The organism is Pontibacter sp. YIM B11418 (assembly GCF_059278805.1).
This window is the reverse complement of record NZ_JCAEMH010000004.1, coordinates 346,030-537,680: the sequence shown is the minus strand read 5'-3', so window position 1 is coordinate 537,680 and position 191,651 is coordinate 346,030. Positions and strand designations below refer to the sequence as shown.

Annotated in this window: 164 protein-coding genes, 1 other RNA gene and 1 pseudogene (1 of these 166 running past the window's edge); 81 read left to right on the top strand and 85 right to left on the bottom strand. The window is 50.9% G+C overall.

Going from position 1 to position 191,651, the window contains the following annotated elements; genetic code table 11:
* Positions 1-110: 110 nt before the first annotated feature.
* The 4 genes from AC4QZR_RS12805 to AC4QZR_RS12790 all read right to left on the bottom strand — a co-directional run bounded on the left by AC4QZR_RS12805 (position 111) and on the right by AC4QZR_RS12790 (position 2,852).
* On the bottom strand, positions 111-506 hold the full coding sequence (locus AC4QZR_RS12805) for a hypothetical protein (RefSeq protein WP_494481254.1): 396 nt from the start codon (positions 504-506) through the stop codon (positions 111-113).
* Positions 507-929: a hypothetical protein gene (locus AC4QZR_RS12800; protein ID WP_494481253.1), complete on the bottom strand. Its 423-nt coding sequence runs from the start codon at positions 927-929 to the stop codon at positions 507-509.
* A 142-nt stretch (positions 930-1,071) separates the two neighbouring features.
* Positions 1,072-1,842 (bottom strand): arylamine N-acetyltransferase family protein, encoded by a 771-nt coding sequence (locus AC4QZR_RS12795; protein WP_494481252.1) that lies wholly within the window; start codon positions 1,840-1,842, stop codon positions 1,072-1,074.
* Between the two features lie 110 nt (positions 1,843-1,952).
* The gene (locus AC4QZR_RS12790) at positions 1,953-2,852 is read right to left on the bottom strand and encodes a S66 peptidase family protein (protein ID WP_494481251.1); all 900 of its coding nucleotides are present in this window, start codon (positions 2,850-2,852) and stop codon (positions 1,953-1,955) included.
* A gap of 166 nt (positions 2,853-3,018) precedes the next feature.
* On the opposite strand from AC4QZR_RS12790, the gene AC4QZR_RS12785 reads away from it, so the two are divergent.
* On the top strand, positions 3,019-4,551 hold the full coding sequence (locus AC4QZR_RS12785) for an AbgT family transporter (RefSeq protein ID WP_494481250.1): 1,533 nt from the start codon (positions 3,019-3,021) through the stop codon (positions 4,549-4,551).
* Between the two features lie 87 nt (positions 4,552-4,638).
* On the opposite strand, the gene AC4QZR_RS12780 is transcribed toward AC4QZR_RS12785, so the two are convergent.
* From AC4QZR_RS12780 to AC4QZR_RS12770, 3 genes are all read right to left on the bottom strand, one after another.
* Positions 4,639-5,241: a porin family protein gene (locus tag AC4QZR_RS12780; RefSeq protein ID WP_494481249.1), complete on the bottom strand. Its 603-nt coding sequence runs from the start codon at positions 5,239-5,241 to the stop codon at positions 4,639-4,641.
* A 165-nt stretch (positions 5,242-5,406) separates the two neighbouring features.
* Positions 5,407-6,198 (bottom strand): hypothetical protein, encoded by a 792-nt coding sequence (locus AC4QZR_RS12775; protein WP_494481248.1) that lies wholly within the window; start codon positions 6,196-6,198, stop codon positions 5,407-5,409.
* On the bottom strand, positions 6,185-6,616 hold the full coding sequence (locus AC4QZR_RS12770) for a RidA family protein (RefSeq protein ID WP_494481247.1): 432 nt from the start codon (positions 6,614-6,616) through the stop codon (positions 6,185-6,187). Before AC4QZR_RS12770 ends, AC4QZR_RS12775 begins: the two co-directional genes overlap by 14 nt.
* 239 nt (positions 6,617-6,855) lie before the next feature.
* On the opposite strand from AC4QZR_RS12770, the gene AC4QZR_RS12765 reads away from it, so the two are divergent.
* Both AC4QZR_RS12765 and AC4QZR_RS12760 read left to right on the top strand, forming a co-directional pair.
* Positions 6,856-7,836 (top strand): radical SAM protein, encoded by a 981-nt coding sequence (locus AC4QZR_RS12765; protein WP_494481246.1) that lies wholly within the window; start codon positions 6,856-6,858, stop codon positions 7,834-7,836.
* Between the two features lie 149 nt (positions 7,837-7,985).
* On the top strand, positions 7,986-8,507 hold the full coding sequence (locus AC4QZR_RS12760; protein ID WP_494481245.1) for a gamma carbonic anhydrase family protein: 522 nt from the start codon (positions 7,986-7,988) through the stop codon (positions 8,505-8,507).
* 58 nt (positions 8,508-8,565) lie between these two features.
* Here AC4QZR_RS12760 and AC4QZR_RS12755 read toward each other — a convergent pair whose 3' ends face one another.
* A complete protein-coding gene (locus tag AC4QZR_RS12755) occupies positions 8,566-9,903 on the bottom strand; it encodes a hemolysin family protein (RefSeq protein WP_494481244.1) in 1,338 nt (445 codons plus the stop codon).
* A 182-nt stretch (positions 9,904-10,085) separates the two neighbouring features.
* On the bottom strand, positions 10,086-10,397 hold the full coding sequence (locus AC4QZR_RS12750; protein WP_494481243.1) for a hypothetical protein: 312 nt from the start codon (positions 10,395-10,397) through the stop codon (positions 10,086-10,088).
* Positions 10,398-10,800: 403 nt separating this feature from the next.
* Here AC4QZR_RS12750 and AC4QZR_RS12745 point away from each other — a divergent pair, with 403 nt between their 5' ends.
* Positions 10,801-13,017 (top strand): protein-disulfide reductase DsbD family protein, encoded by a 2,217-nt coding sequence (locus tag AC4QZR_RS12745; RefSeq protein WP_494481242.1) that lies wholly within the window; start codon positions 10,801-10,803, stop codon positions 13,015-13,017.
* Positions 13,018-13,123: 106 nt separating this feature from the next.
* Here the strand turns inward: AC4QZR_RS12745 and AC4QZR_RS12740 are convergent, their stop codons facing one another.
* From AC4QZR_RS12740 to AC4QZR_RS12730, 3 genes are all read right to left on the bottom strand, one after another.
* Positions 13,124-13,732, bottom strand: a complete 609-nt coding sequence (locus AC4QZR_RS12740) for a superoxide dismutase (RefSeq protein ID WP_253402072.1) — start codon at positions 13,730-13,732, stop codon at positions 13,124-13,126.
* 88 nt (positions 13,733-13,820) lie between these two features.
* Positions 13,821-14,270: a nucleoside deaminase gene (locus AC4QZR_RS12735; RefSeq protein WP_262890299.1), complete on the bottom strand. Its 450-nt coding sequence runs from the start codon at positions 14,268-14,270 to the stop codon at positions 13,821-13,823.
* Positions 14,271-14,363: 93 nt separating this feature from the next.
* Positions 14,364-14,918: a hypothetical protein gene (locus AC4QZR_RS12730; RefSeq protein WP_253402074.1), complete on the bottom strand. Its 555-nt coding sequence runs from the start codon at positions 14,916-14,918 to the stop codon at positions 14,364-14,366.
* Between the two features lie 209 nt (positions 14,919-15,127).
* Here AC4QZR_RS12730 and AC4QZR_RS12725 point away from each other — a divergent pair, with 209 nt between their 5' ends.
* Both AC4QZR_RS12725 and AC4QZR_RS12720 read left to right on the top strand, forming a co-directional pair.
* A complete protein-coding gene (locus AC4QZR_RS12725) occupies positions 15,128-15,559 on the top strand; it encodes a hypothetical protein (protein WP_494481241.1) in 432 nt (143 codons plus the stop codon).
* Between the two features lie 579 nt (positions 15,560-16,138).
* Complete coding sequence (locus tag AC4QZR_RS12720; RefSeq protein ID WP_494481240.1) at positions 16,139-16,534, top strand: GtrA family protein; 396 nt, start codon at positions 16,139-16,141, stop codon at positions 16,532-16,534.
* Here AC4QZR_RS12720 and AC4QZR_RS12715 read toward each other — a convergent pair.
* Positions 16,531-18,153, bottom strand: a complete 1,623-nt coding sequence (locus tag AC4QZR_RS12715; RefSeq protein ID WP_494481239.1) for a glycosyltransferase family 39 protein — start codon at positions 18,151-18,153, stop codon at positions 16,531-16,533. The genes AC4QZR_RS12720 and AC4QZR_RS12715 overlap by 4 nt on opposite strands.
* 86 nt (positions 18,154-18,239) lie before the next feature.
* On the opposite strand from AC4QZR_RS12715, the gene AC4QZR_RS12710 reads away from it, so the two are divergent.
* Both AC4QZR_RS12710 and aspS read left to right on the top strand, forming a co-directional pair.
* Positions 18,240-19,145, top strand: a complete 906-nt coding sequence (locus AC4QZR_RS12710; RefSeq protein WP_494481238.1) for a glycerophosphodiester phosphodiesterase — start codon at positions 18,240-18,242, stop codon at positions 19,143-19,145.
* A gap of 255 nt (positions 19,146-19,400) precedes the next feature.
* On the top strand, positions 19,401-21,158 hold the full coding sequence (gene aspS / locus AC4QZR_RS12705; protein WP_494481237.1) for an aspartate--tRNA ligase: 1,758 nt from the start codon (positions 19,401-19,403) through the stop codon (positions 21,156-21,158).
* 754 nt (positions 21,159-21,912) lie between these two features.
* On the opposite strand, the gene AC4QZR_RS12700 is transcribed toward aspS, so the two are convergent.
* The 5 genes from AC4QZR_RS12700 to AC4QZR_RS12680 all read right to left on the bottom strand — a co-directional run bounded on the left by AC4QZR_RS12700 (position 21,913) and on the right by AC4QZR_RS12680 (position 27,596).
* Positions 21,913-23,304: an NADH-quinone oxidoreductase subunit N gene (locus AC4QZR_RS12700; protein ID WP_494481236.1), complete on the bottom strand. Its 1,392-nt coding sequence runs from the start codon at positions 23,302-23,304 to the stop codon at positions 21,913-21,915.
* Positions 23,305-23,332: 28 nt separating this feature from the next.
* Entirely contained in the window at positions 23,333-24,793 is a 1,461-nt protein-coding gene (locus AC4QZR_RS12695) for a complex I subunit 4 family protein (protein WP_494481235.1), read from the bottom strand.
* Between the two features lie 12 nt (positions 24,794-24,805).
* Positions 24,806-26,767, bottom strand: coding sequence for an NADH-quinone oxidoreductase subunit L (gene nuoL / locus AC4QZR_RS12690; protein WP_494481234.1), 1,962 nt, complete (start codon positions 26,765-26,767; stop codon positions 24,806-24,808).
* Positions 26,768-26,813: 46 nt separating this feature from the next.
* Complete coding sequence (gene nuoK, locus AC4QZR_RS12685; protein ID WP_188502252.1) at positions 26,814-27,143, bottom strand: NADH-quinone oxidoreductase subunit NuoK; 330 nt, start codon at positions 27,141-27,143, stop codon at positions 26,814-26,816.
* Positions 27,144-27,395: 252 nt separating this feature from the next.
* Positions 27,396-27,596: a hypothetical protein gene (locus tag AC4QZR_RS12680; protein WP_494481233.1), complete on the bottom strand. Its 201-nt coding sequence runs from the start codon at positions 27,594-27,596 to the stop codon at positions 27,396-27,398.
* Here AC4QZR_RS12680 and AC4QZR_RS12675 point away from each other — a divergent pair.
* Positions 27,583-28,521 carry a DUF6929 family protein gene (locus AC4QZR_RS12675; RefSeq protein ID WP_494481232.1) on the top strand — a complete coding sequence of 313 codons (939 nt, stop codon included), beginning with the start codon at positions 27,583-27,585 and terminating at the stop codon, positions 28,519-28,521. The genes AC4QZR_RS12680 and AC4QZR_RS12675 overlap by 14 nt on opposite strands.
* 57 nt (positions 28,522-28,578) lie before the next feature.
* On the opposite strand, the gene AC4QZR_RS12670 is transcribed toward AC4QZR_RS12675, so the two are convergent.
* The 13 genes from AC4QZR_RS12670 to AC4QZR_RS12610 all read right to left on the bottom strand — a co-directional run bounded on the left by AC4QZR_RS12670 (position 28,579) and on the right by AC4QZR_RS12610 (position 39,986).
* Positions 28,579-29,097 (bottom strand): NADH-quinone oxidoreductase subunit J family protein, encoded by a 519-nt coding sequence (locus AC4QZR_RS12670; RefSeq protein WP_253402101.1) that lies wholly within the window; start codon positions 29,095-29,097, stop codon positions 28,579-28,581.
* Between the two features lie 4 nt (positions 29,098-29,101).
* On the bottom strand, positions 29,102-29,611 hold the full coding sequence (locus AC4QZR_RS12665) for a NuoI/complex I 23 kDa subunit family protein (protein ID WP_494481231.1): 510 nt from the start codon (positions 29,609-29,611) through the stop codon (positions 29,102-29,104).
* 73 nt (positions 29,612-29,684) lie between these two features.
* Positions 29,685-30,746, bottom strand: coding sequence for an NADH-quinone oxidoreductase subunit NuoH (gene nuoH / locus AC4QZR_RS12660; protein WP_494481230.1), 1,062 nt, complete (start codon positions 30,744-30,746; stop codon positions 29,685-29,687).
* A gap of 3 nt (positions 30,747-30,749) precedes the next feature.
* On the bottom strand, positions 30,750-31,730 hold the full coding sequence (locus tag AC4QZR_RS12655) for an NADH-quinone oxidoreductase subunit G (RefSeq protein ID WP_253402107.1): 981 nt from the start codon (positions 31,728-31,730) through the stop codon (positions 30,750-30,752).
* A gap of 59 nt (positions 31,731-31,789) precedes the next feature.
* Positions 31,790-33,136, bottom strand: coding sequence for an NADH-quinone oxidoreductase subunit NuoF (nuoF, locus tag AC4QZR_RS12650; protein ID WP_494481229.1), 1,347 nt, complete (start codon positions 33,134-33,136; stop codon positions 31,790-31,792).
* 149 nt (positions 33,137-33,285) lie between these two features.
* The gene (nuoE, locus tag AC4QZR_RS12645; RefSeq protein WP_188502245.1) at positions 33,286-33,819 is read right to left on the bottom strand and encodes an NADH-quinone oxidoreductase subunit NuoE; all 534 of its coding nucleotides are present in this window, start codon (positions 33,817-33,819) and stop codon (positions 33,286-33,288) included.
* Between the two features lie 55 nt (positions 33,820-33,874).
* Entirely contained in the window at positions 33,875-35,125 is a 1,251-nt protein-coding gene (nuoD, locus tag AC4QZR_RS12640; RefSeq protein ID WP_188502244.1) for an NADH dehydrogenase (quinone) subunit D, read from the bottom strand.
* Positions 35,126-35,140: 15 nt separating this feature from the next.
* Complete coding sequence (locus AC4QZR_RS12635) at positions 35,141-35,647, bottom strand: NADH-quinone oxidoreductase subunit C (protein WP_188502243.1); 507 nt, start codon at positions 35,645-35,647, stop codon at positions 35,141-35,143.
* A gap of 5 nt (positions 35,648-35,652) precedes the next feature.
* On the bottom strand, positions 35,653-36,207 hold the full coding sequence (locus AC4QZR_RS12630; RefSeq protein ID WP_188502242.1) for an NADH-quinone oxidoreductase subunit B: 555 nt from the start codon (positions 36,205-36,207) through the stop codon (positions 35,653-35,655).
* A gap of 80 nt (positions 36,208-36,287) precedes the next feature.
* Positions 36,288-36,662, bottom strand: coding sequence for an NADH-quinone oxidoreductase subunit A (locus AC4QZR_RS12625; protein ID WP_116545118.1), 375 nt, complete (start codon positions 36,660-36,662; stop codon positions 36,288-36,290).
* Between the two features lie 344 nt (positions 36,663-37,006).
* A complete protein-coding gene (gene pruA, locus AC4QZR_RS12620; protein WP_494481228.1) occupies positions 37,007-38,641 on the bottom strand; it encodes an L-glutamate gamma-semialdehyde dehydrogenase in 1,635 nt (544 codons plus the stop codon).
* A gap of 116 nt (positions 38,642-38,757) precedes the next feature.
* Positions 38,758-39,462, bottom strand: coding sequence for a YjjG family noncanonical pyrimidine nucleotidase (locus AC4QZR_RS12615; RefSeq protein WP_253402120.1), 705 nt, complete (start codon positions 39,460-39,462; stop codon positions 38,758-38,760).
* 137 nt (positions 39,463-39,599) lie between these two features.
* Complete coding sequence (locus AC4QZR_RS12610; RefSeq protein ID WP_253402123.1) at positions 39,600-39,986, bottom strand: ArsR/SmtB family transcription factor; 387 nt, start codon at positions 39,984-39,986, stop codon at positions 39,600-39,602.
* A gap of 73 nt (positions 39,987-40,059) precedes the next feature.
* On the opposite strand from AC4QZR_RS12610, the gene AC4QZR_RS12605 reads away from it, so the two are divergent.
* The 4 genes from AC4QZR_RS12605 to AC4QZR_RS12590 all read left to right on the top strand — a co-directional run bounded on the left by AC4QZR_RS12605 (position 40,060) and on the right by AC4QZR_RS12590 (position 43,167).
* Positions 40,060-40,734 (top strand): carboxypeptidase-like regulatory domain-containing protein, encoded by a 675-nt coding sequence (locus AC4QZR_RS12605; protein ID WP_494481227.1) that lies wholly within the window; start codon positions 40,060-40,062, stop codon positions 40,732-40,734.
* Positions 40,735-40,940: 206 nt separating this feature from the next.
* Positions 40,941-42,287 carry an NAD(P)/FAD-dependent oxidoreductase gene (locus AC4QZR_RS12600; protein WP_494481226.1) on the top strand — a complete coding sequence of 449 codons (1,347 nt, stop codon included), beginning with the start codon at positions 40,941-40,943 and terminating at the stop codon, positions 42,285-42,287.
* Positions 42,274-42,411 carry a hypothetical protein gene (locus tag AC4QZR_RS12595; protein WP_494481225.1) on the top strand — a complete coding sequence of 46 codons (138 nt, stop codon included), beginning with the start codon at positions 42,274-42,276 and terminating at the stop codon, positions 42,409-42,411. Before AC4QZR_RS12600 ends, AC4QZR_RS12595 begins: the two co-directional genes overlap by 14 nt.
* A 12-nt stretch (positions 42,412-42,423) precedes the next feature.
* Positions 42,424-43,167: a YoaK family protein gene (locus tag AC4QZR_RS12590; RefSeq protein WP_494481224.1), complete on the top strand. Its 744-nt coding sequence runs from the start codon at positions 42,424-42,426 to the stop codon at positions 43,165-43,167.
* On the opposite strand, the gene AC4QZR_RS12585 is transcribed toward AC4QZR_RS12590, so the two are convergent.
* Positions 43,168-44,028 carry an alpha/beta hydrolase gene (locus AC4QZR_RS12585; RefSeq protein WP_494481223.1) on the bottom strand — a complete coding sequence of 287 codons (861 nt, stop codon included), beginning with the start codon at positions 44,026-44,028 and terminating at the stop codon, positions 43,168-43,170. It lies immediately after the preceding gene.
* Positions 44,029-44,201: 173 nt separating this feature from the next.
* Here AC4QZR_RS12585 and AC4QZR_RS12580 point away from each other — a divergent pair, with 173 nt between their 5' ends.
* The gene (locus tag AC4QZR_RS12580) at positions 44,202-44,759 is read left to right on the top strand and encodes a hypothetical protein (RefSeq protein ID WP_494481222.1); all 558 of its coding nucleotides are present in this window, start codon (positions 44,202-44,204) and stop codon (positions 44,757-44,759) included.
* A gap of 29 nt (positions 44,760-44,788) precedes the next feature.
* On the opposite strand, the gene AC4QZR_RS12575 is transcribed toward AC4QZR_RS12580, so the two are convergent.
* From AC4QZR_RS12575 to AC4QZR_RS12545, 7 genes are all read right to left on the bottom strand, one after another.
* Positions 44,789-45,226 (bottom strand): nucleoside deaminase, encoded by a 438-nt coding sequence (locus AC4QZR_RS12575; protein ID WP_494481221.1) that lies wholly within the window; start codon positions 45,224-45,226, stop codon positions 44,789-44,791.
* A 133-nt stretch (positions 45,227-45,359) separates the two neighbouring features.
* Positions 45,360-47,978, bottom strand: a complete 2,619-nt coding sequence (clpB, locus tag AC4QZR_RS12570) for an ATP-dependent chaperone ClpB (protein WP_494481220.1) — start codon at positions 47,976-47,978, stop codon at positions 45,360-45,362.
* A gap of 225 nt (positions 47,979-48,203) precedes the next feature.
* Positions 48,204-48,758 carry a hypothetical protein gene (locus AC4QZR_RS12565; RefSeq protein WP_494481219.1) on the bottom strand — a complete coding sequence of 185 codons (555 nt, stop codon included), beginning with the start codon at positions 48,756-48,758 and terminating at the stop codon, positions 48,204-48,206.
* A 12-nt stretch (positions 48,759-48,770) separates the two neighbouring features.
* Positions 48,771-50,126: a hypothetical protein gene (locus AC4QZR_RS12560; protein WP_494481218.1), complete on the bottom strand. Its 1,356-nt coding sequence runs from the start codon at positions 50,124-50,126 to the stop codon at positions 48,771-48,773.
* Between the two features lie 23 nt (positions 50,127-50,149).
* Complete coding sequence (locus tag AC4QZR_RS12555) at positions 50,150-50,749, bottom strand: YceI family protein (protein WP_494481217.1); 600 nt, start codon at positions 50,747-50,749, stop codon at positions 50,150-50,152.
* Between the two features lie 415 nt (positions 50,750-51,164).
* The gene (gene nfi / locus AC4QZR_RS12550; protein ID WP_494481216.1) at positions 51,165-51,851 is read right to left on the bottom strand and encodes a deoxyribonuclease V; all 687 of its coding nucleotides are present in this window, start codon (positions 51,849-51,851) and stop codon (positions 51,165-51,167) included.
* Positions 51,852-52,070: 219 nt separating this feature from the next.
* Positions 52,071-52,760, bottom strand: coding sequence for a hypothetical protein (locus AC4QZR_RS12545; protein ID WP_494481215.1), 690 nt, complete (start codon positions 52,758-52,760; stop codon positions 52,071-52,073).
* 146 nt (positions 52,761-52,906) lie between these two features.
* On the opposite strand from AC4QZR_RS12545, the gene AC4QZR_RS12540 reads away from it, so the two are divergent.
* Complete coding sequence (locus AC4QZR_RS12540; protein ID WP_494481214.1) at positions 52,907-53,593, top strand: dienelactone hydrolase family protein; 687 nt, start codon at positions 52,907-52,909, stop codon at positions 53,591-53,593.
* 112 nt (positions 53,594-53,705) lie between these two features.
* Positions 53,706-54,335 carry a phosphoribosyltransferase gene (locus AC4QZR_RS12535; protein ID WP_494481213.1) on the top strand — a complete coding sequence of 210 codons (630 nt, stop codon included), beginning with the start codon at positions 53,706-53,708 and terminating at the stop codon, positions 54,333-54,335.
* A 16-nt stretch (positions 54,336-54,351) separates the two neighbouring features.
* Here AC4QZR_RS12535 and AC4QZR_RS12530 read toward each other — a convergent pair whose 3' ends face one another.
* Both AC4QZR_RS12530 and AC4QZR_RS12525 read right to left on the bottom strand, forming a co-directional pair.
* The gene (locus AC4QZR_RS12530; protein ID WP_494481212.1) at positions 54,352-55,713 is read right to left on the bottom strand and encodes a GDSL-type esterase/lipase family protein; all 1,362 of its coding nucleotides are present in this window, start codon (positions 55,711-55,713) and stop codon (positions 54,352-54,354) included.
* 87 nt (positions 55,714-55,800) lie between these two features.
* Positions 55,801-56,679, bottom strand: coding sequence for an SGNH/GDSL hydrolase family protein (locus AC4QZR_RS12525; RefSeq protein WP_494481211.1), 879 nt, complete (start codon positions 56,677-56,679; stop codon positions 55,801-55,803).
* 281 nt (positions 56,680-56,960) lie between these two features.
* Here AC4QZR_RS12525 and AC4QZR_RS12520 point away from each other — a divergent pair, with 281 nt between their 5' ends.
* Positions 56,961-59,162 carry an NADP-dependent isocitrate dehydrogenase gene (locus AC4QZR_RS12520; RefSeq protein ID WP_494481210.1) on the top strand — a complete coding sequence of 734 codons (2,202 nt, stop codon included), beginning with the start codon at positions 56,961-56,963 and terminating at the stop codon, positions 59,160-59,162.
* Positions 59,163-59,434: 272 nt separating this feature from the next.
* On the opposite strand, the gene AC4QZR_RS12515 is transcribed toward AC4QZR_RS12520, so the two are convergent.
* Positions 59,435-60,397, bottom strand: a complete 963-nt coding sequence (locus AC4QZR_RS12515) for an ATP-binding protein (protein WP_494481209.1) — start codon at positions 60,395-60,397, stop codon at positions 59,435-59,437.
* An 871-nt stretch (positions 60,398-61,268) separates the two neighbouring features.
* Here AC4QZR_RS12515 and AC4QZR_RS12510 point away from each other — a divergent pair.
* Positions 61,269-64,193, top strand: coding sequence for a DEAD/DEAH box helicase (locus tag AC4QZR_RS12510; RefSeq protein WP_494481208.1), 2,925 nt, complete (start codon positions 61,269-61,271; stop codon positions 64,191-64,193).
* A gap of 109 nt (positions 64,194-64,302) precedes the next feature.
* A complete protein-coding gene (locus tag AC4QZR_RS12505) occupies positions 64,303-65,229 on the top strand; it encodes an NmrA family NAD(P)-binding protein (RefSeq protein ID WP_494481207.1) in 927 nt (308 codons plus the stop codon).
* Positions 65,230-65,289: 60 nt separating this feature from the next.
* Here the strand turns inward: AC4QZR_RS12505 and AC4QZR_RS12500 are convergent, their stop codons facing one another.
* The 4 genes from AC4QZR_RS12500 to AC4QZR_RS12485 all read right to left on the bottom strand — a co-directional run bounded on the left by AC4QZR_RS12500 (position 65,290) and on the right by AC4QZR_RS12485 (position 72,742).
* Positions 65,290-65,499, bottom strand: a complete 210-nt coding sequence (locus tag AC4QZR_RS12500) for a hypothetical protein (RefSeq protein WP_494481206.1) — start codon at positions 65,497-65,499, stop codon at positions 65,290-65,292.
* 256 nt (positions 65,500-65,755) lie between these two features.
* Positions 65,756-67,186: an SLC13 family permease gene (locus tag AC4QZR_RS12495; protein ID WP_494481205.1), complete on the bottom strand. Its 1,431-nt coding sequence runs from the start codon at positions 67,184-67,186 to the stop codon at positions 65,756-65,758.
* 594 nt (positions 67,187-67,780) lie between these two features.
* Positions 67,781-70,738, bottom strand: coding sequence for a M16 family metallopeptidase (locus tag AC4QZR_RS12490; RefSeq protein WP_494481204.1), 2,958 nt, complete (start codon positions 70,736-70,738; stop codon positions 67,781-67,783).
* Between the two features lie 132 nt (positions 70,739-70,870).
* Positions 70,871-72,742 (bottom strand): DNA polymerase III subunit gamma/tau, encoded by a 1,872-nt coding sequence (locus tag AC4QZR_RS12485; RefSeq protein WP_494481203.1) that lies wholly within the window; start codon positions 72,740-72,742, stop codon positions 70,871-70,873.
* A 387-nt stretch (positions 72,743-73,129) separates the two neighbouring features.
* Between AC4QZR_RS12485 and AC4QZR_RS12480 the strand changes: the two genes are divergently transcribed.
* Positions 73,130-76,225 (top strand): T9SS-dependent M36 family metallopeptidase, encoded by a 3,096-nt coding sequence (locus AC4QZR_RS12480; protein ID WP_494481202.1) that lies wholly within the window; start codon positions 73,130-73,132, stop codon positions 76,223-76,225.
* Between the two features lie 100 nt (positions 76,226-76,325).
* On the opposite strand, the gene cfa is transcribed toward AC4QZR_RS12480, so the two are convergent.
* Entirely contained in the window at positions 76,326-77,447 is a 1,122-nt protein-coding gene (gene cfa, locus AC4QZR_RS12475) for a cyclopropane fatty acyl phospholipid synthase (RefSeq protein ID WP_494481201.1), read from the bottom strand.
* A 302-nt stretch (positions 77,448-77,749) separates the two neighbouring features.
* Here cfa and ssrA point away from each other — a divergent pair.
* Positions 77,750-78,119, top strand: a transfer-messenger RNA (tmRNA) gene (gene ssrA, locus AC4QZR_RS12470).
* Positions 78,120-78,303: 184 nt separating this feature from the next.
* On the opposite strand, the gene nhaA is transcribed toward ssrA, so the two are convergent.
* Positions 78,304-79,536 carry a Na+/H+ antiporter NhaA gene (gene nhaA, locus AC4QZR_RS12465; protein ID WP_494481200.1) on the bottom strand — a complete coding sequence of 411 codons (1,233 nt, stop codon included), beginning with the start codon at positions 79,534-79,536 and terminating at the stop codon, positions 78,304-78,306.
* A gap of 411 nt (positions 79,537-79,947) precedes the next feature.
* On the opposite strand from nhaA, the gene AC4QZR_RS12460 reads away from it, so the two are divergent.
* Entirely contained in the window at positions 79,948-80,337 is a 390-nt protein-coding gene (locus AC4QZR_RS12460; protein ID WP_494481266.1) for a hypothetical protein, read from the top strand.
* Between the two features lie 53 nt (positions 80,338-80,390).
* Here AC4QZR_RS12460 and AC4QZR_RS12455 read toward each other — a convergent pair whose 3' ends face one another.
* Both AC4QZR_RS12455 and AC4QZR_RS12450 read right to left on the bottom strand, forming a co-directional pair.
* Positions 80,391-80,573 (bottom strand): hypothetical protein, encoded by a 183-nt coding sequence (locus AC4QZR_RS12455; protein WP_253402186.1) that lies wholly within the window; start codon positions 80,571-80,573, stop codon positions 80,391-80,393.
* A gap of 25 nt (positions 80,574-80,598) precedes the next feature.
* Positions 80,599-80,964, bottom strand: a complete 366-nt coding sequence (locus tag AC4QZR_RS12450; RefSeq protein WP_494481199.1) for a hypothetical protein — start codon at positions 80,962-80,964, stop codon at positions 80,599-80,601.
* A gap of 326 nt (positions 80,965-81,290) precedes the next feature.
* Here AC4QZR_RS12450 and AC4QZR_RS12445 point away from each other — a divergent pair, with 326 nt between their 5' ends.
* On the top strand, positions 81,291-81,719 hold the full coding sequence (locus AC4QZR_RS12445) for a hypothetical protein (RefSeq protein WP_494481198.1): 429 nt from the start codon (positions 81,291-81,293) through the stop codon (positions 81,717-81,719).
* A 9-nt stretch (positions 81,720-81,728) separates the two neighbouring features.
* Entirely contained in the window at positions 81,729-82,091 is a 363-nt protein-coding gene (locus AC4QZR_RS12440; protein ID WP_494481197.1) for a hypothetical protein, read from the top strand.
* A 22-nt stretch (positions 82,092-82,113) separates the two neighbouring features.
* Here AC4QZR_RS12440 and AC4QZR_RS12435 read toward each other — a convergent pair whose 3' ends face one another.
* The gene (locus AC4QZR_RS12435) at positions 82,114-82,812 is read right to left on the bottom strand and encodes a trimeric intracellular cation channel family protein (RefSeq protein ID WP_494481196.1); all 699 of its coding nucleotides are present in this window, start codon (positions 82,810-82,812) and stop codon (positions 82,114-82,116) included.
* A gap of 704 nt (positions 82,813-83,516) precedes the next feature.
* On the opposite strand from AC4QZR_RS12435, the gene rnk reads away from it, so the two are divergent.
* The 6 genes from rnk to AC4QZR_RS12405 all read left to right on the top strand — a co-directional run bounded on the left by rnk (position 83,517) and on the right by AC4QZR_RS12405 (position 88,465).
* Positions 83,517-83,921: a nucleoside diphosphate kinase regulator gene (gene rnk, locus AC4QZR_RS12430; RefSeq protein WP_253402196.1), complete on the top strand. Its 405-nt coding sequence runs from the start codon at positions 83,517-83,519 to the stop codon at positions 83,919-83,921.
* A gap of 40 nt (positions 83,922-83,961) precedes the next feature.
* Positions 83,962-84,984, top strand: coding sequence for a rod shape-determining protein (locus tag AC4QZR_RS12425; protein ID WP_253402198.1), 1,023 nt, complete (start codon positions 83,962-83,964; stop codon positions 84,982-84,984).
* 340 nt (positions 84,985-85,324) lie between these two features.
* Complete coding sequence (locus AC4QZR_RS12420) at positions 85,325-85,861, top strand: TetR/AcrR family transcriptional regulator (RefSeq protein ID WP_494481195.1); 537 nt, start codon at positions 85,325-85,327, stop codon at positions 85,859-85,861.
* A 343-nt stretch (positions 85,862-86,204) separates the two neighbouring features.
* Positions 86,205-86,741, top strand: a complete 537-nt coding sequence (locus tag AC4QZR_RS12415) for a YceI family protein (protein ID WP_494481194.1) — start codon at positions 86,205-86,207, stop codon at positions 86,739-86,741.
* Positions 86,742-86,872: 131 nt separating this feature from the next.
* Positions 86,873-87,808 (top strand): ring-cleaving dioxygenase, encoded by a 936-nt coding sequence (locus tag AC4QZR_RS12410; protein WP_494481193.1) that lies wholly within the window; start codon positions 86,873-86,875, stop codon positions 87,806-87,808.
* A gap of 33 nt (positions 87,809-87,841) precedes the next feature.
* The gene (locus tag AC4QZR_RS12405; RefSeq protein WP_494481192.1) at positions 87,842-88,465 is read left to right on the top strand and encodes an alpha/beta hydrolase; all 624 of its coding nucleotides are present in this window, start codon (positions 87,842-87,844) and stop codon (positions 88,463-88,465) included.
* Positions 88,466-89,210: 745 nt separating this feature from the next.
* On the opposite strand, the gene AC4QZR_RS12400 is transcribed toward AC4QZR_RS12405, so the two are convergent.
* Positions 89,211-90,794, bottom strand: a complete 1,584-nt coding sequence (locus AC4QZR_RS12400; RefSeq protein WP_494481191.1) for a hypothetical protein — start codon at positions 90,792-90,794, stop codon at positions 89,211-89,213.
* A gap of 654 nt (positions 90,795-91,448) precedes the next feature.
* Between AC4QZR_RS12400 and AC4QZR_RS12395 the strand changes: the two genes are divergently transcribed.
* From AC4QZR_RS12395 to AC4QZR_RS12340, 12 genes are all read left to right on the top strand, one after another.
* Complete coding sequence (locus AC4QZR_RS12395) at positions 91,449-92,717, top strand: exo-beta-N-acetylmuramidase NamZ family protein (protein ID WP_494481190.1); 1,269 nt, start codon at positions 91,449-91,451, stop codon at positions 92,715-92,717.
* Between the two features lie 594 nt (positions 92,718-93,311).
* A complete protein-coding gene (locus tag AC4QZR_RS12390; RefSeq protein WP_494481189.1) occupies positions 93,312-96,419 on the top strand; it encodes a SusC/RagA family TonB-linked outer membrane protein in 3,108 nt (1,035 codons plus the stop codon).
* A gap of 11 nt (positions 96,420-96,430) precedes the next feature.
* Entirely contained in the window at positions 96,431-98,020 is a 1,590-nt protein-coding gene (locus AC4QZR_RS12385; RefSeq protein WP_494481188.1) for a SusD/RagB family nutrient-binding outer membrane lipoprotein, read from the top strand.
* 12 nt (positions 98,021-98,032) lie between these two features.
* Positions 98,033-98,839: a DUF4397 domain-containing protein gene (locus AC4QZR_RS12380; protein ID WP_494481187.1), complete on the top strand. Its 807-nt coding sequence runs from the start codon at positions 98,033-98,035 to the stop codon at positions 98,837-98,839.
* Positions 98,840-99,041: 202 nt separating this feature from the next.
* The gene (locus AC4QZR_RS12375) at positions 99,042-100,583 is read left to right on the top strand and encodes a glycoside hydrolase family 10-like protein (protein ID WP_494481186.1); all 1,542 of its coding nucleotides are present in this window, start codon (positions 99,042-99,044) and stop codon (positions 100,581-100,583) included.
* Positions 100,584-100,635: 52 nt separating this feature from the next.
* Positions 100,636-102,489 carry a glycoside hydrolase family 9 protein gene (locus AC4QZR_RS12370; RefSeq protein WP_494481185.1) on the top strand — a complete coding sequence of 618 codons (1,854 nt, stop codon included), beginning with the start codon at positions 100,636-100,638 and terminating at the stop codon, positions 102,487-102,489.
* On the top strand, positions 102,489-103,202 hold the full coding sequence (locus AC4QZR_RS12365; RefSeq protein ID WP_494481265.1) for a polysaccharide deacetylase family protein: 714 nt from the start codon (positions 102,489-102,491) through the stop codon (positions 103,200-103,202). Before AC4QZR_RS12370 ends, AC4QZR_RS12365 begins: the two co-directional genes overlap by 1 nt.
* A gap of 44 nt (positions 103,203-103,246) precedes the next feature.
* On the top strand, positions 103,247-103,864 hold the full coding sequence (locus tag AC4QZR_RS12360) for a peptidoglycan recognition protein family protein (RefSeq protein ID WP_494481184.1): 618 nt from the start codon (positions 103,247-103,249) through the stop codon (positions 103,862-103,864).
* A gap of 297 nt (positions 103,865-104,161) precedes the next feature.
* Entirely contained in the window at positions 104,162-106,024 is a 1,863-nt protein-coding gene (locus AC4QZR_RS12355; protein ID WP_494481183.1) for an outer membrane protein assembly factor BamB family protein, read from the top strand.
* Between the two features lie 54 nt (positions 106,025-106,078).
* On the top strand, positions 106,079-106,891 hold the full coding sequence (murQ, locus tag AC4QZR_RS12350) for an N-acetylmuramic acid 6-phosphate etherase (RefSeq protein ID WP_494481182.1): 813 nt from the start codon (positions 106,079-106,081) through the stop codon (positions 106,889-106,891).
* Between the two features lie 718 nt (positions 106,892-107,609).
* Positions 107,610-109,136: a sodium:solute symporter gene (locus tag AC4QZR_RS12345; RefSeq protein WP_494481181.1), complete on the top strand. Its 1,527-nt coding sequence runs from the start codon at positions 107,610-107,612 to the stop codon at positions 109,134-109,136.
* A 13-nt stretch (positions 109,137-109,149) separates the two neighbouring features.
* Positions 109,150-111,975 carry an FAD-binding and (Fe-S)-binding domain-containing protein gene (locus AC4QZR_RS12340; protein WP_494481180.1) on the top strand — a complete coding sequence of 942 codons (2,826 nt, stop codon included), beginning with the start codon at positions 109,150-109,152 and terminating at the stop codon, positions 111,973-111,975.
* Between the two features lie 69 nt (positions 111,976-112,044).
* Here the strand turns inward: AC4QZR_RS12340 and AC4QZR_RS12335 are convergent, their stop codons facing one another.
* The 3 genes from AC4QZR_RS12335 to AC4QZR_RS12325 all read right to left on the bottom strand — a co-directional run bounded on the left by AC4QZR_RS12335 (position 112,045) and on the right by AC4QZR_RS12325 (position 117,764).
* Positions 112,045-112,788 (bottom strand): DeoR/GlpR family DNA-binding transcription regulator, encoded by a 744-nt coding sequence (locus AC4QZR_RS12335; protein WP_253402299.1) that lies wholly within the window; start codon positions 112,786-112,788, stop codon positions 112,045-112,047.
* A gap of 647 nt (positions 112,789-113,435) precedes the next feature.
* Entirely contained in the window at positions 113,436-114,611 is a 1,176-nt protein-coding gene (locus AC4QZR_RS12330; protein WP_494481179.1) for an acyltransferase family protein, read from the bottom strand.
* A gap of 105 nt (positions 114,612-114,716) precedes the next feature.
* Complete coding sequence (locus AC4QZR_RS12325) at positions 114,717-117,764, bottom strand: serine hydrolase domain-containing protein (RefSeq protein ID WP_494481178.1); 3,048 nt, start codon at positions 117,762-117,764, stop codon at positions 114,717-114,719.
* 770 nt (positions 117,765-118,534) lie between these two features.
* Here AC4QZR_RS12325 and AC4QZR_RS12320 point away from each other — a divergent pair.
* The 12 genes from AC4QZR_RS12320 to AC4QZR_RS12265 all read left to right on the top strand — a co-directional run bounded on the left by AC4QZR_RS12320 (position 118,535) and on the right by AC4QZR_RS12265 (position 134,172).
* Positions 118,535-119,449, top strand: coding sequence for an N-acetylmuramoyl-L-alanine amidase (locus AC4QZR_RS12320; protein ID WP_494481177.1), 915 nt, complete (start codon positions 118,535-118,537; stop codon positions 119,447-119,449).
* Positions 119,450-119,495: 46 nt separating this feature from the next.
* Positions 119,496-120,092 carry an EVE domain-containing protein gene (locus tag AC4QZR_RS12315; protein ID WP_494481176.1) on the top strand — a complete coding sequence of 199 codons (597 nt, stop codon included), beginning with the start codon at positions 119,496-119,498 and terminating at the stop codon, positions 120,090-120,092.
* Positions 120,067-120,288 carry an HNH endonuclease gene (locus AC4QZR_RS12310; protein ID WP_494481175.1) on the top strand — a complete coding sequence of 74 codons (222 nt, stop codon included), beginning with the start codon at positions 120,067-120,069 and terminating at the stop codon, positions 120,286-120,288. The genes AC4QZR_RS12315 and AC4QZR_RS12310 overlap by 26 nt, the downstream gene beginning before the upstream one ends.
* A gap of 77 nt (positions 120,289-120,365) precedes the next feature.
* The gene (locus AC4QZR_RS12305) at positions 120,366-121,715 is read left to right on the top strand and encodes a D-alanyl-D-alanine carboxypeptidase/D-alanyl-D-alanine-endopeptidase (protein WP_494481174.1); all 1,350 of its coding nucleotides are present in this window, start codon (positions 120,366-120,368) and stop codon (positions 121,713-121,715) included.
* Positions 121,716-121,828: 113 nt separating this feature from the next.
* Positions 121,829-122,845 carry a dipeptide epimerase gene (locus AC4QZR_RS12300; RefSeq protein ID WP_494481264.1) on the top strand — a complete coding sequence of 339 codons (1,017 nt, stop codon included), beginning with the start codon at positions 121,829-121,831 and terminating at the stop codon, positions 122,843-122,845.
* Entirely contained in the window at positions 122,845-123,906 is a 1,062-nt protein-coding gene (locus AC4QZR_RS12295) for an aminotransferase class I/II-fold pyridoxal phosphate-dependent enzyme (protein WP_494481173.1), read from the top strand. The genes AC4QZR_RS12300 and AC4QZR_RS12295 overlap by 1 nt, the downstream gene beginning before the upstream one ends.
* 119 nt (positions 123,907-124,025) lie before the next feature.
* Positions 124,026-125,291, top strand: coding sequence for a DUF819 family protein (locus tag AC4QZR_RS12290; RefSeq protein WP_253402315.1), 1,266 nt, complete (start codon positions 124,026-124,028; stop codon positions 125,289-125,291).
* An 83-nt stretch (positions 125,292-125,374) separates the two neighbouring features.
* Complete coding sequence (locus tag AC4QZR_RS12285) at positions 125,375-126,583, top strand: C40 family peptidase (RefSeq protein ID WP_494481172.1); 1,209 nt, start codon at positions 125,375-125,377, stop codon at positions 126,581-126,583.
* 367 nt (positions 126,584-126,950) lie between these two features.
* Positions 126,951-128,204 carry an ROK family protein gene (locus AC4QZR_RS12280; protein WP_494481171.1) on the top strand — a complete coding sequence of 418 codons (1,254 nt, stop codon included), beginning with the start codon at positions 126,951-126,953 and terminating at the stop codon, positions 128,202-128,204.
* Positions 128,192-130,165 (top strand): glucosamine-6-phosphate deaminase, encoded by a 1,974-nt coding sequence (locus AC4QZR_RS12275; protein ID WP_494481263.1) that lies wholly within the window; start codon positions 128,192-128,194, stop codon positions 130,163-130,165. Before AC4QZR_RS12280 ends, AC4QZR_RS12275 begins: the two co-directional genes overlap by 13 nt.
* Positions 130,166-130,415: 250 nt before the next feature.
* A complete protein-coding gene (locus tag AC4QZR_RS12270; RefSeq protein WP_494481170.1) occupies positions 130,416-132,755 on the top strand; it encodes a beta-N-acetylhexosaminidase in 2,340 nt (779 codons plus the stop codon).
* A gap of 121 nt (positions 132,756-132,876) precedes the next feature.
* Positions 132,877-134,172 (top strand): sugar MFS transporter, encoded by a 1,296-nt coding sequence (locus AC4QZR_RS12265; protein ID WP_494481169.1) that lies wholly within the window; start codon positions 132,877-132,879, stop codon positions 134,170-134,172.
* A 140-nt stretch (positions 134,173-134,312) separates the two neighbouring features.
* On the opposite strand, the gene AC4QZR_RS12260 is transcribed toward AC4QZR_RS12265, so the two are convergent.
* Positions 134,313-134,465, bottom strand: a complete 153-nt coding sequence (locus AC4QZR_RS12260; protein ID WP_494481168.1) for a hypothetical protein — start codon at positions 134,463-134,465, stop codon at positions 134,313-134,315.
* 245 nt (positions 134,466-134,710) lie between these two features.
* Between AC4QZR_RS12260 and AC4QZR_RS12255 the strand changes: the two genes are divergently transcribed.
* The 3 genes from AC4QZR_RS12255 to AC4QZR_RS12245 all read left to right on the top strand — a co-directional run bounded on the left by AC4QZR_RS12255 (position 134,711) and on the right by AC4QZR_RS12245 (position 136,461).
* Positions 134,711-135,115 (top strand): hypothetical protein, encoded by a 405-nt coding sequence (locus tag AC4QZR_RS12255; protein ID WP_253402327.1) that lies wholly within the window; start codon positions 134,711-134,713, stop codon positions 135,113-135,115.
* Between the two features lie 562 nt (positions 135,116-135,677).
* Positions 135,678-135,905, top strand: a complete 228-nt coding sequence (locus tag AC4QZR_RS12250; RefSeq protein WP_494481167.1) for a hypothetical protein — start codon at positions 135,678-135,680, stop codon at positions 135,903-135,905.
* 58 nt (positions 135,906-135,963) lie between these two features.
* Positions 135,964-136,461: a DUF4112 domain-containing protein gene (locus tag AC4QZR_RS12245; protein WP_494481166.1), complete on the top strand. Its 498-nt coding sequence runs from the start codon at positions 135,964-135,966 to the stop codon at positions 136,459-136,461.
* 6 nt (positions 136,462-136,467) lie between these two features.
* Here AC4QZR_RS12245 and uvsE read toward each other — a convergent pair whose 3' ends face one another.
* The 4 genes from uvsE to AC4QZR_RS12225 form a co-directional block, all read right to left on the bottom strand.
* Positions 136,468-137,361 carry a UV DNA damage repair endonuclease UvsE gene (gene uvsE / locus AC4QZR_RS12240; protein ID WP_494481165.1) on the bottom strand — a complete coding sequence of 298 codons (894 nt, stop codon included), beginning with the start codon at positions 137,359-137,361 and terminating at the stop codon, positions 136,468-136,470.
* Between the two features lie 81 nt (positions 137,362-137,442).
* Complete coding sequence (locus tag AC4QZR_RS12235) at positions 137,443-138,090, bottom strand: carboxypeptidase-like regulatory domain-containing protein (RefSeq protein WP_494481164.1); 648 nt, start codon at positions 138,088-138,090, stop codon at positions 137,443-137,445.
* 205 nt (positions 138,091-138,295) lie between these two features.
* Positions 138,296-138,850: a hypothetical protein gene (locus tag AC4QZR_RS12230; RefSeq protein ID WP_494481163.1), complete on the bottom strand. Its 555-nt coding sequence runs from the start codon at positions 138,848-138,850 to the stop codon at positions 138,296-138,298.
* Positions 138,851-139,371: 521 nt separating this feature from the next.
* On the bottom strand, positions 139,372-140,607 hold the full coding sequence (locus tag AC4QZR_RS12225; RefSeq protein ID WP_494481162.1) for a metallophosphoesterase: 1,236 nt from the start codon (positions 140,605-140,607) through the stop codon (positions 139,372-139,374).
* Between the two features lie 190 nt (positions 140,608-140,797).
* Between AC4QZR_RS12225 and radC the strand changes: the two genes are divergently transcribed.
* Positions 140,798-141,496, top strand: coding sequence for a RadC family protein (gene radC, locus AC4QZR_RS12220; protein ID WP_494481161.1), 699 nt, complete (start codon positions 140,798-140,800; stop codon positions 141,494-141,496).
* A 105-nt stretch (positions 141,497-141,601) separates the two neighbouring features.
* Here the strand turns inward: radC and AC4QZR_RS12215 are convergent, their stop codons facing one another.
* The 7 genes from AC4QZR_RS12215 to AC4QZR_RS12185 all read right to left on the bottom strand — a co-directional run bounded on the left by AC4QZR_RS12215 (position 141,602) and on the right by AC4QZR_RS12185 (position 147,900).
* Positions 141,602-141,802, bottom strand: a complete 201-nt coding sequence (locus tag AC4QZR_RS12215) for a YwbE family protein (RefSeq protein WP_253402341.1) — start codon at positions 141,800-141,802, stop codon at positions 141,602-141,604.
* Positions 141,803-141,807: 5 nt separating this feature from the next.
* The gene (locus AC4QZR_RS12210) at positions 141,808-142,326 is read right to left on the bottom strand and encodes a hypothetical protein (RefSeq protein WP_494481160.1); all 519 of its coding nucleotides are present in this window, start codon (positions 142,324-142,326) and stop codon (positions 141,808-141,810) included.
* A gap of 46 nt (positions 142,327-142,372) precedes the next feature.
* Positions 142,373-142,819 (bottom strand): hypothetical protein, encoded by a 447-nt coding sequence (locus AC4QZR_RS12205; RefSeq protein ID WP_494481159.1) that lies wholly within the window; start codon positions 142,817-142,819, stop codon positions 142,373-142,375.
* 81 nt (positions 142,820-142,900) lie between these two features.
* On the bottom strand, positions 142,901-143,074 hold the full coding sequence (locus tag AC4QZR_RS12200) for a hypothetical protein (RefSeq protein WP_494481158.1): 174 nt from the start codon (positions 143,072-143,074) through the stop codon (positions 142,901-142,903).
* A 129-nt stretch (positions 143,075-143,203) separates the two neighbouring features.
* Positions 143,204-144,874, bottom strand: coding sequence for a hypothetical protein (locus tag AC4QZR_RS12195; RefSeq protein ID WP_494481157.1), 1,671 nt, complete (start codon positions 144,872-144,874; stop codon positions 143,204-143,206).
* A gap of 55 nt (positions 144,875-144,929) precedes the next feature.
* Positions 144,930-146,792, bottom strand: coding sequence for a pyruvate kinase (locus tag AC4QZR_RS12190; protein WP_494481156.1), 1,863 nt, complete (start codon positions 146,790-146,792; stop codon positions 144,930-144,932).
* A gap of 166 nt (positions 146,793-146,958) precedes the next feature.
* Entirely contained in the window at positions 146,959-147,900 is a 942-nt protein-coding gene (locus tag AC4QZR_RS12185; protein ID WP_494481155.1) for a polysaccharide deacetylase family protein, read from the bottom strand.
* Between the two features lie 133 nt (positions 147,901-148,033).
* Between AC4QZR_RS12185 and AC4QZR_RS12180 the strand changes: the two genes are divergently transcribed.
* From AC4QZR_RS12180 to rny, 6 genes are all read left to right on the top strand, one after another.
* Positions 148,034-149,656, top strand: coding sequence for a glycerol-3-phosphate dehydrogenase/oxidase (locus tag AC4QZR_RS12180; RefSeq protein WP_494481154.1), 1,623 nt, complete (start codon positions 148,034-148,036; stop codon positions 149,654-149,656).
* A gap of 39 nt (positions 149,657-149,695) precedes the next feature.
* On the top strand, positions 149,696-150,328 hold the full coding sequence (locus AC4QZR_RS12175; protein ID WP_494481153.1) for a DUF1684 domain-containing protein: 633 nt from the start codon (positions 149,696-149,698) through the stop codon (positions 150,326-150,328).
* Positions 150,329-150,701: 373 nt separating this feature from the next.
* The gene (gene pheT, locus AC4QZR_RS12170) at positions 150,702-153,119 is read left to right on the top strand and encodes a phenylalanine--tRNA ligase subunit beta (protein ID WP_494481152.1); all 2,418 of its coding nucleotides are present in this window, start codon (positions 150,702-150,704) and stop codon (positions 153,117-153,119) included.
* Between the two features lie 2 nt (positions 153,120-153,121).
* Positions 153,122-153,418: a tol-pal system YbgF family protein gene (locus AC4QZR_RS12165; protein ID WP_253402357.1), complete on the top strand. Its 297-nt coding sequence runs from the start codon at positions 153,122-153,124 to the stop codon at positions 153,416-153,418.
* 90 nt (positions 153,419-153,508) lie between these two features.
* Positions 153,509-153,793, top strand: a complete 285-nt coding sequence (locus tag AC4QZR_RS12160; RefSeq protein ID WP_494481151.1) for a cell division protein ZapA — start codon at positions 153,509-153,511, stop codon at positions 153,791-153,793.
* 117 nt (positions 153,794-153,910) lie between these two features.
* A complete protein-coding gene (rny, locus tag AC4QZR_RS12155) occupies positions 153,911-155,476 on the top strand; it encodes a ribonuclease Y (protein ID WP_116544876.1) in 1,566 nt (521 codons plus the stop codon).
* Positions 155,477-155,567: 91 nt separating this feature from the next.
* Here rny and AC4QZR_RS12150 read toward each other — a convergent pair whose 3' ends face one another.
* On the bottom strand, positions 155,568-156,041 hold the full coding sequence (locus tag AC4QZR_RS12150) for a Dps family protein (RefSeq protein ID WP_253402359.1): 474 nt from the start codon (positions 156,039-156,041) through the stop codon (positions 155,568-155,570).
* A gap of 185 nt (positions 156,042-156,226) precedes the next feature.
* Here AC4QZR_RS12150 and AC4QZR_RS12145 point away from each other — a divergent pair, with 185 nt between their 5' ends.
* Complete coding sequence (locus AC4QZR_RS12145) at positions 156,227-157,177, top strand: hydrogen peroxide-inducible genes activator (protein ID WP_494481150.1); 951 nt, start codon at positions 156,227-156,229, stop codon at positions 157,175-157,177.
* A 678-nt stretch (positions 157,178-157,855) separates the two neighbouring features.
* Here the strand turns inward: AC4QZR_RS12145 and sucD are convergent.
* Complete coding sequence (gene sucD / locus AC4QZR_RS12140; protein ID WP_253402363.1) at positions 157,856-158,749, bottom strand: succinate--CoA ligase subunit alpha; 894 nt, start codon at positions 158,747-158,749, stop codon at positions 157,856-157,858.
* Between the two features lie 224 nt (positions 158,750-158,973).
* Between sucD and AC4QZR_RS12135 the strand changes: the two are divergent.
* A pseudogene (locus tag AC4QZR_RS12135) lies at positions 158,974-159,957 on the top strand (PLP-dependent cysteine synthase family protein); the annotation flags it as partial.
* 169 nt (positions 159,958-160,126) lie between these two features.
* The gene (locus AC4QZR_RS12130) at positions 160,127-160,564 is read left to right on the top strand and encodes a response regulator (protein WP_253402365.1); all 438 of its coding nucleotides are present in this window, start codon (positions 160,127-160,129) and stop codon (positions 160,562-160,564) included.
* A 188-nt stretch (positions 160,565-160,752) separates the two neighbouring features.
* Here the strand turns inward: AC4QZR_RS12130 and AC4QZR_RS12125 are convergent, their stop codons facing one another.
* Complete coding sequence (locus tag AC4QZR_RS12125) at positions 160,753-161,598, bottom strand: sulfite exporter TauE/SafE family protein (RefSeq protein WP_494481149.1); 846 nt, start codon at positions 161,596-161,598, stop codon at positions 160,753-160,755.
* Positions 161,599-161,648: 50 nt separating this feature from the next.
* On the bottom strand, positions 161,649-163,283 hold the full coding sequence (gene ade, locus AC4QZR_RS12120) for an adenine deaminase (protein WP_494481148.1): 1,635 nt from the start codon (positions 163,281-163,283) through the stop codon (positions 161,649-161,651).
* A gap of 259 nt (positions 163,284-163,542) precedes the next feature.
* Here ade and cmk point away from each other — a divergent pair, with 259 nt between their 5' ends.
* The 7 genes from cmk to AC4QZR_RS12085 all read left to right on the top strand — a co-directional run bounded on the left by cmk (position 163,543) and on the right by AC4QZR_RS12085 (position 169,791).
* Positions 163,543-164,244, top strand: coding sequence for a (d)CMP kinase (gene cmk / locus AC4QZR_RS12115; protein WP_494481147.1), 702 nt, complete (start codon positions 163,543-163,545; stop codon positions 164,242-164,244).
* 12 nt (positions 164,245-164,256) lie between these two features.
* A complete protein-coding gene (locus tag AC4QZR_RS12110) occupies positions 164,257-165,141 on the top strand; it encodes a 4-hydroxy-3-methylbut-2-enyl diphosphate reductase (RefSeq protein WP_494481146.1) in 885 nt (294 codons plus the stop codon).
* Positions 165,142-165,230: 89 nt separating this feature from the next.
* On the top strand, positions 165,231-165,773 hold the full coding sequence (locus AC4QZR_RS12105; protein WP_253402374.1) for a DUF502 domain-containing protein: 543 nt from the start codon (positions 165,231-165,233) through the stop codon (positions 165,771-165,773).
* A gap of 131 nt (positions 165,774-165,904) precedes the next feature.
* Positions 165,905-166,726 carry an alpha/beta fold hydrolase gene (locus AC4QZR_RS12100; RefSeq protein ID WP_494481145.1) on the top strand — a complete coding sequence of 274 codons (822 nt, stop codon included), beginning with the start codon at positions 165,905-165,907 and terminating at the stop codon, positions 166,724-166,726.
* A gap of 728 nt (positions 166,727-167,454) precedes the next feature.
* Complete coding sequence (locus AC4QZR_RS12095; protein WP_303411126.1) at positions 167,455-167,940, top strand: ATP-dependent zinc protease family protein; 486 nt, start codon at positions 167,455-167,457, stop codon at positions 167,938-167,940.
* Positions 167,941-167,945: 5 nt separating this feature from the next.
* Complete coding sequence (gene rimK / locus AC4QZR_RS12090) at positions 167,946-168,848, top strand: 30S ribosomal protein S6--L-glutamate ligase (RefSeq protein WP_253402382.1); 903 nt, start codon at positions 167,946-167,948, stop codon at positions 168,846-168,848.
* A gap of 1 nt (position 168,849) precedes the next feature.
* Positions 168,850-169,791: a succinylglutamate desuccinylase/aspartoacylase family protein gene (locus AC4QZR_RS12085; RefSeq protein WP_494481144.1), complete on the top strand. Its 942-nt coding sequence runs from the start codon at positions 168,850-168,852 to the stop codon at positions 169,789-169,791.
* 71 nt (positions 169,792-169,862) lie between these two features.
* On the opposite strand, the gene AC4QZR_RS12080 is transcribed toward AC4QZR_RS12085, so the two are convergent.
* From AC4QZR_RS12080 to AC4QZR_RS12055, 6 genes are all read right to left on the bottom strand, one after another.
* The gene (locus tag AC4QZR_RS12080) at positions 169,863-170,363 is read right to left on the bottom strand and encodes a hypothetical protein (RefSeq protein WP_253402386.1); all 501 of its coding nucleotides are present in this window, start codon (positions 170,361-170,363) and stop codon (positions 169,863-169,865) included.
* Between the two features lie 114 nt (positions 170,364-170,477).
* Complete coding sequence (locus AC4QZR_RS12075; protein WP_494481143.1) at positions 170,478-171,257, bottom strand: SAM-dependent methyltransferase; 780 nt, start codon at positions 171,255-171,257, stop codon at positions 170,478-170,480.
* A 49-nt stretch (positions 171,258-171,306) separates the two neighbouring features.
* Positions 171,307-171,972 (bottom strand): oxidoreductase, encoded by a 666-nt coding sequence (locus AC4QZR_RS12070; protein WP_494481142.1) that lies wholly within the window; start codon positions 171,970-171,972, stop codon positions 171,307-171,309.
* 143 nt (positions 171,973-172,115) lie between these two features.
* Positions 172,116-172,967 (bottom strand): CvfB family protein, encoded by an 852-nt coding sequence (locus AC4QZR_RS12065; RefSeq protein WP_253402392.1) that lies wholly within the window; start codon positions 172,965-172,967, stop codon positions 172,116-172,118.
* Positions 172,968-173,334: 367 nt separating this feature from the next.
* Positions 173,335-173,949, bottom strand: coding sequence for a Dps family protein (locus tag AC4QZR_RS12060; RefSeq protein ID WP_494481141.1), 615 nt, complete (start codon positions 173,947-173,949; stop codon positions 173,335-173,337).
* Positions 173,950-174,012: 63 nt separating this feature from the next.
* Complete coding sequence (locus AC4QZR_RS12055; RefSeq protein WP_494481140.1) at positions 174,013-175,902, bottom strand: BamA/TamA family outer membrane protein; 1,890 nt, start codon at positions 175,900-175,902, stop codon at positions 174,013-174,015.
* A 239-nt stretch (positions 175,903-176,141) separates the two neighbouring features.
* Between AC4QZR_RS12055 and AC4QZR_RS12050 the strand changes: the two genes are divergently transcribed.
* The 6 genes from AC4QZR_RS12050 to sigZ all read left to right on the top strand — a co-directional run bounded on the left by AC4QZR_RS12050 (position 176,142) and on the right by sigZ (position 180,428).
* A complete protein-coding gene (locus tag AC4QZR_RS12050; protein WP_494481139.1) occupies positions 176,142-177,407 on the top strand; it encodes a putative DNA modification/repair radical SAM protein in 1,266 nt (421 codons plus the stop codon).
* 98 nt (positions 177,408-177,505) lie between these two features.
* Positions 177,506-177,649: a hypothetical protein gene (locus tag AC4QZR_RS12045; RefSeq protein ID WP_220625212.1), complete on the top strand. Its 144-nt coding sequence runs from the start codon at positions 177,506-177,508 to the stop codon at positions 177,647-177,649.
* A gap of 17 nt (positions 177,650-177,666) precedes the next feature.
* Positions 177,667-178,446: a TIGR03915 family putative DNA repair protein gene (locus AC4QZR_RS12040; RefSeq protein WP_494481262.1), complete on the top strand. Its 780-nt coding sequence runs from the start codon at positions 177,667-177,669 to the stop codon at positions 178,444-178,446.
* A gap of 217 nt (positions 178,447-178,663) precedes the next feature.
* A complete protein-coding gene (locus AC4QZR_RS12035; protein WP_253402402.1) occupies positions 178,664-179,032 on the top strand; it encodes a hypothetical protein in 369 nt (122 codons plus the stop codon).
* 178 nt (positions 179,033-179,210) lie between these two features.
* Positions 179,211-179,633: an ArsI/CadI family heavy metal resistance metalloenzyme gene (locus tag AC4QZR_RS12030; protein WP_494481138.1), complete on the top strand. Its 423-nt coding sequence runs from the start codon at positions 179,211-179,213 to the stop codon at positions 179,631-179,633.
* Positions 179,634-179,801: 168 nt separating this feature from the next.
* The gene (gene sigZ, locus AC4QZR_RS12025; RefSeq protein ID WP_494481137.1) at positions 179,802-180,428 is read left to right on the top strand and encodes an RNA polymerase sigma factor SigZ; all 627 of its coding nucleotides are present in this window, start codon (positions 179,802-179,804) and stop codon (positions 180,426-180,428) included.
* A gap of 2 nt (positions 180,429-180,430) precedes the next feature.
* Here the strand turns inward: sigZ and AC4QZR_RS12020 are convergent, their stop codons facing one another.
* The 3 genes from AC4QZR_RS12020 to AC4QZR_RS12010 form a co-directional block, all read right to left on the bottom strand.
* Positions 180,431-182,521, bottom strand: a complete 2,091-nt coding sequence (locus tag AC4QZR_RS12020) for a ComEA family DNA-binding protein (protein ID WP_494481136.1) — start codon at positions 182,519-182,521, stop codon at positions 180,431-180,433.
* Between the two features lie 6 nt (positions 182,522-182,527).
* Entirely contained in the window at positions 182,528-183,322 is a 795-nt protein-coding gene (locus tag AC4QZR_RS12015) for a PorV/PorQ family protein (protein WP_494481135.1), read from the bottom strand.
* 501 nt (positions 183,323-183,823) lie between these two features.
* On the bottom strand, positions 183,824-186,154 hold the full coding sequence (locus AC4QZR_RS12010; protein WP_494481134.1) for a S46 family peptidase: 2,331 nt from the start codon (positions 186,152-186,154) through the stop codon (positions 183,824-183,826).
* Positions 186,155-186,251: 97 nt separating this feature from the next.
* On the opposite strand from AC4QZR_RS12010, the gene yidD reads away from it, so the two are divergent.
* Positions 186,252-186,473, top strand: coding sequence for a membrane protein insertion efficiency factor YidD (yidD, locus tag AC4QZR_RS12005; RefSeq protein ID WP_188502115.1), 222 nt, complete (start codon positions 186,252-186,254; stop codon positions 186,471-186,473).
* A 3-nt stretch (positions 186,474-186,476) separates the two neighbouring features.
* Here the strand turns inward: yidD and AC4QZR_RS12000 are convergent, their stop codons facing one another.
* The 5 genes from AC4QZR_RS12000 to AC4QZR_RS11980 all read right to left on the bottom strand — a co-directional run.
* Positions 186,477-188,495: a TonB-dependent receptor gene (locus tag AC4QZR_RS12000; RefSeq protein WP_494481133.1), complete on the bottom strand. Its 2,019-nt coding sequence runs from the start codon at positions 188,493-188,495 to the stop codon at positions 186,477-186,479.
* A 73-nt stretch (positions 188,496-188,568) separates the two neighbouring features.
* A complete protein-coding gene (locus AC4QZR_RS11995; protein WP_494481132.1) occupies positions 188,569-189,375 on the bottom strand; it encodes a FixH family protein in 807 nt (268 codons plus the stop codon).
* Between the two features lie 204 nt (positions 189,376-189,579).
* On the bottom strand, positions 189,580-189,951 hold the full coding sequence (locus AC4QZR_RS11990; RefSeq protein ID WP_494481131.1) for a hypothetical protein: 372 nt from the start codon (positions 189,949-189,951) through the stop codon (positions 189,580-189,582).
* Between the two features lie 129 nt (positions 189,952-190,080).
* Positions 190,081-190,662, bottom strand: coding sequence for a flavodoxin family protein (locus tag AC4QZR_RS11985; RefSeq protein WP_494481130.1), 582 nt, complete (start codon positions 190,660-190,662; stop codon positions 190,081-190,083).
* A 60-nt stretch (positions 190,663-190,722) separates the two neighbouring features.
* Positions 190,723-191,651, bottom strand: the 3' portion of a protein-coding gene (locus AC4QZR_RS11980) for a S41 family peptidase (RefSeq protein ID WP_494481129.1). The gene runs 895 nt beyond the window's last position; 929 of the gene's 1,824 nt are visible here — the last part of the coding sequence; its start codon lies beyond the right edge, outside the window; it ends in the stop codon at positions 190,723-190,725.

The following is a 191,651-nucleotide window of genomic DNA, read 5'->3' as shown; positions in this document are numbered from 1 at the left end:
CGGAGCAGGTAGTATTTATCAAGATGGTTTTGGGGAGCAAAAAGAGAAGTGGAATCAGAAAAGCTATAGAGATCAGAAGTTACTGAGGAGTTGTGCAACAGCTACCCTTGTTAGCAGCTTTTATTTTTTCTAAGTGTTTCTTCCAAAGAATTGATTAAATCATGTGCAGTTGTAGATTCTTCACTTGTCAACTTCATGATATTTTGATTTACTGCACTTCTAAAGTTATTAAGAAATTCGAACCACCCGTCTGTTGTCCCACTAACTAATTTTTTAGACTCTTCGAATTCTTTAGCTATTACCTGTTCATTTCTTTCCCGCAGTGAATTAACCAAGCTGTCAAATGATGACCAGTAGTCAAAACTTTCATTCTTCTTTTGTGTCAGAAACATGAGGATTTTAACTGCAAAATATAGAAATGCAATAGGTGCAACTATCCATAAGAGTAGAAGCAACATCAAATCAGCGAAACTTGCAGGGCCACTTAAGAAGATGAACAGATTCATTTATTTCTTATTGATTATATCGGCTAATGCCACTAAATTCTCTCTTAATTGCCACGCTCTTTCTTCATAGGTATGCACATCAGTATCTAGCAAGTTGCTTCTTTCTAAAATTGTTTCATCGATAAGCTCGGTGAGTAATGCATAAATATTATGTGTTAAATAGTTTCTCTGTTTGCGAGTTATATCTAGTGCAATAGCTAAATTCTTATCAAACAAATTATACTTATTTCCTAAATCAACTAGCTTCCCTAAGGTAGATCCAACTACTTTTTCTTTGACTCCATTGCGATACAGATAGCGCATTAGTTCTGCTTCTAGCCTTCCTGCAGCCAAAGCAACTTTACCTAGTTCTGCACTAAAGTCATCGCTTTTGAACAACAAATCATAAAACTCAATACCTTCAGAAGGTTCTCCTTTGTACATTGGCTTCTTACTTATTACACATAACTACTGTGTAAACGTCATAGTGACGTTTATCCACCTAATATAGCATGTTAGGCGGAATAATCTTGCACTGACATCCCCAACTTCCAGCCTCGCTTTTCCACAGCATACCAGAGTTAAGCTAGCTATTGCGGCCAGCTGGTTTTACCCCAAAGTATTTCCACAGGTATAGCTCGTACTCAGTAGCGTCTTTCAATACAGTTTCCCTAGTAAGGTCAACTTCTTTTATCTTGAGTTTGTTCTCTGTAAGGGTGATCCGGCCTTGTTCGGTGGGAAGCGTGATCATACTGCGCTGCCTGAAGTGAGAACCGGGATCGGTCTGGTGAAAGTGGCACATGCCGGCAAATTCATCAAACGCCCTCGCTGCTTTCCGGAAGATGTATTCGGGCCGGATCTCACCGTTTTCGATTCGGCTTACCTGATAATAGCTCTCATCATATTTGTCGAAGACGTAATTGCCGCGCGCATCTGCCTGTACCTTGTTCAACTCCATCTTCAGTGGCTCAAAACTAAATTCGCCGAACCCGACATCGGTCAGATACTCCTCATTTTGTATCGCCACCAGCAAGGCCAGATGATCATACTCCGGCGAGTAAGTGCCTTCGCTGCTGGAATAGACTTTTGCAGAAATCCGTCTCACATCAAAACCAATCGCAGTGAGTAATTCAAAGTATAAACCGTTCAGCTCATAGCAGAACCCGCCCCGCTTCTGAAGCACCACCTTGTCAAAGATCCTTTCAACATCCAGTTCGATCGTAACCCCGTGGTGAATGTCAAGATTTTCGAAAGGAACAGATAACAAGTGGCGCTTCTGCAGTTGCCGCAGCACTTCAAGGGTCGGCTGCAGTTTCCCGGTGTATCCGATGCGCTCCAGGTATGCTGTGTAGTTCATGTGTTTTGATGGTATGCTCTTTTCTTACAACAGGTATAAGCTTTTTTGCTCAGTAAGATATACGAAGTCCCATACCTTGGTGCCTACCCATCCGCTTTTGTAAGTCTTGATCAACTAATTTGTGCATATGTCAGCTGTGTGCCCTGATCGGTTACTTCCAGCCTCGCTTTTCTACCGCAAACCAGCGCCAGGTTATCCGGTTCGTGGCCGGTCGGGAAGCCGTAGCAAACGGGGTAGTTGTACTTGCCGCTGTGCTCGGCGATTATTTCGTAGGCATCCTTGCCGAAAGGTATAGAATTGTCTTTCATGTCGCTGAAATGGCCCACGATCAGGCCTGCTAAATCCTTCAGCTTGCCGGCGCGGTCGAGGTGCACCATCATGCGGTCGATGCTGTAGAGGTACTCATCTACGTCTTCCAGGAACAGGATCTTGCCTTTGGTGCTGAAGTCGGAGCTAGTGCCGGAGACGTTGTGCAACAGGGCCAGGTTGCCGCCGATCAATTGGCCTTCGGCTATACCTGTGCGGTTAAAGTCGTGCGGAGCTGCGCTGTAGCTGAGCTCCTCGCCGAAGAGCACGCGGCGCAGACTGTCCAGCGCTTCTTCCGTGCCTTTCGGGAAAAGCAAAGGCATGATACCGTGCACGCTTTCTATACCTACACTGTGGATGTGGCAAAGGAGTGAGGTGATGTCACTGAAGCCCACTACCCATTTCGGATGCTTTTGAAAATGGCTGAAATCCACCTGGTCGAGGATGCGGGTGGTGCCGTAGCCGCCGCGTGCGCAGATGATGGCTTTGATGTCGGGGCGGTCGAGGGCCTGCTGCAGGTCCTGCAGGCGCAGCGCATCGTCGCCGGCAAACACACCATATTGCGCCCCTACTGTCGGGCCGACCTCTACTTCCAGTCCCCAGCCCTGCAGTATGTCAATGGCGGCGGCAATATCTTCTTGACTGATAAGTCGGGCGGTGGCGATGATGGCGATTTTGTCGCCGGGCTGCAAGGGTGTGATCATGGGGAAAGCTTTTTTGATGATAAACGAAGGTATGGCTTTTTGCTAAAATTTGCGAGGCTGCAAAATTTTGAGCAATTTCGGAAGCCCGTTTTAGCTGACTTCGGCTGCACGTCCGGCACCTATACCTAGATAAGCGGTGTGCGGGCGGGAAACTAAAAAACTTTTTATGACCCAACTTAAGACAAAAAAGTCAGGGATTGACAAATTCCTGTCGGTGGTGGAACGCATTGGTAATGCCCTGCCACACCCCGCCACGCTATTTGCCGGCTTCGCCCTTCTCGTGATCATCCTATCGTGGGTGGCCAGCCTCTTCGACATGGCCGTGGTGCATCCGGGCACCGGGCAGACCATAACACCGGTTAACCTGCTGTCTACCGAAGGACTGCACATGATCCTGACGCGCATGGTCACTAACTTCACTGACTTCGCCCCACTGGGCACGGTGCTGGTTTCTTTGCTAGGTATAGGTATAGCCGAAGGCACCGGCCTGATCGGTGCGGTGCTGCGCCTGGTGGTGCTGTCCTCGCCGAAGCGCCTGCTTACCTTCGTGATCGTGTTTGCGGGTGTTTTGTCCAACACGGCTTCTGAAGTGGGCTACGTACTGCTGGTGCCGCTGGCGGCGGTAATCTTTTTGGCGGCCGGCCGTCATCCGCTGGCTGGTCTGGCGGCGGCTTTTGCTGGTGTGTCGGGTGGTTACAGCGCCAACCTGCTGCTGGGAACGATTGATCCGCTGCTGGCCGGTTTGTCAACAGAGGCTGCACGCATCATCGATCCGAACTATACCGTAAACCCGGCGGCCAACTACTATTTCATGTTCGTATCTACTTTCATTGTGGCAGGTCTTGGTACCTGGGTGACGGAGAAAATCGTGATTCCGAGGCTGGGAGAGTATACCGGCGACGAAAAGCCGCAGAGCATCGATCGCCTGAACAGTCAGGAGAAGCGCGGCCTGCTTTACGCTACCATTGCTATTCTCCTGTCCACTGCCTTTGTGTTGGGCGGCCTGCTGCCGGAAGACGGCTACCTGCGCAACCCGGAAACCGGTGAAATCCTTAACTCGCCGTTCATGTCAGGCATCGTAGCCTTTATCTTCCTGCTTTCCGCTATTGGCGGTATCGCGTACGGTATCGGCGCCAAATCCATCAAAAACGACAGCGACGTGATGCGGGGCATGTCCAAATCCATGGAGACGCTGGGCTCGTACATCGTGCTGGTGTTTTTTGCGGCGCAGTTCGTGGCCTATTTCAACTGGACGAACCTGGGCCTGATCCTGGCCATCAACGGGGCGGACGTGCTGAAGACCCTGGGCCTGAGCGGTATCCCATTGATGATCATGTTCATATTGGTGTCAGCCTCCATCAACATGATCATGGGCTCTGCCTCAGCCAAGTGGGCGATCATGGCACCGGTGTTCATCCCGATGTTCATGCTGCTGGGCTATACGCCGGAGTTCACGCAAACCGCCTACCGCATTGGCGACAGCGTGACCAACATTATCTCACCGATGATGTCGTACTTCGCCCTGATCGTGGCCTTTATCCAGCGCTACGACAAAAAAGCAGGTATAGGCACCGTTATCTCGACCATGTTGCCATATTCCATCGCGTTCCTGATCGGCTGGACTATCCTGTTCATCATCTGGATACTGCTGGACCTGCCAATTGGCCCGGGAGCAGATTTATATATGCCACAACCATAACAGGTATACTATCCACATAAAAAGAGCCGCTGCAGTTTTATACCTGCAGCGGCTCTTTTTTTATAAGCTCAAGGGTACAAACTATACCTAAAACAACTTCAGGCCCACACTCACTAAGATCTGCTTATTGGCCAGATCGTAGTTGCTCTGATTGGCGGGGTCATCGTAGTCGCGGCTGATGTGCTCGTAGCGCACGTCCAGAGTCAGGCGCTGGATGTCGAGGCCTACACCTGCCTGGTAGCCCCAGTCAGAGTTCTCCATAAAGCTCTTGATGTTCTGCCCATCCTGGCGCGCGCTCAGCAGCGTGGAGGCCACGGGGCCTGCCTGTACACGCACCACGTTGCCGAGGCTTATACCTGCCATAATGGGCACATCGAGGCGGTTAAACTTGATGTCGGCTACACGGCTAGCGAGCGTGGCATTGGGGTTGGATTCCAGGCGGCCGCCTGTCTGCGTAAAGATCGCTTCGGGCTGAACAAACAGACCCAAAATATTGATGCGGGCAAATGCGCCGGCATGATAACTGGTCACAGATTCCTTTTTGGCATACTCAGCCGGGTTGCTGGTCACATCGCGTACGCTCACGCTCGAAGAGCCTACACCTGCTTTAAGTCCACCCGTCAGGAACTGCGCCTGCGCTGCCGTACTGAGAGCAAACAGCGCGAATATAGTTAGCACTAAGTTTTTCATAGCTATATGATTAAATTCTACATGGTTAACCTTGGCCAAAGCGGCACAGGTATAACGAATAGTCAATAGCCTTTTAGTACGTAACCTTGTAAATATAGGGTATACTGGATTGGATTATGGTATTATTCTAATGATTTACTGTTTAAGGAGCTGCGTGTTATTTTACTAGCCAGGCACCTCTACTAGCTGTATGTTTTTCCCGAACTTCTCCCGAATCGTTTTCTCAGCTGCGAAACGGTGGTTGGCTCCAAGCACGAAAACCAGTTTCTTTCCGGGGTTATGCTCAATCAGTGAGATGATGTTGCTGCCAATGTGCGCATCACGGCTTCGGTTAAAATTTGCATAAGCAGCATAAGGTGTTCCCTGCAGCAGGATATCCAGTTGCTTATAGTATAGTTCGGCTACCAGGTCGTAATGACCCGAATTGTTGAACCCAGCCGGGGTGCTCGTGCTCGCAAGTTCTACCATCTTCTGTGGGAAAACAGCAAGCATCTTCATCCTGGAACGCAGCGTAGTATCGGCGTTCAGGTTACGTTCCAGCTGCTTGATCTCGGTTAGTTGTTTGTTTCCTCCTTTAAAAGCATCAGTAGGAAGAAGCTTTTCCTCCGCTTCTTCACCATACCAATCCACGCCGTATACCTTGTCCCTTGGGAAAAGCACTGTGATCTGGCGCATCTCCAGTGGGTATAGCTGCTTCAGGTAAGTAGTGTCCTGGTCAATATCTTCTGGACGAATCTCTACGCCTATTACATCGGGATTATACCTCCTGATAAGCTCATACACATGATCGTAGGTATAGCTGGGGTTGCTCTTGTGGAGGCCGTGCAGCGTGGCCAGCAGCATGACCTGGGTGGGAACAACCTTATTCCCGGATGCGTTTTGTGCTGGCTGAACAGCGCTGGTGCAACCGACCAAAAGCAAGAAGAGCAGGGCAAGCAGGCCATTATACTTCATCATAAGGTATAGCGTTGGGGTTAATCAGGTTTTCATCTGCTTCGATTATCGCAGTGGCCTCTATTTCCACCAGTTGCTCCGGTCTGATGAGGGCACTTACCTGCACCATGGTCGAAGCGGGTTTTATGTCCCTGAAAAACTCTCCGTGAGCACGACCCACAGCTTCCCATTGGCTGATATTGGTTACATAGATGCGGGTTCGTACCACCTGCTGCATGGTGGCGCCAGCTTCCCGCAGGGCCTTCTCTATCTTCTGGAGTATAAACCAGGTCTGCTCGTAAGCATCGCCTATACCTACCACCTGGTCGCCATCCATGGCCGTGGTGCCTGCCACTTCTACCACATTGCCCACACGCACCGCACGGCTATACCCAATCGTGTTTTCCCACATCGCGCCAGAGGAAATGTTTTGTCTTTTCATAGTTTAGGAGTTTTTAGAGTTTAGGAGTTTGAGTGTTCAGCAGGTATACCTGCCCGAATCGTGTAGTAAATTCCCCTGCTCCTCAGAGGGGCAGGGGAATCGCGCACCCAGCGATTCAACAATCAACTATTCAACCACTAAATATACCAAATACAAAATCAGGTATTTACAATCCTGCTCTACTTCTATACCTGATACTCGGGCAGAATCCTTAATTTTGGGTAAACAACTGCTTCCGGATGCGTCTGAGATCGAAACCTGTGCTTTGCAACTATTACGTTACCTACCGCTGTAACGCAAAGTGCTCGTTCTGTGATATCTGGGAGAAGCCCTCACCTTACATTACGCTGGAGGACGTGGCCCAAAACCTGCGAGACCTGAAAAAGCTGGGCGTGCAGGTAATTGACTTTACAGGCGGAGAGCCCCTCCTGCACCGGCAAATCGACCAGATGCTGAGCATGGCCCACGAGATGGGTTTCATCACCACGCTCACCACCAACGGAATGCTCTACCCCAAACTGGCAGAACGACTAAAAGGCAAGGTAGACATGCTGCACTTTTCGCTGGACTCGGCGCACAAAGAGGAGCACGATACCGGCCGGGGCGTGGCTTGCTACGATTTTGTGATGGAGTCGATACAGGTGGCCAAAAAGTTGGGCGAACGGCCGGATATTCTCTTCACAGTCTTCCGCCACAATCTGGACCAACTGGAGGAAGTATACCGCACCATCACACAGCCCAACAAGCTGATGCTGATCATCAACCCGGCCTTCGAGTACAACGAAGTTGCGGTAGGGGAGCTGCTCACAGAAAAGGAACTAAACTACTTGACGGCTTTCGGAAAGCGCAAAGGCGTATACCTGAACGAGGGCTTCGTTCAGCTGCGCCGCGATGGGGGCAACAAGGTGGCAAATCCGGTTTGCAAAGCAGCCAGCACCACGCTGGTCATCTCCCCGGAAAACGAACTGGTGCTGCCCTGCTACCATTTGGGTACGAAAAGCTTCCCGATACAGGGCAGACTGCGCGAGCTATACCTGAGTCAGGAGGTGGAGGAACTAAAGCAATTGGAGGGGCGGTTGCCGGCCTGCGAAGGCTGCACCATCAACTGTTACATGCAACCCAGCTTCGCCGTAGAAATGAACAAATACTTCTGGAAAGCCCTTCCCAGCACGCTGAAATATAACCTCAGCAAAGGGACGTGGAAGAGGTTATTGAATTGATAAATTGCTGAATTGTTAAATTGTTGATGGTTGTTCGTGCACGATTCAGACAGGAATTGCCGGCGCACGATTCGGACAGGTCGCGACTTGTCCCTACAAACCGATCTTAACTCGAGACTCACAAACTCTCTAACTCTCAAACTCAAAATATGCCAGTTATACTACCTGTAAAAGGAATAAGCCCGCAACTGGGTGCCGATTGTTTTGTGGCCGAAAACGCTACGATTGTGGGCGATGTGGTGATGGGCCGCGAATGCTCTGTATGGTTCAATGCCGTGATCCGGGGCGATGTGAACGCCATCCGGATCGGTGATAAGACTAACATACAGGACGGCGCCGTAATTCACTGCACTTACCAGAAAGCCGCTACCACCATCGGCAGCAACGTATCTGTCGGGCACAATGCTATTGTGCACGGCTGTACGGTAGAGGACAATGTACTGATCGGGATGGGGGCTATTGTGATGGACAACGCGCTGGTGCAAAAGAACTGCATCGTGGCGGCGGGTGCCATCGTGCTCGAAAATACGGTGTGCGAGTCAGGCTACATCTACGCCGGTATACCTGCCAGAAAAGTAAAGCAACTGAGCCAGGAGCAAATTGACGGGCTGGACAAGGTAGCCAACAACTATGTGATGTATAGCGGCTGGTTTATTAATCCGGAGGTATAGCTATACCTACACCTGAAAAACAAAGAAGGCTATACCGGACAGGTATAGCCTTCTTTGTTTAATGATCCGTCTCTTCTGTTTGCGGCTCTATCTGGGAGTGAAAGTCTTCTTTTACCGTAAAGAGCACCCATTCTACGCGGCGATCCGATTTATCCAGCACCCGTATCTTGTACTCGTTAAAATTGGCTGCCTCGTTCAGGTCATCCGGTATATGGCCGTAGATCATGGTCACGAAACCGCCTATCGTTTCATAGTCTTCGCCTTCGGGTATCGGGAAGGGCAGGTAGTCATTCACATCCGAAACCGGAGCACCGCCATTGACACGGTATTCAAAGTCGCCCAGGCGCTCCACAATCGGTACCTCCTCATCGTATTCATCCTGAATTTCGCCTACCAGCTCTTCGATAATGTCCTCTATGGTGACGATGCCTGACACACCGCCGAACTCGTCCGTAACAATGGCCATGTGCATGTGGCGCCGCTGGAACTGCTGGAGTAGGCGTGGGATCTTTTTGGTCTCCGGTACAAAATAGGCCGGGCGCATCAGCTTCTCAATAATGATCGGTTCATTCAACCGCATCATGCTCAGGATGTCTTTCACATAAAGCACGCCGACTATATTGTCGATAGCGCCGTCGTATACCGGAAGCCTTGAGTAACCTTCCTCGAATATGATCTCCATCAGTTCCGGTTCCGGTATGTTCACATCGATGGCCACCATGCGCGTACGGGGCACCATGATCTGCTTGACCATGCGCTCGTTGAACTCAAACACGTTTTCGAGGAGCTCATGCTGGGAGTCGACCAACAGGCCACCTTCGGCGCTTTGCTCAAAAAGCAGGCGCAGTTCTTCAGGCGAGTGTACCTCGGAGCCATGCACGGGGCGTATACCCATGGAGCGCAACACCAGGTTGGCAAACCCGTTGAGGATCCATATAAAAGGCCGGAAGAGGTAGTAGAAAAAGCGCAGCGGCAGCGTTATAGCCAGCGTAGTAGCCTCGGAGCGCTGAATAGCGAGCGATTTAGGGGCCAGTTCACCAAACACAATGTGCAGCACCGTAATAATGGCAAAGGAGATCGGCAGCGCTATTCTGTGGGCCAGTTCTACGCTTCCCTCGTAGCCAAAGAAATTCATCACGTTAATCACGATCTGGGACACCACACTTTCGCCTATCCAACCCAGTCCGAGTGAGGCCAGCGTAATGCCGAGCTGCGTGGCCGAGAGGTAGGCATCGAGGTGGGTGAGCATGTGCTGGGCCAGCCTGGCCATCGAGTTGCCCGCCTGCGCCCGCAGCTCAATTTGTGAGGAGCGCACCTTCACGATTGCAAACTCAGCCGCCACAAAGAAGCCGTTAAGCAAAACAAGAAATATAGTGAGTAAGATGTTTAGGACCATAGTGTGTTACGGGGCGGTTTGCTTCCGGCTGCGTAAAATTAAGCTAAAGTACGTGTTTTTGCTATATATGTATGTGCTATTAGCGAGAATCCGAATCTGAGTCCCGGCGTAGGGTGGTAAAAAGGCCCAAACAAGAAAAGGTGCCACAGGGCACCTTTTCTTGTTGATACGTCTCCAGTTGGTTAGTGTTGAACCTGCATGGCGGGTGCCTGGGCGGTGTTAAACAACTCGCGGGCATTTTCCGGAGAAAGCAAAGGCATGAAAATAGCCCTAGCCTCTTTTTCGGAAATTATTCTATAATCATGCTCTGAAGAAGTATCGAGGAAGGGATTGCAGAAGGAGTAAATGAATTCATCTGAGAAAGTGCGGTAGACAATATGAAAGTTGTGCCTCCCATCGCGCGCCAGCTTGATCACCTTAAAGGTAGAACCTAGCTCTCTGCCGCAAGCCGTTTTGATGGAGGTGGATTCACGTGGCTGAAAGTTTGTATTCATAGTTTCGGATGTTAGGGTTGTTGATAAACTGGTATAGAATAGACGTTCAGATGATGTGTAAGATTCCTTAGAAGTGCCCACTATACCTCTGATATCCGTGAACGGTAAGAAACAAAGGGTGAACTGTAGCTTGTTGATTATCAGTAGTTTGTTAGGCTTGCATACAAATTCGGAAGATAGGGATATAGCGTGACTGCCAATCTGTTGGCCTGTGCGGAAACATCCTGCCGATGCTTTCTGTTATTCATGGCACTGGGAGCGGCATTGGCAGGCAATAGCGGGTCATCTGTCTTTGAGGAGGTAACGATACCGCCGGACAGATGGGGCTTTCGTCCAAAATTTGTACTTTTGTAGTGGCGCCTGCGGGCGCCTGTGATCTTAAGAATTAACTAGGTATACCCTTATGAGAAATAATTTGAGGCTAGCGCTTCGCCTGCCCTGGCTGCTGGCTGTCCTGCTGACCTTTGCAGCGCAAATGGTGCAGGCGCAGGTGCTGAAGCCTGCTTCCTGGAGCTACGATGTTTCCAAAAAGGAAGTCAAAGTAGGTGAGGAAGTTGAGCTCATTTTCAATGTGAAAATAGACAAGGACTGGTACCTCTACTCCTCTGATTTTGACCCAGACCTGGGACCGATGGTGACGGAGTTTAAGTTCGAAAAGCACCCTTCCTACCAACTGATGGGCAAGATCAAGCCTGTAAATCCTAAAAAGAAATACGACGAGCTGTGGGAGGGAGAATATACCTACTTTGTAGGCACCGCTCAGTTCCGACAAAAAGTAAAAGTACTGCAGCCTGATCTGGTTGTCAAGGGCTCATACGAATACCAGGTATGCACCGACATAGATGGCAAGTGTATCCCGTTTGATGATGAATTTGCCTTTACCAATGCGCAAATCAAAGTAACAGCCGCCAGCGGTGCTGCAACACCAGCGACCACGCCTAGCCAAACGCCTGCCCAAAAAATAGAACGAGCCCCTGAGCAGGCTACCACCCAAGCCGCCGCTCCCGATGGCCTTGACACAGCTGTGCCGCCTGCCTTATCGCAGGACTCGGTGTTGGCTACCGAAGATGCGCTGGAAGAAGAGGAGTCTACAGCTGAAACTGTAACACCTGCTCTGATCGATTTTTCCAACGAAGATGCATCGTCTGATGGAAACATCTGGACCTTTATGCTGATCGCTTTTGGGTCGGGGTTAGTGGCTTTGCTCACGCCCTGCGTATTTCCGATGGTGCCCATGACGGTGAGCTTTTTTACGGGCAGCAGCCAGAGCCGGGCGCAGGCCATCGGCAAGGCGCTGCTATACGGTATCTCCATCATCGCCATTTATACTGTAGCGGGTACGGTGGTAGCCAAGCTGTTTGGTGCCGATGGGGCTAACTTCCTGAGCACGCACTGGTTACCCAATGTGCTCTTTTTTGCTGTTTTCGTGATTTTCGGTATGTCCTTCCTGGGTTTGTTTGAGATTACGCTGCCAAGCTCGTGGCTGAACAAAGCAGATGCACAGGCAGATAAAGGAGGTATACTGGGCGTGTTTTTCATGGCCTTTACCTTGGTGCTGGTGTCGTTTTCGTGCACGGGTCCTATTGTGGGCAGTATCCTGGTTGCCTCTGCAGGCGGCGAAACGCTTCGTCCGGTTATGGGTATGTTTGGCTTCTCGCTGGCTTTTGCCTTGCCGTTTACCTTATTTGCCATTTTCCCGTCGTGGCTGAGCAGCCTGCCGAAGTCTGGTGGCTGGCTCAACTCCGTGAAAGTGGTGCTGGGCTTCCTGGAACTGGCTCTAGCGCTTAAGTTCCTGAGTATCGCCGATCAGGTATACCATTGGGGTATCCTCGATCGTGAGGTATACCTGGCCCTCTGGATCGTGATCTTTACGTTGATGGGTTTCTACCTGCTGGGCAAGCTCAAGTTTGCGCACGACTCGGATCTGCCTTACATCAGTGTGCCGCGTATCTTCATGGCCATTGCAACCTTTGGCTTTGTGGTATACCTTATTCCGGGTATGTTCGGAGCGCCACTCAAAGCCCTATCAGGTTACCTGCCGCCGCAGTCCACCCACGACTTTGATATTAACGCGTTGGTGCGCCAGAGCGGAGGAGGAAGCACGGCACAGTTTACTTCGAACCAACTATGCGAACCTCCTAAGTATGCCGACTTCCTGCACCTGCCGCACGGTCTGCAGGGTTACTTTGACCTGGAGCAAGCCAAGCGCTGCGCCGCTGAACAGGGCAAGCCGATCTTCATCGACTTTACAGGTCATGGCTGCGTGAATTGTCGTGAAATGGAGGCCAATGTTTGGTCGCACCCGGAAGTATTGCGCCGCCTGCAGGAAGATTACGTGATAGCGGCCCTGTATGTGGATGATAAGAGCGAACTGCCGGAAAGTGAATGGTATGTGAGCGAGTACGACGGCAAAGAGAAAAAGACCCTCGGCAAGAAATACGCGGATTACCAAATCACAAAGTTCAATGTAAATGCCCAGCCTTACTATGTGCTGATGGATGAGAACGAGAACGTGCTGGTAAAACCGATTGCCTACGACCTGAGTGTGGAGAACTTTGTGAAGTTCCTGGATGCTGGCGTAGCAGCGTATAAGAACAATCAGCAGGTTGCGAAGAAATAACAAGCTATACCTGTTAAGTAGATAAACAAGAGAGCCCCACCTTTTCAGGCGGGGCTCTCTTGTTTTAAAGGAAATCTGACAACTTGTGCCTGTTTCCCTCTGTTAATTACTTCGCCTCGTTGTAGCGACGAGTTACTTCTTCCCAGTTCACCACGTTCCAGAAAGCGTTCACGTAGTCCGGACGACGGTTCTGGTAGTTGAGGTAATATGCGTGCTCCCATACGTCAATGCCAAGGATCGGCGTGCCGCCGCAACCTTCTGCAAATGGCATGAGTGTGTTGTCCTGGTTTGGTGTAGAGCAGATTTCCAGCGTGTTGCCTTTTACGCACAGCCAGGCCCAGCCAGAGCCAAAGCGGGTCGCCGCCGCAGCGTTGAACTTCTCTTTCATCTGGTCAAAAGAACCAAAAGTGGAGTTGATCGCGTCTGCTAGTTCACCGGAAGGCTGACCGCCACCGTTCGGCGACAGGATAGTCCAGAACAGGTTGTGGTTGTAGTAGCCACCGCCGTTGTTGCGAACCGCTTTGTTGTCCTCCTTTACATTTTGCATGATCTCCTCGATGCTCATGTTCTCCATCTCAGTACCCGCGATTGCCTTGTTCAGGTTGTCGGTATAAGCCTGGTGGTGTTTTGTATGGTGGATTTCCATAGTGCGCGCGTCAATATGTGGTTCCAGCGCGTCGTAGGCGTAAGGTAGTTTCGGTAATTCGAAAGCCATAGTTTTATGTGGTTTTATATGTGAATAATAGCATGCGTACAGATTTATGGGTGTACGTATGCGTTTGAAATGCGAGTTTCAAAGATAGCTATTTTCTTTTGGCTGCAAAGAAAGAGGCCATCAGCTCGGCACACTCCTGCGCCATTACGCCGCTTACCATTTCGGTCTTAGGGTGCAGCAGGTTGCCTACTCTTCTATACCCACGCTTGGGCTCAGATGTTCCGTACACCACCCGTTTAAGCTGCGCCCAGTAGCTGGCACCCGCACACATCACGCAGGGCTCCACTGTTACAAACAGCGTGCAGTCGTTCAGGTACTTGTTGCCCAGGTACTCGGCCGCCGCCGTGAGCGCCAGCATTTCGGCATGAGCCGTTACGTCGTTCAGCTTCTCGGTCTGGTTATAGGCTTTGGCAATGATGCGGTTGTTGCTCACCACCACAGCCCCGATCGGGATTTCTCCCTCCTCAAAGGCGTACGTTGCCTGCCGGTAGGCCTCTTGCATATAGTGGTCGTCGCTGTGTATCGATAGTAAGTCCACAGGTATAGGTATTAGTGTTCGCTTTTCACAAGATACAAAAAAAAAGCCCCTCCGGCAAGGGAGAGGCCTTTATGATCAGGTATAGAGCGTAGTCTATTTTATTTTTAATTTCAGGGAGCCCATCACCTCACGGGCTGTGTCCTGCCAGTCGTTCTTCATCATGAAGGGCATGTGTAGCGAGAATACCATTAGCTGATTGCCCTGTACCGTGTAGAGCATGATGCTGTATTTTTGCACAGGGGCCAGATGGCTGCCGCTGCGCTCGTCGGCCATCACGGACACAAACTCAAACAATATGTAGTCGCGGCCATTGATGTTGGCTACCTCGTCTCTTATAAAATCCACTTTCGTGAAGCGCTCCAGCAGGTTGGCTTTGTACACTTCGCGAAGCATCTTCAGATCGCGTGCGCGAAACTGGGAGCGCTTCTGGGTCATACTGAAGTCAACCTGACCATTCGGGCTTGAGTACACAGCAACCGGTCGGTTGGCAGCCGGGTATTTACTGGCAATGCCCTCATCATGGAGCGGGGTGAAATCGCGGGGCAACATGATGCTGACCTCCTTGGTGATCTGGGTCTTTTTTAGTTTAGTGTCGGCAAGAGTGGCGCCGGCAATAAGAATGATAGCTAAGAAGGCTAAGTAGCGCATGTTCATAGGGTTGTTGGAGCAAAGGTATCAAATAATAAGGACTGTGGGGAGTGGAGCAATTATTTTGCCAAAGTCGAAACAGTGCCTGACCGATGTATACCTTGCGGGTTTATATCTTCTGTAGGTGGATGACGTTAGAAAAGTAACAGCTGGACACAACCGTATAATTCCAGCTGCCTGAAATTAAGTATCATCTCAACGTAAAAGCTATGTTAGGAAACATCATCAACAGTGTAAAAGGGCAGCTGACCGGCGAGCTGCAAGACAAATTCAAGCTAGACCCGCAGCAGGCCAATCAGTCGGTAGACCTGGCCCAGAACCATGTGGAGGAGGGACTGAAAAAAGAAGCCTCGGGTGGAGATGCCGGGGGCATTATGAATATGCTCAAAGGGCAGAAGTCGCCGCAGGACAGCCCGGCCATGAACGGTATGATTCAGAAGTACCTGGGTGACCTGACCTCTAAAGTAGGCATACCGGAGTCGGTGGCACAGCAGGTAGCTCCCTTCGTGGTGTCGTTTCTGATGAATAAAATCGGCAGCAACGTCAACAGCCAATCCGATATCATGGGTATGTTGGGCGGTGGCCTGACAGATAAGTTGCCAAAAGGGATGGGAGACAAACTAGGCGGGCTCTTTAAATAATTAACCCATAGCCTGTAAATAAGAGAAGCCATACCTAGCAGGTATGGCTTCTCTTTGGTTGTGTTGTTGTGCTTTTTGGTTGCATTTGGCAACTTACTTACATCTCACCTTAAACAAGTATGCCTATAATTGCCGGAGCGGGGAGCTCCTAGCAATGCTTTTAAATTGATATTCAGAGTTATAGCGCGTGGCTTTGCATGGTTAACATCCTAACCAAACCTTACGCTAAAAAGTTTACTGTAGCTTAAAGAAATGCGGTAACGACTTTAGCAGGCCAACGGATAGGTAACTTTGCACTGCCTTCGTGATTGTAGCGCAAAGATAACATAAAATTTCATTGGAGGCCTGATCAGTTACCAGGAGGGCGGTTTCCCCGACCGAGGTGATGTAGAGATTCACCCATGCCCTACGAAATAAGGAATTGTAACTGATATATCAAAATATACTATACAAATAGCCGCTTTTACTCGACCAACCCAGCAGTCTTCTCAACAGAATAGATTTGTCACTATCTACTAAAGTGCTTAATTTTGTATGCTATTTTGCAAGTTAAATCAGTTGTAGATTCCAACTGCCGGCATGTCCGAAGGTATAAGCGCGCTCTTTCTTAAATTCCTGAAGTTTGGTCTGGTAGGCTTTACAGGGCTCATCATTGATTTTGGTGTTACTTTTCTAGCCAAGGAAAGGCTGCGCTGGAACAAATATGTAGCCAACAGCCTGGGCTTTGTACTGGCCAGCATCAACAACTACATCCTCAACCGCCTCTGGACCTTCCACAGTCACGACCCTGAAATAGGCTGGCAATTTTCCAAGTTCCTGCTAGTGGCCGTGGCCGGTGTGATCATTAACAACCTGATCATATACCTGCTCACCGAAAAAGTGAAACTCAACTTCTACGTTTCCAAATTCATCGCCATCGTACTGGTCTTCATCTGGAACTTCCTGCTCAACTACCTCTATACCTTCACCCGCTAGTTCTGGCCCTGTATGCGGTAGATGCGCACATGCTCGTCTTTGTGCACGCGCGGGTTGAGGAAGTGCAGCACCCGGTCATAGAGCGAAGGCGTAATGGTTGTTTCCAACTCTAGCCTAGGGTAATGGCTGTGGATGCGCTGCATACGCTCTTCCATGTCTTTCTGGCCCACCACCACCACATAGTCCGGCTGGTAAGGGTATAGGCTGAGCTCCGTTTGCAGACTGTCCAGCGACTTTTCTCCGTTCAGGCTGTAGGTCATCGCAAAATCCTTTGGAAGCGGCTTACCGGCTTTATATTCGTCCCAGTCGCGCTTTTCGTTAAAGTGGTACTCGTGAAACTCTGCAGCCAGCCGGTTGAGGTAATATAGCGGCGGCTGTTTCATGGATGAGTTGCCAAACTCGAGCAATACGGCGTCCATGTCCTGCTTCTCCGATAGGTATACGAGCGGCGCAATACGGCTTTTTTTGGTATAAGTGAATGACATCGCCACGGCCACCACGATGTTGATAATCCAGAAGAAGGCCCAGCTGGCGGCTAGTAGCTTCTTGCGACCCTGCCAGAATTTGGCGGTACGCACGAAGTCCTGCCAGCCGATGACGCCCAAAATCATGATGAGCGGGAAGAGTGGTAGAATGAAGCGCTCCTGCTTGTTCGGGAAAAGGGAGTGCACCACAAAGAATAGCAGTCCGCCCCAGAAGAGCATTGGCGCCAACCTTGCCGTGCGGCTGTAGCCCAGCAGCAAGTATACGCTGATGGGTGGCACCATGAAGCCAAGGATGGTCAGTAGGAAACGGTATACCGGTCCGGTGCTATAGTTGTAGGCATTGTCGGCGTTGTAGAAGAAGTAAGTAATGACCGAGTGGAAAGGGTAATCGAAGAAGATCAGGTCGATTGTGCCCTGAACGAGCGTTGCCATCAGCAGGAAACCCAGCACCAGCCAGGCGAGTTCTTTCCACTGGCGGCGGTATAGCAATACAAAGCCGGCGCCCACGGCAAAAAGGACCGTGTGGTAACGCAGCACAAATGCCAGCGCAAACAATGCCCCCGCCCATAGGTAGTGCAGGTTCTTTTTCCGGTCGTCCTGCTTCAACATGAAATAGAAAGCGGCCAGGTATGGCGGAATGCACACCATCTCGACCAGATTGCGCACACTCATAAAAGGCATAAACCACATCAGCGCCAGCATCAGCCCCACAATACGGGCGTTCGCCTGGTTTGAAAGGCGCTCCGTGATCTTGTAGCTATAATACACGATCAGCAGGGAGTACAGCCCGTGCAGCACACGCACAATGGTCATCTTGGTATCCGGATTGGTGATGCCCACACTCTCCATCAGGTAAAACAGACCATAGTGTATACCTGCATAAAACATGCTGTGGCGCGGCGGCAAAGGCTCGTGCAACCACGAAGGCAAGCCATAGAGCCAGTGCTGCGCAATCGTAATCACGTCGAAGTGGTCGTCGTGAAAAGCAAAGCCCTTCGAAAAGAAAGCAGCCACCATGCGGATGACGAAGGCGATCAGCATGATGAGCGACAGCGGTACCATCAGCCGGTTATGGACGCCGACCTGATCAGCCGTCGTGAGCTTTTCGGGGGCAGTTTGAGGAGAGAAAGACATAAGGCAGTTTTCTAGAATATGGATTGGCCTATGATTTTTTAAAAAAATCCGTTCCAAAGTTACAGGATATACACTTAAGTTTGTGTATGAATTTGACTGAGCCGAAACAGAAAGCATCATTTCTGACCCGTAGGAGTACCTCCTTGTTGATTCTGGTGTTAGGTATAGCAGCGCTCTCGTTGGGACTATACAATATTCTGCAGCCCGAGTCAGGCATTTATTCCCGCAACATTCTAGTGATGGGCCATGCCGGTTCCGGCTTTTTCTCTCCTCTCAACCCTTACAATCCGCTGCCCGCCAACAGCATGGCGTCAATTACCCAAGCCATGGAAGAAGATGGAGCCGACGGGGTAGAGGTGGATGTGCATGTGAGCCAGGACGGCGTGCCGATTCTCTACCATGACAACACGCTGGAAACGATGAGCGAAGGGACAGGCGTCATCGCAGAATTGCCTGCCGGGAAAGTAGTGGGGCTCAGGTATAGGGGCGGCCCGCTCTACGACTTATTCCACAGCGAGAAGATCATCACGATGGAGGCTATGCTGCAGCGTTTCCAGACCTATCCGGTACTGCCCTACCTGCACATCGACATCCGGAACCACGACCCGAACCGGAATAACTTCTACGCTCAATCGGTCTTGGAACTGCTTCGTAAATATGAATACCCTATTGAGAAACTGGCCTTTATTTTTAATGATCCGGGTATACTTCATGCGGTGCGCGAACTGGAACCGGAGGCTATGCTGATGCTAGATGCCGGCGAGGACTTCGACCTGGCGGCACAGCAGGCGCTGGACAACAAACTGCACGGCGTGACCGCTAATGGCAAGCACGTGAGCCGGGAGCAACTGCTGCGCGCAAGGGCGCAGGGTTTGCAGGTGGTGCTGTTTGGAGGTAAATCGAAAGGAAGCATCGCCAACATGCTGGAGCTGGAGCCCGACGCCATACAGGTCAATAACGTGAAGCGCATGCGTTCGCTATTGGGCAGCTAATAGGCCTAAATTTAGCCTACCAACATCATCAGCAGTGCGAGCAGTATTACTGCCAGGGCGATGTTTCGGAAGGTGAACAAATTGCGGTTCATGATGAGGATTCTTGTTACAAGCGATTTCAGCTACAGGTATAATAACGTAATCAGGTAAAATTGAGATTAGCCTTGCAAGATTATACCTCCTCTGGCCTTGTTTTCGAGGCATGGCAGTGAAACAATTATTACTTTTGCACTATATCATAACAAAACGAAATCTATGCTCCGGACACATACTTGCGGCGAACTAAGAATAGACAATGTAGGCGAAGAGGTTATACTGACAGGCTGGGTACAGCGTCTGCGCGACAAGGGCGGTATGCTCTGGATTGACTTGCGCGACCGCTATGGCATCACGCAGCTCACCTTCGAAGACGGTGTAACGTCGGCTCACCTTTTTGAGGCGGCCCGTGGGCTCGGCCGTGAGTACGTGATCAGGGTGGTAGGCAAAGTGATTGAGCGCTACTCCAAGAACGACAAGATCCCGACCGGCGACATCGAGATTCATGCGACTAAAATAGAGGTACTCAATGCTGCCAAGTTGCCTCCGTTCATGATCGAGGACGAGACGGACGGTGGCGACGACCTACGCATGAAGTACCGCTACCTCGACCTACGCCGTACGCCTGTGCGCCGCAACCTGGAGCTGCGCCACCAGATGATGCGCTCCGTGCGAGCTTATCTCGACGAGCATTATTTCATTGAAGTAGAAACACCGGTGCTGATCAAGTCGACGCCGGAAGGTGCTCGCGACTTTGTGGTGCCAAGCCGTATGAACCCAGGTGAGTTCTACGCCCTGCCTCAGTCGCCACAAACCTTCAAGCAATTGTTGATGGTTTCTGGTTTCGATAAATACTACCAGATCGTGAAGTGCTTCCGCGATGAAGACTTGCGTGCCGACCGTCAGCCGGAGTTCACCCAGATCGACTGCGAACTTTCTTTCGTGACGCAGGAAGATATCCTGAACACGTTCGAAGGCCTGATTCGTCACCTGTTTCTGAAAGTGAAAGGTGTGAACATCGACAAACTGCCACGCATGACGTATGCCGACGCGATGAAGTTCTATGGCTCCGACAAGCCGGATACGCGCTTCGAGATGCGATTTGTGGAGCTGAACCCGCTGGTAAAGAACAAAGGCTTCAAAGTATTTGATGATGCCGAGCTGGTAGTAGGTATAAACGCCAAAGGTGCCGCTAGCTATACCCGTAAGCAACTCGACGAACTGACTGATTTCGTAAAGCGTCCGCAGATCGGAGCAACCGGTTTGGTATATGCCCGCGTGCAGGAAGACGGCACTGTAAAGTCATCGGTTGACAAGTTCTATACCTCAGAAGACCTGCAGGAATGGGCAACAGCCTTCAATGCCGAGCCTGGTGACCTGCTACTGGTGTTGGCCGGCGGTAAAGATAAAACCCGCAAGGCTCTGAACGAGCTTCGTCTGGAGATGGGCGAGCGCCTTGGTTTGCGTGATAAGAACGTATTCTCGCCGTTGTGGGTAGTTGATTTCCCGTTATTGGAGTGGGACGAAGACAGCAACCGCTACCATGCCATGCACCACCCGTTCACGTCGCCGAAGCCAGAGGATCTCGAACTGATCGATGACCGTCCGGGTGACATTCGCGCCAATGCTTACGACATGGTAATAAATGGGGTAGAAGTTGGTGGTGGTTCCATCCGTATCCACGACCGTCGTCTGCAGGAGCAGATGTTCCGATTGTTGGGCTTCTCTAACGACGAGGCTAAGGCACAGTTCGGCTTCCTGATGGATGCTTTCGAATACGGAGCGCCGCCACATGGTGGCATCGCCTTCGGCTTCGACCGCCTCTGCTCGCTCTTCGGCGGTTCTGACTCCATTCGTGACTACATCGCCTTCCCGAAAAATAATTCAGGCCGCGATGTAATGATCGACGCACCATCTCCGATTGCCGATGCGCAGCTGGATGAACTGCATATTAAAATGAAGCACCTACCGTCGTAAGGTATAGGTATACAGAATTAAGGAAAGGCTGCCCGTAAGGGCAGCCTTTTTTTGTCTGAATCTTTATATAGGGCCCCTACCCCCACGGATTGACAGGATTCTGGTGCATGATTCTCTTCCCCCTAACCGATTCTTTATCGAAGGCTCCTACCTACAAGGGTCATTTTTCTGCTTCTGCTTTCCGTTCTGTCATCCTGAAAGGATCTTGGTAGAGAATAGGAAAGGCTGTCACTATAACACACCCCTGCCCCTCTCAAGAGGGGAATTTTGCAGCTACTTCTTTATTTGCAGCTACTTCTTTAAAGGTATAAGTGTTGTAGTTGGAGCAACAGCTTTGCCAAACCGGGTCAAACCACCCCTAACCCTCCTTATCCAAGGAGGGGAGTCTGTAACTGCCAACTCGCAGGTATAAGCTTTGTAGCACACACCACTGGCAGGTATAGTAAGACTAACTTGCCCCGGAAACAACGAAGCAAATCACACTTGCCAAGTGCACCTTTGGCGCTCCACTGTTCGAGCGTTCAGCGAGTTTGGGGAGTCTTGAATTTTTTGCTTACTGGGGGTAGGGGCCCTCGATTTTTGTGTCAAGACAAAAAGTGAGTGCCCGCCGCACAGGCGAAGCTATAACACAATTCAGATTGCTATACCTATAAGCGCTGCTACGCCGGTTAGGTATGGAAATCAGTATAGGTAAAAATAAAAAAGCGACTGCCCTTCTACAGAGCAGCCGCTTCCTATATTCCTAAGCTATACCTTACAACACACCACTTAACAAAGCAGGCGCTATACCTAGCAGAATCGTCAGGGCAGAGATGATAATCAGCATAACATTGATAAAGCTGGTGCTCTGGATTGGTGTATGCTCTTCCGCAACAGGGTGCAGGTACATGGCAATCACTACACGGAAATAGTAGTAGATACCCACAGCAGCCAGAATCACGGCTACTACAATCAGCCACATCATATCAGGATTTTCGATCAGGGCAGAGAACACAAAGAACTTACCGAAGAAGCCCGCTGTGAGTGGTATACCTCCCAGCGACATCATGGCCACTGTTACCGCAAAGGCCATCAATGGATTGGTTTTGCCCAAACCGTTGAAAGCTTCATAATTCTCGCTACCACGCTGTTTCGCTACGAGGTGCAGCACACCAAAAGCGGCGATAGAAGCAGTGGAGTAGGCGAACGAGTAGAATAGGATAGCAGAAGTAGAGAAATTGTTAAAGGCAAGCAGCGTCATCAGCAGGTAACCTGCGTGCGAGATACTGGAGTAAGCCAGCATACGCTTCATGCTTTGCTGCACCACCGCGCCTACGTTACCAATCAGGAGCGAGAGTACGATGATGGCCACCAGCGTTGGCATCCAGGCCGGATAAGAAGCGGCAAAAGCAGCGTCCATCAGCTTGTAGAAAGCCGCAACACCAGCAGTTTTCACGACGGTTGACATGTAAGCTGTCCACACCGTTGGCGTACCTTCGTACACGTCAGGTGTCCAGAAGTGGAAAGGGGCAGCGGAGATTTTAAAAGAGATACCGATGATGATAATTAGCACGCCCAGCATGAACATTACGTTATTCATACCTTCCGTACCCATGGCTTCAGCTGAACCAGCAATTTCTGAAATGTTGAAGGTACCCGTCGCGCCGTATACCATCACAATACCGAACAGCATAACGCCTGTAAAGAAAGAACCCATCAGGAAGTACTTCAGGGCAGCTTCCGCAGAGCGCATACTTCTCTTGTCACTACCGGCCAGCACGTACATCGCAATCGAGAGAATCTCTATACCTATGAACAGCATCAGCATGTTGTTGTAGCTCACCATCATGATGGCGCCTACCAGCGAGAACAGAATCAGGGCGTAAAGCTCACCTATGTTTTCGTCGTTGCGGGTAATGTAGTGCTGCGTGAATGGGAGGATCAGGAGCGTTGAAAGTACCATGATACCTGTGAAAGCCACCGCGTAATTGTCGATGGTAATCATGTTATCAAAGTAGCTCTTGGTATCGTTCCAGTCGAGTAGGTTGATGCCGAACACGATCGCCAAAAACAGCAGCGACAGCGGCAACAGGATTCTTTTAGATTTCAGGAAACCTACGAAAAGGTTGATAATCCCAAATCCAGATAGAAGTATAATCGAAATCATGTCGTTTATTATCGTTTCTTTTTGCGGACTATCTATTGATAATGCTCAGCAGCTGTCCAACCGCAGGCTCTGAAATGCTCAGGAAAGTGTTCGGGAACAAACCAATCCAGAAGACCATGATCACCAAAGGAATCAAAACAGCTTTCTCATGGAAGGTCAGGTCAGCGAAGCCCTCGGTAGCCTCTGACTTTGTGCCGAACATTACGCCTTGGAACATACGCAGCATGTATACCGCTGCCAGAATAATGGTCAGGCCAGCCACAGCGCCGAAGTAATAGTTGTACTGGAACACGCTTGACAGCAACAGGAACTCACCAATGAAGCCGTTAGTTAGCGGAAGCGCCACAGAACCCATCAACAGAATCAGGAACATGATCGAAAGTGCTGGCGTGGTCTGGGTGATACCGCCCAGGCTGGCAATCTCTCGTGTGTTCGTTCTGCGGAAGATGATGTCGATGATGAAGAACAGGCCCACTACGTTGATACCATGGCTCAGCATTTGAATCATACCGCCTTGCAAGCCTTGCTCGTTCAGGGTAAAGATACCCGCCGAAATCAGGCCCACGTGCGCGATTGATGAGTAAGCGATCAGGCGCTTGAGATCGTGCTGACGAATAGCAATGATAGAACCGTAAATGATGCCGATGATAGACAGCACCAGCACCGTGTCAGCCCACTCGCTTACACCAAGCGGCACAACAGGCAGTAACCAGCGGAGCACACCATAGATACCCATTTTCAGCATGATACCAGCCAGCAACATCGTTGCCTGTGTAGGTGACTCGGTATAGGTATCCGGCTGCCAGGTATGGAACGGGAAAACCGGCATTTTGATGGCGAAAGCGAGGAACAGGAACCAGAAAATCCAGCTCTGCGTCGCGCTGTCCAGCGTTAGTTGGTAGAACGCGTTCACATTAGAAGAGTGCGCCGCCAGCTCTGTGCCAGCCGTCTGGAAGTACAGGTATACGAAAGCGGCCAGCATGAAGAGCGAACCGAAAATCGTATACACAAAGAACTTGAACGTAACCGGAATCCTGCGTGCGCCGCCCCAAATGGCTGCGATAAAGTAAATCGGGATAAGTGCCACTTCCCAGAAGAAGTAGAACAGGAAAGCGTCCATGGCCACAAACACACCAGTCAGGCCCGTCTGCATAAACAGCACCAGCGCATAGAACACGTGCGGGTTCTTGTAGTCGTGCTTGAAAGATGAAAGGACGATCAATGGCACCAGGAAGGCAGTCAGGAGCACCATCAGGAGGCTGATGCCGTCCATGCCAATGCTGAAGCCTATACCTGCGCGCTCTACCCACGGTATATCGAGGGCGAACTGTGTGGTGGCATCCGGAACAAAGTTTACAGTTGCAAACAGGGCAATGGCAAACTCAACTAGCGTTGCTATAAAAGCCACTTTCTTGGCACCTTCGCCTTTTATAAGCAGCACCAGCAGTGCAGCTAGGGCAGGCCAGAAAAGTAATAGAGCTGTAATCATCTTCTTAGAACCTTAACCGATAAAGAAGTTTAAAAATAGAATCAGAACGATGCTGGCCACCATCACAAACACATAGAAGCCAGTGACGCCACTCTGTGTCAGGCGCAACACGCGGCCGCTTACCATCACCAGTTTGCCGAAGCCATTTACAATTCCGTCTACCACTACCACGTCCACGAAGCGGTGCAGGGCAGTAGACAGCGCCATGACAGGGCGCACAAACACAGTGTCGTAAATTTCGTCGATGTAGTATTTGTTGTAGATCAGGTTGTGGATAGGAGACAGGCGCGTTCCTTCCGGAGCCGGCACTGTTTCTTTCTTCACATACATAATGTAGGCAATGATAATCGCGATAACTGCCACTGCTACCGAAACTGCCATCAGGATGTATTCTGTAGCATGATCAATGTGCGGCGCTTCCATGGCGGCTCCGTTGGCACGGCGGGCCAGGTCATAAATAGGTGCCAGGAAATTACCCAGCGTATGCGTGTCGCTGAAAACGGCTGGCAGACCAATGAAACCACCTATAGTGGAAAGAATGGCTAGTACAATCAGCGGAATGGTCATGGAAGATGGCGACTCGTGCAGGTGCGAACGCTGCGCTTCTGTGCCACGGAATTTGCCGAAGAACGTCAGGAACAGAAGGCGGAACATGTAGAAAGCCGTCATAAACGAAGCTAACAGGCCCCCAACCCACATGAGCTTGTTGTGCTCAAACACATGCGCCAGTAACTCGTCTTTCGAGAAGAAACCAGCAAATGGCGGTATACCTGAAATAGCGAGTGTACCGATCAGGAACGTAATGAACGTAACCGGCAACCATTTGCGCAGGCCACCCATGTTACGGATATCCTGTTCGTTGCTCACGGCATGAATCACTGAACCAGCACCCAAAAACAGCAATGCTTTGAAGAAAGCATGTGTGAGTACGTGGAAGATAGAAGAAGAGAAGGCCATCACACCCAGCGCCAGGAACATAAAGCCCAACTGCGAAACGGTAGAGTAAGCCAATACTTTCTTGATGTCATTCTGTGCCAAGCCAATGGTAGCGGCCACCAGGGCAGTTATCAGACCAATGATGGCGATAAACTCCATGGTAGTCGGGGCCAGCACATAAAGCACATTCGAACGAATCACCATGTAGATACCTGCCGTCACCATGGTAGCGGCGTGGATCAGGGCAGAAACCGGTGTAGGACCCGCCATCGCATCCGGAAGCCACGTAAAGAGCGGCAACTGTGCACTTTTACCCATCGCGCCTACAAATAGCAGCATGGTAATGGCAATCATCACACCACTGTCGGTCAGGCCCGACATCTGCGAGGCAGACAGGAACACCTCCGGGAAGCTCACGCTGCCGAAAGTGATGAAGATCAGGAAGATAGCCAACAGGAAGCCCAGGTCACCGATACGGTTCATGATAAAGGCTTTCTTGGCGGCGTTGTTATAGTTGTGGTTCTTGTTCCAGAAGCCGATCAGCAGGTATGAGCAGAGGCCCACGCCTTCCCAGCCCACGAACATCATCACGTAGTTAGAGCCCATCACCAGCACCAGCATCGAGAACATGAACAGGTTAAGGTAGGCGAAGAACTTGCCGTAACCTTCGTCGTGGCTCATGTAACCGGCCGAGTACACATGGATCAGGAAACCTATACCTGTCACCATCAGCAACATCAGCAGGGTGAGCTGGTCAATCATGAACGAGAAACCGATCTCGAGGCTACCTACCGTGAACCAGTTGTAGAGGTCGACGATGTAAGGGCGGCTGCCATTGGAAGTGAAGTCGATGAACAAGTATACCGAGATCAGGAACGAGGCCAGCACCGTGCCGGAGCCCAGCAGACCTACAAGGGCCTTGGGCAATTTGCGGTTGCCAAGTCCGTTAATCAGAAAGCCGATGAACGGCAGGAGCGGAACAAGCAAACACAGCAGCGCCATTTCCTGGTTGTTGAAGGGCATTACTACTTCTTGCATTTAGCGTATGATTTAGTTAAGCTATTCAGATTAATTAGGTGCGCGGCTACCACTTCAGGTAGTTCATCAGTTGCACATCAGTCGAGCGGATATTGCGGTAAATCATCACGATGATGGCCAGACCAACCGTTACTTCTGCCGCTGCCACTGCCATGATGAAGAACACAAAGATTTGTCCGTTCGGGTCAGAGCGGTAAGACGACAGCGCGACCATCAGGAGGTTCACAGCGTTGAGCATCAGCTCTACACACATGAAAATGACAATAGCGTTTCGTCTAGTAAGAACCCCGATCACACCAATGGCGAACAGGGCCGTGCTGAAGTAGAGGTAAAATTCTAGCGGGATGGTTCTGATTACATCAGGCATTTGGTTCATCGTCTGAGTGGCTGAACGTATTACTGGTAAATTACAATTCTGGAATCAAGTCGCAAAGTTATCCCCATTTTTGTAAAATCCATAACATATTTCTAATCTTCTTAGGTGGATTTCGTCAAATGTAGTCTTCCCAAAAGATTTATATTTTTAAAGCTGTCTGGTGCCCGGTGTTATGGCTTGTTCTATACCTTGCGCGGGCTTTTGCGTAGGTATAAATTCACTGGCTAAATTGGTTTTTGTAAACTTGTATGGCTATCGATGGATGCTCTTCATGCGTTCGTTCTCAATAAAGCCACCGCTGCTATACCTTATTTTGTGTTCAATTTCTATGAATCGATATTTTGGTTTCTTATACTTCGCCCTGCTGTCTTTGCCGTTGCTCTCCTGCCAGCAGCCTTCCGCTCTCTTAAGCAGCGAGTCCGCTCTACCTGAACGCACTATGAAAGCTAACATTACACAAACTTTGCACTATGACAACGTGCCTTCTGCCTCGGGCCTCGAGATGTTGGGCGACCACTACTACGTTGTCGGAGATGATTCACCTTACCTGTACCGCCTGGATAAAGACTTTCGGTTGGAATCGCAGGAGGCTATTTTTGACACGACGGGTTTTGGCAGTGGCCGGATTGCCAAAGATGAAAAAGTAGACCTGGAAGGTCTGACGCTCCTGCAGCACCAGGGCAAGCCATACCTGTTGATGATGGGTTCCGGCTCAGCGCCCGCCCGCCGCAAAGCCTACCTCTACAACATCTGCGGCGATGACATCTGCCGGGAAGGAGCGGGGGTACACAGCGCCAGAACAATCGATCTTGACAAACTCTATCAACAACTCGAGCAGGAAGCGGATACCTTGGGCGGAAGTTTGCTCAACATTGAAGGTGTAGCGGCAGGTCATGGCAAGCTATACCTGTTGCAGCGCGCCATCGGCACAGGCCAGAACGTCCTGATTTCTTACCGTCTGTCGGAGTTTATACCTTTTCTGTTGGGAGAAAACGGAACGCAACTGCCGCAATCTGAGATCAGTTACTTCCGCCTTCCGGGCCTAAAAAATATGCAGGCCGGCTTTTCAGGCGCCTATGTCTATGACGACAAGTTGTTTTTCACCGCTTCCCTGGAAGACACCAACAATGCCTACGCGGACGGCGAAGTGCTCGGCAGTTACATCGGTTATATCCCTTTCACGTGGGTCGGCAAGCAAGACACGCTACAGATTCCCACAACGCCTATTCTGCAAGCTGATGGCACTCCCTATACAGGCAAAGCGGAATCCATGGTGGTGCAGAAGCGGGAAGGAAAGGGCAGGTATCGGCTGGTGGTAGTATCAGATGATGATAGGGGCGGGTCGGAGTTGTTGGAGGTGATGTTGAGTGTGGAGTAACAAAAAAGCCAGCACTTCTCAGCACTGGCTTTCTCTATCTCTTAAGCTATACCTCAATTAGAAGTTCTGTTCTCCCGTTTCCCGCTTACCAATCATCACGGCACCTACCATGGATACTAAAAACAGCACGGCTACTAACTGGAATGGCAGCATGTATTTCGTGAAGAGCACTTTGCCCAGGTTTTCCACCATACCTACCTGCGAATTGTACGTCGCAGGATCCGGGTGACCGAGCGTCACATCTTTCAGAGCGGCTACTACAACTGTAAACAGCAAACCGCCCGCCACTGTACCTGCTATTTTGGCCAGCACATTTCGCTTAATGGTTCCTTCCACATTTTTACCTGTGTTGATGAACATCAGAACGAACAGGAAGAGTACCATGATGGCACCTGCATAAACGATAATGTTCACTGCTGCCAGAAACTGGGCATTCAGCAGGATGTAGTGTGCTGAAATGGTGAAGAATGTTAGAATCAGGAAAATAACGCTGTACACGGGGTTTTTTGAAATCACAACCATGATGGCGCAAAGCAGCGTCAGCGAAGCAAAGAAGAAAAACAGACTTTCTGTCATCAGATTATTTGGTTTCAGTGGTTTTTAACGGTTCTACCAGACGGTCTTTGCCGTAAATAAATTCTTCGCGCTCGTAACGGGCTGGCGCAAGTTTGTCGTCCTGCAGGAAGATCGCCGCTTTCGGGCAAGCCTCTTCGCAGAGTCCGCAGAAAATACAGCGCAACATGTTTACCTCGTAGGTCACGGCGTACTTTTCCTCGCGGTACAGGTGCTCTTCGCCTTTCTTGCGCTCCCCAGCCGTCATCGTAATGGCTTCGGCAGGGCAGGCCACGGCGCACAGGCCACAGGCCGTGCAACGCTCAGCACCGTTTTCGTCGCGCTTCAGCACGTGCAAACCGCGCCATACGTCGCTACGCTGACGTGTTTCCTCCGGGTAGTTTATCGTTGCTTTCTTCTTGAAGAAGTGCTTTATCGTAATGCCCAAACCTTGCGCGATTGCAGGCAGGTACATGCGCTCAGAGAGGGTCATCTCCTTCTGCGCTACGTTCTTACTTCTATTTGATAATGGTTCCATTGTATCTCGATTATGATTGCTGACTATGCCGTCTGTCTATAACAGCGCGTGGCCCAGCAGCATTCAAATGTCGTTATCCGTTTGTAAAATATTCGTAGATTAGAATGCCACCGCCCGTAAGCAGGATATTCAGAATTGCCAGCGGGATCAGGATGTTCCAGCCCAGCTTCATCAACTGGTCGTAGCGGAAACGCGGCAATGTCCAGCGTACCCACATGAAGAAGAAGATGAAAGCAAAGATCTTGGCAAACATCACCGCAACACCTATGATCGTCACTACGTTGTTGCCCAGCACAGGATCATCAAACGTATTGCGCAGGTTCTCCATGAACGGGAAATTATACGCACCGAAGTACAGCGTGGACATCACAGCTGATACCACAAAAATGTTGATATATTCCGCAAACAGGTACATACCTAGTTTCATCGAGCTGTACTCCGTGTGGTAACCGCCAATTAGTTCAGCTTCCGATTCTGGTAAGTCGAATGGTGTTCTGTTCGTCTCAGCAAAGGCGCAGATCAGGAAAATCAGGAAGCCTAACGGCTGGTACCAGATGTTCCAGTTAAAGCCGGTTTGCTGTTCTGCAATTACTTTCAGCGACAGAGAGCCGCTCAGCATCAGCACCGCAATCAGCGACAGTCCCATGGCCAGTTCGTACGAGATGTTCTGCGACGCGGCACGGATAGCACCCAGCAGCGAGAACTTGTTGTTCGAAGCCCAACCACCAATCATCAGACCGTACACACCCAGCGACACCACACCAAAAATGTAGAGTATACCGATGTTCACGTCAATGGCAATCAGGTCAAACGATGTCTCGCCTAAAATTAGCGTGTCACCGAACGGAATAACCGCACTTGACATAGCTGCCACCAGCATCGCTATACCTGGCCCAAGGATAAAGAGCATTTTGTTCGCTTTGGCAGGTATAAATTCTTCTTTGAAGAACAGTTTACCCGCATCGGCCAGCGGCTGCAGCAAACCCATCGGACCTGCTCTGTTCGGGCCCACACGGTCCTGAATAAAAGCGGCGATTTTACGCTCAAAGTAAGTCGAGTAGGTCGCAATCAGTAACGAAATACCGAAAATGGCCAGAATGTAGATGCCTTTGTATATCAGAAGTACAGAATCCATGCTTTATTCCGTTGGCATTTTTTTAACAGTAGATTTAGGAAGGTTCGGCACAATCGGCACATTCACTACTGGCAGTTCGTAGTGATTAGCCGAAATAACAGAACCCCTGTCGATGTTGCGCGGGCCTTCGATGGTCCAGTCGCTCACCTCTTTTTTGTCGAAACGGCAGGTGTTGCAGATGAACTCCTCCACCTCGGCGTATTCGTCCTTGCGGGCCGTTACGCGCAGCACCTGATCGCCACGTGACCACAGGGTAACTTTACCACTGCAGGTAGGGCAGTCGCGGTGTGCGTTCAACGGTTTTGTGAACCACACACGGTTTTTAAAGCGCCATGTCTTATCTGTCAGAGCTCCCACCGGGCACACATCAATTACGTTACCGGAGAAATCGTTGTCGATCACATTCTCGATGTAAGTACCGATCTCAGCTGCGTCGCCACGGCCTAGTACGCCATGCACGCGCTTGTCTGTGATCTGGTCGGCAGTATACACACAGCGGTAGCAAAGGATGCAGCGCGTCATGTGCAGCTGAATGTAAGGACCCAGGTCTACTTTATCGAAAGTACGACGCGGTTCTTCGTAGCGGGTAGCGCTCACACCGTGCTCGTACGACAGGTTCTGCAGGTCACACTCACCAGCCTGGTCACAAATAGGGCAATCCAGTGGGTGGTTGATCAGCAGCATCTCCACGATGCCTTTGCGGGCGTTGAGTACGTCTTCGTTAGTCGTGTTTTCCACCACCATACCATCCTGAACCGGCGTGATGCACGAAGCAACCAGTTTCGGCATAGGACGTGGGTCGCGGGCAGAACCCTGTGTTACCTTTACCAGGCACACGCGGCACTTACCGCCACTGCCTTTCAGCGGGGTATAAAAACACATGGCAGGAGGCACTACATCACCACCGATCTTACGGGCGGCCTGCAGGATGGTGGTTCCATCTTCAACCTCTACCTCGATGCCGTCAAATGTTATTTTAGCCATCTTAATTTTATTCAAAGCTCGCCAACCAACGTATAGCGGGCAGTTAATTTAACTTTAAATTATACAGTAGCTGCTGCTAACTGTCCTCTGTACACCGCCCCCGGAGCTATTGCCTCTTGCGGGTGCTTGATGTGCCACTCGAACTCCTCACGGAAGTGACGAATCGCGCTGGCTACTGGCCAGGCTGCCGCATCACCCAGTGGGCAAATGGTGTTACCTTCAATCTGCTTGGCTACGCTTACCAACAGGTCGATGTCCTGCTGATGGCCGTGGCCATGCTCGATGCGGTGCAGCACGCGCTCCATCCAGCCTGTACCTTCGCGGCAAGGGCTGCACTGTCCGCATGACTCGTGGTGATAAAAACGGGCGTAGTTCCACGTGTTACGCACGATGCACTGGTCCTCGTCGAACACGATAAAGGCACCTGAACCCAGCATAGAGCCGCTCACAAAACCACCGTCAGACAGCGATTCGTAGGTCATCAGGCGGTCTTCGCCTGCAGCTGTTTTCATAATCAGGTTTGCTGGCAGAATCGGAACAGAAGAACCGCCCGGCACTACCGCCTTCAGTTGCTTGCCTTTCCAGATGCCGCCGCAGTATTCGTCAGAGTAGATAAACTCCTCCACCGGAACACCTAGCTCGATTTCGTATACGCCCGGACGGTTGATGTTACCGCTGGCAGAGATCAGTTTGGTACCTGTGCTACGGCCTATACCTATTTTGGCGTACTCTGCGCCCGTGTTGTTCACAATCCATGGCACAGACGCGATGGTTTCCACGTTGTTTACTACCGTCGGCGACTGGAACAGACCTTTCACCGCTGGGAATGGCGGCTTGTTGCGCGGGTTGCCACGCTTGCCTTCCAAGGATTCTAACAGGGCTGTTTCCTCACCGCAGATATACGCACCACCACCCGGCGCCACATGCAGGTCCAGGTCGTAGCCTGAGCCCAGGATGTTCTTGCCAAGCAAACCGGCTGCGTATGCCTCAGCGATCGCTTTCTCCAGGATGCGCAGGATGAACAACAACTCACCACGTATATAAATGTAGGATGTGTTCGCACCCAGCGCATAGCTGGATGTGATCATACCTTCGATCAGGGCGTGCGGGTTTTTCTCCATGAACACACGGTCCTTGAAAGTACCCGGCTCCGATTCGTCGGCGTTGCATACCAGGTAGCGCGGAATACCTTCCGGTTTGGCCAGGAAGCTCCACTTCATACCGGCCGGGAAGCCAGCGCCACCACGACCACGCAGGCCCGATGTCTTCACTTCTTCCACTACCTCGTCCGGAGTCATCGTCTTCAGGGCTTTCTCTACCGAGCGGTAGCCGCCATGCTTGCGATACACCTCCAGGGTTTCGATACCAGGTACGTTAATATGTTCGGTTAATATCTTGATTCCCATTGTTACAGGATGTCTAAGTTGGCAGCTACCGTTGCTGGTATTAGCCTTTGTTTTTATTTTGACAAAGGAATTTTTGACAAAGGACAAAGGACTCTTTCAGGTATAGAAGTCTTTTGTCTGGTAGTCTTTTGTCACAAAGTCCTGCTAAGCTATTTCTTCCACTCAGGCGTTTCCACCTCTTTGTTGCGCATCATCTCCAGGAACTGGTCCACCGCTTCTTCGCTGTCGATGTTCTCGTAGTAGGTTTCGCGCACCTGCAGCATCGGGCCTGTTCCGCACGAAGCCAGGCATTCCACCGGCTTCAGGGTAAACATGCCGTCAGCCGTTGTCTCACCTTCTTCAATGTTGAGCTTCTGTTTCAGCGTCTCGATCATCTGGTCGGCACCGCGCAGGCAGCAAGGGCCCGTGCGGCATACTTCCAACACGTGCTTGCCAACCGGCTTCAGGTTGAACATGGTATAGAAGGTGGCCACCTCGTATACCTCGATTGGCTGTATGTTCAGGATTTCGGCAATCGCGTCCATCGCTTCAGGGCTCACCCAGCCGTTGTTTTCAGCCTGCGCTACGTGCAGGGCTGGCAACAGGGCAGACTTCTGGCGTCCTTCCGGGTAATGACTGATGTAGCGCTGAATCTCAGCAAGGCCTTTATCAGAAAACTTAAATGCGTTTATAGTCTCTGCCATCTTTGTAAATGTCACCGGCCAGTAGCCGGTGTTAGATGATTTATAAAATACTGTATTATGCGTCGAGTTCGCCGGCAATCACGTTCAGGCTACTCAGCGTCAGGATGGCGTCGGCCAGCTGACCGCCCACAATCATTTCGGTATATGCCTGGTAGTAAATGAAGCAAGGCCTTCTGAAGTGCAGACGGTATGGCGTTCTGCCACCGTCGCTTACCAGGTAGAAACCAAGCTCGCCGTTGCCGCCTTCCACGCTGTGGTATACCTCGCCTTTAGGAGCGTCAATCTCACCCATCACGATTTTGAAGTGATAGATCAGCGCTTCCATGCTGGTGTATACCTCCTGCTTTGGAGGCAGGTAGTAGTGTGGTGCGTCGGCGTGGTAAGAACCTTCCGGCAGGTTTTTGTAAGCCTGCTCAATGATCTTCAAGCTCTGCCATACCTCCTCGTTGCGCACCAGGTAGCGGTCATACGTGTCGCCTTTCTCGCCAACCGGAATTTCGAACTCGAAATCGTCGTAAGAAGAGTAAGGGTTCATTACGCGCACGTCGTAGTCAACGCCGGTGGCACGCAGGTTAGGTCCTGTGAAACCGTAGCTCAAGGCACGCTCTGCTGTGATAGCACCTACGCCTACCGTACGGTCGATGAAGATACGGTTACGGGTCAGCATTTTCTCGAACTCGGCCCATACCTTCGGGAAGCGCTTCAGGAACTCACCGATCAGATGCAAGGCTTTAGGGGAAAGGTCACGCTCCATGCCGCCGATACGACCCATGTTAGTCGTCAGACGGGCACCGCAAACCTCTTCGTAAATGTCGTAAATGTGCTCACGCTCCTGCATCACGTACAGGAAGCCGGTGAAGGCGCCGGAGTCCACACCCAGGATCGAGTTACAGATCAGGTGGTCGGAAATACGGGCCAGCTCCATCATGATCACGCGGATGTACTGCGCGCGCTTTGGGATCTCGATACCCAGAAGCTTCTCCACCGTCATGTGGTACCCCATGTTGTTGATAGGGGACGAACAGTAGTTCATGCGGTCGGTGAGTGGCGTAATCTGGTAGAACGGCCTGCGCTCGGCGATCTTTTCGAAAGCACGGTGAATGTACCCGATGGTCGGCACGGCGTCCATGATCACTTCCCCGTCCATCTGTAGGATGTTCTGGAAGATACCGTGAGTGGCCGGGTGCGTCGGACCCAGGTTCAGGGTCGTCAGGTTCTCGTTCTTCTTGTCCTGCAGCTTCAGGTCGCGGTTGTCGCGGAATTCCTGTAACTGATCAGTATCAGCTGTTTTATTATCAGTAGCCATAGTGGTTTATCTGGCTTAGCGTCCGAAATAAGTATCGATTTTGTCTTCCCTTGTCTGGTCTTCCAGCGGATACTGCTTGAGCATCGGGTGGTACTCCATCTCCTCGATGTTGAGGATGCGGATCAGGTTCGGGTGACCGGTAAAGATGAAACCGTAGAAGTCATAGGCCTCACGCTCCATCCAGTTGGCAGCCGCGTAGATGTTGGTCAGCGTCGGCAATACCGGGTCTTCTGCAGGCACAAACACCTTGATGCGCAGCCGGTAATTGTGACGCAGGCTATGCAACTGGTACATCATGCACAACTCCTTGCCCTTGTGGTCCGGAAAGTGAATGCCTGCCATGGTCGTCAGGAACTGAATCTGCAGGTCCTTGTCGTCATACAGGAATTGGATCAGAGCAATGATGTTCTCACGCGTAGTGGTGATGGTCATGATCCCATCCGGGTTATAGGCATCGAAGATGTTCTCTTCACCGAACTGGGCTATCAGTTTACCGAGTACGTTTTCGTTCGTAAGCTCCATGCTGCTTATTTAATGTTGTAAGAAGCCAAAAGCGCCTGGTACTCAGGAGAGTTGCGGCGGCGTAGTGATTCGTTTTTCGCCAAATCCTGCACACGCATCAGGCCGTCCAGAATCTGCTCCGGTCTTGGCGGGCAGCCCGGCACGTACACGTCCACTGGCACCACGCGGTCTATACCTTGCAGCACAGAGTACGAGTCAAAAATACCGCCAGAGGTAGCGCAGGCGCCAACGGCCACAACCCATTTCGGCTCGGCCATCTGCTCGTATACCTGCTTCACTACCGGCCCCATTTTCTTGGCGATGGTACCCATTACCAGGAGAATATCTGCCTGACGTGGGGAGAAGCTTGGGCGCTCCGAGCCAAAGCGGGAGATATCGTAGGTAGCGCCCATGGTGGCCATGAACTCGATACCGCAGCAGGAAGTGGCAAAAGGCAATGGCCAAAGCGAGTTCGCACGGGCCAGACCAATCACTTTCTCAAAGGAAGTAGCAAAGAAACCAGCACCGCTATGGCCTTCTGGTGCCTCTGCCATGTTTATATCTTTATTTAATTCGCTCATGTCTTCTAAATTCTAGGTTTTAATCTGCGTTTACCCTTGCAAAAACACCGTTTACCCTATTTAAGTTTAATGGTGCCCAACTACTTGAGAATCCCTTTTTTGATTTCGTAGAAGAAGCCAGTCAGGATTACGCCCAGGAACAACATCATTGGCAGGAAGCCCTCCAGACCGAATTCGCGGAAGTTCACTGCCCAAGGGTACATGAAGATAATTTCAATATCGAACAGCACGAACAGGATGGCCGTGAGGAAGTACTTGTAGGAGATCGGTGTGCGTGCATCGCCCACTGACTCCACACCACTTTCCCAGGGATTGTCCTTTACCTCACTTTTTCTCTTCGGGCCCAGTAAATGGGTCACCACCAGCGCGAAAATAACGAAGCCGAGCGCTGCCGCAAATTGTATCAAAATAGGGAGGTAATCCGACGGTAGATACTGAGTATCAGTAGTTTCCATATTGCTGTTATGCTTGCTTGAAATTTGGGAGCAAAATTAGGTATAAATAGCCAACAATCAAAAGACTATATCCAATGTAAATAGCGTTTAAAATTGTTCTAAAGGATTATCAGCCGGTATGAATGCAATTCCTGTGTTTTGTGCCATTTGTAAAGCTTATGACGCTCAAAATTGAATCGTTCGGTGAGAGGGCCTCAGGTATAGCAGGGTGTGTGTTTAAACATAGGTGGAGATATTTTAAGGTAGGAGCGGGCGCGTTCGCGTCATGTAAATGGAAAGCCTAAATACAAAAGCACCACGCCCTTTCGAGCGTGGTGCTTCCTGTTTCAGGTATATGCTATACCTTATTTATTCTCACCCAGGAACGGGTAGCGGTAGTCAGTTGGCGTTACGAACGTCTCTTTGATTGAGCGGGCAGACACCCAACGCAGCAGGTTCAGCATCGAGCCGGCTTTGTCGTTTGTACCGGAAGCGCGGGCGCCACCGAATGGCTGCTGTCCTACCACGGCGCCGGTTGGCTTGTCGTTGATGTAGAAGTTACCAGCCGCATTCACCAGCTTTTTCGTAGCAAACTCAGCTGCATAACGGTCGCGGCTGAAGATAGCGCCTGTCAGAGCGTATGGCGAAGTAGAGTTAACCAGTTCCAGTGTCTCTTCGAAATTGTTCTCGTCGTACACGTAGATCGAGATAACCGGACCGAAGATCTCTTCGCACATAGTGATGTACTGCGGGTTGTGCGACAACAACACCGTTGGCTCAATAAAATAGCCTTTTGACTTGTCGTAGTTACCACCAGCGATGATCTCTACCTCGTTGCTTTCCTTTGCGTTGTCGATGTACCTGGCAATTTTGTCGAATGACTTCTCATCGATCACCGCGTTGATGAAGTTAGAGAAATCTTCCGGCGGACCCATTTTAAAGGTCTTCAGGTCTTCCACTACGTAGTTCTTCACGTCTTCCCACAGGTTGCTTGGGATGTAGGCGCGCGAAGCAGCGGAGCATTTCTGGCCCTGGTATTCGAAAGCACCACGAACGATACCAGTCGCTACCTGCTTGGCGTCGGCAGAGCTGTGCGCCACGATAAAGTCCTTGCCGCCTGTTTCACCTACAATGCGCGGGTATGTTTTGTATTTATGGATGTTGTTTCCGATTGTTTTCCAAATGTTCTGGAAAACGCCGGTGCTGCCTGTGAAGTGGATACCCGCAAAATCAGCGTGGTTGAAAATTACATCGCCAGCCGTCGGGCCGTCTACATACACCAGGTTGATCACACCATCCGGAAGGCCAGCTTCGCGGAGCAGCTCCATGATCATCTGGGCGGCGTATACCTGCGTGTTGGCAGGCTTCCATACTACTACGTTGCCCATCATGGCTACAGAAGCTGGCAGGTTGCCGGCGATGGCTGTGAAGTTGAATGGCGTTAGGGCAAACACAAAGCCCTCCAGCGGACGGTGCTCCATGCGGTTCCATACGCCCGGAGAAGACTCCGGCTGCATGTGATAGATCTCCGTTGCATACTGTGCATTGAAGCGAAGGAAGTCGATCAGTTCGCAGGCAGAGTCAATTTCAGCCTGGTAGACGCTCTTCGACTGGCCCAGCATAGTGGCCGCGTTCATGCGCGCTCTCCAAGGGCCGGCCAATAATTCAGCAGCCTTCAGGAAAATGCTCAGACGGTGCTCCCAGCCCATGGCAGCCCACTCTTCGCGTGCGGCAAGCGCCGCGTTGATCGCCTGTTCCACGTGGGACGCATCGCCTTCACTGAAATGACCCAGAATGTGCTGGTGGTCGTGCGGCTGAAGCATCGGCTTCTTTTTATCCGTGTATACCTTGTCGCCACCGATGTACATGGGCACATCGATCTCTTTTGACTTAAGTTCTTTATAAGTGCGCTGCAGTTCCTCACGCTCCGGCGAGCCCGGTGCGTACGATTTTACAGGTTCGTTGACTGGTGTTGGTACTCTAAAAAATCCTGTTGCCATCTTTTTGATATTTTACAGATTCAGAATAAGACATTCGACAGACTACGCGGGGCAGTCTTCTATACAAAGGTAAGGCGAATTATTTTATTTTCCGGCCTGCAACAGGTATAGCTTTGCTATAACATAGCCTGCAGTTCGCTCAGGCAGTGGATGTGGTAGGTAGGTTTAGGAGAGAGCTTGCTTTTGGTCTTCTCCGGGTTAAAGAAAACCTGATCCATACCTGCAAGCCGGGCCCCGTCGATGTCGCACTCCAGGTTGTCGCCGATCATCAAACAGTCTTCAGAGCGCACCTGAATACGGTCCAGGGCATGTTCAAAAATGCGTTTGTCGGGCTTCTTATACCCGCAGCACTCTGAAGTTACGATCTCCCCGAAGTAATCTGTCAGCCTGGAGCCATTCATTTTAATGTACTGCACATCCTTGAACCCGTTGGTGATGATGTGGAGGCCGTACTTCGGTTTCAGGTAGTCGAGTACTTCGAAGGTATGAGGGAACACCGCCGTCTTCTGCGGGCACAGATCGGTATAGGCTTCGGATATACCTGCCGGCACCTGGTGCGGCTCCAGCCCGAGTCCAGTCAGCGTCTTTATAAAGCGGGCTTCACGCAGTTCCTTCTGGTCGATTTTGCCTTTGTTGTAGAGGTCCCAGAGGAGGTGGTTCACGAACTTGTACTTCTTGTAAAAGGAGTCGCGGTCAAAGAGCTTTTCATATTCAGCCAGGCCAAACTCGTGGTATAAGGTATAGAGCGTCTCCTCGGAGTTTTTCTCAAAGTCCCACAGGGTGTGGTCGAGGTCAAAGAATATGTGTTTGTAAGGTTTCATAATCGGGTGTCAGGTTTATAGAAACGACTTGGCGGGCGGTATGTTTAAAAAAATATGTGCAGCAGCGACAGGTTAATTATACTAAAAGTTCTATACCGCTGTTTAAACCAATGAACTAAAACCCTGTCTTATAAGCGTTAACTCTCCGTCCAGCGGCGGGTCTGCATGCGGTTAACGGCCAGTTCGCGGTTAGAGTACAGGATGCGGTAGGTTTCCTGATCTTTTTGCAGGAGGGCGTCGCGGTTCAGGTATGTGAAGATCTGTTGAACGAAATCGGATGCTTCTTCCTTTAATGAGTAGTACACCCACTGGTCGAGCTTGCGGGGCGTTACCAGCCCGGCGTTGCGGAGGTAGGCCAGGTGACGCGACGTTTTAGTCTGGGTGAAGTCCAGTACATGCTCCAGGTCTGAGGTGCACATCTCCTTGTTGCGCAGGATCAGGTGCAGCATGCGTAGCCGCGAGTCGTCTGCCAGCGCCTTTAAAACCTGCTCGCCGAAGGTAAGACTGAAGTGTTTGAGCCTCATAATTGAAAGCGTATCGGAACAAAATTAGCCAAAAGCTGCTATAATAAAATTATATGAAGTATTATTGTACTACATGATGCCCGATTTACAAAAACTACTACTTACAAATAAAGGCGCCATCGGCTTTCTGTTGCCTTTGACCCTTTTTGCTTTCCTGATAATGGGAGCGCCCAACGAGGCGGCAGCCCAGGGCCACAAACGGGTGGTGCAACTGACCGGATTCGTTACCATCGGCGACAGCCTCTATGGCGTGGCAGGCGTGAACGTGTTTGTGCCTAAGACCAGCCGCGGCACGCAGACCAACTCTTATGGCTTCTTCTCGGTACCCGTGCTCACCGGCGACAGCGTGGTGTTCAGTGCCATCGGTTACAAAAAGCAGTACCTGAAAATACCGCAGAACTACCAGAGCCAGAGCTACTCCATCATCATGCAGATGCAGGAAGACCCTACGCAGCTGCCTGAGGTAACCGTGTTTCCGTGGCCTACGGAGCGCGATTTCAAGGAGGCCGTGCTGGCTGTGAAGCTGCCCGACGACGGGATGGCCATTGCGATGCGCAACCTCGACCCTAAACGGCTGGAGGAGCTCTTCAGCACAACGCCGATGGACGGCGGCGCCAATTTCCGGGCCTGGAATATGCAGCAGGTGCAGCGACAGGAACAACGGAATATGTTCCCGACCGTCAGTCCGTTCGCGATCATCAAACTGCTCGACATGCTCCGAAACGGAGAGTTCAATAGCAAGAAGTAATCAATCAAAATTTACAGGAGCCCGTCCCAGGTATAGCTATACCTGGGACGGGCTTTTTTTAGGCTGGCAGTTTGGTTAAATTGCATCAGAAACAACCAACATCAGCAGGTTGCGTTACTCCTCCATATAGAAAAAAACGTATACTGAACTGACCTGCGGGTGCATGTTACATGTATTGACTTCTAACAGTTAAATCAGATCTCTTTATGCTTGATATAGATAAATTATCACTCAATATACCTGACACCACCAAGCCCCGCGTCGTGATCATCGGCGGTGGATTTGGGGGCATAAACGTGGCCCAGCGGCTGAAAGGCAAAGATTTTCAGGTGGTCATGCTCGATCGCCAGAACTACCACGGTTTCTGGCCGCTCCTTTACCAGGTAGCCACGGCCGGTCTGGAACCAGATTCTATTGCCGAGCCGCTCCGCAAGATGTTCGGCAGCGACAAGTTTGATGATTTCCACTTCAGACTGGTGAAAGTAAATAGTGTCAACCCCATCGCCAAGACGGTCCATACGCTGGTGGGCGACCTGTCCTACGACTACCTGGTAATAGCCACCGGTACCAAAACAAACTACTTCGGCAACGAGGAGGTGAAGAAAAACGCTTTCCCGTTGAAACAGGTGCCGCACGCCCTGAATCTGCGCAGTCACCTGTTCCAGTGCTTTGAGCAGGCCAGCATGACCGCTGACCCCGAACTGCAGCAGAGCCTGCTCAATTTCGTGATTGTGGGAGGCGGACCAACAGGTGTGGAGACCGCTGGCGCCCTGGCCGAAATGCGTAAGCACATCCTGCCTACCGACTACCCGGGCGTGGACTTCAGCAGAATGAACATCTTCCTGGTAGAAGGTATGGACCGGGTGCTGCCGCCCATGTCACCGGAGTCGAGTAAGAAGACGCTGAAATACCTGCAGGACATGGGCATCATTGTAAAGCTGAATGCGCTGGTAGAAGGCTACGATGGCTATGTGGCCACCATAAAAGGTGGGGAGAAGATACAAACGCAGACACTGGTATGGGCCGCTGGTGTGCAGGGCGCCCTGATTGACGGATTGCCGGCAGAGGCTGTGGAGCGTGGGCGTATACACGTGAATCGCTACAATCAGGTGCTGGGCTTCGATAATATTTTCGCGATCGGAGACATCGCCTTTATGAAAACCGATAAGTGGCCGAAAGGGCACCCTGGCGTAGCACAACCGGCTATACAGCAGGGCAAACTGCTGTCCAAGAACCTGAAACGCCTGATCAAAGGTGAGGAGATGGAGGAGTTTGAATACGTTGACAAGGGCTCGCTGGCGATCATCGGCCGTAACCAGGCGGTAGCTGACCTGCCCGGTAACATCCACCTCGGAGGCTTCTTTGCCTGGATGACCTGGCTGTTTGTGCACGTGATGGCACTGGTGGGCTTCCGGAACAAGTTGGTGGTGCTGAGCAACTGGGTATACCGGTTCTTTACCTATGAAAACGGCACCCGTCTGATTATCAGGCCTTTCGTTCGGAAAGGAGACAAGGTGAGGCGCGACTTCGTCAATAAATATGATATGGAGTAACAGTCCCTGGGCCAACATCGTGTCTTTTAAAGTAGGCAAAATAACGGGTCGTGTAGTGCCGGACGGGCATGAAGTGGCAGTGGCGAAGCCCGTTTGCCTACAGGTGATACCGGAGTTTAAGTAAATTCCTATACCTATGTTACGGCACATTGGACGGCGGCGCAATTTCAGGCATAATATCAAGTTGGCAGCACTGCTTTGCCTCATAGCAGGCTTTGTGAACATAGCCGGTCTGCTCGCCTTTGCCGTGCTGACCACAAATGTGACAGGGCATGCAGCTTATTTTGCCGAAAGCCTGGCGGCGGGCGATTTCCGGTTGGTCCGCATCATCGGCCTCTGGATGTTCCTCTTCTTGTTGGGCGCTTTCACTACGAGCATTATTATCGGCCGGATCGGGCGCAACCAGGTGTTTGCCTACACCGTCCCGATCCTGATAGAGATCATTATACTCATCTTGAATGCAGTCTATGGCAGCCACTACGACGGGAGCACCGCGATGCAGGAAGTGTTTGCCGGTAGCCTGCTCTTTGCCATGGGACTGCAAAACAGCCTGGTTTCCATGGTCTCCGGCTCGGTCGTGCGCACCACCCACCTGACAGGGATATTCACCGACCTGGGGATTGACCTGGCCGCCGCTACCCACGCAACACCAGAGCAGAAGCAGGGGCTTCAGCAACGGATCACGCTCCGCCTGGTCATCATCTTTTTCTTCCTGGCAGGAGCTGTGGCGGGTGGTTACCTATACCCCATGCTGAAGCACCGCATCTTCTTTGTGCCGGCCGGTCTCCTGTTCGTCGCCATGTTTTACGACATCTCCCGGGTACGCCTGAACCGGGTGATCCGGCAAATCCGGTACCTGAGATGGCAGCATAGGTTATAACTAGTTCAGGGCTTGCTGCTCAGCTGTTGCTTTCACTTTCTGGAAAAACAGCAGATGGTACTCCAGCGCGTTGCCCCAGTAAGCCCAGGTATGCGCGCCGGGACGCTCTATGTACTCGTGTGGTACTTTTTCATACACCAGACGGCGGTGCAATTCGCGGTTGTCCTCTACAAGCATATCCGCCACACCGCAGTCGATGATCAGGTGCACGCCGCTTTGCTTGAGTTGGGGCACCATGTGCACGATAGAGTTCTGGCGGAATCGTTCCAAATTCTCCTCCTTCGGCCCCAAAACGGCCTCTATGCTTTTGAGCAGCCTCTCCGATTCGCTTCGTGACACGTTTAGGGCGCCGCTCATACTGCCGGCCGCCAGGTATAGCTCCGGGTGGCGTGCAGACAGGTATAGCGCCCCATGTCCGCCCATGCTCAGGCCGGAGATAAAACGGCCTTTTCGGTCAGGTATAGCCTTATACCTGCGTTCAATCTCTTGTCGCAATTCCTGCGTGATGAACGTTTCGTACTGGCTTGATTTGTCAACAGGGCTGTCGTAGTACCAACTGCTGAAGCCGCCGTCGGGTGTGACGATGATCAGCTGATATTTGTCGGCCATGGTCTGGAGGAGGTCTTTTTGAGGCGGCACCTTGAGCCAGTTACTGAAGTTGCCGCTGTAGCCGTGCAACAGGTATAACACCGGGTAAGGTCCGTTCTTTTTCTTTTGGTAACCATCAGGCGTCACCACGCCGGCCTTTAGCGTTTTCTGCATCGAAGGACTCTGGATCACCAGCGTATCGACTTTAGCCTGAGCTGTGAACAGGTATAGGCAGAGGCACAGGGTGAAGGTATAGCGTAAGCGTTTCATCATGTTGATTGGGAAACTTGAGGTTGCAAAATAGGCATTCGGGAAGTAACTTGAATTAGAAAGCACTTGGTTTAGTTGATGCACATTAAGTAATAAACAGATGAATCAAACTGAGTAAATATTGAACTTTTGTTTTTACAAATATGTCCTCGATAAAATTTTAATTTTTTTAATCTATGATTAATTTTTACAGAGTATTAACTTTTGCAATAGCGTTTTTAAATGTAAACATTGTTTATTCTCAATCCATCGAAGAAACGAAAGAATATATAAGGGATAAAGTTAGAAGTAATCCAACAAGTAGCCATAAGATGGAGGTTGGGTTTGGCAGTGATTTTACGCCGTATCATTTTACCTTATTTACTGGAAAGACTGAAGATATAGGAGTAAGAGAAAGATTTTTTCTAAATGAACAGATTATTGTACATGAAGGAAGGCAAATCCTAGCGCTAGTTATGGCACTAGATGTTAAGTACATAAATTCTGTAAATGTTAAATCCATTCCTTTGAAAAAAAGTCAGGGAGTATTTAATAAGTTAGTTTTAAATATGAAAGATGGGTATTCGGGGATCGGGAGTAGCCTTCTCCTTAATGGTGAATATGATCATGAAAACGTTAAGCTTGTGGAGATTCCATTAGATCTTAGTATTGACGAACTTAACTCTCTTAAAAAAGCTTTTATACATTTGTCTAAATTGTACGGTGGAAGCCCTATAAATGAAAATATGTTTTAAGTGTAATTTAAATTCGCTTCTATTTCTATTTACTCCAGCTCCATAATATCCTCATTCCAGAGCTCCGGCTTCTTTTTTATAAAGTCCTCCATCATCTCGATGCACTCGGGCAGGTTCAGGTCCACCACCTCCACGCCGTGCGACTCCATAAACTCGCGGGCGCCATCAAAGGTCTTCGATTCGCCCACAATCACTTTCGGAATCTTGAACTGCACGATGGTGCCGGCGCACATGTAGCAGGGCATCAGGGTGGAGTAGATCACGGTGTTGCGATAGGAACCGATGCGGCCGGCATTGTTGAGGCAATCCATCTCGCCGTGCAGGATGGGGTTGTTTTCCTGCACCCGCTTGTTGTGCCCCGTCGCCACTACTTTTCCATCTTTCACGAGCACCGAGCCGATCGGTATACCGCCTTCGTTGCGGCCTTTTTTTGCCTCGTCAATTGCCAGTTGCATGAATTCATCCATGGGTATAAGAGTTATATAAGGTGTGAAGTAGGGTACGGCTGCGCTATACCTGCGGTTCTCAAAAACAAAAAGGCCTTCCCAAACGGGAAGGCCTTTTTGTTCAACTAAACTTTACTCTTTATACACAATCAACTTACTTTTCGGTCGGTAATTCGATGTCTACATTGTTGAAACGAATCTGTCCGTCGCTTAGTACAGCCTCCACCACAGAATCTTTGTTGATGTGACCGGCCAATATTTCCTTGGACAGCTCGTTGAGCACCTGGCGCTGCAGCACACGCTTCAACGGGCGGGCACCAAACTGCGGATCGTAGCCCTGCTCGCCCAGGTAGTCCAGCACCTCGTCGGTGGCAATCAGGCGTATACCTGCTTCGTCCAGACGATCCTGGATGTGTCCGAACTGGATCGTCACGATCTTGCGGATGTCGCCGCGGCTCAGCGGACGGAACATCACCAGCTCGTCGATGCGGTTCAGGAACTCCGGCCTCACTGACTTTTTCAGCAGTTCGAATACCTCGTCTTTGGTGCGCTCGATCACCTCGTCGTGGTTGAATTCGTCCATCGTCTCGAAGTTGCTCTGGATGATGTGCGAGCCGATGTTGGAGGTCATGATGATGATCGTGTTCTTGAAGTTCACCACCCGGCCCTTGCTGTCGGTCAGGCGGCCATCGTCCAATACCTGCAGCAGGATGTTGAACACGTCCGGATGCGCTTTTTCGATCTCGTCGAGCAGCACGACCGAATAGGGCTTGCGGCGCACGGCCTCGGTCAGCTGACCGCCTTCGTCGTAACCTACGTAGCCTGGAGGCGCCCCGATCATGCGGCTCACGGCATGGCGCTCCTGGTACTCACTCATATCGATGCGCACCATGGCGTTCTCGTCGTTGAACAGGTAATCAGCCAGGGCCTTGGCCAGCTCGGTTTTACCTACACCGGTTGTACCCAGGAAAATGAACGAACCTATCGGACGTTTCGGGTCCTGCATACCGGCACGGCTTCTGCGTACCGCATCAGAGATGGCTTCAATCGCCTCTTCCTGACCTGCCACACGCTTACCCAGTTCTTGCTCTAAATTCAGCAGTTTCTCCCGGTCGCTTTGTAGCATCTTGCTCACCGGTATACCGGTCCATTTGGCAACGATCTCTGCAATGTCCTCCGAGTTCACTTCCTCTTTGAGCATCGGGTTTTCGCCCTGCATCTGGTGTACCTGCTCCTGCAGTTCCTTCAGCTTCGCCTCGGCTTCCTGGATTTTGCCATAGCGCAGCTCTGCCACACGGCCGTAGTCGCCGCTGCGTTCGGCCTGCTCGGCTTCGAGCTTATAATTCTCGATGTTTTCTTTCTCTTTCTGAATGCCCTCGATGATCTGCTTTTCGTTCTGCCACTTGGCTTTCATGTCATCGCGCTTGCCGCTCAGGTCAGCAATTTCCCTTGAGAGCACTGTTTCTTTATCCTTGTCATTCTCACGGCGAATCGCTTCTCGCTCGATCTCCAGCTGCATGATGCGGCGCTGAATCTCGTCCAGCTCCACCGGCAGCGAGTCGATCTCGATGCGCAGCTTGGCCGCCGCCTCGTCCATCAGGTCGATAGCCTTGTCGGGCAGGAAGCGGTCGGTGATGTAACGGTTTGAAAGCTCTACGGCCGCGATGATCGCATCGTCTTTGATTCGCACTCCGTGGTGTACTTCGTATTTGTCTTTAATACCACGCAGGATCGAGATGGCGTCCTGCACGCTTGGCTCGTCCACCATCACGGCCTGGAAGCGTCGCTCCAACGCCTTGTCCTTCTCAATGTACTTCTGGTATTCCTTCAGTGTGGTCGCACCGATGGCATGCAGCTCACCACGCGCCAGGGCTGGCTTGAGCAGGTTGGCGGCGTCCATGGCACTCTCACCTCCTGCACCGGCCCCGATCAAGGTATGGATCTCGTCGATGAAGAGCACGATCTCGCCCTCGGCATCTACTACTTCTTTGATCACGGCCTTCAGACGCTCCTCAAACTCGCCCTTATACTTGGCGCCTGCTACCAGCAGACCCATGTCGAGGCTCATCAGCGTTTTGTTCTTCAGGTTTTCCGGCACGTCGCCGGCCACAATTCTTTGCGCCAAACCTTCCACGATGGCAGTCTTACCCACACCAGGCTCACCCAGCAGCACCGGGTTGTTTTTGGTGCGGCGGCTCAGGATCTGCAGCACGCGGCGAATCTCTTCGTCGCGGCCGATCACCGGGTCGATCTTGCCGTTGCGGGCCATTTCGTTGAGGTCGCGGGCGTAGCGCTTGAGCGAGTTGTACTTCGCCTCGGCATTCTGGTCGGTTACCTTGGTGCCGCCGCGCAATTCTTTTATCGCTTTTTTGAGGTCTTTTTCATTGAAACCAACATCCTTCATAATGCTAGCCACCTTGTCACGACCCGCCAGTATACCTAGCAGCATGTGTTCGATGGCTACATACTCGTCGCCGAATTCTTTCAGGTATGAGGTAGCCTTTTGCAGAGCTGCTGCAGCTTCGTTTGCCAGGTATGGACTGCCACCACTCACTTTGGGGTAAGCTGCGACTGTCTCGTCCAGCTTGCTGTGCAGGATGTTGCCGTTGATGTTGAGTTTCTTGAGTAGAAAACTGGTGACGTTCTCGTCCGTCTCCAGTATCGCTTTTAAAATATGCCCGGTCTCGATAGCCTGTTGCTGGAAGCCGCCTGCTATCTCAGTGGCCTTTTGAATGGCCTCCTGGGCTTTGATGGTATAGTTATTAAAATTCATATCTTTTACTCGTCTTTTCCTTAGTTTTAATTCTACGAACTAGCTAGCAAAGGGTACACCAATGGTATTATGGTGTGATTTTACTGAAATAATGACAGGTCGTTTTCTGCTGAAATCTCAATTTTAGGACAGAATGACATAGGGAAACACTTTTCGAGTATGCTAAAACAGCAACAGGCAGCCGAAAGGGCTGCCTGTTGCTCGAAAAATCGGATGTTACCTGTTTCACTCTGCTAACTGTAGTTCCACCATTACCTGTAGCTCGTCTTCTACTTTTAACAGGCCGCCCATTTTTTTGGGGGTGGTCAGGCCTATTTCCGAGAAATTAAGGCAAATGTTGCTTTTCAGGTTTTTTGCGCCTTTGCCGGCACAGTTATAAAAGGTCACGTTCTGAAGCGGAATGGTTTTTCCTGCTACGATCAGGTTCAGGTTTCCTTTGTAATTTTTGCCATCCTTTTTCAGGCAAACGACCTCAATTTCTGTATAAGGATGCTGGCTGGCATTCAGCGTTTTCTCAAAATCCTTGTTGAGGAGGATATTGCCACAGTTGAAGTCTTTTACAGGTATAGCCAGTTTGAGTCTGTCTCGCTGGGGAATCTGCCTGTTTAGCTCTAGTGTATCTTTCTGGCTGCTGGTGTAGGCGCAGTTTATATTGCCCAGTGAAGTGCCTGCTGCTACGGACACTCTATTGCCCGTGATCACGACAAACTCTTTTTTCTCAGGCAGCACTACGGCGCTCAACATGGAAACAGCAACCAGAAAGATACTTAGAGGTAACATGGTATTTGGGTATTAGAAAGATATAGCGCCTTCGATCATGAAGCCATTGAACTCACCACCGTGGCGGATGTCCGTTGGAGCGAAGCCTTTGTACTGTTGCTTCACATATTCTGCTTTGGCAAGGATGTTCTTAGTCACAAACCAGCCGCCGCCTACCTGTACTCTGTTCAGGTTCACGCTGTTGTTCTGTACATTCGGGGTGGCAGCAGATGGTGCCAGGCGTCCTTCCACTACATTGTAGCGGCCCGCTACGTACAGGTTCTCGTTGCTTCCGAAGCGGTATACCAGGTCAGTGCCTAGCTGTCTCCAGGTGCGGTCTGCTGGTTCATCGTTTGCGCCCAGTCTACCTTTGCCTTTTGCCTGCTCAAAGTTGCCGAAGAACTCCAGTCCGCGGAACTTCACGAAGGGGTTGACAACGAAGGCTGTGATGCTGTTAGTTAGGCCCGGGTTAATATGACCTGAAGTAAAGTGTGTAGCAGGTGTTACTGCTGTGCCACTTGCAACTTTAGCAGGGTCCATCACCAGGAAGTAACGTGAACCGGCGCGGTCACCACCATAGAGCGTGTTTCGCACAGAGCCTGCAGTTGTATACACAGAGCCTGTTAATCTTACTCTAAGGTCGTCTTTCAGCTGGCTGTCGTAACCTAACTTACCGATGAAAGAAGGTTTGCGCTGGTCCGGGTTCTGGATACCACCTTGTACTTCGCCACCTGTAACGGATCCCACTGCCAGGAAGCCTTTGTATTGGTAGATCACTTCTGCACCGATCTCTGTGGTGAAGGCATCCATGATGTAGTTGCCAACAAAGGGGTTCTGCAGGGCATGGGCGTTATCCGTTCTGCGGAAGTGCGCGTCGCCGTAGTTGATCTCCATGTGACCTACTTTCAGGGTAATGTTCTCCATCAGTTTATTCACCAGCGGGCTGTTCAGGAACTCCGCTTTATCCACCTGTATGAAACCGCCTTTTACCCAAGCCTCAGAGTGGTGTCTTGATGACAGGTAGGTGATCAGGTTCAGTCGGATACCGTCGGCAAGCACTACGTCCAGGTTCAGGTTGGCAGAGGCCAGGTTAAAACCGTTCTCGATTGGCATCAGTTGGTTGAGGTTTACCTCGTTGTTGCCCTGCTGCTGCATCAGCGCTGTGGCCGAGTTCTTGTGCTTCAGCCCCTGGAACTGCTGGGCAAAGCCGCCACCGAGTCTTACTTTAATGCCATCAAAGCCGATGGTGTCCTGCTTTGGCGTTTCGAAGGTGTTCAGGCCTCTTTTATCGTAAGGGCGGGCGTACGGCAGGTCCGATAAGGTAATCTGCGCAAAAGAGCTCAGGCTTAAACCAAGCAACAGGCCCAGGGAAAGAGTAATTTTTTTCATGATGTTCGGTATTTAAGAGTTCGTTAGTTTTTTGAATAAGAAGTAACAGGCTGGAAATTTGCCTTGAAGCTCAGCTTAAGCTCGTTGCCGGTCTTTACTGTGCCTAAAAGTGCTGTGGGTGGTTTGATGCCGAAGTCCGTGAATTTGATGTTCGCTTCGCCTGTCAGCTGTACCAGGCCGGGTTTTGTGCTGGTCGCCACGTTAAAAGTTACTGGCTTCGTGGTGCCTGCAATGGTCAGGTTACCGGTAGCCTGGGCGCGGTTGTTGTCCAGGGTGCGGAAGGAGGTCAGGGTAAACACGATGTCGGTGTGCTTGCTTGCCTTGAGCGACTCGTAGGCGATCTCATCCATTTTGGCTGTGCCGCTTTTGATGGACTGCGTCTTCATGGTCACGGAAGCAGCCTTCACATTTTTAAGAGTAGTGCCTTCCAGTATCATTTCAGCTGTACCCTGGGCCTGCGCCGATGTCATTTCCCAGTCGTGGATGGTAGAGGTACCCTTTACCTTGAGTTCGGGCTTGCCGGCCAGTTTGTACTGATCTTGGGCGAGCAGTGTATTGCCTAGGCTTAATCCTAAAAGGATGCTAAACAAACTTAGCAATTTTATGGGGTTCAAGATTTTCATGATACAGGCGGTTAAGTAGTTGCTATTTGTGTTATTTCTATGATGCAAAACTATAGTAGCCTGGCTCCGGAAAGTATGACATCGGACACTTCAATAGATGACTTTGGATAGCTTTTAAAATGACGAATGATGGTAATAGGAGGTAAAAGCTGATTTGTAGCCCGATTTGTTACATTTTCGTCACTATGGCGGTAGCCAGCATAGGTCTGCTGCTACATTTTGTGCATAAAATGAGGGCTAAGAATTGAGAAAAAGAATGGCCTGGCTGCGGGAGCAGCCAGGCCATTCTTTTTGAACGCTGGAGTTTGCGTTGCTTTTGTTGTTATAAATGACTGAGTATCTGTAGGCTACCCGGTAAGGTATAGCCTGAAATTCGCTGGATCAGGAAAGTGCAAAAGGGAACAGGTATATTCAATTACTTTACTTCACTCTTAAATACCGCCGCATAATGATCCGCAAGCCTGGTCGGCTCAGGTAGTTTATGCTTCACGGCGCAGGCCATGGCTATTTCGGTTGCAGAAGCTAAATCCATCAGGTGGCCAGCAGAGACAAAGACAGGTTTCACGTTATCTTTGGTGCGCAGTACGTTCCCAACCAGTTCTCCTTTGTGCTCTAATGGTGCTATGGAACCTTTCAAAACATCAGGTTCCTTATATCTGCCCACCAGCACTTTTTTAGCGACGCCCATGGTCGGTTTGTTTAATTGCAAACCCAGGTGGGTGGCTATACCCAGGCGACGGGGGTGGGAAATGCCGTGGCCGTCTACCATGATCAGGTCGGGCTTTTGCTGGAGTTTCTCGTAGGCCTTGAGCAGGTTGGGAGCCTCACGGAAAGAAAGGAAGCCCGGAACATAAGGCAACTCCACTTCACCATAATGCCATACCTTCTCCAGCACCTCCAGCTCTGGGTATGAGAGCAGCACAAATACCGAAAGTATATGGTCCTCCCCCACAAAAGAAGAATCACAGCCTGCAATCAGCTTCAGGTCGAAGACAGGCTTTTGGAGGATGACCCGCTGCTGCATTTCGCGTTGCTGTTCGGTCAGGCGGGCAAGCAAGGCGGAATCGGGAGCAGGCTGATCGAAGCGTCGGTAGTAAGGCATTTTTGAATGAGTGATTGAGTAAGTATTTTCTCGTTTGCTTGAGAATACGTCAGGTATAGCAGCACGTTCAAATCTTGATGGATCTTTTACTGCTTCGCTCCAAGTCGCATCATGACCAAGCTCAATAATTTCACAATTGCTCACTTCGCCATTCATCCATTCACTCAATCACCAAAACACTAACTCACTCAATCACCAACTCACTCAATCGAAAATAACCTAAGCGCTGCAGGGGTAGATCAGTTTGGCGAACAGCAGGCGCCACTGGCCGTCAACAAGGCCGAAGTGGAACTCAAAAGAAGTGGCCGTGTGCAGTACTGATCTTTGCAGAAGGGGCAAGGTGGCCTTGATCTGTTTTATCTCTGCCTCTGTAAGGCTGGCGTAATCCCAGTAACCACTTTTCTGGAACCTGGCAGGATCAGACACAAAGCACCCGTCCTTGCTATAGCCCGATTGGTCTTTGTCGTAATCTAGATCAGCGCAGTCGAAGGTTGGCCAGGCTTCTTCACGCAGGTCACAGGCTTTTACTTCGTCGCGGATGGTGAAGAAAGACCTGTCTTGATACTCCCGCTTGAAATCCCGGATGTCCGTAATGCGCGTCATCCTGGGCATGGCACCGGGCTGTTCTATGATCCAAAGCCCGTGGTCCGGGTGGATGAATAAATTGAGTGTGGACGTATCAGAAGCCTGCAGGGCCGTCATGAAAAGGGCGAAAGCCTGCCCGAAAGAAACGGAGTCCTGGTTTGGAGCGCTATCCCGGCGTATGTGCTCTTCCTGCACCTCTTCCAGGCGCTCGTGCTCTTCGGCACGCTGCTCCGCCATGCTCTGCTCGGTGTCTCCTGATCCGCAGGAGGCTATACCTGACAGTAGTGGCAGGCAGGCCAGTAAAGTGAAAATAGTACTACGCATTGGTCTCAATCTCAGGTATAGCTTCTATACGGCGTTTTGGCTGATGGGGCTTCCACCTGATGAGCTATGGCATGTATTGCTTTTAACTATTGCCATACCAGGACGTAGATTAATTTATAGACGCTTCACTAACGAAAACAAACTTGATGGTAAATTTCATATACAAAGACAGCCTACAGCTAAAGGCTGGAAATGCGCAGCTGACCGCAGATCTGGCTGTGCCGGAGAATGCAAAGGGCCTGGTGATTTTTTCACACGGCAGTGGTAGTAGTCGCCTCAGCTCGCGCAACCGATTTGTGGCGGAGCACCTGCAGCGCTCCCGTTTTGCTACGATGCTTTTCGACCTGCTCACTGAAGAGGAGGACCAGCGCCAGGAAAACCGGTTTGATATAGCGCTGCTCACCACGCGCCTGATCGATGCCGTGACATGGGTACAGCAGAGCGAATACACGAAAGACCTGCATATCGGGCTGTTTGGAGCGAGTACCGGAGCTGCCTCGGCGCTCAGTGCCGCTGCTGCACTTGGCGGTGATATTATCGGTGCGGTGGTAAGCAGGGGTGGTCGCCCAGACCTGGCCGGTGAAGTGCTGCCTGATGTGCAAAGCCCGACGCTGCTAATCGTAGGTGGTCTAGATGAAGAGGTGCTCGATCTGAACAAGTGGGCACAGGACAGGTTGCAATGCTTAAAAGATCTGGAGATCGTACCCGACGCCACGCATCTGTTCGAAGAAGCAGGAGCGCTTGAAATGGCAGCTCAGCTGGCAACTGACTGGTTTCGAAAATACCTGGAGCCCGGTAAACAGCACCCGTTGAGAGAGTTAGAGAGGGAGTGAGTTGGTGAATGAGTGATTTATTTTGTGTGTCAACACTCAACAATTTAACCATTCAACAATTTTACATTCACTCATTCACCAACTCACTCATTCACTCAATAATAAGAGACCCATGGAAATGATACCCAACAGACAAGTCGCTGCAGAGCTGCTGGCTGATCGGCTGGAGCACTACAAAGGGCAGAAGGGGGTAGTGCTGGCTATACCTCGCGGAGGAGTGCCGGTGGCAGCGCCCATTGCCCGCCGATTGGGCATGCCATTGGATGTGATCGTTTCCAAGAAAATCGGGCACCCCGCTAACCCGGAGTTTGCGATTGGAGCGGTGAGTTTGGAAGATGTGGAGGTCGATAAGCGGACCGACGTACCAGCGGAGTATATTCAAGCGGAGGTAGAGCGAATAAAAACAAGTCTGCGCCAAAAGTACAGGCTCTTTATGGGCAACCGTCAGCCTGTTGACCTGCACGATCGCATCGTGATCATCGTGGACGATGGTATCGCCACTGGCAAGACACTGCTCTCTACTGTAAACATGGCCAGGCACAAGCAACCCCGCAAGATCGTTATAGCAGTGCCTGTCGCCCCACGAGCCGCTATCAAGCAGTTTGAGGCGATTGTAGATGAAGTGGTATGCCTGCTGGTGCCTCCCATGTTTCAGGCGGTTGGGCAGTTTTACCAGGAGTTTGAACAGGTGAGTGATGAAGAAGTGATTCGCCTGCTCAGGCAACAGCATGATGAGCAGTAGCAGGTATAGGCCACCCTTAGCGGTCGATCATGAGGTGGCGGATGAACGCCCTACCTGGCAGTGAGGCTCGTACCATATACATGCTGCCGTCACTTAGCTCGGATGTGTTGAGTAGCTGTATGAAATTGCCGCGGTTATCAGCTTCCGCTTCATATTCCTTTACCAGTTTTCCCTCCAGGGTATAGATTGAGATGTTGAACTTCTCCATAGGCTGCAAGGCCAGCATTTGCACCGTAACCGGGTGGCTGCTTTTGGTGTGGGTCGGGTATACCCGCATTTCTTCGGTTGCTGCCTGCATCAGGCTCACGGCCACTACTGATGAGTAGCTCTCTGTACCATCAAAGTCCACCTGGCGGAGGCGGTAGTAGTTGACGCCATTGCCAGCTTCTTTATCCTGATAGGTATAGCTTTGGGGAAGGGAAGTAGTACCGGCCCCTTCTACGCGACCAACGGAATCAAACGCGGAGGCAGACTGCCCTCGCTGCACTTCAAAGAAAGCGTTGTCCAGTTCCGAGGCCGTTTCCCAGTCCAGTTGCACACCGCTCTGTGTGGCTATACCTTTAAAGCTGTGCAGCTCGACTGGCAATGGTATGATAATCTCGTTCATAATGGCATCAAACCATACCTGGGCCATTTTAGCTTCTCCAAGCTTATTGGGGTGCAGTCCATCGTAAGAGTCGCCTCGGCCTGGTACCGAATTAGGATTTTGGGCGGGATTGAATCCAGTGTTCTGGTCTACTAATACTACCTGGGAATCCGGATAGCGGCTATCGCTGTTTAAGGATGTCACAAGGGCTGGTAATTGTTCATTGAAGAGCGGAATCTCCTTACTAACCTCATTAAGGTCTGGATTATCTGGATTGGCGGGAATAAGCCGAGCCATAAGGATCAGGACTGCCGGGTTCTTTTCCCGCAGGACCTCAACTATTTGTCTCAGATCGGTCAGGGTGCTTTCAATGGATTGCTTCTGGAACAGGTCGTTTGTGCCCAAATGCAGCAGTACAAAGTCCGGCTTATGCGCTTCAGCCCATTTAGCAATGTTGTTTCCCTCTCTGCCATTCAGTATTTCATCAGCCCGCCATCCCCAATGGCCTTCGTTTCTGTTGCTGAAGGTTTGCCCCTCATAATCCTGAAAAGGAGGGTTGCCGCCTTCATTCTCTGTCTGAGAACCTACAAACTCAAAGTTTACGCCCGCATCAATCAGCTTCATCCACAGAGGATACCTGTAGCTGGCAAGCTCCTTATTCCCTTGCGTAATCGAATTGCCCAGTGGCATAATTCTGACCGGCTGAGATTGCGGATAGGACTTGAAACTAAAGAGTAAGAACGGGATAAGGAAGTAAGCCTGTTTTCGGAAAAGTGAGAGGACGGAACGCATAGAGCTGTAAGCTAAGTGGTTGGTACTGAGTAGCTCATAAAACGTGCGCAACGCTGTTGAGTTGCGCTTAGTTTAGGGCAACAAATGCTATTGTCCTGTCTCTCTGCGGTGGCGTTGTGCTGCTAAATTGTACAATGCCTCTTCATTTGCCTTTATGGCATCATACCAGCGCTTGGCAATGAATTTTTCGCCTTCCGTATTCGGGTGCAGCGCGTCGTAGGTAAGGGTAGACGGATTGTAGCCGGAGTTTATGTCCACTACGATAATTGGAGATTTTTGAGTTGAAAGGCGTGTTGCCAGCGCAGGCAGCAGGGATACAAAGTGCTTGGTAGAATCCACGTTGGCGTACTGTGCAGGTATAGGGGTGATCTTGGCCAGCAGGATTGCGACATTCTCATTGTCGGCACGCAGCTGCCCGATGATTTGTTCTATTCTGTTGATAGTGCCATCTGTCGGTTTGCTGTGGATCATGTCGTTGGTGCCTAGGTGCATCAACACCACATCCGGGGTATAGCCCTTCAGCCAATCACTCAATTTGCCCTTGTCGCGCTTGTATTGGGTTGGTTTTTCGTAACCGTTCAGGAGGTCATTGGTGGCCCAGCCCCAGTGCCCTTCGTGTTTATTCGCGAAAGTCTGCCCTTTATACGTTTCTCCCATCTTAGGTGAGGCCACATCGGCGCCTTGCTCCGTATTGGGAGCATCCCGGTACCAGTTCGTGTCCATGGAGCCCACAAACTCAAACTTCACCCCGGCATCTACCAGCATCTTCCAGAGCTCATACCGGTAACTGGGGTTAACCTCTCCTCCCTGTGTGATGGAGTTACCCAAAGGCATGATTCTGAGCGATATACTTTCCTGCTGCGGCTCTATTTCTTCCTTGGTCTCGTCGTCTGTACAGGCTGTAGAAAATAGGATAAATGAAAGGAGTAACAGATATCTAAAGTCGATCTTAAGTTTCGAAAACATAATGTGTATTACAGATAATTAGTAAGAGAAGCACAGTGGCTAAAAACGAGAAGTATGAAATTCGGTTGCATTTCGCCTCTGCACGCAACCTGATTATTGTCCAATTTCACAAAAATGCACCTGTATTGAACAGTACAAACGAAACACCCGGGGAAGGTTTAGCCTTATCAAAAAGACTCTTATATTTGCTTCTTAAACTAGCGTGGGGGAAAATAGTGTTACCGGCTGAGAAAAAGCGGTAAGCTCTTTCCTCGAATCTAACTATTTAAATACTGACCTACATGACGACAAAATCATCAAAAATCATTTATACCATTACAGATGAAGCGCCTGCCCTGGCAACACGCTCTTTCCTACCGATTGTGCAGGCCTTCACAAAGGCTGCCGACATCGAAGTAGAAACCAGAGACATTTCGCTGGCTGGCCGTATCATCGCGGCTTTCCCGGAGAATCTTTCTGAAGAGCAGAAGCAGTCTGACGACCTCGCATACCTGGGCGACCTGGCCAAAACGCCGGAAGCCAACATCATCAAGTTGCCAAACATCAGCGCGTCTATACCGCAGCTGACAGAAGCGATCAAAGAATTGCAGTCGCAGGGTTACATCATACCTGACTATTCGGCTGAACCTGCACGCTATGCAAAAATCTTAGGTAGCGCCGTAAACCCGGTGTTGCGCGAAGGTAACTCCGATCGCCGTGTGGCCGACGCCGTGAAGCAATACGCCAAAAAGCACCCGCACTCCATGGGCAAATGGTCGTCTGACTCTAAAACGCACGTAGCCCACATGAACGGTGGCGACTTCTACGGCAGCGAGCAGTCGGTAGTAGTTGACAAAGCAACGGATGTACGCATCGAGTTTGTAGGCGCTAACGGCGAGACTAAAGTACTGAAAGACAAAGTTGCCCTGAAGGCCGGTGAAGTAATGGACTCGTCTGTAATGAGCCGCAATGCACTGCGTTCGTTCCTGGAGAAAGAAGTGGCAGAAGCCAAAGAGCAAGGCATCCTACTGTCGCTGCACCTGAAGGCCACCATGATGAAGGTATCTGACCCTATTATGTTCGGCCACGCAGTAACGGTATTCTTTAAAGATACTTTCGCAAAGCACGCAGCTACGTTCAAAGAACTAGGCGTTGACCCGAACAACGGACTGGGCGATGTATACGCGAAGATCCAAAACCTGCCAGAAGCAAAGCGTGCTGAAATTGAAGCTGATTTGAAAGCTGAGATGGCAAACCGTCCGGAACTGGCGATGGTGAACTCCGACAAAGGCATCACCAACCTGCACGTGCCAAGCGACGTGATCATTGACGCGTCTATGCCGGCAGCGATCCGCTCGTCTGGCCAGATGTGGGGAGCTGATGGTAAACTGCACGACACAAAAGCCATTATACCTGATCGCTCTTACGCGCAGATCTACCAGGAAGTAATCCAGTTCTGCAAAGAGAACGGCGCGTTCGACCCGACGACCATGGGTACGGTGCCAAACATTGGTTTGATGGCGCAGAAAGCGGAAGAGTATGGCTCACATGACAAGACGTTCGAAATCGCTGAGGCAGGTGTCGTACGTGTAGTTGATGCAAGCGGTAATACGCTGATGGAGCAAAAAGTAGAAGAAGGTGATATCTTCAGAGCCTGCCAGACAAAAGACCTGCCTATCCAGGACTGGGTGAAGCTGGCTGTTACAAGAGCCCGCATCACGAACACACCTGCTATTTTCTGGCTGGACCCGCAGCGCGCGCACGACGCCAACCTGATTCAAAAAGTAGAGAAATACCTGCAGGACCACGACACAAATGGTCTTGAGATCAAGATCATGTCGCCGGTAGAAGCGATGCGCTATACCTGTGAGCGTGCCAAAGCGGGCAAAGATACCATTTCGGTAACGGGCAACGTACTGCGTGACTACCTGACCGACCTGTTTCCGATCATTGAACTGGGCACAAGCGCGAAAATGCTTTCTATTGTTCCGTTGCTGGATGGCGGTGGCCTGTTCGAGACTGGTGCCGGTGGATCTGCACCGAAGCATGTAGAGCAGTTCGTGGAAGAAAATTACCTGCGTTGGGATTCACTTGGTGAGTTCTTAGCATTGGCCGTATCGCTGGAAGACCTGGCTTACAAGACCAAAAACGAGAAGGCAGAAGTGCTGGCAGAGGCCCTGAACAAAGCGAACGCTGAGTTCCTGGAGAAAGATAAGTCACCGGCCCGTAAAGTTGGCGGCATCGACAACCGTGGTAGCCACTTCTACCTGGCTATGTACTGGGCTCAGGCACTTGCTGAGCAGACCAAGAACGAGGAACTGAAAAACCGCTTCACGAAGCTGGCACAGGAACTGACGGACAACGAGCAGAAGGTCGTGGACGAGCAGATCGCCGCACAAGGCAAGCCAGTTGACATCGGTGGTTACTACCACCCGAACGAAGAAAAAACCAGCAAGGCCATGCGTCCGAGTGAGACGTTGAATAAGGCTTTGGGGAATTTCTAGTCTAAGGTATAGAGTATAAAAATGAAAGGCTGCCTGAGAAATCGGGTGGCCTTTTTTGTTTTATGTAGATTTATTCCCAGGTATACCTAGTCCGGTCTTGCAGGTACGACCTATACCTCATCCTTGACTATCCTTGACAATCTAGTCCATACTTCCTTCTCCATTATGCGCCTCATCTGGCTCCCAGGTATACCTAATCCGGTCTTGCAGGTACGACCTATACCTCATCCTTGACAGTCTTAGATAAAGTATCAGTTGCCTAGATACACTATTTAACCAATCTTTTTTAATAGCGCCTCACCTCTACTAGTTGTAACATACTTCTGGTTTTTACTACTTGGTTTATCAGGAATAGTAAGTTCTAAGAAATTTGATTGAATAAGTGGCTGAATGTGCTTTCTATAACTGGCAGCACCAGCATCAGTGCCTAACTCAGTGAGTATATTGAGCCTGCTATGCGGTATCCTACATAGTAGAAGAATCTTTTTAGTAAAAGAGGCATCTTGAATATCGGGTAAAGGAAGAAAGTTTGCGTGAATAGGAAGTGTAACAAGGAAGTAATTCCTTGATTCGTCTGTATCGAACAATGGGTTTGGCGAGCCGTTAAAATTCATGGTTCTCCTGATTTTAGGAATTCCAGTACCTCTCCCTTCTGTTAGCCTTAGTTCTTTAAGAAAGTCACCTATTCTCCTGTTTCTGTAACTTCTTGCTACAATTCTATCCTTCTTGAGATCTTCATTATTAACGGGAGGTACAGGACCAGGAAAAGAAAGAATCTCAATTCTATCTAACCTAATGTTTACTTCGACGGGATCATCTAACTCATAGCTACGATGAAACACAGCATTAGCTAAAGCCTCTTCAATAGCAGCAAAAGGGTAATTAAAGAATCTTTGGGACTCGGCCTGATTAGGGATCTTTCTGACTCTTTCTGCAATTATATTATTCTGAATGAATTGTAGAGCGTTCTTAAGTTGAATATGAACAGGACCTTCAAAAATACGCTCTTCAAGCTCATCACCGATAGAATCAAAGTATCTAACTACATCAATTCTTGCTCCTTTGAAAATTTTAATTGGGTGATCGTTAAACAAGAGTAAGCCTACATTAACAGGCTTAAGATATTCTGGTGATCCTTTTACAATTTGTAACTGCTGGCATAGCTCTGCAAAAGGAATATTGTTTGCTCTTTGGTAAAGGTCGCTTCCTACTTCTTTAAGAAACGAAAGTATCAAAGGAAACTTTAAGTCATCGATAGAAGCCTGATGATTTATTCTGTCATCAAAAGGGATGCGGTTTGCAAGTTCGTAGAGCTGCCTTTCTTCACTAGATGTTGCTTTAACTGAGTTGGATCCCCTTCTAATGTAGAAATTATATACAGGGTTTGGAACAATGTTCTTTGGGCATTTATAAGGACGGTTGTCACCGCCAGTTGCCCATAAAATAAGAATGTGCTTCCCTTGAAAAAATTCTACCGAAGAAACGGGGAAGTATGCAGGAATAATTCTGTTGCATATCTCAAGTAGCTTCCTCTGACAAGCGTCAACTTGTTCTGGAAGGAGACCTTTTGGTGGTAATACAGGTATCCCATTCTTTTCCGCAATCTACAATGACGTAGCCTCCACCTAAGTTGTGGAAGTCATTAGCAAACGCGCATAACGAATGCATTATCTCTTCTGGATTCCAAGATTCTTTGAATTCAATTCGCTCACTTTCCACAGTAGTGGCATTTATCAAATCATTTAGATTTATAGGAAGGCCTGGCATAAACACTTTTATACTCTTGTTAAAGAATCAAATAAAGGTAAAATATATTAACCATTTAATTATGAGAAACAAAAGATTGATTAATGAAAAAAATTAAATATGTGTAGAGTTCTCTTATGCCGCAATGGTAATAAATGACGAAGCTTGTAGCTAACAGATATTTACCAGTTTACACTTCACTATTACTAGCGAACCCCAATTCAAAGGACCGCTATTTTTCATGCCGAAATAATCCCGAGATCAGTCACCTAGAATTCCTTATCTGATTTCTCATTTGCTTAACTTTGAAGCTAAGGTATAGCCAGCTTTGTAGGTATATCGGCGGCCTGAGAAGCAACAATGGAAGAGCAATACCCACCCTTCGAACCTTTTGACAGCACCGACGATCCGGAGGCGAACTTTGCTGCATACCTTGCTTCTCAACCACAAATCTCCAAAGCCGCATCCGATACCAGAACGATTGTCGTGATTGGTCGGCACCGCTACTACAATTTGTTTAGTGCCCAACTGGTATCCTGCAGCCTGAGCAGCACTGGCGAACTAAAAGCACCTTTTACGTTACTAAATCCGCTCGAACAGGTATGGCGGACTGAGCAGCCAGACGAGCTGAAGTTCTACAGCGCCGTTGCCCGCTTCCAGAGTTTCTACGAAAGGTCAGCTACAGATGCAGCTAGCTTTAAAGCGCTCGTGCGCAACCCTCTGCACTACGACTTCTACCTCCACGACAGCGAAGTGTCCGAGAAAATAGCGCCGCGCTCCATTACTCCTGTGCAGGTGACTCAGCCCCAGGTAGATTTTAAAGTGCGCATCGGCCTGAACAGCGACGTGTTTAACATCACCAGCGATTTGTTTATAAACGGCACATACTATCCCCTTAGCCGCATCCATGTTCGGTATGAGCATTTCCTGGTGGCCGACGATGCGTGGTACCTGTGTGCCAACCCGCACCTACCATCCGTAGTAGCTTATTTTAAAAAGCATGACCAGGAGCTGCATTTGCCGCATGATGCCTTTCTGCAATTTCAGCAGCAGGTGCTATCCAGGATAGACACGCATGTGCCTGTGGAGTATACCTACCTGAAGCCCGCCACCAAATCGCAATTGAGGAGTAGGGGCTTTAACCAGGAACTGGAGAAGGTGCTATACCTGATCGAGTCGGAGAATTATGTGCTGCTGCACCCTTTCATGCGCTACGGCGAAATCGAGATCCCCCTGCTGTCGAATAAGCTGATCTATGACCAGGACAACATGGGGAGACCGTTTTTTGTGGCGCGCAACACGGAGGCGGAAGCAGCTTTTACAAAGTTGCTGATACAGCAGCACCTGCACTTCTGGGAGCAGCTCGACAACATGCTCGACTATTTTTACCTGCACAAAGATAGGTTCCTGGACGAAGCGTGGTTTCTCGATGCCTTCGACAACCTGGCTGCACATGGGGTGACCATTCTCGGTTTCAACGACCTGCAAGGCAACAAGCTCAACCAGCACAAAGCCACGGTAGCCATTCAGGTAGACAGCGGCCTGAATTGGTTTAATGTGACTATGCAGGTAAAATTCGGCCGCAAGAAGGCTTCGCTGAAGCAGCTGAAGAAAGCAGTTGTGAACAAGAGCAAATACGTGCTGCTCGACGATGGCACCATGGGCATTATACCTGAGGAGTGGCTCCAGAAGCTAAAAGTCTATTTCGACACAGGTATAGTAGAGGAGGAATTGCTGCAGATTCCCAAAACAAACTTTGCCTTGCTCACGGAGCTGTTCGAAGACTATATGCTGGATGAGCAGGTGCACAAAGAGCTGTGGTGGTACCAGACACAGCTGAGCAACGTGGAAAACATCGCTCCCATACCTGCACCAGCCGGACTACAAACCACTTTGCGGCCCTACCAGTTGCAAGGCCTGAGTTGGCTCAATTTTCTGGACGACCTGCAATTTGGCGGCTGCCTCGCTGATGACATGGGCTTGGGCAAAACGGTGCAGGTCATCGCGTTCATGCTGTTGCTGCGCGAGAAACGGGAGCGACAGACATATCTGCTCGTCGTGCCGACGTCGCTCATACCTAACTGGCAATCCGAGCTACAAAGGTTCGCCCCATCGCTCCAAGTACACATACATCACGGCCCGAACAGAGCAAGGAGCACAGACACTTTCCAGCAATACGATGTGATCATCACCACCTATAATACGCTGCTCTCCGACATTGTCTTTCTGAAGAAATATAGGTTTGGCTATACCTTCCTGGATGAGTCGCAGAACATCAAAAACCCGAACTCGCAGCGTTACAAAGCGGCCTGTTTGCTGCAGTCTTATAACAAGGTAGTGCTGACAGGTACGCCATTCGAGAACAACACTTTCGATATTTACGCGCAGCTTTCCTTTGTCAACCCCGGGCTACTAGGCACCAGAACTTACTTCCGGAATACCTATGCCATGCCCATCGACAAGTTTAAGGACAGGAGAAGTGCGCAGGCCCTGCAGGAGAAGATTGGTCCGTTTGTGCTGAGAAGAACAAAAGCCGAAGTAGCCAAAGAATTGCCCGACAAAACAGAGATGATTCTGTACTGCGAAATGGGAGAGGAGCAGCGCAAGGTATACGACACCGCCGAGCAGGAATTCAGGGACTACATTAACGCCAGCGGAGAAGAGGAGCTAACTAAGCACCCGATGCATGTGTTGCGGGGCATCACCAAACTGCGCCAGATCTGCAACTCTCCGTTACTTACCGGCGATGCGAAGCTTTTCTCCGATACTTCTGCCAAGATTCAGGTGCTCATGCAGCAGATCCAGAACATAACGCATCACCACAAAGCGCTGGTTTTCTCTCAGTTTGTAGGTATGCTGGACCTGATTAAAGCGGAATTGGTAAAGGAAAACATCAAGTACTCATACCTCACGGGCAGCACCCGCAACAGGGGTGAGGTCGTGAACCAGTTTCAGTCGGACGAGGAAATACGTGTGTTCCTGGTTAGCCTGAAAGCAGGGGGAACAGGGCTCAATCTAACCGCAGCCGACTATGTGTTCATCGTGGACCCTTGGTGGAACCCTGCCGTGGAGAACCAGGCCATCGACCGTAGCTACAGAATAGGGCAGGAGAAGAAAGTGATTGCCGTGCGGCTAATTTGTCCCAATACGGTGGAGGAGAAGATTCAAATCCTGCAGCAGAGCAAATCCAAACTAGCCACCGATCTGGTAACGGCTGACAACAGTTTCTTTAAGTCACTCACCAAAGACGATTGGCTTAATTTGAGTAGCAATAGCGGTAGTTAGAGAGCCTTTTTAAGGTATACTATACCCAAGGCAGCTTTATACTTACTGTATAAGACCGCAACTTTTCCAACAAAAGCCTGTTACAAACTACAAAGGCAAGCAGGCAGCTATGGAAAGTACTAATTCTCCGGATTCAAAATCATCGACAATTGTAGTAGCGGGAGCCACAGGAGACTTAGGCGGGCGTATTGCCAGGTCGCTCCTGGAGAAAGGAGCCAATGTAAGAGTACTCGTCCGGCGTGATAGTTATGCCGCTAAAGTGAATGCTCTACGAAGCTCAGGCGCAATTATCTTTGAAGTGGATTACCACAATAACGCTGACCTGACAAAGGCCTGTGAGGGTGCAACGTGTGTGGTTTCAGCTTTGTCGGGATTGCATTACGTGATGGTAGGTATACAAAGCCTGTTGTTAAAGGCAGCCGTAGCAGCCGGAGTGCCTCGTTTTATACCTTCAGACTTTGCCATTGATTTTACAAAACTGCCCTATGGCAACAACCGAAACCTCGACCTTCGGAAAGAATTTAGAGAGCGATTAGACAAGACGCCAATTGCTGCCACTTCCATACATAACGGTATGTTTGCAGATCTGCTTACCGGGCAGGCGCCTATTGTCCTCTTCCCGCTCAAGCGCGTAATGTACTATGGAAATGCCGACCAGTTGCTGGACTTCACCACCATTCAAAACACAGCTGATTTTACCGCAGCCGTTGCACTTGACCCTACCACACCACGCGATTTGCGGATTGCCGGCGATGTGCTCAGCGCACGTGGCTTGAAAGATGTTGCTACTGAAGCTACCGGAGATGAGTTTAGCCTGTTCCGTGTTGGCGGACTTGGCTTATTCAATGCCATCATTAAAGTCACTAAAGCACTCACACCGGGTAGTCAGGAAGTTTTCCCGGCCTGGCAGGGTATGCAGTACATGCGCGACATGTTCAGCGGATTGCCCAAACTAGAACCCCTGGATAAAGACCGCTATCCGGAGGTCAAATGGACCAGCGTAGCCGAAGTGCTGGCAATGCGAAAGGCTGACTGAAGATGATGGTAGTAGATAGCTTACCAGCTATCATAGGTATAGCTGTGGTATGATCGTGGCTTATTTTACTGCTTCCTCCTTTTTTACTTTTTGCTTCTTAACAGAGGTGTACACTATTCCCAACATACCACCAGCCAGCGCCGCGTAGCCATACCCAACTAAAAAACCGTAAGCGTCACTCGCTGCGCCCAGCCAGAGCGAGGCGGCGATAGCCATGATGCCTGATATAATGAGTACGATCGCTTTGGTGTAGTTCATCTTGTTTTCCATATACCGAGTCATTAAGTAAGCACCCGTTTTCACGTGCATCAGACACAGGTATACCTGGGGTTAAGTGCCTGATGCCTATGCTAATATAGCGATTGCAGCGGCTCGGGTTACACCTATTATACCAACCAGGCAATAGACCGGACTAACCATTGGTTTTTCTGGAAAACTAATATCTCCACGCTATACCTGATGTACAAAAAAACGGGACGCGCAACAAAAAGCCAGGAAGAAGGAAACATCCGGGAGCAACCTATACCTACCAAAAACCAAAGTACGTGAGCAGCCAGAAGTAGAGGTATGTGATAAAGAGGCTGCATATACCTATCACGACACCGTTGATGATAAAATCTTTCGAGGTAAGCTCACCAGTAGAGTAGGCAATGGCGTTGGGAGGGGTGCTGATGGGCAGCGCCATGCTGCTGCCAGCCATTACAGCCAGTCCGAGCGCCATTAACTTCATGTTGACGCCATCCAGTTGCTGGGCCATCGACATCGCCATAGGTATAAACAGGATAGCCGTGGTGGTGTTGGACATGAATGTGCCGACAACCAGCGTAACGGTGAAGATGATCAGTACAATCCATTCGCTTTCCAATGGCAGCGAATTAGCAATTACTTTATCAAGGCCCGTGAGGTTCATGCCCTGGCCCAGTGCCAGTCCGCCCGCGATTACAAACAGGATATTCCACTCCAGCCGGTTAAACTCCTTTACGGAAAGCAGTCCCGTGGCCGTGAACATAATGGCCGGGAACAAAGCCACCACCGCCGACGGGATGCCATGCAGACTGTCGGTAAGCCACAGGAGCACCGTAATAGTGAACACGACGATGACAAAGATGCCTTCTCCGCCAAACGGCTTTGTTTCAACAGGCGTCAGCATCAGTGGCTCTTCGGGCTTATACCTGTACCAGAGCAGCTGAAAAAGGATGAAAAGCAGGATCAGCACGAGCGGGAACATGATCACCATCCAGGTCAGGAAGTCGATTTGCACCCCCTCTTTTGCCAGCAGCCCGACTGCAATAGCGTTGGGAGGAGAGCCGATGGGCGTCATCAGGCCACCAATGCTGGCCGAGAAAGGTATAGCCAGCGTGAGGCCCTTGCGGAACGAGTTGCCCGCCGGCACAAAAGCCAGCAAAGAAGCGGTAAGCGTAATCATCATGGCCGTGGTAGCGGTGTTGCTGATCCACATGCCGAAGATAGTGGTGCACACGATGACGCCGAGCAAAGCGCTTTTGGCAGACAGCCCGAAGATCCGCAACATGGCACTCGACAGGTATACATCCACGTTCACCTTCACCCCGACTTTAGCCAGTATAAAACCACCCAGGAACAGATAAATAATGGGGTCAGCCAGGGGAGCCAGAAAGCTTTGGTAAGGTATAGCCGCTATACCTGGCGTTTGCAGTATGTTCCAGTCGCCCGGGTTGCCCAGCAGAATGATCTGGGTGCCTATGATAAGCAGAGAGGTCGCAAAAAGCGGGATGATTTCGGTGGCCCAAAGAAAAGCAGCCGTAAACAGGATACCCGTCATGTAGGCAACCGGCAGTGGGTAGTCCGTTGTTTCTGAAGTGACCCACCCCGCCAGCACACCAATCAACACAATCCCGAAAAACATCAGCAAGCGTTTGGTTCTGGGGAGTTGCAACTCGTTGGTGATGCGGGACAGTTGCTTTATTCTTCTGTTCATGGTTGTAGCAGGGCAGTTGGATAAAGATATCCAATATCTCCGAAAGATGCAGTCAAATGCGGGAGGGTTTGTATTGGAATACTTTTTTGGATTCTGCTTTGAGCGTAAGCGGTTTTTCGGGCTCTTGATTTCAAATATCTTTCTGGTAGGTATAGCTGCTATACCTGCAAAGCAACTGGCACAGTCATTTGGATACCCATGCTCTTTCGGACATCCATGTCCGAAAGCAATCTGTTGGGGATGTCCACATCCCCGTGTGCCGAGGGGACAAGGAGGTCCCAAACAAAAATACATTCGGACACAGATTCCCGAAAGAGCAGTTGAGTTCTTATACCTGAGCAGCCAATCTGCAAAGTTTGAAATGCAGTACGATTAACACGCACCCATAAGTGCAACCTTCATGTGTCATTTCGACCTCAGGGAGAAATCTGGGATTTTGTGCGCAATGGACTAATCCAGATCTCTCATTGCTTTCGAGATGACAGTTAGAGTATTGGATTTAAGTTGACTGTACAGATCATCGGGGACATAAAAATAAAAAGCGGCAGCCCAATCAGGCTGCCGCTTTTTATTTTCAAGGTATAACTTTAAGGCTTAGTACCCGAACACCTGCTCCAGTGTCAGTTGCTTTACCTTTCCGTATTTTTCCAACTCTTTAAAGTTCAGACGGTCCTTCGAGCCGATAACCAGAATTGCCTGTGGTTGGCCGCTCACAAACTGTTTCTGGAAAGCTTGCAGTTGGTCGAAGGTCAGGCTGTTGGCGCTTTCATACACGTCTTTGCGGATGTCGTAGTCCAGGCCGAGGCGCTTGGCACGCTCGTAGTCGAACAGGATAGATGACTTGGTGATGCGCTCCGAAGAAATACTGTTTCGCAGCGATGCCTTCGCCAGGTCAAAGTTCTGCTCAGCCAATGGCATGTTGGTCAACAGTTCCTGCATACCTGCCATCGCTTCCGGCAACTTGTCTGACTGCGTACCGATGTAAGACTGGATGTAGTTCGAGCGGTCCTTTTTAGAAGCTGTGCTGTAGCTGGAGTACGCTGAGTAGGCCAGGGCCTTCGACTCGCGCAGTTCCTGGAACACAATCGAGCTCATACCTGAACCGAAGTACTGGTTGTACAGACGGATCGTCGGTACCATTTCTTTCTTAAAAGCGTCGGCTTTCGTCAGGAAAATCAGCTCAGCCTGCACCATGTTGTAGTCTACCCAGTATACGGTTGGCTGCTTGATGTCCAGCTCGGCGTATACCTTCTCGGCTGGTACCGGCTTCAGTTTGGCTGGCACAATGTGACCTGCGTTGAGTGTCGCCACTAATTTATCTGTTTCACGTGGGCCATAGTACAGCACACGGTGCTCGTAGGTCGGGATGCTCTTGATTAGGTTCACCAATTCCTGCGGCTTCACGGCTTTCAGTTCCTTCTCTGGCAATACCGTCGTGAACGGGTTCTTCGGGCCATATTTCGCATAGTTTACCAGCGCCTGGTTCAGGATAACACCTTTGTTCAGCTTAGCGTCGTTGCGGGCTTTCAGTATACCCTGTACCATGTCGTCTAGGGCCTTCTGGTCGGCTTTCGGGTTCTGCAGCACGCTCTCAAACAGGGCCAATGCCGGCTCAAAGTTCTCTTCGAGGCCGGAGAGGGTCACGTATACCTGGTCACCGCCGGCAGACACGTTAAAGGAGGTACCCAGCTTGTAGAACTCCTTCTTCAGTTCTTCGGCCGTGTATTTGTCTGTGCCCAAAAACCGGAGATAGTTCACTGCCATACCCAGTTTCTGGTCGTTGTCGGTACCCATGTCCAGGATGTAGTACATCTGGAACAGGCCGTTTTCGTTGTTTTTGGTGTAAAGGAGCGGGATATTGTTTTTCAGTTTGGCCTCTTTGATGTCGGCTTTGTAGTCCACAAACACAGGCGAAAGCTCAGAAACTTCCTGCGTCATAAAGTACTGGTAGTAAGCAGACTGGGCGTCACGGTTAACCGGCACAGGCGTAATGCTTGGCTTCTCTACTTTCTGGGCAGTTGCGTTCTTGTCGTTGCGCTTGTACACCAGCACGTAGTTGTTGCCCAGGTACTTGTTGGCAACCTCCATTACATCCTGCTTCGTTATTTTTGCAAAAGCCTCCGGGCGCTCCACATAATCCGCCCACGGAATGTCGTAGATAAAGGCCGTCACAAAAGCGTCGGCACGTTCAGAGTTGCGCTCGTAGGCACGCATCAGGCTGATCTTGTTGTCGTTGACGATGGCCGGGATCAGTTCGTCGTCAAACTTGCCCTGCTTCACGAGTTCTACCTGTGTCAGCAGCATGTCTTTCACCTGGTCCAGACTCTGGCCCTGACGTGGCGAACCACCCAAACGGAACACCGAGTAGTCTTTCATCTGGTTGTCATAGCCGTAGGCCTGCAATACTTTCTGCTGCTGGTTCAGGTTTAGGTCAATCAACCCGGCCTGTCCGTTGTACAGGATAGCACTGATCATGCTCAGCACCTGCGCATCGCGCGAGCTCATACCCGGGAAGCGGTAGGCGATGGACACGTTTTCAGCACTCGGGCCGCTCACTTCTTTCATGATCGGCTGCGCGATGGGCTTCTCCTGCGCTACCGTGAAAGAAGGCGCTGTGCTAGGCTTCAGTTTACCAAAATGTTCGTCGATCATGCGGATGGTTTCATCAAATTCGATGTCGCCGCTCAGCGCTACGGCCATGTTGTTTGGCACATAGTACTTATCAAAATACTTCTTAATCTCTATGATAGACGGATTTTTGAGGTGCTCCACTGTACCGATAGTGGTCTGCGTACCATACTGGTGCGTTGGGAACATGGCAGCATTCAGCGTTTCCATCACTTTCCAACCATCGTTGTCGAGGGTACGGTTTTTCTCTTCGTATACTGCTTCCAGTTCTGTGTGGAACAGGCGTGGCACCAACTCACCAAAGCGATGCGCTTCTAATGCCGCCCAACGATCCAGTTGGTTGCTCGGCACGTCGTTGGTATACACGGTCTGCTCTACTGAGGTATAAGCGTTCGTTCCTTTGGCTCCAATAGCACCCAGAATCTTATCGTACTCGTTGGCTACAGCATAGCTAGCGGCCACGCCTGAGATAGAGTCAATCTGGTGGTATATTTTCTTGCGCTGGGCTGGGTCTGTTGTCTGACGGTGCTTTTCGTAGAGGGCTTCAATCTTGTCGAGTTCGGCTTTCTCTTTTGCCCAGTCCTGCGTGCCTAGTTGGCTCGTACCCTTAAACACCATGTGCTCGAGGTAGTGCGCCAGACCAGTAGCATCGGCCGGGTCGTTTTTAGAGCCGGCACGCACAGCTATGAAGGTCTGCACACGCGGCGCATCTTCATAATCCGTCAGGTATACCTTCAGGCCATTTTCCAGGGTATAGACGCGGGCGTTGAGCGGGTCGTTTGGAACGGTTTCGTACTTATACTCCTTCTGTGCCGTAGAAGCTACCGCATTTTCAGTGGCTGAAGAGGTTTGGTACGTTTCGTTCTTGCATTGCGTGAGCGTGAACGCCGACGCAACCAGTAACAACGATAATCCTTTTTTCATGGGTGTGATGTTAGGTATAGGATAAGGTATAGCAACACAAAAAAGGCCGGGCCACGAAGCTTCCGGAAAGAAAGCTTCGTGACTCACCTTGTGTTTTAATTAGAACTTTACAAATATAAAATTATTTCTGAATTAGAAATCAGTGTCGAGACCGAAACGCTGCTTTAAATCGACGAGCACCGGGTATTTCTCGGCCAGGTAGTTGAATTTGTCCTGCGAAGTGTACAGTTTATTTCCTTCCTGCACCTCCATCACCTCGGCCCGAAGCTTGATGCTGCGGTTGCCGGTTTCCTGCTTCAACTCGCGGAGAATCTCCGGGCGCAGGCTCGTGAACTGGTCCATCATCACGTGGTTCTCCAGGTGCAGCACGATCTCATTCCCCTCCCCAATGTGGAACTGGCGGTTGAGCAAGGTATACTCCATCATGTTCTCGCCTTTTTTGCGGCGCAGGATGGCGTGCCATACCGTGTTCAGGCGGGCCTGGTCAAGTGGGGCGGCGGCTCCATAGGCTGTTTCGTCTTCTTCCTCGGCCACGGCAGTCTCCACCACAGCTGCCTGCGGATTTTGCAGGTCTTTCAGGCTGGGCAGCTTACCGAGTTTTTTCTGAGGCGGCACAGGTATAGACGGGCGTTTTGGCACTGGTGCGGGAGCAGGGGTTGCCTGTGCCTGCGGAGGCGACAAACGGCCATCGGGCGTCACGTGCTGTGGCTTAGGGGGCTGCTGCAATTCCTCAGAGGGCACATGGCCCTGTTGGTGGGGCTGTTGCAACCCTTCCGAAGGTATAGCCGCGCCCTGCTGCTGCATGGCGGCCGAAGGTATAAGTGGGGCACCAACTGACTTGGTAGCGGCTGGTGCCGGGGCTGCTACCTTAGCTTTTTTTAACTCAGCTCCTTCCTGCGCAAAACTAAAGGCCGCATTGAGGTGCGCCATTTTCATCAGGCACAGTTCTACATGCAGACGCTGGTTTTTGCTGCTCTTGTAATTGGTGTCGCAGGTGCTCACAAGGTTCAGGCCCGAAAGCAGGAACGACACTGAGGACTTCTGCGACTGCTCCGCATACCTGGCTTTGATGTTATCCGACACCTCGAGCAACTGCACTGTCTGAACGTCTTTGCACACCAGCAGGCTTCGGAAATGCTCGCCTATACCGATCAGGAAGTTGTGCGCATCAAAACCGTTCTTCAGAATCTCATCAAACAGCAAAAGTGAGCCCGACAAGTTCTGCTCCAGCAAGTGGTCTGTCAGTCGGAAATAGTAGTCATAGTCCAGGATGTGCAGGTTCTCGACCGTGGCTTTGTAGGTTACATTATGGCCTGAGAAGGTCACCATCTGGTCGAAGATCGATAAAGCATCGCGCAAGGCACCGTCCGCTTTCTGCGAGATCAGGTGCAGGGCATCGGGTTCGGCCTGTATACTTTCCTTTTGGGCGATGTTGCCCAGGTGGCGCACCATGTCCTCGATCCGGATTCGGTTAAAGTCGAAGATCTGGCAGCGCGACAGGATAGTAGGTATAATCTTGTGCCGCTCAGTGGTCGCCAGTATGAAAATAGCATAGGCAGGCGGCTCCTCCAGGGTCTTCAGAAAAGCGTTGAAGGCCTGGTTCGAGAGCATGTGCACCTCATCTATGATGTAAATCTTGTACTTGCCGGTTTGCGGGGCGTAGCGCACCTGCTCCACCAGGTTGCGGATATCCTCTACGGAGTTGTTGGAAGCAGCATCGAGCTCGTGGATGTTGAACGAGCTGTTGGAGTTAAAGCTGCGGCACGATTCGCACTCGTTACAGGCTTCTACCTCCGGGGTGATGTCCTGGCAGTTAATGGTTTTTGCCAGAATACGGGCACAGGTTGTCTTACCCACACCACGCGGTCCACAGAACAAAAATGCCTGCGCCAGATGGTGGCTGCTAATGGCGTTTTTGAGGGTGTTGGTGATATGGTGCTGCCCTACCACGCTGTCGAACGTGGCCGGACGGTATTTACGCGCTGATACTACAAAATTTTCCATTACCTACAAAGATAATCAATCTGATGCTCAGATGGGAGAGCTTTTTATACAGTAGTTTTCCAATGGTTTATCCACAGTGCTGAGTGGATGGGAGTGAGCATAAGGTAGTGAAAATTGATCTAATTGCATCTTGCAGAGTCTATATATAAAATAAACTATGCGAGATGGAAGTTCTTTTAGTATTCCGGATATTGGCAAGGCGGTAAAGGTTATATTGATTTTATCTAGGTTTTATCTAACGACGAACCGGTATTGTCATAGTTACTTTTGTCTTGTATTATTCCTGTTTTTCATGCTATAAGGTGCTTACTTTTAATAAGTTAATTACTCCGCGCCAACAATCCGTGCCTTCCAACCGCGATTGTCTAACACTTAAAAACATAGCGCATGAAAACACGTGTACAACTGCACTGGCAGCTCCTGCTGCTGGTCGTATTCCTGTCCGGTACCTTTACCGCCTACGGGCAAGGTAGATCCGACCAAAGACCTGTTCCGCAGGCTGCTCTGAACCACATTCAGAAAAATAAGAAGCAACTCGAATTAGAAGACGAGGACGTAGCGGAGCTGGAGCTGGCCAGCGAAAATGAGAGCCCCAAAAGCGGCATGAAGCACATGTACATCAAGCAACTCTACAGAGGGATTGAAGTGCATGGTGCCGTGACCAACATAAGTATGAGCAAGGAGGGCCATGTAATTACAATGGGCAACCGCATGCAGAAACAGGTGGGCAAGCGGGTGAAATCAAACCAGCCGGGTATGGATGCAGCCGGAGCCGTAGCAGCTGCGGCGCAGCATCTGGGTATAGCCATGAAAGAACAACTGACGGTGCAGGAGCGCGGCAATGGCCGCAACAGAGCCGTTGTCTTCTCAAAAGCCGGCATCTCACTGGAGCCTATACCTGCCAAGCTGGTTTACCAGCCCATGGAAGACGGCAGCCTGCGTCTGGCCTGGGAAGTATCGATCTATGAACTGGACGCTCAGAACTGGTGGAACATCCGGCTGGATGCCACGACAGGCGCTGTGCTGGACAAAGACAACATGGTGGTGCAATGCCAGTTCGAGAATGACGGTCCCGGAGGCAAATTTATGCACGACGAGCACAGCCACAGCACCGCATCGCCTTACGTAGCGGCTCCTCAGGCAAGCATCGTGCGGGTGTCCAATGCCTACAACGTATTTGCCATGCCTGTAGAGAGCCCTACTCATGGCCCCCGTTCCATTGTGAGCACTTCTGCTGCCGACCAACTGGCGTCGCCACAAGGCTGGCACACCGAAACCAGAACACGTGGCAACAACGTCTACGCCTACGAGGACCCGAATAACAATAACAGCTGGAGCACTAACTACAGCCCCGACGGAGGTCCTGAACTGAGCTTCGACTTTCCGATTGATTTTACGAAACCACCAGTAACGAATCGCGACGCGGCTATCACTAACCTGTTTTACTGGAACAACTTGATCCACGACGTGTGGTACCAGTACGGCTTCGACGAGGCCAGTGGTAACTTCCAGCTCAACAACTATGGCAAAGGCGGATCGCAGGGTGACCCAGTTCTGGCAGAAGCACAGGACAACCGCAACGGTACTTCGCGCAACAACGCCAACTTCTCAACGCCAGCCGATGGCTTCGCGCCCCGCATGCAGATGTACCTGTGGAGCAGCCCACCTGACCCCGACATGGTATCGGTGTCCTCGCCATCTTCAGTGGCAGGCAGCTACCCAGCAACAGAAGCGGCATGGGCCCGCAAACTCACTTCAGATCCTGTAGTAGGTAAACTGGTGGTAGGACAAGGTACGAGCACTGCACCGCAGGAAGGCTGTGGCGTATTGACAAACGCTACCGCTGTGGCTGGTAACATTGCAGTAGCGTATAGAGGAAACTGTCCGTTTACGGAAAAAGTGGAAGCTGCCCAACTAGCTGGTGCTATTGCCGTGATCGTAATCAACAACGCTCCTGGAGATCCGATCGCGATGGGTGGAACGCCGACCATGCCTATTACTATACCTGCTGTGATGATCAGCCAGGAGGCAGGCGCGCTCCTCAGAGCCCTCTTGGACGCCGGTGAAGAAGTGATTGTTCGCCTGAAGGACGACGGAAGACCAGAACTGGATGGCGACTTCGATAATGGCATCATCGTGCACGAGTATGGTCATGGCATTTCTAACCGACTGACAGGTGGCCGCACCGTAACGGGTTGCCTTAGCAATGCCGAGCAGATGGGCGAAGGCTGGAGCGACTGGTTCGGTTTGATGATGACCATGAAGCCAGGTGATACAGGCAGCAAAAAGCGTGGCATCGGTACATATGCACAAGGACAGGCAACTGACGGAAACGGTATACGCCCTGCACCTTACTCTACTGATTTTGGCATCAACCCACATACCTATGCTTCCACCAACAATGCGGCCATCAGCCAGCCGCACGGTATCGGCTTTGTATGGTCTACCATGCTCTGGGACTTGACCTGGGCCATGATCGATAAATACGGTTTCGATGAAGACCTGTACAATGGCAAAGGAGGCAACAACATGGCCATGCAGCTGGTAATCGACGGTCTGAAACTGCAGGTCTGCCGCCCAGGTTTTGTAGATGGTCGTGATGCTATCCTGCTGGCCGACCGTCAGAACTATGAGGGTGCCAACCAGGAACTGATCTGGAGAGTATTTGCAAGAAGAGGTCTGGGCTACAGTGCGAAACAAGGGCTGAACACCAACCGTTTTGACCAGGTAGAGGCTAATGATCTGCCGGAAACGTACGCCTGTACTACGCCACTTACCCTAGAGGCAGTAGCAACCTCTAATGTTTATACTGGTGGTGTGGCCTCTAACCTATACCTGGGTTACGGTCCGCAGAACGTGCGTCTGCAGGCTGGTGGCGATGCTGACAACTTGTATACCTGGAGCGGGGCAGAGGGTCTGAGCGCAACGACAGGCGCCAGTGTGATCTTCACACCGAAAGCAGCCGGTACCTATACCTTCACGGTGCGTGCTGTAAACGGCGATGGCTGTATCAAGCACCAGACGATCACAATCACGGTGGTAGATGTGCGTTGCGGCGATGGCAAGAAGAAAGACAAAGTGCTGGTATGTGTAGACGGTGTGACAGAGTGCGTGGCTCCGAATGCAGTGCCATACCTGCTGACCGCTGCCAAGGGAGCCTTGGGTAACTGCGGACTGGCTGCTACGGCAACTGCAACTGCTAAAGCTGAGATCAGCGCTGAGAAAATGGCCCTGCGTGCTGTTCCTAACCCATTCGGTGCCAGAACGGACATTGGTTTCACGCTTACACAGGATGGAAGCTACAAGCTCGAAGTGCTGGATATGCGCGGTACCGTGGTAACTGTGCTGGCACAGGGCAATGGCAGAGCAGGGGAGCATAAAGTTTACCAGTTCGAGAAAGGCAGACTGTCAAACGGCATGTACGTCGCCAGGCTGGTAACAGACGAAGGCGTGTCCTTTATCCGAATTGTAATGCAGAAATAATGCGTGTTTAACTATCCTGACAGGGCAAGGCCGGTGATTCACTCCACCGGCCTTTGCTTTTTAGGTATAGCTTATACCTACTATACCTGTCTACCTATACCTAGCGCACTGCCTTGTAGCCGCCAGGTATACCTTTTTTGGAGAGTACAAACTGCCACAGCTGGTTGTTGCGTGACCGGAAAGATCCGGCGCTGGAGAGCAGGTAGTAATTCCACATCCGGTAGAAACGCTCCCCATACTCGCCCTGCAGTTCGGGCCAGTGCCGGTTGAAGTTTTGGTTCCAGGCCATCAGGGTGCGGTCATAGTCGGGGCCGAAGTTGTGCAGGTCCTCCACCACAAAAACATGCTCCATGGCAGCACTGAGCTGCCGCAGCGATGGAATGAGGCAGTTCGGGAAAATATACTTGTCAATAAAGGGGTCGGGGGAGGTTTTGGAAAAGTTGACGCCAATGGTGTGCAGCAGGAACAGACCATCGTCTTTGAGGCAGCGGGCCGCCGTTTGCATATAGGTGCGGTGGTTGCGGTAGCCCACGTGTTCGGCCATCCCGATCGACACGACGTGGTCAAACTGCTCGCGTACGTCGCGGTAGTCCTGCAGCCTAATCTCGATGGGAAGCCCTTTGCAAAGCTCCCGGGCCAGTGCTGCCTGCTCCTTCGAAACTGTTATACCTACGACTTCTACGCCATACCTTTCGGCCGCATACCTGGCAAAACTGCCCCAGCCACAGCCAATATCGAGCACCCGCTGCCCGGGTTGCAGACGTAGTTTCCGGCACACCAGGTCTAATTTGTGCTCCTGTGCTTGGTCCAGGTTGTCGGCGTTTTTCCAGTAGGCGCAGCTGTAAACCAGTCGCTTGTCGAGCATGCGCTGGTACAGGCCATTGCCGATGTCGTAGTGGCGCTGGGCGTTGCGGGCCGCTTTGCCTTTGGGTTGCAGGTTGATCACTTTAGCCAGGAGCACCTCCAACACAGTGCGCCAGCCGAACCGGGCATTTCTGTACAAGTCGGCCCGTATGGCTTTGTTCACAAACTCATCTATCCGGTCGCAGTGCCACCAACCGTCCATGTACGACTCGCCCAGCCCAAGGGAGCCCTGGCTGAGCACCCGTTTGAAAAAGCGATTGTCATGCACCTGAATATCCCAGGGGTTAGGGCCGTTCACGGTGATGCCGGCTGTTGCCAACATGTCAGTTACCTGCTGCTCCAGACTACTCCTTGTCATATGGATGCTATTTCGTGATAAGATAGAGAAAGCACGATATTGACCTTGTAACGGCTGCTGCTCGCATTGGTTGTTAGTGTAGGTATAGCAACAGTATGCGCATAGCGTATTGATAATCAGGAGCTATTGGAGAGAATGTACAGAGAGGGTGGCTGGTCTGTTATTCTATTCCTTAAAACGAAACAAACCGTGCGGGTAAAGTGTTTTATAGGCAGCAAACTGATGGAGATATGCCGAAAAAAGTGTAACTTTGTGGCATACTTCTTGAAGTATAGAATACAAGAATTCGTTCTTTAACTTACGGGGTAGACTGGAATTGACAGCTTGTGCAGATTGCGTGTAAGCATGTCGGGTGATGAACGTACCACCTGTTAAAAATCCGTTCGAACAATAACTGGCGAATATAACTACGCCATGGCTGCTTAATCTAGGTATTAAGCACTAGCCATAGTCTCGTGCAGGTTTCGTGAATCTGCTTGCACATCAGAGGCTTCGACTCGATTGACTAGTCTGTGTAAAGGTGCGGTGCACAGGCGAAATAAAGCATCTAAGGAGTGCGCATAAGTTTGACTTATACTTGCAAGCTCCCGACAATTCGAATAAGTCTAAGCATGTAGAAAGCCCGTCGGTTTCCTTGTCTGGACCAGGGTTCGAATCCCTGCTACTCCACAAAAGTATTTAAAAAGCTCCTGTACGCCCTGTACAGGAGCTTTTTGTTTTATAAGGTAAAGCGCCGGTAAAACAGTTGATCCAAAGCCACATCTAAAACAAATAAGGCCTTGCAGGTATACAACTTGCAAGGCCTTATTTGTTTTCAGGCAACCTGGTAACAATAGCAAATATCCCGAGCGGGTACTTATGCTATCGGATTACCTTCTTGCGAAACTGGCTCTTCCCGCGTGATAGGCACCTCAGAAAGCTCGTTCTTGGCACCCATCCTGCTCAGGAACAGGTAGCCTGACAAACCCGCTATAATGGATGTGACAAGTATGGCGAACTTGGCCTGCGTTTGAAAGGCCGGATCATCGAAAGAGAGCAGGGCAATGAAGATGGACATGGTAAACCCGATACCTGCCAGTAAGCCTAATCCCACGAACTGTAACCATTTGGTGCCTGCAGGCAACGAACTTATACCTAACTTCACCGACAGCCACGAGAACAAGACAATGCCGATCGGTTTGCCAACCAACAGGCCGAAAATAATGCCCAGACCCAGGGTACTGGTTAGGCCATCGAGCATGCTCGCCTCAAACGTGATATTCGTGTTAGCAAGAGCAAAAATAGGCATGATCAGGAAGTTGACAGGCTTGACCAGGGCATGCTCCAGTTTCTCAAGCGGAGATTCCTTTTCGTCGGGCGTAGTAGGTAGGGTCAGGGCGGTCAGTACACCGGCAATGGTGGCGTGTATACCTGAGTGATGAATAAAGTACCATATCACGACGCCTGGTAGCAGGTATAGCCATATGTTCTTTACGCCCATCCGGTTAAAGACGATCAGCAAAGCGAATACCCCTGCCGCATACAGCAGGTAGTTCAGGTGCATTTCGTTTGAGTAGAACAGGGCGATCACCACAATGGCTCCCAGATCATCAACAATGGCCAGCGCCATTAAGAATACTTTTAAAGAAAGCGGCACCCTTTTGCCCAGGAGGGTAATCACGGCAATGGCAAAGGCAATGTCGGTTGCCATAGGGATACCCCAGCCATTTGCAGTAGCGGTGCCTAGATTGAACAAGGTATAAACAGCGGCTGGCACCAACATTCCGCCGATGGCGGCAAATATGGGTAGAGCGGCTTGCCTAAAAGAAGACAGTTCACCTTCTACCAGTTCCCGTTTTATTTCCAGTCCTACCAGCAGGAAGAATATAGCCATCAGGCCGTCATTGATCCATAACAGGATAGGGTACCTTAACTGCAGCGCTTCCGACTCATACCCGATTTGCTGTGCGAGAAGGCGTTCGAAGCCTGGCCCAAGAGGGGAGTTTGCGATAAGTAGAGATAGTAGAACGCAGGCCATTAAGATAAAGCCGCCCGCTGATCCGGATTTTAAAAAGTCTCTGAGAGGAGTGAGGTTGATTCTTTGTAGCATGTTTAAAACTACAGAAATCATTCCTTTTATGCCAGCTTGAAGTATTACTTTTGTAAAATTATGAGTTACTATCTTTGCTCAGATCAAAAACTGCTTTAATAAGTCTAATTAGAAGCGGGTGTATAACGCTGCTAAAATCAGGCCTTTTTAACCCTGAGCCTTGCCGTCACGATTGGTAATAGGTATAGCAAACCGGAATCTTACAAGAAGGCCAGAGGCAAAAGGAAATGTTTTAATATAACGATGTTTAAAGCCGCCGGCAGTTTCATTCACCTGGAAGGGATATACATTGTGATTTGTTAACATCTCCAGCAGCAAAGGCCGTAAACTGTATGGTATTATTATAAAGGTCCTATGCAGCAGGAAACTCCCACCGCGGTGGCTGCATCGCTCCCGCCTATACTATGAGAACTGGACGCTACAGCTATCTGTGGAAACGATATAACTTCCTCCTGCCTGTTTGCATCCGCGCTGGTCATCATTTATTCCGGTCAATACGCCTGGATTGCCTTGCTGATGGTGGGCGGTGTTCTTTTTCTTTTCTGGTCTATCTACGGAGAGGTGGTGGGCGCCCTGCTCCTGAACGGTGGAGCCTACAATGCCCTGCTCAACACCACCAGCAAATCCGCGGCCTCTTTGGCGGCTTGCCTCACACTTCTGTCTTACATGGCGACCGCTGTTATTTCGGCCAGCGAAGCCATGCATTATGTGCATCAACTTTGTTTTGCATGGCTCAAGCTGCTACAGATTGAGGTCGACTATACCTGTCAGGCGCTGCAAAGTGCTCCATACCTATACTAATAATCGAAGCCTTTGGGGATAGGGAGCGCTGCAAGTAACCACTCGTGGGCAGGCTAATTGCCCACCGCCGTATGGCCGTCCATCAATTCCCGCTCATAGTACACAAGCTCTTTTGCCAGGGGGTGCTCCAGGTTGGTGCAGTAATAGATGCGCCTGGCGTAGCGTCTCACCGCCAGTTTCAGGCCAGGGTTTACTTTGGCATACACGATAGACCCCTCAGGATATTTATTTTCCATGACGGTATAGCTAAGCTTTATTGTGCTAATTAAGATCTGACTTCTGGTTGGCTTTGGCAGCTTTCTTAGACTGTTTGTCAGCCTCTTTGCGGTTCCGCTGTGCCTTTGCTTCCATCCGGTCGGCACGTTTTGCATGCTTGGCCGCATAGGCAGCCTCCTTGTCGATGCGCTTGGCTTCTTTGGCGTTTGCCTTGGCTTCGCGTGCGTCAGCCTTCGTTTCTTTTCTCAGGTCAGAGGTGTCGTCCAGGCGCTGCTTGTCAGCTTCCGCTTTTGCTTTCTGCTGTTCAGTTTTGCGCTCCTGCTCTGTTTGCGTTGTCTGAGCGAAGGTATGGGAAGAGGCTAGCAGCAGCGTTCCGATGAGCAGCGTCATAAAAAGGGTCTTGTTTTTCATGTTGGCAGGAAAAGGTTTATTCTATTATCCTACTATAGTATACGTTTAAACAAAAGTGCTAACTGTAAATTATTGATAATAAGATATTTATATTTTTAAATACCCCTTGTGGCCATCTCAGGGCACATAGTTGGTTTTTACTGCCGTCTGCCGAAACGGAGTAGGTATAGCTTTCTTGTTTTGCATGGAATAAACCCGTTTATTACTAAACTATTAGCGGCTTTACACTTGTTACGTAGTCTCAACGTCCACTAGGCCCGATGGCCAAAATCGACAAGCCGTCTGGCTGCCCCGCTTTTACTCGTCCCGCTGTTAAAACTTTAACCATGAAATATGACAACGTTAACTACAGCGACTATGCCGCTTACCTTACTGAACTACTGGGAAGAAAGCCGGGCATTATCGAATTGATTAGTTTTGAAGACAATCAGAACCTGATGCTCATAAACAGGCGGTTATTGAAGAATAACGCATACCATATCAGCTTCATAAACGGCATAGCTGTGCCGTTCGTGACGGATGGAATAATTGAAGGAGGTCTGATACAACTGCACAGTCGTGAAGCAGGGCACCGGTTTTACTCTGTTATGTTTGAGGAAAAGGATGCGGTAGAAGAACACTATCTCATACTAGACGCCTCAGTCGAATCGGTTATGATAGGCGGGTTAAGAGCCACGCTGGTACAAAGCGTACAACTGATCACCATCGAAGACCTGGTTCAGCGCTACAATCCCATCATGTACAACCTTGCTTAACTCATAGAAATGACACAGGACCAATTTTACTTTTGCAGCTACAGAATTCTGGAACTCAGAGAAAAGCTACAGGCTACTTATGATGTGCGCAAAAAGGCGCAGGTAACGGAGTCTGCCCTGGCCGACGAGCAGCAGGTGGATTTTGATTCGTTAAAGCAATTTGTTGAGAACAAAACAAACGCTGATAAAAACACGGCCGAGGCCCAGGCCCTGATCAAAGAGTTGGCGGCGCAGGAGGCTAAGATCAGAGCGTTTGTGCCCGTATCGCTCTACAGCACGAAAATAGAGGCTGCACAGCCAGGGCGGCCGCTACTGTATGTCGTGGTAGATCCGCAAAGCATAACCATTGGGGAAGTCAAAAACAACCGATAACTGTAGCTACTCCCGGTAACAGCTATTCCTTTTTGTGTCTGCTCCCGCGCTCCGAGTCAATGGGGTTTAGAAAAGGCAGTTGGATATGGTACCGCACCGCTACCACCCGGATCAGGATGACGGTGAGGGCAGCCAGTAATTCTGTTATGGAGATGGACAGGTCGTACTGATAGCTGATCATATACACGATGCCACCCACAATACAGGCCAGGGCGTAAATGTCTTTCCGGAACAGGAGCGGCATTTCGTTGAGCAAAACATCCCGGATGACCCCACCCACTGTGCCGGTAATGGTTCCCATCATAATGCACACCCAGAAGGGCAGCCCCGCCTCCAGGCTTTTTCCTATCCCGACCACCGTAAACAAGCCCAATCCAATGGAGTCGAACAGAAACAAGGCCCTGCCCCAACGGAAAAGCTGGGTCTGGAATACGATCGTGGACAGCAACGCTATACCTGTTACGATCAGGTAACTGGCATTCTGCATCCAGAAAGGCGGGACGTTTAGCAGCAGATCCCGGGTTGTGCCGCCACCTATAGCAGTTACCAGACCGATAACATAAGCCCCAAACCAATCGAACTGCTTGTTAGCAGCCCAGCGGATACCACTCACGGCAAACGCGAAAGTCCCCAGAAGGTCCAAAATTCTTGTGAAGTCCTGTGCCGAAAGCTCTATCATAATCTTGCCTGCGCGATTAAGGGTGGTCAGCATGAATGCCATTGCCGGGGAGGCGCATGCTCATTCAAACCAACGAAGATAAGGCAGTTTAAGCTACAAGCCAATCACCATTTAACCTGCTCCCACGACCTCAACACCAACCTGTGGTTTTCCTATACCTTAATGGGATATGGCGGAGAGGCTTTGGGAAGGTTACACTAGAAGTTAGGTATAACCAGTTCTGGCATGGACTGCAGCTGTTTCTGTTTTAGCAGGCGGACGACACGCTATACCTGCTGTATAGGGGTAAAGTGGTTGTTTCCTTGCTTTTATGGGGTTTCTTCCGTTACTTTGAAAGATTACTATCATAACCGTGCTGCCACCCAATAGAACAATTCATCTCTTTTCAGAGCCGCTTACAGGCTTTGTAGCGGCATCGCATCACGTATCTCAAAGTGATGTGCTGAATGGTTATTGTCTTTTCTTTTATACAACTCCCAAGGCCTTCATTAACTAAGCCGGAAACCTCCGGCCCCGGGCGAAAGCCACCATACCTTCTCACAGGTTATTCCTGTTTAAAATTCTAAAATTCGCTATTTCACAGAACACCTTTACTAAGCGCAAAGGCCGCAGGTAAGGGAGTTTTTGTGTGTTTGCCTTTTTTAATTCGTCTCCACGCGACACGCTGGAGACTTAGCGTCCGCCGCTGGGGCCGGGCAAGACGCTATACCTGCATGATTTTATAAAGCTTTAAAATTTAAAAATATATGAACCCGATTTATCTAACTGAAAAAGATTTCCAACGACTTCACAGCCTGGTACAGGCGCAGCGTGCGATAAGCGGTGCGCATACCGTAGAAGCGCTCAGTCAGGAGCTGAAACAAGCCAAAGTGGTGGCGTCTGAGGAGATTCCGGAAAATGTAGTGACCATGAACTCGCTGGTGAAGCTGACAGAACTGAAGAGCGGAGCCCAGATGGAGCTTACTGTTGTATACCCAAAAGATGCGGACCTTTCTAAATTCAAGATATCAGTATTGGCGCCTGTGGGCTCGGCCATCCTGGGTTGCAAAGTCGGCGACAAAGTAGAGCGACCGGGGCCAAAAGGTACAATCGTGTACGAGATCATGGAGGTGTTGTATCAACCCGAAGCTGCAGGCAATCTTAACCTTTAGTCCGCAGGTTTGTCGGGAAAGAATTTTTACGCCATAGAGAATGGGTTTTTTAGATTTTTTTAGAGAGGATATTGCCATCGATTTGGGCACGGCCAATTTTCTGGTCATGCAGGGCGACAAGGTAGTGGTGGACGAGCCGTCCATTGTAGCCTACAGCAGATCATCGGGCAAAGTGTTGGCGATTGGCCGGAAGGCGATGCAGATGGAGGGGAAAGCGCATGAGGACATCCGCATTGTGCGGCCCATGAAGGACGGCGTGATCGCTGACTTTCATGCGGCAGAACATATGATGAAGGGCATGCTGGAGATGATCAATGGAGGTAAAAGAAAATTCGGTTCCTCGTTCCGGATGGTGATCTGCGTGCCCTCTGGTATAACCGAAGTAGAGAAACGCGCCATTCGCGACTCCGCCGTCATTGCCGGGGCAAGGGAGCTATACCTGGTGCACGAGCCGATTGCCGCCGCCATTGGCATCGGGCTGGACGTGGAGGAGCCGAACGGGCACATGATCGTTGACATTGGCGGAGGCACAACCGAGATAGCCGTCATTGCCCTCAGCGGCATTGTCTGCGACCAATCCCTGAAGGTGGCGGGCGAAAGCTTCACTGCCGACATTGTGCACTACATGCGCAAGCACCACAACCTGCTCATCGGGCAGTCCACCGCCGACCGGATTAAGCTGGAAGTAGGGGCGGCGCTACCTGAATTGCAGAATCCGCCGGAAGACGTCGGCATCAAGGGCCGCGATCTGCTGACTGGTTTGCCGAAACAGGTATACGTTTCGTATTCGGATGTCGCTTTTTTCCTGGACCGTTCGCTGGCCAAAATAGAAGAGGCCGTGATGAAAACCCTGGAGATGACACCACCCGAGCTCTCGGCAGATATCCACCAGACAGGCATCTACCTGACCGGCGGCGGCGCTTTGCTGCGCGGCCTGGATAAAAGGATTTCCGCCAGAACGAAACTGCCGACCCACGTAGTAGAAGACCCGCTCCGTGCTGTGGTGCGGGGCACCGGTATCGCCACCCGTAACATTGAACGCTTCCGGTTTTTGATGCGCTAGGTCAGTCGCAACTTGCTGAGATAGGGTATAACTTGGCAGTTGCTGGTTTTGCATACCATAAGAACCCCGCTGGAGACAAATCAGTGGGGTTATTTTTTTGGGAGTAGCAAATAAAGTAAAACCCGCAGTCAGGAGTAGCAGGTATAAAGCGCGATTAAGTGTAGCCTGAGGATAGTTTATTATTAAATAATCTTTAAATTTATTCTGCTTACAGGCAGCGGGCTTTTAGTTTGACGGGCAAGCCCTTATTTTTGCATAAAATCAATTCAGGTGCTTTCAGATTTCGCTGCCAGTGCACTTCTGTTTGCATTCTCTTAGAAACCATTAGTCTTTCAACAGAATGTCTAAATCAAAGAAAGAGCATATTTTAGAAACAGCTTTAGACTTGTTTGCCGATCGGGGCTATGAGGCTACTCCCACGAGTCTTATCGCCAAAGAAGCCGATGTGTCCGAAGGGCTCATTTTTAAGCACTATATTAACAAGGCAAACTTACTGGAAGAGGTGATCAAGGCTGGTTACAGGCGTATTACGGACAAAAGCAAAGGTCTGGCCATGGAAAATGAGCCGCTGAAACTGATCAATAGTGTGCTGGATATGCCGCAGCGTCTGGTAGAGGACGAACGAAATTTCTGGCGTATGCAGTTTCGTCTTGTTGATGAGGAGATCGCGCAGAAGCACCACAACCGCTATACCCATTCGGTGATGCAGAAGCTGGTGCAAGCATTCAGAGAGCTGGGCTACAATGATCCTGAAATGGAATCGGAAGTGCTGATGCTGCTCGTGGAAGGGCTCTGGCGACTGTTCGTAAACAACGGTGACAAAGAGCACTGCAGGAAAATGGTGGAGCTGATAAAATCCAAGTACGCCACGCAGTAAAGCTTGGTAAGTATACCAACGCACCATAGGTATAAGGAGCTGATAAAGCTCCTTTTTTTGTGTCCAGTTAAAGGTGTGGTATACCTCAAAGAGTAGAGATAGCAATTGAACATGCTTCTGAGCTACCAGTGTAAGATAGAAACATACTATACTTAATCCCCAGTCCTCTCACATCTGGGCAGATACACAAGAGCAATAAACGTCTGATCAGCTACCCGACTAACAGGAAAATTGAAAGCAAAAGAAACCTTTTAAAATAATTGATGTATATACATTTAAAGTCTATACATTTGTTGTAGATTTGTAGCAGAGAAACATTTAAAACAATTATAAAATTAAGATTATGGCAAACGTAAAATGGTCAGTTGACCCAACCCACAGCGAAGTACAGTTTAAAGTAAAGCACCTGATGATCACCACCGTGACAGGTTATTTCGAGAAGTTCACGGTGGAGGCCGAGAGCGAAGACGAGAATTTTAACGGAGCCGGCAACATTGTATTCACAGCCGATGTGAACTCGATCAACACCAACAACGAGCAGCGCGACACCCACCTGAAGTCAGCCGACTTCTTTGACGCGGACAATCACGGCGAAGTGCGCTTTGTGGGCACAAGCTACGAAAACGTGGGCGGTAACGATTACAAACTGCACGGCGATCTGACTATCCGCAACATCACTAAACCAGTGACAGTGAATGTGGAATTTGGTGGTACCGTGGTAGATCCTTACGGACAGCACAAAGCAGGCTTTACTGTGACAGGTAAGATCAGTCGCAAAGAATTTGGTCTGACCTGGAATGCCGTAACCGAAGCAGGCAGCGTGGTGGTGAGCGACGAAATTAAGCTGCAGGCTGAAATACAGTTGGTGAAGCAGGCTTAAGGTTTTAAGTGTTGTTTCGAATGTGTGGGAATCGGGAGTTATAATCTTCTGATTTCTCACACATATTCGGAATGACATAGAACACCCGGCCCCGCGTATACCTTAATACCAGTTAATTACTTTTCAATACCATGGAAGACAGCATCTTAGGACTCCACCATATCACAGCCATTGCCGATTCGGCGAAGAGCAACCTGGACTTTTATACCAAAGTGCTTGGGTTGAGGCTGCTCAAAAAGACGGTCAACTTTGATGACCCTGGCACCTATCACCTTTATTATGGCGATGAAGTAGGTAGCCCGGGTACCATCCTGACCTTCTTCCCATACCAGGGAGCACGTCGTGGCAAAGCTGGCGCAGGTATGGCCACACACATCGGCTACGCTGTACCCGAAGGTAGCTTCGACTTCTGGATGAAACGCTTTGATGAGCACAAGGTAAGTTACGGTCGCCCTTCGGAGAAATTCGGAGAGCAGTACCTGCCTTTTCAGGACCCGGACGGACTGCTGCTAGAGTTGGTGATTCCTAAGAATGCAGATAACCGTAAGCCCTGGGAAACGGACGAAGTGAAAACCGACGTAGCTACGAAAGGCTTCCACAACGTAACACTCACTTTGCTAAAAGCTGAAAAGACGGCTGCGATTCTGACCGATATCCTGGGCTATACCTTGCAGGACCAGACAGGCAGCACTTACAGGTATAGCACCGATGCGGTGGAAGGTGCTAACATCATCGATATAGTGGAGAATCCGAATATCGGGCGGGGCGAAGGCGGTGCAGGCACAAACCACCACATTGCTTTCCGGGTGAAGGACGAGGAAGTGCTCATGAGGTTCCGTGAGAAGATAGCGAGCAAAGGGTTCAACATCACGGAGAAGATAGATCGTAATTACTTTTACTCCCTCTACTTCCGCGAGCCCGGCGGCGTGCTGTTCGAGATTGCCACCGATAATCCGGGCTTTGCGACAGATGAGTCGGTTGAAGACTTGGGCAAGAAGCTCTTGCTGCCACCACAGTACGAACCGCACAGAGCCAAAATTGAGGCCGTATTGCCGAGTCTGGATTAAAGCGATATTCTGAAATTTAACGAAAGGTATAGCATGTACACACACGAAAAGGACATAGGCACGCAGGGCAAACCCTTGTCAGAAACTGGCAAGGCGCTGATCCTGATCCATGGCAGAGGGGCCACCGCGGCCAGCATCCTGCCACTAGCGCGGGAACTGGAAGCAAAAGATTTTACACTTTTTGCACCGCAGGCCACGAACAACACCTGGTATCCCTATAGTTTCATGGCGCCGACTGATCAGAACCAGCCTGCGCTGGACTCAGCCCTGGAGCTGATCGACGAAACCGTGCAAAGTATACTGGCGCAAGGTATAGCGAGCAAGGATATCTACCTGCTCGGTTTCTCACAGGGCGCATGCCTCACAGCCGAGTACGCGAGCCGGCACGCACAGCGCTTCGGCGGTCTGTTGATCTTCACAGGTGGACTGATCGGGCAGGAACTGAACGCGGGTAACTACAAAGGCAACTTCGAAGGTACCCGCGTGCTCATCACGACCGGCGACCCTGATTCGCACGTGCCAGTCAGCAGGGTGGACGAGACCGTGAAGCAGCTGGAAAGTATGGGTGCCATAGTAACCCGCAAGGTATACCCGGGCCGACCGCATACTATATTGGATGAAGAAATAGAGCTAGCTAAAAAGATAATAGCTTCTTAAGATAAAGTTTGGCTAAAACAAAAAAGCTGGAAGCGCCGCAATGGTTTGCTTTCAGCTTTTTTGTTTTAGAGGACGAACTATCAATTAGAACTATTAATGTTGAAGGTGCTCCATAATTTGAAATCAGTTTCGCATTGTCATACCTGACCCTCCCTTCATCGAGGGCCCCTACTCACAAGGGAGAATTTATGCTATTGCTTTCCTATCTGTCATCAAGAAAAGATTTTGGTTTTGGGTAGGTCAGGCAGTTGCTATAACCCACCCCTGCCCCTCCTTATCTAGGGATGGGAGCTTCTGTTACTGCCAGAGACAGGTATAAGCCTTGTCTTAAGTGCCTCATTTCACTGGCAAGTATAGCAAGACTAACTTGCCACTTCTACTATGAAGCAATTCACCTCAGCCCGGTGCACTAAATGACACTCCACTGTTCGAGCGTTCAGCGAGTTTGGGGAGTCTTGATTTTTTTGCCTACTTTTTTCATCAAGGAAAAAAGTAGGTGCCCGCCGCACAGGCGAAGCTATAAAACAATATCATTTGATATACCTGCAATTGCAGTAGCTAGAAAGCAAACAAGCTATACCTATACCTAGGTAAGAGGCCCCACTATAGCAGACAGGAGCGAGGACGCTCGCGGCATATAATTTCTATACCTGCAACAGCCACTGCTATACCTACAACAAAAAAAGCCCTGCTGGCAAAACACCAACAGGGCTCTTCATTTAAAGTGATCTTTCAAAAAAGCGATTTAATTCTGACTCTCGTAGCCGAAATCCTTAAACGTCTTGGCAATGTTCTCGTCACTCGCTTTGCTCTTATTCTTCCAACTGGCATCAAGTTCCAGCGCTACCAGGCCTTTCAGGTTCATCACCGCTACAAAATCATCCACATCCTTTATAAACTCCGGTCTCCGGCGCGATGACTTGAGTGCATACTTACGGGCAAAGACATCGCCTTTGGTCTGCAGTTCGTTCCGCTTCTCGATGATGTAATTCAGGCGCTCTACCAAGTCTTTGGTGGAGCGGCCAATCACCTCCGTCGCTTCCAGGGTGCCGATGGTCATAACGGTGGTGCCCCCGATGGTCGTGATCTTTTTGCTGGTGGCTGGCTCATCTATCACGACGGGAGCTATTCCCGTTACAGCGCCCATCGAGGCATTGGCCAGGGAGCGACCTTTCTTGCCTTTGCGGGCTCGGTTATATTTCTTCTTCAGATCTTTTTCGGTTTCTTTAAGTTGCTCCATCAGGTCCCAGGCGCGCACCAGCGAGGCGCGGTACTCGTTGTATAGTTTCTGGTCCTTTTCGCCTTCGTTTACGGCATTGAGAATGGTAAACGAAACGGTGCGCTCATCGCGCTTGTTCGACTTGTCCAGCACAAAAAAGGTCATCTCAAAAGCCAGCGAGTCGAGCGGGTCGCGAACAAACTCGTAGCCCGGTCGCCAGATGAATTCGTACTGCGACGGCGTGTTTTTAACCAGGGCAGTAGCAGGTACATTGGCGTTCGTAGAAATGAAGCTGAAAGTGGCAATGTCGGGCTCACCGTTGGGGTCATAGATCTGGAACTTGATGTTCACAGTGGCGTCCTCTTTGTAAACAAAACGCTTCTGAGAAGGAATCATCTGCAGGGTAGGGGGCAGGTCCTGCTGCGTAACCTCCACTTTAAAAGCACCCTTGGTGCGGGCTTTGGCGGGCTGGTCCTCTACGTAAAACTCCACCAGAATCGGCTTGTTACGCAGGCGGTTGAACTGCGTGAGTGATGGTTTCCAGGTAAACTCTCCCTGTGCCGACAGTTTGGCTCCTTCGGGCATCCCCTCGGCAATGGCCACAAACACGATTGGGTCTTCATCTTCGTCCTGCACCGCCGCCGACTCGATGGTATAAGTATTCTGGGCGTTGTAGCGCACATAGAGCGGTTTCAGTTCGCCTACCACGGGCGGGCGGTTCACGTGCTCTACCTTAAAATCCACCACTTGGCTGGTGCTCTCGTCTTTGTCATTGCGGACTTCAAAGATCACCTGCAGCACGCGTCCGCCGCTCAGCCTGTCTACAAAGTCGTAATTGGGCGTCCAAGAGAAATAACCGAGCGAGTCGAAGATCATGCCATCGACTTTGCCCTGCTTGATACTATACCTGAACTCGGAGCCTGTGCCGCCGCTGGCCTGCACCTCAAACTCGAGTTGTTGTCCTTCTTTCAGTACGTTCCAGCCGGGATCAGTCGGGAACTGCAGTTTGATGGCAGATGACTTGGAAGATTTGCCAGAAGGTGCGTCCTGTGCAATTGCTTGGTTGATAAGGATTATCAGTAAAGAAAAAAGAAGTAGACTCTTTTTCATATAAGGTGAATTGTGCAATAGGGTGCTTAGAGAATGCTTAAACTTTCAGGTGCCTTTAGGAGCGGATAGGAGCAGAACTTCAGAATAGTACTAAAGCCGTCTGGCAGCAAAGTGCGTTCTAAAGTAGCGAATGGTGGCTTCCGCTGCAAAGTGTGTGCTATATGAAAGATGAAGTTTGAACATGCTCTCTTAGAAGCCTCTAAGTTAGCAAAGACTTCTGCGTTTATCAAAGCAGGTTTTCCGCTAAAATTTTAAACAACCCTTTTCTGAATAGCAGTAGGGAGAAATACAATAGAGAATTGTACTATGTAGAGAGTTGAAGTCTGCATGAATTGGAATTGAGGACTTACTCACTACACCTTTATTATATAGAGTGAAACTAACCCAAAACAAGCGCTTTTGGTAGGGCAGGGTAATGGCTATACCTGCTTTTTGGCTCTGTGAGTTATCAAAATGTTAATGGAGAAACTGTTTTGCTGCATGTTTTTGCGGATTTAATAAAAAAATATGCATAAAATTTGGTATATAGAAATATAAATGAGTTAATTAGTGAAGGAAAAAGCAGGAATGTCGCGTTAGGTTGCATAAAACTGCGCACTTTACGTTCTATCTACCCTTGCTAAAAGGCAAGGCTATCATTGTAATAAAACCACTATGTATACTTCCTTCACAGTGAAAATGCTGATGAACGGTGCGCTGGCACTGCTGCTCGCGGCAACATCGTGCAAAGCGCCGCAGCAACAAGAGACGGCGCCGGTTGCGCAAAGCGCAGCGACAAAGCCTGAAGCTGCACAAACTCCCATCATAACGGGCGCTGACCAGACCGAGGCTTACCTGCCATACCTGAAGGGTAAGCGTGTGGGCATGGTGGTGAATCCGACTTCTATCATCGGCAACAAACTGAGTGTAGACAGTCTGCATGCACTCGGAGTGAACATTGTGAAAGTATTTGGTCCGGAGCACGGCTTCAGGGGCGATGCACCTGCTGGCATTAAGGTGGAGGACAGTGTGGACCCTAAAACAGGTATAAAGGTGGTGTCACTTTATGGCAAGCGCAACAAGCCTACCAAAGAGGACCTGGCCGATGTAGACCTGATGATCTTCGATATACAGGATGTAGGCACCCGTTTCTATACCTATACTATCACGCTGCACCGGGTAATGGAAGCCTGCGCCGAGAACGGGGTAGAGTTGATGGTGCTGGATAGACCCAACCCGAATGGATTCCTGGTGGACGGCCCTATTCTGGAGCCAGAAAATAAATCAGGGATCGGCATACACCCTATTCCTATTGCGCACGGCCTGACAGTGGGCGAGTTTGCCCAGATGATAAATGGCGAAAAGTGGCTGGCAAACGGCGTGCAGTGCAAACTTAAGATCGTGCCGGTTAAAAACTACAACCACGACATGGCTTACGATCTGCCCGTGTGGCCTTCCCCTAACCTGAACTCGCAGCAGGCCATCCTGCTATACCCATCTACCTGCCTTTTCGAAGGCACCATCTTTAACCACGGTCGCGGCACCATGTTCCCGTTCACCGTGATGGGGCATCCGGACATGAAAGACAAATACGCTTTCAGTTACACACCTACAGGTATAAAAGGCATGGCCGAAACACCATTGCACCAGGACAAGGTATGTTACGGTCTGGATTTGCGCAATTATGATGTCAGCACTTTCCGGAAGACAGGTAGAATTAACCTGAGCTGGATGATGGAGCTCTACCAGGCTTACCCGGATAAGGAACGCTTCTTCGATTTCAAGCAAAGCAACCAGATCGGCAACATCGACAAGCTGGCAGGTACCAAAAAGTTTAAGGAGCAGATCATTGCCGGGGTTTCGGAAGAAGAGATTCGCCAGAGCTGGGAACCAGGGCTGAGCCAGTATAAGCAAATGCGCCAAAATTACCTGCTTTATCCCTGATGCCGGAGGTGTGTCAGATTGAAGATTTTCAGGACTTGATTTTCGGGATTGGGAACAGAGACAGGAACATGCAGTATGTGTTATGCCTTGCGCTGTAACCAGAAAAAGCCGCAGCAACACAGCTCATGCCTCCCGGTGCCTGCATTTTTGAAAAAAATGGTTTTGCCGGATTATGCGGGTTTTGTTTACTGTTACAACATTGGATTTTGAGGCAATTGCAGCTTTAAAATCAATAGAAGCGTTTGTTGGTCGGCAAAGGGAGTAAATTAAAATAATTATTTAAAAATATATTAAATAAGTTTAATTTTGCATGCATGATTCTGCGTTTTTGCGTATAGGTTAATATTGCTGCTTTTCTCTTTTTTAGCTAAAATGATTGCAACAACCTGTGCGCTATAAGCCTTTTTTACTAGTTTTAATGTGAGTTTAATTTGTACCCAAATACAGGGGAGAGAATGTTGCCAGCTAAATTGTATTATGCAAAGTTTTTTGCCGTAGTGCCAAGTTAGCGTCCTGGAGAGAATTAATTCTATGTTTTACCAATAACCAATAACCAATCTACCCACAATAATCTTAACCAATAGCCACGTAGTTATGATGAAAAAATTACAATGTTACCTATGGGGGATATGTTTCCTCCTGTTTCACTTTACAGCCAATGCTCAGAGCACGACTGTATCCGGCACGGTAACTGCCGCCTCCGACAATACCCCGCTGCCTGGTGTTACGGTAGCAGTTAAAGGTCAGCCGCGTGGTACGAATACCGACACGGATGGCAAGTTTTCTATTTCGGTAGCACCAGCCGATGTGTTGGTGTTCAGTTTTATTGGCATGAAGTCCGTTGAGAAACCTGTGGGCACGAACACAGTAATCAATGTGGCCTTGCAGGCAAACGCGGAAAGCCTGAGCGAAGTAGTGGTAACGGCCCTCGGTATCAAGCAGGAAAAGAAAGCCCTGGGTTATGCCGTAACAGAGGTTAAAGGTTCCACCATCGCCCAGACACAGCGCGAGAACTTCGTGAACGGCCTGGCCGGTCGCGTGGCAGGTGTGGAAGTGAACGCTTCTTCTGGTCTGCCAGGTTCTTCCTCTTCTATCGTAATCCGTGGTATCAGCTCTCTGAGCGGAAGCAACCAGCCACTGTTCGTGGTAGACGGTCTTCCGATCAGCAACAATACCACTTCTACAGGAGTGTTTGCTTCTTCTATCGGTGCCGGTGCCAAGTCTTTCGAGAACAGAGGTGTTGACTTTACCAACCGTGCCGCTGACATCAACCCGGAGGACATCGAATCCATCACCGTACTGAAAGGCCCTGAAGCGGCCGCTCTTTATGGTATCGAAGCTGCCTCTGGTGCCATCGTGATCACCACAAAGCGTGGTCAGGCAGGTAAGCCGCGTATTAACTACAGCAACAGCTTCCGTATCGACCGTATCGTACGCTACCCTGAAATCCAGCAGAAGTACGACAGAGGCGCGAATGGTTATACCACAGAAGGTGACGAAAGCCTTTCTTACTTCGGTGCCCCTTACTCCTCAGAAGTACAGTTTTATGACAACGTGAAGAACTTCTTTGATGATGCTTTCACACAAAAGCACAACCTGGCCTTCACTGGCGGTAACGAAGCTGCTCAGTACCGTATCTCCGGTTCTTATACCGATGCACAGGGCTTTATCCCGAACACAGGGCTGGAGCGTATCACGCTTTCCTCTGCTATTACAGCTAAGTTGAGCAACCGTCTTTCAACAGACGTAACATTCGACTATACCCGTTCTGATAACGACCAGGCCTTCAGAGGTGCTGGTGGTCCATTGCTGCAACTGCTGCGCTGGCCATCTACCGACGACGCCAGCAACTACTTGACTCCAACTGGTGACAGAAGAGACTTCGGTGCTTACTCAACTGCTATCGAGAACCCGTTCTTCAACGTGAACAAAAACATCTTCAACTCGCTGACCGACCGCTACAGACTGAATGCCAGCCTGACAGCTGACGTGACAGACTGGATGAAACTCGTAGGCCAGGCAGGTGTTGACTATTACACAGAGAAAAACACGATCGTGCGTCACCCGCAGTCGAATGCAGGCCGCTCTTATGGCGGTATCTTCGACCAGGCCGTGATTACGAACCGTAACCTGACGTTCCAGTACTATGCTCAGTTCACAGCGCCAACGATGTTCAACGACAAACTGCGCACAGACCTGAAACTGGGTAGCACGGTATACGACTGGAATACGTTCAGTGCAGCCGCTACCGGCGAGCAGTTCATGGCGCCGGACCTGTACTCTATTAACAACACGACCCTTACCACACAGCGTGCTTACAACAACCTGACGCAGCGCCGTCTGGTAGGTGCCTGGGGTAGCTTCAATGCCAGCTATAATGACATCCTCTTCCTTACCTTGACAGGCCGTAACGACTGGAGTTCTACGCTTCCAGTACAAAACAACTCGTTCTTCTATCCATCTGCCGGTCTGAGCTTTGTGTTCACCGAGCTGGAGCCATTCCAGGGTATTAAGAACGTGCTGTCTTATGGTAAGTTAAGAGGCTCTATTGCCCAGGTAGGTAAAGATGCCCGTCCGTACAGCATCCGTCCATTCTACGAAACGGCTATGACAACGGGTGGTGGTTTCCGCTATGGTTTCACCGGCCCAAGCCTGGACCTGCGTCCGGAAATGACAACTTCTTACGAATTCGGTACAGAATTGAAGTTCTTCAACGACCGATTCGGCATCGATGCGACTTACTTCAAGAAGAAGTCTGTTGACCAGATCGTGCAGAACCTCCGTCTGAGCTATGCAACTGGTTTCGTACTGATGACCTTTAACGCCGGTGAGATGGAGAACTCAGGTATAGAGCTTCAATTGAACGGCACGCCTGTGGAGAACAGCAATTTCAGATGGGATGTGTTGTTGAACTACACGAAGAACAACAGCAAGCTGACTAAACTTCCTGGCGACGTGCAGGAGTTCTACAACTCTGACACCTGGCTGTATGGCAACGTGCGTGTAGGTTCACGTGTAGCTGGCCCGTTGACTACCTTCACTGGCTACGACTACCAGCGCAACGATAATGGTGACGTGCTGATCAACCCATCAACTGGTCTGCCTATCCTGAACACCAGCGAGTGGAAAATAGTAGGTGACCGTAACCCGGACTTCAACATCGGTCTGACCAACACCTTCACTTACAAAAACCTGTCACTCAACTTCCTGCTTGACATCCGCAAAGGAGGTGACGTGTACAACGCCACAGAGCACTACCTGACCACAACTGGTTTGAGCAAGCGCACGCTGAACAGAGAAGAGCCACGCATCGTGACAGGTGTGTTGAAAGACGGTCTGGAAAACACCGCCTCCCCAACGCAGAACAACATTCCGATCGACCTGTACAGAAACTCTACTTACTGGTCGTCTATCTACCCACACCAGAGCTTCATCGAGAAGGATGTGAACTGGGTACGTATGCGCGACGTGACACTGAACTACCGCATGCCAACCAGCATCATGGAGCGTGTTAAGTTCATCGAAGACCTGAACGTGTTTGTAACAGGCACTGACTTGTTCCTGATCACAAACTACTCTGGTCTGGATCCGGTTGCTAACGGTAACTCTGCTGCAGTAGGTGGTGCCGGTGGTGGCGGCCTTGATTACGGTAACTTCCCGTTGCCTAGAGGAATTAACTTTGGTATTAGAGCAGGATTTTAATTAAGATGAAAATGAGAAAGATATTAGTTGCTTCTCTTATAGCGGCCAGCGTGTTTTCGGCATCTGGCTGTAAGGATTACCTCGACGTAAACACCAACCCGAACGGTCCGGATGCCTTGTTGCAGCCGGAGCTGTTCCTCCCGCAAATACAGTCTGAAATGGCAGTAGCGGTACAGTGGGACGGTCGCTTTGCCGGTCAGTATGTGCAGAACTGGGCTTCTACAGCCGCCGACAACGCCATTGACCTGCACGGCAACCCGCTGTCTGACTCCTATGCGCAGCTCTGGAGAGCCGTGTATTGGAGCATGGGCTATAACCTTTCGGACATGATCGAGAGCGGCGAGCGCAGCAAGAAGTACGACTTTGTAGGCGTAGGCCACATCATGCGTGCGTACGGCTGGCAAAACCTCACCGACTACCATGGTCCTGTGATCATGACAGAGGCCTTCAATACAGACAAGCGTGTTTTCAACTTCGACGATCAGCCGGTTGTTTACCCGGAGATTCAGCGTTTGCTAGTAGAAGGCGTTAAAAGCCTGGAGCGTACAGACGGATTGGATGCCGCCAGTTCTGGTTTGAGCAAAAGCGACCTGATCTACGCAGGTAACAGGGACAAGTGGAAGAAGTTTGCATACGGTATGATGGCTATCAACGCTCACCGCCTGACAAACAAGAGCTCTTACGATCCTGCCAAAGTGATCGCGTATGTGGACCAGTCGCTTGCCAGCAATGCTGACAACGCCATGATCCGCTTCCAGGGAGAAGTAAGCGCCAACACAAACTTCTTCGGACCGATCCGTAACAACATCGCCTCTAACCGCCAGACCGACTACATCGTAGGTCTGCTGGATGGTACTAACCCATCGCTGCGCGACGAGGCCCTGGCAGGTACCGATCCTGTATTTGCAGGACAGCATCTGAAAGACCCACGTCTGACGGCCATGCTGGCACCATCGCCTGACGGGCAGTACAGAGGTCTTCGTTCAGGAAAAGGCATCACAGGTATACCTGCTGCCGAGATTCCTAACAACCTGTGGGGTTCTGTGGGTGTATCTACGGCACAGCCACGCCAGATCTATATTTTTGGTAATGCGGCCCCATTCCCGCTGATGACCTACTCACAGCTGCAGTTTATCAAAGCAGAAGCGGCTTGGATCGCTGGTATGAAAGATGTAGCGCTGGATGCTTATACTAAAGGCGTAACAGCTCACATCGACTTCTCACGCACTTATGCGCCGGATCCGGCTATGTTTGATCAGCGCAAGGCAGCTTACCTGGCCAGCGAAGAGATCATGCCGAAAACCAGCGAAGGCCTGACGCTTTCGAAGATCATGCTGCAGAAGTATATCGCGACCTGGGGTTGGGGCTTCCTCGAAACCTGGTCAGATATGAGAAGATACCACTACAACCAGGATGGTGAAGTGTATACAGGCTTTACTTTGCCAAGTCCTCTGAACGTAGCTAACCAGGGAGTGCCTGCTTACAGAGCACGTCCAAGATACAACTCAGAGTATATGTGGAATCAGGAGGCACTGCGTGCTTTGGGCGGCAACGACGAGAACTACCACACTTATGAAACTTGGTTCAGCAAACACGAATAATCAGAAAAAGAGATGATGAAGATATTTAAAAGAACATTCCTGTTTTTGGCAGCAGGCCTCCTGTTAGGAGCCTGCGAAAAAAACGCCATCCCTGAAGTGACAGAACCAGTGCAGGACGGTGGCGCCTATGTTAAGTTCTTCTTCCAGGTTGAAGGAGCACCGCGCGCTAACTTCTACCTGGACAGCAAGAAAGTGACCGGTGTAGCGCCTACTGCGACCAACATTGTACTGGGCAACGCCTATGGATCGGTATACCCAAGCAACGCCTACTCACTAGTGCCTGCTGGAAACTTCAACATGAGTGCGATTGACACAGTGGCAGAGAAAGGCACGGCCGATGTACTGGCAAGCACTTCTGTAAGCCTGGCTGCTAACAAGCACTACTCAGCTTACCTGGCAGGTACTCCGGCGAGTTATGAAGTGTTCATGGTAGAGGACAACCTGCCGCCAGCCGACTACACCAAAATCTGGTGGCGCTTTATGAACACGATGGCCGACATGCCTTTTGCCGTGGATGCCTACGCAGTGCGTTCCGCTGTAGCAGCAACTGAGACAAAGCCAGCTGAGCCAGTTGAAGTATATGAGCTGGGCAAAGGCCTTGCGTTTAAACAGCATGGTCCATACGTGGAGCTGAAGCCGGGAACCTATACCTATAAGGTGTTTGCCTCTGGTAGTGAGTATGATCCTGCCACTTCAACAGCTTTCATCCAGCAGTCATTCGGGGTGGCAACATTGGGCCGGGTGTACACTACGCAGATTCGTGGTGCTTATGCTGAAAAGCCAAAAACTACTCAAATAGATTACTGGAGAGAGAGATAAGGTGGTAAGCCCGGGGCTGCGCTGGCCCCGGGTTACTTTCCCTTGCCTTTGAACAAATGCAGGTCGGCTTATGGCCGTAATGCATGAAAATATAGATAGTGATAGATTAGCTTACGAATAGTTTTATTACCATGAAAGAGCCCCTCCTTTACTAACCCTAACGGAGGGCTTTTTTTTAGCCACCCTTTTACCAGCCGGAACAATGATTAGAAACTTTACACTTTTAGCCACCCTGCTGCTCAGTTCGATCAGCCTTTTTGCCCAGGTATCGAAGCAGCCTCCCAAGCGTGAATTCCGAGGCGTCTGGATCGCCACGGTGCAGAATATTGATTGGCCCTCTAAACCCAAGCAGGGCGTAGACTCCGAGCAGCAGAAGCAGGAGCTGATCGACATCTTCGACGCCCATCAGAAAACAGGTATAAATGCCATCATGCTGCAGGTGCGCCCCTCGGCCGACGCCTTTTATGCCAAAGGCCGTGAGCAGTGGAGCATGTTCCTGACCGGCAAACAGGGCACACTGCCCGAGCCGTTTTACGATCCGCTGGAGTTTGCCATCGAAGAAGCCCACAAACGCGGCATGGAACTGCACGCCTGGATCAACCCCTACCGTGCCTCGACCAGCTTGGTGGATTCCCTGGTGAGCACCGAGCACATCTCCCGCATTCAGCCCGACTGGTTCTTTACCTACGGCGACAAAAAATACTTTAACCCCGGTCTGCCCGAAGTTCGTCACTACCTCGTGGATGTGATCATGGATGTGGTGCGCAACTACGACATCGACGGCATCCATTTCGACGACTACTTCTACCCATACCCGGGCAAGACGGCACTGCCTGACTCGATCACGTACATGCTGCACAAGCAAGGTATAGCGAACGTGGAGGACTGGCGCCGCAACAACGTTGACCAGCTGATCAAGGACCTGTCAGTAGAGATAAAGAAAGAAAAGGAGCATGTGAAATTCGGCATCAGCCCGTTCGGCATCTGGCGCAACAAGGCCCAGGACCCAGCGGGGTCGGAGAGTAACGGCTTGTCAGGGTATAGCGCCCTGTATGCCGATGCCCGCAAGTGGGTGCAGGAAGGCTGGGTTGATTATATTAATCCGCAGCTCTACTTCCCCTTCGGCTATACCCCGGCTCCTTACGAGAAACTGCTGGACTGGTGGGCGGCCAACGCCTTTGGCAAGCATGTGTACGTAGGCCAGGGCGCCTACCGTGCCATGGAAGACCGCGAAGGCTGGCGCGACCGGCAGCAGTTGCCCAACCAGGTACGCTACCTGCGCGACAACCCACGGGTACAGGGCAGTGTGTACTTCAGCTCCCGCTCGCTCACCAACAACCTGGCCGGCTTCCGCGACTCGCTGCAGCACGATTTGTACCGCTACCCGGCCCTGCAACCCGTTATGCCTTGGTTAGGTATGGACAAGCCTGCCCAACCAGATGCGTTGCGCGAAGACAAGTTTCTGCTCGTTTTCCCTCGTTTGCGCAAAGCCGTTATCCGGTGGGATTATCCGGATCAGGAGGAGGACGTGTATGGGTTCGTGGTATATCGCTTCGATGAAAACGAGCCGATCAACCTGGAGCATGCCCGTAACATCCGCCGCATACAGTTCAACGACTACGAGCTGGGCTTCTATGACGAGACGGCTGAACGTGGGAAGACCTACAAATACGTGGTAACATCCATCGACCGGCTCAAAAATGAGAGCGCACCGTCCAATATCTACCTGAAAAAAATACGCTAGGTATAGCTTGCATCCTGTAATCAGAAACGTCCGGAACTAACAACTGTAAGACATGAATACAAAAAAGACAGTAGTGGCACTGGTACTGGCAGCCCTTGTGGTGGCCGCCAATGCCATCGCTTTTTCCAACAAGGCTACCCCTGATTTTGAGGAGGCAGCAGTTGCCAAAGGGCCGGCCTGGATCCGCATCAACCAATTGGGCTATACCCCTGAAGGTATAAAAGTAGCCGTGTGGGGAAGCAAGTCGAAAGGCAAGCTGAAGCGATTTGAGTTGGTAGATGCCAGCACTAGTAAAGTGGTGTTTAAAGGAAAGGCAGGCAGTGCATTCGGTGCCTACGGTCCTTTTCTAGAATCTTACCGTCTTAACTTTTCCGAGTTCACCAAGCCAGGCACCTACTACCTGCAGGCCGGGGAAACCAAATCGCCGGAGTTCCGGATTGATGGGGAGGTGTACAAAGGTACGGCTGACTTTGCACTGCGCTACATGCGGCAGCAGCGCAGTGGCTTCAACCCTTACCTGAAGGATTCCTGCCACACCCACGACGGCTATACCATGTATGGCCCGATGCCCGACAGTACGATCATTGACGTATCGGGTGGCTGGCACGATGCTTCGGATTACCTGCAGTATGCGACTACTTCAGCAAACGCTACTTACCACCTGCTGGCTGCCTACCGCGACTTCCCGGGCGTGTTTACCGACAAGCACCAGGCGAACGGGCTGGAAGGTACCAACGGCGAGGCCGACGTGCTCGACGAAGCGAAATGGGGACTGGAATGGCTCCTGAAACTGCACCCGCGCGAAGACTGGCTATTTAATCAACTAGCTGACGACCGCGATCACCAGGGCATGCGCCTTCCTACGAATGACCCTGTCGACTATGGCATGGGGGGCGGCGGTCCGCGACCTGTTTACTTTGCCTCCGGGGAGCCGCAAGGCCTGGGCAAGTATAAGAACCGGGCGACCGGTGTTGCCTCTATAGCAGGAAAGTTCACCAGCGCCTTTGGCCTGGCTGCTCAGATCTATAGTACCAAAGACCAGAACCTGTCTAATCTGTTTAGCCAGAAAGCACAGTCTGCTTACAAACTGGGCCTCGCCAAGCCAGGCGTTGCTCAGACCGCCCCCAACAGGGCACCTTATTTCTATGAGGAAGACAACTGGGTGGACGACATGCAACTGGGGGCAGCAGCGCTCTATCAGCTGACCGGCCAGCAGGAGTTCTTCAAGCAGGCCTATACCTATGGGCTTCAGGAAAAAGTGACGCCGTGGATGGGCGCTGATACGGCCCGTCACTACCAGTGGTACCCGTTCCATAACTTCGGGCATTTTGAGTTGGCCAAGAAATCAGATGACAAGACAAAAGCAGAACTTATCGGCTTCTACAAAGAAGGTATAGAACGTGTGAACACCAAAGCGAAGAAAAACGCCTTTTACAGGGGTGTTCCATTTATCTGGTGCTCCAATAACCTGACCACCTCTTTTGCGATCCAGAGCTTCCTATACCGCCAGCTGTCCGGCGACCAGACTTACGCAGAACTGGAACAGGCCAATTTCGACTGGTTGTTCGGCGTGAATCCCTGGGGAACCAGCATGGTGTACGGCCTGCCAGCCCATGGCGACACGCCCATAGATCCGCACTCCGCCTTCACCCGACTGAACAAGTACCCGATTGACGGCGGCTTGGTGGATGGGCCAGTGTATGGCAGCATCTTCAATAACCTGCAGCATCTGAAGCTGTACAGCGAGGATGCCTACGCCGAGTTTCAGTCTGACCTGGCCGTATACCACGACGACTTCGGTGACTATAGCACCAATGAGCCGACAATGGACGGGACCGCTTCGCTGATCTACCTGCTGGCCTCCAAAGAGTTTAGCTCACAGGAGGGGAGGCCAGTAAAAAAGTAATAGTAGATCGCCACGGCGCCATCATCCGGGGGGATACGACGGCCCGGCAGATCGCACTGATCTTTACTGGCGATGAGTTTGCAGACGGAGGAGAAGTTATCAGCAGAGTGCTGAAGAAACACCAGGTCAAAGCCTCCTTTTTTCTCACGGGCCGCTTTTATCGAAATCCGGCTTTCGAGGTCTTGATCCGGAGCCTGAAAAAAGACGGGCATTACCTGGGGGCGCACTCCGACGAGCACCTGCTGTACTGCGACTGGACCAAACGCGATAGTTTGCTGGTGACGCGGGAGCAGTTCAGCGATGACCTGCAGAAGAATTACCAGCGTATGGAAGCGTTTGGTGTAAAGAAGTCGGATGCGCCTTACTTTCTGCCTCCCTACGAGTGGTACAATCGCAGCATTGCCAACTGGACGGAGGCGGAAGGTCTGCAACTGGTGAACTTTACGCCCGGCACCCGTTCTGCCGCCGACTATACCTACCCCGAAATGGGTAACCGGTATGTGAGTTCGGAGACGGTGCTGCAGTCCATCATGGGCTATGAGGGCAGAGACCGAAATGGCTTGAACGGTTTTATGCTGCTTTTGCACATCGGCACAGACCCGAGGCGGGAGGATAAGTTTTATAATCGGCTTGATGAGATGATGATTCTATTGAAGCAGAAAGGCTATCAGTTTGTAAGGCTTGATGAGCTGTTGGAGCAAAGAAAGAAATAACGGAGTTTGCGCTATACCTGCGCTTTGATAAAGATAAGAGCTAAATGAAAAAGATCCTGATACTGGTGTGTGCCCTTGCCGGGCTGATGGGTTGCCAAAAACCGGCAGTCACCTCTGATACATCGCTTACACCCGAAGGTATAAAGTTTCTGTCGCGGGAGGAGTGGGGAGCCAAGGCGCCCGTGCTGCCCATGCGGCCGCATAAACTGACGAGACTGACCATCCATCATACCGGTGTGCCGCAATTATTCGACCGCAGCCTGGCTGACAAGCTGCGCAATCTGCAGAAATTCTCGCAGGAAGACAGCCCTTTGGCGGATGGTCGCATGAAACCAGCCTGGGCGGATGTGCCATATCACCTGTATGTGGATGTCAACGGGGCTGTGGGTGAGGCACGGGACCTGAACTACGCCGGCGACTCGAATACCAGTTACGACCCGGCTGGGCACCTACTGGTGGTGGTAGAGGGTAATTTTGAAAAGGAGGCCATTACCGAAGCACAGATGAAAACGCTCGAAAAGCTGGTGCCAGCCTTGGCCAAACGCTACGGTATACCTGCCGACAGCCTGGGTGCACACAAGGATTTTGCTCAGACCACCTGCCCGGGAGTTGGGTTGTACTCGGAACTGCCCCGCTTCAGACAACTGATTAACGCTAATTAAATTCTAGGTACAGTTGCGTTGTGCGGGTTTGTGCAGGTATAGCAGCCATTAACAAAAAATAAAAATCCCTGTTTTTGCGTGTTTTTGCCGGTTTATGAAAAAAACATGCTTAAAAATTTGGACTACTCAAATACGGTCACTATTTTTAACTTAAATAAAGGGACAGTATTCGTTTTGCTCATGCGCTTTTGTGCGGTTTTCTGCGCTAGTTCTCCAAACAAGAGTCGCGTGAGCAGGATGGATACATTTTTAGTTTAGTATTACTAAGTCCTTTTGTTTTACGAATGCCTTGAATCAATGAAAATACAAAGGTATGTAGCGTTCATCGCTCTCTTGCTGGTTTCCAGCCTTTGCCAGGCACAATCTTTTCAGTTCGCCTTTGTATCCGATACCCATATCGGCAACCCCACCGCACAAGAAGACCTCGAGCGCACAATTGCCGACATCAATTCCAATCCCAACCTTGAGTTTGTCGTCATCACTGGTGACATCACCGAGTTCGGTTCTGATGAAGAACTCAAGCTGGCCAAACAGATCTTTGATACGATTAAAAAGCCTTGGTACATTTTGCCCGGCAATCACGATACCAATTGGTCGGAGAGCGGCAGTAACAGCTTTCGGGTAGTCTTCGGGGCGGAGACTTTTGCCTTTTCACACAAGGGATATCTCTTTACTGGTACTGGTTCCGGACCGAACATGCGCATGGGCCCCGGGCAGATTCCGCGTGAGAACATCGTGTGGCTCGACTCTGTGCTGAACAAGATGCCGGATCCCGAAATGCCGGTCATTTTTCTGAATCATTATCCGCAGGACTCTTCGCTTAACAACTGGTACGACGTAACCGACCGGCTGCGCGCCCGTAACACGCAACTCATTCTGCACGGCCACGGACACGGCAACCGCCAGTTTAGCTACGATGGTATACCTGCAGTGATGGGCCGCTCTAACCTGCGCGCCAAAGATCCGGTAGGCGGCTACAATATTGTGACCTTTGCCGATGGGAAAGCCAGTTTTGAGACCCGTAAGCCAGGTATAGAAACCCTGCCGCAATGGTTAGAAGTACCACTGGTGAAGCACGATTTTGCAAACGACCCGACCAAACACCACCGACCGTCTTTCACCGTGAACGGGCTATACCCGAACGTGAAGCAGGTATGGGAGTATCAGGACGACAGCGATGTAGGAGCCGGGACAGCTGTTCATAAAAATCTGGTGATTGCGACCAACACCACAGGTCAGGTATACGCCCTGGATAGCAAAACCGGAAAGCGCAAATGGTCCTACCGCACCAATGGCAAAATCTACTCTACACCAGCTGTGGCCAATGGCTATGTGGTGGTGGGCTCTTCTGATAACAATATTTACTGCCTCTCTGGCGCCACAGGCAAACTGGTCTGGAAATTCACAGCTAATCGGCCGGTGCTCGGCTCCCCGCTTATAGAAAAAGGCGTGGTCTACATCGGGGCCTCTGATGGACACTTCCGGGCGCTTGATCTAAAGAGCGGTAAACTACGCTGGGATTTTGATCAGGTGAATAACTTCGTCGTAACGAAGCCATTGCCTTACCAAGGCAAGGTTTACTTCGGCAGCTGGGGCAACGAATTTTACGCCCTCGATGCCAAAACCGGTGCACTTGCCTGGAAATGGAGCAACGGCTCCAGCAACCGCATGTTCTCGCCAGCCGCCTGTTACCCGGTAGCCGCCAATGGCCGTATTTTCATTGTAGCCCCCGACCGTTTTATGACCGCACTGGACGCGAACACAGGCGAAGTGGTGTGGCGGGAGCAAATGAAGGAAGGCCGAGTGCGCGAGTCGATGGGCATATCGACTGACGGCAAGCTGGTCTATGTGAAAACGATGGACGGACAGGTATACGGCGTTTCCACATCAGCCAACGCCCTGCAGGTAGACTGGAAATCGACGCTGCAGCTGCCTTACGAACTGGCCCCTTCGGCTATTGTCGAACACAACAACGTCGTACTAGTGCCCTCGCACTCAGGCTTGGTCAGCGCGCTTGACCGCCAGAGCGGAGAGGTACTTTGGAAATACAAAAGTTCAAATAGTCTCATGAACCCAGTGATGCCGCTAGGCAAAAACAGGGTAGTCGTGAGCACGATGGATGGGAAAATCGCCTGCCTGGAGTACGTGCCTGCCAAATAAGGTATAGCCACACAGGTAGAACGATTGATTTAGAAGGATTTATACTTACAAAAAATGGAAATTACAACCGAGAAAGACTCGAACTATAACGACCTGGAGAAGATGTCGGTGAGGGAAGTGCTGGAGAACATCAACCGGGAAGATAAAAGCGTACCCCTTGCTGTAGAAAAGGCGCTCCCGCAAATAGAAAAACTAACCGAAATCGTAGCCGACCGCATGAAAAAAGGTGGTCGCCTGTTCTACATTGGCGCAGGCACCAGCGGCCGCCTGGGCGTGGTGGACGCTTCCGAGTGCCCGCCAACTTTCGGTGTGCCTTTTGACATGGTAGTAGGCCTGATCGCCGGGGGTGACTCAGCCATCCGCAAAGCGGTAGAGTTTGCCGAGGACGACGCAGAGCAAGCCTGGGAAGACTTAAAAGAATACTGTTTGGGTGAGTACGATGTGATAGTAGGACTTGCCGCATCTGGCACGACGCCCTACGTGATCGGCGGTCTGCGCACAGCTAACGAGCATGGCCTGGCAACCGGCTGCATTGTGTGTAACTCGGGTAGCCCAGTGGCTGCAGAGGCACAGTACCCGGTGGAAGTGGTTGTAGGTCCTGAATTCGTTACAGGCAGCACCCGCATGAAAGCCGGCACCGCTCAGAAACTGGTGCTCAACATGCTCAGCACTGCAGTCATGATTCAGCTGGGTCGCGTGCGTGGCAACAAAATGGTAGATATGCAGTTGACCAACCATAAGCTATACCACCGTGGTGTGCGCATGGTAATGGCGGAGACAGGTGCTGATGAAGCAACCGCATCTGCTTTGCTGGAGAAGCATGGAAGTGTGCGTAAGGCAGTAGCGAGTGTGTTTGTGTCCAAGTAGGGTTTCTGCCTTCTTGCTTTAGAGCTTCTGGAAGACACTGTCCTTGCTCGAGTCCCGCGAGTTTGCGGTATACAGCGGACTCAGACGGTTTAAACAGAAGTTTTTGATAGTGTAGCGGGGGGGCAGGTATAGCAACCTTTATTGTTGTATAGCTTCGCCTGTGCGGCGGGCACCTACTTTTTTCCTTGATGAAAAAAGTAGGCAAAAAAATCAAGACTCCCCAAACTCGCTGAACGCTCAAACAGTGGGTAGTCATAAAGGTGCACCTGGCTAGTGCCTTTTGTTTCATGGCTTCCGGGGCAAGTTAGTATTGCTATACCTGCCAGTATTTTGTTTCTGTTACAACAACGCTTATATTTTGAAGTGGCAGTTACAGGCTCTCCGCCTTAGACAAGGAGGGGTTAGGGGTGGGTTGAATCAGCGGGAGCTTAAACAACATAAACTACTAAGCCATACTTGTGAAATGGTAAAGGTCAAAGTCCCCCTTCGAAGGGGGCAGGGGGATGTAATCATGCACGAACATCCTGTTAATACGTGGGGGTAGCAGTCTTCTTGAATCCTGATTCAAACATTCTAGGGCAGGGGTAAAACGAAGCTGAAACCAAACAACATTACCGCCATTTCGGCAAAACTTAGTAACTTACACACATGTGCGGAAGCGTAAGGAATAGGCATGAGTGCTGATTTTCTCCTTTCGCGAATGAATAATTAACGTATTATGTCGCCAATTATCCTTCTCTCTTTTCTGATCGGCTATTTTGCGGTGCTGATAGGTATATCCTACTACACCTCGCGGGGAGCGTCAGACAACTCCAGTTTCTTCATCGCCAACCGCAACTCGAAGTGGTACTTCGTGGCATTTGGTATGATCGGAACCGCTCTGTCGGGCGTGACTTTCATCTCGGTGCCTGGGGCGGTCGTTAATAGTAGTTTCAGTTATTTTCAGTTTGTGCTCGGCAATACGGTCGGTTTTGTCCTGATCGCTTTTGTGCTTCTGCCGCTTTATTACCGCATGAACCTGATCTCTATTTATACCTATCTGGAGAAGCGATTCGGTTATTGGAGCTATAAAACAGGGGCCATGATCTTTCTGGTGTCACGCACCATCGGCTCGGCTTTTCGCTTATACCTGGTGGCTATCGTGCTGCAACGTTTTATCTTCGACGCCTGGAACGTGCCGTTTGTGGCCACGGTGGCGATCTGCCTTGTCCTGATCTGGCTCTATACCCACAAAGGTGGCCTTAAAACCATCGTAATCACCGATACGCTGCAGACCGTGTTTATCATCGGCTCGGTTATTTTTTCGATCATCTTCATCGCTAATAGCCTAGACCTGAACCTGGTGCAGACCTTTGAGGCAGTGAAAGACAGCTCTTACTCCAAGATTTTCTTCTGGGAGGATTTCATGGGCACGAAGAGCCACTTCCTGAAGCACTTTATCGGCGGTATTTTCGTGACCATTGCTATGACGGGCCTGGACCAGGACCTGATGCAGAAGAACCTGAGCTGTAAGAACATTGGGGAGGCGCAGAAGAACATGCTTTCTTTCACAGCCATCTTTGTCTCCATTAATATCTTCTTCCTGAGCATGGGCGCCCTGCTTTACATGTATGCCGAGGCCAAAGGTATCGATGTATCGTCGCTGGCAACTCCTGACCACCTGTTCCCGGAAATTGCCCTGAACCACATGGCCATGATCCCGGCTGTTATCTTTATGCTGGGCCTGACGGCAGCGACCTTCGCCACCACCGACTCAGCGCTTACAGCCCTCACGACTTCTTTCTGCGTGGACTTCCTGAACTTTACCAAGAAGGAAAACCACGACGATGTGAAGCTCATCCGTACCCGCCACCTGGTACACGTTGGTTTCTCAGTGGTGATGTTGCTGGTGATCCTCGTGTTCAGGCTCATCAATGACGACTCGGTGGTGAACGCCATCTTTAAAGCGGCCGGCTATACCTACGGTCCGTTGTTGGGCTTGTTTGCCTTTGGTATGGCCAACAAACGTGCCGTAGCCGACAAACTGGTGCCGTACATCTGCCTTATCTCGCCAATCCTGACCTATATACTTGATAGCAACTCAATGGAGTGGACCGGTTATGCTATGGGCTTTGAGCTGATAGTGCTGAACGCCGCTATCACCTTCATCCTGTTGCTGGTAACCAGCAAGCAGGGTGGTGGCGTGTTGATGGATGCGCTAAAGGAGGCTGAAAGAGGCACCAAAGTAAAACAAACAACTTATTAAGAACCTACCTCCTATGGATATAGTATTGCTTTTGGAGAGTATTATACCAAAAGCGCGCATACGGGCACGCCTGATCGATGTCGTGTCCTACGCTTCTGACGCGGGCTTTTATTACCTGAGGCCCAAGGCCGTGGTACAGCCGGTGTCAGTAGAGGAGATCAAACAGCTGTTTGCTTTTTCGCACCAGCACAAGGTGCCGCTTACCTTCCGTACGGCAGGCACCAGCCTTTCGGGGCAGTCTATAACAGACGGTATACTGGTGGACCTGAGCCAGTATTGGAACAAGGTGCAAGTAGAACAGGAAGGGGCACAGGTACGGGTACAACCCGGCGTTATCGGCGCTATTGTGAACGCGCACCTTCGACCGTATAAGCGCAAGATCGGTCCTGACCCGGCCAGTATCAACTCGGCCATGATGGGCGGTATCCTTTCCAACAACGCCAGCGGTATGTGCTGCGGTGTGAGCAAGAACTCCTACCATACTACCAAATACATCAGCTTTGTGCTGCCGAATGGCCAATGCTATACCACCGAAAAGCAGATTGATTACCTGCGTTTCAGCGAGGAGTGCCCCGAGCTATACCTGACGCTGCACAAGATCAAGCAGCAGATCCGCAGCAATCCGGAGCTACATTACCTGATCCGGCACAAATACAAAACGAAGAACACCGTTGGGTACTCTGTCAATGCCTTCATCGACTACGAGCACCCGCTCGACATCATGGCGCATCTGCTCATCGGAGCGGAGGGTACGCTGGGCTTCATTTCCGAAGCTGTACTGCAAACCGTACCTGATTATCCGGCCAAATCCACGGCGCTGCTTTACTTCCCAGACATCTATGCTGCTTGTCAGGCCATCGTGCCTTTGACCGAGTCAGGGGCCGAAGCGGTGGAACTGATGGACCGGGCTTCGTTGCGCTCCATCGAGCACATGGCGGGCGTTCCTGCTGTGATCAAAACCCTGCCCGAAACAGCCGCCGCTTTGCTGGTGGAGTTTCAGGCGAATACACACGAGGAAGTACAGGAGAAGATTCTCAAATTCATGGCGCTGGCACCTGAGCTGGCTTTGCTGGAGCAACCTGTCTTTACAACCGACCCAATCGAGCAGGCCCTGCTGTGGAAAGTACGCAAGGGCATGTTCCCGGCCGTAGGTGCCGTGCGAGCCAGCGGTAGTACCGTATTGCTAGAAGACATTGCCGTACCTGTTGCCCAACTCGGTGATGCCATACTTGACCTCCAGAACCTTTTTCGTCAGCACGGTTATCACAACGCCATTATCTTTGGTCATGCCAAAGACGGCAACATCCACTTTGTGGTGACACAGGCCTTCGACACGCCCGCAGAGGTTACCCGCTACGACCGCTTCCTGAAAGAAGTGGTGAAGCTGGTGGTGAAAAAATACGAAGGCGCCCTGAAGGCCGAGCACGGAACGGGTCGCAACATGGCGCCTTTTGTGGAGACCGAATGGGGACCAGAGGTATACCGCATCATGAAGACGCTCAAGCAAGTCGTTGATCCGGAGAACCTGCTTAACCCTGGTGTGATCATCAACCACGACCAAAACGCGCACATCCAGAACCTGAAGGACCTGCCGAAGGTGGAAGAAGAAGTGGACCGCTGCATGGAGTGTGGCTTCTGTGAGCACAAATGCCCGAGCCGCAACCTGACCCTCACGCCACGCCAACGCATTGTGGTGCGTCGTGAGTTGCTCAACCTGCAGCGCAAAGGAAAGAAGAAGGAGCACAAAGAGCTGCTCAACCAATATCAGTACGACGGCCTCGACACATGCGCCGTTGATGGTCTCTGCGCCACCGCTTGTCCGGTCGACATCAACACCGGTGACCTGGTGAAGCGCCTGCGCCGCGAGAACCACAGCGAACTGGCCAACCAGGTAGCGCTTATGGTAGCGAAAAATTTCAGACCCGTTGCAGCGACTGTGAAGTTTGGTCTGCAGGCAGGAACCGGTGTGAACAAGCTCCTGGGTGCCAATACGCTCTCCAGGCTAACAGAAGAAGTGAAGGACATGATCCCGTCTTTCCCGCTTTGGACGAAGCAGCTGGCCCCAGCGCCAGGTATAGCCAGGTCTATGGCCAACGCGACAGCGCCTGTTACGGAGGCTGCCGTGGTTTACTTCCCGACCTGTATTTCGCGCACCATGGGGGCTGCGGAGTCCGGCAAGAAAAACATCATCGACACCTTCAAAAGCGTATCGGATAAGGTAGGGCTAAAGTTCACGATTCCGGAGAATGTACAAGGCGCCTGCTGCGGACAGATCTTTTCTTCCAAAGGGTATAGCAAGGCCTACGCCTACACCGCCAACGAAACGATCGAGAAGGTATGGCAGTGGACCGACAAAGGCCGCCTTCCGCTGGTGCTCGACATCACGTCTTGTACACAAACGCTGCAGAATTGTCGCCCTGTGCTCACCGCTGAGAACAAGGCTAAATTTGATGCGATCAAAATCATTGATAGCATCGACTACATCGCCGATTTCATCCTGCCGAAGGCCACGGTGCTCCGCAAGAAAGCAAATGTGGTGCTGCACCCGGTTTGTTCTTTGCAGAAAATGGGAATGGAAGGACGTTTTGTAGGTATAGCCAGGCAGTTAGCAGAGGAAGTGACAGTACCGATGCACGCTGGTTGTTGTGGTATGGCCGGCGACCGCGGCTTCTTAGTTCCGGAGCTCACTGCTTCCGCCACTGCACCTGAGGCTGCCGAGGTAAAGCAACGCGAATATGACGGGTATTACTCTTCAGCAAAGACCTGCGAAATGGCAATGACGGAGGCAGTCGGCCGCAACTACGAGTCGATTGTTTATCTACTGGATGAGTGTTTGTAAGATAATCATGTAATAACATAAAAAAGGCGCCTGTTAGAGCAACAGGCGCCTTTTTTATGAAGTTTTTACTTATACTACCTCAATCACTGCTGCATACTCTTTTAAGCACACATCAGCAGGTCTCAGATCTGTCACCAGGTAGTGGATCGAGTTGAGGTCGCAAATCTTCATGTTCTGGTTAGAGCCGAGCTTTTCGGCGATGCTCATAATGGCGGTTTTCTTGGCGGAGCGTATCATGGCTTTCTTCACCTGTACTACTTCCCAGTCGGAGTCGGTGAGGCCGTCTTCTATGGAGAGGGAGTTGGTACCCAGTATACACAAGTCAACTTTGATCTCGGAGAGCTGGTTTACTACCTGCGCGCCGATCATGATGTGGGAGTTCTTGGAGAGCTGCCCGCCCAGCAAAATCACGTTGATGTTCGGCCGCTCGGCCAGTTCCAACGCCACCAGCGGGCTAACCGTGAAGAAGGTACAACGGAGGGTGTCAGGTATCATGCGGGCCACTTCAATCATGGTGGTACCGCCGCCTACCAGCACACTCATGCCATCTTTCAAAAGGTCTATCACCTTGCGTGCAATCTCCTTCTTCGATTCCTTGGCGTAAACCTCTGACTGGCTGAACGGATAATGAAAGGACTTTGACAAGGCGCCGCCGTGAACCTTCAGTATCTGACCACTTTCAGCCAGCTCGTTCAGGTCTCTTCTAACGGTATCTTCCGACACGTTGAGCTTCAAACTCAAATCCGATGAAAGCACCTTGTTATGCAGATTTATTTGCTTGATAATAAAAGACTGCCGTTCCTCCTTAAGCATTCTGGTCGTGTTTAATCTTCGAAAACCAAATATAGATTTTTTTCTGAAATATGTAGGATGATATATACACTGAAATTTGTATCAGAGTCTACAGGATTACTAAACTTCGGTTCTAAAAATAGGCGATGGTGTTTTGAGAACGCTTGTCATCCTCCAGCCCCCTACTTTGTCGAGGGCCCCTACCCCCAAGGGGGACCTCCTACACGAGAATTCCCCTTTGGGGTGTGGGGCTATAAAAAGAGATGTATAGAAGTAGTTGAAGTCTTAAAAAGCAATACCTATAAAGCTTACACCTGCCAATATGTAAGGGCAGAAAAAGTCCCTTTTCGAAGGTAGGGCCTTTAAGTTATGCCGAGAACTATCCCCTTGAGAGGATTATAGGGGTGTAAAAGCAGTGATGAAAAGCCAATAATCACCTATCTGCGATTTCCTCTCTGATGTAAACACCCCTCTGCGCTCCCCTCAATGGGAGAATTTGCCAGAACCTAACGGCCTTACCCTTCGAACGGGGCAGGGGATGACTACTCTGTGCGTACCTTTCTTCCACGTGGGGATGGGACCCTCGAAATAAAGTAGCCAGGCCGGGGTAAACAAAAAAGCCTGCCCCAGCTAAGGAACAGGCTTTTTAACTCAGGTATAAAATCTACCTATACCTTCACATAAATCTTTTTCTTGTCCATCCAGAAGCCGACCACCCACATCACCAGCATATAGCTCAGGGCAAACATAAGGGAGGCGGCTTCCCCTTCGGACCAGCTCAGGAAAAGTTTTGTATAGAGCCACTTCTGCAGGCTCATATCCTCTATCCGGATGAAGTTGAGGAGCTTGATCACCAGCGTGGCGAAGGCGAAGATGAAGAGCGGGTTCTTGCCGAACGCCTCGAAGAAGTAAGACCACTTCACAAAGCCCAGCACTTCGATCACCAGCATCAGGCCGGCAATCAGCATCACGCTCAGGCCAACGGAGTGCAGCACATAAGAGCTCGTCCAGATCGGCTTGTTGATCGGGAAATAGATATCCCAAACCAATGCCATGGCCACCAGCGCGGCGCCAGCCACAATCAACTTGAAGACAGTGCTCAGGCTGTTGCCACTTTTCTGGATGAACAGACCAGCAAAGTAACCGGCAATCACGTTCACGGTGGCCGGCAGTGTACTCAGCAATCCTTCCGGATCAAACGGTATGCCAAAGCCTTTGTAGAGGTTGGTTTCAGGTATGATCAGGTCGTCGAATTTACGGGCGGCATTGCCGGCAACACTGTACGGGTCAGCGGAGTCGCCGAAGAAGTACATCACAGCCCAGTAGCCAAACAGCACTACCACACTGAAAATAGCGGCCCCTTTGAACTTGAGGTAATGCACGGCCAGGGAGGCAATAAGATAGCACAGCGCGATACGTTGCAGCACTCCCATGATACGAACCGCCGTGAAGTCTTTCATCACGATAGCTCCTTCCGGATCTCTTGTGATAAACGGGAAGAGGTTGAGAAACAGGCCGATCAGGAAAATAAGGGCCGTACGCTTGAACACCTTTCGCAGGAACACGCTGTCGGGTTGTGTTTCGAACTTACGCATGCTGAAGCTCATGGCGTTGCCCACCACAAACAGGAAAGACGGAAATACCAGGTCGGTCACGGTGAAGCCGTGCCAGGCAGCGTGTTTGAACGGCGCGTAAATGCTGCCCCAACTGCCGGGATTATTTACGACGATCATCAACGCTATGGTAAGTCCGCGGAGCACGTCCAGGGAAAGGTAGCGCTCGTAGGTTTTCGGACGCAGCAAGCCGGCGTCAGTCAAAAAAGGTGCTGTAGATAGTTTAGTCATCGGAGAGCATTTAAGGTATAGCGATGATTAAGGTATAGCAATGATGCCACGATGTACAAAAAGATAGCCGCCCCATTGCGTGCGGGACGGCTATACCTTGTTCAGTTATTTCACGGAAGCCTCTGCAGGCTGTTTCTCCTTGCTCTTGCCCATAGCGTCGTACACCACTTGCAGTACACCGGTGCGGGTATTGAGTTTGCTGAGTTTGTTGTTCTCGCGGGTCGGGTTCACGCGGTTGCTCAGGAACACATACACCAGGTTGTTCACGGGGTCGATCCAGGTATAGGTGCCCGTGAAGCCGGAGTGGCCGAAGCTCTCTACCGGAGCACTTGGGGCCGCGTTGCTGTTCGGCGCACCTGGCTTGGCCGGACGGTCGAAGCCGAGGGCGCGGTAGTTGCCCTGGTCGCAGAACTGGCACTTGCTGTACTCCTTCACCACGTTCTCAGCGATGTAGCGCTTGTTGGCATACTCACCGTCGTTCAGGTATAGGTGCATCAGTTTGGCTACGTCGTTAGAGTTGCCGAACAATCCAGCGTGACCGCTCACACCACCCAGCATCGCCGCGCCTTCGTCGTGTACGGTGCCGTGCAGCAATTGCTTGCGGAAGTGCGGTTCGAACTCGGTTGGCACAATGCGGGAAGCCGGGTAATGCTTGTATGGGTTGAACGTCAGAGTAGTCGCGCCCAGTGGCTGGTAGATAGAGTTTTGCAGGTACGTCTCGAAACCTACGCCGGTGATGTTTTCTACCACTTTCGGAGCCAGAATGAACGACAGGTCGCTGTATACGTATCCCGGCTTCTCGTTCAGCGGCGACTCCATGATCTCCTTGTAAATCTTGTCGGCATACTTGCGATGGATGTACAGGCTATCTGCTACCTTGATCGGGAAGCGGGCTGAAGAATCTGCTTTGAAAGTGCGCCACTTGAAGTTGCCGTTTTTCTTCACAGTCTCTTTCCAGAACGGAATCCAGGATTTCAGGCGGGCCTGGTGCGTGAGGATGTCGCGGTAGTTGAGGTCGGCTTTGTTCGTACCGGCAGCCATTGGAAGGTAAGTGCCCAGCGTCTGGTTTTCATCAAAACGTCCCTCACCTTTCAGGCGCATCAATGCAGCCATGGAAGTGCTGATCTTCGTCACCGAAGCCAGGTCGTAGAGGTCATCTACACGCACAGGCTGCTCTTTGTCGTAGGTATGGTAACCGAAGGCTTTGTGGTAGATCACTTTGCCGTCTTTAGCCACCAGCACTTGCGCACCCGGAGCGGCTTCTTCACGAATCGCCTGGTATACGAGTGAGTCTATACCTGCCAGATCCTGTGACTTTATACCTACCGCTTCCGGCATGGAGTAGGCCAGGCGAACACCACCGTGGGTCAGCAGGCCGTCACCGATTTTGAAGGCGTTGCTCACCGTTACCGGTAGCTTACCTGTGGCGCCTAAACCGCCGAAGATCATCTGCGAAACAAGGTCCTGCGTAACGGCATTCTCCTGGTAAGCGGCAATCACAGCGTCTGCTTTGTTGAGGCTCTCCATCTCGGCGAGGCTATACACGTTGCCAAACACGCTCACGATGGTTTTCTTATTACGGATCAGTTCCTTGAGGAACAGGTTCATCTCGGCGGTGATGCCGAAATTGCTGCTGCCCGCCTTAAGTTGCAGCGCGTGCACGCCTGCGATAATCAGGTTGTAATCTTTTAGTTTTTCCTTCATGGCCTGTAGCTCCTCAATGGAGTTGGTCGGCTGCAGGAAGAACGTGTCTACCTGGGTATAGCGGGCCAGGTCGCGCTGGAAAGCAGTCTCTTTCGTCGTGCCGATCGCCAGTGCCGCTACTCTCAACGTGTCGAGTGTCTGGATTGGCAGGATGTTGTTTTTGTTGCGAAGCAGCGTGAGCGAAGCCGCAGTCAGCTGACGGTTCAGGTACTGCGCATGTGGATTGTTGAGGTCAGTAACCAGGTTCTTGGTTTCGATCGGTTCCCACTTGTCGAGGCCCACCCATTGCTTGGCGGCCAGCACTTTGCGAACACGGAAGTCGATCTCAGCCTGTGAGATCTCCTTGTTGGCGATGGCTTTTTTTACTTCCTGGATGGTAGTTTTTACATCCATTGTGTTCAGCATCACATCGTTACCGGCCACCAAAGCCTTCACGTCCACTACCCCCGGAGGGTAGAACTTGGCCACACCCTGCATGTTAAGGGCATCGGTAAACACCAGTCCTTTGTAGTTGAGCTCGTTTTTGAGCAGGTCTGTTACAATCGGCTTCGACAGGGTAGAGGCCAGGTTTGGCGTGTTGTCGAGCACCGGGATGTTCATGTGCGCCACCATCACGCTGCCCAGCCCTTTGTCCATCAGGGCGCGGAAAGGGTGCAGTTCGGTAGAGTCGAGGCGGATGCGGGAGAAGTTGATCAGCGGCAGACCGTAGTGCGAGTCCACGTTGGTGTCGCCGTGACCCGGGAAGTGCTTGGCGCTGGCTAGCACGCGGTTGTCCTGCATACCCTTCATATACGCCAGTGATTTGCTGGCTACGTTATATTTATTCTCACCGAAAGAGCGGAAGCCGATCACCGGGTTGTTTGCGTTGTTGTTGATGTCCACAGTAGGGGCGAAGTTCACATGCACCCCCAGGCGCTGGCATTGGCGTGCAATCTCGGCACCCATTTCGTAGATGAGGCGCTCGTTCTCGATGCCGCCCAACGCCATTTGGTAAGGGAAGCGGATGGTGCTGTCGAGACGCATGGCCAGACCCCACTCACCGTCGATGGAGATCATCAGCGGCACTTTGCTTTCCTGCTGGTAGCGGTTGGTCATTTTGGCCTGACGCACCGGACCACCCTGGAAGAAGATCATGCCACCTACTTTATAGGTCTTCACGATGTTGCTGATCGAGTCGATGTGTGCCTGGTTTTTGTTGGAGTACACTGGAATCGAGATCAACTGGGCGATCCGTTCTTCAGGCGTCAGGGTCTTCATGACAGAATCTACCCAGCGGCTGTTGGTGTACTGCAGGAAATCAGCGTCGCGGCCCGGCGTATAGCTGGCAGCTGGCGCTTTCTTGGTAGTAGCTTTTCCTGTTTTTGCTTTGTTGGACTGGCCTTGCAGGTTGTTTGTGCCGAAAATCAGCAACAAAACAAGGGCCATCGAGAGGTAATAGGATGGTTTCAAGGTGATATAGGTTTATTTACTATCAGATACACTGCAATTTAATAGTTTTCAGGTATAAGTATTTTTATTTGCGGTAATTTTTTAAATTCCTGCAAATAAAAGCAATATTAGGGGCGTGGAGTGAGTAAGTAATCAGTACCAAATATACGATGTTATAGCGGGTATACCTATAGGGTGTTCGATCAGGATGTAAGGATGCGGTTTATACCTGGTTGTCTTTGGTTAGAATGGGGTATAGCTCGGATTTGAAAGGGTAGAGCGAGTTTTCGTGTAAAAACTTTTGTCTAAATCAGGATTTGCAGGATGAAAGAGGACCTCTACCCCCCCCACAGATTGACAGGATTTTCGCAGATACCGGGTCCAACCACCCCTAACCCCTCCTTATCCAAGGCGGGGAATCTGTAACTGCCAGTTGATAGGTACAAGCGTTTTAGTTGATGCCACAGACCACTGGCAGGTATAGAAAAGGTAACTTGCGCTTGAACTATGAAACAGATCGCTTTGCCAAGTGCATAAAACGACAATCCACTGTTTGAGCGTTCAGCGAGTGGGGGTAGGGGCCGTCGATTTTTTCATCAAGGAAAAAAGTAAGGCCCGCCCGGGCAAGCTATAAAATGAAACAGTAGCTATACCTGCAAAGCAGCCGCTACGCTCTTACAAACCGGCCTATGCAAAACCGCATTTGCGTTGTCGCTAAACTCACGGTACAGCTACCACTGGCAGGTATAGCCAAATTGATTTTATATATTTACTGAACAAGTAAACACATAATGAAACGAATTTTTACTCAAGCATTTGCCCTAATACTAGGCTGCGGCCTGCTGGTAAGCTGCGCCACTAACCCCTACGCCGCAACCAACAAATCGTATAAAAAACAGGCCAAAGCCTACGCTAAATCGCTGCGGGCTATACCTACAGCCCCGAATGGCGAACACACCTACCCGCAAGGTGATCACTGGGTGGGTACTACCAATTTCAATCTGCGCAAGCCCAACTTCGTGATCATCCACCACACGGCGCAAAACTCCACGGACCATACCTTGAAAACCTTCACCATGCCCTCCACGAAGGTGAGCTCGCATTACGTGATCGGGCGCGATGGCAAGGTATACCAGATGTTACACGACCACATGCGCGCCTGGCACGGCGGCAATAGTAGGTGGGGCAGCAACACCGACCTCAACTCTTCTTCCATAGGTATAGAGCTCGACAACAATGGCTCCGAGCCTTTTACGGAGGAGATGATCAACAGCCTGATTGCTGTATTGGGTAAGCTTAAAAAAGAGCACGGTATACCTGCCGAAAACTTCATCGGTCACGCCGACATCGCCCCGGTTCGCAAAGTAGACCCAAGCCCGCTGTTCCCATGGAAGACGCTGGCCGACAATGGTTTTGGTCTGTGGTTTGACGGGGATGTGCTGGATAAAGAGCAAGTGCTGCGCGAAGTGCCTGTAGGCGGCGAAGGCGACCAGACCCCTTTGCTGGTGATGGAAACTGTGCCGAAGCATGTGCTGCCTGAGCACTTCAACCCACTCGACGCCCTGCGAATCATCGGGTATGATGTGCGTAATCCGGAAGCAGCGGTACGGGCTTTCAAGATTCATTTTATTCAGACGGATGTGGAAGCACCCTTAACTGAGGACGAGAAGTTGATTCTTTATAACCTGTATCAGAAGTATTTGTAAATTGGGGGAGAGGTACGCCTCGTATATTAAGATAAACCGAGTGCCTATGAATACATACTTATTTGTTTGGAATCCGAAAAAGTGGACTTGGAAAGATATCGAGAAAGATATCAAGCAAGTGAACAGGTATGGTAAGCACACCGTGCGTTGGAGTTCTGGTGTGAATAAGTCAATCAAGCCCAATGACAGATTCTTTTTGGTAAAGCTTGGCACAGAACCTAAAGGTATAGTTGCTTCTGGTTATATAACTTCAGCACCTTTTCTTGGTAAGCATTGGAGTGGCGACAACAAAGAAGCTTTATTCATTGAAGCTGACCTGGAAGTTCTTTTGAATCCTGACAAAGAGGCGATTTTAACCATTGACATTTTAAAGACGGGCAATCTCTCTACTCAAAACTGGCTACCACAAGCTTCAGGAATTTCCATAAAGCCTGAACTGGTGGACGAACTGGAAGCGGTGTGGTTTGACTTTCTTTCAACTTACGACATAAGACTAAATCCATTTTTGCCGACAGTAAGCTTGGGCCAAACAACTTATACAGAAGGTGCACCAAATCAGGTTGCACTAACAAAATACGAGCGTAATCCTTATGCCCGTAAAGCTTGTATAGCGCATTATGGACTTATGCGACTTCAATTTTGAAGAAGTATATGGAACGTTGGGAAGGGATTTTATTCACGTTCATCACTTGACACAAATTGCTAAGGTCGGCAAAGAGTACGAGGTGAACCCTGTTAAAGACCTTAGGCCAGTTTGTCCCAATTGCCATGCCATGTTGCACAGACAAAAAGTTGGAATCTCAATTGAAGAACTGAAGTCATGTATAAAGAATCATTAGTTCGTAACCAATTGATCTTTTAATAGCTAATTACAGATTTACAAAGCAAAATATTGTTCCGAAACGCCCCACCACCCATGACCAAACCCCTACTCACCCGCTATACCTTCCGGCTTATACCTTGCCTCGGCTTGCTCTTCCTCCTTGGCTGTAGCGCTGCCAAACCCGTGGCGAAAGCGCCTGCACCTTACGGACCGGCGGAGATTCAGCGGCAGGTGATGGAAGTGGCGGCTTTGCAGAAAAGCTTTGTAGGTTTTGTATTGTACGACCCGGAATTGGGCAAAGCGGTAGTGGAGCACAATGCCGACAAGTACTTCGTGCCTGCTTCCAACACCAAGCTGTTCACGTTTTATGCAGCTTCCAAAATGCTGGGCGATTCTATACCTGCGCTCAAGTACGTGGCCAAAGGCGACTCACTGATCTTCTGGGGCACCGGCGACCCAACCTTCACGCACATGGATCTGCAGAACAATATTGCCTATGATTTCCTGAAGAACCGCAAGGAGAAACTCTACTACATTGAGGCAACCATGACCAGCACGCCCTTCGCCACCAACTGGGGCTGGGACGACTACAACTACTACTACCAGCCGGAGCGCAGCCCTTTCCCGATCCACGGCAACATTATAAAGTTCAAAAAAGACAGCACCTCGGCTTATACCACCTCTCCGGCTTATTTTCAGAAGCACGTTAAACCGGATACCTCCAAAAATGCGCACCGCGACACCTTCCGCAGAGCATGGCGCGCAAACGACATTGCCTATAACCCGAAGAGAGCATCGATCGCTTTCTCGCAGGAAGTGCCTTTCATTACTTCGCCGGAACTGACTGTACAACTCTTGGCCGACACGCTCAAACGTCCCGTGAAACTGGTGAAGCGGCCTTTACCTGCGGGTGGTCAGATTCTGTACGGTCTGCCGGCCGATTCCGTATTCAAGCGCATGCTGCAGGTGAGCGACAACCTGATGGCGGAGCAACTGATGATGCTGAGCTCCGGCACTTTCTCTGATACCTTGTCGGTAGAACGAGCCATCAAGTACGCTGTTCAAAATTACCTGTCTGACCTGCCGGATGCGCCGGTTTGGATAGATGGCTCGGGCCTCTCTTCCATGAACATGTTCACGCCCCGCAGCATCATTGCGCTTCTGCAGAAAATGCACGCCGAGCGACCGAAAGAAAAGTTGCTGCCCATGCTGGCCGTAGGCGGAAGACCAGGCACTTTCCGGAATATCTATAAAGCGGATGTACCTTTCGTGTTCGGTAAATCGGGTACACTGGCGCACGTACACAACCAAAGCGGGTATATCATCACGAAGAGTGGTAAGCTCTTGATGTACAGCTTTATGAATAATAATTTTAAAACTTCTTCGGCAGAGATAAGAAGCGCCATGGAACGCATTATGACGGAGGTGCACGAGAAGTACTAAGTAGAGGCTATTTCGGATTTATAAATCCGGAAAAGCAATCTTAAAACAATCAACAAATCAGCAACAAACAATTAAGTATCTATACCTGACCATACAAACAAACCAACACCATGTTGAAACTAACGATACGCTCTTTTGACCTGCCGCTGCGGCATACCTTTACCATCTCCTACGACTCCCGCGATGTGCAGCCGACCATGATTGTGGAGCTGCAGCACGGCGAGCACAAAGGTTATGGCGAGGCGACCAGCAATCCGTACTATGGCTTCACCATCGAGAGCATGACCGAGGCGCTGGAGAACATCCGCGAGAAAATCGAGTCGACCGAGCTGACTTCTCCGGAGGAATTCTGGGCGCAGATGCAGCCGCATCTAACGAACCATCCTTTTGCCCTCTGCGCACTCGACCTGGCCGCTAACGACCTGTTCGGCAAAATGAAAGGCCAGCCGCTCTATAAAATCTGGGGCTTGGAGGCGAAAAACATGCCGCTCACCAACTATACCATCGGCATCGCCTCCATCGATAACATGGTAAAGAAGTTGCAGGAAATGCCGTGGCCGCTTTACAAGATCAAGCTGGGTACAAAAGAAGACGTGGCCATTATCAAGGAGCTGCGGAAGCACACCGACGCTATTTTCCGTGTAGACGCCAACTGTGCCTGGGGTGTGGAAGAAACCATCGAAAACTCGAAGCAACTAAAGGAACTGGGCGTGCAGTTCATCGAGCAGCCCATGAAAGCCGACGATCTGGAAGGAATGAAGGAGGTATACAAGCGCTCCGAACTGCCCCTGATCGCCGACGAAAGCTGCATCACCGAAGCTGACGTAGCCAAGTGCCACGGACTGTTCCATGGCGTGAACATCAAACTTACCAAATGCGGTGGCCTGACGCCCGCCCGTCGTATGATCGCCGAAGCCAAGAGCCTGGGCATGAAAGTAATGGTAGGTTGCATGACCGAGTCCAGCGTAGGTATATCGGCCATCGCGCAGTTGCTGCCAATGCTCGACTACGTGGACATGGACGGCGCCCTGTTGCTGAGCAAAGATATCGCTACCGGCGTTACCATCGACTATGGCAAGGTGAGCTACAGTGAAAACGTGAACGGCACAGGCGTTACCCTCAACGCATAATGGCAAACAAGGTATACACAGACCAACTGCCGGGCCGCACCCTGGTGGTAGACGGGGAGGAGTTCCTGTTCTTTAGCGGGACCTCCTACCTGGGTATACCTGTCAATGAGGCTTTCAGGAACTGCGTGCTGGAAGGGATGGCCCGCTATGGCACCAACTACTCCAGTTCGCGCAATTCCAACCTGCAGCTGCGGGTGTTCGAGGAGGCGGAAGAGTACCTGGCCAGGTATACCGGAGCTGAAGCCGCTTTTACAATGTCGTCGGGTTACCTGGCGGGGCAGGCGCTGGTGCAGACACTGCAGGGGAGCGGACATTTTATCTACGCTCCCAACACGCACCCGGCGCTCTGGCGCAGCGCCGCCGACGAAGTTACCGGCGATTACGATGCCTGGGTTGCTCCGATGCTGCAGCAGGTAAAGTCTGCGAAGGAAGATCATATCATTCTGGTCTGCAATTCCCTCGACCCGCTCAAGGCCCGCAACCACGGTTTCAGCTGGCTGAGCGCTTTGCCGACAGACAAGCAAATCACGCTGATCGTAGACGATTCGCATGGCTTTGGAGTGACAGGGGAGGATGGAGCCGGTGTATTTGCACAGCTGAATGCCCGTTTGCAACCAAATATGCGGCTGGTAGTAGCCAGCTCCATGGGCAAGGCCTTAGGTATACCTGCCGGTGTCGTGTTGGGTGATAAAAGTTTGGTAGATAGGTTGCGGCACAGCCATTATTTCGGTGGTGCTTCCCCGGCTATACCTGCTTACCTATATGCCTTTTTGAAATGTGAATCGGTGTTCAAAGAAGCCCGTGAAAAGCTGTTTGCGAACATCGCTTATTTTCTGGAGCATTTGGAGCGGCCCGAGCAATTCAGTTACTTTGAAAGGTATCCGGTTTTCGGGGTGCGCGAGCATCGCCTGGCAGCATACCTGCAGGAACATGGCGTGATCATCTCCAGCTTCCGCTACCCGACACCTGCCGACGACCCAATCACCAGGGTTATTCTGAGCAGTGCGCACCAGCGGGAGGATATTCAGCGGTTAACGGCCTTAATCAATGAGTTTGCCTGACACTAGCCTTAAAAAGGCGCCAAATAAACGTGATTACAGCACCCAAACAATACAAATTACATTTTACAGACCTTAAAAATCTAACCCAAACACCCTTTTAACAGGGAAGTCTGCACTACATGGAAGAAACCACTACCGCTACAGCACCCCTCATCACCAACGATGCCGTTGTGCTGGGCATTCTCATCATCATCCTTGCCATTATTTTCAAAACCTCATCGAGTGAGCGTACCGTGTTCAAGAAATTCTACTCGGTTGTGCCATCGCTTTTGCTTTGTTACCTTATACCTAGCATACTCAACTCGCTCAATATCATCTCTGGGGAAACGTCAGCCTTGTATGGCATGGCTTCGCGTTACCTGTTGCCGGCAAGTTTGGTGCTATTCACCATCAGCCTCGACCTGAAAGAGATCTGGAAGCTGCGCCACAAAGCGGGTCTGATGTTTATCACGGGTACAGTCGGTATCATCATTGGGGGGCCGTTAGCTATCCTCATCGTCTCCACTTTCGCCCCCGATATTGTGGGCGGAGCGGGGCCCGATGCCGTGTGGCGTGGTCTCTCCACGATAGCAGGTAGCTGGATTGGCGGCGGCGCTAACCAACTGGCCATGTACGAGGTGTTCAAACCTAATCCAAACCTATTCTCAGCCGTGATTGCTGTAGATGTGATCGTGGCCAACATCTGGATGGCCGTGCTGCTGTACGGCGCTGGCAGGTCAGAGAAGATAGACACTTTCTTTAAAGCCGACAGCTCGGCTGTGAATGACCTGAAAAACAAAATTGAGAAGTACCGTCAGAGCATTATGAAAATTCCGACACTGTCAGATCTGATGCTGATAGCAGGCGTAGGATTTGGTATAACCGGTGTGGCTCACTTCTTTGCAGATATCATTGCCCCCTGGATCGAGGCAAATGCGCCGGAGCTGGCTCAGTTCAGTCTTACCTCCGGCTTCTTCTGGTTAGTGGTGCTGGCTACTACCTTCGGGATGCTCCTGTCTACCACCAAAGCCCGTAACTTGGAGGGCGCAGGTGCTTCCCGTATTGCTAGTATTTTCCTCTACATCCTGGTAGCTACCATCGGCATGCAGATGGACGTGACCGCCATCGTGAGTCAGCCGGGCTTGTTCCTGGTGGGCATCATCTGGATTTCGATACACATGCTGCTGCTACTTATTGTTGGGAAACTCGTCAAGGCACCTTTCTTTTTCCTGGCAGTTGGCAGCCAGGCCAACGTGGGCGGTGCCGCCTCCGCGCCTATCGTGGCAGCTGCCTTTCATCCGGCACTGGCGCCGGTGGGCGTATTGCTGGCTATACTCGGCTATGCGGTGGGTACCTATGGCGCCTACATCTCAGCCATACTCATGCAGCTGGTGGCGCCTCAGTAACGAATTATTATAGAAAGATAAATGTTTAGTGAATAATGCTGTCATCAGTCTCACGAGCTGACAGTCGATTAAAAACCAATATCATGATCAAAAAGAACCCATTTGTGCTGTTGCTTATACTGGTGCTTGCATCCTGTACCGGCACACAAAGCACTTCCTCTGACACCACTACTGCGTCTAAAATAGAGGCTGCAGTTTCCCCGGCTAAAACGCATATCGATGCCGTGCGGCAACAGTTTGCACCCGACAAGCGGGTTGCGCTGTTTGATGTGGAGCCCAAGGGCACTATACTTCGGGGCGAAACAAACATGCCTGAGGCCAAAGCAGCTTTGCTGAAGCGTTTGCAGGCAGCCAATGTGACGTTCGTAGACAGCATACAGGTGCTGCCGGAAGCAGAACTGGAGGGCAAGCATTATGCTGTAGTCACCATTTCAGTGGCCAACATACGCTCCAAGCCGACCCACTCCGCCGAACTGGCGACACAGGCCACGATGGGCACTCCGCTCAAGGTATGGAAGAAGCAAAACGGCTGGTACCTGGTGCAGACGCCAGACCACTACCTGTCGTGGGTGGACTATGGTGGCATCGCTTTGATGGACCAGACTGCCTTCAATAACTGGCAGCAAGGCAAGAAGTTGATTTACACCAAAACCTATGGTTTCGCGCATGCTAAAGCAGACAGGAATGCCACAAGTGTGTCCGACATGGTGTACGGTGACGTGATGGTGCTCAAGAACAAGACAAAAAATTTTTACGAAGTGGCTTTCCCGGACGGCCGCACTGGTTTTGTGTCTACTGCCGAAGCCTTGGATTTCAAGGAATGGGTAGCCACGCGCAAACCAACTGAAGATAACCTGGTGGCTTCCAGCAAAGAAATGCTAGGTATGCCATACCTATGGGGCGGTACTTCTGTGAAAGGAATGGACTGCAGTGGCTTTACCAAAACCATTTTCTTTATGAACGGGCTGGTATTGCCACGCGATGCTTCGCAGCAGGTGCATATTGGTGAGTTGGTGAACACTGACAAAGGTTGGGATGATATGCGTCCGGGCGATCTGTTGTTTTTTGGTGTGCCAGCTAAAGACGGCAAGCCGGAGCGAGTGGTACACGTAGGTATGTGGATTGGCGGTAACCAGGAATTTATTCACTCTGCCGGCCGCGTGCGCATCAACAGCATGAACCCATCCGCCGAAAACCACGATGCTTCAGAACTTGCCCGCTTCCTGCGTGCCAAACGCGTATCGCCGGAAGCTACCCTTGTGGATCTGCGCGAAAAGCCACTCTACGAGTAAGGTATAGCATTGCTAAAGGAGAAGGCAGTAGCGCGAGCTACTGCCTTTTTTATTGTCATTTCGACTGGCGGGAGAAATCTGGAATTTCCGAATATACCGTGTTATGTCAGATACATTTCAATCTCGCTTTTGTTCCGTAAGCCGAGGTTCTCACTTGAACTCCTAACGCTATCGGCTATATCAGTACAGGTCTTCACCTAGAATCACCTCACCAGGAAACTCTGTTTCACTAAATATTTTATCAAAAACTAATTGTTCAATTAAATTTTACGTAATCCAAATCAACTTTCATAATAAATTAGTTAAAGTGACTTGCATTTATACAGTTAATCATCGTACTTTATATTATTAGACCAAAACTGATAGCATGGGCTCATTTCTGGCGATGGAAGAAGGATTTCTGGAGAAGTTGAACCACGTCGAGCGGAAGAAGCATCTTCAGAAAATCAAGATCGTGCGCCACCTGTATGTAAAGGGCGCCCGCTCCAATGCCGATATTTGCAACCGCTTCAGTATCAGTTCGCCCACTTCCATGGCTTTGCTCAACGAGCTGATGGCCGATGGATTGGTTGAAAAACAGGGCAGAGGCGAATCGGTAGGGGGGCGCAAGCCGGAGCTGTACGGACTGCGGAACAACTCGCTTTTTGTGCTGAGCATCGAAATGGAGAAGTTCAGTACCCGCATGGCCATTTTCGACGGCACGAACAACAACATCACCGGCACCCATACCTTCCCGGTAAATCTCTCAAAAGACCTTAGCGCTGCCGAGGAGCTGTACCAATATGCCAACGGCTTGGTGCTTTCGGCAGGTATAGACGCTGACAAACTGATGGGCATCGGCCTGAGTATGCCGGGCCTTGTTTCCTCCCACGAAGGCAATAGCTATACCTATCTGCTAACGGGTCAGAACGAAACACCACTGCAGGATTTGCTGGCCCTCAGGTTCAGCAAGCCGGTTTACATCCAGAACGACGTGAAGAGCATCACCCTGGCCGAGTACCGTTTTGGGGCGGCGCAGGGCAAGCGCGATGTGCTAGTGCTCACGCTGGACTGGGGTATAGGTCTGGGGATTATTATGGATGGGAAACTGCGTGCTGGCACCTCGGGGTTCGCTGGCGAGTTCGGGCACATTCCTTTTATAGAAAATGGCGTGCTTTGCCATTGCGGCAAGCGCGGCTGTCTGGAAACCGTAGCCTCGGGTAGTGCATTGGCCCGCATGGCCCGCGAAGGACTGCAGGCCGGTCAGGATACTTTACTGAAAGCGCTGTCGGGCCAGGAGCCGGAGAAAATAGAGCCGCAGGCCATCATACAGGCTGCTCACGAAGGTGACCAGTATGCCATCAACATACTCGCCGAGACTGGCCGGAACCTGGGCAAAGGTATAGCCATGCTGATCCAGCTGTATAATCCGGAGCTGATCATTATTGGCGGTAAAATGGCAGAAGCCAGGCAATACCTCACCACCCCGATACAGCAATCGATCAACACCTACTGCATGACGCAGCTGCGTGAACGGACCGAAATTGTGCTTTCCAGGCTTGGAGCGCAGGCAGGTATACTGGGGCCGGTGGCTACGGTAATGGAGCGCATTTTTGAGCACCGCATCGAATCAACGAAATAACAGAACAACGAAACACAACATCACATTATAGCACAAAGAAAATGGCACGATTAAATCTTCTGGAAGAAACCCGTTTTGAAAAGCTTCCGGTTACCGTTTACTCCGATGAACATGTCGCTTCCGTGAAAGTGGCACAGCGTATAGCGGAGCTGATCAGGTATAAACAAGGGCGCAACGAAAAGGCTGTGCTCGGTCTGGCCACGGGTGCCACACCTATAAAGGTATATGCCGAACTGGTGCGCTTGCATCGCGAAGAAGGTCTTAGCTTCCGCAATGTGATTACCTTCAACCTGGACGAGTACTACCCGATGCAGCCGACTGCCGTGCAGAGCTATGTCACGTTCATGAACGAGAACCTGTTCGATCTCATCGACATCAACAAAAACAATGTGCATATACCTGACGGCACCCTGCCTCAGGAGAGAATACATGACTACTGCCTGGAATACGAGCGCAAGATCGAAGCCGTAGGCGGCCTGGATCTGCAGCTGCTGGGCATTGGTCGTACGGGTCACATCGGTTTTAACGAGCCGGGTTCTGCGCCAAACTCCGGTACACGCCTGGTGACCCTCGATGATCTGACCCGTCGCGATGCTTCCCGTGACTTTGGTGGTAAGGAAAATGTGCCGCGCAAAGCCATCACCATGGGCATCGGTACCATCTTCAAAGCCCGCGAAATTATCCTGATGGCCTGGAGTGGCAAGAAAGCACCGATCATCAAGAAAGCGGTGGAAGGGGAGATGTCGAGTGATGTGCCGGCCACATACCTGCAACTGTCAGACAATGTGGAATTTGTGCTGGACATGGATGCGGCTTCGGATCTGACCCGCTTCAATACGCCATGGTTGGTAAAAGATTGCCCATGGGATGATGCCCAGATCAAGAAAGCGGTTATCTGGCTGTCGCAGACGATGAAGAAGCCGATTCTGAAGCTGACCGAGGAAGATTACAACAACAACGGCATGGCCCAGCTGATCACCGAAAAGGGTACAGCCTACGAAATTAACATCGACATCTTCAACAAACTGCAGAGCACCATCACCGGCTGGCCGGGTGGCAAGCCTAACGCCGACGACAGACGTCGTCCAGAGCGTGCCGAGCCGGCCCACAAGCGTGTCGTGATCTTCTCGCCACACCCGGATGATGATGTGATCTCGATGGGTGGCACATTCATCCGACTCGTAGACCAAGGACACGATGTGCATGTGGCCTACCAGACTTCCGGCAACACAGCCGTGTGGGACGATGACGTGCTGCGCTACATGGAGTTTGCCATTGACTTTAACAAGAGCATCGGGCAGGAGACGAATCACCTGGAAAATATCTACGACGACATGCGTGGCTTCCTGGAGAACAAGCAGCCGAACCAGCTCGACACGCAGGAAATTCGCGATGTGAAAGGCTTTATCCGTAAGAGCGAAGCCATTGCCGGTGCCCGCTATGCTGGTCTCGAAGATGATCACATTCACTTTATGGCGCTGCCGTTCTACGAAACAGGCAAGACGGTGAAGAAGCCAGTGACTGATATTGACGTGGAACTGACCATCGAACTACTGCAGCAAGTGAAGCCGCATCAGGTGTTTGCCGCCGGCGACTTTGCCGACCCGCACGGCACGCACATCGTTTGCTTCAATATTGTGCTGGCCGCCCTTAACCATCTGCGCGAAACCGAGGAGTGGGCCAAAGACTGCTGGTTGTGGATGTACCGCGGTGCCTGGCACGAATTTGCTACCCACGAGATCGAAATGGCTGTGCCGCTGTCGCCGCAGGAAGTGGAACGCAAGCGCAACGCCATCTTCAAGCACCAGTCACAGAAGGACTATCCGGTGTTCCCGGGCGACGATGCACGCGAGTTCTGGGTACGTGCCGAAGAGCGCAATCGCGAGACCGCCAAGAACTACGATGACCTGGGCCTTGCCAACTACGAGGCGATGGAAGCTTTCGTGAAATGGAAATTCTAGATTAAACAATGACAGCTGAAACGGAGCAAATTGCTTAGCTTTGTTTCAGCTGTTTTTTTATTTGTCTGGGTTTGTAAAATTGACCCTGATTTAGCTAAAGGCAGGACTCGTTACAATTTGTTTTGTCATCCTGTAAGGATCCTGTTAAAAAGTAGCATAGGCTCGGCTTCTTAGGCAGAAGCCTTTTTTATCAACCAGGCAGCATCGCTTTCAAGCATAACCAACACCCTTAAAAACACGCATTTCTGATATGACTTTCAGAAAAAATATTCTTACCCTTTTGCTCTCGATTTTCTGCACGTCAGGTATAGCTACGCTTTCGCAGGCGCAGGTAAAGCCTGAATCGCTGTCGCTGATACCACAGCCTGTAAAGCTGACTACCCAAAAAGGAGGCTTCCTGGTGCAGCCCTCCACCAAGGTATACGTGGACCCTAAAAATGCTGATCTGCTGCGCGTGGGCGAGTTTCTGGCCCAGCACATCGAAGGGGCGATCGGTCACAAGCCAGAGGTGATCCAGAAAAAGCCGAAGAGAAAACAGACTAACCTGATCTACCTGACGCTGAAGACAGACAACGATACGCTGGGTGCAGAAGGCTATACACTGGACGTAAAGCAGAATCGTATTACACTGGCTGCGAAAGAAACACATGGCACATTCCTGGGTATACAGACGATGCGCCAGTTGCTGCCTGCCCACAAAACATCAGAATCGGCGCTTATACCTGCGCTCCAGATCGTGGACAAACCCCGCTATACCTGGCGCGGCATGCACCTGGATGTGACCCGCCACTTCTTTCCGGTGGAGTTCGTGAAGCAATACATCGATTACCTGGCCATGCACAAGCTCAACAGCTTTCACTGGCACCTGACGGATGACCAAGGCTGGCGCATCGAGATCAAAAAGCACCCGAAACTGACCGAAGTTGGCGCCTGGCGCGATAGTACATTAATCGGCCACTACTGGGACCTGCCGCAGACTTACCGCAAGCGCCGCCATGGCGGCTACTATACCCAGGAGCAGATAAAAGAAGTCGTGAAGTATGCACAGGACCGCTTCATCAACGTGGTTCCGGAGATCGAAATGCCGGGTCACGCACTGGCTGCCCTGACAGCCTATCCAGAACTGTCGTGCAACGGAGGTCCGCATAAAGTAGAATCGAAGTGGGGCATTTTCCCTGATATTTTCTGTGCCGGTAATGAGCAGACTTTTGCCTTTCTGGAGGACGTGCTCACCGAAGTGATGGAGCTTTTTCCAAGCAAAGTGATTCACATAGGAGGCGACGAAGCCCCAAAGACCCGCTGGAAGGTATGTCCGAAATGCCAGAAGCGCATTAAAGACGAAGGCCTGAAAGACGAGCACGAACTGCAGAGCTATTTTGTGCAGCGCATGGAGAAATTCGCCAACAAAAACGGCCGCATCATCATCGGCTGGGACGAGATTCTGGAAGGCGGCTTGGCACCGAATGCTTATGTAATGTCATGGCGCGGCACCAAAGGAGGTATAGCGGCCGCTAAAGAAAAGCACTACGTGGTGATGTCGCCGGGCACGCCCCTGTACTTCGACTACTACCAGGGCGAACGCGACCTCGAACCGACCACCATACACGGGTATAACCCGCTTTCTAAGGTATACGCTTATGATCCTACACCAAGCGAATTGTCAGCTGAGGAGAAAAAGTACATCCTGGGAGCGCAGGCTAACTTGTGGACCGAATACATATCGACCGAAGAACACGTGGAGTACATGGTGTTTCCGCGCATAGCCGCCCTTTCCGAAGTATTGTGGACACCTGCCAAACTGAAAGACTGGAAAAGCTTCCAGAACCGTATGACGGAGCAGTACAAGCGCTACGACGCCATGGGGATCAACTATGCCCGCAGCGCCTTCAATGTGAACCAGCAACTGCGGGTAGACACGGCCAGCAATAGAGCCAACGTGACTTTTGAGACCGATGCGGCAGATATAACCATCCACTATACCTTAGACGGATTTGAGCCAAACACGAGGTCGCAGGTATACAAAGGACCGTTCTCGCTCAACAAAACAGCCACTATCAAAGCCGGTTCTTTTGTAGACGGCAAGCTGGTGGGCAAGGTAAGCACCCGTACTTTCGAAGCGCACAAAGGCCTGAACAAGAATATCACACTTACCACTCCCGCTCACCAAAACTTTGCCAACCAGTCAAAATTAGTAGACGGTCTGAAGGGATCAACCGATCAGTATGATGGTCACTGGGCCGGCTTCCTGGACACAGATGTAGAAGCGATCATTGATCTTGGGAAAGAGCAGCCGATCAAAAGGATGAGCACCAGCTTTATGCAGAACATTGGCTATCGCATTTTCCTGCCCATTCAGGTAGAGTATGCGCTGTCAGTAGATGGCACCCGGTATGTGACCGTAGACACGATCGATGACCCGAACCCGCTGGGTGCAGAAGGCATTACGACCCACGAAGTTGCTGCCACGATCCCGCTTACCCGTGCCCGCTTTGTGAAAGTAAAGGTTCGCAGCGTAGGAGTGAGCCCTGACAAGTACCCGTCAGCCGGTCAGAAAACCTGGCTGATGCTGGATGAGATCGTGGTAGAGTAAGCGTTCAGTTAAATTTTAAGGTTATAACACCTGATATCCGCGAGATAAATTTTATATTGTACCCTTAATCCCGGGCCTAATCACCGGAAAGTTTTGCACCTAAACTATACCTCAACTTAACATGACTAAAGTAGCCCCTTCCACAAACAGCGAAACCGGGCAGGAGAATGCCTCTGGTGGGTACATGCGCCCGATTGTTATCATTGGTGCCTTGTTCTTCATCTTCGGCTTCGTTACCTGGCTCAATGCCATCCTGATACCGTATTTCAAAATTGCCCTGGAGCTCAACAACTTCCAGTCGTATCTGGTGGCTTTCGCGTTCTACATCTCCTATTTCGTGATGGCTATACCTTCGGCATGGGTGCTGAAAAAGACGGGCTTTAAGAAAGGTATGTCGGTGGGGCTGCTAGTGATGGCTACCGGCGCGCTGTTGTTTGTGCCTGCCGCACTCACCCGCACACTCGAGTTGTTCCTGATCGGCCTTTTTGTACAGGGTACGGGTCTGGCTGTGCTGCAAACAGCCTCTAACCCCTACATTACGATTCTGGGTTCGTTGGAGAGTGCTGCCAAACGCATTAGCATCATGGGCGTGAGCAATAAGATCGGCGGCGTGCTGGGCTCTATCATTCTGGGTGCCATTGTGCTTTCAAATGCCGATGAGGTAGTGGCCAAACTGGAGTTGATGAGCGTGGCCGAGAAAGCCGTTGAGCTGGACACCATGGCCTCCAAGGTGATCATGCCATACCTGATTATTATGTGTGTGCTGATTGCGCTGGCCGTTGTCATTTATTTTTCGTCGCTGCCAGAAGTGGACACAGACCAGGAAAGTGAAACCGTGGCTGCGGCCAATGTAAACAAGACAAGCATTCTGCAGTTTCCGCACCTGTTGCTGGGCGCTTTCACCATGTTTGTGTATGTTGGCGTGGAAGTAATGGCCGGTGACACGATCGTGAGCTATGGTGCCTCCCAAGGTATACCTTTCACAACGGCTAAGTTCTTTACCTCATTCACGCTGGGAGCGATGGTGGTTGCCTACTTTGTGGGTGTGGCCACCATTCCAAAATACATCCGTCAGGACAAAGCCCTGCAGATATCTGCCGTACTAGGCATTCTCTTTACTATAGCTGCCATCATGACGAGCGGCTTTGTGTCGGTGTTGTTTATTGCGTTGCTGGGCCTTGCCAATGCCCTCATGTGGCCGGCCATTTTCCCGCTGGCGATTGCGGATCTGGGGCGTTTCACCAAAATCGGTTCCTCGCTCATTATCATGGGTATAGCCGGTGGTGCCATCTTGCCACTTATTTACGGTGCCTTGGCCGACTCGATCAACCCGCAGCAGGCTTACTGGATCATGGTGCCTTGTTACCTGTTCATTCTGTACTATGCGACGGCTGGTCATAAGATCAGAACAAAATAGAATTCGGCACCATATTAAAACAGCGACAGGAGCCTTTTATGGAGGCTCCTGTCGCTGTTTTAAGAGGTATAGGCATGCTCATGTAAGCCCCAGCCAGGTAGAAGGCCGGTACACAAATAAAGCATAGGTATAGCGCTTTACTATATAGTATTTGGCAAGGTTGTTGTTTCTGCAGCCACGGTCGTTGTGGCTTCCGGTGTGTCTACAGCTTGCGCCTTGTTATTTTCGCAGGATGAAACTAAGGCGAGAATGAGCAGGGTCAGCAGCAGCACCCCGTATAGTCTGTTCAGCATAGCTTCTCAAGTTTATCGTGCCAGGAAGTTGGCACATGGGTTATTACGCAGGCACGATTGACTTAGTTGAGGCTCCACTACCAAAGCAGTAAAATAATTTTTTGTAGGACAGAAGCTATGAAGTTTAAGTTTATAAAATAATTGCACTAAATACGGTCACCAGCATATCAGGGTATGCAAGTGATTACATACATTTGTGCCTGCCAAACAGGCTTTATCTCTCAAAATCATAAAACAAACATTCTATGCATCGCCTTAGACTCTTACTCCTGGTTGTACTGTCTGTCGCCACTATGGCATCCTGTACTACCTCCCGCAAAAAGAACAGCAATACCGGTCAGGTAGTGATCATTAAAGACAGTAAGAAAGACAGCAAAGCCGGATATCACAAAGGCTACAAGAAAGGCTGGACCAAGAACACAAACAATCCGCACCACCCACGCACCACCAACCCTGGCCATACCAAGCACAAGCAGGGGAAAGGCGGTAACACTGTGATTATTGTGAATAAGAATAATGCAAATGTGAAGCAGGCGGCTCCTAAGGGTAAACCGGGGCACGGTAATCACCACAACGGGGGCAAAGGAAAAGGCAACCAGGGCAAAGGCAATAATGGAAAGCACGGCAACGGAAAGGGCGGCAAGAAATAGATAGTTCGTTCCTTTGGCTTAGTGCAACACCAGGTATAGGCGGGTTCTTAAAGGGACCCGCCTTTTTTGTGGCAGGCGGCGCACGCTTGCCATTGAGGCTTGGTCGTGATAATATCCTGTTTTGTATATAGAAAACCTTTCCAGGTATAAATGTCCTGTGTTATGAAGTGTAAAAGGCTATTTTTATGCCATATCCAATACAGCGCTGTGTAGGGTATGTCTGCTTGTGCCGTTTCCAAGCGATGAACTACAAACTATACATTCGGAAGCTCTTACTTTGAGACCTTGCCTGAACAACTGGCTCTATTCCTTGGGCCTGGAAGCCATCAGCGCATCAAAAGGTACCTGAAGATGAACCACTGCGTCAAAGCAGTATAAATCTGAAGCCTGCTCACTAGTTAGTCCTGAGTAAAGAAATAAGACCATCCTTCGAAAGACAAGCTCTGTGGGGGATGGTCTTATTTTTTTGGTATAAATCGATGTATAAACTGAACAATATTTGAAGTATATAGGTATATATGTTATATTTAATACTCGATATTAACCAAATACTCAGAATCTTATGGCCCTTTTGAGATTTACCCTACTCATCGTGCTGGTAAGCACCCTGGTAACCTTTTCCTCGTGCTCTTCTTTCAGCCGTAGCAGCCGCGCCATTGTTGTGGACGACTACAGCAGTATGCGCTATGTGAAAGGAAAGCCGGACAAGGTGCACAAAAAGTGGAAATCGAAATCGTCTTATACCCCCAGAAACAACAAAGTAGCCAAGCGCAGAACTGCTGACTGGTAGATATTCGTCCCGCAAAGGGAGGTTGCTACTTTTGTTTGCATGTTGCGTATAGGCAGCTATGGAAACGGCAAAGACACACTATACCCGCACACCCCGAACCGAAAGCCTGAAATGGGTAGACCGGGTCACCCACTTAATGGATAACCAGTTCCGTTTGCCGGGCACTAACTGGCGATTTGGGATGGATCCTATTCTCGGACTTTTCCCGGTGGTGGGTGATCTGGCCTCGTTTAGTGTGTCAGCCGTGCTGATCCTGACCATGGCCCGCCACGGTGCCAGCGGCAAAATGGTGACGCTTATGTTGCTCAACATAGCACTGGACACGCTGTTTGGCAGTATTCCCATCCTCGGCAACATCTTTGACTTCGCCTTTAAAGCGAACGAGCGCAACGTCCGCATGCTGCGGTCGCACTACGAAGAAGGCAAGTACCAGGGAAGTGGCAAAAACATCATCATAAGCGTCATCATTGGCATCATCGTAATAGGCATTCTGCTGTTATGGGCCCTTTGGAAGTTGGTGGCCTTAGCCTATCAACTGGTACAGGGTTGGTTCTAGAGTAGGTTATATTCTACCAAGTTCCTTTGCTACCGCCACTGCCTTATGGGCACTGGCTTCCTTGTCTTTTATCTCCAGCATAATATCCATATCAATGCCCTCGGTCTCTACCAGGAAATCGTGAAAAGCCTGTTCACCGATGCTTTGCACATGCTTGCCCTTGCGCTCCCCCGGCGATTGGGCGCTGTAGTCCACCATCAGGGCGCCGTCACGTTCGGGTTGCCAGGTTTGGGCCGCCAGCATCACGGCCTCGCGCATGGGTTCTCCGTTGTTCACGCACTCGTGGTGCAGGTTATCGAAAATGATAGGCATGCCCGTGAGTTCGTGTAACACCAGGCAGTCGGTCAGGCTGTAGGTCCGGTCGTCGTTCTCAACGCAGAGGCGGGCTTTTACTTCCTCAGGGAGCATGGTGTGGTATACCTCTGCAAAACGATTGAGCGCCGACTCCTTATCGCCATAGGCGCCACCCCCATGTATCTGTAGTTTAGCTGTAGAGTCAAGGCCCATCAGGTCGAGGATACTGCCCTGGTATACGAGCTCGGCGATGCTATTCTGCACTGTTTGCGGGTTAGGGGAGTTGAGCACCACAAACTGATCCGGGTGCATGGAAATGCGCAGGTTGTGGCGCTTGATGTACTCACCGAGCCGTCGCAGGGTCAGCCTAAAATGCTCCTGCCAGTTGTAGGTGTTGATGGGGTGCGATGCGAAAGGCACCAGATCGGAGGTGAGCCGGAAAAAATGCAGGCCATGTTCCACGTTAAACTCCAGGATGCGGCGTAAACAGCTCAGGTTCTGCTCTACAGTCTGTATCAGGCGCTCCTCGGAGTAAGAGGCCAGGCGAAAGGTGCGGGAGGAGGAACAGTCCAGTGTCTGGTTGATGCAGGGATATCCGATCTTCATAAGGTATACAGGTATAGCTATACCCTAACCTACGCACAAGCGGATTGTTTTGCCGAAAATCAGATATCGGTAAAGCACATTTCAGCGCTCTATCTCATAACCGGTATTGTCTTTAAAGAGACTGTTGTATTTCTCTTTCTCTTCTATGCGGCGCTTGAGTTCCTGGATCATGAGCAGTTGCTGCAGTTTCTGGTTCTGTTTTCCTTCTTTGGAAAACATGTCGTATAGCAGCGAAATAGGGTTAAGCGCGGTAGGTGCAGCAGGCGGCGGCGGAGGACCGGGCTCCAGTTCAGGCCGGTAGCCTTTTCGCTTCACATACTCCGGCTCTTCCTTTTTCATGTTGCGTAGCGCACGCTGTATCATTTCCTCAGATGGCCGGCTGGTAATCTCTACCTCGCCCAGTAGAACGTTATCTGGCTGCAGCACGATGTTCACGCGAATTTCTGAGACAGGCAAATTGCGGGGCAGGTATAGCATGGGCTTAAAACCAACAGCCCGGATCAACAGCGTGTCGTTCTGGTCGATATCGATGAGGAAGCTGCCCTCTTCATCGGAGATGACGCCTTGGGTGGTGCCAAAGCGGATGACGCCTGCTCCAGGTATAGGTGTAATTTTGTCGGACTCAAATATGGTACCGCTCACGCGGATATTTCGCTGGGCCAGGGCCGGCAATGTGCCCAGCAGTAAAAGGGCAGAAAGAAAAAGTAGTCGCAGCGGGTATAGGGGCATGTTACAGCAGAGGCCACCTCGGCAGTGGCAAAGGGTTAATGTCAATACGCCGGAAAAGGCTTAAAAGTATGCCCATGTTAAAATAAATAACAGTTGAGCGGCATGATGCTAAATTACGAAAATTTAGCAGAAAACAGGCTTAAATAGCGAAAGCCCATAGCTACGGGCGCTACAGGCTTTCAAACTAGTTATACGTTGATAAAATCTATTGGTTTCTGTTCATGTTGTTCCCCGAGCCAGTAGTTGTGCCGGACTGGTTTTGATTGGTCCCGGAGTTATTCATCTGGTTCTGGTTCGTTCCTGCGTCATCGCGCTGGTTGGTGCCGTCGTTACTCATGCCCCAGTAGTTGGCGCGTTTTTCCTGGTACTGGCGGTACTGCTCCTTGCTCAGGATCGACTGCAATTCTTTGTCTGTTTTCTCTATGATCTGCTCACGCTGTGTATCCAGATTTGATGTGGCTGTCGTGTTGTTTTGTGTGTTTGTGTTCATATTGCCGCGAGTGTCGGTCATCGTGCCGCCATCCTTGTCGTAGCGTTTTTTCTCGGTAGTAGCCATATTGTCCACATCTTCGGCTACCTGACCACCCATGCGGTTGGTTTCGTTATAGTTAAACTGGAGCTCACTCAAGCGGCGCTCCCGCTCATATACCACTTGCTCCACGCGGTTTTGGGTAGCGGTGTCCAGACGCATGTCCGTTGCCATCTGGCCGGCAATACGCGTGGCATTGCTACGCCAGGCAACGTCGGAATTTGCTGCCATGTCACCGGAATTTGACATGTCCGTTGTAGCACTTCTGGCTGCTTCAGTGCCCCTGATATTACTTTGATTTACGTTTTCGTCATTATTTGCATCTGCAGTTTCATATGTCTTGCCCCTGTCTTCAGAACAGGAAGCAAACATCATGGCACTCACTATAGCTATTGAATAAAATACCTTTTTCATCTCTTACATACTCTAAATTGAACATTCAAATCACAGGCCGTTTGTCTAAAATAGTATAAAACAAATATAGTCTGTGCTAATGTTTTACGATGAAAGGGATGATAGGTTTATAGGGTGTTTGCTGTTGTGTGTGCAATAGGTGCGTTCGTAATACTCTATAGGAGCTTTGAGAGGCCATATTGCGTTGTGGGAGGGTTCTTGAAATTTAAATAATATACTTGAACTGAATAAGGTGATGAAGCGCTTGAATATGACAAAATATATATGAAGGTATGGTGTTAAAGCAGAGTGCCGGCCATTCGGCCGGCGCTCTGCTTATAATTAACCAAGGTATACGCTTAAGCTTTTCTCAATTCAAATACGGTGATTTCGGGAAGGAAGCCCACGCGACCCGGGTAGCCGATAAAGCCCAGGCCAGTGTTGACGTACAGGTGCTGCCTGCCACGTTTGTAGAGGCCGGCCCACTGCTCGTACACATACTGCACCGGACTCCATTTCAGACCAGGTATGTTCACCCCGAACTGCATGCCGTGGGTATGGCCCGATAGTGTGAGGTCGATATCGTTATACTTCTGATTAATCTCACCGTCCCAGTGCGAAGGGTCGTGCGACAGCAGCACCTTAAACGGACTGCTTTCTGCTCCGGTATAAGCCTTGTTCAGGTCACCGTACTTTGGAAATCCAGCCCGGTTGCCCCAGTTCTCCACGCCCAGCACCGCGATGTGCTCGCCGTCTTTTTCGATGCGGCGGTTCTCGTTCAGCAACACGTCCCAGCCCATGCTGCGCTGGGTGTCTATCAGGGTCTGCAGGTTTTGGGTCTTCTCCTCACGGCTATCCCATTTTGCGTAGTCGCCGTAGTCGTGGTTGCCGAGCACTGAAAATACGCCCTGCTTCGCCCGGATTTCCTTCAGGGTATCTACATGCGGCATCAGTTCTTTAGCAATGTTATTGACAATATCACCTGTGAAGAACACGAGGTCGGCTTCCTGCTTGTTGATCAGGCGTACAGCCTCTTTCAAAGGCTCTGTGGAAGTAAAACTACCCGTGTGCAAGTCAGAAATCTGTAGCATCTTGAAGCCCTCAAAAGCTGCTGGCAGGTTCGGGAAGCGCAGTGTAACGCGTTTTACGCGGTAGTCGTAAGCGCCTTTCACCATACCATAAATAAAAGCAGAGAATGGCACTGCCGCCACCATAAGTCCCATTTGGCTGAGGAACTTGTTGCGCGATGGGTCAAAGGTTGTCTCTCCGCTATTCACATTGTTGAACACCATTTTGCCCAGGCGCAGGGTGTCATCTACAAAAAGGAAAAGCACCACAACCAGTTTGGAGGCGAAAATAATGAAGAGTGTGCTGGCCAGGTATGTTTTGTACGTGTCGGGCGGGGTACCGCGTGTGAACGAAGCGAGCGCGAAGGTGACAACAGTGATGGCAAAAACAGCCCAGTACAACAGGTAGATAATGCGCTGGGTACTGGCAGAAAGACTTTGCGTGACTGTTTTAACGGCCTGGAAGACATAAAGGTCTACCAGGAACAGGATGAAAATTACTATTCCTATCGAAAAGTATCGTTGCATGGTATATGGTTGGTGCTGCTTCGGAACAGCCAAAGGCAGCTTCAGGTTTTAAAAATTGTATGTTTATATAAAAAAGCCAGGTAAAAGGCCACTGTTTCATGAACTATTTTTAGTCTAAACAGATTCACTTAACAATCTTTTATCTAACAAAATCTGTACCGCAGTGAAAGAAGAAGCTACGTCTGCACTTTTGGCATACGATACCACCAGCCTCAACATCAAGACCTGGGCCGAAGAAGACCGTCCGCGCGAAAAGCTCCTGCTCAAAGGCAAAGCCGCCCTGAGCGATGCCGAACTAATTGCCATCTTGATCGGCTCTGGTACGACCAAGCTAACCGCAGTGGATGTGGGCAAAATTATTTTGGCTGCCATAGGAAACGATTTGAATGAGTTGGCGAGGCTGTCTGTAAAAGACCTGACAAAGCATCCGGGTATAGGAGAAGCTAAAGCCATCTCGATTGTGAGTGCGCTGGAGCTGGGCCGACGCCGCAAAGAAACCGCTGCCACTGCCAAAACCCGCATCACCTGCTCCACCGACATTTACAACTATATCAAACCCCAGCTGCTGGACCTGCCGCACGAAGAGTTTTGGGTAATTTTGCTCAACCGTGCCAACGTAGTAATGAAGAAGGAGAGCATCAGCAGTGGGGGAGTGGCCGGCACTGTGGCCGACCCGAAAATGATCTTCAAAAAGGCCATTGAGCAGCTGGCAAGCTCCGTTATTTTAGTGCACAACCACCCCAGCGGCAACACCAAGCCCAGCGCCGCCGACATCGCCCTTACCAAGAAGATGAAAGAGGCGGGGTCTTTTCTGGACCTGCCGATTCTAGATCACATCATCTTCACTGATAGCGATTACTATAGCTTCGCTGATGAGGGGATGCTTTGAGTTTGAGAAAACTATTAAACTTGTCATTTCGAACGCAGTGAGAAATCTGGATTTGCAGGCCTATACTTTCAGATTTCTCACTGCGTTCGAAATGACTTTAAAGCTCTAATCTTCTTCTAAAACTTCCTTCACACGTCCCACTTCACCTGTCTCCAGCCTCACTTTGATGCCGTGTGGGTGGTTAGGTGATTTAGTTAAGATGGCCTCTACATAACCCTCGGTTAAGTCACCGGTGCGCTGGTCTTCCTTGAGCACGATGTTCACGTGCGAGCCTATTTTGATGTTGCTGCGTTTGGTGCCGTCCATGGTGCTTACTTCTTGGGTTGGGGCTTGGAGGTGATATGCAAAAACTCCTCTTCGTCGTTTAGGCTCCAGCGTACCGGGGCCGTGATGTCCTGCTTTACAACTTCTACTTTTTCGATCTGCTCCAGGTTGGCCAGTATCAGGCTGGTGTCTTTTACAAGCTTGTTATTGATCACCACTTTCAGGTTTTGCTGAGCCGCAGGTATACGGTAATGGGTATAAATATCCTGCATCGTGGAAAATGCTGCCGTGGACTTGGCCTTGATGAGAATAGCGCCGTCTTTGGCTTTGTCGCCAAATTTGCCCGTAGCATTTTCGTCTTTCAGCACGTCAATACTTTCGATGTTGTCGGGTTTTATCAGCGCCAGGCTAGGCTGCGCGATCTGCTGCCCGTTTATCTGGATGTAAGGCTGCGGTTGTGACACCAACCCTTGCTTTTGCTGCTCCTTCGGGTGAATCAGTTCCTGTTGCGCAAAGGCCTGCAGACCGCAACCCGCGAGTATTAGAGAGAAGAGTAGTTTTTTCATGGGAATGTTTTTTAGGAGTAACGTCAGCTTGTGCCGGCTAGTCATTTTAATCTAGAGGTATATGTCGGAAATCTGAGAGTTTATAACGTTCTTTTGCCAGGTTGTCCAGCCACTTGCCTTCTAACTTGGTAAGAATATGGCTAAACACATGCTTGCCCTCTGCGCCTTCAGCTACTCTACCTATCTTCGCTGCAGAGTCGGCTCTCATTTGTTGCTGGTCAGCCTGCACCAAACGCTCGATTAGTTGATAATCTTCTATGGTGAGCACAGGCTCTATAAAGCCACTCTTGTCAAACCGGATCAAATTGTTCACTTCTTCGGAGTTATTGAAACCTGCCTCTAGTAGCTTTTGAAAATAGATCAGCTTAAACTCTTCGATGTAAATCTGTTTATACTGTTGCCTGAGCACTTTTTGCCTGCTAGTGGTGCATTGGGTGAAAGTGAAGAGCAAAAGAAGCAGCGCGATGGAATAAGTGGCTGTGAACTTAAGCATGATGCTAAATTAAAACAAGAATGTCAGTATAGTTGGATTTGTAAGAACGGCTCACCTTTAGGGAAACAAGAACAGACAAGCTCACCGCTTATGCTTCCGGATATTCCACCACGTGTTGATAATGGACAGTCCTAAACCCGCTCCGATGAAAGCCCAGCCGATATACTTGTTTTCGAAGAAATGCCCGATGCTGATGATAGCGCCAATTACGGCTAGGGTCACAGCCACAATACCAACAAGGTTATAAGATTTCATATGCTTTGTTTAAATCCAGGTATAAGCAAAGTCAAGAGCCTGCTGAAAGTAAGTTACATAGAATCTTCTATATATTCTTCCCCAACTTCAATATTTCTGCCTGCCTCACGGGTATCTTAACTCCCAAACTCAAAACAGCTCCTTGAGCAATTGAAAAAACTTCGGTCGGGTATAGGAAACGGCGCCCATGTCGGGTGCAGCGGTCAACTCAATTTGATTGCCTAAGATGTCTTCTGTGGCTGGAGCAAATGAAGGAGGGAGGGGCACCGCTATACCTTGGTCGATAAGCGGCGATTTTTTCTGAGGGCTATACCTGTCGCGCAGTGTTTTCAGATCAAGCGGGTAACCCAAGGTGCCTGCCGTGCCGGGTGCCTGTAGTTGCGGGTCTGCCACCATACCTGTCGGACTGCCGTTCATCGTCTCCTGACCAGTTGCTGCCTGAAAATCGGGTAGAGAGGTATAGCGAACATCGCCCCACACAAAGGTATAGCGGCTGTCTTCGCTGTAGTAAGCATTGTGATGAAAAGAAACATCCATGGTCGTGTCGGTAGCCACCACCATAGGGGCGCCGTTGCGACTGTAGAAAATATTGTTGAAAAACCTGACGTTATGGTGACCGCCGCTTTTGAAGAACACACCTCCGCCGGAAGGGGCAACCGCACTGTCAGCAAAGATGGTGTTGTTGTACACGAGCAGGTCCAGATTGCCGCCTCTGTCATGGTTCTCCACCCAAAGCGTGATGCCTTTGTAGTCGTTCTTGCGGCCGTCGTTTTCCGAAATATTATACCGGATGATGTTGTTGCGCATCGGTCGAGCCCACTCAAACTGTGCGATCAGAAAACCGGCCCCGTCGTTGTCGTGCGAGTAGTTGTACTGCATCACGGAGTTGGTCACGCCCCCGTCCAGGTCAAAGCCGCCACCGTCGCAACCGCTGCCCGCGCTCATGTTGTAGGCCTCGTTGTATTGGATGGTGATGTTGTTGGCGTCCCAAGCCCAGATGCCGATTGGTCCGCCGCAGTTCTTGTTCTGCATGCCCGAAGAATGGGCTACGCTATGTTCTATGATGCCTCCGTCTACATCAGACAGCACGATGCCGCTGCCGCTGTGCTTATCAGGAAGGATCAACCCGTATATTTTATACACATGGCAGTGCCCGATGTAGATATTTTGGTGCGCGTAGCCGGTTTTGGTATGGTCGAACTGTCCGTAGGTGTTGATGCCGACCGAGTCGATGTCGTGTACGACGGCCTTTGTGATGCGGGCATCCCGGAAACCGCTGTTGCCGTTCCAGGCGCCCAGCGTTATACCTGACTTCCTGAAACCGCTCACTTCTACCTGGTCTATAATGATGTGCGGTAGTTTCACATCGCCGGGCAGGTCGTTGTAGAAAAGGATGCCGTGGTTAATGTTGCGGGTATAGCCACTGCCCCGGAAGTTCAGGTCCCGGATTTCTATACCTGCCACATTGTGCGCATAAAAGCCGTAACTGTCACCCGCATCGATGGTGGCGCGGCCTTCGCCATAAGAACTGATGACCAGCGGAGCACCTTCGTCCTGGAGATTTTCCTGGTGAAAATAAAGTCCGCCTGAAAAGGTATGACCGCCCTCGAGCAGCAGCGAATCGCCGGGGCTATACCTGTGCTTGTTCGCTTTGGCGATGCTGCGCCAGGCGGAAGCAGGCGACGTGCCCGTGTTGGCGTCATTGCCTTTGGAACTGATGTAATAGGTATGCGCCAAGGTATAGGGTGCTGTGCAAAGGTATAGACAGGCAAAAAGAAGAAGCGCCAGGGCCAGTTTCATAGTCAAAAGTATTCAGGTGCAGGTATAGCCTGGAGTCGGTTATACCTGTCAGAGTCTAAATGTCGGCGCCGCTGATGGGCATTGCCAGTTCGGATACGTGCAACGGGCGGAGCATGGATGTTTTCTTGTGCTGGTGCTCCTGCATGCGCTGGAGTATATCGTCGAGCAGTTCCACGGCACGTAGCACATACTGCCCCTTATTGAGCATCACGCAGTCGGCCCGCTGCGACATGGCAGCGTCCGTGATCTCGGCCCTTGACGGACGCCCCTTCTTGGCAAGTGACTCGAGTACCTGCGTGGCCCACACCACCGGTATATGCGCCGCCTCCGTTATCCACAGAATCTCCTCCTGCACTTCGGCCAGGCGCTGCCAGCCGCACTCCACGGCCAGGTCGCCGCGGGCAATCATCACGCCCACCGGGTGGTTTTTCATGACCGTCAGGAGCAAGTGGGGCAGGTGGCGGAATCCTTCCTTCGTCTCGATTTTGAGGATAATGCCCAGGCGTGGTGGCGCTTTCAGGCGCTTCAGTTCCTTGTGCAGCGCCTCGATCATCTCGGGGTGGTTTACAAAGGAAAGGCTCACGATATCCGCATGTTTTACCACGAAAGCGAGGTGCTGTCTGTCTTGCTCCGAGAGCCCGTTCAACTGCAAATCGCTCTCGGGTAGGTTGATGCCCTTGTCATGCAGCAGACGGCTTCCGGTCTCTTTCGCTTCGGTAATTTTCACGAGCAAGTTATCGTCGCTCACATTCATGATCACGCCCGCAATTTTGCCATCGTCAAACAAAATCGGCTGGCCTGTCTTCACCCGGCCGAACACCTCGGGCAGGGTACAGGCAATACGCGCTGGTTTTACAATATGCCCCTCGGCATCGTAGAGAGCAGGCTCACCGGGCGCTTCGTCTTTGGTGAGTATCAGTAAATCGTCTTTTCGCAGGTAGATGGGTGCCACGCTGGCAGGCAATTCGCCCACCTTAGCACTGCGCGCCAGGGCGCTCTTTTTAGTGATGGTGAGTTCGGTGCCCGTGCCGATGTAAGAAGATTTGAACAGGTGTGCGATGACGCCTTTATCTTTGCGCTGCATCACCGTGAAGGTGCGGCTGCGACCGCGTGTGTCTCTGAACTTAAGCTTATCGCCTTGTTGCAGCTGCGCCACCCAGGCCTCGTCGACGGGCAGGCTGGCGTCTGTGGGCACCTCACTTTCCACACCGGCAGGAGCGAGCCATACCTTGGCGGGCGACACGAGCTGCCCCAGTTCGTTCTGAATCGGGCGGATGGGCAGCAGGGCGGGGCCGGGTTTGAGAGGACCCGTGCGCAGTTTGGGGCCCATCAGGTCCATCAAGATCTTGCAGCTATGGCCCGTCTCCTTTTCGGCCTTCCGGATGGATTGAACCATGGTTTCCCATACCTCCTCGTCATCGTGGGCGCAGTTGATGCGGGCACAGTCCATCCCTGCCAGCAGCATGCGCTTGACCAGTTCGTAGTCCTGAGCCAACTCGGTGGAGAAGGTGACCATGATGCGGGTGCTGCGTTTGGGAGGTCGGGGCCCCAACAGTTCGCTCGTGTGCTTTTCGAGCAGCTCGACGCTTTCAGCATGTGAAACAGGTATGGGTTTTTCGGTGGGGGCACAATCGAGCAGGTGGCAGAGCATGTTGTGGACGGCCTGCAAACTAGCGAGCACATGCCCTTCGGAGCGACCCAGCGAGGACAGACCCAAACGGGCCAGGTTCTCCTGCAACTGCCGTATGTCGTGCTGCCGCAGCGACAGGTAGTGCAGCAGGTTGCGTGCGCTCGTGCGGAAAGATGGGTGCACGCTTTTGATGGCTGGGGTAAACTTCTTTTCCAGTTCAAGGGCATCCTGTTGCAGCAGGTCGAGCTGCGATATCATCTGGCGAAGGTGTTTTTCGTCTGTTTGCATGATGTTAGAGGGTATAAGTAACAGGGCAAGGTGTCTTTTTTTTAAAAAGGATAAAAGACAATAAATTCGAACACTGTCATTCTAAATTTAAGCATTTTCGGTGCGCGCATTCATTTTACCTGGTACTCAGCATCCTATCAAACTGAAGAAATGGGTGCAGGGTTGTTTAGAAGCTATTCACCATGGCCCTGTGCAACGAATTGGAGCTCCAGTAGCCACTCGCTATAATACGGCGAATGCTGTGCAGCGGGTCCTGTGGGTCGCGCTTATCAGCCAGCTGGAAAGCCGCCACCATGCCGCGTTGCTTCAGTTCAGGTATAGCCTGAGGGTTCCAGAGCCCGAACGGGTAAGCAAAGTATTCGGTTGGTTTGCCCGTGATCTCAGTTAGTTGCCGCGATGGTTTTTCGACTTGTGTCACCCAGTCCTGCCCCTGGTATTTCTTCACGTTCTGATGGTCCCAGGTATGCGAGCCAATAGCATGCCCTTTATCTGAAAGCTCCTTTACCTGTGCCCTAGTCATGTAGTTGGGTCTGCCCAGCGACACAGTCATGACGAAGAATACGCCTTTGAAACCGTACTTTTCCAGCTCAGGCGCTGCTACGGCGTACTGCCCCAGGCTGGTGTCGTCGAAGGTGAGCATCACAGGCTTTTCGGGCAGCGGAGCCCCGGTGGTCAGGTAAGCCAGCAACTGGTCGGGCAGCACGGTCTGGTAGCCGCTGTCAGCCAGCATTTTGATGTGGTTTCTGAAACGGTCTTCAGGTATAATATAATCCTTGGCCTGTTTGGAATCCTTTTCTCGCCAGTCGCGCACCTGGTGGTAGCACAGAATCGGCACCTGTTTGCGGGCGATGATGGTTTCGGCATCGGCGATGGAGTTGGCTACCAAAGCCACAGGCTGATCCGGACCGGCAGGTATAGCGGCCAGCAATTGCAGACTGTCGGGTATAGGTATAGCGACGCTGATGTTTTCAGAGGCAACAGGTATAGCCGCCTCAACTGGCGAATGTGCTTCAATGGTTTTGCCTTCCCGCACACAGGAGGAAGAGCCAATAAGTAAAAAGAATAATGCGAAAACAGGTAAGCGGAAACGGAAGTACGGGGATTTCATGGTAGAATTGGTAAACGCTATAATGATAGCGATTTTTCAGCTATTTTCCGAGTTATTGAAGAGAATAACCGCTACCTTAAGCTACCATACCTAAGAGAACCATTAACCGCTCAATCTATACCTGAAACCGCCTATGGCAGCTATTCCTTTTACCCGCGAGGCCAGGTTGCGACAGCTTTCCGATGTGCCTGCATGGGATGTGTTGGTGATAGGCGGTGGCGCCACAGGTTTAGGAACAGCGCTCGATGCGGCTTCGCGCGGGTATAAGACGCTCTTACTCGAGCAGTCCGATTTTGCGAAAGGCACTTCGAGTCGCAGTACCAAGTTGGTGCACGGCGGGGTGCGCTACCTGGCGCAGGGCAATATTCGGCTGGTATTCGAAGCGCTGCGGGAGCGGGGACTTCTCCTGCGCAACGCACCGCATGTGGTGTCGGTGCAGCCTTTTGTAATCCTTTGCTACAGTTGGTGGCAGCGCTTTTTCTATGGCACCGGCCTCACGCTCTACGATTTGCTGGCAGGCAGGTATAGCCTGGGCCGCACCGCCTGGTGGAGTCGCAAAACCGTGCTCGAGCGCATGCCGAATATCAAATCCGAAAACCTGAAAGGCGGCATTGTGTACTACGACGGGCAATTCGACGACGCGCGCCTGGCTCTGAACCTCGCCCAAACCTGCGCTAAACAAGGTGCAACGGTGCTGAATTATGTTCGTGTGATAGGCTTGACCAAAGACGCCCAGGGAAAAGTAAGCGGCGTTGAAGCAATGGATCTGGAAAGCGGCCAACCCTATACCTTGCGGGCCAAAGCGGTGGTGAACGCGACCGGCGTATATGTAGATGAAATTCTGCAACTCGACCAACCTGCCCAAAACCCACTGGTGATGCCGAGCCAGGGCGTGCACGTGGTACTCGATAAGTCTTTTCTGCCAGGCGATGCCGCCCTGATGATTCCTAAAACGCCGGATGGTCGCGTGCTTTTTGCTATACCCTGGCAGGAGCATGTGTTGGTCGGCACAACCGATACGCCGCTGCAGCAGCTGAGTCTGGAACCTGTGGCGCTGGATACCGAGATTGACTTTATCCTGCAAACCGCTGGGGCTTATCTGCAGAAGTCCCCGACCCGACAGGATGTGCTCAGCGTGTTTGCCGGCCTTCGTCCCTTAGCTGCCCCTAGTAGCTTAACCGGTAGTACCAAGGAGATTTCACGGAGTCACAAATCACTGGTAGCCCCTTCAGGGCTGATCACCATCACAGGCGGCAAATGGACCACTTACCGCCAGATGGCCGAAGACACTGTGAACGCCGCTATCCGGGTGGCGGGGCTGCCTGCTATACCTTGCCGTACGGAGAGATTGCCTATACACGGTGCTATACCTTCGTCAGCTATACCTGCGCCTAATGATCCTGGAGCATTTGCTATTTACGGTAGCGATGCAAGGGCTTTGCAGGCGCTGATGCAGTCGGAGCCTGAACTTGCCCACAAGCTGCACCCTGACTTTAGCTATACCCTAGCCGAAGTGGTGTGGGCGGTGCGACACGAGATGGCCCGTACGGTGGAGGATGTGCTGGCCCGTCGGTTGCGGATACTGTTTTTAGATGCCCGCGCTGCGCTGGAAATGGCGCCTGCGGTAGCCAACATTATGGCCCTCGAACTCAATCGCGACGAGGTATGGCAGCGGGAGCAAATAGCGGCTTTCGAAATGCTCGCGAAACACTATCTGCCACAAGCCACTGAAAAGCCGGCCGTGCGGGCACATTGACGAATTTTTTCCGAAATTGCAGCAAAATTACCCAACCCCATGCAACGACCCTTCAAAATCATCATAATGGCCGGCATTGCGCTGGTGCTTTTCTATTTTGTGCGCGAGTCTTTTCTGAGCGACGACAATTACCTGATTCCACTGAAAAAAGAGCGGGAGGAAAAAGACCTGTCGTTTCGCGGCCGCACGAACAGCCCTTTTGAGGAAGCCGACCGCAGGATGTTCACCAACCTGGTGTATTACGAGCCCAACCTGGACTACCGCGTGAACGTGAAACTGGAAGACATTTCCCCGAAAGACACGGTGCACATGCCCATGACCAATGGCAGCACCGAGGCTTACATGCGCTATGCCATCGCCAATTTTGAGCTAAACGGAGAGCCGCAGCGTCTGACGCTCTACAAAAAGGTGAAAGAGGAAGAAGAAAAGCTGTTTGTGCCCTTCACCGATAAAACTAACGGGTTCGATACCTATGGCGGCGGCCGCTACCTGGATGTGCCCTTCAAGGAAGGCGCCAAAACGGCCACCCTCGATTTCAATCGCGCCTACAGCCCTTTTTGTGCCTACAATCCTGAGTACGTATGCCCGGTGCCGCCCAAAGAAAACCGCCTGACTGTGGCAGTAGAGGCCGGCGAGAAAAACTACGATAAAGTGCATCCGGTGGTGGAGTAGGGCTTTTTGGTGTCACCCAACTCGTGTCAGGTAGCACGATCGCTTTTAGAAAGTACTCGATAAAGGATTTTATGGAAGTAGGTATACCTGAACACTCCATCACTCTTTCGGATTTGTAATCCGAAACGCACTATCAGGCGGATTTGAAATCCGCTTGCCTGCCAGTAGCTACTGCCTCTGCGATTGCGGTTTACAAGTCTGCTGGTCATAAATCTTCGGATTGCAAACCTGAAAGAGCAGCCTCTGGTGGGGGAGCTTCATCTAAAATTCCTTTGTCCTATTGGCTTTTATCAAAGAGCAAAGAAAAATCCTTAATTTTGGGAATTAGCTTCAACCGAACGGGGCTATACCTTACAGAACAACAAAAATAACCATGCTGATTTCATTCGACTGGCTGAAACAACTCATTTCTATAGATAAAACCGCTGAAGAAACAGGCGCCTTGCTGACGGGCTCTGGTCTGGAAGTGGAAGCGATTCACAATTTCGACCAGGTAAAAGGCGGTCTGGAGGGCATCGTGATAGGCGAAGTGCTGACCTGTGAGCGCCATCCGGATGCTGACCGCCTGAGCGTGACCACTGTGGACATCGGCACAGGCGAGCCAAGCCAGATTGTGTGCGGTGCGCCCAACGTAGCTGCCGGACAGAAAGTGGTAGTGGCGACGGTGAACAGTACACTTTACCCTATCGGTGGGGAGCCTTTCAAAATCAAGAAATCAAAAATACGCGGCGCTGCTTCCGAGGGGATGATCTGCGCCGAAGACGAAATTGGCGTCGGTACCTCCCATGCCGGTATCATGGTGCTCGACACTGACCTGCCAAACGGTACGCCTGCCGCTGAGTATTTCGGTCTGGCCTCTGACAAGGTATTCGAAATCGGATTAACGCCTAACCGCGCTGATGCCGCTTCGCACCTGGGTGTGGCCCGCGACCTGAAAGCCCTCTTGCGTGTGCCGTATACCTTGCCTTCATTAGAAGATTTCAAAGTGAACAACACATCCCGCCCTGTGGAGGTGGAGATTGAGAACCTGGAGGCCTGCCCAAGGTATGCCGGTGTCACGGTGAGCGGCGTAAAAGTAGGCCCGTCGCCGGAGTGGCTGCAGAAGCGCCTGCGTGCCATCGACCTGGCCCCGATCAACAACATCGTGGACGTAACCAATTACGTGCTGCACGAGTTAGGCCAGCCGCTGCACGCGTTTGATGCTGATAAGATCAAAGGCAATAAGATTGTCGTGAAAACTGCCGAAGCCGACAGTAAATTCGTGACGCTGGACGGTGTGGAGCGCAAACTCAGAGCCAACGACCTGATGATCTGCAACGCCGAGGAGCCGATGGCGATTGGCGGTGTTTTCGGTGGCAAAGAGTCGGGAGTGAGTGAAGAAACAACGAATATTTTCATTGAGAGTGCTTACTTCTCGCCAGACTACGTTCGCCGCACAGGTATGGCGCACAATCTCAAAACCGACGCATCGTTCCGTTTCGAGCGCGGCACTGACCCGAACATGGTGATTACCGCTCTGAAGCGTGCTGCTTTGCTTATACAGGAAGTGGCTGGCGGTGAGATTAGCTCCGAGATTGTAGACGTATACCCGCAGCCGATTCAGAACCTGGAACTGACGCTGGATATCGAACGCGCCCATACCTTGATTGGTCAGCACATTGGCGCTGAGCGCATGAAAGAAATCCTGACCGACTTAGGTATAGAAATCACCGGCGAAACAGAAGAGAAGCTGCATGTGTCGGTGCCGCCATTCAAAGTAGACGTAACCCGCGAGGCTGACCTGGTGGAAGAAATTCTGCGCATCTACGGCTTCAACAACATTGAGGTGAGCGAGCATATGGCCACTACTTACATGGCCAGTTTCCCGAAACCTTACCCGGAGGATATCAACAAAACGATCCTGGACTACATCTCGGCCAATGGCTTCCACGAGATCATCACCAACTCCATCACCAACTCCAACTACTACGCCGCGGGCGGAGACGAGGAGATGGCCGGACTGGTGAAAGTGCTCAACTACAACAGCGAAGACCTGGACGTGCTGCGCAAGAGCATGGTGTTTTCGGGTCTGGAAGTGCTGCGCTACAACATCAACCGTCGTCAGCGCAACCTCAAGGTATACGAACTCGGCAAGGTATACGAGCAACTGGAAGACGGCTACAAAGAGACCCGCAAACTGGCCCTTTACATGGTAGGCAACACCACCGCCGAAAGCTGGAAACAGCCCGCCCAGAAAGTGGCTTTCCATGACCTGGCAGGTATGGTGCAGAACGTGCTGCAGAAACTCAACGCCGCCGACTACGAAGTGCAGGCCATTGAGCAAAGCCGCTACATGCGCCAAGGTATCACCTATGTGAAAAACGGTACCGTGATTGCACAGGTGGGTTTGCTGGACGCAGCCGTGACCAAGGCCATGGACGTGAAAGAACAGGTATGGTACGCCGAACTGAACTGGGACTACCTCATCAAGAAATACAAAGACAAACTAGTGGCCGAGGAGTTGCCGAAATTCCCGGAAGTGCGCCGCGACCTGTCGCTGGTAGTGGACAAGAACCTGACCTTTGAACAACTGAAGCTGATCGCGCTGCGCACCGAGCGCAAGCTTTTGCAGGGCGTGAACGTGTTCGATGTGTACGAAGGCGACAAAATAGCCGCAGGCAAGAAAGCCTATGCTTTGAGCTTCACGTTGCTGGACCGCCAGCAAACTTTGACCGACAAAGTGATCGATGGCGTGATGAACCGCCTGATGCAGCAATTTGAGAAACAGCTGGGAGCCATTATCCGCAAATAGTTATGCCAAAGGAAAAACAACTGCAACAGCTTCAGTCGATTGAGAGCAAGGTGCGCCAGCTCCTAAACCGCCACACCGACGCGCAACAGAAGCTTGCCGCCGCACAGGAAGAAATTAAAATGCTGGAGTCGCAGTTGCAAGAGCGGGAACAGCAAATAAAAAATTTTCAAAATCAAGAGAATATTGTTAAGATTGTAGATGCGATAGCAGGAAACACTGCAAATTCGACAGAGTTAAAGCTGAAGTTAAACGAATATATAAGGGAAATTGATAAGTGTATCGCCTACTTGCGTGACTAGCGGGAGGCAGTGAGCTGGAGCCGGACATACGGCAGGCCATTGTCAGGAAGCAAAGAAACGGAGTGGCCCTATACCTAAAAAACGCAACGGATGGGTGAATTAGCTATTAAGATTCGCATCGCAGAACGCGAGTATCCGATGCGGGTGAAGGAAGAAGAAGAAGAAAGGCTTCGGGTAGTGGGTAAACTTTTGAACGAGCGCCTGCGCTTTTTCAAAGACCAGTTTGGCATACAGGACAAGCAGGACTTGCTGGCGATGGTGGCTTTTGAGACCATGGTGGACAAGCTGAAGCTCGAGGATGACAAAAATGCCCATCTCGACAAAGTAGGTGCGCAACTGAACGTGCTCGACGAGCTCTTATCAACAAATAAGTAAACCAAACCGAGACTGCCCCCTAAGCATTCTCATTAACTACAGTGTGGTTTGTAAAGCCACTTCACTGTCTTGCTGCAGGTACTGCTATTGTTTTTATAAACCATAAAAGCGTATAGTATGTCCGATATTTTAATCATTCTAATCACCGCCATTGTCGCGCTCGGAGTCGGCGTGTACATTGGGCGTGTACTCCTGCAAAAGGTATACAAACAGCAGGAGGAAGCTGCCCGCCAAAAGGCAAAATCCATTATCCGCGAAGCTGAAATCAACGCCGAGGGCATCAAAAAAGACCGCATGCTGGAGGCCAAGGAAAAATTCCTGAAGCTGAAATCTGAGTTTGAAGAAGAATCGAACAAGAAGAAGAACATCATCATCCAGAACGAGAACAAGGTAAAGCAGCGCGAGCAGCACGTAGCCAAGCAAATGGAGCAGACCAAGCGCCGCGAAACTGAGCTTGACAAGGAGAAGGAAGCACTCGACCACCAGCTGGAAGTTCTCAAGAAACGCAAAGAAGAAGTAGAGCAGCAGCACAGCGAGGTAGTGGCACGTCTCGAGAAAATAGCTGGTCTGACCGCAGCCGAAGCCCGCGAGCAAATGGTAGAAGCCCTGAAAAGCGAAGCCACGTCGCATGCATCTTCTTACGTGAAGGACATTGTGGCGCAGGCCAAGCTCACCGCTACCAAAGAGGCCAAGAAGATCGTGGTGGAGACCATCCAGCGTACTGCTGCGGAGCATGCCATCGAAAACTGCGTATCTGTTTTCAACATCGAAAGCGACGACATCAAGGGCAAGATTATCGGTCGTGAAGGCCGTAACATCCGCGCTCTGGAAGCTGCCACTGGTGTAGAAATCATCGTAGATGACACTCCGGAAGCGATCATTATCTCTGGTTTTGATCCGGTTCGTCGCGAAATTGCCCGCCTGTCGCTGCACCGTTTAGTAGCTGACGGTCGTATCCACCCGGCCCGCATTGAGGAGGTAGTTTCGAAAACCCGCAAAAACATTGAAGAAGAGATCGTGGAAATCGGTGAGCGTACTGCCATCGACTTAGGTATACACGGTCTGCACCCGGAACTGATCAAGATGGTGGGCCGCATGCGCTTCCGTTCGTCTTACGGACAGAACCTGTTGCAGCACTCACGCGAAGTAGCCAACCTGTGCGCCACCATGGCCGCGGAACTTGGTCTGAACGTGAAACATGCCAAGCGCGCCGGTCTGTTGCACGACATCGGTAAAGTAACCCCAGACGAGCCGGAATTGCCACACGCGATCATTGGTATGGAACTGGCCAAGAAATACAAGGAGCATCCGGATATCTGCAACGCCATCGGCGCTCACCACGACGAGATCGAGATGACGGCCATGATTTCTCCGTTGATCCAAGCTTGCGACGCCATCTCCGGTTCAAGACCGGGTGCCCGCCGCGAGATCATGGAGTCGTACATCAAGCGTCTGAAGGATCTGGAAGCTGCTGCCGTATCATTTGACGGTGTGAACCAGTGCTACGCTATCCAGGCTGGCCGCGAGCTCCGCATCATGGTAGACGCTGACAACGTGAGTGACGAAAAAGCCGCGCAGCTTTCATTTGACATCTCGCAGAAGATTGAGAAGGAAATGCAGTACCCTGGTCAGATCAAAATCACGGTAATCCGCGAAATGAGAGCCATCAGCTACGCCAAGTAAGGTATAGCTCAGGTATAAAACAAAAAGCCGCCTGTTACTATTGTAGCAGGCGGCTTTTGCATTAAACTAAAACCAATCGTCACTTAAATTCTTAGCTCAGGAAAGCCTTCAACATCCAAAGCGTTTTTTCATTTTCGTTGATGTCTTCACTCACCAGCGCTACCGTACCTTCGTCGTCACGCTCGGCGGCCAGCGCCAGAATATCACGCTCCAGGCTTACAATCACAGACAGGTTCTGGTGTGTCGCTTCAACCGTTTCGCGGTCACCGCTCAGGCTTGATGCCTCCTGTATGCTCGACACGCGCAGGTAGTCCGAGAAGGAATGCAGCGGCTTCTGCCCGATGGTCAGGATACGCTCTGCCAGTGCATCGATGCGGGCCAGCGCGCTGTTGTACAACTCCTCGTATTTGGCATGCAGCTGGAAGAAGTGTATTCCCTTGATGTTCCAATGGAAACCGCGCAGGTTCTGGTAGTAAATGTGGTAGTTGGCCAGCAACTCGTTCAACTTGTCGGCGATCTCTACTGAATCTTGTTTCTCGAGTCCAATGTTCGTCAGCTTGTTCATAGTCTTATATGTTTTTATTGTTTGTATATACAAATATACCCAAATTGCGATTATAAACCAAATCGATTATATTGATGCGAGTATAGAGATAATCTATACCTTAGCGGGTGGAGGCTAAAAAGTCTATCTGCCTGGGGTGACTGGCCTGTTGATATAAAGCGCCTCTATACTATACGTTTGATAGCATGACACTGGTACAATTGGAATATTTATTGGCGGTAGACACGCACCGTCATTTTGCGACGGCGGCAGACCACTGCTTTGTGACGCAACCCACCCTGAGCATGCAGCTGCAAAAGCTGGAAGAGGAGTTAGGAGTACAGTTATTTGATCGAAGCAGAGTGCCTGTGCGACCCACCGAGATTGGAAAGGAAGTAATTGCTCAGGCCCGAATTGTGGTGGCCGAGTCGAAGAAGATAAGAGAGATTGTGCAGAACCAGAAGCAGGAGCTGAGCGGCGAACTGCGCGTAGGCGTTATACCTACGTTAGCCCCCTACCTGATTCCGCTTTTCGTGACGAGCTTTATAGAGAAGTACCCGGATGTGCGACTGGTGGTGCAGGAGTTGCTGACCGAGGAAATTGTGCAGAAGCTGAACTATGAGCTGCTTGATGTTGGTTTGTTGGTGACGCCCCTCGAAGATAAATCTATAAAGGAGTTGCCGCTGTTTTACGAAGCTTTTGTGGCCTATATCAACCCGTCTCACCCGCTGGCCGACAGCAAGGCGATCAGTCCGGAACAGCTCGACCTGGACGAATTGTGGGTGCTCAACGAAGGGCACTGTTTCCGGAGCCAGGTGCTTAACATCTGTAACCGGGGCGGAGGCACAACCCCTTCCGGCCACTTCGACTACAAGAGCGGCTCCCTCGAAACCCTTAAACGCATTGTAGAAACCCAGCGCGGGCTCACGCTGCTACCCGAACTCTCCGTACTCGATATACCTGCCGAAAAGCAGTCGCTCGTCCATACCTTCCGGGAACCGCAGCCGCAGCGGGAAGTAAGCCTGGTCGTGCACCGCAGCTTCCTGAAAAAACGCCTGATCGAGGCCCTGCAGAATGAAATTGTAGCCGCTATACCTGCGCATATTCGCAACCGCAAAAAACAGCAGGTGGTGGGAGTGAAGGAGTTGGGGAGTTGAGGAGGTTAGAACTGCAGGTATGGTCAAGGACTGTCGGAATCTTGCATTGAGTGCTTGTCTGAATCTATACATAGGGCCCTTACCCCCAAGGATTTTTAGGATTAAGGAGGGCCCCTGTCCCCACGGATTGACAGGATTCTTGTGCATGATTGGCATCCCCTGCCTCCTTCAAAAGGGGTGCTTTCACCCCATCCCAACCTTCCCCTAAAAACAGGGGAAGGAGTCTGCTGCTGCCATCTGACAAGTATAAGCGTAATAACTAGGGTTTCATGTGCACGATTCACATCCCCCTGCCCCCTTCAAAGGGGGAATTTCCGCCATCAGTATAGTCAGGTATAGGCCTCGTAGTAAAGACCACTGACAGGTATAGCAAGACTTACTTGCCCCTTTAACTATGCAACAGATCACTTGTGCCAGGTGCACTTTATGACACTCCACTGTTCGAGCGTTCAGCGAGTGGGGGTAGGGGTCCTCGATTTTTTCATCAAGGAAAAAAGTAAGGCCCGCCCGGCCAGGGCAAGCTATAAAACAAGACTGGACGCTATAACTGCAATAAGCCGTAGCTATGCCAGCAAGGTATAGGTATAGGTATAGGAGCACCCACTAAAACAAAACGGGCTGCTTCTGATGAAGCAGCCCGTTTCTATAATTATACCTAATCAGGTATAGCAAATCAAATTAAGCGTTGATCATGCCGGCTTTCTGCAGCACCTCTACCATCGTAGCACCAATCTCAGCAGGAGAGTCCACCACGTGGATGCCATTCTCGCGCATGATCTTCATTTTAGCAGCAGCAGTATCGTCAGCGCCACCTACAATCGCACCTGCGTGACCCATACGACGACCAGCTGGAGCAGTCTGGCCAGCGATGAAACCTACAACCGGCTTCTTGTTGCCAGTCTCGCTGATGTACTGCGCAGCCATCGCTTCGTAGTTACCACCGATCTCACCGATCATCACAATCGCGTCTGTTTCAGGGTCTTCCATCAGCAGCTGTACTGCATCTTTGGTTGGCGTTCCGATGATCGGGTCGCCACCGATACCAATAGCTGTAGAAATACCCAACCCAGCCTTCACAATCTGGTCAGCAGCCTCGTACGTCAACGTGCCTGACTTAGAAACGATGCCGATACGACCTGGCTTGAACACGAAACCTGGCATGATGCCAACTTTTGCCTCACCTGGCGTAATTACACCCGGGCAGTTCGGACCGATGAGAGTCACATCTTTGCCTTTCAGGTAGTTTTTGGCCATCACCATGTCTTTCACAGGAATGCCCTCTGTAATCGCTACGATTACTTTAATGCCCGCATCAGCAGCTTCCATGATCGCGTCGGCAGCGAAAGCCGGCGGCACGAAAATGATAGAAACATCGGCTCCCGTTCTCTTCACAGCGTCTTCTACTGTGTTGAAAACCGGCAGGTCGAGGTGGTTGTTGCCGCCTTTACCTGGTGTAACACCACCCACTACGTTGGTGCCGTACTCGATCATCTGGGAGGCGTGAAAAGAACCTTCGGAGCCCGTGAAGCCCTGTACGATCACTTTCGAATTTTTATTTACTAAAACACTCATGTGTATCTTATTAAGTTGATGAATGATGGTCTAAAATAAGGTAGTGCAAAAATAGGCTTTTTTGCGGCGCTTCCAAAAAATAGTTAACGCTAATATAGGCGCTAAAACAGCCCGGCGGAACGGGAACAGGTATACCTGCTGTTATACGGAGGGCAGGGGGCTATACCTGTTAAGTATAATTTTTATTACGTACCTTTGCACCCGTATCTCAAAAAAGCACTCAGATGACATACCTGAATCATATAACCGAGGCGATCGGTAACACCCCTTTAGTAAAGCTTAATAACGTAACCGATGGCGTGAAAGCGACCATACTAGCCAAAGTAGAGTACATGAACCCGGGCAACTCCGTAAAGGACCGCATGGCGATCAGAATGATTGAAGATGCCGAGAAGGCCGGAATCCTGAAGCCGGGCGGTACGATCATCGAAGGCACATCAGGCAACACAGGTATGGGACTGGCGCTGGCGGCTATCGCGAAAGGCTATAAGTGCATTTTTACGCTGGCCGATAAGCAGAGCAAGGAGAAAATGGATATTTTGCGTGCCGTTGGTGCCGAGGTACGTGTGTGTCCGACCAACGTAGCCCCTGACCATCCGGATTCGTACTACTCGGTGGCTAAGCGCCTGAACGAAGAGATCCCGAACTCGTTCTACCCGAATCAGTATGACAACCTCTCCAACTGGAGAGCGCACTATGAAAGCACCGGTCCGGAGATATGGGAGCAGTCCGGGGACAAGATTACGCACTTCGTCACCGGGGTGGGAACTGGCGGTACGGTAACTGGTATTTCGCGCTACCTGAAAGAGCATAAGCCCGAGCTGATCACAGTAGGTATAGACACATACGGTTCTGTTTTCAAGAAATATAAGGAAACCGGTATTTTCGACGAGAACGAAATCTATTCTTACGCCACCGAAGGTATAGGCGAGGACATACTGCCCAAGAATGTGGATTTCGACGTGATCGACACCTTTTTGAAAGTGACTGACAAAGATGGCGCTATCATGACGCGCCGTTTGGCCAAGGAGGAAGGACTGTTTGTAGGCTGGTCAAGCGGAACGGCCGTATACGGAGCTTTGGAATATGCCCGCGAAAACAACCTGACGGAGAACGATGTTATGGTGGTGTTGCTGCCAGACCACGGTACCCGTTACCTGGGCAAGATCTACAACGACGAGTGGATGCGCGCGCAGGGCTACATCGACTAAACAACCTAAGGTAACTAAATTCGAGGTATATAATTTGTTTGAAGTATCCAACTTGTGTACCTTGTGATGCGGCAAATACCTAGGGTTAAATGTAGGACAATTTAATTCAGAAACGTTAGCTTGAAATATACGGCTTGCGTAGAAACAGGCCGGGGATGGTTTAGCTATGAAAAAGATATCAGGCGTTCTTCTTATTGACGACGACGACACCACAAATTTCCTGAACCAGCGTTTGCTTGAGCGGATGCAGGTGACAGACAACATACGCACGTTTGTGAACGGCAAACAGGCATTCGACTACTTGTACAATGTGAGTAACAACAACTACGAGCAGACGGACGGAAATTATTTTCAGCCGGAACTGATTTTCCTGGACATCAGCATGCCGGTGATGGATGGATTCGAAATGCTGGACCTGTATGAGCGGCTGAACCCTGAGTTCCGGAAAAATATAGTACTGGCTGTGCTGACTACTTCAACGCATCCACAGGATACGGATGCCGCTCAGAAGTATTCGGCAGAGTATCTTACCAAGCCGCTCACGGCAGAGAAAGTAAAGAACCTGATCAACAAGCATTTTAGCTCTGCCAATCAGGAGGCTTAAAAAGACGTAGGTATAAAGACGAGCCGATGCGCTGACTCAAGCAAGAGTAGCGCATCGGCTCGTTTCGTTTTTATAGTGGCTGAAAAGCCAGGTATACGTGTTGCCCGAATGGAGGACATCACGATACCTGGAGAAGCCTGTGAAATGGAGCAGGCATAGGTTGCCGAATAGTTTTGATTGCGCTATACCTAGAATGAGAAGCCAAAATTGGATTTGATCAGCAGGTTAATGATTACGCCCGCACCGGCCAGCAGCAAACCAATTCCGATCAGTTTTTCGATGTCCTGCATTTTGCCCTGACGTTTTTTGAGCATGTTACCGCCAATCGCTCCTAAAGCAAAGGCTGCCATGAGTGGAAGACTTCGACTCCAAATCACGTTGCCGAGCAGGTAGTGGCTGATAAAACCGGTAAAGCTGGTAATCACCAGTATAAAGAGCGAGGTGGAAGTGGCGATCTGTGGCGGTATGCGGAACAGCTTGATCATCATTGGGGTTTGCAGAAAGCCACCGCCTATACCGAACAGACCTGCAATAATGCCTGAAGCAAAACCAAAGACCGACACCAGGCCCCCGTTCAGGCGATAGGCAATGTGCTTTGCCCTGTTTTTCCGGATAAACGAGGTCGGCACCCGACGGATGCGGTACATCATACCGGAATGCCGCTGAATCCTTTCTTTGTCCTGTGGTTTCACCATAAAGAATCCCACCGTCAGCACAAAAAGCGCAAAGATCACCTGCAGTTCCGAGACAGGTAGGAAGGCGACCAAAAAGGCTCCCAGCACCGTGCCGGCTACCGCCGGGAATTGAATGAGCGAGCCTACCACGTAATCGATGCTGCGGTCGCGGAGGTTGAAGACAGAGGCAATGATAGAGGCCGGCACCAACGCCGACATGGTCGCACCGATGGCGATCTCGATGTTGTATCCGAAGAAGATGATCAGGATCGGCACCATGAACACGCCTCCCCCGAAACCGATGATGGTGCCAAACCCGCTCACGAGCGCACCCACAACAAAAATGATAAATTCCTCCATTTGCTAAGCCCCGCGGGACCGTGGTATCATACCTTTTTGTGCAAGGTACACTATTCAGCTACAGGTACGAATTTAAAGTCATCACCGTTAAACAATCCTTTGTCACTGAGCTTGAGCGAAGGTATAACCAGCAGTGCCATGAACGAGAGTGTCATGAAAGGGGATGCCAGTTTGCTGCCCATTTCCTTGCTCATGCGGTCGATGGCCGAATAAGCCTGAGCCACTTCGTAACCATCGTCCGCCGACATAATGCCTGCCACCGGCAAAGGCAGTAATTGCTCTTGCTCGCCATCCACCGCAGCCACGCCTCCCTTGGCACTGATGATCAGGTTCACGGCGCGGGCGATACTCTCGTCGTCCACCCCCACAGCAATGATGTTATGCGAGTCGTGGCCCACCGAAGAGGCGATAGCGCCGTGCTGTATACCTACGTTCTTGATAAAGGCCACCGCGGGCTCGGCATTCGCATACCTGTTCACCACGGTTATCTTGAGCACATCCTGCGCCACATCTGACTGTATAAAGCCATTTTCGATTTTCGGCTCCGCCCATACCTGATGCGAGATCAATTGTCCGTCAAACGCTTCAATTACCCGGATCTTACTGGCGCTGTCGGCTGGCAGTCGGAACTGTTCCGGCGACTTTGGTTCGGTGTTGAAGTTGTTGATGACCTCACTTGGGGTGAAGTTGATCTTAGACTTGCCATTTTCTGCCACCAGTTCCCCGTTGATATAGGTAGCCTCGATGGAAAAGTCTTCGAGGTTGTTCACCACAATAAAGTCAGCCGGGTCGTTTTCGCGGAGCAGACCAACTTCCAGCTTATAATGCTCCACCGGGTTAAGACAGGCGGCACGCATCACATGGAACAGGTCGTGACCTTTAGCGAGCGCCCGTTTCACGAGCAGGTTAAGGTGACCTTCTACGAGGTTGTCGGGGTGCTTGTCATCGGAGCAGAACATGATGCTGTCGGGATGACTCGCTAGCAAAGGTATAAGCGCTTCAAAGTTCTTGGCGGCACTTCCTTCCCGAATGAGGATCTTCATACCTACCGCTAGTTTGTCGAGCGCCTCTTCCGCCGTAAAGCACTCGTGATCGGTGGTGATGCCTGCTGAAGCATAGAGAGCCGCTTGTTCGCCACGCAAACCGGGTGCGTGCCCGTCTACGGCCTTGCCATACCTTTGGGCCAGTTCTATCTTCTCCATCACTACCGGGTCGCGGTGCAGCACGCCGGGCCAGTTCATCATCTCAGCCAGGTACTTTATTTCGTCGCGCTGAAATAAGGTTTCGATGTCGGCAGCCGTTATCTCGGCGCCGGCTGTTTCGAAAGGGGTGGCGGGTACGCAGGAGGGAGCGCCGAAATAAAACTTAAAGGGTACTTTTTTCCCGTTCTCAATCATGTACTCCACGCCAGCTATACCTAGCACATTGCCGATCTCGTGCGGGTCCGACACCGTGGCCACCGTGCCATGCGGCACAGCCAGTCGGGCGAATTCAGAAGGCACTAGCATGGAACTTTCCACATGCACGTGAGCATCTACAAAGCCGGGTAAAATATAACTGGAAGAGGTGGTGGCCTCACGAACTATTTTAGAAATGCGGCCGTTTGACACATGGACCGTTCCTTCAAAAATGGCTTGCTGGTGCAGGTCAATAATGCGTCCGCTGACGGTATAGGAGCTATGCATGGATAGGACTGTCTTGTTGATTTAAAATGCCCGCTGATGGGGATTGAACCCGTAAATTACCTTATATTTGCGTTAAAATTAGTCGTTTTGAGAAAGATAATTTCATACATGCTACTGGCGGGAATTTTGGCAACTGGCCCTTTGGCGAGCTGTACGACCAAAACACCGCAACAGAAAAAGACGGCCTCCTACATGAAAAAGAGCAAGCGCGGCAATGTGCCCTGCCCTTGCGATTCGAATTAATTCCTAACAGCTTACCATGAAAAAAATTGTAATCGCCATAGATGGCTACTCCTCGTGCGGAAAAAGTACAACGGCCAAACTGGTGGCTGCCGAACTAGGCTACGCTTACATCGATACCGGTGCCATGTACCGGGCGGTTACGCTTTATTTTCTGGAGCATCACGTCAGTCTCACCAACCCCAAAGAGGTGAACGACGCCCTCGATAAGATAGATATCACGTTTCATTACAACCCAAAGGCCAAAAGAAACGAAGTATTCCTTAACGGTCTGAACGTGGAGGATGAGATTCGCAAGATGTACATCTCCAACCAGGTGAGCGAGGTGAGTGTGGTAAAGGAAGTGCGCCGCGCCATGGTAGCCCAGCAGCAGAAGATGGGCAGAAAGCGCGGCGTGGTGATGGACGGACGCGACATTGGAACAGCTGTGTTTCCTGATGCGGAGGTTAAAATATTTATGACCGCCGATGTGGATACCCGTGCCCGCCGACGGCAGGATGAGTTGCTGGAGAAGAAGCAGCTTGTCAATCTTGATGAAATAAAGCAGAACCTGCAAAAGCGCGACCTGATCGACTCGACCAGGGCTGAGAGTCCCCTGCGCCGTGCCGATGATGCTTTTTTGCTGGATACGTCGCACATGACCATCGACGAGCAGGTAGAGTTTGTACTAAACAAGGTAACTTCCCGTATTTTCAACGGTGACTATGCCTTACAGGAATAGAGGAAAGTAGAAATGAACGTAACGATAGACAAAAATTCCGGTTATTGCTTCGGTGTCGAATTTGCCATACAGATGGCAGAGGATGAAATGGAGAACTGCGAGGAACTCTATTGTCTGGGCGACATTGTGCACAACAGCATGGAAGTGAAGCGCCTGTACCAAAAGGGTCTTCGCATCATCGACCGGGAACAGCTCAAAGAACTGCGCGATACCAAAGTGCTGATAAGAGCGCATGGCGAGCCGCCGGAAACCTATAAGACAGCCTTAGAGAACAACATCGAACTGATAGACGCTTCCTGCCCGGTGGTGCTCAAACTGCAGAACCGTGTAAAGCATGCTTTTGACGCTGACAAAACCAAAGGCGGCCAGATCGTGATTTACGGCCAGGTAGGCCATGCCGAAGTGATAGGACTGGCAGGCCAGACAGGCGACGAAGCCATTATTGTGACCACGGAGGAGGATCTGGATAAGATCGACTTTTCACGCCCGGTGACCCTTTTCAGCCAGACTACCAAAAGCACTAAAGGCTTTTACCACATCAAGGCACTCATCGAAGAACGCATACAGCAGGCAAAGCAGGACAGCACGGCTTTCAACGCCAACGACAGCATCTGCCGTCAGGTGTCTAACCGCGAGCCGCAACTGACCAGATTCTCGACGGAGCATGATGTGATCATTTTTGTGAGTGGCAAGAAGAGTTCTAACGGAAAAGCCCTCTACAGCGTGTGCAAACAGCATAACCCCAACAGTTACTTTGTGGAGAATGAAGAAGAACTGGAAAGAGAGTGGTTTGCCAATGCTGCGAGCGTAGGTATATGCGGCGCTACTTCCACGCCTATGTGGCTGATGCAGCAGGTAGCCGACAGTATCAAAAAATTTGACCTCGAAACAGTATAGCGATAACACTATACTGCAAAATAGTGGCTTTTTAGCTACATTTAGGCTTTGCTTCGGTAAAGCCTATTTTTTTTAACGCACCACCACACATGAGACGCATTTTACGCTATTTTCTGAACGGACTACTTATTGTAGCACCCTTCACCATTACGGTATGGATCATTGTGGCCATTATCGACTGGTTGAATAGCCTTTTCGACTTAGGTATACCTGGCCTGGGAATTATGCTCATGTTTGTCCTGCTCACCCTGATCGGTTTTATCAGCTCGTCCTTCTTCGTGAAACCCTTTATCGTCATCACAGGGCGTTGGTTTAACAAAGTGCCGCTGGTGGGCATCGTCTATTCCAGCATCAAAGATCTGTTCGATGCCTTTGTAGGAGACAACCAGAAGTTTAACAAGCCGGTGATGGTGAAGATGTCGGAGGACTCAGATAACCTGAAGTTCGGTTTTGTGACGCAGGATGCTTTCAGCTCTGTAAATGTAGAAGACCGCGTAGCTGTGTACTTCCCGCACTCTTATAACTTTTCGGGCGAGCTGTTTGTAGTGCCCAAGCGCAACGTGGTATACCTGGACCTGCCGAGCAGCGATGTAATGAAATTTGTTGTTTCGGGAGGTGTGTCGAAGCTTTAAATGAGCAGGGGCTATACCTTTCATCTCAGAAAAAAGCCTCTTCAGCCGTACAAGCTAAAATTTTAATCCTGAACATGTATCTTATTTGTATGCATGCCGAATAAGTAAAGGAGAGAACACATTGCGCCAGGATGCCATACATTATTCATAACGGTACGAAGCTGCATTACAGAGTGCTGGGGCAAGGCACGCAGCCTTTGCTGGCTTTTCATGGCTATGGGCAGAGCAGCAGCTACTACCAACCAATGGGCCATGCGCTCGGCAGCGACTATACCATCTACGCCTTCGACCTGTTTTTCCATGGCCAAAGCAGTCTGCACAAAGAGAACATGCCGCTTGACAAGGATTTTCTGCAGGAGTTGGTTGGTTTGTTTCTGGCAAAGGAAAAGATAGATCATTTCTCGCTAATGGGCTTTAGCATGGGGGGGAAATTCGCCCTTACGTTGGTGGAGCGTTTCTCAGAGCGCATCGACGAACTTTTCCTAATCGCGCCGGACGGTATCAAGACCAGCTTCTGGTACAACATCGCCACCTACCCGGGTTGGCTGCAGCAGCTTTTCAAGCGCACCGTGCTTAAGCCAGAGCCTTTCTTCCGCTTGCTCAACGTGCTCAACCGGTATAACATGATCCACAAGAGCCTGATCCGCTTCGCCCGCTTCCAGATGGATAGCACTGAGAAGCGCTTGCGGGTATACCGCAGCTGGATCGGTTTCCGCGAACTCAACTTCGATATCCGCGAGATTGTGCGACTCCTCAACCACAAACAGGTGCCGGTTACGATGTTCCTCGGTGAGTTCGACCAGATCATCTCTCCCAAGCGGGTAAGTGTGTTTATAAAAGCCCTGCACAAAGGGGAGTTGGTGGTGCTCAAAGCCGGGCATTCGCATTTGCTGCAGGAGGTTGCGGAGTTGCTGCATAAGAAACGAACTCAGCCTATACCTCCGGTTAAGTAAGTAGTCTGTTATAGGTATAGCGATGATGGCGCTAGCGTCCTCGCTCGTGACTACTATCGTGAGGCCTCTGGCCCAAGCATAGGTATAGCCGCTGCTTCTGTTGCACAGTATGCCTTGGCCAGGCGGGCGGCTGTTTCGCCTGTGCGGCGGGCACCTACTTTTTTCCTTGATGAAAAAAGTAGGTAAAAAAGTCAAGACCCTCCAAACTCGCTGAACGCTCAAACAGTGGAGTGTCGTAAAGGCACACTTGGTACAGGTGATCTGTTTCATAGCTGAAGAGGCAAGTTAGTCTTGCTATACCTGTCAGTGGTAGTTTGCTACAACGTTTATACCTACAAATTAGCAGTAGAAGAAGTCCCCCTTTGAAGGGGGCAGGGGGATGTCAATCGTGCACATGAAACCGCAGCTACAAAGCTATACCTGAGAAATAGTAGCGGCAGGCTCCTTCCCCTGTTTTTAGGGGAAGGCTGGGATGGGGTAAAAATTCCCACTCTTAGGAGGGGCAGGGGTGGGTTATGGCAACTGCCTGTCACTCTCTAACCAAGATTCTTTCAGGATGACACACGGGGAAGGCGGAGTCTCCCTTCCAAGGGTCAGGTAGATAAAAATCATCCACGAAAATCCTTCAATCCTGTAAATCCTGATTCAGACAAATTAATCCTTTCTGATTCCGAAAATCCCAATCCCAATTCGTCATACCTAAAGCAGAATGCTTAAATTGGCCCCTGATGAAAGAGGAGAACCTAAAAAAGCCCAAACCAGAGAAAAAGATCATCGGCAGGCGCGAGATGGTGGCCTTTCCTGAACTGGATATTGACGAGATAGAGGCCAAAATTGACACCGGCGCCTATACCTCCGCCATCCACTGTTCGGATATTCATGAGGAAACCCTCGCCGACGGAACTAAAGTGATCTCGCTGGACTTATTAGACCCATCGCACCCGCAGTACAATCACAAAAAACTGACCTTTGCGGACTACAGCCTCCGCGATATCCGTAACTCGTTCGGAGATGTGCAGGAGCGCTACGTCATCAAAACCCGTATCAAGGTGTTCGACGAGCTGATTGAGGCGGAGTTCTCGCTCTCGGACCGCAGCGACATGAAATACCCGGTGCTCATTGGCCGAAAATTGCTGAAAGGCCGGTTTATTGTCGACGTTTCCCGTAAAAACGTCTCACTCAAATTCAACAAAAAACAAAAGAAGAATAAATAGTCTTTATGAAAATAGCGATTCTCTCTCGCAACTCTAAGTTGTACTCTACCCGCCGCCTGGTAGAAGCTGCACAGCAACGCGGCCACGAAGCCGTAGTGCTCGACCACCTGCGCTGCGACCTTGTGATTGAGCAGGGCGACCCGCACATCCTCTACAAGGGAGAACGCTTAACCGATATCGACGCTATCATTCCGCGTATCGGGGCTTCGGTTACCTTTTACGGTACGGCCGTGGTGCGTCAGTTTGAGATGATGAAAGTAAAAAGCGCCGTGGACTCGCAGAGCATCGTACGCTCCCGCGACAAACTGCGCAGCAGCCAGATCCTCTCCCGCGCAGGACTGGGCATGCCCAAGACCGCCTTTACCAATTACTCAAAAGAAACCTCCATGCTGGTGAAAGAAGTAGGAGGCGCACCATTGGTGATCAAACTACTCGAAGGAACACAGGGCCTGGGTGTGGTGCTGGCCGAAACTAAAAAAGCGGCTGAATCGGTGATTGAGGCATTTCATAACCTGAAGGCCCGTATCATTGTGCAGGAATTCATTGCCGAAGCGGCAGGTGCTGACATCCGCGCTTTTGTGGTGAACGGCGAAGTAGTGGGGGCCATGAAGCGCCAGGGCAAGGAGGGTGAGTTTCGCTCCAACCTGCACCGCGGCGGTAATGCCTCCCTCGTCAAACTTACTCGTCAGGAGAAGGCCGCTGCTTTGCTGGCTGCCAAGTCGCTGGGTCTGGGTATAGCCGGTGTAGACATGCTGCAGTCCAAGCGCGGACCGCTCATTCTGGAGGTAAACTCATCGCCGGGTTTGCAAGGTATAGAGAAGGCAACCAACAAGGATATCGCCGCTAAAATAATTGAGTACGTAGAGGGGCTGGTGCAGAAGAAGGCCGCCAAGAGAGTGAAAGAATAGCATGCCCGAAACCATTAAGATCAACGGTGTCAGTATTGACCGTGGAGAGAAAGTGCTCACCCGGCTCGTTATCTCCAAACTTCCCAGCGGTACACTCATCGACATTCCTGTTTATGTGTTCCGCTCGGTGCACGACGGCCCGGTGCTTTTGCTGATGGCAGGTATGCACGGCGACGAGGTGAACGGCACGGAAATCATCCGACGCATGATCACCAAAAAGATGCTGTACCCGCTCAAAGGCACCATCATTGCAGTGCCCATTTTGAACATCTACGGCTTCCTGAACTTCTCGCGCGACGTGCCCGATGGCAAAGATGTGAACCGAAGTTTCCCCGGGAACAGAGAAGGCTCACTGGCCAGCCGCGTGGCGCATCGTTTTATGAAAGAAGTGATGCCTTTTATTGACTACGGCGTGGATTTCCATACAGGAGGCTCGAGCAGAAGCAACTACCCGCAGATACGCTGCGTGCTGGCTGAACCGAAGAACCAGGTACTGGCAGATGCCTTTGCCGCGCCTTTTACGCTAAATGCCTCTTACAGGCAGGGTTCGCTCCGGAAAGAGGCCGCCAAACTCGGCAAGCACATCCTGGTATATGAGACGGGAGAGTCGCTGCGCTTCGATGAGCGCGGCATCAAACTAGGTATAGAGGGCACTTGTCGCCTGATGCACCACCTGGGCATGGCGGCCAGTGCGCCCGCCGCAAGTGAGCCAACTACTATTTGCATGAAAGATATTTGGGTGCGCGCCAAAAATGCGGGCCTGTTCCGTAGCCTTGTGCAGGAAGGTGGCTACGTAAAGAAAGGACAGGTGGTAGGCACGATCACTGACCCTTACGGCGAAATGGAAGTGCGCCTCAACGCCCCGGCTGCAGGTTATATAGTCGGCCTCAATAACATGCCCGTTGTGAACCAGGGAGATGCCCTGATGCACATTGCTTTTTAAGGTATAGCAGATAAAAAAAGAGCCCGCTACTGAAAGGTAGCGGGCTCTTTTTTTATAAAGCTTTTCAGCTGTTAGAATACGTAGCGTACGTGCAGGGCAGAATCCCAGAAGCCACGGCCATGCGGTATGTTGATGTAAGGCTTGATGTCGGCACCAATCGTGAAAGGAATGTCGCGGATGTAGTACTCCAGACCAAGCACAGCATCAATACCAAAGCCTACGATATTGTCTTCGTAGTATCTGTCACGTCTGTCTTTGTCATAATAGTAGTAGTAACGGCCTTCGTAGAAGCCAACGTGACCACCCAAACCATAGTACCACTGCAGACCTTTAGCGTTGAAAGCTGGTGCGTGTTTCTCATAAAGCACGGTAACTACGGCACCTCTGTGACGGAAACCTGTGCTCAGGATGCCTTCGATAGCAGCATCACTTTTAATGAAATGCTTTATAGTAAGGCCTGAAGCAACACCGCCTCTGAAACCTATACCTGTTTTGTACTCCTGTGCATTGGCACCGAAAGCAAGCGTCATTACCAAAGCTAAGGTAAACCCTACGCGAAGAAATGTTTTCATTGTTCTATTAAAAAAGTTATATCTGGCTTGCCAGACAGGTACGTCCAGCTGGCAGGCTGCAAAAATAGAACTTCTTCTGTTCGAAAAAACTAATATTTACTTTTTTCACAAATTTTAACCCGATTGCTTGTACGATTGCAGATAGGCTGTCTTTGATGTGCGCCGCCCGATTAGTTTGAAAAACGTGATAAACTTCTCTTTATCAAGCTCCAATGCTCTGGCAAAGGCGTCTTCATCCTCTGAGTTCTGGTAGTCTTTTATATAATGCTCCCGCACCAGCCTAGCCTCTGTCAGTTCAGCGGCAGCTTCTATCTCGACCAGTCCGGTTTTCTCCCAAAGCCTTCGCCACCAATCGATGGTGTGGATAAAGTACCAATAGTTCTGATAATCCTCTTGTAGGAACTCTGGTACCTGGTCGTGGTTTTCGATTTCTTTGGTGAAACATACGTCTACAATCGCGATGTGCCCCTCTGGTTTGATGAAGCGGGCAATGTAGGGCAGGTACTTCTCATCGGTGCCAAAATAGGTATAGGAATCCACCACGATGACGGCATCAAAATACTCCTCGGGGAAGGGAAGGGAACGAGCTTCCATCTCAAGCGGAAACACCTTGTCTTCACAGCCCTCACTGCAAATGCGCTCGTAGTTGTCGCTGGCGGACACGGCTTCGTCTACTGCCCAGACGGTAACCCCGAACTCTTTGGCCAGAAAGATAGAACTGATGGCTTTGCCGCAGCCCAGGTCGAGCACGCGCATGCCGGGTTTCAGGTCCAGGGACTTGGTGAGGCTCTCGAGGTTAAAGAGCACGTTTTCGCCCATGGAATGCTTGCGCACCCAGGCCGGGTCGTATTGGGAGGCTTTCGGAAAGGCGCGGCGCAGGCTTTTGTTGGGCATAAGTATAGGTATAAGTGCCTTGCAACTTACGCGTCAGGTATAGGGAGGGTTAGTGGCCCAGCCGCTCTATTTCGTCGGACAGGTATACCTTGTCGGTTTTCAGGTCCTGAGAAGCGACCCGCAGCATGGCGCTGGCCACAATCTCTGCCTGAATGGGACGATATTTGCGCAAAGGACCGAACATGATTTTGGAAAGCGGCTTCATGATCCGGGCACCAATCTCCTCGCCGGTACGATGCTCGTCGCGCTCGCCTAACAGAAGCGAAGGCCTGAAAATCTGCAGCGACTGAAAGCCCAGCGCCCGCACGTCCCGCTCCATCTCGCCTTTCACGCGGTTGTAGAACATGCGCGACTTGGCATTAGCACCCATCGACGAAACCACCAGAAACTGACTGGCATTGCGGCGCAGCGTGATTTCGGCCAACTGTGTGACGTAGGTATGGTCTACTTTATAGAAAGCTTCTTTAGTGCCGGCTTTTTTAATGGTGGTGCCCAGGCAGCAGAACACGTCGTCGGCAGCCAAGTCGGAGGCGCTTTTTTTGAGGTTGTCGAAGTCGACGATTTGCTGGTCGAGCTTGGGATGAATGATTGCCAGTTCGCGGCGGCCTGCGGAAATCACTTGGCTGTAGCGGTCGCTTTGCAGGAGCATACGCAGCAGGTGACTGCCCACAAGGCCGCTGGCGCCGGCAATCAGTGCGGTTCGGGTTCGGTGCATGGAGGTTTGCGTTTCGCTCAGTTACGTGAATCTCCGCCACATAGGTTAATAAATGCGGTGCTTTCCTGTAAATAATCCTGTTGCGGCTGTTTTTGTTTTGAAATTAGACTCTATTGCAGCGCTACAGTACAATATGATGCGGCTTATTCGTCGCCTTTTAACCGGATGTGGTCCGTGTCTATTTCAATTTTACCTTCTTTGTATAATCCTCCTATGGCTTTTTTGAACACCTTTTTGCTCATACCCAACATGCGGTATACCTCATCCGGACTGCTCTTGTCAGACAAGGGCAAATAACCTTTGGCCGCCTCCAGCACCTCCAGTACTTTATCTGCCGCCTCATTGGATTCGCTCATGCCTGTAGTACCCGGCTTGCGGAGTGTCACGTCTATTTTGTTATCCGGACGGATGGTCTTGATATAACCGCGCACCTTGTCACCCATGTGCAGCTCCTTGAACACCTCATTTTTGTAGAGCATGCCCATGTAGCGGTTGTTGATGATCACTTTAATACCGATCTCGGTAAAGCCTGCTACCAGTAAATCTACCTCTTCGTTCTCGGTCAGCTCGTTGGCAGCCTCGTCGTTGTGCAGGTACTTGCCCAGTTTGGTTGTGCCTACAATTCGGTCGGAGGTTTCGTCGAGGTATACATACACGCAGTACTTACGGCCGGGGCGCATCTTATCCTTCTGGTTGTGCAGCGGCACGAGCAGGTCTTTCTCAAGGCCCCAATCCAGAAAAGCGCCGAAGTCCGTGCTGTCTTTGCACATCAGGCAGGCGAACTCACGCACAGTGGCGTGGGGTGTCAGATTGGTGGCAATCACACGGTCTTCGGAGTCGCGGTACACGAACACGCGCACCTTGTCGCCTACTTTGGCACCTTCAGGTATATACTTGCGTGGCAGCAGGATGTCGCCGTCTTCAGAGGTCAGGTACATGCCGAAGTCTACTTCGCGTGCTATCTCCAGTTCGTTGTAATGGCCGAGGTCTACCATAATGGGGTATTGTGTTAGGTATAGAATGTTGCAAATATAGCGAAACCATTTCAGGTATAGCCTGTAGGTTTCAGTCGCTTTTCTTATACCTGATTATACCTGTAAGGATGCAAAACAGCACCAGCTTTTTCGGAGGCTATACCTGTCGGGCAAGGACTTTACTGGCAAGAGGCAGTTGGCAGGTATAGCAGCTTAAAACAAAACAGGCAGCCACCATGGGCTGCCTGTTACTGCATGTTAAATAGCACTTAACTTCACCGGCAGAGATAGCAACACGCTCAACCAAAGTAAATTAGCGAGCAGGCTATACCTGAAAGTCCTTTGTCTTTTATCAAAGTATTCTTTAGTCCGGATAGCCGCTTATACCTTAGGACTTCGCTTTGGCCTTTTTTGTGGCTTTGCCGTTCTGTCCTTTAGCTGGCTGATCATCTTCTTCCATGATGTCATCCGGACTGGCGATCAGGCCGATGGACAAGCCATCCTCGCCCAGGAAGTGCTCGATGTGGTGGCAGCGGTCCTCCGTTTTAAGCAGGATGCCCTCCAGCAAGGCCTTGGTGGCGAAATCTTCCAGCTCAAAAGCTTTTTTGATCGATTTGCGCAGTTCCAACACGATCGTCTTTTCGTCTTCCATGTCTTTTTTGAGCATCTCGCGGATGCGGAAAACGCCTTCTTCTTCGTGTGCGATATAAGAAAGCTCCAGCTGTTTGGCCGGGTGGCAGGTAGGGCAGTAGCCCATCACGGTGAGGCGCTCGGCAATGGCATCGTACTGCTCGTGTATCTGGGTATAGTGCTCCTCAAAGAACAGGTGCAGATCGCGGAACTGCGGCCCCTCCACCATCCAATGGTGCTTATGGTACTGGTTATACAGGGTGATGAACGACGACAGGTGACGATCCAGTTCGTTAGCCATTGCCGTTGCCGTATTCTTTGACAGCCCGACCGGGTTGCCTTCATATTCTGATTTTTCTCTTAGCTTTTCCATGTTCAGGGTTTGTTGAATTACTCTAACAGTGTACCCCGATCAGCTTAAAAGGATACAGGAATTTTACCTGAACTCAGGTATGCCCGGCTGTTTAAAGCGAAAGTCTTCGAAGTCGTAGTACGAGCGCGACGACTCATAAATGCGGAGGTTGTTGAAGTTCTCGTTCGCCGGAATTTTAGGATAGTAGCCCACCAGGATCTGGATCGTGCTGAATGACAGGTACTCGTTGCGGAAGCGTATGCCTACCCCAAAGCCCGGATAAGGCTTGCTCTTGAAGGGCGAGCTTTTGTTGCCGTACGAGAGCCAGGCCACATCCGCAAAGGCCAGGGTAGCCAGTCGGAAGCCGAACAGCGAGAACGGGGTGTAAAGGTTGGCTTCGTAGTTAATAACCACGCGGCGGTTGCCCCGAAGCAGATTAGAACGAAAACCGCGCAGGCCTTCCTCGTTGTTGATTGAGAGCAGCTCCTCGGGGTTGCGGTTGACGCCGATGGTGCCGCGACCCAGAATGAAGTGACGTAGTTTCCAGTTGCCGTTCTCGTATAGGCGCGTAAAATACATTGACTCCATTTCCAGCATGCCCTGCTCCCAGGTACCGTTCCTTATAAAGGAACCATACCCGGCACGGCTATAGAGGTAACCAAAGTCCTTGTTGTAACGGGCAAAGGACAGGTCTAGCCCAAAGTAGCGGCGGTTAAAGAGGTCGCCGCGCTCATAGCCGTACGAGATGGACGCCAAGGTGCCGGCGGGCACGTCCTCCGTTCGTCCAAAGCCATACAGGTAGCGGTCTTTGTAGTAGCGGCGCACGCTGTAGCCCACACTGGCTATGCCCAGTACATTGTCCTGAAAGTTTTCGGTGGGTTTGGTATAGAAGTTCGTGTTAATCAACCGCAACGCCGTAATCAGGCGGCCCCGCGGTTCGAAGCCCAGGTTGTAATTCTTGAATTTAAACGAGCGACCCAGCCATACATCCTGTAGTTGATAGCCCAGGTCGGCGAAGCGCTGGATGGTATCTTCGGGTACAGGCGGCAACAGGAGTCGCTCATCTATTTTACTGGCCCCTACGGCACCGGCATAACGGGTGTTAGTGGCAAAGAAGTCACGACGCAAGAAGGCGCTGCGCTCTTTGTAATAATTCTGATCAAAGTAATTGATGTCGGCCGTAATGTAAGTGCTGCCGATGTTTTCCACTGTATAGCCGGCGGTGGTTTCCCAGGAGCGGGGTGCATTCATGTTGAAGCGGTAAGAGCCGCGAATCTGATGACCAAGCCCCAGAAAGTTGAGCTCCCGGAGGGCAATCCTGCCTGCACTAGACGAAGGCGTATAAGAACCCGAACCGCCCAGACTAAAGATGTCTTTGGTGATCACCAGTACGTCCACGCTGTCGTCGGTGGTGGTGCGCTCGTCCACGATGATGCGGGCGTCGAGCAGGTATTCCGTCTGACGCAACAAACGTTCCGACTCGACCAGAGCCAGTGGTTCCAGAGGCACCATCCGCTCGAAAAGCAGTTTGTTGCGCACCAGGTGTCGCCGTGTTTTCATGTGCAGCGAATTGCCGGCCTTTTCCAGAAAGCTGCGCGGCACGCGGGTGGTGTCGTGTATAGAGTAGCCCAGCGCATCCAGCGTCATGATTTGGATGTTACGCACCACCTTATAATTGTGCCGTTCGTACTCCCGCTGGATCAACTCAGCATCCAGTCCCAGTACCTCTTCGTCTTTCCGGTCAAAGACCAGTATCGCTTTGAGCAGTTTGCCCATGATGGTTTTGCGCTGCGAGATCTCCCGCAGGTTGTTCATCACCCGCTCGTCAAACTTTTGCTTGATGGTGTCGGTTGGAGCAGCAAGGCTATCCCTGCGGGGAGGTAGTTCCTGCGCACGCGCATTGCCAGCCAGTAGCCACGCCCCAAGCAGGCAAGCTAACAGGCAGCATAAAATGGGCGAACGTGGAAATGCCATGGAGGTATAGGGGCGCTTACTGTCTGTTGTACGTGTTTGTACGGTAGAACCTCCTAATATACTCTTTTCAGCTTTATGTGGAAAATTTCAGTTTGAAATCCTGAAAATGGCCTGTGCTAATCATGTTAGCAATAATTAAATGTGGAAAGTGTGTTGATAACTATTATTGCTAATTATTTTGGGGTTTGTGCTAATGATTTTGTAATTTTATAACCGTCAAGCAGATAGAAGAAGCGAAGATGAACGATAAGGTAATAGGTAAACTAAAAATATTAGCAGATGCTGCCAAATACGATGTTTCCTGTTCGTCGAGCGGAGGGAAGCGCAAGAACGACAACAAGGGCCTGGGCAATGCAGAAGGCATGGGTATTTGCCACAGCTTTACCGAGGACGGTCGTTGCGTTTCGCTTCTGAAAATCCTGCTGACCAATTTCTGCATCTACGACTGCGCCTACTGCGTGACGCGCAAGAGCAACGACGTGCAGCGGACGGCTTTTACGGTGCAGGAAGTAGTGGACCTGACCATCAACTTTTATCGTCGCAATTACATCGAGGGGTTGTTCCTGAGTTCAGGCATCTTCAAAAATGCCGACTATACCATGGAACGACTGGTGCGGGTGGCTAAACAGCTGCGTCAGGAAGAGAAGTTTAACGGCTATATCCACCTCAAAACCATACCGGGTGCAAGCGACGAGCTGATAAAAGAAGCCGGTTTGTATGCCGACCGCCTGAGCGTGAATATTGAGCTGCCTTCGGAGCAGAGTCTGCAAAGTCTGGCGCCGGAGAAGAACTATAGTGAGATCCTGTTGCCGATGGGTTCGATTAAAGACCAGCTGGTGCAAGCCAAAGAGGAGAGCAAGCTGTTTAAAGCAACGCCAAAATTTGCTCCTGCCGGGCAGAGCACGCAGTTGATCGTGGGGGCTACCGCCGAGAGCGACCGCCAGATACTACAGCTATCGGACCAGCTTTACAAAGGGTATAGCCTGAAGCGGGTATACTACTCGGGTTATGTGCCGGTGAGCACGGATAGCAGGTTGTCGATTATCACTGAGCCGCCGATTATCCGGGAGAACCGCATTTACCAGGCGGATTGGCTGATGCGCTTTTATGGCTTCGATGTGAAGGAGATACTGGACGAGGCGAATCCGAACCTGGATCTGGATATCGACCCAAAGCTGGGCTGGGCATTGCGCAACCGCCATTTTTTTCCGGTGGAGATTAATACCGCCGACTACGAAATGATATTGCGGGTGCCAGGCATCGGGGTGAAATCGGCCAAGAAGATTATATCAGCCCGGCGGTTTGCACCGCTGCACTTCGAACACCTGCGCCGGATGGGCGTGGTGCTGAAGCGGGCCAAGTATTTTATCACCTGCCAGACCAAAAGCCTGCAACGGCAGGACTTAGACTCGGAGCAGCTGCGCCGCCGCATTTTGTTTGGCGAGGGCTCCGTACGAAGCGCACTGCTTACGCAGCAGCTGGATTTGTTTCAGAGGGCAGGCTAGTATCAATTAAACGTGACATGGAAGAGGGGAGAGAAGTGCATCATACAGATTTGTGTAACCAAAAAGATCAGACAACATTTCAAACCATTCATAAGACAATGAGAAATTCTACTAAAGTTGCCCGTGTTTCCTGCTGCTGCAAACTCAACATGCTGGTGCCGCACCTGCAGAGCCTTTCTTCCAGAATGCAAAATGACAGCAAGCGCGACAAAGCCCGCTTGAACAGCAACGCGAAGCAGTAGCTGCTATACCTTTGCCGATGTACTTCTATACCTACGACGGTTCCTTTGAGGGGCTGCTCACCGTGGTGTTTGAGGCCTATGAGCGAAAAGCCTGGCCCACTGCCATTGAGCCCGAGCAGTTGGCGCAGCCTTCTATGTTCGGCGAAACCGTGCGGGTGATGACAGACGAGGGCAAAGCCAATCGGGTGTGGTTGGGTCTGAAGAAGCGGCTGTCAGTTTCGGCCCTGGAGTCACTGTACTATACCTATCTGTGGGAGCAGAGTGGCTTCGAGCGGCTGATCTTTGACTATGCCCGGCTGGTGTTCGACTCCCCCGAAAGTGTGGAAGGAAATTATACGGCTCCCTTTATATTGCAGGTACAGCAGATCCACAAGCAGGTGCACCGCGAAAAGCACCGCATGGAAGCTTTTGTGCGTTTTCAGAAAACCGCCGATGGTCTGTACTACGCCAGCATCTCGCCTGACTTTAATGTGCTGCCCCTGATTGTGCGTCACTTTGAGAAGCGCTACGCCGATCAGCGATGGGCCATTTACGACACATCGCGGCGGTATGGCGTCTATTACGATTTAAGAGCTACAAGCTTTGTGCAGTTGGAAAATCCGGGCGCGACGCCCAGGCAGCAGGGCAAGCTTAACGCTGACCAGTACGATGAAAATGAAACCCGTTACCAGATGCTGTGGCAGGTATACTTCGACCACGTGAATATACCGGAGCGCAAAAATCCCAAATTGCACCTGCGCCATATACCCAAACGCTACTGGAAATACCTCTCCGAAAAACAACCACGACTACAGTGAAAAAGATAAGTTTGTAAATGCTTGTGTTTCAATAATATTTCATAACAAAGGCTGCACAATCCTGACTTCTGAGTGATTTTTTCGCAACACAGGACAACCCGAATGCCGATTTAGGAGTATACGTGTATATAGATATTTTATGAAAACTGCTCAGTTGGAGCCCACTGCACAAAGTAGCGGGTGTTGTCCGCTGTCCTTCATTATCTAAAAAAGAACGATGAACACACGCGTACGAAAAAAACTTATTCAAGTAGCTCGCGGTCGCGCTCACCTGATGTCATTCCAAAATCTGATATTAGAAGCCGAGTTGGGCCTTAACCTCGAAAACACTTACGAGAAATCACAACTTAACGACGTAATCGACGAAATTTCAGAAGCAGAGCATGAAGCGGGCCGTCCGTTGCTAAGCGCATTGGTCCGTATTAAAGGCCGCCAAAATCAGGGCGACAGTTTCTTTAAGCTTTGCGAGCGCCTCGGCTATGGCGACTGGAAAAGTCTGAAGCGCGACCAGGAGTTTCTGGAGAAGCAGCGCGAAACCTGTCGGGAGTTCTGGCAAAACAGTAACAATTTTTCCTCCTACCTGTAGTACAAAGCAAAGAGGCAGGCCCGCCCTCACTCCCTGGGTCTGTTTCTTTGCCGATTTCACCCCTACACACTTACTGGTAGCGGCCCCACGGAAATTTTTTTCGCGGGGCTGCGTCTTTTCAGGGCTTCCACCGTCATCAAGGTATAATTCGAAAACATCACCTTAAAAAGACAAAGCCATGAAAAGATTTCACGTAAATGTTCGCGTTAAAAGCCTCCACGAATCCCTCGCCTTTTATACAGCCTTATTTGGGGCAAAGCCAACTGTTGTAAAAGAAGATTATGCCAAATGGATGCTGGAAGACCCGCGCATCAACTTCGCGATATCGCTGCACCACGAGAATGCAGGTATAGAACACTTAGGTATACAGGCCGGAAGCGAAGAGGAACTGGCTGAGGTATATGGTCGATTGAAGCGCGCCAAAGGAGCGATACGCGAAGAAGGAAAATGCACCTGCTGTTACGCCAAGTCCGAAAAATCGTGGATAACCGATCCGCAGGGTGTGGACTGGGAAGCCTTCTATACCTTCGGCGAAGCCACTATGTACGGCGAAGGAGCGAATGCCCGCACCACCTCAACCATCGAAACAACTGCCATTTAGTACAAGATATAACTATGAATCCGGACCACGGCAGGTATAGCGCAAACCTGCCGTGGTCCGGTTAATTTTTATGTACCTTCAGAAGAATTTTAGGATTTGCCTTTTCCCTGTTTTTCTTCGTAAATTGATGTATATCTCCACCTGCTATCACAATTAAAATCTTACGTCATGGAAAACAGAAGCTGCCATACCTGCTCCGGTGAACAAGTAGTTACTTCAGTAGACAGCTGTGCTGCGGTAGCGCCGGTATACCTGGAGTATGAAGTCAGGCTGCGGAGCTTTGTGATGAAGCGGGTGAAGGACAAAGACGAGGCCAATGATATTCTGCAACAGCTCTACGTGAAGCTTTATAAACATTGTGAACAGCTGCAGGAAGTCCGGAATATGAACGCATGGCTCTACCAGATCGCCCGCAATGCGGTGTACGATTACTTCAGTGAGCAGGGCCGGAGCATACCTGTAGAAGATGAAAGCAAACTCGAAGAGAAGCTGCAGCAGGACTCCGAACACCAGGACTCGGAAAGCCTGGTGTTGCCACTCATCAACATGTTGCCCGCTGAATACGCCGAGCCGCTGCGGTTGAGTGAGATTGAAGGTATCAGCCAAAAGGAAGTCGCGGAACGATTGGGTATGTCCTACTCCGGAGCCAAGTCGCGGGTGCAGCGCGGGCGCGAAAAACTGAAAGAACTGTTCCTGGAATGCTGCCATCTCGAGCTCGACCGGAAAGGAGCTTTGGTAAGTGCCACTGCAAAAGAGAGTTGCAGGCCGCTTCAGGTGCAGTTAAAAGGAGCGTAATTTCAAAACCTATACCTTGTCTGCACCCGAATATCGGACCTTCTGGGTCCTTCAATTGTTTCCAAACCCGAACCGATGGTGCGCTGATTGCGATAATGCGTCAGGGCGTATTTTACCCACACATCCATGCGGCGCATCGGCCTGAACTGGAGTAAGGCATACATGCGCGTGCCTCTGCCGCTGAACGCAGGTATAGAGAAAGCGTAGAGCACGTCCCGCTCAAAGGCATACTGGCGGGTTTCGTAATCGTCGGTGTCGAAGATGGCGTAGCGGGTGCTCAGGCGGATCTTGTTGAAATTGAAGTTGATGTCCTGCGAAATGAAGTAGCCTGTAGTTTGCGGTGACTCCAACTCAAAACTACTGAACTGCACCCGGGACCGGAGATTAACAACAGGCGTAGGCGTGAATTCATAATACAAAAGGTAGTTCTTGCGATCCGCCTGTCCCACATAATCTATGCTGGTGCTTTTGTCGGCTACGTTACGACCCTTGCTTTCGGCACGGAACTGGGCGTAGAGCGAACTTTGGCGGTTGGGCCGGAAGAGGAGACGCAGCATGTACTCGCCGCCCTGCGAAGGGGCATCCACACGGTAGCGCAGCCACGGAAAGCGGAAACGGTCGTAGTATGCCGTGAGCTCCCACTTCGGAAAAGGCTTGATCTTGATGCCGGTGTAAAATCCCTGTTCGTTGATATTGCGTGTTCCCTCGCCAAAAGCATTGCCATAAAAGGTTTGAAAGTCCCGTGCGTAGTAGCGGTAGAGCATGGCCAGTTCCACTTTGTTAGAGAGGTTGGCCGTAAGTCCGTTCACACTGCCCATGCCGCCGCTTCTGGAAATGGCCGTTTCGCCGAACAGGTATACGTTTTGCCAGGTATAAGCGTAGTTTGCACCGATGTTGTAATTGCGCGTGCCGCTAAACTCGAAGCGCTGGTAGGGCAGCCCCGCCTTCTGAATCGGTGAACTGAAGTGAGTCGCCATGGCCGTTATACCTGCCAGTAAGGTGCGGTTTCGGCTCTGGTAAGTGGCATTGCCGCCCATAATCTGCTCACGGGCCTGTTTTTTATTGGCCAGTTCGGTCGGCGTACGATGGAAGCCGGTCGTCTGTATACCTGTGAAGAAATCATCGAAATTATCGAGCGTGTCGAGTTGCGTTTGCAGGTTGGCATCTACCCGTTTACTCGACACAAAGCCTGTTACATCCACGCGCCCCAAGGTATAGGTGGCCGCTGCGCCCCGGTAAAAGGCATGCTCCAGCACCGAACTGTAGGGGCGAATCCCCACATTTGGCCGACTCACGGTGGTAATCGTCTCGCTGCCCTTGCCTACGCTATAGCCCGACGAAAGTAACAGACCCTGCCCAAACTGCAGTTGGTAATCGCCAAGCGCAATAGCTTTGAACTTGCCTTTGTTGTAGAGCTGCAGATGCGCCGAGTAAAAATCGAAACCATAGCGACGGGTGTCGGGGTCCCAGATTAGCTGTTCACCAGCGTCTTTCTCAGCAGTAAAACCCAGACTGTAATCACGGGTATGGCTCACGCGGTAGCGCATCAGCACCTTATCCGGTGAGCCGAGGTAGCGTGTGGTGGAGCGGCTAGTGGTGTCGAAGGAGGTATAGCCGCGCCTTTCCTGCAGCGTACGCTCGTAGCGGATAATCAAAGCGTTGTTGTCCTCGCCGACGATTCGCTGCAACAGCGGGCGCTGGTCGGAGTTGAGGCCTGCATCCTCCACCCGAACAAAATACACGAGCTTGTAAATCGTCATCAGGTCGAAATCAGGTATAGCCTGCAGTTCGTAAATGCTCAGCAAGGGGCCGTTTTCCCGGATGTGGCGGAAGAAAGAAGCAATTTGCGGACGGGAAAGAATGTAGAGCGAGGCCAGTTCTTCGGGTGTGGTCCGGTTGAGGTCGATGGGCCGCTGAAAATACTGGAAAAGCGTTTCGTAGAAGTCTTCGTAAGGCACGTTCTCGTCTTCCTGTTGCGCAAAAAGCTCCTGCACGAACAAATCAAAATCGAAGGTCTGGCGCGGATAGTCCTGTGCCTGCAGCGGCAGCCAGGTGCAAAGTAGCAGGAGGAAAGTCGCTATACCTTGCTTCATGCAAATTTACTTTTGAAAGGTATAGGAAAGTGACAGATGGTGGCTCATACCCAGCAAGGTGGTAGAACCAAAAGCATAATCGGCAAAAAGCTGACGGGCCTTGAAGCCAAGTCCGAAAGTAGCACAATTGGTAAGTGTGCTGAAGCCGGAACGCAAAACCACTTTTTCCTGCAAAAGCTGGTACTCTATACCTGCCTTGAAGTTAGCTGGGAAGTCAATGTGCTTCTCAGTTTCAGCTAACAGTAAAAGTTTTTGGTAAGGGCGATAACCGAGTCCGGCTTTCATGATGGTTGGCAGCCGCTCGTCGTCGAATGTAGCCAGTTTGGCCTGGTTGATGTTGTAGGCATGCGCTCCGAAGAAGAAGCCCGGCACAATTTCCGCCTGCCCGCCCACCGACAAAGTCACTGCCTTGCGACTGCCATACCCTTCGGCCACGACCTGCCACAAATCAGCCTTCACACCCAGACTAAACTGCCCCAACTTATGACCTATACCTAACCCTACATGTTGCTGACTGAACAGCTCATCCCCGAAGCGACTCATGCTCAATCCGTAGTTGCCATACCTGTTAGTGGGGTATACCGCCTGCAACGCCATAGTCGAGAAGGCCCTCACGCCAAAACGATTTTCAGCATAAGCACCCACCTGCGCTTTCTCGAGCCCGGCTATACCTGCCACGTTGTTGTGGAGCGCCCAAAGATCCGGCAGCGTGACAGAGGCATTGCCCAGCGCAGCGGCGCGTGCACCTACAGGCACATCGGCCTGCGCCTGTGCAAGGCAAGGCAGTAAGATGAGAACCAAGGAATTAAGTTTGTTTCGTAGAAGTCGCGTTATCCCATTCGGTCGTTTTTTATAGATAAAGTGCTATGTACGAGGGTATAGGGGGTGGGTTGTCGGAATCAGGATTTTGCGGATGAAAAAGGATTTTCAGGATTAATATACCTTTTGCATTTATGTGATTAGTATCTGTAGTGATAAGTAGCGTCTTGTCCGAGTCATGCACAGGTATAATTCGGAGAATCAGGATTAGGATGAGAGGGGCATTCCCTGGAAGTAAAGTTTATGGGACTTGCTGCTAAGATCCTGACAGGATGCCAAAAGGAAGCATGCAGCGATCCCGGTATACACGGGGATGCCATCAGTCTTTTGGGACAGGAGATACGGAAGAGCCTTAGACTATACTTCCCTCCGGCATTATCAATCCTGTTCATCTTTTCAAATCCTCAAAATCCTGATTCAAACAAAAAGGCGCTGAGGAATCTCCCCAGCGCCTTTGCTTTATTTGATTAAGAATGGCTCAGCTTAGTTTTTCACTTCAACCTTTGCTCTTCTCTTACCGTCTTTCTTCTGGACTTTCACTGATTTCTTACCAGCAGCCAGCTCAGCTTCTGCTTGTTCAACGGCAGCGTCCAGCAGTTCAGTTGCGTTGTCTGCAGTTGCGGCGGCAGGTGTTGCACCAGCTTGGGCAGGACCCGGGCTGTTCGTGTCCACGATCGTCATCTCGTTGATCAGGTTAGAGGCACCAGCGTATTTATCCACCATGAACAGCACGTAGTTAGCGCTCACGTTGATGCAACGCTTGTAATCCGGGTCGTATACTAGGTCACCTGTCATGGCTTCCCAGTTGCCGTCGAAAGCCAGACCGATCAGCTCACCGTTACCGTTGATCACCGGAGAGCCAGAATTACCGCCTGTGATGTCGTTGTCAGTGATGAAGTTCACGATCAGCTCGCCGTCTTTGTTGGCATAGCGGCCGTAGTCTTTTGCCTGGTACAGTTGCTTCAGTTTGGCCGGCACGATGAATTCCTCGTTGCTTGGGTCTTCCTTCTGCATTACACCTTCCAGTGTCGTGATCACATCGTAAGTCACGCCGTCAACAGGCTTGTAATTCTTCACAGAACCGTAGCTTAGGCGGATAGTTGAGTTCGCATCCGGGTAGTATACCTTGTCCGGGTTCATCTCACGCAGGCCAGCTACGTACAGGCGGTTCGCACGGGCCAACTTAGCGTTGCTCTCGGCCAGTTTAGGAGAGATATTTGTTTGGTAGTGTTCGATGATAGAGTTCACCAAAGCAAAGGCCGGGTCGTTGGCCAGCTGCTTCTGCGTTGGGTTGTTCAGGAACTGCTCTGTCTTCTGCTTGTTCACCACAAACGAGTTGCTATAAACGTAGTCAGCCAGTTTATTGAAGTTGCCTTTGTGCTTGGCTACCAGCTGCTTGAAAGCTTCTGGCTGTTGGTCTTTGGCAATGTCTTCGTGGTAGGCTTTCATCATGGCAGCGAACACTTTCTTGTCTGCCGGCATGTAGTAGTCTTTGAAGAAGGCTTCGGCTCTTGGCTTCAGGTCCTCTGCAGCTTTTTTAGCAGCTTCGGCGTTGCCAGACTTCAGGGCATTGTTCAGTGCTGACATACGGTAAGCGAACAGAAGCGCTTCTGTGCCCAGAACGGCCTCGTTCAGGTATACGCTGGCCAGGTTGTACTTCTCAATTTCTTTATAGGCTTCGTTCATGTCGTTTAACGACGAGCCGTAAAGGGCTTTGCGCTCCGCGTTGGCATCAGCCCAGGCCTGGAATTTCTTCTCGTCAGCCTGCTTGCCTTCAACCGTTTTCATGCGCTTGATGCCGGCATTCTGGCCGATAGAGTATTTGTAATAGTTCGCGGTAGAGGCATGCTTGGAGGCGTACTGAATGCGCACGGCATCGCTCTTGTCCATCTCTTCTTTCCAGATGTCAAGCTTCTGCTCACGCAGCTTAATGCGGGATTCGTTCAGCTGGTTCACGTCCAGTTTCAGGCCTTCGGAGGTCATAAAACGCTTAGTGCGGCCCGGGAAACCGAATACCATCGCAAAGTCATCCTGCTCCACACCACCAATGTTGATTGGCAGGTGGTGCTTTGGCTTGTAAGGCACGTTGTTGGCAGCGTAGTCAGCTGGCTTGCCGTCCGGCGCCATGTACACGCGGAACATCGAGAAGTCGCCAGTGTGGCGTGGCCACATCCAGTTGTCGGTGTCGCCACCGAATTTGCCTACGGCAGAAGGAGGCGTGCCTACAAGACGCACATCTGTGAAGCGCTCGTACACGAACAGGTAGTACTCGTTTCCGTTGAAGAAATCGCGCACATAAGATACGTAGCGGTCATTCTCACCAGCTTCTTTGGCAATGGCCTGCGCACGTTGCGAGGCAAGCTGCAGACGCTCTTTCTCCGGTGTATTTTTGTCGATACCTTCCAGCACTTTAGCTGTCACGTCGTCCATGCGCACCAGGATGTCCACGAACAGACCCTCGTTTGGAAGCTCCTGCTTGCGGTCCATGGCCCAAAAGCCGTTGGTCAGGTAATCTTTTTCAGGAGTGGAGTGCGACTGAATCTGGCCGTAACCGCAGTGGTGGTTTGTCAGCAAGAGACCTTCGGCAGAAATGAACTCACCCGTACAGAAGCCGCCAAACTGCACGATGGCGTCTTTCAGGCTGGAGTTGTTCACATTGTAGATTTCTTCGGCAGTCAGCTGCAGGCCTTTTTTCTGCATGTCCGCGTGGTTGAGGCGCTTGATCAGCATCGGCAGCCACATGCCTTCGTCGGCTTTTGCGAAGGGAACGCAAAGCGAGACTAAAAGAAGGAGTGAAAGGATTCTTTTTAACATGAAATTTTGTTTAGATTAGTTAAACTGTGACAAATTTACCTAAAAAATGCATTTGCTAACAGTTGTTCGGTAAATTAAAACGCAGCTATATCACACCATGACCTGGCTTTTCAAAAAACTATTGCTCGCGCTTCTCTGGGTATACCGCAACATGATATCCCCCCTGAAGCCCGCCACCTGCCGCTATACCCCTTCCTGCTCGACCTACGCTGTGGGAGCCGTGAACAAATACGGCCCTTTTAAAGGTGGCTGGATGGCGCTGAAACGGATAGGCCGCTGCCACCCCTGGGGCGGAAGCGGCTATGATCCTGTTCCGTAGCTTCTAAAACCCCACGCTCAACTGCACAAACACATTCCTGCCAGGGCGGGCAATGCGGCCCCAGTCGAGGTGCTCGCGGTAGTGCACATCAAATATGTTTTCTATACCTGCATTCAGCTGCCATACCTTCTTTTCTGTTTCTTTCTGATAACCAGCGCGCAAATGCCAGAGTATAAACGCCTCAGTTGGCTGCTCACGGAAGCTTTCGCTGTTGCGGTTCTGGGCAGCGGCCAGTTCGGTTTCGCCCTGCACCCAGAGGTAATCCCCAAAGTATTTTCTAAGTGAAGTGATGTTGCGCAAAGGCGGCATCATCGGAAGTGGCTCGCCGTCGGCGTTGCGGCCGTAGCTATACCTGAGCGTGCTCACTAGCTGGGTATAACCGGTGATGTTGTAGACGGTGCTGGCTTCGGCGCCGGCTAACAAAGCATAAGGGGTATTGTAGTAGATTTTCACGCCACGGGCTCCGATGGTCATGGCGCTGAGGTCCGGGTTGTAGGCACCCACCATGTAGTCCTGCACGCGCGAGGCATAGGCGGTGGCTTGCAAACGCAGGCGCGGCTCCTGCCAGGAGAGTGTGAACTCGCTCTGTATGCTTTTCTCAGGCTTTAAATTCGGGTTGCCCACATAATCAAAGCCGTCGAACTGACTGAACAGGTAAAAACCATAGAGCTCACTGGCAGTAGGGGTGCGGCCGTTGAAGCCCCCAGATAGCGAAACTTTCAGCTTTTTGTAAACCATACGACTGGCCTGTAGCGATAACGAAGGTATAATAAACTGACGGGCAGTGCTCTCATACCCAAACACGGACAGCTGATTGCGGCCTTCGCCGGTGGTTACGGCAAAGTCAGACATATTTACGCGGCTGTTGAGCTGCAGCTGGGTTTTATCGCCCACCTGGAAACTATATTGCGCTGCTATACCTGACTGCAGCTGGCGGTTGTCGGGCCAGGTGAGCATGTACATCGGCGTCTGGCCTTCCTGGTACATCGTCATGGAGGCAGTTAGATAAGAGGCAGAGGCATCGGCGCGGACGGTCAGTTGCTGGTGGTGACCGGGGGCGGTGGTGCCCTCGATGTAGATACCGGAAGTACGGCTCAGGCCAGGCATATCCATGCGGATGGGCAGGTCGGGGCGGGCGCTATCGTCCATGTAGTGGGCGATGCGGTTGGCGTAGAGGCGGGCTTCCACACGGCTCCAGCGGCGGTCGCTGTTCTCGCGCACCAAGCTCACCGAACCGATGTGGGCATTGGCCTGTCCTACGTCCATCGGTAGGGCAGGGTAGCCGATGTTCCAGCCGTCGTCGGCGATGAAATCGGCTTTGAGCACTAGGTCGTCTTGTAACAAAAACTTGCCACTGAGAGCGTAGTTGGCCTTTTCGTACTGCGAGTAGAGCACTTTCTCGCCACGACCGTTGCGGTAGTTCTGGCTTTTGCGGTAAGTGCCCGATGCACGCAGTCCCCAGGTCGGTGCGGCATAGCTCAGCCGCAGACCGCCCATCATGGCGTTGGCCGCCGACTGGTAGCCGCTGCTCACCGTTCCGGAAAGTTTTCGCTCGTCTGCAAAGTCTGCTTCGGCCAGTTTCATATCGAGGCTGCCGCCGATGGCTGCGCCCTGCATGGAGCTGGCGCCTGCTGTCTGCACCTCGATGCGCTGCAAATTGAGCGGCTCGATGTAGATAGTGGCCGGGTCCATTTTGTCAGTGCAGGCACCTTGTATGCGCATGCCATCCAGTGTCACGCTCACCTGTCCGCCGTTGTAGGCCCGTATAGTGGGCTCCATGCCGTAACTGCCGCGCCGGATGAAAGACAGCTCGGGCATGCGCGACATCAGTTCTTCGGTAGTGGCTGCCTGGTTGGCGTTATAGAAATTCTGCAAATGCTGTTGATGATCGTGGCGCTTAGTGACCACGGCTACTTCCTGCAGCACGATGGTGCGCACCGAGTCGGCAGGTATAGGCTTTTGTTGGGCAAGTACGGGTGATGCGACCAGCGCAAGGGCACCGAGCAGGAGAGGCGTTTTCATATCCTTCACCATTAAGAATTGTAAGATGGGCGCTGGTGCTTAAGTGCTATACCTGAGCACCGGCGCCCTTTAACTAAAAGTTGACTTCGAAATACAGCTCACCGGCTTCTCCGCTGGCGTCGCTGAGCGTCAGGTGCAGGTGCCACAGGCCCGTCATGGTAAAATTGACTTTGCCTTTGTAGTGTCCGCCGCTTCTGTGGGTCGGGTTCACGTTGTTGGGAGAACCATGATCCATGGTTGGCATTTCGGGCTCAAGCGCTAAAGTGAGGTTGGTTACAGCCGGGAAGTCCATCACTCCGCTCGCTTTATAAACAGCGACTTCCAGATCATTTACACCTACTTTTGGCTGCTGTGGCTGCAGATAAGCTACAAAGTATTTAGCTCCGTCGGTTTTGGAGACGAACGATTTGAGGCGGCTGGTGGTAGGCTCTTTGATGGTAACAGGAGTCGTAAAGGTGCCGATCTGGCCGTTGGCCTGTACCTGCACACCCAGCGTCCAGGAGCCCATCTCACCGGATGGCATCGTGAACACCACGGCTCCCGGGAAGTAGCCATCCACAGCCTGCCCGGAGTTTGGGTTTTCGATAGGCGAGGCATGTTTCTTCATACCCATGTCCATCATCGGCTGGAAGCTGACATTGGCCTGCTCAATACGTTTGCCGGAAGCGTCGAAAAGAGCGATGTAAATGGGGTTGTAGCCAGTTGTCAGCTCCTCGTTGCTGTATACTTCTATTTTGAAGTCGGTTCCGGCGGCCTTGCCTTCTGCTATTTTCTGATAAGCAAAAGTCGGGGTTGGCGTGTCGTCATCTTTGTCGCAGCCGGTAGTAAAAACGGTGATAAGAGAAAGAGCCCATAGTGTGAGCCAGGTATATTTTTTCATGGTAATAGGTCTTAAAATGCCTGTGTCAGGCTAAAATTCAGGTATAAGTTTTTTGGGTGCGCGAAGTGAAATGCACGCAAGGGAGCCGTTGGCACTTGTATAGGTGCTTGTGTCGGCAACGAATTTGAAACAGAAGGCGCAGAGTATAGCGGCACCATACCTTAGCAGTGGCGTAAAACGGTGAGCCTGGTTAAGAAGATGGACTTATACCTGTGGTGGGTGAAAACAGGCGGGGTGGTAGGAATTGCGGTAGGAGGTTTCCTGAAAAGTACCGTACCCGGTCTGGACCGGAGAAACAGCGACCATTTTATCAAGCTTAAATAAAGAAGCCGTGAAAGGGCTGATTTCCAGTTTGAGTGTCAGGACAGTGGCGTTGCTCTCCGGCGTGTCGGCTTTCTGGAGTTGCTTTTTGAGGTAGCATTTGCCTTCGCACTCAAGTTGGGGCTTGTCTTTGTTCTCGCAAAGTACGGCCGCGATGTAGGCTTTGTTGGCAAAATAAGACGATAAGACGATTCCCTGGTACATTACCTGGAGCGTCATCAGGGTTAACAATATGGCTGCTATATACCTTCTCATCTCAAAGGCAAAGGTATAGCAGGATTGATTCTCAGAAAATGATTTAAGTCACAAGTTTAACCGGCAAATGTCAGTAAAGAGCCGGACTGTGCGCTGTGCCGGCAGCCAGAAAGGGCAGGCTATACCCTATTATAGCTGCAGATATTTCAACAACTGTTTTACCATTGTCTCGGCTGTGCTGGCGTAGTCTTCCTCATACTTTTTCAGCAGCTCCTCGCGGCTAGGCTTCTCACCTTTGGCCTGTTTCTCCCACAGGACCGAAAGCGAAGCGTAAGGCGGGAGCACCATGCCCACCGCGTTGTAAAAGTTGCTGATGTTGGCAATAATATGCTGTGCTCCGTCCGAGTCGCCTGTAATGACAATGCCACCCACTTTGCCCTCAAGCTTCGATTTCTTACCTGCCAGAATTTCATCATGGATTTCATCGAGCCGCTCAATTACCCGCTGTATTTCCGATGACTGGTTGCTCCACCAGATGGGAGTGGCGAACACGATAATATCGGCGGTAAGCACCTGTTTTAAAATGGCGGGCCAGTCGTCGCCTTCGCCCATATTGCTGTAAGTGCCTGCCAGAATGTTGTGCTCCACCAGTTTGACGATGCTGCAGTCGATGTCCTGCTTTTTGAAATAGCCCGCCAGAAATTCAGACAGAACCTCTGTGTTGGACAGCCCTTCTTTTTTGAGTGTGCCGAGTAGAATGATCGCTTTCATACTCTACTTACTCTAATCAGTAGCTGGGAGTTATTGGGGTTGGGGTGGTAGTTTAGAAATTCATCGGCTTTCCTGTAGAAACTTAACTGCGGCCTCTAACTGTGTATCCTTCCCGAGCTGAATGTCTTTGAGATTAGGCTGAACTGAAATATCAGGCTGTACACCTATGCCATGGTAGGGGCTGCCGTTCCGATTCTGCACTCTCATACCTGTCCAGACAGCTTGCAACTGCCCTGCCCCAGAAAAGTTGATGTCGCCATTGGTGCCAGCTGTAACGCCGCCAACCATAGTGCCTATTTTGTAGTGTTCAACCAGTTCTGCACACGTTTCGCCGTAGCTTTGGGTGTTGTGTCCTATGAGGAAAGCTTTTTTTACACTAATATAGTTGCCATTCGGTTTTATGCTCCACTTGCTGGTTGGCACAAAATGCACATTTTTCTGGTCAGGGAAGGTATAGTGTGGAATGGACCAATTGCCAGTCTCTACTTCTTTGTCAATCAGATAGGGCAGGACACCTCTTAAAAAGCTGCCGGAAGGACGACCACGCATATCAAACACTATACCTTTGGCCTGTTGCAGTGCAGGCAGGTTTTCTTTGATGTCTTTTGCGCTTACTGCAGATGTGTTGATATAATAAATACCTCCTTCGAGTGTGCGAATGGCAGCTGCTGGCGTAGTTGCCTTAAATTGATACCCTTGCCCCTTTAGCACAACATTTTTAGCGTTGCCGCTGCTATCAATTAGTGTCATCGTAATGGTGTCGGTAGTGGTATTTAACCAGCCTAGTGCACTCTGTGCGGCCAGTAAATTGCCGTTGTTTGCGTTAGCGTGGGAGAGAAAACTCTTGGTGTAATCCAGTAGCCCAGCTGCTTTTTGAGCTCCTACTTTCTGCACTATATCACCAGGCAAAAGACTAGTATTTTCGATATTAACTTTGCTTACCACCAATTTATTTTCGACCCAGGCAGTCTGTAGGATAGGAGGAGATG

Bases quoted from the DNA above. Each gene is read 5' to 3' on its own strand.
- AC4QZR_RS12805 (WP_494481254.1), bottom strand. From the start codon at position 506: ATGAATCTGTTCATCTTCTTAAGTGGCCCTGCAAGTTTCGCTGATTTG.
- AC4QZR_RS12800 (WP_494481253.1), bottom strand. From the start codon at position 929: ATGTACAAAGGAGAACCTTCTGAAGGTATTGAGTTTTATGATTTGTTG.
- AC4QZR_RS12795 (WP_494481252.1), bottom strand. From the start codon at position 1,842: ATGAACTACACAGCATACCTGGAGCGCATCGGATACACCGGGAAACTG.
- AC4QZR_RS12790 (WP_494481251.1), bottom strand. From the start codon at position 2,852: ATGATCACACCCTTGCAGCCCGGCGACAAAATCGCCATCATCGCCACC.
- AC4QZR_RS12785 (WP_494481250.1), top strand. From the start codon at position 3,019: ATGACCCAACTTAAGACAAAAAAGTCAGGGATTGACAAATTCCTGTCG.
- AC4QZR_RS12780 (WP_494481249.1), bottom strand. From the start codon at position 5,241: ATGAAAAACTTAGTGCTAACTATATTCGCGCTGTTTGCTCTCAGTACG.
- AC4QZR_RS12775 (WP_494481248.1), bottom strand. From the start codon at position 6,198: ATGATGAAGTATAATGGCCTGCTTGCCCTGCTCTTCTTGCTTTTGGTC.
- AC4QZR_RS12770 (WP_494481247.1), bottom strand. From the start codon at position 6,616: ATGAAAAGACAAAACATTTCCTCTGGCGCGATGTGGGAAAACACGATT.
- AC4QZR_RS12765 (WP_494481246.1), top strand. From the start codon at position 6,856: ATGCGTCTGAGATCGAAACCTGTGCTTTGCAACTATTACGTTACCTAC.
- AC4QZR_RS12760 (WP_494481245.1), top strand. From the start codon at position 7,986: ATGCCAGTTATACTACCTGTAAAAGGAATAAGCCCGCAACTGGGTGCC.
- AC4QZR_RS12755 (WP_494481244.1), bottom strand. From the start codon at position 9,903: ATGGTCCTAAACATCTTACTCACTATATTTCTTGTTTTGCTTAACGGC.
- AC4QZR_RS12750 (WP_494481243.1), bottom strand. From the start codon at position 10,397: ATGAATACAAACTTTCAGCCACGTGAATCCACCTCCATCAAAACGGCT.
- AC4QZR_RS12745 (WP_494481242.1), top strand. From the start codon at position 10,801: ATGAGAAATAATTTGAGGCTAGCGCTTCGCCTGCCCTGGCTGCTGGCT.
- AC4QZR_RS12740 (WP_253402072.1), bottom strand. From the start codon at position 13,732: ATGGCTTTCGAATTACCGAAACTACCTTACGCCTACGACGCGCTGGAA.
- AC4QZR_RS12730 (WP_253402074.1), bottom strand. From the start codon at position 14,918: ATGCGCTACTTAGCCTTCTTAGCTATCATTCTTATTGCCGGCGCCACT.
- AC4QZR_RS12725 (WP_494481241.1), top strand. From the start codon at position 15,128: ATGTTAGGAAACATCATCAACAGTGTAAAAGGGCAGCTGACCGGCGAG.
- AC4QZR_RS12720 (WP_494481240.1), top strand. From the start codon at position 16,139: ATGTCCGAAGGTATAAGCGCGCTCTTTCTTAAATTCCTGAAGTTTGGT.
- AC4QZR_RS12715 (WP_494481239.1), bottom strand. From the start codon at position 18,153: ATGTCTTTCTCTCCTCAAACTGCCCCCGAAAAGCTCACGACGGCTGAT.
- AC4QZR_RS12710 (WP_494481238.1), top strand. From the start codon at position 18,240: ATGAATTTGACTGAGCCGAAACAGAAAGCATCATTTCTGACCCGTAGG.
- aspS (WP_494481237.1), top strand. From the start codon at position 19,401: ATGCTCCGGACACATACTTGCGGCGAACTAAGAATAGACAATGTAGGC.
- AC4QZR_RS12700 (WP_494481236.1), bottom strand. From the start codon at position 23,304: ATGATTTCGATTATACTTCTATCTGGATTTGGGATTATCAACCTTTTC.
- AC4QZR_RS12695 (WP_494481235.1), bottom strand. From the start codon at position 24,793: ATGATTACAGCTCTATTACTTTTCTGGCCTGCCCTAGCTGCACTGCTG.
- nuoL (WP_494481234.1), bottom strand. From the start codon at position 26,767: ATGCAAGAAGTAGTAATGCCCTTCAACAACCAGGAAATGGCGCTGCTG.
- nuoK (WP_188502252.1), bottom strand. From the start codon at position 27,143: ATGAACCAAATGCCTGATGTAATCAGAACCATCCCGCTAGAATTTTAC.
- AC4QZR_RS12675 (WP_494481232.1), top strand. From the start codon at position 27,583: ATGAAAGCTAACATTACACAAACTTTGCACTATGACAACGTGCCTTCT.
- AC4QZR_RS12680 (WP_494481233.1), bottom strand. From the start codon at position 27,596: ATGTTAGCTTTCATAGTGCGTTCAGGTAGAGCGGACTCGCTGCTTAAG.
- AC4QZR_RS12670 (WP_253402101.1), bottom strand. From the start codon at position 29,097: ATGACAGAAAGTCTGTTTTTCTTCTTTGCTTCGCTGACGCTGCTTTGC.
- AC4QZR_RS12665 (WP_494481231.1), bottom strand. From the start codon at position 29,611: ATGGAACCATTATCAAATAGAAGTAAGAACGTAGCGCAGAAGGAGATG.
- nuoH (WP_494481230.1), bottom strand. From the start codon at position 30,746: ATGGATTCTGTACTTCTGATATACAAAGGCATCTACATTCTGGCCATT.
- AC4QZR_RS12655 (WP_253402107.1), bottom strand. From the start codon at position 31,730: ATGGCTAAAATAACATTTGACGGCATCGAGGTAGAGGTTGAAGATGGA.
- nuoF (WP_494481229.1), bottom strand. From the start codon at position 33,136: ATGGGAATCAAGATATTAACCGAACATATTAACGTACCTGGTATCGAA.
- nuoE (WP_188502245.1), bottom strand. From the start codon at position 33,819: ATGGCAGAGACTATAAACGCATTTAAGTTTTCTGATAAAGGCCTTGCT.
- nuoD (WP_188502244.1), bottom strand. From the start codon at position 35,125: ATGGCTACTGATAATAAAACAGCTGATACTGATCAGTTACAGGAATTC.
- AC4QZR_RS12635 (WP_188502243.1), bottom strand. From the start codon at position 35,647: ATGGAGCTTACGAACGAAAACGTACTCGGTAAACTGATAGCCCAGTTC.
- AC4QZR_RS12630 (WP_188502242.1), bottom strand. From the start codon at position 36,207: ATGAGCGAATTAAATAAAGATATAAACATGGCAGAGGCACCAGAAGGC.
- AC4QZR_RS12625 (WP_116545118.1), bottom strand. From the start codon at position 36,662: ATGGAAACTACTGATACTCAGTATCTACCGTCGGATTACCTCCCTATT.
- pruA (WP_494481228.1), bottom strand. From the start codon at position 38,641: ATGGCAACAGGATTTTTTAGAGTACCAACACCAGTCAACGAACCTGTA.
- AC4QZR_RS12615 (WP_253402120.1), bottom strand. From the start codon at position 39,462: ATGAAACCTTACAAACACATATTCTTTGACCTCGACCACACCCTGTGG.
- AC4QZR_RS12610 (WP_253402123.1), bottom strand. From the start codon at position 39,986: ATGAGGCTCAAACACTTCAGTCTTACCTTCGGCGAGCAGGTTTTAAAG.
- AC4QZR_RS12605 (WP_494481227.1), top strand. From the start codon at position 40,060: ATGATGCCCGATTTACAAAAACTACTACTTACAAATAAAGGCGCCATC.
- AC4QZR_RS12600 (WP_494481226.1), top strand. From the start codon at position 40,941: ATGCTTGATATAGATAAATTATCACTCAATATACCTGACACCACCAAG.
- AC4QZR_RS12595 (WP_494481225.1), top strand. From the start codon at position 42,274: ATGATATGGAGTAACAGTCCCTGGGCCAACATCGTGTCTTTTAAAGTA.
- AC4QZR_RS12590 (WP_494481224.1), top strand. From the start codon at position 42,424: ATGTTACGGCACATTGGACGGCGGCGCAATTTCAGGCATAATATCAAG.
- AC4QZR_RS12585 (WP_494481223.1), bottom strand. From the start codon at position 44,028: ATGATGAAACGCTTACGCTATACCTTCACCCTGTGCCTCTGCCTATAC.
- AC4QZR_RS12580 (WP_494481222.1), top strand. From the start codon at position 44,202: ATGATTAATTTTTACAGAGTATTAACTTTTGCAATAGCGTTTTTAAAT.
- AC4QZR_RS12575 (WP_494481221.1), bottom strand. From the start codon at position 45,226: ATGGATGAATTCATGCAACTGGCAATTGACGAGGCAAAAAAAGGCCGC.
- clpB (WP_494481220.1), bottom strand. From the start codon at position 47,978: ATGAATTTTAATAACTATACCATCAAAGCCCAGGAGGCCATTCAAAAG.
- AC4QZR_RS12565 (WP_494481219.1), bottom strand. From the start codon at position 48,758: ATGTTACCTCTAAGTATCTTTCTGGTTGCTGTTTCCATGTTGAGCGCC.
- AC4QZR_RS12560 (WP_494481218.1), bottom strand. From the start codon at position 50,126: ATGAAAAAAATTACTCTTTCCCTGGGCCTGTTGCTTGGTTTAAGCCTG.
- AC4QZR_RS12555 (WP_494481217.1), bottom strand. From the start codon at position 50,749: ATGAAAATCTTGAACCCCATAAAATTGCTAAGTTTGTTTAGCATCCTT.
- nfi (WP_494481216.1), bottom strand. From the start codon at position 51,851: ATGCCTTACTACCGACGCTTCGATCAGCCTGCTCCCGATTCCGCCTTG.
- AC4QZR_RS12545 (WP_494481215.1), bottom strand. From the start codon at position 52,760: ATGCGTAGTACTATTTTCACTTTACTGGCCTGCCTGCCACTACTGTCA.
- AC4QZR_RS12540 (WP_494481214.1), top strand. From the start codon at position 52,907: ATGGTAAATTTCATATACAAAGACAGCCTACAGCTAAAGGCTGGAAAT.
- AC4QZR_RS12535 (WP_494481213.1), top strand. From the start codon at position 53,706: ATGGAAATGATACCCAACAGACAAGTCGCTGCAGAGCTGCTGGCTGAT.
- AC4QZR_RS12530 (WP_494481212.1), bottom strand. From the start codon at position 55,713: ATGCGTTCCGTCCTCTCACTTTTCCGAAAACAGGCTTACTTCCTTATC.
- AC4QZR_RS12525 (WP_494481211.1), bottom strand. From the start codon at position 56,679: ATGTTTTCGAAACTTAAGATCGACTTTAGATATCTGTTACTCCTTTCA.
- AC4QZR_RS12520 (WP_494481210.1), top strand. From the start codon at position 56,961: ATGACGACAAAATCATCAAAAATCATTTATACCATTACAGATGAAGCG.
- AC4QZR_RS12510 (WP_494481208.1), top strand. From the start codon at position 61,269: ATGGAAGAGCAATACCCACCCTTCGAACCTTTTGACAGCACCGACGAT.
- AC4QZR_RS12505 (WP_494481207.1), top strand. From the start codon at position 64,303: ATGGAAAGTACTAATTCTCCGGATTCAAAATCATCGACAATTGTAGTA.
- AC4QZR_RS12500 (WP_494481206.1), bottom strand. From the start codon at position 65,499: ATGGAAAACAAGATGAACTACACCAAAGCGATCGTACTCATTATATCA.
- AC4QZR_RS12495 (WP_494481205.1), bottom strand. From the start codon at position 67,186: ATGAACAGAAGAATAAAGCAACTGTCCCGCATCACCAACGAGTTGCAA.
- AC4QZR_RS12490 (WP_494481204.1), bottom strand. From the start codon at position 70,738: ATGAAAAAAGGATTATCGTTGTTACTGGTTGCGTCGGCGTTCACGCTC.
- AC4QZR_RS12485 (WP_494481203.1), bottom strand. From the start codon at position 72,742: ATGGAAAATTTTGTAGTATCAGCGCGTAAATACCGTCCGGCCACGTTC.
- AC4QZR_RS12480 (WP_494481202.1), top strand. From the start codon at position 73,130: ATGAAAACACGTGTACAACTGCACTGGCAGCTCCTGCTGCTGGTCGTA.
- cfa (WP_494481201.1), bottom strand. From the start codon at position 77,447: ATGACAAGGAGTAGTCTGGAGCAGCAGGTAACTGACATGTTGGCAACA.
- nhaA (WP_494481200.1), bottom strand. From the start codon at position 79,536: ATGCTACAAAGAATCAACCTCACTCCTCTCAGAGACTTTTTAAAATCC.
- AC4QZR_RS12455 (WP_253402186.1), bottom strand. From the start codon at position 80,573: ATGGAAAATAAATATCCTGAGGGGTCTATCGTGTATGCCAAAGTAAAC.
- AC4QZR_RS12450 (WP_494481199.1), bottom strand. From the start codon at position 80,964: ATGAAAAACAAGACCCTTTTTATGACGCTGCTCATCGGAACGCTGCTG.
- AC4QZR_RS12445 (WP_494481198.1), top strand. From the start codon at position 81,291: ATGAAATATGACAACGTTAACTACAGCGACTATGCCGCTTACCTTACT.
- AC4QZR_RS12440 (WP_494481197.1), top strand. From the start codon at position 81,729: ATGACACAGGACCAATTTTACTTTTGCAGCTACAGAATTCTGGAACTC.
- AC4QZR_RS12435 (WP_494481196.1), bottom strand. From the start codon at position 82,812: ATGGCATTCATGCTGACCACCCTTAATCGCGCAGGCAAGATTATGATA.
- rnk (WP_253402196.1), top strand. From the start codon at position 83,517: ATGAACCCGATTTATCTAACTGAAAAAGATTTCCAACGACTTCACAGC.
- AC4QZR_RS12425 (WP_253402198.1), top strand. From the start codon at position 83,962: ATGGGTTTTTTAGATTTTTTTAGAGAGGATATTGCCATCGATTTGGGC.
- AC4QZR_RS12420 (WP_494481195.1), top strand. From the start codon at position 85,325: ATGTCTAAATCAAAGAAAGAGCATATTTTAGAAACAGCTTTAGACTTG.
- AC4QZR_RS12415 (WP_494481194.1), top strand. From the start codon at position 86,205: ATGGCAAACGTAAAATGGTCAGTTGACCCAACCCACAGCGAAGTACAG.
- AC4QZR_RS12410 (WP_494481193.1), top strand. From the start codon at position 86,873: ATGGAAGACAGCATCTTAGGACTCCACCATATCACAGCCATTGCCGAT.
- AC4QZR_RS12405 (WP_494481192.1), top strand. From the start codon at position 87,842: ATGTACACACACGAAAAGGACATAGGCACGCAGGGCAAACCCTTGTCA.
- AC4QZR_RS12400 (WP_494481191.1), bottom strand. From the start codon at position 90,794: ATGAAAAAGAGTCTACTTCTTTTTTCTTTACTGATAATCCTTATCAAC.
- AC4QZR_RS12395 (WP_494481190.1), top strand. From the start codon at position 91,449: ATGTATACTTCCTTCACAGTGAAAATGCTGATGAACGGTGCGCTGGCA.
- AC4QZR_RS12390 (WP_494481189.1), top strand. From the start codon at position 93,312: ATGATGAAAAAATTACAATGTTACCTATGGGGGATATGTTTCCTCCTG.
- AC4QZR_RS12385 (WP_494481188.1), top strand. From the start codon at position 96,431: ATGAGAAAGATATTAGTTGCTTCTCTTATAGCGGCCAGCGTGTTTTCG.
- AC4QZR_RS12380 (WP_494481187.1), top strand. From the start codon at position 98,033: ATGATGAAGATATTTAAAAGAACATTCCTGTTTTTGGCAGCAGGCCTC.
- AC4QZR_RS12375 (WP_494481186.1), top strand. From the start codon at position 99,042: ATGATTAGAAACTTTACACTTTTAGCCACCCTGCTGCTCAGTTCGATC.
- AC4QZR_RS12370 (WP_494481185.1), top strand. From the start codon at position 100,636: ATGAATACAAAAAAGACAGTAGTGGCACTGGTACTGGCAGCCCTTGTG.
- AC4QZR_RS12360 (WP_494481184.1), top strand. From the start codon at position 103,247: ATGAAAAAGATCCTGATACTGGTGTGTGCCCTTGCCGGGCTGATGGGT.
- AC4QZR_RS12355 (WP_494481183.1), top strand. From the start codon at position 104,162: ATGAAAATACAAAGGTATGTAGCGTTCATCGCTCTCTTGCTGGTTTCC.
- murQ (WP_494481182.1), top strand. From the start codon at position 106,079: ATGGAAATTACAACCGAGAAAGACTCGAACTATAACGACCTGGAGAAG.
- AC4QZR_RS12345 (WP_494481181.1), top strand. From the start codon at position 107,610: ATGTCGCCAATTATCCTTCTCTCTTTTCTGATCGGCTATTTTGCGGTG.
- AC4QZR_RS12340 (WP_494481180.1), top strand. From the start codon at position 109,150: ATGGATATAGTATTGCTTTTGGAGAGTATTATACCAAAAGCGCGCATA.
- AC4QZR_RS12335 (WP_253402299.1), bottom strand. From the start codon at position 112,788: ATGCTTAAGGAGGAACGGCAGTCTTTTATTATCAAGCAAATAAATCTG.
- AC4QZR_RS12330 (WP_494481179.1), bottom strand. From the start codon at position 114,611: ATGACTAAACTATCTACAGCACCTTTTTTGACTGACGCCGGCTTGCTG.
- AC4QZR_RS12320 (WP_494481177.1), top strand. From the start codon at position 118,535: ATGAAACGAATTTTTACTCAAGCATTTGCCCTAATACTAGGCTGCGGC.
- AC4QZR_RS12315 (WP_494481176.1), top strand. From the start codon at position 119,496: ATGAATACATACTTATTTGTTTGGAATCCGAAAAAGTGGACTTGGAAA.
- AC4QZR_RS12310 (WP_494481175.1), top strand. From the start codon at position 120,067: ATGGACTTATGCGACTTCAATTTTGAAGAAGTATATGGAACGTTGGGA.
- AC4QZR_RS12305 (WP_494481174.1), top strand. From the start codon at position 120,366: ATGACCAAACCCCTACTCACCCGCTATACCTTCCGGCTTATACCTTGC.
- AC4QZR_RS12295 (WP_494481173.1), top strand. From the start codon at position 122,845: ATGGCAAACAAGGTATACACAGACCAACTGCCGGGCCGCACCCTGGTG.
- AC4QZR_RS12290 (WP_253402315.1), top strand. From the start codon at position 124,026: ATGGAAGAAACCACTACCGCTACAGCACCCCTCATCACCAACGATGCC.
- AC4QZR_RS12285 (WP_494481172.1), top strand. From the start codon at position 125,375: ATGATCAAAAAGAACCCATTTGTGCTGTTGCTTATACTGGTGCTTGCA.
- AC4QZR_RS12280 (WP_494481171.1), top strand. From the start codon at position 126,951: ATGGGCTCATTTCTGGCGATGGAAGAAGGATTTCTGGAGAAGTTGAAC.
- AC4QZR_RS12270 (WP_494481170.1), top strand. From the start codon at position 130,416: ATGACTTTCAGAAAAAATATTCTTACCCTTTTGCTCTCGATTTTCTGC.
- AC4QZR_RS12265 (WP_494481169.1), top strand. From the start codon at position 132,877: ATGACTAAAGTAGCCCCTTCCACAAACAGCGAAACCGGGCAGGAGAAT.
- AC4QZR_RS12260 (WP_494481168.1), bottom strand. From the start codon at position 134,465: ATGCTGAACAGACTATACGGGGTGCTGCTGCTGACCCTGCTCATTCTC.
- AC4QZR_RS12255 (WP_253402327.1), top strand. From the start codon at position 134,711: ATGCATCGCCTTAGACTCTTACTCCTGGTTGTACTGTCTGTCGCCACT.
- AC4QZR_RS12250 (WP_494481167.1), top strand. From the start codon at position 135,678: ATGGCCCTTTTGAGATTTACCCTACTCATCGTGCTGGTAAGCACCCTG.
- AC4QZR_RS12245 (WP_494481166.1), top strand. From the start codon at position 135,964: ATGGAAACGGCAAAGACACACTATACCCGCACACCCCGAACCGAAAGC.
- uvsE (WP_494481165.1), bottom strand. From the start codon at position 137,361: ATGAAGATCGGATATCCCTGCATCAACCAGACACTGGACTGTTCCTCC.
- AC4QZR_RS12235 (WP_494481164.1), bottom strand. From the start codon at position 138,090: ATGCCCCTATACCCGCTGCGACTACTTTTTCTTTCTGCCCTTTTACTG.
- AC4QZR_RS12230 (WP_494481163.1), bottom strand. From the start codon at position 138,850: ATGGCAGCAAATTCCGACGTTGCCTGGCGTAGCAATGCCACGCGTATT.
- AC4QZR_RS12225 (WP_494481162.1), bottom strand. From the start codon at position 140,607: ATGCAACGATACTTTTCGATAGGAATAGTAATTTTCATCCTGTTCCTG.
- AC4QZR_RS12215 (WP_253402341.1), bottom strand. From the start codon at position 141,802: ATGGACGGCACCAAACGCAGCAACATCAAAATAGGCTCGCACGTGAAC.
- AC4QZR_RS12210 (WP_494481160.1), bottom strand. From the start codon at position 142,326: ATGAAAAAACTACTCTTCTCTCTAATACTCGCGGGTTGCGGTCTGCAG.
- AC4QZR_RS12205 (WP_494481159.1), bottom strand. From the start codon at position 142,819: ATGCTTAAGTTCACAGCCACTTATTCCATCGCGCTGCTTCTTTTGCTC.
- AC4QZR_RS12200 (WP_494481158.1), bottom strand. From the start codon at position 143,074: ATGAAATCTTATAACCTTGTTGGTATTGTGGCTGTGACCCTAGCCGTA.
- AC4QZR_RS12195 (WP_494481157.1), bottom strand. From the start codon at position 144,874: ATGAAACTGGCCCTGGCGCTTCTTCTTTTTGCCTGTCTATACCTTTGC.
- AC4QZR_RS12190 (WP_494481156.1), bottom strand. From the start codon at position 146,792: ATGCAAACAGACGAAAAACACCTTCGCCAGATGATATCGCAGCTCGAC.
- AC4QZR_RS12185 (WP_494481155.1), bottom strand. From the start codon at position 147,900: ATGAAATCCCCGTACTTCCGTTTCCGCTTACCTGTTTTCGCATTATTC.
- AC4QZR_RS12180 (WP_494481154.1), top strand. From the start codon at position 148,034: ATGGCAGCTATTCCTTTTACCCGCGAGGCCAGGTTGCGACAGCTTTCC.
- AC4QZR_RS12175 (WP_494481153.1), top strand. From the start codon at position 149,696: ATGCAACGACCCTTCAAAATCATCATAATGGCCGGCATTGCGCTGGTG.
- pheT (WP_494481152.1), top strand. From the start codon at position 150,702: ATGCTGATTTCATTCGACTGGCTGAAACAACTCATTTCTATAGATAAA.
- AC4QZR_RS12165 (WP_253402357.1), top strand. From the start codon at position 153,122: ATGCCAAAGGAAAAACAACTGCAACAGCTTCAGTCGATTGAGAGCAAG.
- AC4QZR_RS12160 (WP_494481151.1), top strand. From the start codon at position 153,509: ATGGGTGAATTAGCTATTAAGATTCGCATCGCAGAACGCGAGTATCCG.
- rny (WP_116544876.1), top strand. From the start codon at position 153,911: ATGTCCGATATTTTAATCATTCTAATCACCGCCATTGTCGCGCTCGGA.
- AC4QZR_RS12150 (WP_253402359.1), bottom strand. From the start codon at position 156,041: ATGAACAAGCTGACGAACATTGGACTCGAGAAACAAGATTCAGTAGAG.
- AC4QZR_RS12145 (WP_494481150.1), top strand. From the start codon at position 156,227: ATGACACTGGTACAATTGGAATATTTATTGGCGGTAGACACGCACCGT.
- sucD (WP_253402363.1), bottom strand. From the start codon at position 158,749: ATGAGTGTTTTAGTAAATAAAAATTCGAAAGTGATCGTACAGGGCTTC.
- AC4QZR_RS12130 (WP_253402365.1), top strand. From the start codon at position 160,127: ATGAAAAAGATATCAGGCGTTCTTCTTATTGACGACGACGACACCACA.
- AC4QZR_RS12125 (WP_494481149.1), bottom strand. From the start codon at position 161,598: ATGGAGGAATTTATCATTTTTGTTGTGGGTGCGCTCGTGAGCGGGTTT.
- ade (WP_494481148.1), bottom strand. From the start codon at position 163,283: ATGCATAGCTCCTATACCGTCAGCGGACGCATTATTGACCTGCACCAG.
- cmk (WP_494481147.1), top strand. From the start codon at position 163,543: ATGAAAAAAATTGTAATCGCCATAGATGGCTACTCCTCGTGCGGAAAA.
- AC4QZR_RS12110 (WP_494481146.1), top strand. From the start codon at position 164,257: ATGAACGTAACGATAGACAAAAATTCCGGTTATTGCTTCGGTGTCGAA.
- AC4QZR_RS12105 (WP_253402374.1), top strand. From the start codon at position 165,231: ATGAGACGCATTTTACGCTATTTTCTGAACGGACTACTTATTGTAGCA.
- AC4QZR_RS12100 (WP_494481145.1), top strand. From the start codon at position 165,905: ATGCCATACATTATTCATAACGGTACGAAGCTGCATTACAGAGTGCTG.
- AC4QZR_RS12095 (WP_303411126.1), top strand. From the start codon at position 167,455: ATGAAAGAGGAGAACCTAAAAAAGCCCAAACCAGAGAAAAAGATCATC.
- rimK (WP_253402382.1), top strand. From the start codon at position 167,946: ATGAAAATAGCGATTCTCTCTCGCAACTCTAAGTTGTACTCTACCCGC.
- AC4QZR_RS12085 (WP_494481144.1), top strand. From the start codon at position 168,850: ATGCCCGAAACCATTAAGATCAACGGTGTCAGTATTGACCGTGGAGAG.
- AC4QZR_RS12080 (WP_253402386.1), bottom strand. From the start codon at position 170,363: ATGAAAACATTTCTTCGCGTAGGGTTTACCTTAGCTTTGGTAATGACG.
- AC4QZR_RS12075 (WP_494481143.1), bottom strand. From the start codon at position 171,257: ATGCCCAACAAAAGCCTGCGCCGCGCCTTTCCGAAAGCCTCCCAATAC.
- AC4QZR_RS12070 (WP_494481142.1), bottom strand. From the start codon at position 171,972: ATGCACCGAACCCGAACCGCACTGATTGCCGGCGCCAGCGGCCTTGTG.
- AC4QZR_RS12065 (WP_253402392.1), bottom strand. From the start codon at position 172,967: ATGGTAGACCTCGGCCATTACAACGAACTGGAGATAGCACGCGAAGTA.
- AC4QZR_RS12060 (WP_494481141.1), bottom strand. From the start codon at position 173,949: ATGGAAAAGCTAAGAGAAAAATCAGAATATGAAGGCAACCCGGTCGGG.
- AC4QZR_RS12055 (WP_494481140.1), bottom strand. From the start codon at position 175,902: ATGGCATTTCCACGTTCGCCCATTTTATGCTGCCTGTTAGCTTGCCTG.
- AC4QZR_RS12050 (WP_494481139.1), top strand. From the start codon at position 176,142: ATGAACGATAAGGTAATAGGTAAACTAAAAATATTAGCAGATGCTGCC.
- AC4QZR_RS12045 (WP_220625212.1), top strand. From the start codon at position 177,506: ATGAGAAATTCTACTAAAGTTGCCCGTGTTTCCTGCTGCTGCAAACTC.
- AC4QZR_RS12040 (WP_494481262.1), top strand. From the start codon at position 177,667: ATGTACTTCTATACCTACGACGGTTCCTTTGAGGGGCTGCTCACCGTG.
- AC4QZR_RS12035 (WP_253402402.1), top strand. From the start codon at position 178,664: ATGAACACACGCGTACGAAAAAAACTTATTCAAGTAGCTCGCGGTCGC.
- AC4QZR_RS12030 (WP_494481138.1), top strand. From the start codon at position 179,211: ATGAAAAGATTTCACGTAAATGTTCGCGTTAAAAGCCTCCACGAATCC.
- sigZ (WP_494481137.1), top strand. From the start codon at position 179,802: ATGGAAAACAGAAGCTGCCATACCTGCTCCGGTGAACAAGTAGTTACT.
- AC4QZR_RS12020 (WP_494481136.1), bottom strand. From the start codon at position 182,521: ATGAAGCAAGGTATAGCGACTTTCCTCCTGCTACTTTGCACCTGGCTG.
- AC4QZR_RS12010 (WP_494481134.1), bottom strand. From the start codon at position 186,154: ATGTTAAAAAGAATCCTTTCACTCCTTCTTTTAGTCTCGCTTTGCGTT.
- yidD (WP_188502115.1), top strand. From the start codon at position 186,252: ATGACCTGGCTTTTCAAAAAACTATTGCTCGCGCTTCTCTGGGTATAC.
- AC4QZR_RS12000 (WP_494481133.1), bottom strand. From the start codon at position 188,495: ATGAAAACGCCTCTCCTGCTCGGTGCCCTTGCGCTGGTCGCATCACCC.
- AC4QZR_RS11995 (WP_494481132.1), bottom strand. From the start codon at position 189,375: ATGAAAAAATATACCTGGCTCACACTATGGGCTCTTTCTCTTATCACC.
- AC4QZR_RS11990 (WP_494481131.1), bottom strand. From the start codon at position 189,951: ATGAGAAGGTATATAGCAGCCATATTGTTAACCCTGATGACGCTCCAG.
- AC4QZR_RS11985 (WP_494481130.1), bottom strand. From the start codon at position 190,662: ATGAAAGCGATCATTCTACTCGGCACACTCAAAAAAGAAGGGCTGTCC.